We start from the raw sequence: 209,568 nt of genomic DNA on the forward strand, positions 1-209,568 counted from the left end.
CGGGCCGGCGATCCGGAGTCGTTGGCGGCAGGTATGCGCAGGCTGGCCGGTGACGGTGGGCTGCGGGAGACCCTGGTGCGAGGTGGTCGTGAGCTGATCCCGGCGTTCAGCTGGCAGCGTGCCGCCGAGGAGCACGCCCGCCTGTACGGCGAGATGTCGCTCTGACGGGCTCGCTGGCCGCCACCCGTGTGGTGACGGCCAGCGAGGTGACGGCCAGCGAGGTGACGGCCAGCGAGTGGTTGTTCAGACTGTCCAGGTCTGCATGATCAGGGCGCCCGCGCGGCGGGCGGTCAGCACCGCATCCAGGACGTCGAGCGGGTTGATCGGCTTCACGCCCTCCATCATGTCGATCTCCCGCATGCCGTAGAGCGCCGCGGCTGAGAACCTGCATGCATAGACGTGGCCGCCCTCGTCCATGAACGTCTGCAGCTGCTTGTTGTAGCCCAGGGCGCCGGGGAACGCCTCGTCACCGACCTTGGGGTAGCCGCGCGAGGCCGAGGCCATCAAGGAGCCCGGGCCGTAGAGCACCAGGTGCGTGTCGAAGCCCTTTCGGTTGATGCGGGTCGCGGTCAGCATGTTCACCAGTCCCACGGACCCCTCGAAGGGGACGGTGTGCATCAGGATGTACGCGCTGTCTCCTGGCTCCGCCTGGATGTCCTCGAAGACCTTGTCGTCGTAGTCGACGATCGCGTCGCCCTTCTTGACGCGCTCACCCACGATGTTTGCCATTGCCGGACTCCTTCTCTAGTTGGATTGATGTGCTCGGAGTTGAGGTGGCACGGCTGAGCCGTGAGCCTGCGGGGGCGGCGCCCATTGACGACGGTGGCTTCCAGGCATCGACAGCATGATCTTGTGGCGCAGTGGCCAGGGGAGCATCCGGTAGATCGGGGCGAAGACGCGGAGCCAGAACACCTCGCGTAGCCCGCGCGGAGGTCTGGGGGCTCGCGCTCCGTGCTGGCGGGCGACCCGCTCCTGCGCCGCGATCAGCAGGTAGTGCTCAGCGTTGCTCCGAAGCCAACGGGAGAAGGACATCGTCAGCTCTTCCGCGCGGCGTCGAGGCCACTCTGGGCGGCTACGACGATGGGCTCGTTGAGTGCGCCGATGGCCGGCGAGTAGACGTTCTCCATGGTGGCCAGGTCGTGCAGGGTCAGGCCGAACTTGATGGCCACCGCGAGGAAGTCGGCGCGTTCCTTGATGCCTTCCCCGCCCACCATCTGGGCGCCGAGGAGTCGCAGGCTCCCCGGTTCGGCCAATAGCTTGACCTTGACCGGCTTGACACCCGGGTAGTAACGGGCTCGCGAGATGCCCTGCGCGCTCCCCACGACGTAGGGGATCCCGAGCGCGGTTGCCGTGGTCTCACCGAGGGATGCGCCGCCAATGATCCACTTGCCCGCCGCCGTACCCCATGGCACGTAGACGGCGCTGTAGGCCCGTGAGCCACCTGCGGCGTTGATGCCTGCGGTCTTGCCCTGCGCGTAGGCGTGGCTGCCCGTGAGTCCCTGGAGTGGCACGCCGGTCAGCCCGTTCGGGATCTCGGTGCAGTCGCCGGCCGCGAACACCCCCGGGGCGGAGGTCGCCATCCGCTCGTCGACGATGAACCCGCCCGTGGAGCCGATCTTGAGGCCGGCCGACACCCCGAGGGTGTTGTTCGGCTCCTTGTGGGTGCAGACCACCACGAGGTCGGCCTTGATCTCGCCCTCGGAGGTCTGCACCGCCTGCACCCGGTCGTCGCCGAGGAAGGCTTCCAGCGTGGTGTTGAAGTGCGTGATGACCCCGAGCTCGCGCCACGACTCCTCGACCGGCTCCATGATGTCGGGATCGGCGACCTCCGACATCGGCCACGGACTCGGATCGACCAGGTGCGTCTCGATGCCGCGGTGCGCGAGCGCCGTCACCATCTCCACCCCGAGTGGCGATGCCTCGATCACGACCGCCGACTTGACCGCGTCGAGGACCTTGTCCCATTCGATGGCCTCACGGATGTTCTTCACGTAGTAGAGGCCCCCGAGGTCCCCACCGGGAACGCCAGGGTCCGCGTAGTTGAACCCGGTCGCGAGCACCAGGGTGTCCCACGAGACCTCACCCTCCAGCGCGACCTCGACCACCTTGCGACTCACGTCGACCTTCGTGACGTCGGCCTTGTAGTGGACGTCGATCCCGGCATCGACGTACGCCTGTTTGGAGGCGAGGAACAGCCGCTCAAAGCTGTCGATCTCCTTGCCGTGCACATAGGGAATCCCGCAAGGGCTGTAGGCGACGTCGTCGAAGCCGGTGTAGACCGTCACCTCGCATCCGGGATCGACGGCCTTGATCCCACCCGCCGCGCCCATCCCGGCCGCTCCGCCACCGACGACTACGATCCTGCGCGTCACTACGGTCCTCCGTCTGGAGGTGAGCGCCCCAAAAATCGCCCACCATGGTTGACTTTCGTTTACTATATTGCATGCCGCCAAAGCGTCAAGGGGATAGAGGACATGACCAAGACCAAACCCGCCTCTGCGACTTCGGTCCGCATGGAGGAGAACGTCGACGAGATCGTCAGCTCTATCGGCCCGAAGGTGAAGAGGCTTCGCCAGGAGCAGCGGCTCTCGCTGCAGCAGCTCGCGGTCAAGGCCGAGGTGTCGGCCGCTGCGATCCACAAGATCGAGAGGAACGACATGGTGCCCACCATCACCACGTTGCTCAAGGTGGCATCGGCTCTCGACCGCCCGGTGACCTTCTTCGTCGAGCAGGATGGTCGCCCCGACCCGGTTGCGTTCACACCAGCCTCGGACCGCCCGGCCGTGTACACCCCGCACGCGGGTCTGACCCTGGCCGGCGTGTCCGGCCCCTATGCCCCCTTCCGCAGTGCAGCGGCGCTCGCCACGGTCGACCCCGGCGCAGACAGTGGCGACAAGCCGCTCGCCCACGCGGGTGAGGAGCTGGTCTTCATGCTCGAAGGCACGATGACCTTCGACATCGCGGGGACACGCCACGAGGTCGGGCCAGGCGATGCCCTCCACTTCATGGGCGATCAGGCCCATCACTGGGTCAACGAGGGCAAGGGCGAGGCTCGCCTTCTGTGGGTCGCACTCCGCGATTCATGACAGGCCCCTCCCGAAGTCTACCTACTATCCGATATGAATCCGTAGTATAGTAACGCAATATGGCCTCCCAACTCGTCAACGACGCCCACCGTCACATCGGCCTCCTTCCGGCCTTCCCGTTCTACGGCGGCCCGCCGGTCAACCCCGACATTTCGGCTCGCGGCACCGTCAAGGACTTCCTCGCCGACCTCGACGCAGAGGGCACCGAGCGAGCCTTGGTCATGCCCAACTACGGCGTCCCCGACGCCTCCGTGTCGTTCTCCTTCAACGAACTCGCACTGGAGGCCGCAGCGGCCGATGACAGAGTCAGCTGTGGGCTGTGGGTGTCGCCCAGGCCACAGGACGCGGAACTCAATGTGGGCGCACTTGCCCACGCCGGCGAGAAGGGCGTGAAGGTCCTCAAGACGAGCTTCCTGCTTGGTGGACAGGTCGATGACCCGGCGTGTGCCCCACAACTGGACCAGATCTTCGACGCGGCACGCGCCCATGGACTCGTCGTACACATTCACACGTCATCTGGCGGCGCTTCCGACATCGACCAGATCGGTTTGCTCGTCGACCGCTACGCAGACGACGTCAAGATCCACCTTGTCCATCTGGGCGGCGGTGTGAGTGCGCACATCAAGCTGATCGGGAGCCGCCTCTTCGACTGGATCGAGGCGGGCAAGCAGGTCTACACCGACACCAGCTGGGCCGTAGGCTTCGCCCCCCGTTGGCTGGCCCAGGAGATCGAGCGGCGTGGGATCGGACAGGACCGACTGCTCTTCGCCAGCGACGAGCCGTGGGGCGATCACGCCGGCGAGCTCGCACGCCTCCGGGCGGCCACTGGTGACGGGGAGCTCGGCCGGATGGTCCTGCGAGACAACTTCACGACCCTCTACGGCTGATCCCGCCAGGTTCCGGTCGATCGCCTGTGAAGAGTCCTCCTCACTGACTCGCGAGCTCACCCTCGCTGGCAGTCGGCCGTGCGCTGCATGAGCCGAGCCGAAGCATCGCTACGTTGCCTACGACCGGCAAGCCAGCCTGCTGCAGGCCTGCCGTCGTCCGTCGTGTTTGCGCAGGTCGAATCCGCCTACGGTCGTACCAAGACTGGCGAAGGAGTCCGCCGGTGCCGCGCATGAGGAGGCCAACATGCCAGTCGTCAAAACTGACAAGAACGGGCACTCGCTGGGCTCCAGTCCGACCCCGATTCACGCAACAGACCAGGCCGTGTCGGCGATCAATCACCCGAGCCGTGCGGCTCAGGATCGACATGGAACGCAGACCGGTCTTGGCTCTGACCGCGAGGGACCGGCCGCGCCGCCTGACGAACGCTTGGCTCCAGTTCCGGTCCGCCACGTGCGATGTGGCGCTACGTGCGCCTTCGATGGAGCCACCGACCTTCACCACGGAAGGCTGACTTCCCTTGAGTACGACCAGGATGTGCTTCTGGAACTCATGGAGATGGCGGTTACATGGCCGGAGCTCGAGTACCCCGAGTCACACACCATTCCTCCGGACAGCTGGATGGCCTTTGCCGAGAGTCACTACTGGGCAGATCCCGACCGTGTCGAGAGGATCTTTAGCATCGCGACCGACATCGTCATGACGGCCAGGCGCGCAAGCCGGCGGCGACTCGAGTCCTCAGATTGCCACTTCGGACACGCTGACGATGCAGGGCCGACCGTCACTTCGGACGCCCCCGGAGCGCAGGGTCAGGATGCCGAGCCCAGGCAACTCGCGGCTGCGCTCGCCGGCGAGGCATGCGCCCGTCCAGTCATACGATCGGCAAATGACGATGGCCGGTGACCCACACGCGACGTGGTCCCCGGTCTCGGTCGACGTGAGCGACGCGTGCAAGAGAGACCAACTCATCGAGCAGCAGTCCCAGATAGCCGTCACCATGTCGCACCTCGATCCGGCCGAATCACGCACGACCGCACCCACCTCTGGCGTTACACCTTCCCATCACGAGGCTTCACGCGGCCTTCGAGCCCGCCATGATCGACTCCATCTCGATCGACACGGATACTTCGTGACTGCCGACCCACGGCAAGTCATAACGCGGACAAACACCGCAGAGGTCGCCATCTGGCGCGAGCCGTCCCGGCTCTCGCCCTCCCGCCTACAGAGGGTTTTCTGCCTTCGACATTTCAGCGGCGAGCCTCTCGGCCCGACGCCTGGTGGCGTCCCCACGCGCTGGGCGCATGAGGGATTCAGAGCAGATCCGCCCGCGGGAGGGGCCGCCGCCGCGGTCGAGTCCAATTCGAGGTCCTGCTCTGATCCCGGCATGATCGGGGATGCGACGACGCTCCAGCCGGCTTCGGTCGAGCCGTCCCACGTGCCCAGCGGCTTGGCACTTCTGGCCATTGCGCTCAGTGAGCTCGCCCGGGGCATGCGCGGACTGGACGTTCTGCGTCGCAGCGTGGACCGCGCACCGCCTCGCCTCGCCTGACCCTCACCCCAAGGCGCATGCGTGCGCCCATCCAGCGCGTTCCCGTTCGCGGGTTCGCGCCACTTCCACATGCGAGGTACGGCCATGACCATCTCCAAGACTTCTGATCGTTCCACTTACGGCCACATCCACCAGACGCTCGACGAAGCCGAACGTGCACGTCAGGCCCAGTTGAACCAACTTCCTGACTTCACCGGCGACCTCGTGCTCGAGGCCCATCGGTCCTCCAGCGAACGCATCCTCCTGCGGCCCAGAACGTCGGCCCTTTGAACGCCGCGTGCTGCCTGCTGGTGGCGATTGCCAGGAGAGCAGGACCGTTGAGGGTGTGGTCAGGCTCAACCTGTCCCGGGTCTTCCCGCGGGAGTGCGGATTCACTCGAGCCGGTGGGGAGAGGCTTCACCGGCGTGAGACGAAGGCGTTGTCTCGAATGTGGAAGCGGCGGGGGCGTTCGGTGGCCTTGGTGACCCCGATCCTGGTCGAGACAACGATCTGCGAGGACTCGAGCGGAGGTCGCTGCACGAGCCGAAGTGGGTCTTCTACCAGGTGGTGGCCGTCGAGTGAGCTGGTCACACCCAGTGCTTGGCACAGACGGCCTGGGCCGTTGGTGAGGTGCGGGGTGGCCAGTCTCCTCTCATCCCCGGTTCGTCGTTGTTGCATGACGTCAGCGCCCTCGAGCGGCTCGACAGCCCGGATCAGTGCGCCCTGCCCGTACCCGGCGTACCCGGTGACGACGTTGCAGCAGTGGTGTCCGTACAGCCGGTAGACGTAGAGGTGCCCGGCGGGGCCGAACATCGTGGCGTTGCGCACGGTCTGGCCTCGGAAGGCGTGACTGGCTTCGTCGTCTTGGTCGTATGCCTCGGTCTCCACGATGCGTGCACGTAGCACTTCGCCGTCGAGGAGCCGTTCCAGGTCGCATCCGAGTAGCCGACGGGCGGCCGCATCAGTGGGGAGAGTCAGCCAACCCCAGTCCGTTCTCATGACACGGCGAGTGTGACGGGTATGCGCGCACGACTGTGGCTGCCAGGAGGGCCATGGATCTCACAGGCGACGGTCACTCGTCCTCCCTTCCCGGTGCGCGCCGTGGCGCACCTGTCTCTGTCATCGAAGCGGGTGGAAGGGTGCGAGCGGCGTGGGCACCGTACCGGAGGTGATCTGTTCGGCCAGGAGCTTCCCGGTCACGGGACCGAGAGCCATTCCCCACATGCCGTGCCCGCCCGCGACGAATACACGTGGCGAGTTCGTTACCCCGATGAGTGGCAGACCGTCGGTGGTGCATGGCCTTGAACCGACCCATTCGTCGTGTCGCTGGTCCATGTCAACACCTGGGAGCAGGCTGCGGACGGAGTCGACGATGGCTCGGATCCGCCGCGGATCGAGTGGCTCGCTGGGGTCTCGGAACTCCATCATTCCTGCGACGCGAAGCCGTTCGCCTGTTTGCTCGGACAGGATTGGGGCTGCTACCCCGCTGGGGTCGACAGGTTCGTGGAGCGGGGTGCAGGCGACGCGTTGCTGTGGGAAGTAGACGGGGGCCTGGGGGATCTCGTCTCCGAGGGCGGTGAAGGAGTAGCCTCGACCGGCCTGGACCAGTCGTCTGACGCCGTGGTCTCGGGCGATCCGGATGAGCGCGGCGCCGGTGGCCAGGACGACGGCGTCGTGACGGTGTCGAGCCCCTCCGTTGTCGAGGAGGTGGACGGCAGTTGCTTCGGTGTCGATGCCGACGATGCGGGTCCATTCGTTGAGCTTGCCGCCGCGCGCGATTACCGAGTGCGCGAGGCTGCGGACGAAGTGGGGCGGGTGGACGAAGCGCTGACCGTGGATGAGAACGGCGGCGTCGACGTCTTCGCTGAGGGCGGGCTGTGCCCCTCGGACCTGGGGTCCGGTGAGGTAGTCGAAGTAGACCGATTGTCCCGCCTGCTGGATCTGGCGCAGATGGCCGATGAAGTCTCCGGCCTCGCTCGTCGTGCGGAAGCAGGTCAGGAAGGGGCGCGCCTGTCGTGCTCGTGGTGTCGCTCCGGCATCGGCGAGGTCGTCGAAGGCGCGGATGGCGAGCTTGTTGAGGGGCGTGTAGGCGGTCATGCCGGCTTGCCATCGTCGCGTGGTGCAATGGGCGGCGAAGCCCGCGAGGAACCGCCAGAGGTGAGGGTCGAGGCGGGGAGGTACGAAGACCGGGGAGCTTGGTCGGAGCGCGGTCTTGAGACCGTAGCGGAGCACGTCGGGCTCGGGGAGGGGGGTGGTGAGCGCCGGCGTTAGCCATCCAGCGTTGCCCCAGGACGCTCCACTGGCGGCGTGATCGGCGTCGTACACCGTGACCTCGACGCCTCGCTCCTGCAGGAACCAGGCGACGCTGAGCCCTACGATCCCGGCCCCCACCACAGCGATCTCACTGGGCGGGCGGGCAGCCGCGCCGACTGGTCGTGCTCGCTTCCGGCGATACCGCGTGCCTTTCGCGCTGGTTGGCATGGGCGGCGCCGGCCGTCGGTGACTTCTCACTAGACGCGTCATGTGCTTTTGCCTACTTCCTTGAGTCAGTGCTGGCGCGCGGGTGCTGCCGCGCGAGTGCTGGCTTGGCCGAGCGATCGACGCTCGGATGACGCGGTCGGGCAAACGACCGGATCGGACGAGCTGCTCACCTCCGCGCGCAGCTGACACAGGTGGCCGACCAGGGCCTGATCTCGAGTCGTTCGACCGGAATCGACAGGGCGCATCCCGTACACGACCCGAACGTGCCCTCGGCGAGTCGTTGCCGTGCAGCGGAGATCTCCAGCAGGACCTGGTTGAGTGCCTCTCGCTGCGCGCGAGTCACCTCATCGGCCTCTGCGCTGGTCAGTCCTTCGAGCTGCTGCTGCCTCGTCTCGGCCGCCTCTTGGAGCTCGCGTTCGAACCGGATGGCCATCAGCGAGTCAGATGTTGGGTCGACGCTGAACGATGCTCGGATCGCGGACATGGTCATGAGTTCCTCCAGCTTTCTCAGGGTTTGCGCGAAGCGCGAATAGGACTAGGGGTGATCCGGGTGGACTCTCAGATGTCGAGAGCGCAGTGGAGACAGGCGGACGACCACGGCTTCTCCGTCAGCAAGGTCAAAGAGATCGGTGCGGAACAGACCGTGCACTCGCCGTGGCTGCCGTCCTTCAGCCGTGCTCTTGCGCGGATCGCCTCGGCCAGCGTGCGTTCCAGCCGCAGCCGGTACGACGCGGAGCGACGGCCGAGATCGACCAACTCCGGCAGTGCTCTCAGTCGGAGGACGAGGGTTCTGATCGTCGCGTCCAGAGCGTCCGGCGCGTCGATCGGTAGGGCGACGGTCTGGTCGAAGCGTGAACCCGTCCTGCCCGGTCTCGCCGAGAACAGGTCGACCCGCTCCCATCCCGACTGTCTGGCGTCGCCCGCCCCGTCGACGTCGTCCATGCCGACCGGACCGGCCGCAACGCCCGCGTATGAGTGTCCTTCGGCACCGCGCCCAGTGCTCGGAACCGTGCAGACCCGTGTGGGGTTGTCTCGAGACGCCCAACGCTTCCAGCTAGGGCGTTCGGGCGGAGGCGCATCAGCACTCCTCTGGTGCCCCTGGTCACGCTTCCTCCGACCTGTCTCCTCGATCAGGTGAGCGTCGCGTGCGAACCAGACCGCGGCGAAGAGCCCGACCCAGCTGGACATCGCTGTCCTTTCCCCGGTCCGCCAGTCACCTTGTCTGGCGGATCGGTTACATACGAGGTAGCAGCAGCACCACCTGTCGGTGGGCGTACCGCTGACAGGTAAACCGATCAGTTCGCGGCGACCTGGGAGTCAGGTGTCGTTTCGGCCGACGTGGGTCGGTCGCGGTGAGCCTTCTCAGCCCCAAGCGCGCGGACAACCCTGGTCCCAGCACGAGAGCGGTCGCGGCTGACGGCCGCGGCGTCAAGCAGCGACAAGCTCACTCGACGCACTGGCCACGGACTGCTGGCGCAGGACACTGGCGCTGGGTACACGCATAGGCGGTGTGGCCGATGCCATCACCGCAGCGTCAGATGCTGTCGCAAATGGTCAGGCCGGCGGGGCGCGGTCAACGCTGCGGCGCAAGATGTCGAGACCACGAATCCCGCGGGCGATCTCGCTCAGCTCGACGGCCAGCAACGCGGCGCCCGACAGCACGTGGGACGGTCCAACCGCCACTCCTCGCGCGTCAACCGGTGCCATGGCCGGGACCATACCACCGTTGTGCCAAGAAGCCTGTCGGGTGCAACAGGCTGCCTTCGCCTCACGCAGCAGTCAGCCTTGGAGGATCTCTACGATCTCGTCGTAACCGCGGCGCTCGGCGTGCTGCAGGGGGGTGACGCCGTCCCGGTCGGTGATGCCGGGGTCCGCGTCCGCGGCAAGCAGGATCCGCACGATCTCCTGGTGGTCGGCCGAGGGCCAGGTCGAGGGCGGCGGCGGACGGCGCGCAGTCGAGGTCGTTCTCGAAGCCGGCGATGAGCGTCTCTGCCTCCTCCAAGCGGCCCTGGAGCACGCGCAACGCAACCAGGTCGGCCACCGGGTGCAGGCAGCGCGGTCGAAGGCCCGTCCTAGCCATCTGCGCCACGGCGCGCACGAGCTGCTCCTCGGCCGCGTCGAGCCGTCCCGTCACCAGATATACCCCTCCGCAGCATCCGGTGCAGAAGGCGGAGATGAGATCGGTCGCCGATTGCGTCTCGAAGGGCAGCAGCGGCCCGAACGCGTACGAGGAGCGGAAGCCGACCATGAACGTCGCCCAGGGCTCGACCACGCCCGGATCTCCGATGAGTCCGGCGACCTCCATCAGCGTGCAGAGCGCCTCGCCGACGTACTGCACGTCATGGCCCTCGCCTGAGGTTGCGGCGGTCATCGCCTCGTGCAGGTCCGACAGCCCCTCGGCGATGCCGCCACCGGTGACCGTGCAGGCACCGCGGCGGGTCAGCGCCATGATCTCCAGATCCCGGTCACCGCGCTCGCGCCCGATCCGTAGCGCTTGGTCGGCGGGGTCGGCGGCGCGTGGGTGCGGGGGCCCGATCTCTGACTCGGCCAGGATCAGCCACCCGCGCAGGCTGCCCTCGTCAGGAAGGCTGGTCAGCAGAGAGCGTGCCCGCGACAGCCATCCGTCAGCCATCTCCGTACGCCGAAACAGGCTGCGGTGCTGACGCGCCAGCCAGATCGCGACGGTCGTCGCCTCGGTGTCGCGACCGTCGTGACGGAGTCGCGCGAACGCCCGTGCCCGCAACTCCAGAGCAGCATCCGGATCGTTGAGCCACCACACCGCCAGCGCCAGCCCGTCCAGCGCTTCGGCTGACTCCTCAAGCGACAACGCCGACTCGAAACAGTCGCGGGCCACAGCCCACTCGCCGCCCGCCAAGGCGGATGAGCCGGCCACGAACCACTCGCGGGCGTCCATGTCCTCGATGATCCCACCGATCTGGGTCGACGCAGAGCCACCGCCCTCGCACCCAAGCCGGCCTCCGAGCTAAGCGGTGCCGGGCTTCGTCGACCCACGAAACGATCGACACCGCAGGATCACGACGGCGACCCCTCGCTCGCCGCCCCCGGCCAACTCATCACGCGTGTCCGGTGAAAGCTCGGTGGTCGAGGCCGTCGTGTCGTGTCGGCAGGATGGACCCTGGACGACCGTCCTCACACGCTCTCAAGCTTCAGCGACGCGAGGTGCCAACCGACGGCTCGACCCACCGCGGGCGCGGGGTGAGAGCCCAAAGTCCCGAGCACTGAGGCAACGGTCCCGGCGCAACTGAGTTCGGGAAATGCGCGGGCGGAGGGTGAACATGCCCGGCACTCGAGACCATCGACCCGTTATGCCTGCGCCTATCGGCCCTAGGATCCCGCCGCACGGGCGGCATCCTGAATGCTGTGAGCCCTACGCCCAAGCCGATCGTCGTCGGATACGACGGATCCCCCGATGCCGATATGGCCCTGGACTGGGCGGCGAGGACGGCAACAGACACCCTGGCGCCGCTGGAGGTCGTCATCGTCGGTACCCATATGGATCCGGTGATCGGCCACTTCCGCGAGCACGACGAGCGGCTCGTGGATGAATGGCACCAGCGAGCCTTCACCAGCCTCGAGAAGACCGGCGTGGCCAGCTGGGACGTTGCGGTACGCCGTGGACCGACGGTGCCGGTGCTCCTTGCCGCGGCCGCGAGTGCGGGGATGCTCGTCGTGGGGAGCCGCGGGCATGGTCTCCTGCTCGGCTCCCTGATCGGCTCGGTCAGTCAGCACGTCGCGCGCCACGCGACCTGCCCGGTCGTCGTCGTCCGTCCGCCGAGGCAAGCCGGTGCCCGGCAGATCGTCGTGGGCATCGACGGGTCCGAAGGTGCACGGGCTGCGCTTCGATTCGCGTGCACGCGCGCAAGCGACACCGCCGAGTCCGTGGTCGCCGTTCACGCCTACCGAGCCTGGCCACTGCCAGTGTGCGACCAACCGCCGCCCGCTGGACTGCGGGTGGCGCGGAGCAGGCTGAGCGGCTGCTCGCCGAGACGACGGAGGCTGTCCGAGCTGACTTCGACACGGTCGACCTCACGATGATGGCGGTGGCCGGAGCGGCGGATCGCCTGCTGCTCGACCTCGGTGCCGTTTCGTCGCTGGTCGTTGTCGGCTCCCGTGGTCGTGACGCGTTCGCCGAGATGCTGCTCGGGTCGGTGGCCCAGGAGGTGCTGCACCGGGCTGAGTGCCCGGTGGCAGTCGTCAGGTAACTGGCACCCGCACGGCCGGGGCCGGTCAGTATCCGGAGGGCTCGGTCTCCAGCTCCGGCTCGCGTGGCGTCAGCTCGTGGCGCAAGGGGTGCAGTGAGCTGGTTTCCTCGAACCAGATGAGCGTGTCGTAGCGGCCGCCCATGACGGTCGGCACATAGTTGCCCGACTCGCGCCGGGGGTTGTAGACGACACCGATGGCCCGGTGGCCGCGGCGCGTCGTCAGCCACGGGCCGGACCTGTCGTCGCCGAATGCCAGCACGGCCGGCCGACCGAGTGCCTGGTGGAGGAGGTCCTCATGGCTGTCGGAGCGGGCGCTGGGCAGGTTGTAGACGTGCTCGGGTTGCCCCCAACCCTCGGCGGCAAGAACGGTGCCACGGTGGCCAGCGAAGCCGACGAGCGCAACGCCGTCGGCCGCGTGGCGCTCGCGGACCAACTGGCCGACGTTCACCAGGCCGGCCGCTGCCATGTCGGTTGCCCGGGCGTCTCCGACGTGGGTGTTGTGCTCCCACACCAGCCCCTTGGATCGTGCCCCGTGTCGTGTTGCGATCCGGTCGATGGTGTCGGCCATGTGGTGGTCTCGGATGTTCCACGAAGCCCGGTCCCCGCGCACCATGGCCCGGTAGTAGTGCTCCGCACCGGCAGCGACCTCGGCATTCTGCGCGGCGTCGAACGCGCTCTCATCGACCAGGCCGTCTTGGGTTCGGCGTCGAACCTCGACCAGCAGGGCAACCACGTCCTCCTCGCAGGACGCTGGCACGAGTCTGGTGCTCCGCGCGTAACGCTGCGGGTCCTCGCCGTAGGGCAGGAAGCACTGCCAGGCCTGCATCGCTGTCGGGAGGGCATCTGGCGCGTGCGCCTCCAGCCACGAGATCGCTGTCCGCAGCGAGTCCCACAGCGAGTAGACGTCCAGACCGTAGAACCCGACGCGGTCGGACTCGGACCTGCCGAGGTTCCACTCTCGCAGCCAGGCCAGGAACTGAGCGACCTCCTGGTTTGCCCACATCCACGTGGGCCATCGCTCAAAACCGGTGAGCAGTTCTGTGGCTGTCAGCTCCTGGCGCTCGTGGCCTCGGACCCAACCGTTGATGCGCCAGCAGTCTGGCCAGTCCCCCTCGACTCCGATCCAGGTGACGCCCTTCTCGGTGATCAAGCGCCGGCTGAGGGCCGCCCGCCACGCGTAGAACTCGTGCGTTCCGTGGGAGGCCTCGCCCAGGCACACGAATCGGGCGCCGCCGACCCTGTCGACGAGTCCGTCGAGGTCGGCGACGCGGGTCAGCGGGCGCGCAATGGACCGGACCTGGGCCATCTCGTCGGCAGCAATAGCGTCGTACCTGCGGCGGCTCATCGCGCCGCCTCTTGTACGCCGGGCGCCTCGGCGGTCAGGAGATGCTCGCCGAACCAGTCCGTTGCCAGGATCGCCACCTCGGCCAACGTCCCGGGCTCCTCGAACAGGTGGGTGGCGCCCTGCACGACCATCAACCGGTTCGGGCACCTGAGTCGCGCCTGCGACTGCCGGTTGAGGTCGAGCACGGCCGGGTCCCGGCTGCCGACGATGAGAAGCGTCGGCGCGGACACGTCGGCCAAAGCCTCCCAGGCGAGGTCCGGTCGACCGCCTCGCGACACCACCGCGGCGACACCCTGTCCGAGCTCAGCGGCGGCCGTCAGCGCTGCCGCAGCACCGGTGCTGGCACCGAAGTAGCCCACGCGCGCCAGCGACATGTCCGGCCTCGCCTGGAGCCAGCGAGTCGCAGCCACCAGCCGGTCGGCGAGGAGCTCGACGTCGAACACACAGGCCCGATCACGTTCTTCGACCGGTGTCAGGAGGTCGAGCAGCAAGGTGCCGAGCCCACCTTGATAGAGCGCCGAGGCGACGAAACGGTTCCGTGGGCTGTGTCTGCTGCTGCCACTACCGTGAGCGAAGACGACCACGCCGCGCGGCTCGTCCGGCAGATGCAGGTGGCCTTGGAGCGTGACACGGCCTGCCGGGATCTCGACCTCGAGGTCGCAGTCGAGCCCCATGGACACCCGACCCACACCCCGAAGCCGCCGTTCGGCCGCGTCGAGCAGGACGATCACCTCCTCGTCGCTGGTCGGGGAGAAGTCGTCGTAGTACTGACCCACCGACCCGAACCGCGCCGGCGTGTCGACACACACGAACTCATCGACGCCGGTGAGATCCCGGGCGGTCTCGATCGGCGCGACCGGTGCCGCCAACACCACCTTCGCGGCGCCGAGCTGTCGCGCGATGTCGCACGCGACGCGTGCCGTCGAACCGGTGGCGATGCCGTCGTCGACGATCACCGCGACCCGGCCGTGCAGATCGAGGCGCTGACGGCCGCGCCGGAACCGCGCGACCCGCTTCTCGAGCTCCCCTCGCTCGTGGCGCTCGACCGTGCGCCACTCCTCCGAGGTGATCCGGGCCCGGGTGACCACACCAGTGTCCACGACCCGGAACCCACCCTCGCCGATGGCGCCCATCGCCAGCTCTGGCTGGAACGGCAGGCCGAGCTTGCGGACCACGATGACATCGAGCGGAGCCTGAAGAGCACCCGCGACCTCGAACGCCACCGGAACTCCACCCCGGGGCAGCCCGAGAACCACAAGATCCTCGCCGCGCAGGTGCTCGAGGCGCTGGGCAAGCTGACGCCCCGCATCGACCCGGTCACGGAAACGGCGCATCCTGCACCCCTTACACCTCGCTCTCCCTCACCATCCGCCTCACCTCGACGCCGCACCAGGGTCTGCAGACCCATGACGGGCCGACCATCGGCCGTCCCCGCAAGTGCGGCAGCCGTGGCTTGGCCTAGGTCATCTCATGACGGGTCGAAGGACTCTGGGCTGCGACCCGAGCGCCCCCGAGGATGACCACGATCCCTGGCGGCTCTCCCGATCGTCTTCGCTGCGCACCAGCTGATCGAGGCAGTCGCCTTCCGGCGGCGCTCACCTCGACACCGAACAGGAGTACCAGCGAAGTGACTCAGGCCCCGACTCGCGCCTCCCGCAGCGACCCTTTCGCGGGGGTCGGCTCGCGTGCCGCGCAGGAGCTGCTGGGGCGTGCCACATCGGTGAAGTCGAGGAATCCCAGGCGCAGCGGGCGCTTGAGCTTGTAGGCGCGCTCCCCCACCATGATCACCGCACCGGAATGGGTCAGGCGGGACTCGACGTATCGCTCCGCAACCATCTCGGCGTCACCTTGGCTCATCCGGCCTCCTCGATCCGAGGTCAATCACGCTATTGAGGCGGTACGCGGTCCGGCAGGACCCAAAGCAACCACCTAAGTGACCTTGGGCCCTGCCGAGACGGGGGCCGGACGGCGACTGTTGGTGCATCGCCCGAAGGAGCCGAGATGGAGCCCACCACGATCCCGGCCACCATGTCCGCGTGGGCCGTGGACAGGCCAGGCCCGATCAACTCCGGCCCCCTCCTGCCGGTCACCCGGCCGGTCCCTACCCCGGAGCGACATGAGGTGCTCGTACGGGTGACTGCGTGTGGTGTCTGCCGTACCGATCTGCACCTGTGCGAAGGGGACCTCGCCCCTCGCAGCCGGGGTGTCATCCCCGGTCACCAGGTCGTGGGGCGCGTCGCCAGCAAGGGTGAGGACGTCACCGGGCTGGATCTCGAGCAGCGCGTGGGCATCGCCTGGCTGCGACGCACCTGCGGCGAGTGTCGCTGGTGCCGCTCCGGGGCAGAGAACCTCTGCCCCTCCTCGCTCTACACCGGCTGGGACACCGACGGAGGCTTCGCCGAGTACGCCACCGTGCCCGCCGGATTCGCCTACCCCCTACCCGACGACGTCTCGGACCGGCACCTAGCGCCACTGCTGTGTGCGGGAATCATCGGCTACCGATCACTCCGGCGCGCAGAACTCCCCCCGGGTGGACGGCTCGGCATCTACGGCTTCGGCTCCAGCGCCCACGTCACCGCCCAGATCGCTCTCGCCCAAGGAGCGGAGGTGCACGTGATGACCCGTAGCCGAGACGCCCAGGACCTCGCCCTCAGCCTGGGAGCCACCTGGGTGGGAGAAGCCGACGAAACCCCGCCGATCCCGCTCGACTCCGCCATCGTCTTCGCACCCGCCGGCGAGCTCGTACCTGCGGCACTGGCTGCACTGGACCGTGGGGGCACCCTGGCCCTGGCCGGCATCCACATGTCGACCATCCCCGCACTCGACTACGACCGACACCTGTTCCAAGAACGCACGGTGCGCAGCGTCACCGCCAACACCCGAGCCGACGGCGCGGAACTGCTACGCCTGGCCGCTCACATCCCCCTCGACATCCGCGTGACCACCTATGCCTTCGACTCGGTGGGGCGGGCGCTGGCGGACCTGGCCGCCGACCGCGTGACGGGGTCAGCGGTCGTGACGCTGTAGGTCCGCGCATCAGTGTTCACCTCTGGTGGGTGCTCCACTCCGTCCCACCGCCATGCATCCACCGCCATGCACAGTTCATCGCCCGCGCAGGACGCCGACCGTGGTCAGAGGTTGCCTCTCGACTTAGGACGGCAACTCTGGCGAAGCTCCGCGTCGCGTTCGTCGCGGCGGTCCGCGGGCACACCGGTCGCCGTCGGCGCGCCCGGTGTCGGCGCCGGACGGAAGCGCTGGAGAAGGTCACGCGTGCTCGGCATCAGGCCCCTGTCCCCGGCCGCCTCGGTCGCCGCCCGTGAGGAACTCGACGCAGGTCCGCATTGTGACCAGCCGGTCGTAGTCGCCCTCGGTAATGTCGACGCGACTGCGCTGGGCCAGCGTCTCCGCGAAGGACAGGAAGTCCAGGGAGTCCAGCTCGAACTCCGCGCGCAGGGGGGAGTCGTCCCCGACCGTGTCGAGGTCGGCGTCCGGAACGATCCGGCGGATCGCCTCGGCCACCAGGTTGCGGGCCTCCGTCTCGCCCGAGGTGATGTCATTCATAGCTCCTCCGGGTGCTGCAGGTGTCGGTCGATGGCGGCCAGGAGACGTGCCCCCGTCATGGCGTCGCTGGCCCGGTGGTCGGCGGAGAGGGTCACGGTCGTGACCGGGCGCACGCCCAGCAGCCCGTCGATGGCCCACGGTCGGTCGGCGACCCGGCCGAAGCCGACGAGGGCGACCTGCGGCGGGTAGATGACGCCGTACACCGCCTCCACTCCCTGCTCGCCGAGGTTGGTCACCGTGAGGGTTCCCTCGGTCAGCTCCCGCCCGCGCAGACGCCCTCCTCGGGCGCGGGTGACGAGGTCCTTCATCCGCGCCATCACCTCGCCCAGCTCGAGGGAGCCGACATCGAGGAGTGCGGGCGTCACCAGCCCGCCACCGCGCAGGGACACCGCCATCCCCACGTTGACCTCCGACGCGGGCTGGAACGAGTCGTCGACCCAGTAGCCGTTGAGGTCGGGCACCTCGGTCGCCGCGAGCGCGGTCGCCTTGAGCAGCAGTGCGGCTGGCACGAGGCGCTCGGCGATGGAAAGGCTGCGGTTGCGATCGTGCATCCAGCCGACGGCGTGCGACATGTCGACGGTGGTGGACAGGTAGTAGTGCGGGATCTCCCGCTTCGACCTGGCCATCAGCGCCGCGATCGCGGAGCGCATCCGGTCCTCGCGCGGCGGCGCCGTCCGGACCTGGGTCTCGACGAGCTGGGTCTCGACCGGCTCCTTCTCGACCGGCGCAGCCGCGGCCGCGCGCACGTCCTCGGCGGTCACCGGCGTGCCGTCCGGATGACGCAGCCCGGTGAGGTCGACACCGAGCTCGGTGGCCAGTTTCCGCGCGTACGGCGTGGCCCGCACCGCCTGGGTCGGGGGGCGCGTCGCGTCGACCGTCTCCGGCCCAGCGGTCCGGGCCACCGCGGCCATGACGTCGTCGCGGGTGATGGCGCCACCGCGACCGGTGCCCTGGAGCTGCGCCAGGTCGACGTCGTGCTCGCGGGACAGTCGTCGCACGAGGGGCGAGTGGACCTGCGGGAGCGGCGCGGGCGGCGGCACGGCGGCCTCCTGGTGCTTCTCCATCGGCGGCGCGGCTCGGGGCAGCTGCTGCGGTGCCTCGTCCTCGGTCTCGATCGTGGCGAGCGGGGCACCCACCGGCACGACCGTCCCGGGCTCGACCAGGAGCTCGGACACCACCCCTGCGAGGAACGTCTCAACCTCGATCGCGGCCTTGGCCGTGTCGACGACGGCCACGATGTCGCCCTTGTGCACCGTGTCGCCGGGATGGACCAGCCACTCCAGCAGCGTGCCCTCCTCCATGTCGGCGCCCAGCGAGGGCATGGTGAAGGCGGCCATCGGTCAGCCCGCCGCCGGCCGCATCGATCGCCGAGCCGCCTCCGCGATGGTGGCCGCCTGCGGCAGCGCGGCATCCTCCAGGTGCTTCGGGTAGGGCATCGGCACCTCGGCGCTGCAGACCCGCGCCACCGGCGCCTCGAGGTCGTAGAGCGCCTGCTCCATGATCCGGGCGCTGATCTCCGCGGAGAGGCTGCCACTGCGCCAGCCCTCGTCGACGACCACGGCCCGGTGGGTGCGGCGCACCGAACCGATGAACGTCGCGTCGTCCAGCGGCCGCAGGGTGCGCAGGTCGATGACCTCCGCGGAGATGCCGTCGGCGGCGAGCAGTTCGGCGGCCTCCAGCGTCTTCCCCAGGGTGCCGCCGTAGGTGATCAGCGTGACGTCGGCGCCCTCGCGGCGCACGGCGGCCCGGTCGATGTCGACGGCGCCGGCGTCGTCGGGCAGAGAGCCCTTCATGTTGTAGAGCGAGCCGTGCTCGAAGATCAGCACCGGGTCCGGGTCCCGGAGCGCGGTCGGCAGCATGCCGCGGGCGTCCTCCAGGGTGGCCGGCGCCAGGATCCGCAGCCCGGGGATGTGGGCGTACCACCCCTCGAGGCTGTGCGAGTGCTGCGCGGCGAGCTGGCGCCCGGCCCCGGTGGTCATCCTGATCACCAGAGGCACGTTGAACTGCCCACCGGACATGTGCAGCAGCGAGGCTGCGTTGTTCATGATCTGGTCCAGCGCGAGCAGGCTGAAGTTGACGGTCATGATCTCGACGATCGGCCGCATCCCGCCGATGGCGGCCCCGATGCCCGCTCCGACGAACGCCGACTCCGACAGCGGGGTGTCGCGGATCCGCTCGGGCCCGAACTCCTCGAGGAGACCCAGGCTGACCGCGAAGCAGCCGCCGTAGTCGCCGACGTCCTCGCCCATCAAGAAGACGCGTTCGTCCTGAAGCATCGCCTGCCGGATCGCGGCGCGCAGCGCTTCTCGGTAGGTGGTCTCGACGAGGGTGGCGGTCATCGTTGTCCTCCCTCCGGGCCGGCCTCCGAGGTGATGAAGCGGGTCAGGTTCTCGACGGGCTCGAACGGCGCCTGGTCGGCGGCGTCGACCGCGGCCGCGACCAGCCCGGCTACCTCGTCCCGGAGCGCCTCGAGGCCGGCATCGTCGAGCTGCCCGGCGGCACGCATCGACGCGACCAGCGCGTCGATCGGGTCGCGCTCCTTCCAGCGCTCGATCTCGGCCTTCTCGCGGTATCGGTCCGGGTCGTACATCGAGTGCGCCCGGAAGCGGTAGGTGCGCAGCTCCAAGAGGTGGGGACCGGCTCCGCCGCGGATGGCCTCGACGGCCCGCTGGGCGGCCCGCTCGACGGCGAGGACGTCCATGCCGTCGACCGGCCAGGCCGCGAGTCCGTACGACTCCGCCCGCAGCGCTATGTCCGGCTGGGCGTGCTCCTTGGCGATCGCGGTGCCCATCGCGTAGAGGTTGTTCTCGCAGCAGAACAGGACCGGCAGCCGCCACAGCGCCGCCAGGTTGAGGGACTCGTGAAACTCCCCCTCGGCGGCGGCGCCCTCCCCGAAGAAGCACACCGTCGCGCGATCGCGGCCCTGCAGCTTGTCGGCGAGCGCCAGACCGATCGCGAGCGGCAGCCCGGCGGCGACGACGGCGTTGCCGCCCACGAAGCGTCGGGACTTGTCGAAGAGGTGCATGGAGCCCCCGCGGCCGCGGCTGCATCCGGTCTCCTTGCCGAACATCTCGGCCATCAGTGCATCCACCGGCAGTCCGCGGGCCAGCGCGTGTCCGTGCTCGCGGTACGTCGAGAGAACCGCGTCGTCGGGGCCGAGCGCCGACATGACCCCGGTGGCGACGGCCTCCTCGCCGACGTACAGGTGCACGAAGCCACGGATCCGGGCCGCGCTGTAGAGCTCGGCACAGGTCTCCTCGAACCGGCGGATCAGCAGCATGGTGCGCAACAGGTCGAGCCCGTGGGCGGCCTCGGGCATGGGCGGCGCGGTCACGGTAGCGGTGCGTTTGCTCACGATGCCGCCCCCTCCAGGGTCGAGACATCACCTTCGGGCAGCCCGAGCTCGCGGGCCTTGAGCAGGCGGCGCATCACCTTGCCGCTGCTGGTGTGCGGGAGGTGCTGGTCGAACGCGATCTCCTTGGGAGCGAGCCCGCCGAGGCGCTTGCGGCCGAAGGCCACCAGCTCGCGTCGGAGGTCCTCGGTGGGCTCGAAGCCGGTCCGCAGCGTGACGAACGCCTTGACCACCTCGCCGGCCACCGGGTCGGGCTTGCCGATCACCCCGGCCTCGACGACCGCCGGGTGCTCCATGAACGCGGTCTCGACCTCGAACGGCCCGATCAGGTGCCCCGCAGACTTGATGACGTCGTCGGCCCGGCCGACGAACCAGACGTAGCCGTCCCCGTCCACGCGGGCCAGGTCACCGCTGAGGTACCAGCCGGCGCCGAAGCACTTGGCGGTGCGCTCGGGGTCGTCGAGGTAGCCGCGGAACATCGAGGGAAAGCCCGGGCGGAGCGCCAGCTCGCCGGTCTCGCCGACCTCAGCGACCCGGGCCGCCCCACTGGCGACGTCCGCCCGACCGTCGCGACCGCGCACCAGGACGGCGGCGTCGACGCCGGGGACCGGACGGCCCATCGAGCCTGGACGGATTTCCATGCCGCGGTGGTTGCTGATCATGATCGCGCCGGTCTCGGTCTGCCACCAGTTGTCGTGCACCGGCAGGCCGAGCGCCTTCTCTCCCCAGACGACCACCTCGGGGTTCAGCGCCTCGCCGACGCTGGCCACGTGACGCAGCGCGGAGAGGTCGTAGCCCTGCGGGAGCTCCTCTCCGTACCGCATCAGCATCCGCAGCGCGGTGGGCGCGGTGTACCAGACCTGGACGTGCTGCTCGGCGAGCGTGCGGTACCAGGCCTTGGCGTCGAACTCCCCGGCGTAGCTCAGCAGCGTGGCCCCGTGAGTGAGCGGCGCGATGATGCCGTAGGACGTTCCGGTGACCCAGCCCGGGTCGGCGGTGCACCAGAACACGTCACCGCGGTGCAGGTCCAAGGCGTACGTCGAGGTGGCGTGGTGGGCGACCACCGCCTGGTGGACGTGCACCGCGCCCTTCGGCTTGCCGGTGGTGCCGCTGGTGAAATGCAGCAGCGCCGGGTCCTCGGGGTCGGTGTCCGGGATGACGTAGTCGGGGCAGGCAGCCGCCAGCAGCGCGTCGAGGTCCTCGGTGGCCGGGTCCTCGACGCCGCCGGTCACCAGGACGACCTGCAGGTCGGGCAGCTCGTCGCGCAGGTGCGCCAGCCGCCTCCGGTAGAGGTTCGCCGTGGTGACCAGCACCCGGGCGCTGCCCAGCCGCAGCCGATCCCGGACCGGCTCCGGCCCGAAGGAGGAGAACAGCGGGCAGAACACCGCTCCGCGCTTGAGGGTGCCGAGCGCCGCGACGTACTGCTCGGGCTGCCGGCCGAGCAGTGAGGCCACTCGCTCCCCGCGCTGCACACCGAGGTCGGTGAGTACCTGGGCGAAGCGGCCGGTGAGGTCCCGCAGCTGCGCGTAGCTGACGTCGGTGACGGCACCGTCGAGACCGATGCAGCGGAGCGCGACGACCTCCCCGCGTCCCTCGTCGACGTGCCGGTCCACCGCCTCGTGGGCGATGTTGAGGCCCCGACCGCCGGGAAGCCCGGCGAGCTCTGCGCGAGCGCGGTCCCAGGTGAAGGACGCCCGGTCCTCGGCGTACGAAGCGACGTCCGGCACCTCAGCGTGGATGGGCGTCCAGGTCTCGGGCATGGCGACCTCCTTGCGGTCAGTCTCTGCCGAGGGGCCAGGGCGCTGTAGGGCTGAAGGTCCCGGCTTCGAGGAACCCAGTGACCAAAGTCCCTAGCGGCGGCCGTCGGCCGGGGCGTAGAACTGTCCTCACGAACCCCCGCAAGGGGGAACGGGACGACTCGGAAGAGAAGGTCCACACGGAGGGGCAACCCTTCGCGGAGGCAGGGTGACGAGGCCACCGGGACCAGAAGGCAAGAGTCGCCGATCGGGAAACGTCACCGGTACCGATCACAGAAGGGCCCTTGCGACTCATACTCACAAGGGCCCTTCGCCAGTTCTGGACGTGGTGCCTCTGATCGGGGCGAGCGATGTCTGCGCGGTTGCCGGCTGACCGTCGCGACCGCGTGTCCGTGCTCGGCATCTCGATGGCGGGTTGGTCCTATCGCGCATCCGATTGGCGCGCGTGACCTGTCGATGCGGCACGACTGCCGTCCGTGTCAGGTGACGAGCCGGGCACGACCAGGATGTCGACCATCTGCTCGACGTGGGCAGTCAGCGTCCGTCCCCGCGGCAGCAGCTCTGGGGTGGCGTGCGCCAGCTGGGCATGACCGAGGTAGGCGGTGTAGGCCAGCAGTGCACGGTCCCGGGCGCGCGGCGCCGGGAGGCCGAGCTCGACGTACAGCGAGGTGATGGCCTCGAGCCGTCGCTTGGTCACCCGGTTCAGGGTCTCGGCAACCAGCCGTTGCGAGGCGCTTGCCTGCAGCGCCAGCTCAACGGCCCCTGCGCCGGCGGCGGAACCGTCACCGACCGAGGCGAACGCCAGCTTCAGGAGCCCTCGTAGCCTGGCCGGCGCGTCCTGTGTGTCGTCGAGGCCGGCGATGATCCGTTCGGTGTCGCGTCGTTCCCACAGCTCGAGCGTCGCCGCCAACAGAGCGTTCCGGTCCGTGAAGTGCCAGTAGAAGCTGCCCTTCGTCGTTCCCAGGGCCTTGGCGAGCGGTTCGACTGCGACCGCGGCGAGGCCGCCGGAGGCGAGGGCGTCGAGGGCCGCCTCCGCCCAGTCCGACCGGCTCAAGGATTCGCGCTTCCCGTTCGTCATCCCCATACGCTACCGTATGGACAACCTCCATACGGAGGCGTATGGAAAGGAAGCCTATGAGTACAGCAAGAAACACCAGCCACCTGGCCGTCGCGCCGGGGGTGGTGCATCACAGGCCCGTCGACCGAATCCGCCGCCCTGGTGCGGTCTTCGCCGTCACCGTCCCGACGACGCCACTGCTCGCACGAGCGCTGTCGAACGTCACGTGGTCGGATGCCTACGCCGTGGCGCTGCCGACCGCGCACCACCCGTTCGTTGTACGTCGCATGCTTGCGCCGGCGGCCCGCACGATGGGTGCCTCGTCATGACCCGGCACCAGCAGGCCGCGACCTGCTACGCGCTGGCGCTCGGTCTGGCCGTGGGCGTCGCCCTCCTGGCGCCCGCGGGTGGGGACGCGGTGCTGCTGCTCACGATGCTGACCCCGGCAGCAGCGGTGCTGCTCACCATCCGTTTCGCCACCGCCCGCGACTCGCGGGCCGCGAGCCGTCGCGAGCTCGGGCTGGGTCGAATGGGGTTGGCCACCTGGCCGGCCGCCGTGGCCCTGCCGACGATCGTGGTCGCCATGTCCTACGGCGTGACGGCGCTCGTGCACCCCTTCGACTGGGCGCCCGCTCCCCACGTCGTCGTCCACACGCTCCTCGGCGTACCGATCGTCGCCGTCCTGGTGACGCTGGAGGAGGTGTGCTGGCGCGGCTACCTGCTGCCCCGGTTCGACGCGGGACGCTGGTGGGGCTCCGCTGCTGCCGTCGGGGCGCTGCACGGTGTCTGGCACCTCCCCCTGATCCTGCTGACCACCGCGTACGTGCCCGCAGGAAGTCGCTGGGTGGTCGTCCCGGTCTTCATGGCACTCCTCAGCGTCGCCGGCATCGTCTACGGCTGGCTGCGCAACGTCTCGGGAAGCCTCTGGCCCGTCGTGGTCGCCCACACCACCTTCAACCAGCTGCTGGGAGTGGCGGTCGACGCCAGCCCCGCGGGAGACCGCGACCGGGTGTTCGCGTACCTCACCGGGGAGACCGGGATCCTCACCCTGCTGGTGACCGGAGCCGTCGCGGCCGTCCTGGTGCGCGCCGGCTCGTCCCGGACGGGACGACCGCGCTCCCGTGACACAGACGGCACCCGGACCGCCAGCATCACGACCGGCGTCGCCGCCTCCGTCGTGCTGATGACGCTCGGAGCCGGTGGCGGCGCGGTCGCGGCCGGCCTCATCGGCTCCGACCAGATCGCCGACGGGAGCATCCGGTCACGCGACGTGCGCGACCAGACGCTGCGGCTCGCCGACCTCGACCCCACCACCCGCGACGGCCTGCGTGGCGCCATCGGCCCCCAAGGTCCAGCCGGCAGCCCCGGCTCCCCGGGAAGTCCTGGAGCCGCGGGGCCCGCCGGTGCTGACGGCGTCGCCCAGGTCGTGGGGTTCGTCGGTCCCGTTGCCAGCATCGCGGGCAACAGCGGGCTCTACGCCTTCGCGGGGCCGACCGCCCGGGTCACCACGACCGAGGCCCGCCCACGCGTGAGCGGTACCGCGTCAGCCGGCCTCGGCCTCCTCTCCGGCAGCCCGCAGTTCGCCGACACCGGCATGTGCTGGCGCGCCGACGGCGGTGGAACGGTGACCAACTTCGTCGGCAGCGGCTTCACCACCCAGCGGTTCACGGCCGACCGCGCCGCCTACGCCGCTTCGGCGAGTGCCGTCCTCGCAGCCGGCAGCTACGACGTCGGCATGTGCGTACGCAACAACGGACCCAGCACCATCAACAACAACGCCTACGTCAACGGCTGGGTCCAGGTGACGAAGTGACGACCTCGTGGGACGACCCGGCCGCCACGGCCCTCGCGGGTCTCGATCACGACGGCCTCAGCGTGCCGCACGCCATCGGGGACGGCAGGCTCCCGATGCCGCCGGCGATGCGGACCCTGGCGAGTTCCTCCTCAACCTGCGGCGGCAGGCCAGAAACGGGACGTGATGACCTCGCGGCTCGGCGATGCCTGGACGAATGTGAGGGGCTCGTCGGTGGCGATCAGAGGTCGAAGACCCTGTCCTCAGGGTCGTCAGCCCCTTCTCGACGCTCATGGAGCCCGGGAGGCTGGAGGTGTGGGGAGCACCGAGCAGAGGGGGCGCGCGATGAGCCATGTCCGGTTCGTGGTGGCACTGACCGGGGTAGCGGTCCTTCTGCTGGGTGCCTGCGGGGAGGATGGCTCCAACTCGGCGTCGCCCTCGTCCAGTGACACCACCACGTCGTCGCAGGGGGCTGTACCGACAGCGGAGGAACTGGCCGCCGCCTTGGTGACGGAGGACGACTACGACGGTCAGTGGACTGTCAACGTGCCCCCGGACTCCCAGATGGCGACCCCCGGCGTGGTACCCGAGAGCCAGCAGGAGATGCTGCCGAGGATCGAGTTCTGCGCCAAGGCCAGTGACGAGTCCCACTCGGCCGCGGAAGCGCTGCGGTGGCAGGCCTTCCGGCAGCTCGACCAGTCCGAGGAGAACCCCATCGACATGGCCGGGGGCGATCGGGTGGGCCACCTGATCTTCGTCCAGGAGTTCCTCCTGTCCGGTGATCCAGCGGAAATCGAGTCGACCTTCAACGCGCTGCGTGATGGTATGCGGGCCTGCCAGGGGAAGATCCCTGCTGGCGAGGAGGGTCCCGGTAAGTCCGAGCCGGTGGCCATCTCGGATGTGGGCGATGACCGCTACGGCGAGCTGACCACCCTGGAGGAGGCCGACGGAAGGGCCTACTGGCTGCTGTACAACTCCTTGGTGCGCCAGGGGCCGGTCCTGATGGAGCTGCAGGTGGTCGACATCGTGATGGGCGAGGGCGTTCAGCCCGAGTTCACGACCGAGGACGTCGACAGGTTCCTCACCACTGCCGTGGAGCACCTCCCATAGCCTGGCGCTGGATTCACCATGATCGATGATCTGGTGCGTACTCCCTCACGCCAGGGCGAGGAAGAGCTTCTCCATCTTCTTGACATCCACGTCGTCAAGACCCTCGTCGGACGCGCTGAGGCACTGCTGCAGCCCGGTGGCGACGATGGCGTAGCCCGCGCGGGCGAGTGCCTTGTTGACTGCGGCGAGCTGGGTAAGGACGGACTCGCAGTCTGAGCCTTCCTCCATCATGCGGATCACGCTGGCGAGGTGACCGTTGGCGCGCTTCATGCGGGTGATGATCGACTTGATCTCGGTGGGCTCGAGGTCCATCAGACCTGTCCTTCCTGGGCGGTGGTGGCGGCGAGGGCCGACAGCAATCGGGATCGCGTGTCGTCGGCCATGGTCCTGCCTTCCGTCGGCTCGTGATGGTCCCTTGGGGGCTCCTCGTGCCGCCAAATGTACAACCCCCTGGGGGGTTATGCTAACTTGCACCCGCAACCCCCCTGGGGGTTCTCGACAATGAGGCCCTCGGGGCTGGGAAGGCGATCACATGCGTGAGATCGACATCGAGCAACTCGCCACCGCGATCGACGGCGGCGCCGTGGTGGTGGACGTGCGTGAGACCGCGGAGTACGCCGAGGGACACGTGCCCGGCGCGCGCAACATCCCCATGGGTCACCTGACCGGCCGTCTCGGCGAGCTCGACCGCTCGGCGGTCGTGCACCTGATCTGCGCCAGCGGCAACCGCAGCGCCGCGATGGCCGACGTGCTCGGGGCCCACGGCTTCGACGCCGTCAACGTCACCGGCGGCACCGGCGCCTGGATCCGCTCCGGCCGTCGGGTCGACAGGGGCTGAGCGCCGTGACCAAGACGCTCGCCCCCGCGCCCACCCTGGCCGTCGTCTCGATCGACACCCCGACCCTCGGCGACCGCAGCTACCTCGTCCACGACGGCGAGCTCGCCTTCGTCGTCGACCCCCAGCGCGACATCGACCGCGTCCTCGACCTCCTGAGCAAGCACGACCTGCGCCTGACCCACGTCCTCGAGACCCACATCCACAACGACTACGTCACCGGTGGCTTCGCCCTCGCGCAGGCCACCGGCGCGGCCTACCTGGTCAACGGCGCCGACGAGGTCGCCTTCCAGCGGACCCCCATCAGCGACGGCGACGTCATCGAGATCGGCGACCGCATGCGCGTCACGGCACTCGCCACCCCGGGCCACACCTTCACCCACCTCGCCTACGCCCTGCGCGACCTGGGCTCCGCAAGCGGCACCGGTACCGAGGTGGGCGTCTTCTCCGGCGGCTCGCTGCTGTACGGCGCAACCGGCCGCCCCGACCTGCTCGGCCCCGACCACACCCACGACCTGGTCCGCCACCAGCACGCCTCGGCACACCGGCTGGCCGACCTGCTGCCTGACGACGCCGAAGTCTTCCCGACCCACGGTTTCGGCTCCTTCTGCTCCGCCACCCAGTCCGACGCGACCTCGTCGACGATCGGTCGCGAGAAGCGGGCCAACCCGGTCCTGACCCAGGACGAGGAGACCTATGTCCGCGAGCTGCTCGCCGGTCTCGGCGCGTGGCCGGCCTATTACGCCCACATGGCGCCGGCCAACGCGGCCGGCCCGAGCGCGCCCGACCTGAGCCCGCCCGAGCGGGCCGACGCCACCGAGCTACGCCGGCGCATCGAGTCCGGCGAGTGGGTCGTGGACCTGCGCAACCGCACCGCCTTCGCGGCCGGTCACGCCCCGGGCACGCTCAACTTCGGGCTCGATGGTGGCTTCGCGACCTACCTCGGCTGGCTCGTCCCCTGGGGCACCCCGATCACACTGCTCGGAGCGAGCGCCGAGGACGTTGCGGAGGCGCAGCGCGAGCTGGTCCGCATCGGCATCGACCGCCCGGCCGCCCACGCGACCGGCGGGCCCGGGGACTGGAGCACCGAGGCACCGGTCAGCTTCGCGACCGCGACCTTCGCGGACCTGGCCCAGGTCCGCCACCACCGCGACGTGGTCATCCTCGACGTCCGCCGCGCCGACGAGCACGAGGTCGCCGCCATCACCGGCGCCGTCAACGTGCCGCTCCATGAGCTGTGGAGCCGCCTCGACGAGGTCCCGACCGGCGAGGTCTGGGTGCACTGCGCCGGTGGCTACCGCGCCTCGGTCGCCGCCTCGATGCTGCACGCCCACGGTCGCACCCTGGTCGCCATCGACGACAGCTTCGACAACGCCGAGACTGTCGGCCTGCACCTGGTCGGGCCCGGCGCCTGACATGACCCTCGTCCTCGCGGTCGTCGCCGGGGCGCTCATCGGGCTCAGCCTGGGCGCGCTCGGCGGCGGTGGCTCGATCCTGGCGGTGCCGGTCCTGGTCTACCTCCTCGGCCAGAGCCCCGCCCAGGCCACGACCGGCTCGCTGGTCGTCGTGGGGATCACGGCGCTCATCGGCGCCGTGGCCGCGGGCCGCGCGGGCCACGTGATGCTGGATCGCGGGGTCGTCTTCGGCCTCGTGGCCGTGGGCGGTGCCGTCCTCGGCGCCAATGCCTCGGCACGGGTCGACGAGGACGTGCTGCTCGTCGCCTTCGCGGCCCTGATGCTGCTCGTCGGCGCCCTCATGGCCGTCCGGCAGCTGCGCCACGGCCGCCAGGGCCCCCAGCACGCCGCGCGACCGACGCTGGACGACCCGATCATCACCTTCAGCCCCACCTTCGCCTGTGCGTGCCCTCGGGCGCTCAAGGTGCTCGTCACCGCGACGCTCGTCGGCCTGCTGACCGGCTTCCTGGGTGTGGGCGGCGGGTTTCTCGTCGTACCGGCCCTGCTCCTGGGGCTCGCCCTCCCCCTCTCCTACGCCGCCGGCACCTCGCTCGTGGTCATCGCGATCACCAGTGCCACGGCGCTCGCGGTCCGGGCGGGCGTGGGCAGCGCCCCCGACTGGGGCGCCGTCTTGGTCCTCACCCTCGCATCGGCCCTGGCGGCGGTCGCCGGCGCCCGCATCGCACACCGTGCCGACACCCGACACCTCTCCGGCGCCTTCACCGTCCTGGTCCTCGCGGTCGCCGCCTACACGGCCACTCGCGCGGTGCCCGCCCTCGTTTGATCACCATGCATCGCCACCCTCATCGAACGGAACATCCATGAGCACCACCACCGCCCCGTCGAGGAGCGCCTCCCCCGACTTCACCCCCGGCTTCCGCCCCGGACCGCTCGGCCGCCTCGGCCTCTGGGTGACCAACCACGCCAAGCTCGTCACCGGAATCTGGCTGCTGCTCATCGTCGGCCTGGGCGCCTTCGCCCCCCAGGTCGAGCACAACCTGTCCGGCGCCGGCTGGCAGGCCGACAGCTCGGAGTCCGTCGCGGCACGCGAGCTGGCCCAGGAGAGCTTCGGCGGCAACGCCTCCTCCGCGATCCAGGTCGTCGTGCACTCCACCGACGGCCCCGTCACCGAGGGCCCCGGCGCCGAGGTCCTCGCCCAGGTGACCCGGATGCTCCAGGCCGAGCCCCGCATCGCTGAGGTGATCCAGCCGATGCCCGGCGCCACCATCAGTCAGGACGGCAGCACCGCGATCATCCTCGCGGGCGCGGGCGCCGACACCAACGAGATGGTCCGCGTCGCCACCGACCTCAAGGGCGACCTCCAGAACCTCTCGGTCGAGGGCATCCAGGTGAACCCGACCGGCTCCTCGCTGCTCTGGTCGGACTTCAACGAGGCCAACCTCAAGGCGATGTTGAAGTCCGAGATGGTCTCCTGGCCCGTCACCATGGCGATCCTGGTGCTCGCCTTCGGCGCCCTCGTCGCCGCGGGCCTCCCGCTGATCCTGACCCTCGCGGGCCTCGTCGCCTCCGCCGGCTCGCTGGTCCTGATCAACGAGATCGTCCCGGTCTCCATCTGGGCGATGAACTTCGCGATGATGTTCGCCCTCGCGCTCGGCATCGACTACGCGCTGTTCCTCGTCGTGCGCTACCGCGCTTCCCGCATGGGGTCGGGCAACTCCGCACTCCAGGCCATCGCCGAGACCATGGACACCGCCGGCAAGGCCGTGCTGCTCTCCGGTGCGACCGTCTTGGTCTCGCTGTCTGCTGTGATGCTGGTGCCTTCGCCGTCCTTCCGCTCGATGGCCGGCGGGATCATGCTCTCGGTCGTCTTCGTCCTGGCCGCCACGCTCACCCTGCTGCCGCTGGTGCTGTTCAAGCTCGACCACAACATCAACAAGCTGTCGCTGCCCTGGGTCAGGACCGGGGAGCACCGCTCCCCGAAGTTCGCCGCATGGGGCGAGCGACTCTGGAAGCGCCCCGTCGTCTGGGGTCTGGGCGCGCTCATCGTGCTGCTGGCACTCGCCGCACCGATCATCGGCCTCAAGACCGCTATGCCCTCGATCAAGGTCCTGCCCGAGGACGCCAGCGCCCGGATCGGCTACGACCTGGTCCAGCAGTCCTTCGGTGAAGGTGCGCCCGGCACTCTCCAGATCGTGATGAAGGAGTCCGACGCCGACGCCGCGAGAACCCAGCTCGCCTCCGACCCGGGCATCGCCGGGGCGATGCCCCCCACGCCGGCAGCCGACGACAGTGGGCTGGTCCTCATCCAGGCCGTCCCGACCGTCGACCCGTCCGACCCCGCGCTCAGCGAGACCGTCGCCCGGCTGCGCGCCGAGCTGCCGTCGAGCGCGCTCGTCGGAGGCGCGGCGGTGGAGAACCTCGACCTCAAGACACAGCTCGACGACTCCACACCGCTGGTCATCGGGGTCGTGCTCGTGCTCGGCTTCCTGCTGCTGCTGGTCGCGCTCCAGGCGCCGCTGATCTCGTTGCTCGGCACGCTGGCCAGCCTGCTCTCGACCGCCGCCGCCTTCGGCGTGGCTCGTCTTGTCTTCCAAGAGGGCATCGGCGCCGACTTCTTCGGCTTCGAGAGCCAGGGCTTCCTCGACGCGTGGGCGCCGGTGTTCTTCTTCGCGATGATCTTCGCGATCGCGATGGACTACACCGTCTTCCTGCTGGCCTCGGCCAAGGAGCACTACGAGCACTCGGGCGACCCGAAGGACGCGATGGTCGGCTCGCTGGCCCACTCCGGACGAGTCATCTTCGCCGCAGGCGCGGTCATGGTCGCGGTGTTCTTCACCTTCGCGCTCTCCGGCCCGCTTCCCCCCAAGGAGATGGGCATCGTGCTCGGCGTCGCCGTGCTGCTCGACGCCTTCCTCGTTCGGCTCGTGCTGCTGCCGGTCATGCTGCGCCTCACCGGCAAGGCGGCCTGGTGGTCGCCGGCCTGGCTGCGACGCGTGCTGCCGACCATCACGTTCTCGCACGGCTGATCACGCCTCGACCGCCGAGGCGTATCCCGGCGCCGCGGCACGTGGTCCGGACGCCCGCCCCCACGGGCGTCCGGACCACACCTCACACCACCTTCACCTTTCCTGCACCATCTCGAACCCAAGGAGTTCCACCATGTGCCGAGCAGTCAGCTGCAAGCAGTGCGGCAAGACCACCTGGGCCGGCTGCGGCCAGCACGTCGAGCAGGTTCTCGCCCGCGTCCCGCGCGCCGAGCGTTGCGCCGGCCACCCCCGCCAGTCGAGGCCCGGCATCTTCAGCCGCTTCTTCGCAGGCAAGGCATGAGCGACGAGGGCGCTGGTCACTGGAACGCCGTCTTCGCCTCGCGGGACCTCCACACGGTGTCGTGGTTCGAGGAGATGCCCACACACTCGGTTGAGCTGCTGCGCCCACAGCCTGGCTCGGTGATCGACATCGGGGCCGGCGCATCCCGGCTCCCCGACGCGCTCCTCGCCGACGGCCGCGACGACATCACCGTGCTCGACATCTCCCACGAGGCGCTGGCGGTGACGCGCGAGCGACTCGGCTCCGCGGAAGGCCGGGTGGGCTACATCGTCAGCGACGTCCTCAGCTGGGAGCCAGCGCGCACCTACGACGCGTGGCACGACCGGGCCGTGTTCCACTTCCTCACAGCTCCGGCCGACCAGACGGCGTATGTCGGCCTCGCCGCCCGCGCCCTCACCCCCGGCGGACTACTCGTCCTGGCCACGTTCGGGCCAGACGGACCCACCTCCTGCTCAGGCCTGCCGACGGCTCGCCACTCGGCCGACGACCTCGCCGCCCTCTTCGCGCCCACCTTCACCCTCACTCATGCGGAGACGCGGATGCACCGGACTCCGGCCGGCGCCGAGCAGCAGTTCACCTGGGTCACGGCGCTCCGCACCCCTTAGTCCCAAGAGACTCTGTCGTCAGCGCCTCTTGGCAACGGTCAGCAGCACCACGGAGTCCTCGACGGACTCGAGGGAGTGTCGGGAGTCGGGAACGAACATGAGGTCTCCGGGCGACCCGTTCCATCGGTTCTCCCCCGCCAGGAGGGTGACGCGGCCGTGGAGGACCTGGACGGTGGCCTCCCCGGGGTTCTCGTGCTCGTCGAGGCTCGTGCCTGCTCGCAACGCGATCAGGGTCTGGCGCAGCACATGCTCGTGGCCCCCGTAGATGGTGTGGGCGCTGCGGCCGCTCGAGGCCGTGGAGGCTGTCTCCAGGTGGTGCCGGACAAGCGCGGTCAACGACTCTTTCTGCATGGTGTCTTCCTCACATCGGTGGGATCAGTGACGCCGCTGTCGACGATGAGCCTCAGGCGGGAGTGGCAGTCGGCTCCAGCGGCCCTGCCCCGGACCCCTCATCCAACAGGAAGCTGGGCGTCGTGGCGTGGGCGTCGTCGACGAGGTTCCAGCCGGCCGCTCCGAGGGTGACCACCGACGCCGGAAAGATCCCGAGCTCCTCGCGTTGCACATGGACGTCGAGGTCGGCGAGCAGCCGCGTGACCCTGGGCGCGAACTCCGGCGAGGTGACATCGAGACCGGCGATGGCCAGCTCCAGCTCGCGGTGCTCGCCCTCGAGCGCGTCGACCTCCTCGCCGTACTCCCCACTCTCCCGGAGCGCACGGAAGATGCCGTTCTCCTCGCGTCCGACGTGGCTGGTCAGGTGCCCGACGAGCCTGGTGACCAGCCGCATCGCGGTGGCCCGGTCATCCGACGCCAGGGCAGCCCGGACATGGCTCGCCTGATCGACCAAGGACTCGTGCTCCGCCTTCAGCTCGGCGATGGCCGGCACGTCTTCGCATCCGCAGTAGCTGCACATCTCAACCCACCCGGTCCCAGCCGCGACGAGGTCGATGGCTGCCCAGCTGGTCGTCGTCGCGGCTGCGGTAGACGATGTAGGGACGGGTCAGGTACCCGAGTGGGGCGCTGAAGACGTGGACGAGGCGGGTGAACGGCCAGAGAGCGAACAGCCCGAACGCGACCAGCGCGTGGAGCTGGAAGCCCAACGGAGCCTCTGACATCAGCGAGGCGTCGGGTTGGAACGCCAGGAACGAGCGGAACCAGACCGAGACACCCTCGCGGTAGTTGTAGTCCCCGCCGATGGTCAGGATCGACCCCGCGACGGTGTTCCACATACCCAGGACGATCACCGCGGCCAGGAACGCGTACATGACCTTGTCCATGACAGTGGTCGCCGAGAACACCGGACCGACGGTGCGACGGCGGTAGATCAAGATGGCCATGCCCGCGACGGCCATCACGCCGGCCACGAGGCCACCCGTGACGGCGACGACGTGGTAGGTCTCATGACTGACGCCCACGGCGTCGGTCCAAGACTGCGGGACCAGCAGCCCGATCACGTGACCACCGACCACGCCGAGCATCCCGAAGTGGAACAGCGGGCTACCGATCCGCAGCAGCCGGTTCTCGTAGAGCTGGGACGACCTGGTGGTCCAGCCGAACTTGTCGTAGCGGTAGCGCCACAGGTGCCCGACCACGAACGTGGTCAGGCAGACGTACGGGACGACCACGAACAGGAACTCATCCATCAGCGGGCTCCGGGGAACGACGGCATGGGCAACAGGGTCCTCTCGGCGGCGGTGACCGAGCCGGGACTGAACTGCGGGGCGGCGAACGGTGCCAGCCCCACCTCCTCCTCGGGCGGGCCCTCGGCGGCCAGGCGGCGTACGGCGTCTCGTTCATCGCCGCGCAGAGGCGGCAATGTGGCCGTGACCGCGTCGAGCAGGCCCGCCCACGGGGATCCCAGGTCTCGCAACGAGAGGCGGAGCAGCTCGAGCCCGGCCCGGTGGTCGAGCATCAGCCCCCGGCCGAGCTCGTGGTCGACGGTGGCGGCGAACTCGAGGACGACGCAGAGGTGATCGGGCAGCTCGCCGTCGTCGAGCTCGAACCCGGCCCCCAGGTAGGTCTGCTTGAAGCGCAGCAGCGCCATCCCGCGCTTGCGCGTGTCCCCGTGGGCGAAGTACGTCAGGAACAGGTTGCAGCGCCGACGGTTGTCGAACGTCTCCACGTACTCGGCCTGGAGCTCCGGCAACGGCGTCGACACCAGCTGCCCCAGGAAGCCGAGGATCGGCGCCCCGACCGTGGGCGGCAAGCCCTCGGCTGCGGACCTGATCAGCTCCGCGCGGGCCAGCAGCGCCTCGTCGGGGTAGTCGAGGAGCAGCGAGGCCGACTGCCACACGATCGTCAGCTGCGTCGGGGACAGCCCCGAGGCGGCGCGTCGGGCGGTCACGAGTCGGGTCCCCTGTCCGGTGACTTGTCGGGTGACCTGTCGGGTGACTTGTCGGGGAACAGCCCGGGTGGGGAGCCCTTGCCGTCCCAGTTGAGCAGGTTGACGCGACCGGACTTGTTCTCCGGACCGGCCAGCGAGTCGGACGTCTGCCGGGCCTGGAGCATCTGGAAGTTCTCCACCGCGAGAGGCGTCGGGGCTCCGGAACCCTCGCCGAACAGGTCCTGCTGGCCCCCGCCGTATTCGGAGACCGAGCACTCGGTCGCCAGCTCCTCCAACGCGTGCGCCTGCTCCGCGTGGGCGGGCGGGATGACGTAGCGCTCGTCGTACTTGGCGATCGCGAGGAGGCGGTACATGTCGTACATCTCCTCCTCGGTCATCCCGACGGCTGCCGGGATCGAGCCGTCCGGGTCGCGGCCCATGTTGATGTCGCGCATGTAGCTGCGCATGGCGGCGAGCTTCTTCAGCACGGCGTCGACCGGCACGACGTCGCCGGCCGTGAACAGCTCGGCGAGGTACTCGACCGGGATCCGGAGGGCGTCGATCGCGGCGAAGAGGTTGCCCTTGTCCTCGGCGTCCTCGCCCGTCTCGCGCACCACCTCGACGACCGGCGAGAGCGGCGGGATGTACCAGACCATCGGCATCGTCCGGTACTCCGGGTGGAGCGGCAGCGCGACCTTGAAGGTGTTGATCAGGGCGTAGATCGGTGAGCGCTGGGCGGCGTCGACCCAGTCGCGCGCGATGCCGGCCTGCTCGGCGGCGCGGATCACCTCGGGGTCGAACGGGTCGAGGAAGACGTCACGCTGCGCCTCGTAGAGCCCGTGCTCGTCGGTGGTCGACGCTGCCTCCAGCACCTTGTCGGCGTCGTACAGCATCAGCCCGATGTAGCGCAGCCGCCCCACGCACGTCTCGGAGCACACCGTCGGCAGCCCGACCTCGATGCGCGGGAAGCAGAACGTGCACTTCTCTGCCTTGCCGGTGCGGTGGTTGAAGTAGATCTTCTTGTAGGGGCAGCCCGAGACGCACATCCGCCAGCCCCTGCACCTCTCCTGGTCGACCAGGACGATGCCGTCCTCCTCGCGCTTGTAGATCGCGCCGCTCGGGCACGACGCGGCACAGGACGGGTTCAGGCAGTGCTCGCAGATCCGCGGCAGGTAGAACATGAAGGTCTGCTCGAACTCGAACTTCACCTTCTCGGCGATCTTGGCCAGCATCGGGTCGCGGTGGGCGTTCGCCGTCGAGCCGCCGAGGTCGTCGTCCCAGTTGGCCGACCACTCGATCTTCATGTTCTTGCCGGTGATCAGCGACTTGGGCCGGGCGACCGGCGTGTGCTCCTGCGCGGGAGCGTCGGTCAAGGTGGCGTAGTCGTAGGTCCACGGCTCGTAGTACTCGCCGATCGAGGGCAGCTTGGGGTTGGAGAAGATCGTCAGCAGCTTCTTGAACCGCCCGCCGGCCTTGAGGTTGAGCCGACCCCGCTTGCCGAGGGTCCACCCACCCTGCCACTTCTCCTGGTCCTCGTAGGTGCGCGGGTAGCCCAACCCGGGCCGCGTCTCGACGTTGTTGAACCAGATGTACTCGGTGCCGGAGCGGTTGGTCCACGCCTGCTTGCACGTGACCGAGCAGGTGTGGCAGCCGATGCACTTGTCGAGGTTCATCACCATCGCCATCTGGGCCATCACACGCATCTCAGTACTCCACGTCCTGCGAGCGCTTCCGGATGATGGTGACCTCGTCGCGCTGGTTGCCGGTGGGCCCGAGGTAGTTGAACGCGAAGGTGAGCTGGGCGTAGCCGCCGATCAGGTGCGAGGGCTTCACCAGCAGCCGGGTCAGCGAGTTGTGGATGCCGCCCCGCTTGCCCGAGGTCTCGGCGATCGGCACGTCGATGAGGCGGTCCTGGGCGTGGTACATGTAAACCGTCCCCTCGGGCATCCGGTGCGACACGATCGCCCGCGCGACCACGACGCCGTTGCGGTTGACCGCCTCGATCCAGTCGTTGTCGGCGATCCCGACCTTGGCGGCGTCCCGGTCGCTCATCCAGATGTTCTGGCCACCGCGCGAGAGCGACAGCATGAACAGGTTGTCCTGGTACTCGGAGTGGATCGACCACTTGTTGTGCGGGGTCAGGTAGCGCACCGTCAGCCCCTCGACGCCCTGGCCGGGCGAGCCGTCGGAGACGTCGCCGAGGGCGGGTTCGGAGAACAGCGCAGCCATGTTCAACGGGGGTCGGTAGACCGGCAGCCCCTCGCCGAGCTCGGTCATCCAGTCGTGGTCGAGGTAGAAGTGCATCCGCCCGGTCAGGGTGTGCCAGGGCTTCTTGCGCTCCACGTTGATGGTGAACGGCGAGTAGCGCCGGCCGCCCGTTTCGGAGCCGGACCACTCCGGTGAGGTGATCACGGGGACCGGTGGCCCCTGGGTGTCGGCGAAGGTGATCTGCTTGCCCTCGTGCTCCTCGGCCAGGTCGGCCAGCTGGACGCCGGTGCGCTTCTCGAGGGTCTTGAAGCCCTGCGTGGCCAGATGGCCGTTGGTCGTGCCGGACAGGGTGAGGATCGCCTCGCACACGTCCACGTCCCGCTTCAGGGAGGGACGTCCGTCGGCGACGCCGCCGCGGACGGGCCCGTTCTTGCGGCGCAGGTACTCGACCTGCTTGCCGAGCTCGAAGGTCACACCCTTCGTGGTGGCACCCAGGGTGTCGACCAGCGGGCCGAGAGCGTTCATCTTCGCGGCGACCGCCCCGTAGTCGCGTTCGACCTCGACCAGCTTGGGCATGGTGACCCCGGGGATCGGCTCGCACTCCCCCTTCTTCCAGTCGCGCACGACCCCGTGCGGGTTGGCCATCGCGTCCGCGGTGTCGTGGGTGAGCGGGACCGCGACCACGTCCTTGCGGACCCCGAGGTGGGTCGCGGCGAGCTCGCTGAACTTGGCCGCGATGGTCTGCCACGCGTCCCAGTCGGTGCGGGTCTGCCACGGCGGCGCGATCGCCGGGTTGAACGAGTGCACGAACGGGTGCATGTCGGTGGTGTTGAGATCGTGCTTCTCGTACCAGGTCGCCGCCGGCAGCACGACGTCGGAGAACACCGTGGTGCTGGTCTGCCGGAAGTCGATGCACATCAGCAGGTCGAGCTTACCCTCGGGCGCATCCTCGCGCCAGGTCACGTCGACGGGCCGTTGAGCCTCGGGGGTCTCGGTGGCCCGGACGGAGGAGTCGGTGCCGAGCAGGTGCTTGAGGAAGTACTCATTGCCCTTGCCCGAGGAGCCCAGCAGGTTGGCCCTCCAGATCGACAGGATGCGCGGATAGTTCTGCGGGGCGTCCGGGTCCTCGCCCGCGAAGTCCAGGTCCCCGGACTTGAGCTGCTCGACGACGTACTCGGCGACCGGCTTGCCGGCCGCGGCCGCCTCGTCGCTGATGGTCAGCGGGTTGCGGTCGAACGTCGGATAGGAGGGCATCCAGCCCATCCGCGCGCTCTGGGCGATCACGTCGGCCGTGGACCTGCCGGCGAGCTGTCCTTGTCCAGTGGTCGCCGACAGGGTGTCGGCGCCGAACTGGTCGTAGCGGAACTGGTCGGTGTGGAGGTACCAGAAGGCCGTCTGGATCATGTTGCGCGGCGGCCGGTTCCAGTCGAGCGCGTTGGCGATCTGGGTGTAACCGGTGATCGGCCGGACCTTCTCCTGGCCGACGTAGTGCGCCCAGCCACCACCGTTGACGCCCTGGCAGCCGGTGAGGTTGGTCAGGGTGAGGAACGCGCGGTAGATCGTGTCGGAGTGGAACCAGTGGTTGGTGCCCGCTCCCATCACGATCATCGACCGGCCGTGTGACTCCTCCGCGTTCGCCGCGAACTCACGCCCGATCCTCGCGGCGGTGTCGGCGGGGACTCCGGTGATGGCTTCCTGCCAGGCCGGGGTGTACGGCGACTCCGCATCGTCGTAGCCGGTCGCCCACTGGCCGGGAAGCCCGGGGCGAGCGACGCCGTACTGCGCCAGGAGCAGGTCGAACACGGTCGTGACCAGGTGCCCGTCGATGCGGCGGACCGGCACGCCCCGGGGGAGGTCGGCGGCTGCGCCGTCCGGGGTGTCGAAACGCGGCATCCGGACGACGACCGACTCGGTGGCGGTCTCGAGCAGGGACAGCGCCGGGTCCACGTCGCCGAGCTCGAGGTTCCACTTCCCCACACCGGCCTCGCCGTACCGATGGCCCAAGGAGCCGTGGGGAACGACGGCTTCGCCGGTCCGCGCGTCGATCAGCACGGTCTTGAAGGCCGCGTTCTCCTCGGTGGCGTGACCGGGGAGATCGGCGGCGGTGAGGAACTTGCCTGCGGTGTACTCCATCTCGGTGGTCGAGTCTGTCGAGACCGCCTCCACGAGGCGGACGAGGTGGGGCAGGTCGGTGTAGGTCTTCACGTACTGCGTGAAGTACGGCGTCTGCCGGTCGACGAAGAACTCCTTCAGCACGACGTGACCCATCGCCATCGCCAGGGCGGCGTCGGTCCCCGGGCGCGCCGGCAGCCACTCGTCGGCGAACTTCACGTTGTCGGCGTAGTCGGGGGCGACCGCGACCACCTTCTGCCCGCGGTAGCGGGCCTCGGTCATCCAGTGCGCGTCCGGGGTACGGGTCACCGGGAGGTTCGATCCCCACATGATCAGGTAGCCGGCGTTCCACCAGTCCCCGGACTCCGGGACGTCGGTCTGGTCGCCGAAGACCTGCGGCGAGGCGACCGGCAGGTCGGCGTACCAGTCATAGAAGCTCAGCATCGAGCCGCCGATCAGGTTCACGAACCGGGCACCGGAGGCGTGCGAGACCATCGACATCGCCGGGATCGGCGAGAATCCCGCCACCCGGTCGGGCCCGTACTTCTTGATCGTGTGGACGTGGGCGGCGGCGACGATCTCGGCGGCCTCCTCCCAGGTGGCACGGACCAGGCCGCCCTTGCCACGAGCGGACTTGTAGGCCTTGGCCCGCTGCGGGTTCTCCACGACGTGCTCCCAGGCCCGGACCGGGTCGCCGTCGTGCTGCGCCTTGGCCTCGCGGTACATCTGGAGCAGCACGCCGCGCACGTAGGGATAGCGGACGCGGGTGGGCGAGTAGGTGTACCAGGAGAACGCTGCGCCACGCGGGCATCCGCGGGGTTCGTACTCCGGGGAGTCAGGTCCGACGGACGGGTAGTCGGTCTGCTGGGTCTCCCAGGTGATGATCCCGTCCTTGACGTAGACCTTCCACGAGCAGGAGCCGGTGCAGTTGACGCCGTGCGTGGAGCGCACGACCTTGTCGTGGCTCCAGCGGTCGCGGTAGAAGTCGTCGGCGCCACGCCCCCCGACCTTCGAGAGCGTCCGCAGGTCGTCGGAGACCTGGCCACGGGTGAAGAACCGGCGACTCTTGACGAGGGCGTCGGCGAGGGCGCCGTCCATGCCGAGATCGTTGCTCAACGGGCTTCCTGCCCCTGGGCGGTGCGGCGGACGACGGTGAGCGTCAGGACCAGGGTCAGCGCCGCGGTGACCGACAGCATCCACAGCCCGATCGCGTAGGAGTCGGTGCGACCGTAGACGTAGCCCATGATCAGCGGCGGCACGAAGCCGCCGAGTCCACCCGCGGCCCCGACCAGGCCGGTCACTCCCCCGACCCTGCTCGGGTCGGTGACTCGGGCGATGAGGGCGAAGGTCGCGCCGCTGCCGGCGCCGAGGGCCGCGGCCATCGCCAGGAACGCTACGGTGCCGATGCCGTTCAAGGGCGGGGTGCCGGCCGAGATCCCGGCCCCGACGACCACGACGCCGTATGCCGCGGCGAGAACGGGGATCGGTCCGAACCGGTCGGACAGCCAGCCGCCGATCGGCCGCATGATCACGGCGACCAGCACGAAGCCCGCCATCCGGTTGGCGGCATCGGCCGGGGTCAGACCGTGAGCGGTCTTGAGGTAGGCGGGAAGGTACACCGAGAACGCGACATAGCCGCCGAACGCGACGGCGTACAGGATGCAGGCCTGCCAGCTGATGGAGAGCCTGGCGTTGGCGTTGAGCCGGCTGCCGAGACTGGTGGTCGGCACCACGCGCCCGGGAGCGTCGCGCAGGAAGGTCCAGGCGAGGGCGGCGTACACCGCCAGCACGGACGCGGTGATCAAGAAGGGGGCCGTGTCACCGACGTTGGTGAACAGCTTGACGGTGGTCAGCGCGCTGATGGCCGTGCCGCCCATGCCGGCACCGAAGATGCCGATGGCCAGGCCGCGACGCTCGGGCGGGAACCACGCGTTCACGAAGGGGACACCCACAGCGAACACGGTGCCGGCGATGCCGAGGAAGAATCCGCCCACGAGCAGCAGGGCGTAGGAGTCCAGCGCGACGAAGGCGATGAACAAGATGGGCAAGATCGTCACGGCCGAGATGACCGGGAACATCAGGCGGCCGCCGTATCGGTCGGTGAGCGCACCGACCACGATCCGGCCGAGCGACCCGACGATCACCGGCACCGCGACCAGCAGGGCCACGTCGGACTCGCTCAGCGTGCCCAGCGCCCCGGAGTCCCGGAACATCGGGCCGAGGGGGCTGATCAGCGCCCAGGCCCAGAAGTTCACCGCGAAGCCGGCGGTGGCCAGGACCAGCATCAGCCAGGGCGAGCCGGCGTCTGACCCTGGGACGGTGTCGACTCGTGCGTGCGTGCGAGATGGTGAGACCACCATGCGCTCCTTATCGGGTGCCCCGCAAAGGGGAGGACGTTTCCCACCATCGCAGACCCCGGAGCGTCCGTCACCCACCGACAGCCTCTGGTGGCCCTGGACGACCAAAACGCGTCGGCGCTCCGGTCCTGCGCTTGCTCCTCCACCTCAGTGCAGGGCACCGACGAACGCGAGGGCCTAAAGTCCCGACGGCAACGTTGCTTTGTGCCCTTCGTCGCCGTGGCAGCCCCTCGGCGCCTCGACGCAGGCCTCCTGCCCGCTCACGGTGCAGGGATGATGTTCTGGTTCAGGCGGAACAGGTTGGTCGGGTCGTACTCGGCCTTCACGGCGGCCAGTCTGGCCAGGCGGTCGCGGTAGGCGCCCGGTGCGTAGGCACCGTCCGCATCCGGTTCGTAGTTGGCGTAGCCGCCACGTGAGTGCGGCTCCAGAGCCGCAGCGGTCTCGCGCGCCCAGGCAACACACCGGTCGCGATCAGTGGGGTCGGTCCAGTTGGCTGCGATGAGGACGTCGTAGCTCGCCTCGCGATGCGCGAACGCTCCGTCACCGGCTGCTATCGCGCCGCCCAGCTGTTCCACGATGAGCTCCAGGACAGGTGGCGACTCAAGGAGGCTGGCACGCTCGACCAGGATGTCGATGACCTCGTCGGTGAGGTCGTCGAGGAAGCAGGAACGCCAGTAGTGGTGCTCGCCGTGCGGGTAGCCGGCGTCCACCCTGCTCTGCTGCTCGATGTAGGTCAGCGGCCCCAGGCCATCGAGCAGCGGTTCGCCGACCGCGGCCTTGACGGGCTCGAGCAAGCGTGCACCCTCGGCCACATCGCCCGCGTAACAGGCGGCGATGGCGGCCACCGGTGAGCCGTCCGGACCCGAGGTCATCGCCGCGTACGCGGTCAGCTCGTCCGGAGCGTTCCGAGTCAGCTCCCGGTAGGACTCCAGCACGGTGCGCCGGCGCTCGCGAGCGAACATCATGCCCCCGCCGTACACCGTCGGACCGACCGGGTGCAGCTGGTACTCGAACGAGGTGACGATGCCGAAGTTGCCTCCCCCGCCCTTCAGGGCCCAGAAGAGACCGGGGTTCTCGTCGGCGCTGGCACGGACCAGGCGGCCGTCGGCGGTGACCAGCTCGACGGAGAGCAGGTTGTCGCAGGCCAGGCCGTGTTTGCGCATCAGCCAACCGATCCCACCGCCCAGCGTGAGCCCGGCGATCCCCGTCGTGCTCACGACACCCAGCGTCGTGGCGAGACCGTGCTGCTGGGTAGCTGCGTCGAACTCGGCGCCGGTGGCCCCTGGCCGGGCGCGCGCGACCCTTGCATCTACATCGACGAGCACGCTGCGCATCAGGCCGAGGTCGATGACGACGCCGTCGTCGCAGGTGGAGAACCCGGCGACACTGTGCCCACCACCCCGCACCGCGATCGGCAGGCCGTGGCCCGACGCGAAGGCCACCGCTTGCTGCACGTCAGCGCTGTCGGCGCAGCGGACGATCAGAGCCGGCCTGCGGTCGATGGCACCGTTCCACACCCGCCGCGCCTCGTCGTACTCCGGATCGCCCGCCACCAGCACCTGGCCGCGCACGCCCTCGCGCAGCGCACCGAGGTCCGCCCCGTCAGCGCCATCAGCTCGCTGGGTCTCAGGCATGCTCGCCATCAATACTCCCCCTCCGGCTCACTTGGGTGACAACCTCGACGCGCTGGACTCGGTCGAAGCGGTAGCCGCCGCGCCGACTGACCTCCCGTACGTCGTCTTCCTCGCCGGCTTCGAACAGCGTCAGCACGACCTCGTCGGCCGGGATCCAGGTGGAGCTCAGGATCCGAATCGGAACACCCGTGCGGTTGAGATCGTCCGCGGCGCGCCAGAGGCTCTCCTCGGTGGTCGCGACGTCCGATCGCGTGACGCCGGGCCAGTAGCGCTCCATCAGGAAGCTCCCCTGCAGGGCATGCAGCATGCCAGGACCGTAGGACCCGGATGCTGCCCCGTAATCGGGGAACTCCCTCGGTTGTCAGCCGTTCGGCGCCGGGTCAGGTGGTCGATCCGTGCGTCGACGAAGCCGTCGCCGCGAGCTCTGCCCGGGAGCGGACGCCCAGCTTCCGGTAGGTGCGCGAGAGATTCGCCTCGACCGTCTTCCTGCTCAAGGAGAGCTTCGCGGCGATCTCCCCGTTGGTGCGTCCCTGAGCGACGAGGGCAGCGATTCGCTGCTCCACGGGCGTCAGGCCGGCCTGGGCGCCCGACCGTACGCCGAGGCGCGCGACCTCCGAGCGTGCCCTGTCGGCCCACAGGCTTGCGCCGAGGTCTTCGAAGATCGCGAGCGCCCTCTCGAGGGTCTCGCGGGCGGCCGCTCGACGCTTCAGCCTGCGCTGGACGATGCCACGCGCCAGGAGCGTGCGGCCGAGCTCGAAGGGCATGGGTAGTCGCTCGTGCGCAGCCAGCGCCCGTTCCAGGGTTGCATCTGCCGAGCCGAGGTCGTTTCGGGCAGCCTGGATCAGGGCCCGGGAGCGAGCACTGGTGGCCAACGTCCAGGCGCGGCCGGTTGCCCGGGCGACCTCGTCCATCCACTCCGCGAGGTCGTCGGCTCGCGCCAGTTCCCCGAGTGCGACGAGGGCCTCGATCTCGTCGGGAACCATGTGGCAGTCGCCGAACTCCCGGCTCCAGCGCGGCCGCATCAGCTCGGTCGCCTCACCCAGGCGGGCCTGCGCGGCTTCGTGGTTGCCCAGGGAGAGCTCGACGAACCCGAGCACATGCAGGTTCTGCATGCAGAAGACCACGTCCTCCGCGCGCCGAGCCTCGGCCAGACCGGCCTCGGCCACTCGTCTGGCCCGGTCCACGTCACCGAGGCACGCGCGCGCCTTGGCCTCGACGTACAGGGGCGCGCCCGGCTGGTCGAGGTGCTGCCTCAGTTGCAGGCTCTCCTCCGCGTGCTCGATCGCGCTGGGCCAGTCTCCGGCCCACACGTCGAGCTCTGCGAGGTGGAACAGGTGGGTCGATGCGGAGTGCAGGTCGCCGGTCTCCATGGTCTCCTCGAGCAGGATCGTGAGGAGCCCCCGGGCCTCGACATGTCCGTCGTTGTCCATCACGACCTTGGCCAGGTGACTGCGCGGCGAGGCCGCCCCCGCCGAGCCGTCGAGCGCCATCGCACGCTCGAACAGATCACGACGTACCCCGCCCCCGCCGCAGTAGGTCCAGTGCGCGAGCTCGGCGATCGCCATGCCGAGAGCCTGGTCGTCGCCGCTGTGCTCCGCGAGCTCGACCCCGAGCCTGGCATGGCGCTCGGCCACAGGAACGTCGCCGAGGAAGTAGGCGATCGCCCCTCTCGTCCGATGGATCCGACTCGCTACGGCTGCATCAGGTCCCGCCTCCGACAGGGCCCGGTCACAAAGGGCGAGGCCGTGACCGAGCGGAGTCGAGAGCTCCGCCAGCCACCTGAACGCCTCGGCTCGGCTGGGACCCGGGGGCGCATCCGCGACGGCGCTCTCGAACAGCACCCGGGCACGGGAGCGGTCACCGGCCGCCAAGGCCAGCTCGCCCGCCGCGGTCGCGCGCCGGAAGGCCGCATCGAGATCACCAGGGACGGTGAACTCCAACGCACGCTGCGCGAAGATCGCCGCCACGTCCGTGGCGCCCCTCCCCGCCACGCGGCTGGCCGCAACGTCGAGGACCTCGGCCAGCGTCTCGTCTGGTACGGGTGGCGTGAGCGCGAGATGCCTCGCCCGCTCCTCGGAGTCCTCGACGATGTCGGCCAGCTCCCGGTGCACCATGCGTCGCTCAGCTGCCGTCGACCCGTCGTACACCGTGGCAGCCATCAGAGGGTGGGTGAACCTCACCGTCTCGCCGCGGGAGTCGATGATCCCGGCCCTCTCGGCCCGGGCGATGTCGCGCTCGACGGGGCGGCCCGTCGCCCGCGCGAGATCCTTCACGCTCGGTGTCGACATCGCCGCGGCGAGGAGCAGGACGCGGCGGGTGCCCTCCGGCAGGTCGTCCAGGCGACTGCGGAGCAGGTCACCGAGCCGTTCCGGCACGGGAAGGTGCCCTACGTCGGCAACCCCGCCGCGGTCGACCCAGGTTCGTGCGAGCTCGAGACTGAAGAACGGATTGCCGGCCGAGGTCTGATGAACCCGCACCAGCGCCGGCCGCGCGAGGGTGACCCCGAGCCGCGCACGTAGTAGCTGGTACGTCGCGCCCAGCGACAGCGGCGGAACCGGCAGCCGAGTCACCTCGAGGTGCTCGACGAGCGCGTCTGGGCGCCAGTCCGTACGCCGAGCGAGGACGACGCGGATCGGCTCTGCCTCGAGGCGTCGCAACGCGAACCCCAGTGCCTGCCGGGTCGGCGTGTCCAGCCACTGGGGGTCATCGATGGCCACCATCGTGGGCGCCGAACGGGCGAGCATGCGAAGGACACCCAGCACCGCGACGGCGACGGCACCCGGGCCGAACGCTGAGTCGGAGGAGGTGCGCGTCAGGGCAGCATCGAGCGCCAGACGCTGCGGCTCCGGCAGATCGGTCGTCTCGTCCACCCACGAGCCCAGTAGGTCGATCAGTCCCGCGAAACCGATCCCCGACTCGCTCTCGGTGGGCTGGGAGGCGAGCACGCGATACCCACGCTCATCGGCCATCCGCGACGTCTCGCGCCACAGCCACGACTTGCCGATGCCGGCCTCTCCCTCGATGAGCAGAGCGCTCATGCGTGGGTCGGCGGAGTCGAGGAACGCGCCGATGGACGCGAGATCCGAATCGCGCCCGATCGTCCCCTGCACGGATGCCATGACAGCGTCGATTGTGGTGGTGCCCGTTGACGTCAGCAACCGGTCCGGAAATCTCCCGGTGCGGTTCAGCGAGATCGTTGGCGGCTCTCGCGATCGCAGATCAACCGATCTCCATCGGCTGGTAGGCCGGGGTGAGCTCTTCCCAGCGTCGCTCCCAGCCGGGCGCGCCGGCATCGGAGCTCCAGCCTTCCGGATGGACCGTGCCGCCTACCTCCAGGGACCGACCGAGATCCTCGAGGTGCGCCCGCCAACCAGAGGCGTGGAACGGGAGACCCTTCATCGGCAGGCCGCGCTCCTCGATCACCAGCCGGGTCTGGGCGCCCTCGTCGGTCAGCCACGCCTCGATCTGTCCCTCCTCGTCCGTGCCCGGCTGCGTGGTCAGCAGCAGGTGGTGGGGCGCATCGCACACCTCGACGCGCACCAGGCCGGTCCAGGTGCTCGTGAAGACGACCTCGATCGTGCTGCCGACCCGCAGGTCGCCGTCGACGCGAGCGATCCAGCGGGCCAGGCGCTCGGGCGTCGTGCACGCCTGCCACAGGTCGCCGATGTCGGTGTCGTAGAGATCCTCGACGCGGACAGCTCCGCGGGTCTCGTCGAGTGCTCGCATCGTCGCGATCGTGGTCATCGTCGTGCCTTCTTTCCTCGTGTGATCTCGGTGTGGAGCGCGTCGAGCCGGGTCTGCCACAACCGGCGGTAAGGGCCCAGCCACTCGTCGACCTCGACGAGCGCCTCGGGGCGCAGGGTGTAGATCCGGCGCTGCGCGTCCTGGCGCACGTCGACCAGCCCTGCCTCGCGCAGCACGCGCAGATGCCGGGAGACCCCAGGGCGAGCGATCGGAAGAGCCTCGGCCAGCTCTCCTGCACTCGTCGGGCGGTCGCGCAGAATCTCGAGAACTGTCCGCCGGCTCTCATCCGCCAGCGCGTGCAACACGGCATCCATGAGCCCGAATGTAACAAGTTGGGTATGTATCCGCAAGGTTACATTGGGTTGCGCGGCCGGTCACGGATTCGACGCGCGTCGAGGCGGCGCGTCAGGTGCCGGACCTACGCTGGTCGTGTGCACCGAGTCGTGGCCGCAACGGCGTTCGTCGCGCACCTGGCATTCGTCGGGTTCACGATCGTCGGTGGGTTCCTCGTCTGGCTCCTGCCGGGTCTGCTGATCCCCCACATCGCCGCAGCGGCCTGGGGCGGCCGGATGGCGGTCACGAAGGCGCGGTGCCCGCTGTCCACACTGGAGAACTGGGGCCGAGCCGGTGCCGGACGTGAGCGCCTCGACGACCGCGGGTTCATCGCACACTACTTCGAGGGCAAGGTCTACCCGAAGGGCTGGGCCCGCCGGATCGAGGTCACCGTCGGCGGACTCATCCTCGGGTCGTGGGCGCTCATCGCGACGCGATGAGCGAGGACGCGTCCGGCCGTCGGGTTCGTCGTACTCGGCGAGCTCGAGTTCTTGTGGTGAGTTCCTGCTCGGGGCCGGGCCTCAGCCGAGCGTCTCCGCCAGCGAGACGATGATCCCCGCAGGACCACGGAGGTAGCACAGCCGGTAGACGTCCTCGTAGTCCACCACCTCGCCGATGAGCTCTCCACCGTGGGCGCGCAGCCGCTCGACGGTGGCATCGACGTCGTCGACCTCGAACATCACGCTCCGCAGTCCCAGTGCGTTGCCGAGAGTGTCCTCGGGCACTGGCCGCAGGACCGACGGGTGATGGAACTTCGTCAGCTCGAGCCGACCCTGACCGTCAGGCGTCCTCATCATCGCGATGTCGACGCGCACGCCCTCGAGCGCGTTGACCCGGTCCACCCAAGGCCCCTCGATCGGTGCCTCGCCCTCCACCTCCATGCCGAGCTCGACGAAGAACGCCTTGGCCCTCTCGAGGTCCTCGACGACGAGGCTGGCGTGGTGCAGGCTCTTGATGCTCATGCTGGCGGTTCTCCTTCGTTCGCCGTCCGGCCTACGGCCGCTGCTGACACCAGGACGGAGCGGATCACGCCATCTCGACACCGTTGGGCGTCGATCACCGAGCGACCGGTCCGTCCCAGGGCCTCACTGACGACCAGGCCCTAGCGTGGCTCGAGCTGCTCCACGCCACCTGAGGCCGGACCGGCCACCGGGGCCGGCGCCATCAGGTCCAGCCCCCAGAACAGCTGGTAGAGCTGACGCACCATGACGCGACCGGGCTTCGGGCCCGTCGGCTCGTGAGGCACCGGAGTGGGCTCGGGCTGGATGTAGGTGGGCGTCTCCACGTCCTTCACCGGCTTCGGCGGCGGCACCTTGACGGTCACGGTGGCAGTGCGCGACTTGTTGCCGACATTGCCCTTGCCGCCTGCGACGACGACGCGGACCAACCACTTGCCCGCCGAGCCCGCTCTGGGCGCGAGGGAGTACTTGCCGCCAGTGCGGGTGATCCCCTTGGCGATCGTCTGCCACCCGCTCCTTGTCTTGTGCTGCGCCGAGACCCGCACGCCAGCATCCCTGGGCTTGATGACGCCGCTGAACTTGATGCTGCGTCCCCGGAAGATCGTCGTGTCCGCGATCCGCACCGACACCCGGCGCTTGACACTCACCTTGAGGGTGAGTGAGCCGCTGGGCTCGAACGTGTTCGTCCCGGGGGTGTCGACCCGGTAGACGGTGTTCTTGCGGGGACGGATCTCGAACCACGCGTGGTCCTCGGTCGTGAAGTCCGAGCTGCCCATGAACCGGAAGCTGGACTGGCCGTAGCCCTTGGCGAACAGCCGGGCCGTCCCGTTGAACCATCCGGTCCCGATGACGCCGTCGCCGAAGCTCCAGCTGTCACCGGCCAGCCAGTGGCGCTGGCCGGTGATCAGCGTGAGCCGGCGCAGGTCCTGCACGAGCATGTCGGAGTGGTGGGAGCCGAAGGTCGAGAGGTACGTCGCGCTCGGCACCCCCTCGAAGTCGTAGACGGTGGTGGTGGACCCGACCCCGATGCGGAGGTTGTCCATGTAGTAGTCGCGGCCGTCGCATCCGAACAGGAAGCCGAACCGGGCTCCACTGCCGTTGCCGTGGTCAGTGGCGAACTGCGCGATCGTGGTGTCGACGTCTGAGGCAGACGAGGAGACGCCGTCCCAGTAGAACCAGTCGAACGCGAAGCTCTCGAGGTTCCAGGCGCCCCACGTGTCGTAGTTCACGTTGAGGTTGACGTTCGCGTAGTAGTAGCTCTGGAACCCGGTGCCATCGGGGTCGATGGACACATAGAAGCTGCCGGGGCTCGACCCTGCGGCACCCGATGGGTGGAGGGTCTCGAACGAGACCTCGGTGAGGGCGCTCGGCGTGGCGACCGAGGCCTGCACCCCTGCCTCACCGATGGTGCTGGCGAAGCGCAGGCCCGTCGCGTGGGTGCCGATGGCCCCGCCCGCACGGTAGAGCGCGGTGGTGGTCCCGTCGAAGGAGGTCGTGTCGCAGTCGCGGTAGACGTAGGACAGGGTCGACGGATAGTCGAACCCGTCGACGACGACGTTGGTGGTCGCGGCCTGGGCCGGTGCCGCACCGAGCGGCACGAGCACCAGCAGGACGAGTGGGACGACGAGCTTGTTCATGATGGAACCCCCGATATGAATGTGGCCCCGAGGGTCGCCAGCCTAAGTGGGATCGAGGGTGCTGTCATGTGTCCCTACGGGTGACCTCAGTGAGACCTCAGTGACGTGTAGATTCTGGGATCCTCGGAGGCCGCGGACCGGCCTCCACGAGACTGTTCCCTTCAGGAGACGCGATGGGCGAGACGACCGAGCAGGCCGTGGTCGCTGCGTTGGAGGTCGCCCTGCGCGACCACGGCTGGCTGGCCGCCTCCGACCCGGCCCGGCTACGAGCCACTCTCAGCGACCTGCTCGGGGCCCACGCGGACGAGCACCGTGGCGCACTGGACGCGATCGTGGTGAGCGCCCAGGAGGGCGTGCCCGCAGAGCTGAGGTCCGCGGGTCGCAGCGGCGCCGCCCTGCTCCGCGCCGATCTGGTCGCCCGGCTCGTGGACTGGGGAATGTCCACCGATCGGGCCGCCTGGGTTGTCGACGCCTGGCAGTCGCTGGTGCCCGAGTCGACCCTCGACGTGCCGGCCACCGCTCCGCCCGAGCCCTCGCCCCCGATGCCGGCGGGCGCCGCTGCGACGCCCGGTGTCACCTCTCTCCCGCCCGCGGCCAGCGCTCCCGAGCCCACCGAACTCCCACCCGCCGCCGACGCCCCGTCTGCCGACCCGTCTGTCGAGCCGTCTGTCGAGCCGTCTGTCGAGCCGTCTGTCGAGCCGTCTGTCGAGCAACCCGTCGAGCCGGTGGTCACCGAGCTCCCACGGATACCGCCGACCTCGCTGCCACCACAGGTGCTGGCCACCTCCCTGCCTCCCGGCACTGGCGCAGAGCCGGTCGAGGTCCGCGAACCGCAAGAGCAGACCCCGCGCGAGGAGCGCCCTCACGACGGCGAACCGACCAGGCGCGGTCGCCTGCCGTGGATCGCGGCCGCCGTGGCGCTGGTCGTGCTGGCAGGGACGGGCGTGGCCGTCGCACTCAGCGGTGGCGACGACGACCCCACCACCACGCCTGGACCCACGGACTCCTCGACGCCGACCGACTCGCCGTCACCGACCCTCCAGACCCTCGCCACCGGACAGGTGGTCGCGGCACCGGGAGCGGACGTGCCCGCGGCGCCGGCTCGCGTTGCCATGGGTGGACGGGTCGCGGGCGTGAGCGTGACGGCGCTGGGCGAGGTCGACCAGATCGGCACCGGCGACGCCGCCCGGGTCGCCGAGGACGGTGCCCACCTCGTGGGCTTCACCCTCTCCAAGGGACCTTGTGACGCCACGAAGTGTGGCGACTGGAAGAGCCTCGCACTCCGCGTCAGCATCGACGGCAAGGCCCGCGCCCTCCCGAAGGGTGGCCCGACCTTCGTGGTCGCGGCTGATCAGGACGCCCAGGTGGAGCTGGTGTTCAGCGAGGCCGGCTTCGACCAGCGGGTCTCGCTGCTGACCGGTGATCCGACCGGCGAGAACATCGAGGTCCTCCTGCGCACGAACCGCCAGGCTCGAGGAAGTGACCCGAAGCTGATGGACGTCACCATCTCGGGCACCGACCTGATCGTCAGCCGCGACCGTCTGGTGAGGTTCGCGGGCGCCAAGCTCTACTTCTTCGAGAAGGACGTCCCCGGGCAGCACCCCCAGCGGCCCGACCGTGCCTACCTGCGCCCCGACCTCACCTACACGCAGCCCGGCTCCACCTTCTGCACACCCTCGGCCCCGTGCGCCTTCGTCGAGGGGGACGTGAAGTTCGTGGCCAAGGGCACGTCATACGCCTGCGACGACATCTTCCCCTCTGACCCCCTGACCTCGACGCTGGTGTGCGTTGTCCCCGCGAACGTGAAGACCGGCACTCTGGTCATCGAAGGTGCCAGCCAGCTGAGCTCCGGCGGGATCGCCTACACCGCGAACCTCGAACGCACGACGTTCCCCGTGAGCTTCAAACGCTGACCGGCCTGCGCTGGTCAGCCTCGAGCCACGAAGCGGATCACCGAGTGGCCGACCTCGATGCGGTCACCGTCGTGGAGGCCGGTCAGGTCGGTGACCGGCGTGCCGTTGACCATCGTCCCGTTGGTGGACCCCAGGTCCTCCACCACGAACCCCGCGCCGGCCGGGGAGACCTGGGCATGCCTGCGCGAGGCCTGGTCGTCGGGCAGCACCAGGTCGCAGTCCTCGTGGCGCCCGATGACGACTGCGTCGCCGCCGAGCGCGACGCGCTGACCGCTCGGGCCCACGAGCGTCGGCGGCGTCGTCACCAGCTCCGATCGGGCCAGGATCGTCTGTGTCATCTTGCGAGCCGGCATGGACCGCAGAGCCGGCATGGGCGCCAGCTTGGGATCGTGGTTGAGGATCGCGGTCTGCAAGGAGACCAACCGGGAGGACGGGTCGACGCCGAGCTCTCGCGACAGAGCCGCCCGGGCTGCCTGGAAGGCGGAGAGGGCCGCATCCTGACGTCCGGTGCGGTACAGCGCGATCATCAGCTGCTCCCACAGCCGCTCTCGCGTGGGGTGCTCGGTGACCAGGTCCTGGAGGGGTCGCAGCAACGCGTCCGCGCGACCGCACGCCAGCTCGGCGTCGGCCCACATCTCGAGGCTGGTGAGTCGCTGGTTGCTCAGAGCGACCGCGCGTACGTCGGCGAACTCGAAGTCGCGCAGGTCGGCGAGGGCCTCGCCGCGCCACTGGTTGAGTGCTTCGGTGAGCGACTGCGCGGCGGCGTCGGCGTCGCCGGCAGACCGTGACCGCTCGGCCGCCGACGTCAGCTCGAGGAAGCGGGCGACGTCGGTCTCCGCGTCGAGGGCGTAGCCCGGGTCACGCGTGATGAGTCGGTCGGCGGCACCGTGCTCCGCAAGCGACTTGCGGAGCACGCCCACGTGGTACTGCAGCGTGTTGCGTGCCGTGTTGGGCAGGTCCTCACCCCAGACCCCGTCCAGCAGGTCATCGACGCTGACGAGTCGTCCGCCGGCCAGCGCCAGCATGGCGAGGATGGCGCGCAACTTCGGTCCCCCGGTCGAGGCCGGGGTGCCCGCGACGAGCAGCTGGGTCGGCCCCAACAGCTCGACGCGGACCCGTGAGTCGCTCACCCGAGCGTGACGTCCCAGATCGGCTTCATGTCGCCGCCGATCGCGATGACCAGCTCGACTGAGTCAGGCAGCTCGGTCAGATGCGTCGTGATCGCGAGGCAGCCCTTCTTCGGCAGCGCCGTCTTCCAGGTGGTGGCGGTCGCGTCGAGCACCTCGCCGGTGTCCGGGTCCTTGAAGAGCGCCACGACGTCCGTGTGGTCCCCACCTGAGAAGTTCTCGTAGTCGACGCCGAAGGCGTAGTACTTCGACGTGGCGGAGTCCTCGTTGCAGCCGCCCGTGATGCTGCCGGGATCGGCCGGCTCGACCAGCACGTTGCCGTGCAGCCCCAGGATCTTCGCGTTGGCGGGTGCGGCCACCACGTAGTCGCTCTTGTAGGGCTTGCCGGCTCGCGCCGCCGCGATCAGGTCCTTGGCCAGGTTCACCGGTCTCATCGCCGACCCGACGGTGGTGTAGTCGGGGTTGTAGCCGTCGACGAGCGTGTCGAACCGGAGCAGGGAAGGTATGCCGACCAGCTCACCGTCGGCATTGGCGGCCAGACCACCGGAGTTGCCATGGGCGACCACGTCGGTCGAGTTGATCCAGCCCCGGTTGGTGCCGACGCGCTCGTCGGGGCTGTAGCCCGAGACGACGTTGCGGCTGTAGGTCGGACCGAGCGAGTCCTGCGAACCCGGGTATCCGATGACGCTGAGCTCGTCGGTGGCCTTCACCGTGTCGGAGTCCCCGATCGGCACCTGCACGAGATCGGCGAGGTCGTCGGCCTCCACGAAGCCACCGCGGGTCGTCTTGGTGATCTTGACGACCGCGAGGTCGAGGTAGCCGTCGACGGCGACGACCTCGCCCGTGAAGCGCGGCTCGGCCGGCTTGCCGATGCCGTCGGCGACCAAGATGTCGATCGAGGTCGGGTTCTTCAGCGCCGGGGTGAAGAACTCGTAGCCGCCGCTGATCGCCATGCCGACGGCAGCAGGTGCCACCACGTGGGCGTTGGTGAGGATCAGCCCCAGCTTCTTGTCGATGACGGTGCCCGAACCTGAGCCCACACTGGAGCTGAGCTGCACCGTGCCTTGAGCCAGCTGGTCCGGCGTCAGCTTGGCGGCGGCCGGGGTGCCGTTGTCGTCGTTGAGGGCGCGGACCAGGAAGGTCCCGGCCGCGACGAGGGCGAGCACAGCGACGATGGCGACCGCGGCGAGGACGGGCGTGCCCCACCGACCGCGGCTGCCCTTGGCGCGCGCTGCGACGGTCGAACCCCTGCCGCTGGCGGTGCCCCCCGGTGCCTCGGTGACCAGTCGGTCGCCCTTGTCGAGGTCGCCGAGCACGAACTCCTGGCGTCCCGACAGGGTGACCTCGCTGACGCGACGGCCGTCGAGCCAGGTGCCCGAGGTCGAACCGAGGTCGCGAAGGCGCCACCCGCCGGCCGCGCCCTCGATGATCAGATGGTGGCGCGACACCGTCGTGGCGCCGGCAACCAGGCCGTTGTCGCTCTCGCGGCCGATGGTCAGCGATCCATCCGCCGGAACCGTGCGGGTGACGGGCCCGAGCATGACCGTCAGCACCGGACCGCCCGAGCCGCCGAGCTCGGTGCGGGCCGCGGGGACGCTGCCCAAGACACCACCGGGACGTTGGGGCAGCTCGGTGGCCGCCGCCCTGCCGGAAGCGGCACCGCCCGCGGCCGATCCAGGGGGAAGCACCGTGTTGGCCTGGCCGAACGGTGAGAGTCGCACCTGGACGGACTCGGGGCCCTGCCCCAGCACGACGACGGTCTCGCCGCGCAGCGGGTGGGTGCGCACTCTGGCACCGTCGACGAAGGAGCCCTGCGTCGAGTCGAGGTCGACGTACTCCCAACCGGAAGGACCACGCTGGACCCGCCCGTGCTGGCGGGATACGGCGGTGCTCTCCAGGACGACCGTGCTGCTGGGGTCCCGACCGAAGGTGAACACCGAGCCTGCCGCCACGATGTGCTCCTGGCCTGCCACGCGGACCGTGAGGTCGTTCGGTCCGGCAAGGCCGGGGCCGGGCGGCTGCGGTGCCGCGGGCGCGGCGGCCGGGCGCGCAGGCGCTGGAGCCGTGCCGCTTCCCATCTCGGCGGTGGCGGCGACCGAGGAGATGCCCAAGGCTTCGGCGATGGCGCCGACGGCCCATCGGGAGTCGGCTGCTTGCACCGAACTGGTCCGCTCCAGCTCGGCGGCCGTGTCGGCGACCGCGGTGCCGGCGCGGCTCGGGTCGCGGGCAGCGTCGCGGAGCTTGGCCGGGATCCCGGAGCTCAGTGCGAGACCGACGAGGTTCGCCTCGGCCGTCGCACCGGCGACGGCATCGGCGAGCATGGCGCGCACCCTGCGTGAGTCGTCGAGCAACTCGGGTCCGTGCCTGTGCACCAAGTCGACGAGCTGACGACGCACAGCCGCAGCGTTCTGGCTCTCATCATTCATGATTCCCCCTGTTGATCGTTGTGCATCGTGTCAGTTCCCCTCCGGCTGTGCGACCTGAACGAGCTCAGATGTTCCGTGTCGCACCAGGTAGCCGCGCCCGGCCCCCGTCACCGGCTCGACCGACGGTCGCAGCCGGACGCCGAGCAGGTCGCCGTCCATCTCGATCTCGGGCGCCAGCAAGACACCCTGCTTGGCTCGACGCAGCTCCGGCACGAGCCCGCCGTACGCACGCAGCGCCCAACGCGTGTCTGTCGCGGCCACGATCCGAACGGACGCGTCGCGCGCCCGGCGCGCGAGCCCTTCCAGCGCAGCAGAAGCCGCATCGCTGAGGCCTTCGGCGTCATCCACGAGTACGACGACCGTCCGGCCCTCCCGGAGCTCCTGGTCGATCTCGGCCAGCGCCGCGTCGAGGTCGGGCTGTCGACCGGGATCCACCTGGGCGGTCGACCACGCCACCGACGTGAGCGCTGGTGAAAGTCGTCCTGCGACGAGCACCAGGAAGGCCGCAGGGTCGGCTGCGGCGACCCCGGCAGCGACGGTGGCCAGTGTCGTGGACCGACCACTGCGAGGCGGACCTGCGATGAGGGCGTGGGAGTCGGTGAGGTCGAGGGCGACGGGTGCCACCGTTGCCTCTCCGATGCCGACCGGAACGTGCAGCGCACGCTCTGCTGCGGGCAGGTCGGCCAGCCAGACCTGGCCCGGCATCGACAGCACCGGGGGCACCCGGTGGGGCCACCGTGCCGTGGTCTCGGCGATCAGGGCCAGCAGGGCGTGCTGCTCCTCAGCTGGGTCGCTGCTCGCACGGACGGCGACCTGGACCTCGGTGTCGCCATGGATGAAGCCACGCCCGGGCTCCATCCGAGCGTCACGGCTCACCGCGGTGTCGACACCCAGCAGGCTGTAGTCGTCTCGCTCGGCCATCCGCAGCACCAGGCGAGTGGTCACCACGCTCGTCAGCGCCGTCGGCACGGCGGCCCGTCGGTCGGCGGTGATCACGAAGTGGATGCCGACAGTGGGACCGTCGACGACCAGTCGCTCGAGCCGTTCGAGCACGCGGCCGCCCTCGAGACGCTCCAGCGCGGCCGAGGCTCCGGCGTAGGAGTCGAGCAGCACCAGGATGCGGGGCAACCGATGCGTGCCGTCGGCCAGGGCGGCGAACCCGGTAACACCGGCAGCAGCGAGAGCCCGCTTGCGCTGCTCCAGCTCCGCGCCCAGACGACGCAGCACCCGGACGACGCGCCCGGGCTCGTCGCCACCGGTGACGACGGCCACCTGCGGCGCGTCGGCGAGGACGTGCAGCCCATGCCCGGCGAAGTCGAGCGCATGAATCTCGATCCGGTCCGGATCCAGTGTCGCGATCAGGCCGGCCGCGATGGTGCGCAGCACCGTGGTCTTGCCGCTGCGGCTCGTGCCGAACACCAGCATGCTCCGGTGCTGCTCGAGGTCGAAGGCCACGACGCGCTGCGCCTGTTGCGCGGGGAGGTCTGCCAGTGCCAGTGGCACCGCACCCTCTCGCAGGCGTCCGGTGCGCTCGATGAGCGAGCCGGTGGTCACCAGCCGTGGCATGGCCGGCAGCCACGGAACGTGCGGAGGCTCCCAGCGCCCGAGCTGCATGACCTTGCGGGCGCTGTCGACGACTGCCTCGAGCACGGTCGGCCCCGAGCCCGATGGCGTCAGGGGGCTGGCCTCGGTGGCCCAGAGGTCGCGCGCCTCCAGGGCGGAGCCGGTGCTCGAGCGCACCATGGCCCCGACGAAGGCGGACTGGAACTCGGCGAGGTCGCGGTGCACCTTGATGTAGGCACGCCCCGGTCTGGATCGAGCGATGTGCGCCGCCCTGCGGTCGTCGATCACGTCGGTCGAGTCAGCCTCGTCGTTGACGCGCAGCGCGATCCGCACACCGACGTTCGCACGGATGCGGTCGTTGACGACACCGGCCGGACGTTGCGTCGCCAGCACGAGCCGCAGGCCGAGTGAGCGGCCGCGAGCAGCGATGTCGACGACACCCTCCACGAACTCGGGGATCTCCTTGGCGAGTGCCGCGAACTCGTCGACCACGATCACCAGGTCGGCTGGGGCGTGCTCGGGGGAGACGCGGCGCAGCTCGGTGAGGTCCCGGGCCCCGTGGTGGGCCAAGAGCTCCTCGCGGCGCTTGATCTCGGCGTCGAGCGCGAGGATCACGCGTCGGGTCAGGTGCTCGTCCAGGTCGGTGACCACGCCGACGCAGTGCGGCAGATCCATCGCGTCCTTGAACGCGGCACCGCCCTTGTAGTCGACCAGCAGGAACCCGACCCGACTCGGCGGATACTCGGCGGCGAGCGAGGTCACCATCGTCTGGAGCAGCTCCGACTTGCCACTGCCGGTCGTGCCACCAACGAGCACGTGCGAGCCCGAGGGGCCGAGGTCGAGATCGACGACGCCGTCCGCGCCCATGCCGAGCCGTGCGGTCAGCTGGTGGAGCGGTGCGTTCTGCCACCGCTGGCGCATCGCCGCGGGCGAGACCAGGTCCGAGACCAGCTCCTCCAACCGCACGTGGTCAGGCACGCTGCGCATGCGGCGTACGTCGGAGGCATCGCGGACCGGCGCGAGCGCAGCCGACATGTCGAGTGCGGCCGTACGCCGGAAGTCGTCGGGGACGAACCGGTCGCGAGCTCCCCCACGGTGCGCCACCAGCTCCGCGCCGCCGCCGTCGGCGTCGAGGGCGACCAGGTGAGCCGACGCGGTGGGCACCGCGCGCAGGTCGGTGCCGAACCACACCACCGCGATGCCGACGTCGTGACACGCGGCCGCAGCCGCGAGTGCGGCGGGGTCGAGCCCCAGCCTGGCGTCGACGAACAGCACCAAGAAGGGCTCGCCGATGAGCCCTCCGCGTTGCTCCCGCATGGCGCGGCGCTGGGCACCCACCCGCGCAGCTGCCCGCAGCAGAGCGTCCGCGGCCCGCGCGTTGTCGGCGACCGGCGAGGTAGGCAACCAACCGTGCGCGACGTGAGGCAGCCAGCGGAACCAGTCGCAGGTGTCAGAGTCCGAGAAGGCCCCGGCGACCATCACGTGGGCCGGGCTGTGCAACGTCACGACCTGGGCGACCAGCCACGCCACTGACCTCTCGACCGGCTGGGCCGCGCCGAGGATCGCCAGGGGACCCTCGACGACGTCGACGACGGACGGCAGGCGCTCGGCGCGGGCCGCCGCCTCGAAGTCCGGCTCGTCGTCTCGGGTGACGATCCGCGCCGACTCGTCCTGCCGCAACGTCACCGGCGCCCTCCGGGACGCGACCCCGAGCCGGAGCCGGAGGAAGTCGGGGTCGCCGGGCTGACGTTCCCAGAGTCGATGCGAGAGCGTGCGGGCGATCTCGCTCACCTGGTCGGGCGCCGGGTAGTGCCGGTGCAGCCAGCCGGCCCAGGCATCGGTGGTCTCGCGGACGCGTGCGAGCGTCGCCGCCACCTCTTCGGCGTAGGTCCGTCCGTACTCACGCATCTCGTCGGCCCGGGCACGGCGCTCCTCGACGTAGTTCCAGAGCACCATCACCGGAGTGAAGAGTGAGAAGAGCGCGATCTCGATGCGACGCGTGACCACGACGAGCAGGAGCCCGATGCCGAGAGGAATCATCATCGCTCCCAGCGGGAAGCGTCGCGGCGGGCGGTGCTGGCGCTCTCGCGGCACCGCGATGGACAGCTCCGGCTCGCGCTCCACGGCCCGCGGCGGGCGGTTGACGGCGACGCGTGCCGAGTCGTCACCGGGCCGCCCCTCCGGCCAGCGGTGCAGCGGACCGGTCGCGCCGCCGGGCTGGAGTCCGACGACCAGGCTGAGCCGTTCGCCCCGGAGCAGTCCGATGTCGCAGAGCCGGGCCGTGCGCTCCACCCACCGACCGCTGATCAGCGATCGGGCCTGGACAGCGCCGGCGGCGTTGGTGAGCCCCAGCGCTTCGCCCAGCACGTCCAGTGCTTCACCGGCGGTGGTGTCGCTCGCCGCCGTCAGCACCAGCGGGCGCGGATCGGAGTCGACACGAGAGGCCTCGAGCTCGACCCGGAACGGCCCGCTCACGGCTCGCCGCCGGAGTCGTCGCGTCGGTGCATGACCCTCCATTGCGAACGCACGTCGAGCGTCAGGCCCGCGCGATGCTGCATGGTCCCCCCAGGGCTCTCGCCTCATGGTAGGGGCTGGGAGCTGTTGTCCGACGTGCATTCGTCACCTCCTCGTGGAGAGCCGTCGAGGAGACCCTGACCGGACCTGCTGAGGCGGCCCTGAGGTTGCCCGATGCGGCCTGAGGGACGGAGCTACCAGACGACGAGCTCTTCGCCGGCGCACGGCAGCGCAGGCTCTGGGATGCGAGGCTGCGGCACCTCACCGACCGGAAGGGAGGCCAGTCGCGAGGCCGCGGTCGAGACGAAGCGCACCAGGTAGACCAGCTGCTCGGGGTCGGCCGCGGTGAACGGCCGCAGCTCGGGATCGCCGATGAAGGCGGTGAGCACCTCGAGATCCGCGTCCGCTCCGATGGCGATGGCCAGGCGCACCGCTCGCCGTCCCCACGGCTGGGACATCAGTCGCGCCAGGCCCGCCTCGAAGTCGTCGGTGGGCCGACCGTCGGAGATGACGACCAGCACGGGCGGGAAGGCGCGCTCCTCCATCGGGGGCACGCGCAGGACCTCGCTGACCTGCTCGAGCGCAGTGCCGAGGTCGGTGAAGCCATGAGCGGTCACCGGTGCCCAGACCAAGCTGGCCACCGGAGTGGGCTCGGCGACGTGCCAGTGGGCGCCGTTCGCGAACACGATCGCGCGGACCAGGATGTCGGCGAACGGGTTCTGCGCGTCCAGCTCCTGCAAGGGGCCGAGCGCCTCGCGGATGGCGCGGTTCAGCGCCTCCATCTTGCCGTCGGCCGCCATCGAACCCGAGCCGTCGAGCAGGAAGATGAAATGCAGAGGCCTTCCGGCCAGGCGGGCGCCGGGCCGGAAGGCTTGTGCATCGCGTGGACCTGTGGCTGGCCCTGTTGCTGGCACGGTGTCGTCCTCGTCCGGTGGTTGCGGTCGGGGTCATTGTGCCTGCCGTACCGCGCCAACAGGAGGAGGCGCCTCAGTCCACGTCGTAGTCGTAGCTGCTGTTGTGGTTGTCGTCGTAGGTGTCGCGGTGGATGTCGCTCAACGTGCCGACGTCTCCCTGGTTGTCCTTGTAGAGATCGCGGCCGTAGTCGTCGCCGCCGATGTAGGACGTGCCCTCCGGCGCCAGCCAGACCTTGTTGGCCTCGTTGTTGGCGTCGCTCATCATGCTGCTCAGGGTCAGGCCGATGTTCCCGCTGTTCACGCTGCCGTTCTGCATCGCCATCAGCAGGTCCACCTGGCTCGCCGGTGCGGGCCCGTCGAGCCACACGGACGCGGCCCGGTTGTTGGCGTCGTTGACGATCGCTCCGGCCAGCAGGCCCCCGAAGCCCAAGCCGGCATTCGGGCCACCGATCACGCTGACCGTCATGGCCGTCGCCTGCGCCTGGTCGGCGGCGAGCTGGTTGGCCCTGGCCATGGCGTCTGTCGTGCTGACCAGCCACGCGTGGAAGGCCGCGATCACCTCGGCGCCGAGCGCGCCGGCCTCGTCCACGAGGCCCGGGACCGAGGAGTCCCACAGGTCGCACACGCAGTACGACGCCCCGGGTGTGCCGATGTCGTTGAAGTGGATGCCCATCGCGTCGGCACCGCGGAGGACGCCGTTGACGATCTGCTGGGCTCCGGCCCGGATGCCGGCTGGGTCCATCTCGATGAGCCCGCCACCATCGACGGTGCCGTCACCTGAGTCGAGCCACATGGTCGTGTCCTTGTCTGTCAGTCGTAGTAGATGGTGTCTGCGCGAGCGGCGGCGAGGCGTTCGGCCTCGACCCGGTCCGCCTCCCGAAGCAGTCGCCCGGCGAGGTCGACGATGCGGTCGCAGGTGCCTCGCAGTCGGTTGCTGGTCGCGCCCATGTCGGCGCGGAACTGGTCTCCGGCAGGCCCCACGTACACCATCGTGGTGGCAGCCGAGTCGACCTCGGCTGCCACGCCTTGGAAGACCTCGGCCCGGTGACGCAGCTGCGCTGCGGCGTACCGCAAGGACGCCGGGTCGTCGGTGACGTAGGTGCCCATGGTCAGCTCCCGGCAGCCTGCAGGGCCTCACGGCGACGGGAGACCTCGAGGGCGGCATCCTGGAGCGCGGTGCGGAGCTTGGACAGGTTGGGCTCGAACTCCGCGTCCCACATCTGGCGGAACCGGTCGGCCGCAGGGCCTTCCCAGCTGGTGCCCGCGAGCTGGCCGCGGATGGTGCGGGTGAGCTCCTCGACGGAGCCGGACTCGCGGTCGAAGACGCCACGCAGGGTCACGAGCTGCTCGAGCTCGCCGCCGATTCGTGCCATGTTTCTGTCCTCCTGGTGTGGGACCGGTTCTGGTCCTTGGTTGATGAAGCACACCGTGCCCGAAGGTGCTGAGGCCGCACTGAGGTGGCCGAGGAGGACGGAAGGCCCGCGCGTTGCGACTACTGGACACCAGGGGGAACGCGTCCGCCGGGCTGGTGCCGGGGGTTCCTCCTGGGACCGTCGGAGGGGCTCGTCGTCTCGCTGACAGACGGACTCACGGTCGATGGCGGGTCGGGCGTGGTGGGCGTGTCATCGCCACCGGTGAGCAGCAGGACAGCACCCACCAGGCAGGCACCGGCTATCGCGCCCGCCACGACGGCCGTCACGACCAAGCGACGGCGTCCGTGAGCTGTGGGGAGGGCGAGGCGGTCATCGGGGGTGGGCTCGACGAGAGGAAGGGTGCTCGCGGGCGCGAGCTGCTGTTCCCGAGGCGGCGACGCGGGCACGTGGACGGGCAGCCGACGCGTCAGCACCGCAGCAGTGACGTCGTCGCCCCCCACCAGTGCGGACTCGGCGAGCCACTCGGGCAGCCGGGAGGAGAAGGCGTCGAAGCCGTGGACGTCGACGTACCACGCGACGTCTCCTACCAGCGTGTGCCACCAGTCCTGTGCCGCGAAGGAGTTGCCGTAGCCATCGCTGGCCAGGAGCACCAGGTCCGCATCGGCGCTGTCGGGCAGCTCGGCGAACCGGAAGTCGTGCGGTGCCGAGTCGAGGCACAGGCTGGTCGTCGCGTTGGCGATCAGCCGCGCGTCCCCTGGCACGGGGCGCACCGCGAAGCCGTGGCTGCGCACGAGTGCGTCGCCGTCGCCGATCTGGGCCAGACGCACACCGGAGTCGCTCACGAGCGCCACGAGCAAGGTGGCTCCGTAGGCGACCAGAGGGCTGCCGTAGAGAGGACCGCCGGCGACCGACTCCTCGTCCGGCGTGAACGGGTGCTCCGCAAGGTGAGCCAGGACCGCTGCTCGCCACCGGTCCACGATCATCGGCGCCGAGGCGCGCAGGAGCTGCTCGTCGTACGCCGCGGCGACACCGAGGCGCTCCACGAGGAGCTCGACGGCGACGTCGACGGCGAGCTGGGCACCGGCTTGGGATCGCACGTAGCGTGCGCCGCCGTGACCGTCGGAGACGGCCACCACCCACGTCGGCTCAGCACCCAAGGCGGTCAGGACAGATCGGACGGCATCCTGGTTGGGCCCGTGCTCCCCGTGCGAGGAACCTCGACGGGACGCGGACGTGGCCTGCCAGCTGCCGACGGCGGGCAGCTCGGGCAGCTCGGTCTGCGGCTCGGTCACCACACGACGTCCTCCGCCTGGTCGGTCCACGCGGTGGCGATCTGCACCGGCGGCGGACCCGGTGGCGAGATGGAGGACGCGGCGCGGGCGACGTGGACGGTCGCCCAGCGCAGCGCCATCATCAGCTGCTCGGGGTTGGAGGCGGTGACGGGCTCGATCGTCGGGTCGCCGATGAACCTGCTCAGGGTGTCGTAGGCCGCGTCCTGTCCGATGGCAACGGCCATCCGGACCGAGCTGGCGCCCCATGGCAGGGCCAGGAGCCGGTCGAGAGCCTCGGCGAAGTCGTCGGTGGGCATGCCGTCGGAGACCAGGACGACAGCCGGCGGCAGCGCGCGCTCCTCCATCGGCGGGACGGTCAGCACGGTCGCGAGAAGGTCGAGGGCAGCGCCGAGATCGGTGTAGCCGCCCGGCTGGAGATCCTGCCAGTCCAGGGCGTCGGGTGCGGTCGGGTGCTCGACGTGCCAGCGCGCACCTGTCGAGAATCCGATGGCCCGCACGAGCAGCTCGGCATGCGGGTTGTTGTCCGAGGTCTCCGCCAGCTGAGGGAGGACCTCGCGGATCGCGGTGTTCAGCGCGGTCATCTTCCCGCTCGCCGCCATCGATCCCGAGCAGTCCGCGAGCAGGACGAAGTGCAGCGGGCGGCGGGCGAGCTGGGCGCCCGGGCGCTCGGTCATGGTCGCCTCCGGTTTCGGGTGCGCGATGATCCCTGTGTACGTGATGATGCTGCAGCGATGCACAAGGAGGGGTGAGAGTGCTGCCGGTGGGGACGCAGCTGGTGCTGCCACGTCACGGTGGCTCGTGGCGGGTCGGCGTGCTGCTCGGCGAGGGCGGCCAGGGCGCCGTGCACCAGCTCGACTCCCTCGACGGCCGGCCGTCCCTGGCACTGAAGTGGTACCGGCCCGAGAGCGCCCATCCCGACCAGCGGGTGGCGCTGACCCGGCTGGCCCAGCTGCCCGCGCCGTCCGACAGCTTCCTGTGGCCCCTGGAGGTGCTCGACGGTCCCGAGGGAGGCTTCGGCTACGTGATGCCGCTGCGGCCCTCGTCCTACCTGCCGATCGCGGACCTCCTCACCGGGCGCGCCGACGCGTCGTTCTCCGCGGTCGCCCGGCTCTGCATGGGCCTGGCCGACTCGTTCCTGAGGCTGCACGCCCAGGGTCTGTGCTACCGCGACATCAGCCTGGGCAACGTGTTCTTCGACCCGACGACCGGCCTCCCGCTGATCTGCGACAACGACAACGTGGGCATTGACGGGCACGAGCCTGCTCGAGTGCTCGGCACCTCGCGGTTCATGGCCCCTGAGGTGGTCCGCGGCGAGGCGCAGCCGTCCACGGCGACCGACCTCTACTCCCTGGCCGTGCTGCTCTTCTACTTGCTGATGTTCCACCATCCCCTGCAGGGACGTCGCGAGCTCGCCTATGCCTGTTTCGACCGGGAGGCTGAGAAGGAGCTGTTCGGCACCCAGCCGCTGTTCGTCTTCGACCCGCTTGACCACTCGAACGCACCCGACCCCGCCATCCATGGCTCGGTGCTGGAGTACTGGGCGCTCTACCCGCCCTACATCCGCGACGACTTCGTCCGCGCGTTCACCGCAGGACTCGACAAGCCGGCTCAGCGGGTTCGCGAGGGCCTGTGGCGCTCGCACCTCTCCCGGCTTCTCGACGGCGTGATGGTCTGCAGCTGCGGCCGCGAGAACCTCACCGACGACGGCATTCCCATGGGGCCGTGCTGGGCGTGCAAGCGTGACCTGCGGCTGCCCGTCCGGCTCACCTTCGGTCCGCGCGTGCTCGTCCTCAACGCCGGCACCCGGGTGACCCGCCATCACCTGCGCCGCGACTATGCCTACGACGACGCCGTCGCCGAGGTCGTCTCGCACCCCTCCCGGCCCGACCTGTGGGGTCTGCGCAACCTGACCGAGCGCACCTGGAAGGCCACCGCCCCGGACGGCAGCGCGCAGGAGGTTCCCCCGGGCCGAAGCCTCGGACTCGTCGTCGGCACGAAGATCGACTTCGGACCTGCGATCGGCAAGCTTGCGGGCTGAGGTCATGCTCGCCCTCCTGCCAGCTCGGCGACGGCCTCGGCGAACGCCCGGTTGCGCGGCCCGACCTGGATCCGGCGGCCGGCCATCTCCACGACCGAGACGCTGCCGACCTCGGTTCGCACCTCGCTCCAGGGTGCGCTGACGGCCTGGTCGAACTTGGGTCGCCGCATGTTGAGCACGTAGGGAACGTGCTCGAGACCGGTGCTGGTGGCGGCCAGCGCACCGAACTTCGCCGCGGAGGTCAGGCCACGCGCCGCCAGGGCGCCGGCCGCGCCGGCAATGGCCCACCCGACCGGCGGTGTCACGACCAGTGCGACCGTCAGGCCGATGAGCACCACAGCGGTGGCCGCGGCGAACGCGGGCAGCGGGATGCCGGCGTAGGTCTGCACGACGCCGAGAACGGGCTCGCCTGTCGTGGACCGTTCGTGAACCTTGCGCAGTCTGCGGTTGGGCTTCGGCCAGGCCAACTCCGTGGCACTGTTGCGGCTGTCCCTGCCGGCGACGACGGGCGTCGGTTGTGGCGGCAGGGCGGTCTCATCGACTGCTGGAGTGGTGCTGGCAGGCGGGCGCGAGGCCACGTGCTCGACCTGGGCCGCGGGCGGCCAGTCCGTGACGGCCAGGTGATCGTGGCCAAGAGCCGCCGCCCAGGTGCGCGTGGCGCGCTCGGCCGTCTGCGGCGACCAGCCACGCGCCGCGGCGAGCTCGGAGCTCAGGTTGGCCAGAGAGGACGCGGTCAGCGGCGATATCCGCGTCATCCTCATGGGCAGGTGCTCCTCGGCGGCGACGACGACCTGGTGGATCTCGCGACGCAGGTCGCGCGAGCGCTCCGGCCCGAGTGCCTCCTCGACGAGCAGTCGTAGCTGGCTCGGGTGCAGGGGCGTCGGCGCGGCAGCCACGGTCGCACGCAACGCCTCGAGCAGGGCGCTGGTGTCCCGGGGCTGCTCGGTCATCCGCATGTCCGTTCAGGTCGCGCGACGCCACCACAGGCAGACGCTTCGGCCCATTGTGGTCGTAGGCACTGAGGGCGCGCTGAGGTTGGGGTCCGACGCGCCGTTGTCGGCAGTCCTCAGGCGCGTGCTCGACACCCATGCGTCGGACCATCCCTGCTCTCGCTCAGGCGCATCAGCAACGTGCGCACGGACTCGAAGGTGCGACCTGCCTAGGCCAAGGCGCCGAGTGCCGATCCCAGGAGTAGGCACATCACGAACGCCCAACCCCCGGTCAACCGGCGGCCATCGCCCTTCGTCCAGGCTGGGCCGTGCGGGCGTCCGAGCGCGAAGAAGACAGGTGCCGCCAGCGGCGAGAGCACGAACATCAGCCAGAACCACGCCCATTTCGTGCCCCGCCTCGGCTCCGCGCCGACGACGAGTACGCGCACCGACAGGAGGAACAGCGCACCGAAGAACCACACCAGCCCTCCGGTCACCCGCCAGCCGGCGACGTGAGCGGTGATCCCGCTGCGATCGACGAAGTACGTCGGCTCGACGCGGAGCTGGCTGCTACCCCGTCGCAAGTACGTCGCCACGTCCCCGCGGATGTAGCCCGTGACCCCGGACTGGCTCGCCTCGTCCAACTGGCGTCCCCGAAGCTGCGCCACCTCGGTGTAGTAGTCCAGACCGTCGTGCGACCAACGCAGCTCCAAGGTGGCAAAGCCAGTGCTCCCCTCCCGCATTCCTCCCGCGACCTCGACCACGCCTACCTCGCCGGACGAGATCTGCTGCTCGAGGCTGTGGAGGTCGGACTCCCGCTGACTGCCGACCGCGAACGCGGCGAGCAGGGCACACCAAGCCAGGAACAGCGCCCACGTCAGCAGCTCCGACACGTGCCGCTTGCGGGTGCCCACACCTCCGGCGACCAGCAGCAGGCCCATGGCGCCACCCGCGAGCCGACCCGGCAGGTCGCCGTACTTCGTCAGGCGTGCGTCGCCCGGATCGTCCGGGTCGTAGTAGACCGTGGCATCGCTCCCCCAGTGGTACACGCACAGTCTGGAGTCGTGCTCGGTGACCCGGTACCTCTCACCGTCGACCTCATAGGCCACGGTCGGGTAGCAGCTGTCTGCTGCGAGGTCGCCTCCGATCGCGACGACCGACCCCGAGACGGTCGTCGAGGGTGCCGTGAGAAGGGAGAGGCCGCTCAGCAGGAGGAGAGCGAGCGCCGACAGCAGCAGGCTGAGCGTCACACGCTTCCGGAGCCTGTTGGGCCGATCCGACTCGTCCACGGCCACCTTGGTCGGGGAGCGGTCGACCGCAGTCGCGTCCCGCACGAGCGCATTGTCGCAGTTCTCGGGCTCAGCGGCGCCAGCGCGCGTGCATCCCCTGCATGACGCGCACGTCGCCGAGGTACCGCTTGGCCATCTTGGCCACGACCGTGTAGTTGGTGTCCACCACGTTCGCGACCGGGGTGAGCGCGGTCTGGGAGACCAGCTGGTAGGCATCCATGTCGGAGAGGCCCGTGAGCTCTTGCACCCAGCGGACCAGCTCGGTGTGCGCGATCCGGAAGGCGTCCTCGAGCGGGCGCGTCGAGCCGGTGGTCATGATGAACTCGTCGTCCTCGAGCCGCGGCCACGGCGTCGGGCTGCCGCCCTTGATCAGGTCCAGCACCAGCACGGTGTCCATGGCGCACTCGACCGCGACCCCGCAGGTCTCCCCTTCGCCCTGGCGGGCATGGCCGTCCCCGAGGCTGAACAGCGCGCCCGGAACGTTGACCCCGAGGTAGCAGGTCGTGCCGGCCCGCATCTCGGGGGTGTCCATGTTGCCGCCCCAACTGCCCGGCGTCAGTGACGAGCGCACCTCCCCCAGGGCCGGGGCGACCCCGACCGTTCCGTGCATCGCGTCCAGCGGCAGGTCGACGGTGTACGGCGAGTCGAGGGCGTCGTACCTCACGACCCCGGCGGCGTTGTCGATCTCGTAGACCCACGTACGTTCGGGCAGCGGCGGGTGCAGCATCGCGGTGTACGTCGTGGCGGTCAGCGAGCCGAACAACGGGACGGTCGAGCTCACTCCCCGGCCGCCACGCGGGACGATCGAGCGGAAGTGCACGACCAGCGTGTCGCCCGGCTCGGCGCCCTCGACGTAGAACGGTCCGGTCTGCGGGTTGAGGAAGCGCGGGTCGCACACCTGCGATGGCAGGTCGGCCGTCGTCCGCACCCGCCCGGCGAAGCAGTCGAGCGTCCACGTCGAGACGGTGGTGCCGGGCCGCACGCTCACCAACGGTTCGAACCCGCCGAAGGTGTACGCCAGCTTGGCCGGGTCACCTTCGGCGTCGGGCTCGAACCTCAAGACGTCGCTGTCGCTGGTAGCGGTCACTTCCGCTCGTGGGCCTCCTCGAACACCGTCCGGCCGATGGCGCGGTAGACCTCAGGGCTGCGAGAGCGCAGGAGCAAGACGCCGAGCAGGCCGACGACGAACGTCGCGACGACCAGCCAGGGGATCAGGTCGAAGAACAGCGATCCGGCCGCCAGGCCACCGGCGAACTGGATGTTGTCGATCAGCAGCCACACCACGTAGAGCATCCCGATGCCGCCGAGGGCAGGGATGACGCCGGTGGTCAGCAGGCTGCCCGGGTGCACCTTCTTGACGTGGAAGTACCAGATGACCGCCAGGCAGGTGATCGCCTGCACGATCAGGATCGCCATCGTGCCCAGGATCGCCAGGAGGCCGTACTGGAAGATGTAGGCGCCCGTGAACGGGTCGTCTCCGTTGGTCGTCAGGACGTAGAAGCCCAGGGTGAACACCAAGGTGATCACGCTCTGGGTCACCGACGCGATGTGCGGGGTGTGGTGGGTGCCGTGGGTGCGGCCCAGCGTGTTCTTGGTGGCCGGCAGCTCACGGCCGATCGCGTAGAGGTAACGGCTCGCCGCGGTGTGGAAGGCCAGCCCGCAGGCGAAGGACCCGACGACGATGAGGAACAGGTAGATGTCGCCGATGAACGAGCCGCCGAGCTTGTCCTCGGCCAGGTCGACCCACAGACCGATGGAGTCGGTGTTGGCCTTCTCGATCGAGGTCGCCTTGCCGTTGCCGGCGATCATCATCCAGGACACGAACGTGTAGAAGGTGCCCAGTCCGATGACGGCGATCAGAGTCGCCCGCGGCACGATGTGGCGGGGGTTGCGCGACTCCTCGCCGTAGACCGCGGTCGTCTCGAAGCCGACCCACGACCAGAAGGCGAAGAACACGCCGATGGCAGCGCTGCCGGCAGCGATCGTGGTCCCATCGATCGACAGGCCCATGCCGCCGCCTGCCTCCAGGGACTTGAAAGCGTTCAGCGGGTTGATCGCCTCGGGCACCATCCCGTCGGGTCCACCACCGGAGAACAGCACCGAGAACGCGAGGGCCAGCAGCAGGACCACCTCGCACACCAAGGTGACACCCAAGAACGCCGCTGCGATGTTGATGTCGAAGTAGCCGAACAGGCCGATCACCACGATGCCGACGATGGCGATCAGCAGCCAGTTGACGTCCGTGTCGAACCAGCGGTTGAGGGCGTCATTGGTGAAGTAGGAGAAGATGCCGATGAGCGAGCCCTCGAAGACGACGTAGGCCATCGTCGCGAGTGCGCCGGTCGCCATGCCCCACACCTGCCCCAGGCCATGGGTGATGAAGCCGTAGAACGCGCCGGCCGTGGTGATGTGGCGGGCCATCGCGATGAACCCGATCGTGAAGAGGGTCAACACGATCGTTGCCACCAGGAAGCCGGCCGGTGCTCCGAGTCCGTTGCCGTAGCCGATCGCGATGGGGGTGTTGCCGGTCATCGCGGTGATCGGTGCGGCGTTGGCCACGGCGATGAACAGGACTCCGCCCAGCCCGATCGCCCCCGCCTTCAGCGCGTTGGCGTGCGGAACCGGCGCCAGATCGCGTTCCTTCTCGCTGCTCGACACGTGTCACTCCGTCCTATCGGGCCCGTCTGGGCAGACAGCAGCAAACCGAATAGGCCCCTTCGTGACCGATTGAGTGCAGACCCATTCGCTGTGTCCCAAGCCACCTTGCGGCATGCTGCCAGCGGACACGTGCTGTGGCAAGGGGTGCAACCGACGTACTTTCCGGGGGATGGTCCGGAACCTGTTGACCAGACCGTAGAGAACCTGTTACATACCGTATTGCAAACCATTAGGTGAATTGGTCTGACCCAGATCGGATCGGCATGAGCTTCGACTACGGCGAGTTCTCCTTCGACTCCAAGGAGCAGGTGCTCGAGAAGTCGCGCGAGTTCTGGAACCCCGGCAAGACCGACTTCTGGGTCGAGTCGGGCGTCCCGTTGGTCATCGACCGGCGCGAGGACTACTTCATCTACGACATGTCCGGCAAGCGGCTGCTCGACGTGCACCTCAACGGCGGCACCTACAACCTCGGCCACCGCAACCCGGAGGTCGCCTCGGCGGTGGCATCGGCGATGTCGCACTTCGACGTCGGCAATCACCACTTCCCCGCCCTCACGCGTACGGCGCTCGCCGAGGCACTGATCTCGACGGCACCCGCCGGGCTGACCAAGGTCGCGTACGGCAGCGGCGGCGGCGAGGCCATCGACATCGCGTTGAAGACGGCTCGGCACACGACGCAGCGCCGCAAGATCGTGTCGGTCGTCAAGGCCTACCACGGTCACACGGGACTGGCTGTCGCCACCGGCGACGAGCGGTTCAGCAAGCTGTTCTTGTCCGACCGTCCCGACGAGTTCGTGCACGTCCCGTTCAACGACCTCACGGCGATGGAGGAAGCCCTGCGAGGACGCGACGTCGCCGCCGTGATCATGGAGACCATCCCCGCGACCTACGGCTTCCCGCTCCCCGAACCCGGCTATCTCGAGACCGTGAAGCGGCTGTGCGAGCAGCACGGCACGCTCTACATCGCCGATGAGGTGCAGACCGGGCTGATGCGCACCGGCGAGCTGTGGGGCATCACCAAGCACGGCATCTCCCCCGACATCCTGGTCGCCGGCAAGGGGCTGTCGGGCGGCATGTACCCGATCTCCGCCGTGCTGATGAGCGAGCAGGCCGCCGGCTGGCTCACCGAGGACGGCTTCGGTCACATCTCGACGTTCGGCGGCGCCGAGCTGGGCTGCATCGCCGCCCTCAAGACGCTGGAGATCTGCAACCGCCCCGAAACCCGCTCGATGGTCCACTACATCAGCGACCGGGTCGGCCGCGGACTGCGCGAGATCCAGGCCGACTACCCCGACTGGTTCGTCGGCATCCGGCAGAACGGCGTGGTGATGGGCCTGGAGTTCGCCCACCCGCAGGGCGCGAAGTACGTCATGCGACACCTCTACGCCAACGGCGTCTGGGCGATCTTCTCCACCCTCGACCCGCGGGTGCTGCAGTACAAGCCCGGCATCCTCCTCAAGCCGGAGCTCTGCGAGGAGCTGCTCGACCGCACCGAAGTGGCGATCCGCAAGTCGTGGGCCGAGGTCCGCGAGTCCGGTTGGCGGGCGGAGAAGGCATCGTGACCGTCGAGTACGACCTGCCCCCGATCGAGGCACCCGGCGTGCCCCGCGCCCGGCAGATGCTGGAGCGGGCCCGGTGGGCGGCGCAGGCGTTCGCCACCTACGACCGCGACTCGGTGCTGCGCATCGTCGAGGCGGTGACCCGCGCCGCGGAGGACAACGCCGAGCGGTACGCCGAGTGGGCCGTGCGCGAGACCGGCTTCGGCGTCGTGGCCGACAAGGCCGTGAAGAACAAGCTCTGCTCACGCGGCATCCTCGAGACCTACCGCGAGCACGACTACGTCAGCCCGCGTATCGACGGCGACCGCAAGATCGTCGAGGTGCCCCGCCCGGCAGGCGTCGTCTTCGCACTCACGCCCTCGACCAACCCCGTCTCTACGGTCTACTTCAAGGTCATCTTGGCCCTGATGACCCGCAACGCCGTCGTGGTCAGCCCGCACCCGGCCGCCAAGCAGTGCTGCTCGGACGCCGCCCGGGTGCTTGCCGAGGCAGCCGTCGCCGCGGGCGCTCCCGACGGCGTCGTGCAGTGGGTCGAGGAGCCGTCGGTTCCGCTCATCGACGCCCTGATGACCGACTCCCGCACCGACGTCATCCTGGCCACGGGCGGGGTCGCGGTCGTGCGGGCGGCGTACTCGTCGGGCAACCCGGCGATCGGGGTCGGCCCCGGCAACGTGCCGGTGCTGGTCGACGCCACGGCCGACCTGGCGCGAGCGGCCAAGAAGCTCGTCGACAGCAAGGCCTTCGACAACTCGGTGCTGTGCACCAACGAGAGCGTGCTGGTCGTGGAGGACGCGGTCGCGGACCGCCTGCTGCGCGAGATGAGCCGCCACGGTGCCCACCTACTGGGCCCCGAGGAGCGCGACAAGGTGCGCGACGCGGTCTTCCCCGGCGGTCGGTTCGACACCTCGGTGGTCGGCCGCGACGCGGCCACGATCGCCGACCGGGCAGGCATCCGCATCCCGCCACGGACCAGGGTGCTGGTCGCGCCGTTCGACCTGGCCGTCAAGGAGGAGCCGCTCGCCCACGAGAAGCTCTGCCCGGTGCTGGGCCTGACCCGCGTGCCGACCGCACGCCGTGGCATCCGCACGGCCGAGGCGCTCCTGCGCATCGGCGGTGCCGGTCACTCGGCGGTGATCCACAGCAACGACCCGCGCACCGTGATGGAGTACGCCGCCGCCGTCGACGTCCTGCGCGTCACCGTCAACGAGGGTGGCAGCACCGGCAGTGCAGGGTTCTCCACCAACCTGGCGCCGTCGATGACCATCGGCACCGGCTTCGTGGGCCGCAGCTCGCTCAGCGAGAACCTCCAGCCGCAGCACCTGGTGAACCTGACCCGCATCGCCTACAGCACCGACCCGAGCGAGGTGCTCCCGTCCTACGCCGGGCTGGTGCCGTGGGCCGCACCCACCGGACCCGTGCCCGCCTACCCGGTCGCCAGCAACCTGGGCGACGCAGGGCCCACAGGGCCCGCAGCCACCCGCCCGTCTTCTTCGAGCGACAGCACCGCGGAGGTCCGCGAGGAGCTCCGCCGGCTGATCATCGAAGAGCTGACAGCGATCATCAAGGGCTAGGGGTCGGGTTCTGACATGAGTGCTGAACTCCGGTCCTTCATCTTCTTGGACCAGCTGCAGCCGCAGACCATGTGCTACCTCGGCACCTGGATCAAGGGCAGCCTGCCGCGCTCCGACGTGGCCGCGCAGGTCATCGAGGTCGCGCCCGGCCTCGACATCGAGCCGCTGACCGACGTCGCGCTCAAGCACACCGAGGTGCAGGCGGGCATCCTCGTCGTCGAGCGGCAGTTCGGCTACCTGGAGATCCACTCGCGCTCCACAGAGGCGGTGCGCTCCGCGAGCGCGGCCGTGCTCGAGGCCCTGGACGCCAAGGCGTCCGACGCGACCGCTCCCACCGTCTTGGCCTCGCGCATCGTCTCGCGCATCGATGCCCAGCACGCCTTCCTCATCAACCGCAACAAGATCGGGTCGATGGCCTTGCAGGGCGAGTCGTTGTTCGTGCTGGAGATGCAGCCCGCGTCCTACGCGATCCTCGCCACCAACGAGGCCGAGAAGGCCGCCCGCATCAAGGTGGTCGACTACCGGATGATCGGCGCGACCGGCCGCGTCTACCTCAGTGGCGAGGAGTCCGACGTACGCGCCGCAGCCGAGGCCGCCGAGCGGTCGCTGAGGTGGGAGGCGTGAACCACCTGGCCGGCCTGGGTCCCGACGAGCTGCGCGCCGCCGTACGTGCCGTCCTGCGCGAGGTGCTGCCTGACGGGCTGGTGGCCAGCTCACCCACGGGCCCGACCGACGTCGTCATCGCCACGGAGGCCGACCTGACCGCGTTCGTACGCCGGGTGGCCGCCATGTGCGAGGACGGCGAGGTGCGCGCGGCGCTGCAGGACGGGCGACACGGGTTCCGCCTGGCATCCAGCTCACCGGGTTCCGAGACGGTTGCTGCGCAACCTCCTCAACCAGCGGCCGGAGCCATCCGCGTGGAACGCGGCGCGGTCACCGAGAGGACCGTGCAGAAGGCGGCGGCCGAGGGCGCGCGGCTGGTATTGGGGCGTCGCGCCGTGCTGACGCCCCTGGCCAAGGACAAGGCCCGCACCCTGGGCGTCAGGATCGAGAAGGAGGGCTAGATGCTGAAGGCGACAGTGGTCGGCAGCGTGTGGTCGACCAAGAGGGTCGAGGGGTTGCCCAACGGGGCCTTCCTCGAGGTCGAGGTCGACGGGAGCGGGACCAGTCTCGTGGTCTTCGACGTCCTCGGCAGCGGCGTCGGCGAGCACGTGCTCGTGGCGACCGGCTCGGTGGCGGCGGCGTACTTCCCTGACCCGCATCCACCCGTGGATGCACTGATCATCGGTTCGATCGACGAGAAATGAGGAAGTGACATGGCAGGTCAAGCAGGTCAGGCCATCGGCATGATCGAGACCAAGGGCTATGTGGCAGCGCTGGCTGCCGCGGACGCCATGGTCAAGGCGGCCAACGTGAGCATCGTGGGTCGCGAGGAGGTCGGCGACGGCCTCGTCGCGGTCACCATCGTGGGCGACGTGGGTGCGGTGAAGGCGGCCACCGAGGCCGGTGCGGAGACCGCCGGCCAGGTCGGCGAGCTGGTGTCGGTGCACGTGATCCCGCGGCCCCACCCCGAGCTCGGACGGCACTTCGAGACCTCCGCGTCGGAGGGATGACCCTGACGGTGCCGGGGCCGGAGCTGCGGGTCTACCTGCTGTTGGAGGACCTGCAGCGTCAGTTCGCGGCCTACATGGGCACGCCGTCTCGGGCGCGGGGGTATCCGCCGTTCGAGGGCCAGCACGCACTCATCGTCGAGGTCGCACCCGGCCTAGCCATCGAGCGCGTCACCGACCTCGCGCTGCGCGCGGTTCCCTCGGTCGAGCCGGGCATCTTGTTCGTCGAGCGGCAGTTCGGGGTGCTCGAGGTGCACGCCTCCGACCTCGACGACGTACGCCGGGCGGGTGAGGCGATCCTGGCCGGCCTGGGTGCCGATCCCGCCGACCAGCTGCGGCCACGCGTGCTCTACCACGACGTCATCGAGGACGTCACCGACCAGCACGCCGTGATCATCAACCGCAACCGGCAGGCCTCGATGCTGATGCCGGGCGAGACACTGCTGGTCTACGAGATGACGCCCGCACTGTTCGCCACGGTCGCTGCCAACGCGGCCGAGAAGGTGGCTCCCGGCGTGACGCTGGTGGACGTCTCGATGATCGGGGCGGCCGGTCGCGTCTACATGAGCGGGCCGACCGCCGATATCCTCCGCGCACGCGACGAGATCACGCGCGTGCTCGAGGCGGTGGAGGGACGCGACCAGTGAGGCACCAGTGAGCACCCACGACCTGTCCGGTGAGGGCGTCGCCGCTCGGCTCGAGCCGGTGGCACGCCGAGCCCTGGCCGAGTACGGCGTGTCCCCCGACGCGGCGCTCACCTTGCTCAACGTCAGCGAGAACGCGACGTACGCCGTCGACGACCCGGACACGGGCGAGCGCACGGTGCTGCGGGTGCATCGGCACGGCTACCACGACGCTGCCGCCATCGAGTCCGAGCTGGCCTGGCTCGACGCGCTGCGCGAGGACACGGGTGTGCGGACGCCCCGGGTGCTGCCCACTCCCGACGGACGCCGCCTCCTGGCGATGCCCGAGGAGGGTCAGGCCGACCCCCGGCACGTGGTGCGGTTCGAGTTCCTGCCCGGCGTCGAGCCCGAGGAGGCCGGCGAGACCCTGCCGGAGTCCTTCGAGGTGCTGGGTGGCATCACCGCCCGCATGCACGAGCACGCGCTGCGCTGGCAGCGCCCGCCCGGCTTCACCCGGTTCGCCTGGGACTACGACGGCGCGTTCGGGTCCGTCGCCCGATGGGGCCGCTGGCAAGACGGCATGGCCGTCGGCCCTGCGGAGACCGAGGTGCTCGGCCGACTGGACGACACCCTGCGAGCCCGGCTCACGGCCTTCGGCTCCGGCCCGGACCGCTACGGGCTGGTGCACGCGGACCTGCGGCTGGCCAACCTGCTCGAGGACCGGACACCAGACGGGGACGAGCACTACGTGATCGACTTCGACGACTGCGGGTTCAGCTGGTTCCTCTACGACTTCGGCTCAGCAGTGAGCTTCTTCGAGGACGACCCCCGCGTGCCCGAGCTGGCCGACGCCTGGGTCCGCGGCTACCGCACCGTGCGCGACCTCCCGGCCGAGGACGAGGCCGAGATCCCGACGTTCGTGATGATGCGGCGACTCCTGCTGGTCGCCTGGATCGGCTCGCACTCAGGAACCGAGCTGGCGCAGTCGATGGGTGCCGCCTTCACGGCCGCGAGCTGCGACCTCGCGGAGGACTACCTGTCACGCTTCGGCTGAGGCCGACCAGTCAAGCCGTCATCGGGGCCAAATCATCGGGGCCAAATCATCGGGGCCAAATCATCGAGGAGAGTCTGATGTTCACAACAGTGCGGGGCCGGTCGGTCATCGTCACCGGGGCCAGCAAGGGCATCGGCAAGGGCATCGCCCGTACCTTCGCGCGCGAGGGTGCCGACGTCCTGATCGCCGGTCGAAACGAGTCCGCGTTGCAGGCGGCGGCCGAGGACCTGGCCGCGCAGGCGCAGGGCCGGGTCGAGACGGCCGTGGCAGACGTCTCTCGCGTCGACGACTGCCGCGGCCTGGCCGCGACGGCTCTGGAGCGGTTCGGCGCGATCGACGTGCTGTGCGCCAACGCCGGCATCTTCCCCGACAAGCCGCTGGGCGAGCTGACCGAGGCCGACGTCGACGAGGTGCTGGGCACCAACCTCAAGGGCACGATGTTCTCCGTGCAGGCCTGCCTCGATGCCCTCACTGCGAGCGGGCGGGGCCGTGTCGTGGTGACCTCCTCGATCACCGGGCCGATCACGGGATATCCGGGCTGGTCCCACTACGGCGCCAGCAAGGCCGGCCAGCTCGGGTTCTTGCGCACGGCCGCAATCGAGCTCGCGCCCAGGAAGATCACCATCAACGCGATCATGCCGGGCAACATCGCGACCGAGGGCCTGCACGACATGGGACAGGACTACATCGACGGCATGGAGGCGGCGATACCCCAGCACCGGCTCGGCAGCGTCGACGACATCGGCCACGCCGCGCTGTTCTTCGCCAGTGACGAGGCGGGCTACATCACCGGTCAGACCCTGGTCGTCGACGGTGGGCAGGTGCTGCCGGAGTCGCCGGCGGCGCTGGAGGGGATCTGACGGGTGAGCGACTGATGAGCGAGTCGTCGGACGCCATCGGTCCGGCGGCCGAGCGCGTACGCCGCCAGCTGCTCGACCAGATCCAGCACGGCCTGCTTCACCCCGGCGAGAGGCTCGGCGCCGAACGTGACCTGGCGCAGAAGCTGGGGGTGAGCCGCTCGACCATGCGCCAGGCGCTGGGCGCGCTCGAGCGCGCGGGCGCCGTACGCCGGGTTCCGGGGCGCGGCGGCGGCACGTTCGTCAGGTCGCAGAAGGTCGAGCGCGACCTGTCACGGGTCGTCGGTGTGCCCGCGTTGCTGCGAGCCCAGGGCATGACGTCGGGCTCGCGGATCATCACCACCGCGATCACCGAGGCCGACCAGGAGACGCGGGCCGCCCTCGAGCTGGGCGTGGGCGCATACGTCGTCGACGTGGTCCGGATCCGGCTGGCCGACGGGATGCCCATCTCGCTGGAGCACGTGCGCCTGCCGGCAGACCGCTTCCCGCAGCTGCTCGACCTGCCTTTGGGAGGCTCGCTCTACGACCTGCTCGACGAGCACTACGACACCGTGCCCGGCGAGGCCGAGGAGCACATCGAGGTCGTGGCGGCGAGCGAGGACGAGGCCTCCATCCTCGGCACCGACCCCGGAGCGGCACTCCTGTCGATCACCCGCATCACCAAGGACCAGGACGGCGCCTTGTTCGAGTTCTCCCACGACCTGTTCCGCGCCGACCGGACCATCATCAGCGTCCGCACCCCGGCCACCCCTCCGGCCTCAGGTGACTCCCGTCGCGTCGTCTCCTTGAGGCCGCGCGTGAAGTGACGCCGTCCGTGACGGAAAGCACCATGAAGAGGCCTCCGGATGGTGCTTTCCGTCACTGACGGCGCGCATCCAGCAGAGCCAGCCCGTACGCGACGGCGTAGCGGTGGCCCAAGGTGCCGGCGACGTCACCTCGGCCGACAGCAGTGCCCGGCGGCAGGGCGCCGGAGACCGCGGCCAGGATCTCGTCATCACCGGCCAGACCGCCGACGACCACGACCGAGGAGGGCTGCTCACCCAGGGTCCGCAGCCCGCGGGCGACGTTGCCGCCCACCAGGTCGACCTTGAGGCGCACTCGCAGCGCGCGCCACTCCCCCGGTGCCATCGCCGCGGAGAACGGCAGGAGGCCGGCGGGGCCCAGCACGACGAGCCGGCCGACGGTCTCGCTCGGCGCCGGGCGGTCGCGAAACGTTCGGCTGCCGTCCTCGCCGAGCAGCACCTGCGGCGCCTCCACGCGATAGGCCGCACCTCGCTTGACCCACTCGGCGGCTGCGGGGGTGATCCCCGTGAGCGCCGCGACTGCCTGGGTCAGCAGATCGCCGGCCCCGGCGCCTACCACGTCGACGGCTGCCGAGACCGTGTCGACCGTCCCCCCGCCGAGGTCGACCACCACCGAGCCGGCACCAGCACCTGGCGTGGACATCGCACCGGCCCAGGCGGCCCGCGCCTCGGACCCGACCGTGCGCACCGGCACGCCGAGCAGGTCGGACAGGTGGGCCGACGGGTCGACGTACGGCGCCGACGAGCGCAGCGCGGCCAGGGTCACGGGTCGACGACGAGTGGCGCCGACCCTGGCCTGGACGGCTGCACTGACTCCGGCGAGGTCGACGGTCCACAGGTCGTCCACCTCGCACCTCACGCAGTCAGGCGGGATCTCGTAGGTCGAGGCGTCGCCCACGCGACCGGCCCTCAGCAGCTCGTGCCCCTCCAAGAACCTGAGCCGTCCGTGCCCCGCCAGCTCGATCCAGCCCGGGCATGCCGGGTCCTCACCGGACGCGGGGGCACCGACGGTCACGACCCCGCTGCTCCTGTCGAGGAGCTGCTGCGCCAGGCGTGCCGCATCGGCGAGCTCGCCCTCGGCGAGGCCGAGCTCAGCGCGGAGCTTGAGAGGGTCGCCCAGCACGCGTAACGGCTGGCCGGGCGCGGCAACCTCGACGGCCACCCGGTCGGCGCTCAGCACCGACTCGGTGTCGACCTCGTCGACCACGGGCACCTCGGCGGGCAGCCGGTTGGCCAGCAGCACCGCCTCGTCGTCCGCGACGAGGACGGCCGCGACGCGTCCGCTCTCCACGAGGGGACCCAGCCGCGCGGCCACCGCGAGGTAGCCGGCACCGGAAGGTACGACGGCCACGACAGGCTCGCCGTCGGCTGGAACGGCGTCCCACGTGACGGGCACCCCGGCCCCGAACCCGCGTCCTCCGGACGTGGAGGACCCTGCCACGCTCACCGCCAGCCGCCCGGTCGCGGGCAGGTCCTCCGGCAGCTGCGCACCGGTGGTCAGCACCGGCCGCAGCGGGGCGGCCACGGCTCGCTGCACACGCACGTCGTGCTGTCGCTCGAGCCGGCGGACCAGGCCCACGGCCGCGGCGAGGCTCTCGGGTGAGCCCTTGGCCCGCCGCGTCGGGGACCGTCCGACGCCGATCACCTCGACGCGGCCATCCTCGACGCTGGCGAGCAGCACCTCGGTGGTCGCGTTGCCGACGTCGATGCAGGCGAGCACCACCGCCATCCCCGGGCCCACGTTCAGCGCAGCAGCCCGCGGCGCGCGTAGACGGAGGCCGCTTCGCGCACCAGCGTCGCGGACAGTGGTGCCGGTACCGCTTCGAGCCGGACGGCCAGTGCCTCGAGCTCCTCGGCCGTCGCGCGGTGGGGGCGCAACGCCTCGTAGAGCGCCATCACCTCGTCCTCCGGCATCAACGCGAGCTCGGCCGCACGGCGGAAGTTCGCGGCCAGCTGCGGGTTGGCGTGCTGCTCGGCGACCGCGGCCTGGTGCTCGAGGGTCTCGGGATGGATCCGCACGTCGTCGGCGGCCAGCTCGTCGCGCGCGAGCCGGTCGAGGGTGAGCTCCTCGGCATCACGACCGGAGAACGCCCGTGTCATCGGTCGACCTCGATGTCCTCGTTGCCCAGAGCACGATCCAGACACCGCCGCTCAAGCTCGACGAGGGACACGACGCGGGTGTGGTACCTCGCTTCGATCGCCTCGTCGGTGTAGGGGTTGCGCGCCGGCACGGGCGTCGCTCCCTTGGCATGGCGACCGGCGTTGCCGCCCAGCAGCCGGTAGTGGGAGCGGTCGAGGATCGGCGCCATGCTGTAGAGCTCGAGGTTGGCCAACGGCGGCAGGTCGCGTCGATGGATCAGTGCGGTGCCCTTGCCCTGCAGGCCGATGCCGATGCCGGAGCCCGCCAGCCGGGCGGCGGTGAGGCCCACCATGCCGAGGTCGAGACTGCCGTTGACCCTGACCAGGCGTGCGATGCAGCCCTCCTCCTCGAGCCCTGCCAGCAGCTCGTGGATGGCATCGACCACTGTGAGTCCGGACAGCGTCTGCCACACGGTCCGTCCCACGCCCGGCGACAGGCCGATCACGACCTCGCGCGGGTCGCTGCCCTGCGCAGCCGCGCCGATGACGCGCAACGAGTCGTCGGCGTGCGAGGCCTGGTCCTTGCGCAGGTCCTCGACGCCGCGAGCCTGGCGGATCCCGTCGATCTCGGCCTGCCGAGCGGCGTCGGGCTCGTAGCCCGTGCCCGGCCCCGCGTAGTCGTTGGGGTCGGTGACCAGGCTCAGCACCTGCATCGACTCGTCGAAGATGGCGGCGGTCTGCAGGTGGTCGCCGTGCACCCTGGCACCGAGCATCTCGAGCACCCGCTGGGCTGCAGCCTCGTAGCCGCACTCCAGGAGAGCCTTGGCGACCTCGATCGAGCCGAGGCCCGAGCTGCGGATCGCCTGCGCAGCCCCGAGGACCACCATCGGGTCGGGCTCGTGGCCGTCGGTGACGAGGTCCTTCGAGCCGACCGCGTCGACGGCCAGGTCCACGTGCTCGTCGGTGAAGTCGGCCAGCCCGAGATAGCGATAGACGTCGCGACACGCCTCGGCCGCCTCGCGCCGCAAGCGTCCGACCTCCGCGGGCGACGCCGTACGCAGGCCGCCATCGACGCCCCAGTCACGCTGCATGGCCAGCCAGTCGTCGATGTCCTCGGCGTTCCACTGCGAGGGCCCGAACATGTTGTCGTAGCGCTGGATGCTGCCGAAGCCACTGCAGACGTAGTCGCTGCCGGCCAGCAGGATCGGCAGCGTCCGGGACGTACGTCGTACGTCGGACTCCGACATCAGGGCGTCGTTGCCCGTGCAGGCCTCGAGGTTGCGGGCCATCACCATCACGTTCTCGGCCATCAGCCCGCGCACTCCCTTGGGCACCGAGGAGGCGACACTGGCGCCGTCGATGCCGCCGTTCTGCACGCCTTGCACACCCATGGCCCGGGCCAGTGACACGCAGCGCGACTCGAGGTAGAGCATCGAGCACTGCTCGGCGCCGCCCATCAAGAGCTCGGCGCCGGCACCCGAGGTGACTCGCATCTTGACGCCGCGGCTGGCGTAGGCCGCGGCCAGGATCGCCTTGCTGTACGGCGTGTCGTCGCCGTCGACGAACACCGGCTCGGTGCCGTAGAGGCTCACGGTCTCGGCGTAGGACACGAGACCACGGATGCCCATCTCCAGCTCCATGGCCTCCTCGACCGAGCATTGCACCAGCACTCCTGGTGAGGCGATCGCGGCGCCGAGGGTGACGGCGACGGCGTTGGAGGGTGCGTCGGCCAGGACGGGCACGGTCGTCTCGACCTCGCGGAAGCCGTAGGCGGCGGCGGTCGCGGCATCGGCCGCAAGCAGCAGCGGGTCGTCGAGCAGGTTGGTGACGTGTGCCTGATTGCTGGGAGTACGACGAGCCCGGAGCTTGGTCATCGCCAGCGTCAGCTCGGCCGGTCTGAGCATCGACACGACCCGCGCGAGCTTGGCGGGCGTGGTCCCCGAGACCAGCCGGACCACCTCGGCGCGAGGGACGCCCGGATCCACGAACAAGCGGGCGAACTCCACGTCGTCGAGCGCCATCGCCTCCTCAGCGACCGTTACGTCGATGCCGTGCGTCGCGATCAGCTCGTCGAGGGAGTCGAAGTCCTCGACGCGGCGACCGTCCATCTCGACCACGCGTCCCCCGTCCAGGACGAGCGAGGGCGCCGGGTCGTGCGGGCTGTTCATGGCGATCAGCCCCAGCCCCACGTCCTCGTGGGCGAAACCGTCGAGGTTGACCCGTTGCTGGTCCATGAACCGGATGCGACCTACGGGCTGATCCGCCATGGGTCGCACCTTAGGGTGCTGACTGGTCGCTCAGGAAGGACTCGAACACGGCGAGGCCGGCCCGCGCACAGGCGACGTCCTCCTCCGTGGTTCCACCACTCACACCGACCGCGCCGACGACGACGCCGTCGTGCCAGCAGGGCACTCCCCCGCCGAACACGACGAACCGTCCGCCGCCGTTGGCCTGGAGACCCCACAGGTCGGCGCCGGGCTGGGTCAGGGAGGCGAGCTCGGCCGTCTCGATCCGATGGGCCACGGCGGTGAAGGCCTTGTCGACGGCGAGCGTCGGTCCGGCGATCTCCGCCTTGTCCATGCGCTGGAAGTGCACGAGATGGCCGCCCTGGTCGACCACGGCGGCAGAGACGAGCGCTCCGATCTCCGCAGCCTTGTCTACGGCGGCCCGGGTCATCCGCGCGGCCAGCTCGAGGTTGATCACGCGCCGCAGGCTACTGCGGACCCCACCTCCCTGCCGTCCGAGACCCTGGACGCGGCGGCAAGGCCCTATTCCTCGGAGCTGGTGTCAGGCGGGTCCTGCTCGCTGTCGTCGCGGTCGATCGGAAAGCCGTGCTGGATCGCCCACGTCACGGCCTGCTGCCGATTGCCCACACCGATCTTGCGATAGGTGGTGCGGATGTAGGTCTTGATCGAGTTGATCGAGAGGAACAGACGCTCGGCGATCTCGACGTTGCTGTAGCCCTGCACGATCAGCCGCAGCACGTTCGACTCGCGGCCGCTGAGTCCGACCTCCTGACCGAGCGGGACGGACCCGTCGAGCCGGCGCACGACGTCCGGGTCCCCGAGCCGACCGTCGAGCGAGTCACGGACGACGGCCACCAGGTCCCGGGCAGAGACTCCGAGGGAGATGGCAGCTCGTGCGCCGCGCTTGAGAGCCTCGGCTTCCAGGTCGGGCCTGAGGTCCCGCCCGACCGCGAGCACGATCGCGCCGTCCTGCTTCACCAAGACGTCGAGGTCTGCGCCGTCGCCCTCGTGCAGCGCCATCACGTCGTACAAGACGAGGTCGCCGTCGGGCTCCAGCACCACGTCCCAGGCACCCTGCGACGCGAGGATCGCCTGCAGTCCCGCGGCGACCACGCCCTGCGGCGAGACGATGCCCACGCGTGCGGACCGGCGTCCACGAAGTGGCCCTGGAGCGGTCGCAGCGGATTTCACGAACCAGAACCCTGCTGTAGCCGAGGGCGAGCAGACTTCATCCCTGCGGGTGATCTGCTACGCCTGGGTACGGTGAGGACCGCCCGACCGGTGCTGGGCGGGCGGTCCTCCGGGATGGACCCGTGGCGCCTTCGGGGCCTCGTGACCTCTCGGCCACACCGCTTCGGTAATCCCGCCGCCCACGTTGCCATCGCCTCGATGCGGGGTGGCTCACCCCGACAGGCGAGTTGGTCGCGGCTAGGGTTCGCCCGATGAGTGACCCGATGAGTGACCCGATGAATGACCCGGTGGATCGGGTGGCCGCCCAGTCCTGGCTCGATCGCTACGTCGCGGCGTGGAAGTCCTACGACCGCGACGACATCACCGCCTTGTTCGCCCCCGACGTCTCCTACCGCTACCACCCCGGCGACGAGCCGATCTTCGGCGTCGAGGCGGTCGTGGCCTCGTGGCTGGACGACGAGCCCGACCAGCCGGGCACCTATGACGCCAGCTACTCGCCGTACGCCGTCGACGGCGACCGCGTCGTCGCCACCGGGACCTCGGTCTACCAGGACCACCCCGGCGGCCCGGTCACGCGCATCTTCGACAACTGCTTCCTGATGCGGTTCGACGCATCGGGCCGCTGCACCGAGTTCACCGAGCTGTACGTCGAGCGGCCCGCCTAGCCCCCCGCTGGTTGAGGAAAGCGCGCTAGCGCCTGTCTCGAAACCAGACCACGCCGACCACCCCCCCCATGGTTTCGAGACGGTTGCTGCGCAACCTCCTCAACCAACAACAACCACCCCGGGCTGGTTGAGGAAGGCGCGTTTGCGACCACTGGGACGCCAACTGACACCAGAATCGTCTCCGTGTCCGCACGGAGACGGAAGACCGGCCGAGCGGTTCCTAGCGTCGCTACCAACGTCAACGTCAGCGACTTCGAGGAGGTTCGTCCCATGATCGAGAAGCACACGCTCGCACCTGCCTCGCCCGAGGTCGAGGTGACCATGACGGCCAGCGAGGAGGCACCAGGCATGTACGCCGTGGCGTTCAGCTGGGAGCCCGGGTCGGACGTCCCCGTCGATCACTACCGGGTCGTGCTCACCGAGCGCCCGACCCTGATCCATCCGAGCCGCGGGCACTGGGCCGAGGTCACCAACCGCAGTGGCTGGTTGAGCTGGCTGGTGCAGCCGGGCGAGAGCCTGTGGGTGACGGTCGTCGCGGTCAGCGCCAACGGCGAGCGCTCGATGGCCGCGCAGCTGGGTGTCGAGGCGTTCGCCGACTGAGCTCAGGTCTCGACGGCCGGACGCACCAGGGTCAGGGTGCGCGGTCCGGGCTCGAACCCGATCCCCCGGTAGACCCGCATCGGGACCGGGTAGCCGTCGTCGCCGCGAGGGCACACCAGCCCGGTGCTCGCACCGAGGTCGCGCGCGGCACGCAGAGCGGCGGCACTGACCGCACCAGCCAGCCCGCGCCCGCGATGCTCGGGGGCGCACCCGACCGGCTCCACCAGGGCTACACCCGTGCGGTCGTCGAGCCACACGCACACCGAGGCAACCATCTCTGCGTCGGCGGCGACCGCCACCCAGTCGAGGTCGTGACGATACGGCGGCGTGGACATCAGCCGCTCGTAGGCGCCCGTGCTGACCTTCGAGGTGGCGCTCCAGGCGAGGCGGTGACACGCGGCGCGAGCCGCTGCCTCATCCGGCTCGACGTGCCGAAGGTGGTAGCCGGGCACATCGATGACCGGCGCCAGCCCAAGGTCGAGGTAGTGGTGGGTGAACCACGGCACGTCCTCCTCGACGACGAAGCCGGCCCGGTCGAGGGTCGCCAGCACGTGCTCCTCGGTCGCCAGCGCCATGGTGCGCGAGACCGTGTCTGCGGCGCGCCCGCAGAACCAGGAGACGGCCTCCTGCCCCGCACCGGCGTCGGCCGGATCGACGCAGAGCTCCAACCAGTCGTCCGACTCCGCCCATGCCCAGGCGACCACCTCGCCGCCGCGCTCGACCAGTGCCACGGGACCGTGGCCGAGCTCCTCGGGCATGGCGTAGGCATAGCTCCAGGCGAGCTGCCCGGGATGGTGCCTGCTCTCACGGGTCCAGATCCGCGACGCGAGCTCCTGCATCCGCGGCAGTGCCTGGTCGATCGGCAGCTCGGTCAGCCGCCGATGATCTCCATCAGCCACCCGGCTACCTCCTCGGGGTCGCGCGCCGTCGCCGCGGCGTGCACCGCGACCTCGCACGATGCCAGTCCAGGCACCGGTGCCGCACGCCAGATTCCGCAGGGCTGGATCGAGGTCCGCTCCATGAACGCGATCGCCCGCTCGTTGACGGCGTCGGGGTCCGCGTCGGCGTACAGCTCGAAGGTGTTGGTGTGCGGCGGATCTGGATGCACCCGCACGCCGGACGCCACCAGCCGCTCGGCCAGCAGCCGTCCCCACGCGACGTACTCCCCCATTCGCGGCAGGTGCTCGCGCAACCCGGCCAGTGCCAAGACGGCGTAGGGAGTCAGGTGGAACAGCGTGCCGCCCATCCGCTTGCGCCATCGCCGGACCTCGCCGACGACGTCCTCGTCGGCGGCCAGCACCGCGCCGGCCAGGCCGCCCAAGCCCTTGTAGAACGACACGTAGACCGAGTCGGCCACTCCCGCGATCTCGGCGAGCGGCCGATCGTAGAAGGGCTGGCTCTCCCACAGCCGCGCGCCGTCGAGGTGTACGCGCATCCCGAGCTCGTGGGCACGGCCGGTCAGTGCGACCAGGTCCTCCCACGGCGGCAGCAGGCAGCCGGCGTCGCGCAACGGAAGCTCCAGGAGTACGGCGGCCAGCCCGGCCCCGAGCCGGTCCAGGTCCTCGATGGTGGGCAGGCTGCGCCCGGTGGACAGGTGCTCGAACCGGAACCCGTGCAGCAGCCGTGGCCCGTCGTCCTCGTGCTGGAGCAGGTGCGAGAGCTCCGGGATGCCCACGCGGGGCGATCCCGCCCGGTCGCACCAGACCCGCAGCGCCGCCTGCTGGGCCATGATCCCGCTGGGGAACATGGCCGCCGCAGGCTTGCCGAGGAGCTCGGCGACCTCCTGCTCGAGCTGGGCGACGGCGCCGCGCTCGGCGTACACGTCCCACTGGTCGATGCCGAGCTCCTCGGTGGCCCGCGCCGCCGCCATCATCGACTCGGCCGGCGTGTGCCGCGGCGTCGCGAAGACATCGCCGGTGCAGCCACGGGCGACGACTCTGAACCGCTCGAGCAGGTCTCCATCTGGGTCGCTCACCGGGTCACACTTACCAGACGAGGACGTCACCAGCCCCACACGGTGAGCTTGTCCGACTCCGCGGCGCAGTAGAAGGACCAGCCCGTGGGGAAGGAGCAGAAGATGTTCTCCGCGGTCGGGACGACGGTGCGCTGACCGAGGATCGCATGGGTCGCCTTGTCCTCCCAGCGGATCATGTACACGATCCGCAGCTGCGAACCAGCGAACCGGGGGTTCTCGAAGACGTGTCCCTGAAGGGCGTAGGACGGGTATGCCGTGGGCGTGGCCGGGTCGTAGCCGGCGACATCCACGGTCTTGACGGTGTTGGCGATAGCCGTCCAGCCGGTGGTCCAGTCGTAGCGCTGCAGCACGTAGGCGGCCCGGATCGTCTGCGGGGCCTTGCTCGCGGTCGTCCGCGCCACCGTGACGCCGTTGGTCGAGTAGGTCGGCACGGCGTACGTGCCGTTGGCGTCACGCCAGATCTTGAGCTGCGCCCGGATCATCACCTGCGGACCGGAGCCGAAGGTGTTGTTGACGTTGTAGGGACCGGGAGTACCGGACATCTCGGACGTGTAGTGGGCCGAAGCCGTCGACGCGGTGCCGAGCACTGCGGTGAGCAGCAACGCGAGGAAGCCGAGTAGGGAAGCGATGCGCGGACCGCGGGTGCGGGGTGAGAGAGACATCTTCGGGTTCTCCTGAAAAGGGACGACGTGGTTGTCCGTACCTTTGCCGAGGCTCCCGCGGACCTCTGTCAGCCCAAGAACACAGCCCCGAAACCGGTGTCAGGTCAGCATCCGCGTACCCGGAGGCACGCCTTCGTCGACTGCCTCGACCAGCTCCTGCAGAGCAGTCAGGGCGACACGCTGCGGATAGGGGCCGAATGACAAACGGGCCACCCCGAGCTGCTCGAGCCGGCTCGCCGGCGGCATGCCCGGTGCGCCGATCAGGCTGAGCCGACGCTCGCCCAGCGCGTCGACGAGGTCCTCGATCTCAGACTCCTGCAGCAGTCCGGGCACGAACACGACAGGCGCCCCGGCGTCGAGGTAGGCCCTGCAGCGGCCGATCGCCTCCTTCAGCACGTCTCGGCGGTCCTGGTCACCGGCGCGGATGAACGCGTCGGTGCGTGCGTTGAGGACGAAGTCCGGCACGCCCTCGTCCGCGGCCGCCGCGACCACGGCCTCGACGACGGCCGCCGAGTCGGTGACCGGGCGCATCCGGTCCTCGAGGTTGGCGCCGACGACCCCGAGGCCGATGGCGCGGCGGATCGTGCCGGCCGGGTCGCCGTACCCGGACTCGAGGTCGGCCGAGACGGGTACGTCGACCGCGGCCGTGATCCGCCCCACCATGTCGAGCATCAGGTCGACCGGGATCTGCTGGCCGTCGGGGTAGCCGTAGGTCGCCGCGATGCCGTGGCTGGCCGTGGCGATGGCTGCCGTCCCCTCGACGGCTGCGACCGCCCGAGCACTCGCGACGTCCCAGACGTTGACGAGGGTGAGGATCCGGTCGTCGGAGTGGAGTCCACGGAACCTGGCGGCCTGCTCGGGGGTGGTCGTCATGGACCGATCCTTGCGGATCAGCCCAACGGGGTCCGGATCGTTCCGGATCCTGTCGCTGAGCAGGTCAAGATGGTGTTCGCGCAGACAGACCTGGCCGACGAGTCCGGGGTGAGTTCGAGCGTGCGGATGACCCGGTCCGAGTCGAGGAGGGACCAGCTCACCGAGTAGACCATCCGGTAGACGGCTTCCCGGTTGGTGTACTCGAGGGGCAGGTAGAAGGAGTGCCCGGGGACGACCACCGAGGCATCCATGGCGACCCGCACCGAGGTGGTCGAGGCCCGGAACTCCTCCCAGGTGCCGGCTGCGCCCAGGCGCTGGAGCGTGTAGGTGACCTGGGCCGTCTGCGGCGCTGGGGTCGGGTATGCCTGCTTGACGTAGGTGGCGGCGCTGCTCATGGTCCGGAAGGCGCCGCTCGACGCGGCGTACTCCGAGCTGGCGATCCAGGGGGCCCGCCGCCCGTCGGGCTGGATCTGCACACCCAGCGCACCGGCGATCGGGTACCTGGCCAGGTCGGTGACCTCGACCGACCCGGCCAGCGTCGTGCAGACGACGTACGAGGTCGCGCACGTGGCGTCTTGTGCGACCCTCGGGACCGCCTCGCTGGACCCGATGAGCGAGCCGTCCTCGCGGGCCCAGGCCACGCGGTAGTGGACGCGGAAGCGACCGAGGAAGGAAGTCTCGAAGGCGGGACCCTCGATCGCCATCAGGTGAAGACGATCGAAGGTCGCCTGCCGGCGCACCTCGTCAAGGGCGAGCCAGGAGCCGTCAGCGCTGGCGCGCTCGAGCGTGTAGGTCACCGTCACGTTCTGCGCGCTGGTGCCGGCCCCGCTGAGGAGCAGGTCGCTGGTGCGGACCACCAGGCTCACCTCGCCGGTCCCACGGTCGAGTCGGTCGGTTGCCTGCATCAGGCGGAACGGCGCCGGTTCGGTCTGCGCGTCGTCGCTGTCCAGCAGCGCCCATCCGGGCGTGCCGGCGGTGGCGGTGAAAGGGGACTCGTCCGCGACTGCCTGTGCCGGCGTCGGCGCGAGGACCACACCGCCCAGCAGCGTCGAGGCGGCCAGGACGCAGCGGGCAGCACGCTTCCTGAGGGCCCCGGTCGATCGGCTGGTCGATCGGCTGGTCGATCGGCTGGTCGATCGGCTGGTCGATCGGCTGGTCGATCGGCTGGTCGATCGGCTGGTCGATCGGCTGGTCGATGGGCTGGTCGATGAGCTGGGTCGCATCGGGGTCTCCTCGGTGGGCGCGCGATGTGCGGGTCGATGCGCACACGCTCCCGGGCAGGGCCGGGGTGACTCCGTCTGGCCGGCGACACAGTCGTCGAAGTGGTGTCACTCCCAGAAGACGCGGTCGACCACTGCCCGGGCCCGCCGGGTGGTGCGGAGGTAGTCGTTGACCATCGCGTCGCTGCCTCCGGGCGAGTAGCCCAGCACCGCAGCCATCGCCTGCTTGATGCGAGGGTCGCGTGGCAGCTGGTCGCTGCCCTTGCCCTGCACCAGGGTGATCGCGTTGCGAAACCGGCTGACCGTGCGCCACGAGTGCACCAGTACCTGGGCGTCGTCGGCTGCCAGGAGGCCCGCCTCCGCGGCGGCGGCGAGGCCGTCGAGGGTGCGGGGCGTGCGCAGCCCGGGCACGGAGCCGGCGTGCCGCATCTGCAGCAGCTGGACCGTCCACTCGATGTCGGCGAGTCCGCCGCGGCCGAGCTTGAGATGGGTGTTGGGGTCCGCGCCGCGAGGGAGCCGCTCGCGGTCGATGCGCGCCTTGACCCGACGTACTTCGGCAACGTCGGCCTCGGTGATGCCATCGGCCGGGAAGCGCAACGGGTCGATCAGCTCGGTGAACCGGCGCCGCAGGTCCTCGTCGCCGACGACGGCGTCGGCACGCAGCAGCGCCTGGAACTCCCAGACCTTGGACCACTTCGAGTAGTAGGCGGCATAGGAGTCGAGCGTCCGCACGAGCGGGCCTTGCTTGCCCTCGGGCCGCAGGTCGGCGTCGACCTCCAGCGGTGGGTCGGTCATGGGCAGGGCGAGCAGGCGCCGGAGCTCGTTGGCGACCGCCTGGGCGTAGGTCGAGGCGACGTGCTGGTCGGCGCCCGGCGCGGGCTCGTGGACGAACATCACGTCGGCGTCGCTGCCGTAGGACAGCTCGAAGCCGCCGTAGCGTCCCATCGCCACGATCGCGATCGACGTCGGTGCCGAAGCGAGGCGCTGCTGCGCGCGTACGGACCGGCCAGCCGTCTCGAGGGTCGCCTCGAGGGTCGCGTCGGTCAGCCGGGACAGGCCTGCACCCACGTCCGCGACGTCGATCTCGCCGAACAGGTCACCGGCCGCCAGCCGGAGCAGCTCGCGGCGGCGTACGGCCCGGATCGATCGCACCGCCTCCACCGGGTCGTCCTGCCGGCCCGCCGACGCGGTCATCTCGAACATCAGCTGGACGACGTCGTGGGGGCTCAGGTCCTCGCCGAGCATCCGCACGCCCTGCGGCTCGCGCTCGATCAGCGTGGTGGCGAACCGCGAGGTGGCCAGCACCCGGGCCAAGCGCTCGGCGACGTGCCCCTCGTCGCGCAGGGTGCCGAGGTACCACGGTGTGGAGCCCAGCGACTCGCTGAGCCGGCGGAACCCGAAGAGCCCGGCATCGGGGTCGGGCGAGTCGGCGAACCAGCCGAGCATCGCCGGCATCAAGGCCCGCTGGATGCCGGCCGTACGGCTGACCCCGCTCGTGAGTGCCTCCAGGTGGCGCAGCGCCGCCTTGGGGTCGGCGAACCCGATCGCCGCGAGCCGTTCGGCCGCTGCCTGGGACGACAGCTCTGAGTCGTCGCCGACGACGGTGCCCGACATCCGGGCGACCGCGGTGAGCAGCGGGCGGTAGAAGAGCTTCTCGTGCAGGCGTCGCACCTCGAGTCGCCAGCCCTGCCAGGCGTCCTCGAGTGCCGCCTGGGAGTCCTTGACGAAGCCCATGCCACGCGCGATGCGCCGCAGCGACACCTCATCAGTAGGTACGACGTGGGTCCGGCGCAGCTGGAAGAGCTGGATGCGGTGCTCGAGGGTGCGCAAGAACGCGTAGGCCTGGTGCATCTCCTCGCCGTCGACCCGACCGACGTACCCACCTGCGGTCAAGGCCGCAAGAGCACTGAGGGTTGCCGGCGCCCGCACCGACTCGTCGCCACCGCCGTGAACGAGCTGGAGCAGCTGCACGGCGAACTCGACGTCGCGCAGCCCGCCCGCGCCCAGCTTGAGCTGCCGCTCGGCCTCGCGCGCCGGGATCGTCTCGACCACCCGACGGCGCATGGCCTGCACGTCGGCCACGAAGCCGTCACGACCCGCGACTCCCCAGACCATCGGGGAGACCAGCTCCACGAACTCCCGCCCGAGCCGAAGATCACCGGCTATGGGTCTGGCCTTGAGCAGCGCCTGGAACTCCCACGTCTTGGCCCACCGCTCGTAGTAGGACCGCATCCCGGCCATGGTGCGCACGAGCGGTCCGGCCTTGCCCTCGGGTCGCAGCGCGGCGTCGACCGGCCAGATGGTGCCCTCGGACGTGTGGTCGGAGCAGGCGCGCATCAGGTGACTGGCCAGCTGGGTGGCGACGCGGGCCGCCGCCGGCTCCGAGGCGCCGTCGACCGGTTCATGCACGAAGATCACGTCGACGTCGGAGACGTAGTTGAGCTCGTGACCGCCGCACTTCCCCATCGCGATGACGGCCAGCCGCACCGATGCGGCCTCCTCCCCGACAGTTGCTCTCGCGATGGCGAGCCCCGCCTCGAGAGTCGCCGCGGCGAGGTCGGACAGCTCGGCCGCCACGTCGTCGACCCCCACGTGGTGGGCCAGGTCGCGAGCCGCCAGTGGGACCAGGATCCGGCGGTGAGCGATCCGCATGGCATCGAGTGCGGCCACTCTCGACAGCGTCGAGACGGGAGCCTCGTCGAGCGGGTCGGCGCCGACGGCGGAGAGCATCGCCGCCCTGACGGCGTAGGCCGCGGGTCGCGTGCTGCCGAGCGTCGGATCGGTGAGGTCGCGCCAGTGGTCCGGATGCCGCACGAGGTGGTCGGTCAGCGCCTGGCTGGCGCCCAGCACGCACAGCAGTCGCATCGCCGTGCCCTCGTCGTCGACGACGGCGTCGAGCAGCGCCATCCGGTCCTCGACGGCGTCGGCGAGCCGCAGCAGCCCGGTGAGCGCCAGGTCAGGGTCGGCGGTGCGACCGAGCAGCGCCACCAGGGGCTCGGCATGGTCGCCCAGCAGGGCCAGGCCCGCCAGCGTGCGCTCGGAGTCCACGAAACCCTGACGCAGCAGGTCGCTGCGACTCGTCGCAGCCCTGGTCATGACGAGTCGAGGCAGCTAGACACGGTGGTGTTCTGTCACCTCGACGAAGCGCTCCGCCAAGGGTCGCCAGGCGGCCTCGAGCTCGTCGCGCGCGGAGTCGATCTCGTCGAGCACAGCCTCGGCGTCGAGGCCCTGGGCCAGGTGCAGCTCGCGGTCGTCCTTCGCCCAGGGGCGGATCAGCTCGGCGTCGACCTCCGGATGGTGCTGGACGCCCCAGACGGTCGGCGCGAAGCGCGCGGCCTGCACCTCGACGCCTTCTGCGCTGGCCAGCACGACTGCCCCCTCCGGCAGCGAGGTGACGATGTCGTCGTGCCAGTGCACGCCCCGGCGCGGCGTGGCCACCGTCGACATCAGCGGGTCGAGGTGGGCATCGGGCGTCCAGCCGAGGTTGCGCAGCCCGAACGTCTGGCCGCGCGAGTTCACCTCGACGGTCCCGCCGAGCGCGACCGCGGCGAGCTGGTGACCGAGGCAGATCCCGAGCACCGGCACGCCGTCCTCGGCGTGTTGGCGAATGCGCTCGCGCACCGGCGCCAGCCACGGGCTGGTGGCGTCGTCGTTGGCGCCCATCGAACCGCCCAGGACGACGAGCGCGTCGTACGTCGAGGGGTCGGGCAGCTCGTCACCGGCGTAGGGGTGGCATACCGACACGCTCGCTCCGGCATCGGCCAACCAGGTGCCGACGAGGTGGGGCGGGCAGGTGGCCTCGTGCTGGATCACGGCGATCCGTGCGGTCATCGCAACAGGTCCTTCTTGAGCATGAAAGCGGCAGTGAGGGTGAACAGTCCCGCCACCGCGATGACGATGCCGAACACGGTCGTCAGCAGCGGCAGGGAGGCCAGCAGCGCGAAGGCACCCGCGAGGATGCTGAACAGTCGGGCGCTGACGACCTGGTCCTTCAACCGCCGACGAGCCGAGCGCGCGGTGAACAGGACGACCAGGCCCGGCAGCAGGAGGAACACGAAGGCCACCTGCAGAGCCTCGAACCGCGTCCGGTCGCCGTCGCCGTCCCACGAGGACACCACGAAGACCACGCCGTAGACCACGACCAGCGCCGCGACCACCTGCACGACCATCAACCCGACGTTGAGCTGGCGCTCCATCGGGCTGCGAGGTGGGGCCTTGTCATCCACGGGATTGGTCTGGCTCATCGGGCTCACCGGCTCACAGGACCGGAAGCATCCGGTCGCGCTCGAAGGCGGACACCTGGGTGCGGTACTCCTCCCACTCCGCCCGCTTGTTGCGCAGGAAGAAGTCGAAGACGTGCTCGCCGAGGGTCTCGGCCAGCAGCTCGCTGCGCTCGGCGATGCCGATGGCGTCGTACAGGCTCTTGGGCAGTGGCGCGATGCCGAGACTGGTGCGCTCGCGCTCGGTCAGGCTCCACACGTCGTCCTCGGCCTCGCGCGGCAGGTCGTAGCCCTCGGCGATGCCCTTCATACCGGCGGCGAGGATCACGGCGTAGGCGAGGTAAGGGTTGGCCGCGGCGTCGACGCTGCGTACCTCGATGCGGGTCGACTGGCCCTTGTTGGGCTTGTACATCGGCACGCGCACCATGGCCGAGCGGTTGTTGTGGCCCCAGCAGATGTACGACGGCGCCTCCCCGCCGCCGAGCAGCCGCTTGTAGCTGTTGACCCACTGGTTGGTCACGCAGGTGATCTCGCTGGCGTGGGTGAGGATCCCGGCGATGAACTGCTGACCGGTCTTGGACAGCTGGTACTGGGACCCGGCCTCGAAGAACGCGTTGCGGTCGCCCTCGAACAGCGAGACGTGGGTGTGCATGGCCGAACCTGGGTGCTGGGTGAACGGCTTGGGCATGAACGAGGCCCAGATGCCCTGGCTCAGCGCGACCTCACGGATGACCGTGCGGAAGGTCATGATGTTGTCGGCGGTGCTCAGCGCGTCGGCGTACCTCAGGTCGATCTCCTGCTGGCCGGGGCCGCCCTCGTGGTGGCTGAACTCCACGGAGATCCCCATCGCCTCCAGCATGGTGATGGCCTCGCGCCGGAAGTCGGCGCCCATCGACTGGGCCGTGTGGTCGAAGTAGCCGCTGCGGTCCACCGGAGTCGGCTCGACACCGGTCTGCGGGGTGTCCTTGAAGAGGTAGAACTCGATCTCGGGGTGGGTGTAGAACGTGAACCCCTGGTCGGCCGCCTTGGTCAGGGTGCGCTTGAGGACGTAGCGCGGGTCGGCGTAGGACGCGGACCCGTCGGGCATCACGATGTCGCAGAACATCCGCGCCGTGCTCGGCCCCTCGCCGCGCCACGGCAGGATCTGGAAGGTCGACGGGTCGGGCTTGGCCAGCATGTCGGCCTCGTAGACCCGGGCGAAGCCCTCGATCGCCGAGCCGTCGAAGCCGATGCCCTCGTCGAAGGCTCCCTCGAGCTCGGCCGGCGCGTCCGCCACCGACTTGAGGAAGCCGAGCACGTCGGTGAACCACAGCCGCACGAACCTGACGTCGCGCTCCTCCAGCGCCCGGAGCACGAAGTCTTCCTGCTTGCCCATGCGCACAGCGTATTGCCGCTGGTAGAGGAGGTCGCGCAGCGACCGTCTCGAAACCGTCTAGGTTGTCGGCCATGACTGTCGCCGCCGTCCTCGACGAGCTGGTCGAGACCGGCCAGGAGGCGGGCGGCGCGGTGGCCGTGGTCCGCGACGGTGTCGTCGAGGTCGACCACGTCGCGGGGACGTCTGACGGCGTCGAGCCCTGGCACGCTGACACCTTGGTGATGACCTACTCGGTGGCCAAGCCGTTCGCGGCCCTGGCACTGCTGGACGCCGTGGCCGAGGGCGCGGTCGACCTGGACCAGAGAGTTGCGTCGGTGTGGCCGGAGTACGCCGCCGAGGGCAAAGGGGCGACGACCGTGCGTCACCTGCTTGCGCATCAAGCAGGGCTGCCGGCCTTCCCGTCTGAGGCGGCGCACGTGCACTACGCCGACCGCGAGGCCCTGGTCGGCCTGCTCGCTGCTGCCGCGCCGGTCCACCGACCCGGCGACGGTGTCGCGGAGCACGCGCTGACCTATGGCCACCTGCTCGACGAGGTGCTGCGCCGGACTGCCGGCGAGGCACTCGACGTCCGCTTCGCGCGCATCGCCGACGACGCCGGTTGGGACCTGCACCTGAGCGTCCCCGAGACCGCCCTGCACCGGGTGGCCCTGCTCGAGGAGCCCGCCGGCACCTGGCGCTCCGGGTATCTCTCCGATCCGCGCTGGGGACCAGCCCTGGGCCGACCGCCCGGACTACTCGACCTCGAGGTGCTCAATTCCGACGACTTCCGACGTACGCCGTTCCCCGCCGTCGCCCTGCACGCCCAGGCGCTCTCGCTGGCCAGGTTCTACGACGACGTGCGGCGGCCGGAAGGCCTGGTGGCGACTCGTCTCGGGCACGACCTGTGGCGCGCCTACGTCGAGCCTGCGGCGACCGGCCACGACCTCGTGCTCGACCGGCAGGTCACCTGGACCCTCGGGTTCCAGATCGACGATGAGGACGGGCATGTCGAGGTCGGCATGGGCGGGGCGGGCGGCTGCTCGGCCTGGACCGAGCCCGCCGCCCGCTATGGTGCCGCCTTCGTCACGCGACGGCTCGGCAGCCACGACCGCGGCGAGAAGGTCTGGCAGGCGATCGTCGGCGCCGCTGGTTGAGGAGGTTGCCCTGGCAGTCGATCGTCGGCGCCGCTGGTTGAGGAGGTTGCCCTGGCAAGCGATCGTCGGCGCCACTGGTTGAGGAGGTTGCCCTGGCAAGCGATCGTCGGCGCCGCTGGTTGAGGAGGTTGCCCTGGCAACCGTCTCGAAACCCGGCGGTCGACTAGCTCTCCATGCAGGGCATCACGTCCTGGGTGCCGACCACGCCGTGTGGGCTCGCGACGACGGGCCGCAGCCAGTCCTGGGTGACGGCGGCCCAGGCGATAGTGCCCGCCACCTTGCCGCCGTACCCCTCGACCTGCACCTTGCGCACCCTGACCTTCATCGTCGCAGCGTCTTGGTCGGTGCCCGCCCAGCAGGCGCTGGCCCTCTTCGCAGTCCGTGCGGTGGCGAAGTCGACCCGGTCCCACGTGTCTTGGCCCTTGTAGCGCAGCGCGACATTGGTGACGTACCCGGTAGCGCCCTCCCAGGGCGCGCGCACGGTGATGCTGAGGCCATCGGTGCGGTCCTTCGGTACGACGAACCTGACGGTCCCGTCCTTGACCACCTTTGGCTTGGCCGACCAGTCGTCGGTGGAGCCGAGCACGAAGCTCGCCACCCCGACCTCGCAGCCCTCACACGAGGGGAACTTCAAGGTGAGCAACGTGGTGGTCACTTGGGCGGAGTCGGCGGCGATCGGGGGCGCGGCGTGCGCCGGCGCCCCAGCAACGGCGGACAAGGAGATGGCGGCGGTCACGAGAGCGAGCGTTCTGTTCACGCGCCTGGGACGCCGCCCCGGTCCCCTTGGTTGTGGCGCCGGACCCAGGGATCCCTGAACCGGTGGCATCACGTCGAGTCCCACGCCCGCTGGCTGAGGTGTGAGCGACCCGTCGTCTGCTGGTTGAGGAGGTCGCGCTAGCGACCGTCTCGAAACCAGCAGAGGAGGTTCTGCTGGTTGAGGAGGTCGCGCTAGCGACCGTCTCGAAACCAGCCGACACCAATTCGTCGGGAATCTGGCTCAACACCTGGGGATCCAGCCCGTTTCCGGGGGTCGAGTGTCGGTGCCCGATGATGTGCTTGACACCCCCAACGAGGTGCTCGCACTGGCCCGCACCAACGAGACCGAGATCCGCCAACGCGAACTACTCCGCCTGCGCCTGGCCTACCACTGGGCGATCCTGCACCCCGCCACCACCCAGACCGGCACCCAAGGCCCCGACGGCGCCATCCTCACCCTGCTGGAGAAACCCGACTCGTTGGGCGGGGACGGCACCCCCGCCGTCGCAGCCTTCACCCACGAAACCCTCGCCGCCGCCCTCGACCTGACCCCGGCCGCGGCGGCAGGGCTGATCGGCGATGCCCTGGACCTGCACCACCGCCTCCCCATCCTCCTCAAACGGGTCGAAGCACTCCAGGTGCCGACCTGGCAGGCCCGCCGCGTCGCGGTCCAAACCCGCCACCTGCCCCTCGATGGCGCCCGCTGGGTCGACACCCAGCTCGCCACCCGCACCGACGGCGCCATCGGACCCCTCATCACCGACCGGCTCGTCGCCCACGCCGCCGCCAACCTCGACCCCCAAACCACCCAATCTGAGGAAGAGCAAGCCCAGGCCTCCTGGGGACTGGAGGTCTCCCACCCCGCCCCGACCGACTACACCGGCACCAGCCACCTCACCATCTCCGGAGACACCCCCACCCTCAAGGACTTCCACACCCTGGTCGCCACCCTCGCCCACCACCTCCACCAGAGCGGCGACACCAGCCCCCTCGGAGTCCGCAAGATCACCGCCATCCGCATCATCACCCACCTCGCGGCGGGGGTTCTGACCGGACACCGGCCCCACGACCAGGCCGGCCAGGCCGACCTCGCCACCATGGCCACCATGGCCACCGTGGCCACCCTGGCCGGGCTGCACCCCGAAGACCTCGAACGACTCTCGAAGGCCGTCACCCGCCACGGCAGCAAGATCAAGCTCATCGTCCACCTCGACTCCGACGACCTCGAGATCGCCACCACTCCGGACGGCGGAACCGAGACCGCCCTGGCCACCGGCAGGATCGAACGCCTCGGCGCCGCCACCATCGCCCGCCTCCGCGCCTGGGTCGGCCACACCGCCGTCCAGATCCTGCCCGTCCTCAACATGGCCCGCCGCGACGCCGTCGACTCCCACGACCCACCCACCTGGATGCGCGAACTGGTCATCCTGCGCGACCAGACCTGCATCTTCCCCCGCTGCAGCATCGACGCCCGCACCTGCGACCTCGACCACCCCGTCCCCTACAAGCCACTCGAGGAAGGCGGACCACCCGGCCAAACCCACCCCGAGAACCTCGCACCACTCTGCCGACGCCACCACCGCGCCAAAACCGCCGGCACCTGGCGCTACCACGCCATGCCCGAGGGCTACCACGCGCACGGACCCCACAACACCCACTACCTCCGCACCCCACGCGGCAGCAAGCGCATCTGAAGCGGCATCAGGTCACAGGTCACCCAGACGGTCGGCCTCTCGTTGCGCTGACCGGGTTGGTCAGCCGCGCTGCTCCTGGTCGCGCAGGATCCGCTGGCTCGCGAACCGCCCCGGCGAGCCGATGACACAGCCGCCCGGGTGGGTGCCGGAGCCGCACTGGTAGTAGCCGTCGATCGGGGTGGCGTACTGGCTGTAACCAGGGGCGGGACGGAAGAAGTACATCTGCGGCGCCAGGAACTCACCGGCGAAGATGTTGCCCTCGGTGAGCCCGGTCTTGGCCTCGATGTCGGTCGGCAGCACGACCTCGCGCTGCAGCACCAGCTTGCCGAATCCCGGGAAGTGCTCCTCCAGCACCGCCTGCGCCTTATCGGCCCAGTTCTCGCGCTCGGTCTCCCAGTCCACAGGGCCATGGGGACCCTTGAGCTGGTAGGGCGCGTGCTGGACGAAGCAGGACAGCACGTGCTTGCCGGGTGGTGCCATGTCGGGGTCGATGACCGACTGCAGGGCCCCATCGATGAACGGGCGGTCGGAGTACCAGCCGTACTTCGCCGCGTCGTACGCGCGCTCGAGGTACTCCATCGTGGGACCGATGTTGAGGAAGCCGCCGAACGGCGCGGCCCCCTTCAGGCCAGGGAACTCCGGCATGCCGTCGAGGGCGAAGTTCACCTTCGAGGACGTGCCGCGGTAACGGGTGCGCCGGACGTTGTCGACCAGGTCGTCGGGCAGCTCACGCGGGTCGACCAGGTCGAGGAAGGTGCGCCGCGCATCGAGCGCCGAGACGACGATGGGGGCCGTGAGCTCGGTGCCGTCTGCCAGCACCACGCCGATCGCCTTGCCGTCGCGGGTCAGCACGTGGTCGACATGGGCGTTGAGCTCGATCTCGGCGCCGAATGACTGCGCCGCGCGAGCCAGCACCTGGGTGAACCCGCCGTTGCCGCCCTTGTGGAACGACCACGAGCCGAGGTGACCGTCGTGCTCGCCCATCTTGTGGTAGAGCAGCACCAGTCCGGAGCCACCGGCCATCGGGCCGATGCGGTTGCCGATGCTGGACGACGAGGCGAGGTAGCCCTTGAGGGGCTCGTACTCGAAGTAGTCGTCGAGCAGGTCAGCCGCGCTGCCCGTCAACATCCGCACGGTGTCGTGCATCGTCTTGCGGTCGACGCTGCCGAGGTGCTTGAGGAGCCAGGCGATGTCGGCCTGGTCGTCGGGGTCCCTGCCCGTGTTACCGCCGAAGATGTTGGGCGGGGGGTTGTCGAAGAGCGGCTGGATGGTCTCGATGACCTTGTCGAGGTCGTGGTTGTAGCGGCCGTAGGCGTCGGCGTCGCGAGGCGAGTGGCGGCGGATCATCTCGACGTTCTGGTCGTCATCGTCGCCGAAGAGCAGGTAGTCGCCATCGCCGGTCGGGTGGAAGTCGCCCGGCATCATCAGCGGCATGAAGCCGTGCTGCACCAGGTTGAGCTCGTGGACGATCTCGGGCCGCAACAGGCTCAGCGCGTAGGAGAACGTCGTGAAGTTGAACCCCGGCCGCAGCTCCTCGGTGATCGCCGCGCCACCGACCAGGTGCCGCTGCTCGAGGACCAGGACGCGCAGTCCGGCCTTCGAGAGGTAGGCCGCGTTGGTCAGGCCGTTGTGTCCGCCGCCGACCACGATGGCGTCGTACGACGTCCCGGTGCGGCCGTTCGTCGAGGTCGCGGTCGTCTCGCTCATGCCCATGCTCATCTACTTGGCCGTCTTTCGTGCGGGGTTGAAGAAGGGCATCGAGGTCGTCTCCACGGCGACCATGTGGGTGCTGTGGTGCAGCGTGGTCTCCATGTGCAGCGTGGTGCCGGCGGTCGCCAGCTCGGGCCGGACCCGGGCGATGCCGATATGACGCTGGAGCACGGGCGAGTAGCAGAAGCTGGTGACGTAGCCGACCTGCGTGTCGTCCTCGGTGCGCAGCCACTGCTCCCAGCCGAGCGCCTGCTCGTCGAAGGTCGGCAGCTCGCCGTTGTCGCGGTGCAGCCGGTTCCAGGCCTGCCAGTCGACCACGATGCCCGTGGTCGCCCAGCGTGACGTGCCGTCGACCAGCTCGCGGCGGATCGCCTCGCTGCCGATGAAGCGCCGGCTGCCGTCGCGCACGCCCTTGAGCATCCAGCCCTGACCGAGCTCCTTGGGCGTCACGCGGTCGTGGTCGGTCCAGGCGGTGCGGCTGTCGTGCCACTCCACGCCCGTGAGCGGCAGTCCCGCCTCGATGCGCAGCGTCATCAGCGCTTCCTCGCCGAAGGGCCGCATCAGGTGGGGGGCGCCCGCCTCGAGGACGGCGTCGAGGACCGTCAGCGCGTCGGCGGCGGCCACCATCAGCTCGAAGCCGAGGTCGCCGGTGAAGCCGGTGCGCGACACGGTCACCGGCACCGAGGCGAGTTTGCCCTCGGCCTGGCCGAAGTAGGGCAGCTCGGTGACCTCGGGCACCAAGCCGGCCAGCACGTCGCGCGAGCGCAGCCCCTGCACGGCCAGCATCGCGTAGTCGTCGGTGACATCCTCGACGACGACGCGACGGCCGTGCTCGTGAGAAGTGAGCCAGCTCAGCAACGGTCGCGCGGCGGTCATCAGCAGTTCGTTGTCGCTCTGCATGAAGACGACGCCGTCCTCCATCACGAACCCGCGGTCATCGCACCACAGCGTGTACGCCGCACGTCCGGGCCGCAGGACGGACAGGTCGCGCACCACGACGCCGGACAGGAAGTCGAGCGCCTCCGGCCCGGTGATGCGGTACTTGAAGAGCGGCGAGGTGTCGAAGATGCCCACCGCGTTGCGCACGGCGAAGTACTCGTGCTTGGGGGCGTGCGAGAAGCGCAGCGCGGACAGGTAGCCCGACCAGTGGGTGTAGAGCTGCTGGTCGTTGAGCTCGGTCAGGCGCTCGTGGAAGGGAGTCGTCCGGATCATGGTGTGCCCGATCCTGCCTCATGTTTGACTCGCTGTTCAATAGGATCGCCCAAACTGACTCACAGATCAGTAGTTCTAGCCCACCCTGACCGCCAGCGTCTTGACGGCCTTGCGCCCCATGGCGTCCGTGACGGTGACCTCGACCTGGTAGGTGCCCGGGTTGGTCCACGCCTTGGTCGCGGTGTAGCCCGAGACAGCGGGGGCGTACGAGGGCACCTGCTGCCCGTCGTACCAGGTCACGCAGCCCGTTATCCCCGCGCAACCCTCGCGCTGGAACCGCCACTTGTAGGTCAACGTCCCCTGCGCACCACCCGGCGCGAACGAGCCACCGGTGAACTTCACGATCAGCCCCGGCGACGGCGCCGTCGTGCTGACCTGCACGTCGCCGGTCGCTGGACGCGGCACCTCCAGCCGGGCGACCTTCGGCAGACCGTTGCTGTCCATGTACCTCAGCTCGTCGCTCTCCTCGCAGGTCCCGTCCACCAGGCAGGTACTGCGGTCCGAGCCCATCAATCCCGGGGGCATCGAGAAGAACGAGTAGTGGCCGTCCTCGTGGGGCATCAACCACGCGAGCCGGGGCTGGAGGTCGTGGTTGGTGTACTGGATGTCAAGCGAGTGCACCTCCGGACCCACGTTGGCGTCGAACCAACGCCCGATGGCCCAGCGCCCACTGACGCGCGTCCAGCTCGGTGTCCAGCGGTCCGCGACGACCCTGGCCAGATCGAGGGTGGAGGTCTGGGTCCCGTGGCTGCCGTCCAGGTCCCTGACCAGGAAGCGAGGGTCGGCGGCGTGCGCCGCCTTGACGGGCCAGGAAGCGGGATTGGGCGCGAGGGCATCCAAGAGCTCGAGTCGCACGGCGTTCAGGTTGCCGTTCAGTGCGGAGGGCACGACCACCCAGTCACGGAAGTCCGGCTTGGTGTCCCGGGCGTAGACCACCTGGCCGGCGATGCGCCCGGGAAGCTCCTCCTGCGCGGCCAGGAAGAAGGAGGCATCGATGAGCGTCGTGACCGCGGTGATGATGGTGTCGGCGAGCAGTCCCGCACTGCTGAGCAAGATCTTGTTCGCGAGCTTGATCATGCGGGCCTGGTACTTGCCCAGGTCCTCGAGGACCTGCGTGACGCCGAGCGACGTGCGGTTCAGCACGTCGTCGTCGACGCTGCCCTGGAAGAAGGTCAGCATGTGGCTGTCCTTGATGGCAGCCTCCGCACCATCGTCGATGCCCGTCTGGAACAACTCCTGCACGGCGTCCTGCAGCTTGAACTCGGGGAGGTCGAACGCCTCCTCGTAGCTGAGGCCGTCCGCGGCATCAGCGATGTCGTCCGCCAAGACGGCCATGGCGTCCTCTTCGGCCTTGTAGGTCTCGACGAGCCACCTCGCCAGGTCCTGACGGCTCCGCAGGTCCTCGCGTAGATGCCAGGCGACACTCCCGAGGCGCGACGAGGTCAGCAGCATCTGAGCTCCATCGAGTGACAGCCGTTGGTTCCGCGCCTCGTCGTAGGCCCTGACGCGGGCGGCTCCCCACACCGCGAAGTCCTCCACGGGGACGAAGGGCTCACAGCTGAAGCCGTTGGTGCACGGCAGGTTGCAGGACTGGATCTTGCTGGGGTCGTAGTCGTTGAGATAGCCCGCCGGCGGCCGGTAGACGCAATAGCCACCGGTGGAGGTCGACCGGGTCGGGCCGTCCATGTCCCGAGGCGTCTGGGAGAAGAAGTCGGTCAGCGCGGCCTTCGAGGCTCCGTCACGCACCATGGCCCAGTACCTCTCGACATCGAGACCCGCCCACCTCGCGTACTCCTCCCCCTCCTGAAGGATTGCTTTCCGGGCGCGCGCCATCATGCGCTCGCCGAGCCAGGACATCGCCTGGTTCTCGTCAGCCGTCCGCTCGGCGGGCCGCGTCTGCGCGGCCTTGAGGATGCGCTTGTGGAGCATCCCGGTGACGTCGTCTCTCGCCCAGGCGTGCACGTACGGCGCATCGGAGGCGGGGAGCTGGTAGAGGAACAAGGTGGCCCTGACCGCATCCGCCTCCAGGTTCCGGAACGCCGTGGCCTGCGCGGGAGTCATCGACGCGTAGGCCTCAGGCTTGAGCAGGGTGGCCGACCCGGGCTCGGGATCGACGAGATAGCTCACGCAGTCCGTGAGACCCTCCGAGCCCAGCGTGCAGTACTCATCCGCCGCCAGAGCCGATGCCTGGCCCGCGGGGACCAGTGCCACCAGCGAGGACGTCAGGAGCGCTGTGCCAGCAATGACCGCTATTCGGAGGAGGACAGCGACACGAGCCACTCTCTGAACCATCGACTGCAACATCCGACTAGCCCCCTACTTCCATGGCGATCGTGTTGACGGCCTTGCGGCCCATGGCATCGGTCACGGTCACCTCGACCTGGTAGGTGCCCGGCTCGGTCCAGGCACGGCTGGCCGTGAACCCCGAGACTGCGGGGTCGTACAACCGCACCTGACGGCCGTCGTACCAGGTCACGCAGCCGGTGATCCCTGCACACCCCTCACGCTGGAAGCGCCACCTGTAGGTCAACATTCCCTGCGCGCCACCCGGTGCGAACGAGCCACCGGCGAACGTCACCGCCAGCCCCGGCGAGGGCGCCGTCGTGCTGACCTGCACGTCGCCGGTCGCCGGACGGGGCACCTCCAGCCGGGCGATCTTCGGCAGACCCGCGCCGTCCAGGTACCTCAGCTCGTCGCTCTCCCAGCAGGTCCCGTCCTCCTTGCAGGTCTCCCGGTTGAAGCCCGCACGCTCGGTTGCCATCACGAAGAAGGAGTAGCGGCCGTCCGCATGAGGCACCAGGTACGCGACCTCGGGCTGTAGGTCGTGACTGGTGTACCTCAGCTCGAGCCCCTGCGTGTCCACGCCCACCACCGGGTCGATCCACTTCTCCACCGCCCAGCGTCCGGAGACCCGGAGCGTGACGGGGGTCCACACGTCCTCGAAGTTCCGTCCGAGACCCAGTGAGGATGACTGGGAGCGCGAGCTGCCGTCCAGGTCTCGGATCAGGAACTGGGGGTCCAACGCCGCCGGCGGCCGGATCGGCCTCGCTGCCGGCGTCGGTGCAACCGCATCCATGAACTCGAAGAGCACCAGGTGCCGCATCCCCAGAGCCGTCCAGCGCTCGGCATCGTGCTTGAAGTCCCGCGCGTACACCACGTGTGCGGCTATCTGACCGGGCCGCTTGATGGCGGCATCGAGGTTCATCGACGCCTGGACCAGCGCGTCCAGGTTGAACAGCAAGATGTCGGCCGACCAGCCGGTGACCGCTCCGGCCAGCTTCTGCGCATAGCTCGCAACGACCTTGAACAGGCCGACGCCCTTCGTGGCCAGGTTGTCGAGAAGTGTGTCGATGACCTTGGTGGTGACGGCCCGCACGACCTTGCTGACCGCATAGGACTCGCCCTTGGTGGCGTCCAGGGTGGGAAGGGCCATCGCCGACTCGATGATCATGCGCACCTGCGAGAGGGGCGCCTTGGCGGCCGACCTGATGGCGCGCTGGAGCGCTGAGACGAAGTCGTAGTCCATACCCTGGTAGGCCTTGTAGATCTGTGCCTCAGTCGCTGTGATCCCCTCCCTCATGGAGACCATGAACTCCCGCCGCCCGTTGAGGCGCCTGACGATCTCACCGAAGTGGTCGGTGTTCTGGGCGGTCTTCATGGCCCACAGGTCGACAGCCAGGCCCCCGGCCTCCGCTGCGCCCATCACGACCTCGCCCATGCGCACCGTGAAGTCGGGGTCGTCCATCTTGGTGTAGGCATCCGCTCGGGCGGCGCCCCAGGCCACGAACTGTTCGACGGTCGGCTCCGGCGCACAGCTGAAGCCGCTCTGGCACGGAGCGTGGCAGATCTGCAGTGTGTCCGGGTTGTAGTCGGTGAAGCCCGCTGGGGGACGGTAGATGCAGTACCCACCGGTCGAGGTCGCGGGCGTTGCTCCGTTCATGTCCACCGGACGTTGGGCGAGGAACTCGGTCAGGGCTGAGACGGATGCGCCCCCGTGCACCAAGTCCCAGTAGTGCTCGACGTCCAGGCCGGCCCACCGCGCGTACTCCTCGCCTTCTTGGTAACGCGCTGCCCGCATGCGCTTGGCCACCTGGTCCCCGATCCACGCGGCCACCAGTCTTTCGTCCGGAGTGCGCTCCCAGGGAAGGGTGTCGACTGCCTTGAAGACCAGCTTCCGCAACACACCCAAGGTGGCCTGGCGTGCCCACGCACTCACGTAGCGCGCGTCGTCCGCGGGGAGCTGGTAGAGCTCCATCGTCAGGCTGACCGCCTGGTCCTCCAGGCGCCGGAACAGCATCGCCTGCTCGGGGGACATCGTGGCGTAGGCCTGCGGGGTCAGCAGCGTGGAGGACCCGGGCTCAGTCTCGGCCGACGGTTCCACGCAGTCGGACAGACCATCGGCGCCGAGGGTGCACCACTCATCGACCGCTTGCGCAGGAGCCTGAGCGACGGGAACCAGAGCCAGCGACGACAGCACCATGAGCGCTGCCCCGACAGCAAGAGCACACCGGCGAACGATGGTCGCCACGACCATCTGCTCACTCATCCTGGTGATCACCACTGCCCCCTCGACCGAGCGTCCGCTCAGTCCTCGCAGTCGAAGTAGTCGTGGTAGGCGTGCACGACTCCGGGCTGGCCGGTGCCCAGCGCCGCCATCGCGCAGATCTGGACGGCGACCGGGCACGCCGGGTAGTTCAGCCGCTGGGTCACGAGGTACACGCCGTAGACCGTGAGGTTCAGCTTCGCGCAGGTGGCCTCGGCAGCCGCGAAGGACTCCGCGGCCGCGCCGGTGTCGGTCTGGCTCAGCTGGATGTCGATGCGTCCTGACACGACCGTGACGGTCGTCTCGGCCGGACCCTCGGCACTGGAACCCGGCTGAGGGCCCAGCGCCAGCACACCAGCGGCGATGGCGATCGCGGACAGCCCGCGTCGAGCACGCTTGTTCATCGTCGTTGCTCCCTTTTGTCTTCGTTGTCCGGCGATGGGTCCAGGCTCGTGGCCCATCCGTCGACGGTCCGTCACCGTGGTGACGGTCGCGCCAGTTGCGGTTGAAATCGGTGTCAGAGGCCTTCGGCGACCGCTCGCGCGTGGTCGACCAGTGCCTGCAGCTCGGGCGCCAGCAGGCCTCCCCGCTCCAGGGACGAGAGGTCGTCGACGAACCGGATGATGGCCGTGGCTGCCTCGGGCTGCTGGCCAGCCAGGATCGCCGCTTCCACGGCTGACCACTGCCCGGCGAGTGAGTCGTTCCGCTTCGCGCTCACCGCGCCCGCCTGCACAGCTGCCTGGCCCAGTTCGGCCATCGTCCGGTACGTCGCCACGAGGTCGAGGTGGTCCGTCACGGGTCCCGTCGTGCCTGGGTGCGTGGTGATGTGCAGCAGACCCGACTTCTCCGCCACGAAGCGTCGGAACGCATAGGTGTGTGAGCTGCCGAACGCGACGGCTCGCAGCGTCATGGGGAGGTTGACCTGCTGACCGTCCGCCACGCCCTGCTGGGCCAGGTCTGCCGGGAGCCCGGCAGTCCGCATCGTCACTTGGGGGTCGACGGTCAGCGTGCCGGCCGTGTAGGAGATGGAGTAGTTCGCGGCCTTCGCCCCGCTACAGGTGATGAGATCGGGGTACACACCAGGCTTGCTGGGAATGCTTTCCACCCGACAGGCGGGTCGGCTCGTCAGCGCGCTCTCGTCGTCACCGTTGACCCAGCCGCGCGCAGACCAGTGGTCAGTGGCGACGGGGTCGCCAACTGCCACGGACTGGTCTCCCGCCTCGATGACGAGAGGTGCTTGCTTGACCCAGAAGCTGCTGCTGACGGGCAGGGCCGGCCGGTAGCGGGCATCGCCCCCCTGGTTGGCCGTCACGGTGCAGTTCCCCACGCCGACCAGCGTGATGACCGCACCGTTGGCGCCTGAGGCCGTGCACACCGACGCGGGCGAAGCCGTGAAGGACACCGGTGCCGTCGACCCACCACCGGTGGCCGTCGGTGTGAACCGGGCGCCGTAGGGCTGTGTCTCCAGGGGCGTCATGGTGATCCGCTGTTCGAGGCCGACGACCTCGGTGAAGGCCATCGTCGTCGTGGTGCCGAAGATGTCGCGGACCACCACGGAGCCCGAGTAGGTGCCAGGCCGCGCGTAGTCGTGCAGGGCAGAGAGCTGGTAGGACCCGGCTCCATCGCCGGAGACCTCGAGCTCGATGAACGCTGGGAGTGCGCCGTCGGGGCCGGCCCTCACGGCCTTCACGGGAGTGCCGTCACCCCAGTCGACGCCCACCTCGGCGACGTCCAGCGCGCCGACCGTGCGGATCGTCCCGACCAACGTGGCCCTGCCGACCTCCCACCTACGAGGGCTGCACCAGTCCTCGTCGTGGCTCGGAGCGCAGACGGGAAGCATGAGGACGGGGGCGGCGGGGGCCACCGGGACCTTGATGGTCGTCACGACCACCTGTCCTGCCGCGTCGGTAGCAGTGAGCTCGACGAGGTGCATACCCGGCGCGGACCAGGTCACCGTGCTGGACTCACCCGCCACTGGCTCGGCGTAGACCGGGTCACCGTCCGCCGTGGTGCACAGCCCGCGGCAGTCGTCGGTCTGGAAGCGCCACCGGTAGGTCGAAGCGCCGTTGAGGTACGCCGGGGCGAAGCCGTTGGCCTCGAACTGGGCCGGCGCACCGGCCTCGGCGAGGCTGTGCCACGGCTGGCCGCTCGGACCCTGGAAGGGGCGGACCCACGCTTCATGCCGGTGGCCGTCGGCATCGACGTAGCGGATCGAGTCGCTCGTCCAGCACAGGAACTTCGAGCGGCACGTCTCGGCCATCGGCACGTCGGCCGCGCTCGCGTCCTTGATGCCTGCGAATCGGAAGCCGCCCTTGGGGTCACCGACGACCGAGACGACGTTGCGGCGACCTTCCCAGTCCTGGAAGGTCAGGCTCAGGCTCTGCACGTCCTCGGAGCTCTGTCGCTTGGTGACGTCCTGGACGAACCACTGCCCGTCCAGACGCACGGTGGACGTCGTCGGCGTCAGGAAGCCAGGCCCGCTGTCGAGATAGCGGACCGAGATCGAGGGCGTCTGGATCCGCTGGTCGGTGCCGTCCGGGCGGACCACGAACTGCAGCCCGGCCGGGTCGGCTTCGGGGATCGGCGAACGGTTCAGGCACGGTGTCCGCTCCTCGGCGCTCTGGGTACTGGTCGGGTGCGCCAGCAGCCACATGAAGTCGGAGATGCCGTAGTCGGGCACCGGGATCAACGTGTTGTCGCACGCAACCTCGGTCCGCGGTTGCGGGAGCGTCGCCTCGACGAAGACGCTGAACAGCACCGTCTGCGAGTCGGCGAATGCCAACATGGCCTCCGGGGCGGGCTTGCGCCGCGCCTCGACGATGAGAGCGGCCATCCAGTTGCCCCACAGGCGGTCGTTCGGGTTGGCACCGACGACCAGCGCGCGGAGCAACGCCGCGTCGGCCGCGATGATCCGCTTGTTGAGGTCGGCGAACGATGCCGACGCCCACGGCGCCAGGGCCGTCAGCTGCGAGGAGTGGTCGACCAGGGCGCTGCCGGGAGTCCCGGCTGCCGAAGCCTCGGTGTGCAAGGCGATGGCAGCCCCGCCGCGCGCGACGGGCGACAGCGCCGCGGAGCTGTTGCCTGCTTGGGCGACCGCCTCGAGATACCGGGTATAGGCCGCGGCACCGACAGCTGCGACGCCGCGCTCGAGGCCGGTGTCCCACTGCGTGGTGTGCTGACGCGCAGCACCCCACCGGGTGAACTGCTCGAAGCTCGGCATGTAGGCGCACAGGTCGTACCAGCAGGTCACGCCGTTCTCGGCGCCATCGGCGCAGATCTCGTCGGCGTGGGATTGAAGGGGCTCGAAGTTCTCGGCCTCGAACGGCGCCGGCGGTGTGTAGTCGCACGGGTGGACGGTGTCGGGCGGGGCCAGGAAGGCGCGCAGCTCATCGAGCGTGCCGCGGGAGAACAGCTCCTCGAACCTGGCGGCGTCCACCCCCATCCACGCGACGTACTCCTGGCCGACCGACCGTGCGCCGACCCTCATGCGCGTCCAGACCTCCGTGGCGAGCCAGTCGCGCAGCGCCTCCTGCTCGGCCGTGCGCTGTCCCGGGTCGGTCTGGACGGCCTCGATCATCAGGCCCCACATCGTCGCGAGGGCCTCGTCGCGTCCCCAGCTCAAGACAGCATCGCGATCGGTCGCGGGCAGGCCATGGTGCGCGAGCACCTGCTGCACAGCCTTGTCCTGGATGCTGCGCAGGGCCGCCGCGTGCGGCGTTGCAGCCTTGGCCACCACACGAGGGTTGAGCAGGGCCGGGGGGGCGAAGTCGGACGTGACGGTCGCCGCCTGGGCGGGGACAGCCCCCCACGAGAGGTGGAGGAGGCCCGCGAGCGTCGCCAGGACGAGTCCGAGCATCAGTGCGCGGGTAGGGGTGCGGGTTCGCCACGCGGCAATGCGCACCTGTAAGCGGGCCATCTCAGTCGGTCTCCTCGTCTGGGCCAAACGGCAACGGCCGCAAGGCTGGCGAGAAGGTTCTCCGAGAGTCTGTCGTGAGGAGTACACAAACGGGGCCAGAGGCCGCAAATGGTGTCAATGGCCGCGGTTTCCGGTCCTGTGTCGGCGTTGGAACGGTGCGCGGCACTGCTCGTCTCGATCCTTGCTCAGACCGACCCGAGACCCTGAGGAGCAAGATCGATGTCCACCATCGCCACGCCCGCCCGCCGAATCACGATCCTGGGAGCCGGGGTGCTCCTGGCCGCCTCGGTTGCCTCGACGCTGGCCGTGGGCGGCCCTGCCTCGGCCTTCACGGTCCTGCCCGAGGCCCAGCCCGGAGGGCGGGTCTACGTGCCTGCTCCGATGATCAGCGCGGTGGGTGAGGACAGGCCGAGCGCCGGGTTGCAGGTGGCACCGCTCACGGTGTGGCACCTGGACGAGGGCGATGGGTCGGAGACCAGCCAGACCGTGGTCGTCGAGTACACCCTCCAGCGTCACGACAGCTTCGATGTCTGGACCAAGGTCGACACCGGCCAGGTCCAGGTCTCGACTGACCCCGGAGGCAGTGGGGTGGCACCGGGGTGGACCTTCGAGCGACCCGCAACGTCGACGCGCGAGGAGTACCGGGTGGAGGCCAAGGTCTCGTGGATCGACCAGAGGACCAACTACCTGCTCGGGGTGACCACCATCGTGCCGAGCCTGTGGGGTGACGTCAGGTGCGAGACGGACCCGGTGGCCGTTGCCTGCGCGCCGACCGAGACGGGTGGGATCTCGTTCTGAGCCACCACGCGACCCACGAACTTCACCAAGGAGCCCGCCATGACCACCACCGTCCGCCGCACCATCGCCCGCCTCGCCGTTGCCGTCGCCGCCGCCACGGTCGGCGCGACCACGCTCCTCTCCGCGCCGACGGCCAACGCGGCCTTCGTCGGGCCGGACACCGTCACCAAGAAGACCTACGTCGACCTGACTCCCGCGGAGCACCAGAACATCTACACCTCAGTCAGCGATCTCGCGTTCAACACGGCCGACGGCATCTGCAAGGACCAGGTGATCCCCCAGGCCGGCTTCCAGATGAGCCTGACGATGGAATTTGCCTGCCCGACGCTCGTGGAGCGGTGTGCGCGCAAGGTCAACCCCCGAAACGAGATCGCCGGCATCGTCTTCAACCCTGACAACACCTACGTCTGCACCAGCTACCAGGCCACCCAGATGACCACGGCCCAGCTGATCGCGTTCCTCATGATGCTCAACAACAACATCACCAGTACCCCCTGACCGACAGCGACCACCAGGACCTCTCAGGAAGCAGACCATGAACACCACCATCCGCAGCACCATCACCCGGGTCGCCGTTGCCGTCGCCGCTGCCACCGTCGGTGTCGTCACCCTCGTCGCCGGCCCCCCGGCCAACGCCGCCTTCGTCAGCACGAGCGAGGCCGTCGTGCCCGGCGCCACCACCGTCGTGGTCGACCTCACTGCCGAGGACGTCCGAGGTCTGAGCAGCTCGGACTTCCTGGTCCAGAGCGACACGGCCCTCCAACTGTGCAGTCACCAGGTCCTGCCCAATGGCGGAGCCCTGCCGCTGGACACCAAGAACGGCTGCCAGAGCCAGCTGATGTACTGCGCGAACCTGCCGCTGGCAGCCAACCAGCTGCCGACGGCGTACCTCGTGAGCAACGGCACCATGGGATGTGGCACGTACACGGTGGCCAGCTGGGACGAGCTCAGCGACGACGTCACCGCGGCCGTCCAGCAGCGGTCCGCGACGATCACGACCTCGGCCGAGGCCGTGAACGCCTGGTGGGTCCAGCTCGTCACCGCCCTCACCCTGCAGCCGAGCACTCCCTAGCTGGCACCGAGCTCAGTCGCGATCGCGCCGTTGACCCAACGGCGCAGCTGGGCCCGGCTCACCGACCGATGCACCTCGGCGGCCACCGAGAGGCCGTCGAGGAGGGCCAGCAGCCGACTGACGCTCGCTCCCGGATCGACACAGGTCAATGAGCTGTCCGCGACGCCTTCGTCAACGAGGTCGCGCAGGATCCGCCGACTGCGGTCGTCCAGCACCCGGTAGCGCTCCGCGATCACGGGCTCGTGCTGGGCCAGGGCCCAGCCGTCGACCCACAGCCGCCAGCCGGCCGCGCTCCCCGTCGGCCCGTAGCTGCGCAGCACCGCGCGGATGCGGTCGAGCACCGGACCCCGACGGGCAGCGGCGCGTTCCATCGCCGCGAGGTCACGCTCCACGGCGTAGGTGAACGCCTCGGCGACCAGCTCGTCCTTGGTGCCGAAGTGGTAGAACACCAAGCCGGTGCTGATGCCGAGAGCCGACGCGACGTCCGAGACGCGTACGGCGGCCAGGCCGACCTCCTCGACCTGGGCGATCGCGGTCAGCAGGATCTCCTCGCGGCGGACCTCGACCTTCCGCCGCGTGCGACCGCTCATCAGAGGACGGCCTCCAGGAACGCCCGCGTCTCGGCGTACCGAGGGGAGGCGATGAGCTCGGACGGCGGCCCCTCCTCGAGAATCCTGCCCTCGTGGAAGAAGGCCATCCGGTCGGCCACCTCGCGAGCGAAGCCCATCTCGTGGGTGACGACCATCATCGTCATGTGCATCTCGGTCGAGAGCGTCTTCATCACCGACAGCACCTCGCCCGTGAGCTCGGGGTCGAGGGCCGAGGTGGGCTCGTCGAACAGCATCACGTCGGGCTCCATCGCCAGCGCTCGTGCGATGGCGACGCGCTGCTGCTGGCCACCCGACAGCCGGGCCGGGTGCTCCCGCGCCTTGTCCGCCAGCCCCACGCGGTCGAGCAGGTCCTTGGCCCGCTGGGCGATCTCGGTCTCGCTGCCCTTCCCGGCCATCCGCGGCGCACAGGTGACGTTGTCGAGGACCGTCATGTTGGGGAACAGGTTGAACTGCTGGAACACCATGCCGACGTGCAGCCGCAGCTGGCGGATCTGCTCACGCTTGCGCCGGGTGCGGTGACCGCCGCCGAGGCGGATGCCGGCCACCTCGATCGAGCCCTCGGTCGGGTCCTCGATGAAGTTCACGCAGCGGAGCACGGTCGACTTGCCCGACCCCGACCTGCCGAAGACCACCACGACCTCGCCGCGGTGCACGTCCAGGTCGACCCCCTTGACCACCTCGAGGTGGCCGAAGCTCTTGTGGAGTCCCTCGATCCGGACGACGACGTCGGTGCTCGTGCCGGTCATGCGGGACCCGCCGCACGCCTCTGCCGCAAGGATGCCTCGGCCAGCTTGACGACGTGGGATCGGTCGTAGCCGCGGCCGAGCCGTCGCTCCAGGCGCGCCTGGAAGTAGGTGAAGAGCACGGTGAGTGCCCAGTAGAGGAGGGCGACCGCCACGTAGGCCTCGAGGTTCTTGAAGTCGTGCTTCCCCACCAGCTGGGCCCGCCGGAAGATCTCCATCGTGTCGACGGTCGTTCCGAGGAAGGAGACCAACGCGGTGTCCTTCATCATGGCGATGAACTCGTTGCCGGTCGGCGGGATGATCACGCGCAGCGCCTGCGGCAGCACCACCTTGCGCATCTTCTGCAGGTAGGTCATGCCGAGCGCGTCTGCGGCCTCCCCCTGGCCCGCGGCGACCGACTGGATGCCGGCCCGGAAGATCTCGGTCATGTAGGCGCCGTAGTTGAGGCCCAGCGCGATGATGCCGGCGGTCATGACGTCCAGCAGGAACCAGTCAGCGAAGCCCTCGGGGAGCCAGTCGTACTTGGCGGCCAGGTTGCGACCGACAGGCGGCAAAGCCAGGTAGAGCAGGAACATCTGCACGATGAGGGGCGTGCCGCGGAAGAACGAGACGTAGAACCCCGCGATGCCGTTGGCCACCGGGTTGCGGGAGATCCGCGCCAGGGCTCCAAGCAGCGCCATGACGACGGCGAGAGCGATGCCACCGAGCGCGGTGTACATCGTGTAGCGCAGCCCGCCGGCGATGTAGCGCATGTTGTCCTGGATCCACTGCAGGTCGAAGCCTGCCGAGCTGCCGACGAACCCGAGGAACGCGAACAGTGCGATCCAGACCGCCCCCGTCTTGATGCGGAACGGGATCCGGGCCGATGCCAGCTGCACCCGCTCCCAGGTGTCACTCACGGGGGTGGACGCTCACTGCTGGGTCGTGAGGTCCAGGCCGTACCACTCGTTCGACATCGCAGTCAGCGTTCCGTCCGCGTGCATGTCGGCCACGATCTGGTCGACCGCCTCGAACAGCGACTCCGACGACGGGTCCGAGCTCTTGTCGAAGCCCACCGACAGCGGCTCGTAGAACACCGGGTCGCCCACGATCTTCACCGGGTTGCCGGCGTCGATGTAGCCCTGGGCGGTCGTCACCGAGGTGATCACCGCGTCGAGGCGCCCGTTGGCGAGGTCCTGCAGGGCGGTCGTGTCGGTGTCGTAGCCGGAGACCTTCGCGTCGTCGATGACGAAGTCGAAGGTGTAGCCGTCGATCGTGAGGTCCTTGTTGAGGAACTGCTCGTAGGTGCACCCGCTGCAGACGCCGATCTTCTTGCCGTCCAGGTCGGTGGAGAGGTCGTTCACGGAGTCGTCGTCGGCCAGCGTCACCACGACTGCGGGCGTGTAGTTGTAGGGCTGGGTGAAGTACAGCACCTCTTGGCGGTCGTTGGTGGGCGTCATCGAGCCCACCGTGGTGTCCCAGCGGCCGTTCCAGCTGCCGGCGGTGATGACGTCCCACTGCGGGGTCTCCCACGCGACGTCGACGCCGAGACGCTTGGCGATCTCGGTGGCCACGTCGATGTCGAAGCCCTCGAAGTCACCGGTCTGCTCGTTGAGCGAGGACTGCGGTGGGTACGCCGGGTCCGTCGAGACCGTGAGCACGCCCTTGTCGCAGATCTCCTTGAGCAGGTCGGTCGTCTCGCCCGCGCAGACCGTCTGGTCGCCGGTGGCCTCCGTGGTCTGGCCGCCGCCCGTCGGCTCCTCGGTTGCCGTGGAGCTGCCGTCCCCGCCACACGCTGCCAGGGGCAGCACGAGCGCCAGGAACGAAGCTGCGATCAGTGGACGAGTGCGCATGGGCTCTCCCTCGGGACGACGGCTCCGTGCAATATGCCAGACGCAGCGCGGTGCCAACAGGGCCAACAGGGCCAACAGACTGATCGGAGCGTCAGTTATCAGGGAACGTTGGCCCCGAGCTCGGCCAGCCAGGCGACCGCGTCGGCGTCGGATGGCATCCGCCAGTCGCCGCGCGGGCTCATCGTGCCGCCGGCGCTGACCTTGGGACCGTTGGGCAGCGCCGACCTCTTGAACTGGTTGGCGAAGAACCGCTTGCAGAACACCTCGAGCCAGTGCCGGATCGCCGGCAGGTCGTAGGCAGTGTGCTTGGCCTGCGGGTAGCCGGGCGGCCACTCCCCCGCCGACGCGTCGTGCCACGCGTGCCAGGCCAGGAAGGCGATCTTGCTCGGCAGGTAGCCCCGCCGGATCACGTGGTAGAGCGTGAAGTCCTGCAGGGCGTAGGGGCCGACCATGTCCTCGGTCGCCTGCTTCTTCACGCCGTCCTGCTCGGGGATCAGCTCGGGGGTGATCTCCTGGTCGAGGATCTCTCCGAGCACGTCGTTGGTGTCCCCGGACCCGTCCGGTCCGTCGAGCTGTCCTGAGCTGATCACCCAGCGGATCAGGTGCTGGATCAGGGTCTTGGGCACGCCTGCGTTGACGCCGTAGTGGGACATCTGGTCGCCCACGCCGTAGGTGCACCAGCCCAGCGCCAGCTCGGAGAGGTCGCCGGTGCCGAGCACGATGCCGCCGCGGTGGTTGGCCAGCCGGAACAGGTAGTCGGTGCGAAGGCCGGCCTGCACGTTCTCGAACGTCACGTCGTAGACCGGCTCACCTTCGGCGAACGGGTGGTCCATGTCGGCCAGCATCTGGCGGGCGGCCGCGGTGATGTCGAGCTCCTCGAAGGTCACGCCCAGCGACTTGGCCAGCCGTGTCGCGTAGCCCTTGGTCGTCTCGCCGGTCGCGAACCCCGGCATCGTGAAGGCGTGGATGTCGGAGCGCGGGCGCCCGAGCCGGTCCATGGCCTTGGCCGCCACGATCAGCGCGTGCGTCGAGTCGAGGCCGCCACTGACGCCGATCACGACCTTGGGCTGGTTGCCGGAGCCCTGGCCGATCGCGTGCAGCCGCTGCTCGAGCCCGGAGACCTGGATGTTGTAGGCCTCGTAGCAGTCCAGCGCCAGGCGCTCAGCGTCGTCGGGCACGAACGGGAAGCGGTCGACCTTGCGCCGCAGACCGACGTCGCCGGTGGGCACGGACAGCTCGAGGTCGACGTACCTGAACGTCCGCTCCCCGATCGAGCCTGTCGAGATCCCCAGCGTCCGCCGGTTGTCGTCGTGGGTGCCCTGACGGATGCGGTCCTGGCGGATGCGGTCGAGGTCGACGTCGGCCACCGAGCGACGTGGACCGTCAGGAAACCGCTCGCTCTCGGCCAGCAGGTCGCCGCACTCGTAGACCATCGTCTGGCCGTCCCACGAGAGGTCCGTGGTCGACTCGCCCTGACCCGCGGCGGAGAAGACGTAGGCGGCGTTGCAGCGGAAGCTCGCCGACCTGACCAGCAGCCTGCGGTCCTCGGCGCGGGCCACCGTGATCGGGCTGCCCGAGAGGTTGGCCAGCACGGTGGCGCCCGCGAGAGCAGCCTCGGCGCTGGGCGGCACGGGCACCCACATGTCCTCGCAGACCTCGACGTGGAGGGCGAAGCCGCGCAGGTCGGTGGCCCGGAAGATCAGGTCGGGTCCGAACGGCACCTCGCGCCCACCCAGCCGGATCGTCGATCCGCGCCGGTCGTCGCCCGGCGCGAACCAGCGCCGCTCGTAGAACTCGCGGTAGGTCGGCAGGTAGGACTTCGGGGCCACTCCGAGCACCCGGCCCCGGTGGATCACGACCGCGCAGTTGAGCACACGGGTGCCATGGACCAAGGGGGCGCCGACGACGAGCACGGGCAGCAGCTGCGCCGACCCCTCCACGATGGTGTCGATCGCCTCCAGCACCCCGTCGAGGAGCGTGTCCTGCATCAGCAGGTCGTCGATCGAGTAGCCGCAGAGGTTCAGCTCGGGGAACACCGCCAGCGCGACGGCCTCGTCATGGCAGGCACGCGCCTGTTCCAGCACGATCTCGGCGTTGCGCGCGGGATCGGCGATGGCGACAGGGACCGTGCAGGCCGCGACCCGAGCGAAGCCGTGGGCATACGACGACCAGAAGTCCACAGCTCCACTGTAGGGGCGAGCAGACCGCTGACGGCTCTGGTTGGGTGTTCGCGTGCGTGAAGCCCCGGAAGGTCTCGACCAAGAAGCTCTGTTGAGCGTGATCCAACGGCAGTGGACAGCGGAGATCGACGCGGTCGAGCACCTGCCGGTCGGCTTCGGCGCTCACCACTGGGTCGCCACGATCAAGGGCCGTCCGACCCTGTTCGTCACCCTCGACACCGTCGACGGCAAACACGACGCAGCCTCGCTGGAGACGGCGTACGCCGTGGCTTCCGGGCTGATGTTCCCGCTCGACTTCGTGGTGGCGCCGGTGCCCTCGCACGCCGGCTCCTTCACCCTCCCCTTCGCCCACGGGGTCGTGTCGGTGACGCCCTGGGTCGCGGGTGACAACCCGGACGGCATCGACCTCGACGCGGTGGCGCGCATGCTGCGCCGCCTCCATGCCGTCTCGCCGCCCTCTGGCATCCCGCGCTGGACGACGATCACGCCACCGTCGTTGCCTGCCGACCTGTCCGAGCTGTGCCGCACCCCTTGGTCGGAGGGCCCCTACGGCGAACGCGCGCGATCGGCCATCCGTGCCCGCCTCGATGCGATCGCCGAGTGGTCCGACGCCTACCACGCGCTCGCCGGGCTTGCCCACCGCCGGCCGTGGGTGATCACGCATGGCGAGCCGGGCGAGCACAACCTGATGCTCGCCGTCGACAAGCTGCTGCTCGTCGACTGGGAGACCGTCCGACTCGCACCCGCTGAGCGCGACTGGCGCACGCTCGTCGAGCGCGGCCTTCGCGTCGAGGACGTGGATGCGGCGATGCTCGACCTCTTCGACCTCGAGTGGCGCCTCGACGAGATCAGCCAGTACGCCGCGTGGTTCGCCTCGCCCCATACCGGCTCTGCCAGCGACCGAGTGGCGATCGGCGGGCTGCTCCACGAGCTGACGCGGTCCTCGTTCCAGCATTCCGGATCGTGATCGCGCGCGCCGGCAAGCCGGTCGTCCGTCTTGAGCCGGTGCAGGCGCGGCGCCTCGAGATCGGCTTCGTCGAGGTCACGCTGCCCGACGGGTTCTTCGAGCCGATGACCGACGAGGAGCTGGCCGAGTGGGAGTGAGCTATCTGCTCGACACCCACGTCGTCGTCTGGCTCATCGGGACACAGCGACCACCGAAGGCGACGTTGATCCGACGACTGGAGGCGTCTGACAGTCGCGTCCTCGTTTCGGCCATGTCCGCCTACGAGCTCGGCACCAGACCAGACCAGCAGGAGATCCTCTGCGACCAGCGTCACAGGACTGTTCCCGGGCCTCACCGTACGCAGCGGGTCTAGCCTGCTGGGATGACCAGCAAGCCGGAGGAGACCGCCCCTTACGGGTCGGGTCCCGACGCGACGACGCCCCCGGCGACGGCGCCGAGAGGGCGGATCCGCACCCATCACCTTCGCGAGATGAAGGAGCGCGGCGAGCGCTTCTCGATGCTGACCGCCTACGAGCAGTACGCCGCGCAGACCTTCGACGAGGCCGGCATCGAGGTGCTGCTGGTCGGCGACAGCGCGAGCAACAACGTCTACGGCAACGAGACCTCGCTGCCCGTGACGGTCGACGAGCTGCTCCCCCTCACCCGGGCGGTGTCGCGCTCGGTCAAGCGCGCGCTGGTCGTCGGCGACCTGCCCTTCGGGTCCTACCAACGCTCCCCCGAGCAGGCCTACGACACCGCCGTCCGGTTCATGAAGGAGGGCGGCGCCCACTGCGTCAAGCTCGAGGGCGGCCGCGAGATGACGCCACAGATCGAGCTGCTGACCCGAGGCGGCGTGCCGGTCATGGCCCACATCGGCTTCACCCCTCAAAGCGAGCACGCCCTCGGCGGCTACCGGGTCCAGGGCCGTGGCGACACGGCGTCGCGGATCCTCGACGACGCCCACGCGATCCAGGACGCCGGCGCCTTCGCGGTCGTGATGGAGATGGTGCCCGGCGACGTCGCCGGCCAGGTCACCAAGGAGCTCACGATCCCCACCATCGGCATCGGCGCCGGCCCCGACTGCGACGCCCAGGTCCTCGTCTGGCAGGACGCCTTCGGACTGCGCAGCGGCAAGATGGCGAAGTTCGTCAAGCAGTACGCCGACGTGCGGGCCGTGCTTCTTGATGCGGCCCGCACCTATGCCGCCGAGGTCAAGGACGGCACGTTCCCCGGGCCGGAGCACACCTTCTGACCCCTACCCTGGCCCTACCCTGGCACCGTGAGGGCGGTGACGTACGGCCAGGTCGGCGAGCTGCCCACGGTGGTCGAGACCGACGAGCCGTTGTGCCCTGATGACGGCGTGGTCCTCGAGGTCGGCGCGACCGGAGTGTGCAGGTCCGACTGGCACGCGTGGATGGGTCACGAGGCGGTGACCCTGCCGCACGTACCCGGCCATGAGTACGCCGGCACGGTGGCCGAGGTCGGCCGGAGCGTGACGCGGGTGCGCGTCGGCGACCGCGTCACCGTGCCGTTCGTACTCGGGTGCGGGATCTGCGCGTACTGCGCTCGTGGCGACTCCCAGGTCTGCCCCGACCAACTGCAGCCCGGGTTCTCCCTGCCGGGCTCGTTCGCCGAGCGGGTGGCAGTCCCCCGGGCCGACCACAACGTCGTGCCTCTACCCGACCAGGTCTCGTTCGCGGCCGCTGCCGCCCTGGGGTGCAGGTTCTCGACGGCGTACCGCGCGGTCATCACCCACGCAGCAGCGACGAGCCGGCAGTGGGTCGCGATCCACGGCTGCGGAGGCGTGGGACTGTCGGCCGTGATGATCGCCCGGGCCGTTGGCGCCCGCGTCCTCGCGGTCGACGTACGTGCCGACGCCCTCGACCTCGCATCTCGGCTCGGCGCCGAGACGACCCTCGAGATCCGCGACGACACCGACGTGGCTGGGGCCATTCGAGACATCACCGATGGCGGAGCGGACGTGGGAATCGACGCCGTCGGCGACGCCAGGGTCGCGGCCGCGTCGGTTCGGTCACTGCGACCACGCGGCCGGCACGTCCAGGTCGGCCTCCTCGTCGGCGAGGCAGCCATGACGGCGCTACCGATGGACCTGGTGCTGGCCAGGGAGCTGGCGATCCTCGGCTCGCACGGGATGCCGGCGGTGGACTACCCGGCCATGCTCTCACTGGTCGCTTCCGGCGCGCTCTCCCCTGAAGCACTCGTCACGCGCCGGATCGGCCTGGACGAGGCGGGTGCGGCCCTGGCCGCGATGGGAACGCCGGCGGGGGCCGGAATCACCCTCATCGAGCCGAACGCCGGCTGAGGAGGGCCGCAACGGCCCCCCTCAACCAGCGAAGGGTCAGCTGGTGACGCGAATCCTCATGTCGGTCCCGTTCACCGCGAGCACGCGGATCTGGACGCCGACCGCCGGCAGCTTCACGCCGTGGTTGGGCAGTGAGGCGAACCAGTAGGTGTCGGTGTCGTTGAAGGTCGACCGGGCCGGGTGCGCCCCGATCGTCTCCAGCGTGCCGTTGTTGTGGATGGAGAACGCCTTCGTGCCCGTCACGTTGAACGGAGCGTCGAAGACCTGCACCCGCGACCGCCACGGCACGCCGTCCGACCTGGTCATCACGGCCGGGTGGGCGTCGACGTAGAGGTTCCGGCCCTCACCCGGGTGGGCGAAGGTGTCGTTGTCGGCATACGCGGTGTCCCAGTACGAGACCAGCAGGCCCTGCTGGTAGGCGTAGTGGTCGACCTTGTCCGGCAGCGTGCTCCCGTAGCCGAAGTAGTACGGACCCGACTTCAGGTACTTGTCGTAGGACGTGTACGCGCGCTGACCCGCGATGTAGAAGCCGTCGTGGAAGGTGCTGAAGCTCTCACCCTCGGCGCTCCATCCATCGGCGGTCCAGCCCGTCGTGCCGTTCTCCGCTCCGTCCGTGAGCACCTCGGTGCCGTTGGAGACGACAGAGATGTCGTCGACGAAGATGCCGTCGATGACGTCGGCGTTGTTGCCCGAGGCTGCCGGGTCGGTCGAGTAGGCGAACCGCAGGCTGACCGTCTTGCCGGCGAACGCCGACAGGTCGAAGGTCGCGTTCGTGTACGTCGCCTGGGTGCCGTCGATCCCGTTGCCCTCGGTCGCATGGGCGATCGAGCCGGGAATCGCGACGTAGCCGGTGCCGTCGTCGACCTGCACATAGGCGTAGTCGCACGGATCTGCCCCGCAGTCCTCGATGTCCCAGCGTGCCTTGAAGGTCAGGGTCGAGGTGCCCGCACCCAGCGTCACGTCACGCGACAGCGTGTGCACGAAGTTGTTGCCCGTGCCGCTGTAGAACTGCTTGCTCCCGGAGGCCGGTGCGCCGAGCTCGTGCACGACCTCCTTCTTGGGCAGCACCACGACGGCCGCCTGGGCGTCCTTGCCGGCCCGCTGGGCCTGCGCCTGGAGACGGATGGTCTTGTCCTGGTGGGTGCGGGCATCGACCACGTCGTAGTCGAGCCAGCCGAGCTGGAGCTTGTTCCAGGCACCGAGATCGCCGGCGCGGTCACCGATGAAGTCCTCGCCCTCGGCACCCAGACGGCTCTGGGCCATCAGGGTCCAGTGCTCGTTGTTGTTGTCGCCGCCGGAGAGGATGTTGTAGTCGTCCGGCAGACCGAGGTCGTGCCCGTACTCGTGGAAGAAGACGCTCCGGCCGCCGTTCTCGGGCTGGATCGTGTAGTCGCGGATCCAGATCCCGCTGGTGCCGATCTCGTTGCCGCCGTTGAGGTCGGGTCCGTTGCCGGGCACCGTCGGGCCGGTCGTCGTGTTCTGGAAGGTCGCCCAGCGGTGGCTCCAGATCGCGTCCTCGCCGTAGATCGGGTCGCCGTCGGCCTGGTCGCCGCCGGCGTGCACGATCTGGAAGTGGTCGATGTAGCCGTCGGGCTCGTTGAAGTCGCCGTCGCGGTCGAAGTCGAAGCGGTCCCACTGGTCGAAGGTCGCCAGCTCGGCGTTGACGTCGGCCGCGCTGCGACCCGAGGCGAGCTGGTCGGCGTACCACTGGTTGGCGGCGTCGCGCACCAGCGCCCAGGTGTTGGTGCAGACGTTGCTCGCGCAGGGGAAGCCGTTGGAGCGGCCGTAGCGCGCCTGGTTGTAGGTCACCTTCACCCAGTCGGTCACGGTGCCCGAGACGCTGTAGCTACCGGAAGACTGCTGCTCGTAGTAGGTCTTGAGCGACTCGACCCCGGGCCCGTCGCCGAAGTACATGTTCTCGAAGTGCTCGCGGCTGTAGTTGGGCTGCCACACGGTGGAGTTGTCCACGGTGCGGTCAGGCTGGGGGATCTGGTTGACCAGCGGCCCGTCGAACCGCACCGGGCCGGGAGTGGCGGTGCTGGTGTCCTGGTCGGGGTAGCTGGGGTGACGCTGGTCCCCGAACTCGGCGAGGATCACGAACACCCGGTCGACCGTCTGTCGTGACAGCTCGGCGTACTGCGCCTTCTTGCCGCTGCCGAGCTTGACCACCGTGCTGGCTCCGCGTCGTACGGCGCTGGCGTTGCCCTTGAGGACCTTGGTGAGGGCCTCCTCGCGCAACTCACGACGCTTGTCCTCGGCGGGGTTGGCGAACTCGTCCTTTGCCTTCGCGAGCTTCTCGCCCGAGACGGCCCTCTTGACCACGCGGTTCTGCGGCGCTGCGTCGGCGCCTGGTGCGGAGAGGGTCACTCCCGCTGCCAGGGCCGCCGCGAGCGACGCGACCAACAGTTTCTTCACTGGGTTTCCTCCATCAGTCGGATGCCCTTTCGCTGCGGCGGCAGTCGGCCGGACATGGGAGAGCGCCGCCCGAGCGGCGCGCTCAGGAACGTATGGTGCGTGGAGACAGCGGTCAAGGGTCGCGGCGTACGGTGACCGGCATGACGCGCCTGCTCGCCGCCGTGATCGCCCTCCTGATCCTGCCGGGGGCCGCGTGCTCCTCGGCCTCCGAGCCGAGCTCCTCGCGGACGCCGGGCGCAAGCGCGAGCTCCGGGTCTGCAACGCAGGGCAGCCAGGCGGCCACTCCCCGGCTGCGCGTCACCAAGGTCGCCACCGGGCTCGACCACCCGTGGGACGTCCAACCGATCGGCGGCGGCCGGCTGCTGGTCACCGAGCGGTCGGGCAGGCTGGCGGTCATCGAGCAGGGCAAGGTACGTCGCCTGCGCATGCCCAGCGACCTGATCTGGGCCTCCGGCGAGACGGGCTTGATGGGCCTGGCCATCGACCCCGCGTTCGCCGAAACCGGGCGGTTCTACACCTGCAACGGGGGCAACCCGCTGGGGACGCCCGACGTGCGCGTGATGGTGTGGCGGCTGAACGCCACCGCCACCCGGGCGACCTACAAGCGGACTCTCATCAAGGGCTTCCCGGCCACCAGCGGCCGACACGGTGGCTGCCGGCTGCTGATCCTCGACAACGGCGCCATGCTGGTCGGCACGGGTGACGCGGCCACCGGGACCAACCCCCGCAACAAGACCTCCCTCGGCGGCAAGACCCTGATGCTCGATCCGATCTCCGGCGACCCTTGGCCGACCAACCCCTTCATCAACGCGACCAACCGGAAGCAGCGGTACGTCCACACCTACGGCCACCGCAACGTGCAAGGTCTTGCGGTCCGCAGGGACGGCACCTTGTGGTCGGCGGAGCACGGACCGGACCGCAATGACGAGATCAACCTGCTCCGCAACGGTGGCGACTACGGCTGGAACCCCGTGCCCGGCTACAACGAGTCGGTGCCCATGACCGACCAGAGCCTGCCCGGGCGACAGATCGCGGCCAAGTGGAGCTCGGGCTTCCCGACGATCGCGACGTCAGGGGCGTCCTTCGTGCACGGCAAGGCGTGGGGCTGGTTCAACGGCACCCTCGCGGTGGCCGCCCTCAAGGACCAGAAGCTGGTCTTCCTCAAGTTCGACGCGTCCGGCAAGTTCCTCGGCAAGCGCGTTCCGAGGGTGCTCAACACCAACATCGCGGGCCAGGGCTACGGCCGGCTGCGCGCCGTGACCTCGCTGCCCAACGGCGACCTCCTGATCACCACCGACAACGGCAGCAGCTCCGATGTCGTCCTGCGGGTGCGCCCGGTCCCCTGATCGCTCGCGGCTCAGGCGGTCCAGCCGAGCCAGGCGCCGCCCGCGGAGACGACGGCGAACCAGAGGACGACCGCGATCACCGGCGGCAGCAGGACCCGCCGCGGGTGCGGCGTCCACCACCGGCACGCGGTCACGAACAGCACCAGCCAGACGAACATCAGCCCCGCGAGCGCCCAGAGCGGCACCAGCAGCCCGGACGCGGCGTACAGGAAGAAGGCCGCCGCCATCCCGATCATCCCCACGAACGGCCAGGGCGAGACCTTCCCTCGCCTCACTCGGGGTCGTTCCCGAGATCATTCCACTGGGGGTCGTTGTCCCAGTCCTCGTTGCGCTCGGCCGCCTTGGTCAAGGCTCGCTCGGCATCCTCGGACGTCGCGTAGGGACCGAGCCGGTCGATCGGCGGGCAGATCCCCCCGCCCGACTCGACGCGTCGGTGCTTCACGCAGAACCAGAACTTGCCGGAGTCCGAGTCGCCCATGACCACAACTTAGACTGAGGCGCGTGACACCCGTGGCTCCTGCTCTGATCTCTCCACGCCGGGCAGTGCCCGACGCCATCGCCCGGCCGGAGTACGTCGACAAGCCCGGCCCCGAGCGTTTCACCGGCTCGGAGGTCAAGGACGCCGACACCATCGAGCGGATCCGCATCGCCGCCAGGCTGGCCGCGCAGGCGCGCGAGCTGGTCGGGTCTCACGTGCAACCCGGCGTGACCACCGACGAGCTCGACCGCGTCGGGCACGAGTTCCTCTGCGACCACGGCGCCTACCCCTCCACGCTGGGCTACAAGGGCTTCCCGAAGTCGCTGTGCACCAGCGTCAACGAGGTCATCTGCCACGGCATCCCGGATGCCCGGGTGATCGAGGACGGCGACATCGTCAACATCGACATCACCGCCTTCATCAACGGCGTGCACGGCGACACCAACGCGACCTTCTTGGCCGGCGACGTCGACGAGGAGACGCGTCTTCTCGTCGAGCGCACCCACGAGGCCCTCATGCGCGGCATCGCCGCGGTCAAGCCCGGGCGCCGCCTCAATGTGATCGGGCGGGTCATCGAGTCCTACGCCAAGCGCTTCGGCTACGGCGTCGTGCGCGACTTCACCGGCCACGGCATCGGCACGGCGTTCCACTCGGGTCTGATCGTCCCCCACTACGACGCGCCGATGTACGACGACGAGATCCAGGTCGGCATGACCTTCACCATCGAGCCGATGCTCAACCTCGGCACCCATGAGTGGGTGATGTGGGACGACGGCTGGACGGTCGTCACCAGGGACGGACGACGGTCAGCCCAGTTCGAGCACACCCTGCTGGTGACCCAGTCCGGCGCCGAGATCCTCACTCATCCCTAGCCCACCATCCTGGGGGGCCCATCCCTGGCGCGGCATCACTTGTGCGGGTGCCGCGGGCCCGGCTTCGGGCCATCGGTCGGACCATTGGTCGGGCCATCGGTCGGGCCATCCGTGGGAGTGGGCTCCTCCTGGTAGATCCCGAGCTTCTTGCCGGCGACCGTGCGGCGGCCCACGACCGGCTTGTGGTAGCGAACGGCGACGTCCTTGACCGGCTGCCAGCCGTCGCAGGCGGCGTACCAGCGGACCCGCAGCCGGCTGTTGATCTCACGGTCGGCCAACGGCGTCTGACCGTCGACGAGCTGGGTGAGCTTCTGGAACGTCATCCCGCCGTGGATCTGGCGGTACTCGGCCCTACCGACGCACGTCGGGTCATCTGCCCGGGCAACTCCAGCCGTCAGGCCCGGCAGCAGCGCGACGACCAGCGCCAGCGCGACCAGCGCGGGTGACTGCCGGGATCGATGTGTGACAGGGAGCATGGGTTTTCCTCCGGGCTACCCCAGCACGTTACCCAGGCCGCACCACGGGACGGAATGACACGCTGGGCCTATCAGCTGATGACCCGTTCGGGCTAGTGGACCCGAGGCATCACCAACTTTGTGCATTGCACGAAGATGAGTCACCCGCTCCGTTGACCCGTCCGCGACGCTGTTGCGAGTCTGCGCAACGGCCTCGACACAGTCCGTGCCGTCGCCTCGGGCGGCAGGCAGGTCCACCGGACATGTCCACCAGGCAGCCTTCGCCGCCCTCTTGGGATGGCCCCACGAGGGCCAGAAACACAGGAGAAGGAATGTCCCGGACAAGGTTTGGCCCCACATGTCGGCGCAGACACCTCGGCGGACTCACAGCCGCCGTTCTCGCGGGAGCCCTGCTCACGATCACTCCGCTCGGCGCACCAGCCGGTGCGGCGTCGGGTGACAAGGCTGCGGGCACCGGCGGCGGCCGGCACGATGCGAAGGCGATGGCCACCAAGGCGGCCAGCGCGTTGATCGCGAGCAGGGACCCGCGGCTCGAGATCAGCAGGTACGACGGCTTCGTCGCGCTGCCAGTGGTCTCGAGCGGCGAGGTCAGCTATGCGCCCTACGAGCGCACCTGGAAGGGACTGCCGGTCGTGGGCGGCGACTTCGTGGTCGTCACCGACGCCACCGGCCACCTGCTCGCCACCTCCGTGGCGCAGACCAGCAAGATCGACCTGGGCACCACCAAGCCGCGGGTGCTCAAGAGTCGCGCCTCCACCCTCTCCCAGCGGCAGCTCAACAAGGTCAAGGACGCCGACGCACCCCGCCTCGTCGTCTTCCAGGCAGCCACCTCGCACCTGGCGTGGGAGACCAAGGTCAGCGGCCGCGACGCCGGCCGGCCCTCGATCCAGAACGTCTACGTCGACGCCGGATCGGGCAAGGTCCTCGCATCCGAGGAGCAGGTCGCAGCAGGCACCGGCCACACCGCCTACAGCGGCACGGTGACCTTCCCGACCACCTTGTCCAGCGGCACCTACTCGCTGCGCAACCCCAACGCCACCACGCTCGTGTGCCAGAACGCGACCGGCAACGTGCTCTACACCGGCACCGACGACATCTGGGGCAACGGCGACGCCACCAACCGCGAGACCGGCTGCGCCGACGCCTACTACGCCGCCGACCAGGAGCGCCTGATGCTCTCGTCGTGGCTCGGCCGCAACGGGATGAACGGATCCGGCGGCTGGGTGCCGATCCGCGTCGGCCTCAACGACGTCAACGCCTACTACGACGGCACCCAGGTGCAAGTCGGTCACACCCAGACCGGAGGCAAGTGGATCGGATCGATCGACGTCGTGGCCCACGAGTTCGGCCACGGCATCGACGACACCACCCCCGGCGGCATCTCCGGCGGCGGCACGCAGGAGTTCGTGGCCGACACCTTCGGCGCGGCCACCGAGGCGTTCGCCAACAACCCCAACGACCCCGCCGACTACACCGTCGGCGAGGAGGTCAACCTGGTCGGCTCCGGCCCGATCCGCTACATGTACAACCCCTCGCTCGCCGGTGACGCCAACTGCTACAGCTCCTCGACGCCCAACGACGAGGTGCACTCGGCGGCCGGTCCCGGCAACCACTGGTTCTACCTGCTGGCGGAGGGCACCAACCCGACCAACGGCCAGCCGACGAGCCCGACGTGCAACAGCACGACCTTGACCGGCGTCGGCATCCAGAACGCCCAGAAGATCATGTACAACGCGATGCTGATGAAGACGTCGGCGTCGTCCTACCTGAAGTACCGCACCTGGACGCTCACCGCGGCGAAGAACCTCGATGCCACCTGCGGCCTCTACAACAAGGTCAAGGCTGCCTGGAACGCCGTCAGCGTCCCCGCGCAGACCGCCGACCCGACCTGCGGCTCGACCGGCGGTGTGACCGTCACCAACCCGGGCAGCAGGTCCGGCACGGTCGGTACGGCGATCACCTCGTTCACCCTGTCCGCGTCGGGTGGCACCGCGCCGTACACCTGGTCGGCGACCGGCCTCCCTCCGGGCGTCACCATCGGCTCGTCCACCGGCACCGTCTCGGGAACACCGACCACGGCCGGCACCTACAACGTGACCGCCACGGCCACCGGCAGCGGTGGTAGCGGCAGCGGCTCCACGGCCTTCACCTTCACCATCAGTGGCGGTGGCGGCGGCTGCTCGGGCCAGAAGCTCGGCAACCCCGGCTTCGAGACAGGCTCGGCCGCACCGTGGTCGTCCTCGGCCGGCGTGGTCGACAGCTCGACCAGCCAGCCCGCCCGCACGGGCAGCTGGAAGGCCTGGCTCGACGGCTACGGCACCACGCACACCGACACGCTGAGCCAGTCGGTCTCGATCCCTGCGGGCTGCGCGGCGACGTTGTCGTTCTACCTGCACATCGACTCGGCGGAGACCACGTCCATCACCCAGTACGACAAGCTGACGGTGAAGGTCGGATCCACCACGCTGGCGACCTACAGCAACCTCAACAAGGCTGCCGGCTACACGCTGCGCTCGTTCAACGTCTCGTCCTTCGCGGGCCAGACGGTGACGATCAGCTTCACCGGCACCGAGGACTCCTCGCTCCAGACGTCGTTCGTCATCGACGACACGGCGCTCAACCTGGGCTGAGTCCACACCTCTGACGACACCGGGTCGTCCGCCTCTCGGGGGGCGGGCGGCCCGGTGTCCTTGCGTGTGTGTCCGTGCCGGGACAGACCGGACCAACGCGCAGACCCCACCCTGGCGGTCCCCACATCGTGTCCGAAAGACGATCGAAGGAATCCACCGCCATGTCTCTCAAGCAGTCCCTGTCCCAGTCCCTGTCCCAGTCCCTGTCCCAGTCCCTGTCCCTGTCCCTGTCCCTGTCCCTGTCTGCCGCGGTGGTCGCCACGGTGTTGAGCGGTCCGGCCCCGGCTGCCGATGCCGCGGCCCCGCACGAGCACACCTCCTCGTCCCGGGCGCTCATCGAGGCTCGCGCACCGGTGCTGCACGCGAGCGCTCATGAGGCGTTCCTCGCCCAGGAGGTCATCAGCGTCGACGGCCTGCACTACGCGCCCTACGAACGCACCTACCGCGGCCTGCCAGTCGTCGGTGGAGACTTCGTGGTGGTGACGGACGACGCCGGTCGGGTGGTCGCCACCTCGGTGGCGCAGCGGAGCGAGGTCCGCCTCTCCTCGACGTCGGCGCAGGTGTCGCGAGCCCGCGCCGCCAGGCTCGCCCGGCAGCAGGTCGGGCGCGTCACCAGCACAGCAAGGCCAGCCCTGGTCGTGTGGCAGGGTGCCCGGTCACACCTGGCGTGGGAAGTGCGGGTCAACGGCCGTGACCACGGACAGCCGGTGAGCGAGACGGTCTACGTGGACGCCCGCAGCGGCGCACGCCTGGCCACCGAGCGCGGTGTGAGGGCCGGCACCGGCCACACCGCACACGCCGGAACGGTGCCGATCCCGACCACCACGAGCGGCTCGACGTACTCGATGAGCCACCCGCAGCAGACCCACCTGGCCTGCCAGAACTACAGCAGCGGCAAGGTGTTTGCCGGATCCGACGACGACTGGGGCAACGGCAGCCGGACCGACCTCGAGACGGCCTGTGCCGACGCGATGTACGTCGTGGAGCAGGAGCGCCAGATGCTCACCCGGTGGCTGGGTCGCAACGGCATGGACGGCAAGGGCGGCTGGGTGCCGATCAAGATGGGCTTGGACGAGGTCGACGCCTTCTACACCGACGGGGAGTCGGTGACGATCGGGCACCAGAGGTCCGGCACCTGGATGTCGTGGACCGACGTGGTCGCCCACGAGTTCGGGCACGGCATCGACGACCACACCCCCGGCGGCCTGTCGGACGACACGACCGCGGAGTTCGTCGCCGACACGTTCGGTGCGGCGACGGAGTGGTTCGCCAACAATGCGCTCGACAAGCCCGACTACGTCGTCGGCGAGGAGGGCGACAAGGTGATCCGCAACATGTACGACCCTGCTGCCCTCGGCGACCCCGGCTGCTTCGACAGGGCGAAGATCACCAGCACCGAGACCCACGACGCTGCCGGTGTCGGCAACCACTGGTTCTACCTGCTGGCCGAGGGCTCTCACCCGACCAACGGCCAGCCGGTCAGCCCGACGTGCAACGGCGCGAAGGTGACCGGAGCCGGCATCCGGTCGGCGATCAAGGTCCTGTACCACGCGATGCTGATGAAGACCTCGACGACGTCGTACCCGAAGTACCGGCTGTGGACCGTGACTGCCGCCAAGAACCTCGACCCGACCTGCGCCTTGTTCAGCCAGGTCAAGGCGGCGTGGGACGCCGTCAGCGTGCCCGCCAAGTCCGGTGAGCCGACGTGCGGGGCGGGCGGCGGAGTCCCTGCGCCGTGCACGGGGCAGCTGCTCGGCAACCCCGGCTTCGAGTCGGGCGTGGCGCGACCCTGGTTGGCGACGCGGGACGTCATCGACGACTCCGACGACCAGCCCTCGCACTCGGGTGACTGGAAGGCCTGGCTGGGCGGGTACGGCGAGAAGCGCACCACCCAGCTCAGCCAGAGGGTCACGATCCCCACCGGCTGCCGCGCCACCTTGTCGTACTACCTCCACATCGGCTCGGACGAGACCACCGAGCGCACGGCCTACGACAAGCTCGTCGTCAAGGTGGGCAACAAGACGCTGACCCGGTTCAGCAACCTCGACGAACGACGCGGCTACCACCGGCACACGGTCGACCTGTCGGCGTTCGCCGGACAGACGGTGACCCTCGCGTTCACCGTGACGGAGAGCTCGCGGCACGCGACGTCGTTCCTCATCGATGACGCGACGGTGACGCTGGGCTGACATCGCTGGGCTGACATCGCTGGGCAGACATCGCGTGTCGTCGGCGCTACCCTCGGCGGTGCGGAGGAGCTGGCCGGGCGACCGCGGCACACGCCTTCGGGCGTGGGTCGAGGAAGGTCCGGGCTCCACAGGGCAGGGCGGTGGGCAACACCCACCCGGGGTGACCCGCGGGACAGTGCCACAGAGAACAGACCGCCGGCACGGACCTCGGTTCGAGTCGGTAAGGGTGAAACGGTGGTGCAAGAGACCACCAGCGACCGGGGCGACCCGGTCGGCTCGGCAAACCCCGCCCGGAGCAAGGTCGAACAGCGTGCGTTCGAGGGCGGCCCGCCCGAGTACGCGGGTAGACCGCAGGAGGCCGCCGGCAACGGTGGTCGTAGATGGATGGTCGCCCCCCGGACGACCGTGAGGTCACCGGGGACAGAACCCGGCCTACAGGCCAGCTCCTCCGCCTCAGGCCGCTGACCTGCGAAAACGTGATCACGACACCGATGTAGTCCCCAAAGAGTCCCCAAGACTTTACTTGCACGGTTCTCCGAGGAATGTTCGAGGAAGCGTCAGCGGTCGCTTTGGTGCGGTCGTCCGGGTCTGGCCAGACGTGCTGCTGGCGTCCTGCGGCTACGCCGCAGAGACGTCAGCGCCTCCTTCGGGCGAGCTTCCGCGCTCGCCGAGCTGGACCAGTGGGATCGGTCGGCCGCGGGCTCACCTCGGTTGCTGCCATCGCGGCGAATTGGACGCACCTCTCGACCCGCACGAGTCGCGGCGTATCCGGATGTGGGTCGTGGAGACGTGACGGTGCCCCCAGCGCCACGGGGGGTGCTGCGCCGGGGCACCGATTCTGGCTGATCGAGTAGCGGTCCTGCAGGGGCGGTCGTGAGTCGGGCTTCAAGTGCACTCGAATGAATCGCCCACATCACGATCACGATCACGACGATGAAGAGCAGGTGCAGCACGAGCAGCAGCAGCAAGACGAGGTCGCCGAGGTAAACGACGCGCAGATCGACGAGATCGGCCAGGGCGGTCAGCTCATCCAGCTCATCCAGCTCATCCAGCCGGTCCAGCTCGTGGTGATCACCACCGCCAACGCATCGGTGTGGCGATTTCCGTGGCCAGTTCAGGCCAGTTCAGGCCGGTTCATCCCGAACCACGTCGACCTAGGTTCAGTTGGCACACGCCAACTGTGTTGTAGGAAACTGCGCACAGTAATGCCATAACTGTATGCTCTTTCCTACATCGTGAGGTAAACCCGGGAGGAGGCTGCCATGTCAGAACTCAACGACGCCGCCATGCGACGTCTCCCGCAGACCTTCAGGTACTCCGACGCCCGAGAACTGATGAACGAGCGCCGCTTCCGAACCCTCCTAGCGACCGGCCTCATCCTGCAACTGAACAGAGGCCTGTACAGGAAAGCCGAAGCAGAAGGCGACCTCGACCTCATCGAAATCGCCGGCCGCCGACCTCTAGCCACCCTGTGCCTCACCAGCGCACTGGCCCGGCACGATCTGACCGACGCCATCCCCGGCGCCTACGACATCGCGATCCCACGCGGCATGCGGCCAGCCGAAACTCAGACGCCTGTCGACTGGCACACCTTCGACAAGCGAACGTTCGACATCGGACGACAAACCCTCCAACTCGACAAGGAAACCACTATCGGGCTCTACAACGCCGAACGATCCATCATCGACGCCTTCAGGATGCGCGAAACCGAAGGCTACGAAGCCGGAAACGAAGCACTCCGGCGCTGGCTACGACGTCGCGGCTCCCAGCCCGGGCATCTCATCGCCATGGCAGCCGACTTCCCAAAGGCCCACGCGGCCATCCGCCGCAGTTTAGAGATCCTCCTATGACCCCCGTATCCCGCGCCACGGTCGAGGGCCGCGCCTACCTCGATCTCCAGAACAAGGCACGCAGGGACGGCAGAACCACAGACGAACTGATCCAGCTCTACGCGCTCGAAGGATTCCTCGCCCGACTGTCGGTCAGCACCTACGTCGACCAGCTGGTGCTCAAGGGCGGCGTCTTGCTTGCGGCGTTCGGGGACCGCCGACCGACCCGCGACGTTGACCTGGCGGGCATCGACCTGGACAACGACGCCTCCCACGTCCTCGGCGTCGTCCAAGCCGTCGCTTCGACCGCTCCCGCCGTCGCCGACGGCCTGGTCTTCGACATCGCCAGCGCGCATGCAGAAGTCATCCGTGACTCCGACGAATACTCCGGCGTCCGCGTGTCCATTAACGTAACCCTTGCTTCGGCAAGAGCCGCCTCCCACGTCGACGTCAGCGTCGGAGACCCGATCTGGCCCGCCCCGCAGGACGTGGCGGTCCCGCGACTGCTCGACGGGCCCGATATCGAGGTCCTCGGCTACCCGATGGAAATGGCCCTCGCGGAGAAGATCGTCACTGCCGCTCAGCGCGGCACCGCAAGCACCCGGTGGCGCGACTTCGGTGACATCTGGACCCTGTCTCACAACCACGCCCTCCGTGGCGGCGATCTCCAAGCAGCCATCGAGCAGGTGGCTGCGCATCGTGACGCGGACCTGGATGCGCTCGAGCGCGCGCTGGTCGGATACGCAGAACTTGCGCAGACGAAGTGGGCCCAGTGGCGCCGCAAGTTGAAGCTGGACCAGTTGCCCGCCGAGTTCGCAGACGTGCTCACCGGTTGCATCGAGCTCGTTGACCCGGTGCTTCGGGGTGAGGTCAGGGACAAGACCTGGGACCCATCTGCGCGGAGTTGGTCGTAGCTTCAGGTCGAGCCTCCGGCTGGCCCAGGTTTCTGAACTAGGGTTATGCGTCTGACGAGCACGGAGCGTCCGGACCCGACATCAAGAGCGTCGGATTCCGGCCCGTTTCCGACAGTTCCGCGTCACCTGAGCGAGCGATGGCTGACGTGCTCAATGACGCCGGACAGCTGCTACCCGAGCGTCATTCTGGGCCTCGCATGACCGCGACGAGGTCGGCGGCCACGGCGACGGCGACGGCGACGGCGACGGCGACGGCGACGGCGGGCACGCTAGTTCGGCTCGGAACTGGGCCGCCGACCTGCTGAAAGTGATGAGAGCGCTGGCCCTCGCCGTCGGCTATACGTCGAGGGTTCGCGTCAACCGGTCCGCGGCGGCCCGCCCAAGAACCGAGTCGACCGCGGCGCGGGTGCGGTCGTCCGAGTCCGGCCAGAGGTGGCTGTAGGTGTCCAGCGTCTCGGCTGCCGAGGCGTGCCCCAGGCGCACCTGGACCGTCTTCACGCTCTCCCCGAACCGAATGAGAAGCGACGCGTAGTAGTGCCGCAGGGCGTGCATGCCGGTGCCCGGTTCGAGGCCGACCGCGCGGGCGACCGGTCGCCAGACATGGCCGAAGGCCTGCCGGGTGATCGGTGCCCGTGCGAGGGTGAAGACGAGGCCGTGCTCCCCCGCCGGGTGCTCTGCCAAGTGCGCGGCAAGCGCATCGACCACCACCTGCGGGAGCGGGATGGTGCGGACGCTCGCCGGGGTCTTCGGCGGCCCGAACTCTGTCCGTCGGCCCAGCCTCGTCAGCAGCTGCCTGTCGACGCGCACCTCTCGGCGCAGGAAGTCGATCCGGTCAACGGTCAGACCGAACACCTCGCCCTGACGCATCCCCGTACCCGCCGTGAATGTCACCAGCGCTTGAAGCTCGGGCGGCATCAGTTCGCGGAGGTGATCGACCTGCTCAGTGGTGAGCGGGATGACCGGCTTCCGGTCCTTCGACGGCAGTCGGGTGCCCTCGCACGGATTGGCGATGATCTTCCGGTCCCGCACCGCCGACCGCATGATCGCGGAGACAACGCTGTGAATGACGGAGATCGTCTCCGGTGCGAGCGCCCTTCGCTTGGCTCGCTTGTCCGACGTCCCGAGCAATCGGACCCAGGCCTGAACCTCGGACGGAAGGATGGTCGAGATCTGCCGGTCGCCGAAGGTCGGGTAGGCGTGCCGGCGCAGCATTCCCTCGATGTGCGCCTGGCTGGTGATTCTGTGCACTTGCGCCTGCCGCCAGTGCTCGGCGTACTCGCGGAAGGTGATCCTCCCGGCCTTCGGGTCGACGTACTGCCCGGTCACGACGGCGGCGGTGACCTCGTCGAGCCACCGCTGCGCGTCCACCTTGCGGGCGAAGTGGCGAGCGTGCTGTCGGCCTGAGTCGTCTCGGTACCGCGCCCGCCACTTCCCGTTGGCCCTCTTCGCGATGCTGCTCATCAGGCTCTCCTGTCGTGAAGGCCCGTCTGTGCAGCGTCAGGAGCTCTGCGCTTCGAGCCAGGCGATCACCTCGGACCGCCAGTAGCGGACGCTCCGTCCCACCTTGAAGCTGTGCGGGCCGGTGCCGAGGTGGCGCCAGTAGCGCAGGGTGGCGACGGGCGCCCGCACGATAGCGGCGGCCTCGGCCACGCTGAGTAGTTCGTCGTCCGTCCTGTGGATGAGGTCGGTCATCAGCGCTCCTGTGGATAGAAGGGTGGACCCAGGCGGAAGCGTGTGGCCTGTTGCCTGTGCTGCTTCTGCAGCCATCTATCAATGTGGTCCTACAAGAACAAGCCTTGTCACGCCGTCCGGATCGGACATGGCGGGCGGGCAGTCTTACCGGGACGGGCCACCAGGTGGAGACGGCGCCGTCGGGTGATACGTGATCTCCTGGGGCGCCCCTCCTGTCTCGACGCCCTGCGTGTAAGCCTGTTGGAGGCCGAACCGCTGAATGTCTTCCCAGGCTCTCGACTGGGCGTTGGTGGGGCCGAGGTCGGCGCGGTCACGGGCGAACATCGCGGTCCACTGTGCGCGGGCCGCCTCGACCGAGTCGGCGACCAGGTGGGCGTGGTTGCTGTGTCGGCCTCGGGTCATGCCGACGTAGGCCGAAGCAGCCCCCGTCGAGTCGCCGACCAGGAGGTGCGCGGTGTCGACGGTCTGACCTTGCGCGCCGTGGACGGTGGTGGCGTAGGCCAGCTGGACATGCTGGGCGACGTAGCCAGCCGGCAGGGTTCGGTGCCCGCGGTCACCATGAACCTCGAGTGCGCCGGTAGGTCGCACGTTGGTCACGGTCCAGGTCTCGCGGTTGGCCACGTCGAGGTTGTGGTCGTTGAGGCGGGTGACCACCAGGTCGCCGACGCTGATGCGTTCGCCGGCGGTGGTGCTGACCTCGAGTCCTTCCGAATTGGCGTGACGTTGGAGGATGCGGTGTTCGCGGGCGGCGGCGTTGAGCAGCGCGACCTGTTCGCGGCTGTCGGCGATGAGGAGCCCTGGCGCTGCACTGAGCGCATGGAGTCGCTCGACCTCGGTGGCGTGGATGCGGATCTCGCCTCGCGCGAGGAGCGCGTCGAAGACCTCCTCTGGGTGGTCGCCGGTGCGCATCTGCAGCGTGAGGTTGGCGTACTCGGGGTCAGCGAAGCGGTGCACGGTGTCGAGGGCCAGGCGTCCCTGCGGGTGGGCGCATGCGGCGGCGATGTCGAGGACGCCGCCGCGGCCGACGGCGGGGAGCTGGTGCCGGTCACCGACCAGGGCCAGGCTGGCGCCGGTTTCGTCGGCGATGGTGAGGAGGGCGAGTGCGACGTCCTGGTCGAGCATGCCTGCCTCATCGACGAGGAGGACGTCCCCGGGGCCGAGCGGGATGGTCGGCTGTGCGTGGCTCTGACGTGTCCAGCGGCCGTCCTGGTCCCAACTGAAGCCGTAGGTGTGGATCAGGGAGGCGGCTGAGTGGGCGGCCGTGCCGAGCTCACTGGTGGCGACCTGGGCTGCCTTGAGGGTGGGGGTCACCACGACGAGCTGGCGCCCTTGAGCCCACAGGTAGGTGTGTGCCTCGGCCAGGGTCCTGGTCTTGCCGGCACCGGCTGCGCCCTCGACGACGAGCAGCGCGCTGCTGCCGACCAGAGCCGCCACCACCTCGTGCTGGGTTTCGTCGAGGGCATAACTGGGGGGTACCTCGACGCGGATCACCGGGTACTGGCCGCGTCGTGTGAGCCGACTGGTGAGGTCCTTCTCGACGGCGACGACTCGGGGCGAGGTGAGCGTGCGGACGTGCTCGGGTACGTCGTCGCGGTCCACCAGGCGCGGTGAGGTCCTGGTGAGCCGGGCGGTGAGGTCTTCGGCCAGCTCACCGCGCACCTGCGCGGACGTGACAACTCCGGCTGCTGCGATCTGTTGCTCGACTTCACCCCTGATGTCAGCGGCGTTCCACGCCGACCTACGGCTGCCCAACCGGGAGATGACGGTCTCGGCGATCGCGTCGCGGTCGAGCCCACCGACCCTGGCGACCTCAAGCCCGGCCGGCCGGTTGGGTGCCCGGAAACCGAGGTCACCCAGCTCCTCGGTCCAGCTGGCCAGGATCCGCGAGGCGTCGACGGGAACGACCTTGTCGGGGCGAGCCTCGGCCCAGGCGCGGCGATCCCAAGCCTGCCGCAGTGCCGGGCCGGGCTCCTCTCGCGGGTGGTCTGCGCGCCACTGGGCCTCGTAGCGGTCGACGTTGGTGCGGATCTGGCCGGCGCGGGCACTGAACGCGCCGACGTACGGCTCGAGCTGGGTGACCTCACCGTCGGCGTCGAGGGTGTACCCGTGGGCCGCGAGCGCGGCACGAAAGCCCGGGTCGCACATGACGGCCGCATGACCGATGCCATTGATGGCCTCGAGGCTGTCGCGCACGCCGACGGTGTGGATGCCGCGCCACCGACCGGCAGCCAGGACGCGGGCGTTGATCTGGAGATGCAGATGGCGGTGCGGGTCACCCGCACGAGAGGTGTAATGCCGGACCATGGCAGCCTCGATCTCCGTGACCGGGACCTGCACCTGGCAACCGCGCGATCCGATCCGGGTCGCTGCATGCTGGGCCAGCCAGCCGATGATCTCCCCCGCCGCCCGCTGCTGCGCGGCGTCGTACGCGACCGCCACCTCGGGGTGGACCGCAGCAGCGATCGACCACGTCTTCGGACCGTTGACCACGACCTCGACGAACCGGACCCCCTGCGCATCGGTGCGCAACCGTCCCTTCGGATCCCCGGTCGCGAGGTCGTGACCGGCGACCCACCGCTCGTAGTCGTCGCCACTCAGGGAGCCCAAGTGGCGGACACGGGCCAAGCCATCAGGGTCGCGCGAGGCTGCGAAGTACTCGGCGAGACCGGTCCCCTCGGTCAGGTAGTAGTCATCGGCACGCGACCTGTCGGCCTCGACATAGCTCCTCGCCGCCGACGCCGCGCCGCGATAGATCTTCAGCCCGCCATGCATTCCATAAACACCCGATAACAACCAACAACTGCCCCAGAAATGCCAATTCGGACCGCCCACCTGGGCGATCCGATCTACGGAGCACCGTAGCATGCGTGCCGTTTGATGTGAGGTTAGTAATTGTTCGGTATGTCCCGTTTGATGTGAGGTTAGTAATTGTTCGGTATGTCCGCCCTTGGCGGCGGCTCCTCGAGAATGCGGACGGTGACGTCGAGGCGGTTATCGAGCGAGCAGCGCGAGCCACTTCGAGATTCACTTGATCGACGCGGACTCGACCAAACTGCTCCGACGAAGCGGCTCCTCAGGAGACTGGCGGCAAGTCTTCGGGCAGCACGATGTCCGGGTCTGACGCGGCGTCCTCCAGCAGCGTCTCGCACGTGGCCGAGTCCGGGTTGCACTCGACCAGGTCCAACGGGCCGTCTGGGGTGTCGCCGACCGCGTACATGATCGTGCCATCGAGTCGGGGGGAAACCGCAACAACATCGGCGCCGGGGGGTAGGCCGGTGACCAGCTCGTTGCCGGTCAGTGTGTCGAGGAGGCGCACCCCTGCTTCCTGACGGCCGACCAGCCAGCGACCGTCGGGGCTGAACTGCCAGCTGGACGCCTGAACCGTTGTGCTCCAGCGGACGACCCCGCCGGCTCTCAGGTCGTACGCCGAGCCGTCGGGGCGCATTGTCAGCATCATGTCGCCCTCGACGTCCATCACATAGCTCGCACCCGTGCCGAGCTGGTCAACCTCACCAGTGTCGATGTGCCATGCGCGGTCGCCACCATCGCGCTGGTCGTAGTAGACGACGCCGTCCTCGAAGGCCCGTAGCTGCACCGCGTCAGGCCACGCCGTGTCTATCTCGTGTGTGCTCACCTGGCGGAAGCCGGGCGATGCGGCGAGCTCAACGACCTGGATGGTCTGTCGCCCCTTGGGTGAGCGGGAGAGCCAGGCGAGGTGACCGGTGCTGTCGTCGACGAGCAGCCGACCAACATGCGACGTGCCGCTAGGAGGCCAGTGCTTGCCGACCAAGCTCCTGCCTTTTACGAAGTCGACACGTTCGACCGCGCGGTCCAGGGCGAACACAACGACGCCGCCAGGCACCTCCACGAGCTGGGTGACGCCTCCGATCGAGATCGTCTTGCCATCCAAGTGAAGACGGTCGTCTCCCCACCACGGCACGCCGACCGGCGGTGCGGGCGTGACCACCCTGTCGTCGCCGCGTGTCACCGTCACCGCAGCGATCCCCAGGACCGACGCGGCTACGGCCGCTGCGAGGCCGCCGTAGAGAGCCCGGCGACGCTGGGTCCGCCTTGCGGCACCCCGACGCATCACCTCATGCACGGGGGCAGGAGACACCTCGACACGCTCGCGCAACGCGGTGACGAGGCCCTGCACGTCCGCGGCGTCGTGCTCGGTCATGACAGCTCCTCCCTCAGGTCGGCGAGATCGATCCGGGCGATCGCCCGGGCGGTGCGGCTCTTCACGGTGCCGGGAGGTATGCCGAGCACTTCAGCGACCTGTGCCTCGCTAAGGTCCGCCACGAATCGCAGCACCAGGACGGCTCGATGCTCCGAACTGAGCCGGCCCAGCGCTCGCTCGATGTCACGGCGTACCGGCACGGCCTCTGCTCCATCGGCCATCCCGGGGTCGGGAAGCACCTTGGTGGGACGTTCGCCCCACCAGCGTCGCCGCCGGCTCTTGGCCCACACGTTGAGGACGCTCCGGTAGACGTAGGCGTCCGGGTCGTCGGCCCGGCTCACGCGGTCCCACGCTGAGTAGCAACGGACCAGCGCCGTCTGGACGACGTCCTCCGCTTCGTGGGCCTCGCAGCCAAGCATCACCAGCGACCGCACCAGCCCGGTCCAGCGCGCCGACATGTAGGAAGCGAATTCCTCGCCGACCTCCATGGCGCCCTCCGGTCCTGCTCGGTCTCTCACGGGGATCAGACCCCCTGACGAGGCAGTCGCGTTCCATGCACTGTATTGCGAGGCGGAGGGAACCAACGACCGCAGCCGAGGGGTCTGGTGGGAGTCGAAGACAGTGCACTCACTAGGAGGCCACCGTGTCACACACTGCCCGTCCCGGGGTTGCGCGTGCCGCACTCGCGATCTGTCTGGTCGTAGCCACCGGCGCCTGCTCGTCCGCGTCATCGTCAAACGCCGACCCAACGGCCGACTCAACGGCCGGCTCCTCGTCGGCCGCGCCGAGCGCGGAGTCGTCGAGCACTCCGGCAAGCCCAGCCGCCACCGGGTGGACTCTCGTCGGGTTGGGTGACTCCTTCACCAAGACCCAAGACAGCAGCGGGAAGACCTACCTGGACCTGTTCGCCGCCGAGCTCAGCGACCAAACCGGGACGACGGTCACCGTGGACGACCGATCGGACGACGCGAGCACCTCCGACGGGCTCGCCGACCGCCTAGCCAACGACGCCGCCACCAAAGAGGCCGTTGCTGCCGCTGACATCGTCCTCGTCTCCGTTGGCGGCAACGACAGTGACCCCTTCGGGGTCTACCCTCCAGGCACATGCGCACCCGACCAGGCGCAGAGGAAGTGCCTGCAGACCTACGCACCCAGGTTCGCCGCGAACTACCACAGCATTCTCGACGCGATCACCACGCTCCGCGCTGGACGCCCCACGGCAATTCGCGTCACATCCGCGGACAACCCGTTCGTCGGCTGGTCGGAGGCCCCAGACCCCGGTTTCGGCGTGCGGTTCTACCGCCAGGTCGCCGAGGCAGAGACAGCGGCTGCCTGCCGGATCGCGAAGGCCAACGGAGCCCTGTGCGTCGACTACCTACACATCTTCGGCGGACCCGACGGAACCCAGGACCCCAAGCCCTACCTCGCCAGCGACCACGCCCACCCCGGGGACAAAGGCATCCGCGCCATCGCCGACGAGCTCGCCCGGATCGGCGTCCCCGAACTCTCGTGAACTCGCTGGCTCGGAGGAGACGTAGTCAGCGGTTGGGGTCCTACTCCTGCAGCGATTTCAGTCCCCATCTGGTCCCCAAGAATTCGAGAAGCAACCAACGGTTGCCAACGTGGCCAAACACGTTTGCGCAGGTCAGAGTAGATGTTCAGTCGCAGCCAACGGCTTCCAGCCAGGCGAGAACCCTCCCCGGCCTACAGGCCAGCTCCTCCGCTTCACGTGGCTCGACGGTCTCCTCGAGAGCGTCCGCAGCCGGGGCCCGAAGTCGAGCGCCACCAGCTCCTGCGCCGGCGCGCTGAGCAGCTCTGCCCGGGGCCGGGGGCTGCCGGCGTACCGAAGTGCGCCTACGTCCGCGACGGGCAGGGAAACCTGGGTCCACCGACGCCTGAGTCCGGGTCTTCCGGTTCAGTGCAGTCGCACACCCTGGCGGGCGAGCTCGGCCTGGACGGTCCGGATGTCGACGGCGTCCATGTCCTGGCCGGTCCTCAGTGAGGCGGCGGCGACGACGCCGGCCCCCTGACCCTGGACGGCGCAGCAGGACATGTTGCGGGTGGAGGCGTGCGCGATCCTGTCCCCGCCGCTGGAGCGTCCCGGCACGAGGAGGTTGCGAAGGCCGCGCGGGACCATGCTGCGCAGGGGTACCTCGTAGTAGCGACCGGTCGTGGGCAGCACGAGCACGCCGTACCCGTCGATGAACTCGGGGTAGATGCCGATGGAGTCCTCGAACTTCGCCTGGCCACGGACGTCGCCCTCCGTCAGGTCGTAGGCCGCGTGGATCTTGCGGGTGTCCCGGATGCCGATGGTCATCCCGAAGTTGCGCAGCCGCGCGTTCTCGCAGCCGCGGGTGTAGCGGCGCAGCGCGGCGATGGCGTGCGTCGCCTGGCGCCGGCCGTCGATCTCGCCTCGGGTCAGGTCGTCGGGGTCGGTGCCGTCGATGCCAGGCAGGTGCACGATGTTCATGTAGGTCAGCTCGCCGCTGTCGTGGATCGCTCCCCAGGTGCCGCCGAGCGTCGTCAGGCTCGACGGGATGACCTGGTCACGGATCGCAGACGCGAACGGCTTGCGGAGGTAGGGCGAGAAGAGGTCGTCCTCCTTCCCGTCGGTGATGACCTCCCAGTCGGCGTCGCTCCAGTCCGCGTAGGTCTGGGGGTCCTCGCGTACGCCGGCCAGGAAGGCGGCCTTGTCGACACCGGCGAGGTGGAACATCACCGAGGCGGCGAGCATCTCCTCGCGCGGGGTCTTGTGCGTGGGCGCTCCGGCCCGATGGGCCAGGTCGGCGTCGCCCGTCGCGTCGATGACCCGCTGGGCGATGATGGCCTCGCGTCCGGCCTTCGACTCCGTGACCACCCCGCGCACCGTCGTGCCGTCCAGGATCGGCGCGACCACCAGCCGGTGCAGCATCGGCCGGACGCCGGCCTCCTCGACGAGCACGTCGGCGACCACCTTGAACCCCTCGGCATCCAGCTCGAGCGAGTGCGACTGGCTCTCCTGCGTCGCGGCCCCGAGCTCCTCGGCTCGCCGCTCGAACTCGCGTCCGATCCCGTCGGCCTCCACGGTCCGCTCCCGGCGGTACCACGCCATCCCCTCGACACCGACGGCCGTGATGTTGCCGCCGAAGCAGCCGAAGCGCTCGACCAGGGTCGTCTCGGCCCCCGCGCGGGCCGAGGCCAGGGCCGCGGAGAGTCCTGCCGGTCCGGACCCCACCACCAGCACCTCGGTCTCGAGCACCACGTCGACGTCCCTCGCTGGTTCTCTGAGCGTCTTCGACACGGCACCACGGTAGGGGCGCTCGGGATGATTCGCTCAGCGACGGAGGAAGTACGGGACGACGTAGCCGGCGGTCCAGAAGGGCATGACGCCGTAGCGCTCGTAGACCTCCGCGAAGGGCGGCCGGTCGACGAGCTCGGGTTGGTAGCCCTCCTCGGCGAGGTCCGCTGGGTCACCGCGGTGTCGTCCGTCTCCATCGCCGGCTGGCTCCGGGCGGTCGACGTGTACGCGATCGTCCACCCGGGTGATCGCCTCGACGGGGACGAGGCGCTCGGTGACGCCGAGGCCAAGGATGCCTCCGGACACCACCGAGAGCAGCCGGGCGCGACGCTCGACGGGGTCGATGATCAGGTCTTCGACCTCCCCGAGGCGGTGCCCGAGCTGCGTCACCACGGGCAGCCCCCGTACGTCGTCGGCGGCATCAGCGAGCTCTAGGTCGCTGGCGGCGAGGTAGACCATGCCGATCTCGTGCGTCTCTGTCATGGAGCGTCCTTCCCGGAATGCTGGTGTGGTTGCCGTGAACTTGCTCAGCAAGCCCGTCGCAACTGCTGGGCCACTCGCCGACGCCGTTCGACCCGCACGGCGACGGCGCGCGCTCGGTCGAGAACCGCTAGTCGGCGCATTGCGCGTGCCGTGTCCAGCGATGGCGTCTTCAAGCCGTCGCTCGCAGGACGAAGTGCACCCGACCCACCGGATCGGTGATCGCGTCCAGCTCTCCGCCCTCCACGCGACGAGCCGCCTCGGGTCCGAGGTAGAGCCGGGCACCGCACTCCTCGAGCACCGTGTCGCCGGGACGCGGCTCGTCCACCGCGCGCACCTCCAGCGCCGCGCCGCGCTGTGCACGACGGCCGATGCGCAGGCCGGACGTGGGCTTCAGGGTGGGGTGATCCGTCACGCGGCGCATGACGAAGAGAGCTTCGGGAGTGATCGTGAGCATGGGTTCACTCGCCTCCTTGGTGGAACTTTCGGCCTCGGGATCTCCGGCGGCCAATTCCATCCAGACATCGTCTGTGGCCCCGGACAAGAGGTTTGCCACTACTGCCCAGAGGTCGTCGAGGGTTCGTCATGAGGCTGCAATGTTGCCGTCACTGCATCGGTCACACAGCCCTGGAAACGTGAGCACCATGAGGACATCAGACCCTCGTCACCTCACGTTGGCGCCGGAGCCACGAACGGCGGAGGAGCTCGTCGTGACGCCGGTATTGCTGCTTGGCGAAGCCGGGCTCTCGCAGGCGTTCGACGACCTCCGAAGGCGCCTTGACATGGCCCTCGAGATGGGTCCCCGCGTCGTGGTGGTGGACATGTCGGCGATCCGGCAGGTGTCCTCCACGACCGTTGCAGCACTGCTGTGGGTCAAGCGAAGGTGCTCGGCGCGCGAGGTGGAGGTCCTGTTGCGAGGTCCCTCGCGTCGCACCCTGGACACGCTGCGACGCGTCGGGCTCCTGGGCCTGCTGCAAGTCGAAGGGGACCCGTCCCGAAGGAGTCGGCCGCACGTACCCGTCCTTCGGGAAGTGCGACGATGAGAGCGCAACGCATCCCGTGGCCCTCATCCACCAGCCGTTCCGGCGAACCGACCGTCGGGGTCACGCGCATCGATCTGGTGTGCGGTCCGGCCATCGAGCAGACCGCAGAGGCCTTGACGAGGCGATGGGCGCAGGACCGGGCGTTGCCCGGACCGACCACCCAGCGTCTCGCGACACTTGCCCTCACGGCGACCGAGCACGGACTGCGCTTCGGACCCCGCGGGCTCACTCTCCAGATCCGCTGGCTGGACCTGGACCGGATCCGTCTCGAGGTGCGCTGGCACGGGGGCTCGAGCACCGCTCACCCGAGTTCCCGCGATCCCTCGCGAGCACGGAGTCAGATCGAGCAGGTGGCCGCCACCCTGGACGAGCTGGCCGACGGGTGGGGCCTCAGCAGCGACGCGAACGCTGCCGTCCACTGGATGGTGGTCGACACCAGCTGAGGCAGCCGCACGATGGGCTCAAGACCGCGGGCAACCTGGACGGCCGGACCCGCGGAAGCGCTCGGGCAAGAGCTCTGCGTAGTCCTCACCCGTGACCGGCCGGTCGGTGAGCGCTCCGCCGGGCAGCGGCACCTGGACGGACTGACCGTTGCTCACGACGAGGACCGACTCGATACCTGGCGCCGAGGTGAGGGTGAGCGCCACCTGACCGATGGCCGCCGGCAGGCGCTCCGCACTGATGGCTGTCCCGTCGTCGATGTCCACCGAGACGGTGCCCCCCTCGACCCCGACCACGGCCAGCCGCGTGCCCGAGGGGATCGCCGAGGACCTCCCGGACGCCCGAGCCTCGTCGGACGGTCCCCCCGCCAGTGCCACCACGAGCTCCTCGACAAGGACTTCGGGTCGCTGCGAGCACGAGCCGGTTGTCGCCTCCGGGACCAGACGATCGCCGTCGAGCCAGTACACCACCGGCGCGCGACCCAGTGCGTCGACATCACCGGATGCGGTGGGCGGGGTGGCGTCGGACTCGAGCAGCCGGTACGGCACGGTGTCCTCGTCCACGCGTCGTACGGCTCCTCCCCCGGGCAGCCCGCAACCCGTCAGGAGGAGCGCTGCGACGAAGCCCCCCACCACCAGGCGACGCCGGCCCCGTGCCCGCCCTGCGCAGGACGTCTTCACGATCTCCCGCTCACGGTCGGCAACCTGACGATGAATGCGGCCCCACCGCCCTCCCGGTCGGCGCACCACACGTCTCCGCCGTGGTTGCGCACCGTCTGCTCGACGATGCTGAGCCCCAGTCCGCTGCCCGTGCCCACCTTCTGACCGCCGGCCCGCGCGAACCTTTCGAAGATCCTGGCCCGGTCGGCGGCGGCCACGCCGGGACCGCGGTCCTCGACGTGCACGTCGACCACGTCTCCGAGATCGACGACTCGCACGGAGGTCAGGCCACCCCCGTGGAGGTCGGCGTTGCGGAACAAGTTCGTCAGGACACGCAGCAGCTGAGGACGGTCGATCTCGACGAGGGGGTCCGGCCCACCCGTGTCCACCACGACGACGTCGGAGTCAGCCACCTTGAGCGCCTGACGCACCAGCTCGCGGACCCCGGTGGTCGACAGCTCGCCGTCATGGACGCCGGCGTCCAGCCGTCCCAGGGTCAGGAGATCTTCGAGAGCTCGTCGGAACCGCTCCAGCTCCTCGGTCATCAGCTGCACCGCCCGGGCCGAGCGAGGTGACAGGTCGGTGGACTGCTGCAGGAGGCTGAGGCTGGTGGTCAGGGTGGTCACCGGGGTCCGGAGCTCGTGGGCGACATCGGCGGCGAAGCGTGCGTCCTGCTCGATCCGGGCGTGCAGCGCGTCGACCATGTGGTTGAACGAACCGACCAGAGCGGCCAGATCTGGATCGTCGGTGCTGCGGAGCCGGGTGGTCAGATCGCCGGACGACAGCTTGATGGCCGCCGTCGTGACCTCCTTCAACGGCGTCAACACACGTCGGCTGGCTCCACGACCAAGCACGGCGCCGGCCACCGTGGTGAGCCCAGCGCAGACCGCAAGGGCAAGTGCCAGGGTCCACAGCGTGCGGTCCAGCTCCTCAGCCACCGACACCTCGTAGTACTGGGCGTCGACCGCGGGCAGCGGGATCCCCACCACCACCGCATGCGGATCAGTGGCGTCGGTCCAACCGATCCCGACCGAGCCCGACGTCACCAGCGGTTGGACCTCGGTGGTCATCTCCGGTCCGGCCGTGTCCAGGGCCGAGGAGTACCACTCACCGTGGCGGTGAACGTAGATCACCGCACCGGCCGGCGGCGAGATGGCACCCAGCACGTCGCTGACCTCGGCACCCGACGTCAGCAGGCTGTCGCGCACCAGGGCGCTGTCGGTGAACGCCTGGCGTAGCGCCGTACGCTCGCGCTGCTCCAGTAGGAAGTGCCGGGCGGAGAAGTACGTGCCGAGCGCGAGCACAGTGGACAACACCAACGCGCCGAAGGCGAACGCGTACGTCACCGACGACCGCAGGCCACGCCCTCGCCGGGAGGCGGTCATCTCGCGTCAAGGCGGTAGCCCAGACCCCGGACCGTGACGACGACATCCGGCGAGGCAGGGTCCGCCTCCAGCTTCTTCCGCAACCGTCGCACGTGGACGTCGACAATCCGCTCGTCCCCGAAGAACCCCCGCTCCCACACGTGCTCGAGCAGCAGGCTCCGGCTCAACACCCGCCCAGCGTTCTCGGCCAGCACGCTCAGCAACCGGTATTCGGTGTTCGTCAGGTGGATCTCCTCCGACCCCCGGGCCAGTACGGCGGCTCCGCGGTCGAAGACCAAGGGACCACCCTGGCTGTCCAGCACGAACACGTCGACCTCGTCACCGGTCTGGCTGCCGGCGATGCTCGGGCGCCGCAGCAGCGCCCTCAGCCTGGCCTTCACCTCGTCGACCAGGAAGGGCTTGGTGACGTAGTCGTCGGCCCCCGCTTCCAGGGCCGCCACGATGTCGCGCACGTCGTCGCGCGCGCTGATCACCACGATCGGCGCATCGGTCTGGGGCCTGGCACGCTGGATGAACGAGAACCCGTCCATGCCTCCCAGCATCAGGTCGACCAGCATCAGGTCGACGCCCGGATCGGCGACCTCCGTCAGCGCCAGCTCGGCGTCGGAGGCCTCCACCACGTCGTACCCCTCGTCCTCCAGCACCATGCGCAGGGAGGCTCGCAGGCCATCGTCGTCCTCCAACACCAGGAGCCGAGTCGCCATCCGGCCATGATCGCATCGCGGAGGCAGAAGACCCGCGGCGCACGCACCTATCGCCACGAACGTCACGCAACTGCAAAGATCCCGACCAGAAAGGGTCATCACCGGGCGGCACCGTGGGATCTACTGATCGAACCACGAGCCCAGGAGACCGGAGCACGTCGTCGAGACCCCCCCGAGCCCAAATGGTACCGCACTGGGAGGCCCGGGCGAGTGGCGGCCACCTGACGGTGGATGTGGTCCCACCTACTGCGTCGTGCGCCGCCACCCCCTGAAGCAGGTCCGCCTGGCGCAGGATGTCGAGCCAGGCGTTCGACGGGGAGTCCAGAAGGACCCTAAGTCGCGGTCTTCGCTCTCTGGGCGCGCTCGGTGATCCCTGCACACCGGAGCTTGGTCGAGGCGTCTGGAGGATCGCTCCGCGCCGCGAGCGGCTCCGCAAGGGTGAGCCAGGAAAGTCGGAAGGTGCTCCAGGCCGCCAGGACGGCGGCCGTCATCGCGGTGGCGCCAAGCACATCTGTGAACCACTCATCTCCGAGATAGATCCGGCTGGCAGCGACCAGGATGACCGACATCGTGGCTGCCGCAGTCATGATCAGGCGAGCGCGGACGGGTGCACCGGCGGCGCCGAGGAGCGCGAGGGTGCCCCACACGGCGACTGCTTGGGTGGTGTGTCCGGAGGGATATGCCCATCCGTTGGCCGCGGTGAGCCAGGCTGAGGCCGGCGGGCGTGGCCGATGCACGGCGAGGGCGACAACGGCGTTGAGAATGATGGCCGTTGTAGAGATGACCGTGATGTCGACGACCGGGGTCCACGAGTGACGACGCCGAGCAAGCAGGCCACCCGTGACGGCCAGCACCGGCAGGGTGACGACGCTTGAGCCCAGCCATGTGACGGTCCTGAAGAAGGTGTCGAGACCGCTCGATCTGTGGGCCAGGACCCAATGGTGGACTTGGGGATCGAGGAGTGCCAGCTCCTCGCGGGCAATGACGTCTTGGGTAACTCCTAGGAATATCCACGTCGCCGCCACCGAGACGCTGACTGCCAAGGTCAAGGCGAGACCAGTGCTGCCATGGAGCCGAAGGCGGTTCTTGACCCAGGCTGCGGTTCGGGGAAACCGTGTCAACAGACGTCGCAGGCGGGCGCTCTTGCTGACGCGGCCTGCGAGATCCTCGAATCTGGCGGCGGCAGTACGGCGCACGAGGAACCCGCCGAGCCCGAACAGGATCACGGCCGCGAGCGCGGCGAGTCCGATGCGGGAGGCAATGTGCGCGACATGTTGCCAGCTACTGGCGCCCAGGTAGCCGAACAACACCGACATGGTTCCCCACGCGACGGCGCTGGACACGTTGTAGGCGAGGAAGGTGCGGTAGCGCAGTCCGGACATGCCCGCGAGACCCGGCACCATCACACGCAGTGCCGCGGTGAACCTGCCGAAGAACACGGCCCTTCCACCGCGCTCGGCGAGGTACCTCTCGGCACGATCGAGATGGTCGGCCTTGACCAGTCGACCGACTGTCCCGTCGAGCAGGCGCCGGCCGTAACGCCTGCCCACTGCGTAGCCGACACTGTCGCCCACGATGGCGCCGCCGATACCCGCAACCAGGACAGCGCCCAGCGGGATGTGTCCCTGGGAGGCGAGGACTCCGCCGAGGATGAGCGCGATCTCCCCGGGGAAGAGGAAGCCCACGAACGCCGAGGACTCCAGCGCCGGCACCGCGAACACGACAAGCAGCGCGATCCACGGGGACAGGCCCAGGATGTGGGAGGCGATCCAGTTCACGGCGCCACCCTGTGTGGCGACCTCGTCAGGAAGAAGTGCAGCGGGGTGTGGGTCAACGTGGCGACCGAGGCGACGAGCAGACGTTGTAGGACGGCGAAACCAGCCGCGCTGACCGCAGCCCCGAGCAGCAGGCCGACAACGACATCGAGCGGAAAGTGTGCTCCGACGTAGACGCGCGCAAGTCCCATCAGCAGCGCGGCGATGGCGGACACGTATCCCAGCCGGTGGTTGGTGATCCATACGCCCATCGCGACTGCACCCGCCATCACCGCGTGGTCGCTGGGGAAGGAGGCATCCGAGCTGCGTGCCACCAAGACCAGGGCCTGCGGAAGCACCGAGTAAGGGCGAGCCTCACTCACCAGATGGACGAGGGGCTGGTTGACTCCGATGGCCAGCAGCGCCCCCACCGGAGCCCACAGGGCGGCCGCCATCACCCGCGGGAGCTCCTGCTGCCGGGCCCACCACCAGGACAACACCAGGACGGCTGCGAACAGGCCCACCCCGTAGTGGGCATACAGACTCATCGGTCGGTGGAGGGCCGGCGTGGCCTGGGCGAACCGGTTGACAACGAGGAACCAGCGTTCCTGGAGGGTCATCCACATCAGGGCACATCCGGTCCACGCTCGGACTCAGGGACGCGTGCCGCACGCCGGCGCCCGTGCTGGCGCAATGACACGGGACTCATGCGACACGACCATGCTCTGCCAGGGGACCCACTTGGAGCGATTCCGCATCCCACCGGTCGAGGAGGCGCTCGGTGGCCGCCAGGGTGTGTCGCCACGATCCCGGTGCGGAGGTGCGATCAGTGTCGTGGAGGAGCACCGTCGCGCCTGGCAGCATCCCGCTCTCGACCCTGGCCACGATGGAGGCGGGCGTCGAGGTGGCGGACCAGTCGCGGCCCCAGGCGGTCCACAGAACCGTCCTCAATCCGTGTCGTCGGGCCGCCAGAACGCCCTCGCCCGTGAGCCATCCGTACGGCGGCCGGTAGTGCCGCACGGAAGCTTGGGTGACGTTCTCGATGGTGTCCTTGGCCCGAAGGATCTGCTCATCGAGAACCAGGGGTCGCTTGACGGCCAGGCACCCGTGGTCCCAGCCGTGAACGGCGAGCTCGTGACCGAGCGCGGCCATCTCGACAACCAGGTCAGCGTTGGCGCGGACATGGGTGCCGAGCAGGAAGAACGTCGCCCGCACGCCTCGGCGTGCAAGAAGGTCGAGGAATCGGGGGGCGCTTCGCGGATCCGGGCCGTCATCGAAGGTGAGCGCCACATGGTTTGGCCGGCCCAGTCCATGCAATCGCGGCATCGCCGTGCGACGAAGCCAGGGGATGGTGACCAGCCCAGGTCCGAGCTGCGCTGCGATGAGAATGCCCGCGCCCGTGGCGATCCCGCTCATGCCGGCATCGGGCGTGAGGTGAGGTGCGTCGGGACCATCAGGTCGATGATCGCAGCGGCGGCGTCCGGGAGCAGCCCGGACTCGGTCGGCAGTGCTCGTGGGCCCGACTCAAGCGCCCGGACGAGCCCCTCGGGCAGCTCGTCGACGTCCAACAGCCATGGGACGAGGCCGGCGCTGTCCAGCGCGGCAGCGTTCGCCGCACCGTGGCCGGGTATGCATCGATAGGTCACCACGGGGACTCCGGCCGCCAGCGCCTCAAGGGACGTGAAACCGCCAGCGTTCTGGATCACCACGTCCACCGAGGCAAGCAGTGACGCGACGTCGTCGACCCATCCCAGGGACAGCACACCGCGCCGCGCCAACCGACGACGAAGTCGGTCGTTGCGGCCGCAGAGCACGACGGGGGTTGCCACGCCGGACGCGCCGACTTCCAGCGCTGCTTCTTCGAGCCGGCCGATGCCATAGGCGCCACCGACCAGCAGCGCGGTCGGCGTCTGGGTGAGCGGGCTGAGCGACGATCGCGCACCGCCACGCTGCCGAGACGACGGGCGCCTCGACTCGAACTCGGGTGGCACGCAGGGTCGAACGACGACGATCTCCCCGGCGCCATGGCGTCGGGCTGCGGAGGCCGGCAACGTGTGGAGCGCCAGATGCAGGTCGATGCCAGGGTGAACCCACAGGCGATGCACGGACATGTCCGTCAGGTAGGTGACCGCAGGCACAGCGAGCCGCCCTTGGCTCCGGAGCGATCCGAGTGCCTGGCTGGCGAACGGATGAGTGGCGACGAACCCGAGCGTGGGCCGTTCCAGGGCCAGCCGCTCGATCTGCTTGGCGGCCGCGGACACCAGCGACGCCGTCAGACGCGCCACACCATCATGCCGCTCGAGGGCGTCGAGCAGTGGTCCCCAGGTGCCGGGGAGCGTCTTCAACTGCCGCAGATATGCGGCCCGCAGGACTGGGCCTAGGCCCGGGGGCATCAGATCGACGACGTCCCAGCGACGGGTGGGTACGCCGAGGTGTTCTAGTCGACGAGCGATCTCGTCGGCGGCCGCGTCGTGTCCGGCGCCGAAGCTGCCGGAGACGACATCGACGGCTTCGGCCTCACCCGCGGTCCGGCTCGCCGCCGCGAACGAGGTCCCCGGCTCGGGCACGTTCATGGCTTTCTCCTGATGACCGGACGCGTCGCGCGCGTCCCAGATTCCAAGTGACCCCAGGGAGGATGAAGGCAATGTGAAGGCCGCGAGGCCCCGCTGATGGACGGGACCGGTCCAAGGCTCGAGGGCACGCGCTCAGGAACCCGCTGCGACCCGGTCACCCCAGGCAGCGCGGGCGCCCGTGTCACCGACGCGGTAGACCTGCACCGAGGTGGCGAGCGCGGCGATGATCGCCAGGACCGCGACGGTCCTGGTCATGGTGCGCTGCTTCGACTCTGTGGTGGCATCGGGGACGGCGCCGGCAGTGCGCTTGCGTCGGTCGAGCCACACCAGCGCGGCCGACAGCAGCAGCAGAGGTATCGCGAACCAGATCAGCTGGTCGCCCATCTCGGCGTGCTCGCCGGGGTTGCCGACGCGATGCTCGAGCGCCTCGCCACTTGAGGTGGCGACAGGGATCAGCACCGTGGCGGCTGCCGCACAGGCCACCACGAGCACCCCGTACCGCTCGCGCCACGCCGGCTTGACGGCGATCGCCAGTGTGCCGAGGCAGGCGAGTGGCAGGAGCACGACGACGGCGTGCACCACGAGAGCGTGCACGGGGAGGCCGTTGAAGAGGTCGAACACGTGGATGGTCCCTTTCGATGGATGGATGGTGCGGAGGTCAGCGAGTAGCCGGCGACGGGGCCTGCTCGAGCCTGAGGGCAAGGCGTGGGCAGGCGCTCACAGCACGCCGGGCGTGGGCGAGGTCGTCGGTGTCGACCGTCCGGTCGCCCAGGACGGGGAACCCGGCGTCGTCGAGGCCGATCCGTTCGGGCAGGAGTCGAGCGCACAGGCCGTGACCGTCGCAACGGGTCCAGTCGATCTCGAGCCTCATGCGGCCCTCCCGACAGGAAGCGCGCCCAGAACCGGTCGGCCACAGGTGCCGTGCCGCAGGTGGGTGTCCAGCTCGGCCGGCATGGCCGTCAGTGCAGAGCGGACGAAGGCGGCGGAGCCGTCGGGATGGGCACAGGCTCCACGCCCGGGCAGGAGCCCGACCCGGCGCGAGACGTCGGCGCGCACGTCCTCGCCCCGGCACAGACGCTCGACCGAGTCGGCCAAGGAGGGCAGCCCGAACACGCACGGGCCGCACTGGCCCGCGGACTGGTCGGCCAGCCACCGGGCGACGGCTGCCACCTCGCCGAGCGCGCACGTGTCATGCGGCAGCCGAGCGAGCACGCCCGCGTTCAGCGGGGCACCGGCCGCACGCAGTGCGGGCCGGCTCAGCACGAGGTCCCCGGCCGACGGCAGCCAGGTTCCGTGGTAGCCACCGACCAGCAGAGGTCCGGCCTGCTCACCCACGACGCTGGCGAGCGGGAGCCCGGTGGGCACCTCCACCACGCCGGGGTGCGCGAGGTCACCGAGCAGCGTCAACAGTGTGGTCCCAGGCTCGTCGGCATCGCCCACCGAGGCGTAGGCGTCCACGCCGAGCTCGAGCAGCACCGCGAGCTGGGCGAACGTCTCGACGTTGGAGGCGAAGGTCGGCTTGCCGTCGACGCCGTGCACGGTCGGGAGCACGCGCCGGCCCGGGGGGCTCGCGGGACCACCCGAGACTGCTCTGGCCACTGCCCGGATCTCTCCCCCGACGAACCCCTCCCGGTGTCGCACCAGGCGCACAGCCTGACCGTCGGGTCGCTCGAGCAGGGCGTCGTGCAGGGACCGGTACGACGCGGGGTCGCCGACCGCGACGGTCACCCGCCTGGTCTCCAATGCCCGCGCCACGGCGAGGGCGCCGTCGAGGACCAGGTGGGGCGCGAGCCGCATGAGCGTCCTGTCCTTGTGGCTGGCCGGCTCGCCCTCGCTGCCGTTGACCAGGACACGGCTACGGCTGCCGACCGGCAGGGAGGCGAGCTTCGTGGCCACCGGGAACGCAGCCCCACCGCGACCCAGCAGACGGACGGCCCGCGCGTCGCGAACCAGCTGCGCTGCGTCACGCCGTGGAGGCATGCCGTGGGCGTCGCGATGGGCGTGCAGGTCCAGGCGGCCGCGGGAGGTACCGGCGAGCACCCGGGCCGTGCCCAGCGCCGTGTTCGGCGATGTCGTCATCGGATCGCCCCAGCAGTCTCGGTGCCCCAGCGTCGTGCCTGCGGAAGTGTCGACCGCCCGTGCCGCCGCACGGCGAACACACGACCGGCGGCGGCCGCTGCGACCAGGCCGGCGCACCCGGCGTACAGCGCCACGGCCCACCGCTGTCCGGTGTCGGTGCCGGCGAGCAGCCCGTGACCGATGGCCAGGACCCAGGCGGCGTACGCCGACAGGTGCACCGCGCGCCAGGCGCGCGTGGCTCGTGGGCTGAGCGAGACGAGCCGACCGCGCAGGGCGCCCGTGGCGGCCGCGACCACGAACCCATAAAGCGCCAGCGTGCCCAGGCCGAGAGCGAAGGCCCGGTATCCGGCCGTGAACGGCACGAGGGCGCCCGACCAGGAGACCGCCACGTAGTGGTCGACGACGAGCAGCACGGCATGCAGGGCCAGCATGGCCAGCGTCAGGACTGCCGCGGACCGGTGCACGAGCTGCGCGAGCACACGACGATCCAGGTGCGCTGGGTCCACGCGGCCACCGGTCGGGCGCGCGGAGGACCCGAGCGCGCCCAGGGCCACGGTCACCGTCGCTGTCAGGAGCGCCACGAATCCTGCGGCACGGGCCAGGAACCACAACGTCATGCCGCCACGTCCTGGGCCCAGGCGCCGCTGTTGACGACGGTGCCGTCGGTCATGACCAGCCGGGAGGTGCGCCCGGCGAGCAGTTCGTGCGCGCGTACTCCCCAGACCAGGGCTGCAGTGGCGAGCGAGTTGGCCCGCAGACAGGAGCCGGCGTGCACGGAGGCGGTTCGCACCGGGCCGCGAGCCGGCCGGCCCGTCGCCGGGTCGATCACGTGGTGTTGCTCGCCCATGGTGGTCAGCCAGCGACGGCCGGCCGTCGAGGACGTCGCCAGGCCGCCCGAGGTCAGGGACACGACCTGGCCGGGCTCACCCTCGTGCTCGCTCACCTCGACGGGCCACGCAGGTCCGGATCCGGCGACGGCGACGTCGCCGCCGATCGTGACGAGGGCGGGGATCCCGATCGTGGCGAGCACGCGGGCGGCGGCCTCGTCTGCTGTCCAGGCCTTGGCCGTCGCCCCCAGGTCGAGCGCCAGGCCGGCAGGTATGCCCACACGACCGAGCCCACGGTCCACCCGGACCTCGGTCCAGTCCGCCCGGCGGGTTGGCGGAGCAGGCACGAAGTCCCCGGGGTTGCGACGGCGGACCTGGTCGATGTCGACGTCGTACCCGGCTGCCAGCAGCTGGCGGCCCACCGTGGGGTCGCACGCCCCGTACGTCGCATCCGCGGCCTCGAGGGCCAGCTCGACCAGCTCGACGGTGAGCGGTCGGACGGGGACCAGCACGCCGGTCCGGCCGTTGACGCGCGAGATGTCGGAGTCGTCGCGGAAGCGGCTCACCGAGAGCTCGACGTCGCGCATCAGGCCGCGCACGACCCGCTCGACGCGGTCGGCGACCTCGGCCGTCGGAGCCTCGTGATGACCGTGATCGTCTGCCAGCACCACGCGCACGGCGCACGACCAGTCGCGCCACTGCAGGGCGCTCATGACGAGTGGCTCTGCGCGGCGGGCTGGGACTGGGCCTGGGACTGGGCCTGGGCCTGGGCCTGGGACTGGGAGGAAGTCCCACCACTGGCGCCCGTGCCGCTCCTGACGGATCCGGAACCGCTGGTCGTGGTCGTGGCTCCGTTGACGACGGTCGTGGTCTGGGCGGCGCCGGTCGCCTGTGCGGCGGCCACCGTCAGGACACCGGTGGCCGAGGCGGCCGCGACGACCAGGCCGAGGGTGGCCATCCAGGCGCGGGTCAGGATGCCGGTGCGGGAGTTCATGGATCGAGCGTCGCCGTACCTGCCTCAACCAGCCCCCAACCGAGCCTCAAATCCAGGTCAAATGCGCCTGTGCGCCGCCTGTCCGGCCAGGCCGAGCTCGAGCCGAACCACGGTCCATGTGTCGTCCCCGACCTGTTCGCGCTCCACGACCAGGTCGCCGCCCGAGGTCCGGGCGCAGCCTCGGGCGATGTCGAGGCCGAGTCCGCTGGAGCCCCGGTCGCTGCGGCCGCGCCGGAGGGCGCCGGGCGGGAGCCCCGGGCCGCGGTCGCGCACCTCGACCACGACCCGACGCGGTGAGCCCGCGAGCCGGGCACGGACCTCCACGGGAGTGCCGTCGGGGGTGTGGGCGACGCAGTTCTCGACGAGCGCGTCCAGGGCCACCCGCAGGTCCTCCCGCGCGCAGTGCACCTCGGGCAGGTCGGGTGCCACGTCGACGCCCATGGACCGGCCCTGGTCCTCCACCAACGGTCGCCAGAACTCCACCGCCTCGGTCACCACCGGCGAGGGCAGGCACCCTGCTCGGATCCCCTCGCGCTGCGATCGACGCGCCTGGTCGATGACGGAGGTCAAGGTGCGTTCGAGGTTCGTCACGTGCTCCTCCAGCTCGGCCGCGACGTCTCCGGGGGGCAGGGCCTCGACGTCGAGGCGCAGCGCCATCAGCGGCGTGCGCAACCGGTGCGACATGTCGGCCACCGTCTCCCGCTCTGCGGCGAGCAGCTCGTCGATGCGGCCCGCCAGCTCGTTGAGGGCACCGGCCACCCGACGTACCTCGGGGGGTCCCGCCTCGGGGATGCGCGCGATGGCGTCGCCGGCGGCGATGGCGTCGGCGAGGTCGGCGGTGCGGTCGAGGTCGCGCACCAGCCTGCGCGCGACGAACTCCGCGGCCGCCGCCACGAGCACGAGGACCAGCACCGCAGCCACCCCGAGCGGGGCCAGGCGGTGGGTCACGGCGGCGGCCACCTCGTCGTCCGCCGCGTAGGCCAGGACGACGGAGGGACCGTCGCCGGTCGTGACGCCGATGCGCACCAGGTGCCCCCCGCTCACGCGGTCGACGTCGACCCCGGAGATGGGCAGGAAGCCGTCCTGGTCACGGTCACCATCGGGTACTCCCCCCTCCGGGAGCGGTTGCTCGGCGTTGTCGCTCGCGCCAGGCAGATCAGGGCCGTACGTCGTGCCGTCACTGCTCACGACCGCGACCTGCACGGCGTCCTCACGACCGTCGACCCGCTTGACGTAGGCCCGTAGCGAGGTGCCGGACCCGCCGGCGGAGACGTAGTCGGCCACGCTGCGGGCGGCTACCGTCGCCGCATCCTCGAGATCCGAGGTCGCTGCCCGCTGCTCCAGCAACCACAGCGGGACCGCGAACAGCAGCAGCACCACGGTCGCGGCGCCGACGGCCAGGCTCAGGACGCGCGCGCGCAGCGTCACGACTCGGCGGCGTCCGACCGCGGGTCGACGAGCTTGACGCCCACGCCCCTGACGCTGTGCAGGTAGCGCGGCTCGGCCGCCGTCTCCCCCAGCTTGCGGCGCAGCCACGACAGGTGTACGTCGACGGTGCGGTCCGCGCCGCCCCACGGCTGCTGCCACACCTCGGCCAGCAGCTGGCGCTTGGAGATCACCTGCCCCTCCCGAGACGCCAGGGCCAGCAGCAGGTCGAACTCCTTGCGGTTGAGCTCCAGCTCACCTCCATCGAGGGTGACCGTGCGGGCCACCACGTCGATCACCAGGCCGCCCACGACGACCTCGCGCCCCTGGTCCGGCTCCTCCCCCGCCGAGCGCCGAAGTACGGCACGAACGCGTGCCATCGCCTGCGCCGCCGAGAACGGTTTGACGAGGTAGTCGTCCGCTCCGGCGTCGAGCAGCCGCACCATCTCACGGTCACCGTCGCGCGCGGTCGCGATGAGCACCGGCAGGTCGCTTTGTGCCCGGATCAGGGCGAGCACGTCGGCGCCGTCGAGATCGGGCAGACCGAGGTCCAGCACGACGGCGTCCGGCTTCTCGACCGACAGCGCCTGGATCGCCTCCACGGCCGTGCTCGCCGTCGACACCGTGGCGCCCTGTTCGACCAGGCCGCGGGTCAGGCTGCGGCGGATGGCCTCGTCGTCCTCGACGAGGAGCAGGTGCACCATGAGCGCAGCGTAGGACTCGACCCCTAGGTGGTCCGCCGCAGGGCGATGACGGCGACGTCGTCCTCGACGCTCTCGTCGCCCAGCCCGGCGGCGACGACGTGGGTGCAGATCGTCTCGGCGTCCTGGCTGCTCCGGATGGCCCGGCGTACGAGGTCCAGGCGTTGGCTCGACCGGTCAGGGTCCGTCGAGGTCTGGCCCGGCCGCTCGACGAGTCCGTCGGTGTAGAACACCAGCACTGCTCTCGGCTCGAGGGCGAGCTGATGGCTGACGCGCTCGACGTCAGGGTTGACACCCAGGATCAGGCCCGGCGGCACGTAGGTCTCCTCGGCCTCGAGCCGGCCGTCGCGAGCCATGAGTGGTGGCGGGTGGCCGGCAGTGCAGACCTCGAGGGTGTCGAAGGGCGGCTCACCCACGGCGTAGATGACGGTCGCGGTGATGCCTGGCTCGAAGTGGTAGAGCTTGCGATCGAGCCGCGTCAGCACCTCGGCCGGGTCCTCGTGCTCGAGTGCGTACGCGCGAAGCGCGCTGCGCAGGCGGCCCATGACCACGGCGGATCGCAGACCGTGGCCCTCCACGTCGCCCATGACGAGGCCGACCCTCCCGCCGGGGAGGTCGAACAGGTCGTACCAGTCGCCACCGAGGTCGCCCTCGGCCGGTAGGTAGCGGACGGCGACATCGAGTCCCTCGATCGATGGCGGCGCCGCGGGCAGCAGGCTGCGCTGCAAGGTGAGGGCGGCGAGGTGGTCGTCGTCCTTGCTCAGCTCGGTGAGCCGTTGGCCGATGTCAGCCGCGAGCTCCACCAGGCGTTCCGCGTCCGGCGCACCGAAGCGGCGCTCTCCCTTGCTGCCGACGTGCAGGACGCCGACGAGGCCGCGGGCACCGAAGACCGGCACGCCGAGAAGGCGGCGGATCCCCGAGTCGCGGAGGATCGGGTTCAACACGGTCAGCTCGTCGACCTGGTCGAGGAGGATCGGTCGACGTTCGGCGGCGATCCTCCCGGCGAATCCCGTGCCGAGGCGGACATGGGTCGCGCCGCGCCATCGGCGACCCAGCCCGGACGACGCCGTCGGCTGCAGCACCTTGCCTGTCTCGTCAAGCATCAGCAGGGTCGCCGTGTCCGAGTCCATCTGAGCGCGAACGTCCTCGATCAACACCTGGATCGAACGGGGATCGGACGTCATGACTCAGGCACTCCAGTCACTCATGGGGAGCAATCGGCGCGGTTCCGGATCCGAGTCCGAGCACGTCGGTGGAACGCTGCGTCGAGCGTAGTCGAGAGTGGGGGTGAGGTGGCATGCCCTAGCATGCGCCCATGGAGGTGGGGGGCGCCCTGAACGCCACCATGACGGGCCCGTCGGGAGCCCCGGTCCTGGTGTTCGTGCACGGGTTCGGATGCGGGCAGCAGATGTGGCGACTCGTCGCACCCGCCTTCGCTCAGGACTTTCGGGTGATCCTGCTCGACCTTCCGGGTTCGGCGGGGAGCGACCCGTCGACGTACGACGCAGAGCGCCATTCGACCCTCGAGGGCTACGCCGACGACATCTTGCAGGTACTGCGTGAGCTCGCCGTGGACGACGTCACGTTCGTCGGGCACTCGGTCGCCTCGATGATGGGCGTGCTGGCCCACCTCAAGGAGCCCTCGCTGGTGACGAGACTGGTCCTCGTGTCGCCCTCCGCCCGCTACGTGGACGACGGCGACTACCGTGGCGGCTTCTCACAGGCAGACGTCGACGACCTGCTCGCGATGATGGAGCGCAACCAGTTGGGTTGGCAGGGCGCGCTGTCGGGCATGGTGGCCGGCGAGTCGCACGTGGCGGCCCGAGCCGAGCTGGACGACAGCTTCTGCCGGACCCGGCCTGATGTCGCCTTGCACTTCGCGACCGTGACGTTCACCGGGGACAACCGGGCCGACCTGCCGCGGGTGGCGGCACCGACGCTCATCCTGCAGGTTCGCGACGACCTCATCGCCCCCATCTCCGCCGGCGAGTACGTCCACGAGCAGATCGCCGGGTCCCGCCTGCAGATCATCGAGACCCGCGGACATGCCCCCCACCTGACGGACCCCGACGCGGTGGTGTCGGCGATGCGTGACTTCATGCCGGTCGGCGCCGCATGAGCAGGACCCCGGCATCGGAGGTGGACACCTTCGAGTCGGCTCCCTGCGGCTACGTCGTGGTGGACCAGCGAGGCGTGATCGCCCGTGCGAACGCCGAGTTCCTCCGGCTGCTGGGCTCTGACGCCGACGAGGTGGTCGGCGTGAGGACGTTCAGCAGCCTGGTCTCCCCTGGCGGCCAGGTCCTCCTGGAGACCCACGTGCGACCGATCCTCGACCACGCGGGGGTGGTGCGAGAGCTGGCGCTCGAGCTCGTGCGGTCCGACGGGGGGCGGGTACCCGTGCTGATGAACGCGCGCCTGGTGGACGGCCCGGCCCGCACCGTGCTCGTCGTGCTCGTCGAGACCCGCGACCGGCACCGCTACGAGGACTACCTCCTCGCTGCCAAGGCGGCAGCCGAGCGGGCAGGCCAGGAGTCCGCGGTCATGGCCGAGACGTTGCAGCAGACGCTCATCCCGCCTCGGCCGCCGGTCGTCCCCCATCTCGAGATCGGTGCTGCCTACCGTCCGGCCGGAAGCGGTCACGAGGTCGGCGGTGACTTCTACGACGTCTTCCAGGTCGCTCCCGATGCCTGGGAGGTCGTGCTGGGTGACGTCAGCGGCAAGGGCATCAACGCCGCCGTGGTCACGTCGTTCGTCCGGCACACCGTGCGGTCCGAGGCGATCGCCCACCCCGACCCGGCCGACCTGCTCCACGCGCTCGACGTCGCGATGAGGGAGCACGGCACGGAGCACCACTGCACCCTGGCCGTCGTACGTCTCGACCGCGGTGCGTCCGGATGGACGCTGGCCCTGTCGCTGGCCGGGCACCCACCCGCGTTGGTACGCCGCCCGGACGGGCAGGTGGTCGAGCTCGGAGTTCCCGGGACCCCGGCCGGACTGGTGACCGATCCTGCCTTCTGCACGGTGCACCACCAGCTCGGCGACGACCTCGTGACCCTGTTCACCGACGGGGTGACGGAGGCGCGGGCGCCCACAGGAGAGCTGTTCGGCGACGATCGGCTGGTCGAGTTGCTCGCTGGTGGTGCGGGCGATCCGCACGTGACGGCCGCTCAGGTGGTCGCCGAGGCCCTGTCGTGGCAGGCGGAGAACGCGAGCGACGACATCGCGGTCGTCAGTTTCGCGGCTGCTTCTGGTTGATGCCGTGCTCGATGCCCCACAGCACTGCTTGTGATCGCCGCGTGGCCCCGATCTTGCGGTAGGCCGTGCGGATGTAGGACTTCACCGAGTTCACGCTCAGGAAGAGCCGCTGGGCGACCTCCGGGTTGGTGAGGCCCTGGGTGACCAGCTCCAGCACGTCGTACTCGCGCTCGGTCAGGCCACCCGGGCGTGACTGCCCCACCGATGCGGGCGGGGCGAAGGGCTGGACCAGGAAGCGGTTGCGGTGGCCGGCCCGGGCAGCTCGCAGCGCAGCGCCGAGCTCGTTGGCGCTGAGCTCCTTCGACAAGAACGCCACCGCGCCGTCGCGGCGGGCGTCGTCGACCACGTCGGGCCGCACCGACCACGAGAACGCGATCAGGAGAGTCCCTGCCGTGCCGACGAGCTGAGGTGCGAGCGCTTCAGCGCGATGGCGCTGCGGGTCGTAGAGCAGTACGTCGACCCGTCCGACCGCTTCGGTGACGTCAGCCAGGCACACGACGTCGAGCTCGGGAACGGCCTGCTTGAGGAGTGCGGTCGTCCCGGCCTGCACGAGTGCTGCATCCGGCGCAATGGCGAGCCTGCCCCGAGGCGGCAGCCCCTCCTCACTCGACACGGTGGGGGATGCCGGTGACGGCGAGGGTGTGCTGGGTCATCGAGCCCGCCCGGGCCACGATGTCGATGGAGGCCGCGAACATCCCGATCGAGCGGTTGACGGAGGTGAGGTCGACCAGCAGCCGCGCCCCGCTGGTGCTGAGCTCGGTGAGTGCTGTCAGGTCGAGGCACAAGTCGATGGTTCCACCGCGGTTGGCCACCAGGATCTCGGCCGCGACCCGCTCGACGTCGTCATGCCCGAAGGTGCCACGCAACTCGATGATGTGCGGACGCGTGTACTCGACCTCGACGGGTGCTGGTCGCTCGTCGGAGCGTCCGGAGCCCGCCGTCGTCTCGATGGCCACGGGGCGGATCATCCGATGCTGCAGGAGCGCCCGGGTCCCGAACGGACCGGTGGCCACCCCCAGGTGGTCGACCAGTCCGGCCGCCATGGCCAGACCGCGCCCTCGACTGAGGTCCTCGGACGGCGGCCGCCACGTTCCGTGGTCGAGGACCTCGACGCGGAGCACGCCGTCGGTGCCCAGGCGCCCGTGCAGCTCGAGGTGGCGGTCCTCGTCACTCCCGCCGTGGTCGACCGCGTTGGTCACCAGCTCCGCGGCGGCGTGAGTGAGGGCCATGTGGTCCATGGACGATGCACGCAGTCCTTCCAGCCAGCCGCCCAGCTCCTCGCGAGCCGAGCGCACGGGCTCGCGGTCCAGGTGCAGCCTCATGCGCAGCTCGCGGTGAGGGGCGTCCCTCAACCGCCCCGCCAGGAGGCAGAGCGAGTCACCGGCACCCAGTCGGGCCAGGCTCGCGTCCGCAAGGACGGTGAGGTCCTCAAAGGCCATCTCGGCGGCCTCGCCGAGGAGATCCAGCATCGTCAGGGCCGCCGACCGGTGGGCGGCCGCGCTGGCCAGGAGGACCAGGTCTCCGGGCGATATGGTGCGCGTCTCGGGCGCGTAGCCCGTGCCTGTTCCTGTGCCCAGGACCCCTCCCCCTGTCCCATCCAGCTGGATCGCCGACCCGTGCGCGGGCAGCAGCAGGGGTCCGGCGTGGCCAGCAGTCGCGTAGGTGACCGCGGCGCGGGCGGGGTCGAGGATCGCCAGGAGTACCGAGGTACCGCGCGCTCCACCCACGTCGTCGGCGTAGGCGTCGGCGAGGTGCAGGGCGTCGACGAGACCGGCGTCTCGACGCAACGAGGAGTGCAGCACCGCGCGCACCTCGCCTGCGAGGGTCGCGGCCGCCAGGCCGATGCCCGGAGCCTCCCCCACCACCAGGGCGACCCGGTCGTCGGGGAGCACCACGACGTCGAACCAGCTGCCGCCCGGCTCGGTGGCGTCTTGGGGCACGCAGTAGCTGGCGTTCAGGTCGACCGACGGCAACACAGGCACCCCTGAGACCTGGATGACGCTCTGCACCGAGGTGACGTACTCCAGCTCATCACCCGCGATGACGGTGTTCATGCGCACTCCTCACGGTAGGTTTTCTGCCGTGCCTGACCTTCCGCTGACATCGTCGTACGACGAGCACACCGCGGTCCTTGCTGTGAGTGGAGATGTCGATGCGGGCTCGACCGAAACCCTCCGGTTGACGATCGAGCAGTGCAGCAACGATTACCGCACCAGTCTCGAGGTCGACCTGACCGGTGTCACCTATCTGCCCAGCGTGGCCATCGGCATGCTCGTCCGTGCCGAGCAGAGCTTCACCGCCGCCGGCGCGACCCTCACCCTGGCGGCCCGGACGGGGTCGCCGGCGCAGCGCGTGCTCACGGTGAGTGCCATGCCGTTTCGCTCCTACTGAGCTCGTGCCGGTCACGCCTTCACCTCCAGACCTGAGTGCGGCCCCGAGGGCCTGCCGTGCTCGCAGTGTCCACACCGAGGGGCTCGTCCAGACCACCTGACGGGGTAGTTCTGGGCTCTTGTAGGTCAGGATGACTCCGTGCATACGGGGGAACAGGACGACTCGGCAGTCTTCGATCGCGACCACGTGCTCTTCGGGCCGTTGCGCGAGGCGGTGCTCGACCTCGACCAGGTACGCCGCTACGGGGCGACGGTGTTCGGGGACCCGGACGCGATCTCGCTGTACGACATGACCCCCGAGGCCTGGTACGCGCGAGGCGTCCGGCTGCTGGGCCGCACGACCGTGGAGTGCACACGCGACAGCCTGTCCAGGCTCATCGCTGCTGACATCGCCGAGGTCTCAGCAACGGCGCCGGTTGCCACGACGCTGGTCCTCGACCCCTTCGCCGGCTCGGCGAACACGCTGTTTTGGATGCACCAGGCGATGCCCGACGCGGCTGCGGTCGGCGTGGAGGTCGATCCGGTGATCTGGGAGCACACGTCTCACAACCTCGACCTGGTCGGCTGCCGGGTCGACCTGCGCAACGGCAGCTACACCGAGGCGCTGGCCGACTTCGAAGCGCCGGAGGAGGGCCTCGCGGTCGTCTTCGTAGGCCCCCCATGGGGGCACGGCTTCGACCCCACGACCGGGTTGGACTTCGGCCGCACCACACCACCCGTGGCCGAGATCGTGGAGCACATCGAGGGCAAGGTGGGGCGGCCACTGCTGGTTGCTGTGCAAGCGTTCGAGCGTCTCGAGCCGGCCTCGCTCGCGGCGGTCCAGGAGATGTTCGAGTGGTCGCAGCTGCGTACCTACTCCCTGAACCCGCCGGGCAAGAACCCCGCCACCCTCCTCGGCACCCGGGGCTGGACCCCGCGCTGAGTGGGTAGCAAGCCGGGCCTCGTGTCGCTGGTTGAGGAGGTTGCGCTAGCAACCGTCTCGAAACCCGGTGACCGCGACGTCGGCGGTTCACTCGCGGGGTTTCGAGACAGGCGCTAGCGCGCCTTCCTCAACCAACGGGGGGTGGTGCCGATCGCCGTGCACCGAAATGGCAAACGGCCCGCCGAGGTGAACCTCGGCGGGCCGTCTAGCGGATCAGGTCAGAGCGGGCGAACGTTGGTCGCCTGCGGGCCCTTGGGGCCCTGGGCCACGTCGAACTCGACGGCCTGGTTCTCCTCGAGGTTCTTGAACCCCGTCCCCTGGATCTCGGAGTAGTGGACGAAGACGTCGGGGCCTTCGGCCTGTGCGATGAAGCCGAAGCCCTTCTCGCCGTTGAACCATTTCACGGTTCCTTGTGCCATGGCGGTGCTCCTCTCAGAGCGTTTGGTCGCCGGAAGGGCGACCGTGGGCGGACTTGCCCATGAAGTGCTCCAGCCGGTGAATGGGTGTCCTGCGCGGTTGGGAATCGATGCCACAGCCGAACAGCCAAGGACACAGAATCATCGAACTCGAGACAGGAACGGATCGAGCCGACACCCCAAGTCTGGCACATGAGGGTGAGCAAGGCGAAAGCCGGGCGCGCAGGCACGCGGTAGCGTGACCCCCAGTCGCTGATCTGGGCCACCGCGCGGGCTGCCCACGGCCGACGGCGGAGAGGCCTACATGCACAAGCAAGGACTAGAGGCCCGCAGTGGTCTCGAGTGCCGGCTGGGACTCGACTCGCTGCTCGACACAGTCGTCGTCGCGCGCGACCACGAGCGGATGCTGCAAGGTCGCAACGGCGTGAGCGCCGTCGAGCTGGCCAACTTGAGGATGACGACCCTCGACGCCCTCGTCGCCTACGCCGAGGCGCTCGACAGTCTGGCCTGGCCGGTCCCGCGTGAGGTGCTCCAGCAGATCCGGCTACGTCGCTCGCTGCTCTCGATGCCCCACGTCTACGCATCGGTGGACCGCGAGGCTGCTCGAACGCGGTGAGCGAAGCAGATGTGCGGCAGGCCATCCGGACCTACGCAGCGAAGCTGCCTGAGCTTCGAGTGGCCACGGACGGCTACGTCGAGCTGGTGACCTCGGTCCTCGACGATGCCGGGATCAACTACCTGAGCATCACCGGTCGCGCCAAGAGCGTGGTGTCGTTCGCGGGGAAGGCCACCCGTACCGTGGACGGCGCACCGGTGTACGCCGATCCGCTCGAGGACATCACCGACCAGATCGGCCTTCGCGTCATCACCTATCTGCGCGGCGACGTCGAGGCGGCGGCCCAGCTCCTGTCCGACCAGTTCGACGTCCTCGACGACCGGGACCTCGGCCAGGAGACGGCAGACGAGGGTCGCTGGGGCTACGCCAGTCGACACCTGGTCGTCACGACGAGCCGTCCTCCGTCGCCGTACGAGCACCTGTCAGGGCATCGCGCGTCGGTCCAGCTGCGCACGGTCCTCCAGCACGCCTGGGCCGAGTTCGAGCACGACATCCGCTACAAGGGCACGATCCCGATGGAGCACTCCGCCGATCTCGATCGCCGGTTCACCCTGGCCGCCGGGCTGCTCGAGCTCGCCGACCGCGAGTTCAGCGCGATCCGAGACCGCCTCCAGGCCACCTCGGCGGGCCCGCATCCTGAGCCCGACCCACGCGACCCACGCGTCGGGACCCAGGAGCTGACGACCTACCTGACGAGCAAGTACGCCGAGGCCCGCTGGTCGCGCACCGACCACTACACCTGGATCGCAGGGCTGCTGCTGGAGCTCGGCATCACCTCGCTCGACGAGCTCGACGTCCTGCTGGACTCCGTGGACGGCGACGAGATCCACCGACGCATGGGCTACACGTACCCTGCCGGCGCGGTACGGCGACTCGACGACGCGCTTCTCGCCATCTTCGGGGAGCGCTACGTACGCCTGACCGGAAACAGCCACCGGGCCGACCGGCTGGATGCTCGGCTCCAGAGGCTCGCCGGCGAACCGTGAGCCTCAGCAGGCTGCTCGCGCCTCAGATGAAGGCCTCGATCCCGGCGACGTCGTCCTTGCCCCTGTCGCGCTTGGCCCTGTCGAACCCGGGACCACCGCGGACCAGGTCCCGCACCGTGTCCTTGGCGAGGATCGTGTCGTTGTCACCGTCGCCGAAGAGCTTGTCCCTGCCCCTGCCACCCGTGATCGTGTCGCGGTCGCCCTGGCCGTGGATCGTGTCGATCGCAGCGCCGCCGTTGATCTTGTCGCGTCCGCCACCGCCGAAGATGTGGTCGTCACCGCCGTCGCCGGTGATCGTGTCCTTGCCGTCGGGCTGAGGCGAGGACTTGCAGGCCACGTCGAGAGGCGTGCCGGTGATCCCGAGGGCGTCGAGGACGTCCTGGTCCGAGACGCCGGGGGCCTGGTAGACCGCCAGATAGTCGTCGCCCCCCTCGCCGAACATGCCATCCGCGCCGCCACAGCCGTACATCAGCGCACCTCTCGCCCCACCCTGCAACGTGTCGTTGCCGCTGCCGCCGAACATCCAGGCGCCCTCGAACAGCAGGTCGTCGCCCGGGCCGCCGAACACCAGATCGGCCTCGGCGCCGGGGCCGGCGTCGAGGTTGTCGTCGCCCGGGCCACCCAGCAGCACGTCCTCCCCCTCGGCGCCGAGCAGGAAGTCGTTGCCGCCGAGCCCTCGCAGGGTGTCGTCGCCATCGAAGCCGCACAGCGTGTCATCTCCCGGTGTGCCGGTGAGGACATCGGGACCGTTGGTGCCCGCGTGGGTGCAGCCCAGCGCGAACTCGAGGTCGAACGAGACACTGGCCGTCGCCGCCTGGTCGAACAGCTCGACATGCCCCTGGGCCCCGACGGTGATCGTGGTGCCGGCCCCGGCGACGTACTGCGCACTGACTGTCTGCCCACCGCCTGGACAGGTCGCGCTCGTCGTCGACCCGTCGCCGATCGTCACGTCCACCGTCGCCGGCGAGCTGGTGCAGGGGCCACCCGAGACGTCGATGGTGCCGCTCACCGCGACGCCGACCGGCTCGTCGCCCACCGCGATGTCGATGCTGAAGTCGGTCTGGGTGTCTGCGGAGCCGGAGTTGGTGCCGGCGCTCGAGGAGATCCCCCCGGATCCCTTGGCCGTCACGAGCAGGCCCGCCGGGATCGGGACCACGGAGACGGTGAGGTGGGCGGCTGAGTGCTTGGTGCCGTCAGTGGCGTTCGTCGCGCCGGAGTACCCGCCGAGGTTGGATCGGGAGTCCTCGTCGCAACCGCCCTGGTCGACGGTGTTGCTGTCGTTGGCGCACGACTCGAGCAGGAAGTTCGATCCGACTCGGATGGGGCCGACCTTCAGCGCATCCGCGTTCGATGCCACCGACGCTGTCGCCTCCGGCACGGCCCCGACGGCGAAGCCGGCCAGCACGAGGCAGATGACCATCAGGATTCGGGACGCGCTGAGCCCGAGGTGCGCGCCGCTGAGGACGCTCGACATGACGGGACGCTACTGCGGCTACAGGCCGAGCACCAGACGCTTGCCGCACGCGCGTGAGACGCAGACCATCATGCAGTCGCCGGCGTCCTTCTCGCGCTGGGTCAGCACGTAGTCGCGGTGGTCGACCTCGCCGTCGATGACCTTGGTCTCGCAGGTGCCGCAGATGCCCTCGGTGCAGTCGTGGTCGTGGTCGATGCCCGCGTCGAGGATCGCCTGGAGGATCGAGGTGTCGGGTCCGACGGTGAGGGTGATGCCGGACTCCGCGAGCACGACCTCGACCTCGTGCTCGCCGGCAGGGTCGCGAGCGGGGGGCTCAGGAGCAGCGAAGCGCTCGAGGTGCAGCGCGTCGGCCGGCCAGCTCGCCGTCCGCTCCTCGACTGCTCGCAGCAGCGGCTCGGGGCCACAGCAGTACACGAGCGTGTCGATCCGAGATGTGCCGAGCAACGCGTCGAGATCGAGGAGTCCGTGTGCATCCTGCGGGTGCACGGTGACACGGTCACCGTAGGCGGCCAGCTCACTGGTGAAGGCCATCGAGGCAGCCGTGCGTCCGCCGTAGAGCAGGCTCCAGGGAACTCCCTGGGCCTCGACCCGGGCGATCATCGGCAGGATCGGCGTGATGCCGATGCCGCCGGCGATGAATACATAGCGTCCGGCCGGCTCGAGGCGGAAGTGGTTGCGCGGACCGGTGAAGCCGACCAACTGGCCCGGCCGCAGTACGTCGTGGACATACGCCGACCCGCCGCGGCCGGCGACCTCGCGCAGTACCCCGACCCGGTAGCGGTGCCGGTCGGCCGGGTCACCTGACAGCGAGTACTGGCGGCTCAGCTGGTCGGTGAGCTTCAGGTCGAGATGGGCGCCCGGCTCCCACGCCGGCAGCTCGCGGCCGTCCGGGTCGACGAGCTCGACCGAGAGCACGCCCTCGGACTCGACGGTCATCGACCGCACGAGCAGCTGGCTGGTCATCGCGTCTCCCTGAACTCGCCTTCGACTGAACGGCTGTTCAATAGTGCCCTGAGCTCACGGGTTTTGGGAAGCCGGCTCGGGCTTCGGACGGCTCAGACCGCTCGGGAACGCTGCGGTCGACGCGTCCAGCGGACCAGGCCGGTCACCATCAGGACCAGACCAGCGAGGCTCAGCAGGGCGGCCAAGCCGTTGCCCGCTCCGGCCAGCAAGGGTCCGATCAGGCCGACCACCACGCCGGCAAGCAGCAGCGGCGCGATGTCCCAGGAGCGGGTGGGGGTGTGGGTGGGGGTCCGGGTGGCGGTATCCACACCACGTTTGTACGCCGATCGCCCGCTCCGCGCGGGCGAATCGCCGAACCGGTGCCTCAGACGTCGAGAGTGAACGTCACGCTGCGCTTCAGCGGGTCGGCACTGGTGAGAGTGGCCGAGACCTCGTTGCCGAGCGGGAGCGCCCCGGCAGCGACGACCGGCGCCTCGACAGCAGGGTCGTGGACGGTGATGGTGCCGCGCTTGTCGTCCTTGTCATCCACCTCGACGACAACGCCGTCGAACCGCTCCCCCACCCTCGGTCGCAGCACGCCGGCCTCGACGAGGTCGATGATCGCTCCCTCGTAGCGATGGGAGAGCTGGTCGGCACGCTGCAGGGTCGACGGCAGGTCGTGGAGGCGGTCGAGCACCCACCCGGGCACCTCCTCGCCAGCGCACAGTGCCAGGCAGATCTCACCGGCGTAGCGGTCGCCGAGCCGGCGCAGGGGCGCCGTCACGTGGGCGTACTCGGAGGCCAGGGCGGAGTGCTCCGGCTGGTCGGGCACCTCGCCGACGAACCCGACGTACCCGCTGCCGCGCAGCAGCCTCGTGCACGCCGTGACCATGGCCGCGTGAGCCGGCTTGGTCGGGTCGAGCGAGCGCACGAAGTCGGGGTAGAGCATCTCGGCCGGCCAGTCGATGCCGAGCGCCCGAGCGGTGCGGTGCAGCCGTTGCACGTCGCGCGGGTCGGCGGGCGGCAGGGTCCGGAGCAGCCCGACGCGGCCGTAGACCATCAGGGAGGCCGCGGCCATGCCCGTGAGCAGCGAGATCTGCGCGTTCCACTGCTCGGTCGGGATCTGTGCCCGGAACTCCAGGCGCCACTGCTCACCCTCGACGGTGACCTGCTGCTCCGGCAGCGGCAGCGACACACCGCCACGAGCCGCCTCGCGGGTCAGCCGGAGCTCGCCGACCTCCTTGAGGAGGAGCAGCGGCTCGTCGGCCGAGCCGTCGTCGATGGCTTGTTGGACACCCTCGTAGCTGAGCTTGGCCGTGGACCGCACGCGCGCCCGCTCGACGGTGACGTCGGTGCCCTCGCCCGTCTCGTCGACCTTGATCGTCCACAACAGTGCGGGCGAGACCTGGTCGGGCAGGAGCGAGGCGGCGCCCTCGGAGATCGTCGTCGGGTGCAGCGGCACCTTCTGGTCGGCGCCGTAGAGCGTCATGCCGCGCTTGTGGGCCTCTTCGTCGATCGGGTCGCCCGGGCTGATGAACGCGGCCAGGTCGGCGATGGCGTAATAGACGACGTAGCCGTCGGCGTTGTCAGGGTCACGCACGATGTGCATCGCCTGGTCGAGGTCCATCGAGCTCGGCGGGTCGATGGTGACCAGCGGGATGTCGGTGCGATCGAGGTCGGGCAGCCGGGGTGCGGCGACGGCTGCCTCGGCGGCTGCCATCACCTCGGCCGGGAACTCCGGGGTCACCTCCAGCTCGGCCTGGATCCGCGCGATGCCGTCGCGCAGCTCGTGCGCGGCGACCCCGTCGTCGGCGCTGGTCACGTGGACGACGCGGCTGGCAGCCATGCGGTTCACCCTAGCCAGCGCGGTGCGCGAGCCCGGGGAGCGCCCACTAGCCTGTCGCGGTGCTCATCTTGCTGCCGCCGAGTGAGGGCAAGACGGCAGCCGGGCGCGGGAAGCCTCTCGACCTGGACTCCCTGTCGTTCCCGGAGCTGACCTCAGCGCGACGCAAGGTGCTCGACGCGCTCGTCGAGCTGTGCCAGGCAGACGCCGAGCACGCCCGCAACGTGTTGGGGTTGCCGCCGGGACTCGCCGACCTGGTGGCGCGCAACGCCACCCTCCCGCAGGCAGCGACGGCGCGGGCTGACCGCGTCTACTCCGGCGTGCTCTACGACGCGCTCGGCCTGCCCGGTCTGCCGCCGGACGCGCGCCGACGGGCCACCAGCCGGGTCGCCGTGGTCTCCTCGCTGTTCGGGCTGGTCCGGCCCACCGATCGCATCCCTGCCTACCGGCTCTCGGGCGACGTGTCGCTGCCCGGCGTGGGACCCGTGGCCGCCGTATGGCGAAGCGCCCTCGATGACGTCGTCCCGGGCGCGGCCGGAGGGCTGGTCGTGGACCTCCGCTCGACGACGTACGCAGGGTTCTGGCGTCCGCAGCCCGACCTGGCCAGGCGCGTGGCGACGGTCCGGGTCCTGCACGAGAGCGGCGGTAGGCGCACGGTGGTGAGCCACTTCAACAAGGCGACCAAGGGACGGCTCGTGCGCGACCTTCTTCTCGACGGTGCCAACCCGCGATCCGTCACGGCGCTGGTGGCGACCCTGGAGCGACTCGGCTGGACCGTTGAGGTGGGTGACCCCGGAAGGTACGGGACGCAGCTCGACGTCGTGGTCAGTGCCGTCTGAGGGCTACCAGCGGGTCTCGTCGTCGAACAGGTCGACGCCCGGTGCCAGCATGTTGAGCTGGCGCAGGGAGGCGTAGCGCTGGGTCGCGCCCGGCAGGGTCTCCCCCTCGGGTGGGGTGAAGAAGGTGACGACCGAGACCGATGCCGGCCGCAGCTCCATCCGGAACTGCGTCTCCACAGGCACCTGCAACGCCTCCGCGACGACCACCTTGATCGGGGTCACGTGGCTCGCGATCACCACGGTGCGACCGACGTGGCGGGACAGCACCCGCTCGAGCGCGGCGAGCACGCGCTGTTGCACCATCACCAGGGACTCACCACCGCCCGGTCGCTCCTCCAGAGAGCCGAGCCAGCGCTCGACGGCCGCCCGGTCCATGGCCGCGACCTCGTCGAAGGTCATGCCGTCCCAGGTCCCGAACTCCATCTCGGCGAACCCGGGCTCCTCCTCGATCGACACCCCGAGGTGCTCGGCGAGGATCTCCGCGGACTCGTGGGCACGGCGCACGGGCGATGCCACCACGGCATCGACACGATCGCTGATCGAGGCCAGCCAGTCGGCTGTCATGCGGATCTGCTCGCGACCTTCCTCGCTCAGGCCCGGGTTGCTGCTGGCCAGGCCGCCGGAGAACCTCCGCTCCCTGGTGTGGGCCGTGACGCCGTGGCGCACCAGCACCAGCGTCGTCGGCACCTGACGCCGCCAAGCCAGCCAGCTCGGCTCGGTCTCCTCGGGCCCGGCATCCTCGGCCTCGGTGGGCGGCAGGCCCTGCTCCTGGACCGCGACGGTGACGCCGCTGCGCAAGCCGTCGAGGGCCTCGTTGACAAGTCGGTCGGCGTGCTTGTTCTGTTCGCGAGGAATCCAGGTATAGGTAGTGCCGAACGGCGCCAGCCGGTTGGCCTCGATCGCGAGCGGCTTCATGTCGGGATGCTTGATCTTCCAGGTGCCCGACATCTGCTCGACGACGAGCCTGGAGTCCATCCGCACCTCGATGTCGGCATCCGGCGCGAGGTCGGCCGCCATCTTGAGTCCGGCGATGAGCCCGCTGTACTCGGCCACGTTGTTGCTGGCCACCCCGATCGCCGTGCCGTCCTCGGCGATCACCTCGCCGGTGTCCGCGTCCTTGAGCACGGCGCCGTACGCCGCCGGGCCGGGGTTGCCGCGCGAGCCGCCGTCGGCCTCGATGACGACCCGCCGTGTCACAACCCTGAGTCCTCCGTGCGCACCAGGATCCGCTGGCACTCCTCGCAGCGCAGCACCTCGTCCTCAGCGGCGCCGCGGATCTTGACGATCTCGGCGTTGTCGAGGCTGAGCATGCAGCCGCTGCACTGCCGAGCACGCAACGCGGCGGCGCCGACGCCGTTCTTGGCGGCCCGCAGCCGGTCGTACAGCGCGAGCAGGTCCGCGGGAACACCCTCGGCGACCGGGCCCCGACGCGCCGCCACCTCGGCGAGCTCGGCGTCGATCTCGGCGAACTTGGCGTCGCGCGCCTGCTCGAGCCTGGCGTTGCGGGCGTCGGCGCCGGCGAGCTGGGAGGCGAGGTCGTCGAGGGTCCGCTGGGCGTCCTCGAGGCGGGCCATCACCTCCAGCTCCTCGTCCTCGAGACTGGTGATGCGGCGCTCGAGGGAGGCCATCTCCTGCTGCATCCGCTCAAGGTCGCGGGGGTTGGTGATCAGGCCCTGCTCGATGCGGGTGCGGTCGCGGTCGCGGCGCACTTTGACCTGCTCCACGTCGGCGTCGACCTTGGTCTGCTCGGCGGTCAGGTCGTCGACGACGATGCGGGCGTCGCGCTCCTGGTCGCGCAGGTCCTTGCGGGTCATCGTCAATGCTGCGAGGTCGTCGTGCTCAGGCAGGGTCCCGCGCTGGTGGCGCAGCTGGTCGGCGCGGGCGTCGAGCTCCTGGAGGTCGAGCAGGATCAGCTGGGCCGCGGGGTCGGCTTTCAGGGTGAGCTCCTTGGTCAGGCGCGAAAGGTCCAGGCGTCGGTGCACAGCGTGCTGACGCGAGCCTCCACCGTATCCAGGGCCGCCACCAGCCTCGCCGAGACGTGGGGAAGCCAGGTCCACTCGGCGGCCCAGTGGGAGACATCCACCAGAGCCGGACCGCCCTTCTCGACGAACTCGGTCGCCGGGTGGTGCCGCAGGTCGCTGGTCACGAAGACGTCGACGCCCGCACCGATCGCGTCACCGAGGAGGAAGTCCCCTGCTCCGCCCGCGACGGCCACCCGACGAACGGCACGGTCGGCGTCGCCAGCGGCGAGCACCCCGCGAGGCGTCGGGGGCAAGGTGCGCGTGACGTGCTCGACGAACGCCCGCAGAGTCGTCGGGTCCACGTCGCCCACCCGCCCTGCGCCGGTCGCCGAGGTGCCGGCATCCGCGAGCTCGACGACGTCCCAGGCAGGCGTCTCGTAGGGATGCACAGCAAGCATCGCGCGTACGACGTGCTCGCGTCGTCGACGGTCGAGCACGACCTCGATGCGCTCCTCGCCGACCACCTCGAGCCGGCCCACTTCGCCGATGGTGGGGTTCGCTCCCTGGGCCGGACGGAACCTCCCCTCCCCCGGTGAGCTGAACGACGCCGACTCGTAGGACCCGATCACACCGGCTCCACCCTCGGCCAGCGCACCTCGGACCCGGTCGGCATCTGCGAGCGGGACGTAGACGGTCAGCTTGTCGAGGGGCTGGCCCTCGGCGCGCAGCGGACGCAGGTCACCCAGCCCGAGGGCGACCGCGAGGGACTCACTGACTCCGCCGACCGAGCCGTCGGCGTTGGTGTGGGCGGTCAGCAGCGCGCAGCCCGCCCGTGCCAAGGTGCCGAGCGTGCGGCCCTTGGGCGTCGTCTCGGCGAACCCGTGCACCCCCCGCAAGAACAGCGGGTGATGGGTCACCAGCAGGTCCGCGCCCCACTCAGCCGCCTCCCGCGCCACCTCGATGGTCGAGTCCACGGCGAACAGCACCTTGCGCACGGGCTGGGCAGGGTCGCCGTACACCAGGCCGACGGCGTCCCACTCGTCGGCCGATTCGGGCGGGTACCACCCGTGCAGCAGGTCGACGACCTCCATCAGCGTCGGCATGGGCAGAGGCTAACCGCCCGGCGCCGAGCCGGTGGCCGAGCCGGGGTCGGTGGTCGACCACCGAGCGACGCTCGACCACCGGATTGGCCTAGTTCACCTGCCGGTCGCGCCCCTCCCAGTACGGCGCGCGCAGCTTGAACTTCTGCAGCTTGCCGGTCGCCGTGCGGTCCAGCACCTCGCGGAACTCGACCGACGACGGGGCCTTGTAGCGGGCGACCTTGCCCTTCACGTAGTCGATCAGCTCCTGCTCGGTGAGGGGCGAGCCCTCTGCCTTGACCACCAAGGCCTTGATCGTCTCGCCCCACTTCTCGTCGGGAACGCCGATGACGGCGACCTCGGCGACGTCTGGGTGGGAGAAGATCGCGTCCTCGACCTCGATCGAGGAGACGTTCTCGCCCCCGGTGATGATGACGTCCTTCTTGCGATCGGAGATGGTCAGGTAGCCGTCGGTGAAGGTGCCTCCGTCGCCGGTGTGGAACCAGCCGCCGTCGAGGACGCGGGCGGTCTCCTCCGGGTTCTCCCAGTATCCCGCGAGCACCACGTTGGACCGCGCCAGCACCTCGCCCTCGTCGTCGATGCGCAGGCGTACGCCGACAGCGGGCGTCCCGGCCCGGCCGAGCCTCGCGGCCCGGTCGGCGGCCGGCAGGTCGTCCCACTCCTGGCGGGAGCGGTTGACGGTGAGCAGGGGCGAGGTCTCTGTCAGGCCGTAGATCTGGAGGAACTCCCAGCCCAGCTCCTCCTCGACGCGCTGGATGGTGCGGGTCGGAGGCGGAGCGCCGGCCACCACGATGCGCGTCCGGTCGCGACCGGGGATCTCGCCGTCCCAGGTCTGGGCGGCGTCGAGGATGGCCGCCACCACGGCAGGCGCCCCGCACATCAGCGTCACGCCATGCTTCTCGACCCGGCGCAGGATCTCGTTGCCGTCGACCTTGCGCAGCACCACCTGGGGCACGCCCATCCCGGCCATCGTGAACGGCATTCCCCAGCCGTTGCAGTGGAACATCGGCAGCGTGTGCAGGTAGACGTCGCGGTCGCTGACCCCGGTGTGCCAACCGAAGGTGGTGGCGTCGACCCAGATGTTGCGATGGGTCATCTGCACGCCCTTGGGCCGCGCGGTGGTGCCGGAGGTGTAGTTGATGGTCGCGGTGGCGTTCTCGTCGGGCTCCCACGGCTGCGGGTCGGCGTCCTCCCCGTCGACCATCAGCTCGTCGTCCGACCCGATGACGAACGTGTGCGCCGACGCCTTGAGGCCGTCGAGGGAGTCGGCGAGCTCGGGATCGATGAAGAGCGCCTCGGCACCCGAGTGCTCGACGATGTAGGCGACCTCGTCGCGGGAGAGGCGGAAGTTCACCGGCACCAGCACGCGGCCGTAGCCGGAAATGCCCCAGAACGCCGTGAGCAGCCGCGCGCTGTTGTGGCTGACGATGGCCACGCGCTCGCCGAAACCGATGCCGAGCTCGTCGAGCTTGGCCGCCATCCGTCGGGCTCGCGCGCCCACCTCCGCGTAGGTGATCTCGCCCCACGATGCGGCAGGTTGGTGGGGCTCGTCCACGATGCCTGTCCGGTCGCCGTACACGGTCGTAGCGCGGTACAAGAAGTCGCTCACGGAGAAGGGCACGATCATGGGGTGACTCTCCCTCGCCCGGATATCCGTTGTCGACCCTCGCAACTGCGGGGAGGATCGGATCTCGTGACCGACCAACCCGGCTGCGTGGTCCTCGTCGAGGGAGCGAGTGACGCCGTCGTGCTGGAGGTGCTGGGTCGCCGTCTCGGACTCGACTCCCACCGTGTGCGCCCAGAGCTGGGTCCGACGGTGCGGGTCGTGTCGATGGGCGGGGTCACCAACATCGGTCGGTTCCTCGACGAGTACGACACGATGCCAGTGGCCGGCCTGTGCGACGGCGCCGAGATGCGGTTCGTCGCCCGGGCCCTACGGCGTCGCGGACACGACGTGGAGACGCGCGACGAGCTTGCTGCGCTGGGGTTCTTCGTGTGCGACGGAGATCTCGAGGACGAGCTCATCCGGGCGCTCGGCACCGACGCTCTCATCGACGTGATCAGCAGCCAAGGCGAGCTGCCCCTGCTCCGGACGCTGCAGCAGCAGCCGGCACAGCGCGAGCGGTCGCTGCCTGAGCAGCTGCATCGCTTCTTCGGCACCAAGTCGGGGCGCAAGCGCCGGCTGGCCGCGGCGCTGGCTGCCGAGATGCCCCTCGACCGGACCCCGCCTGCCCTGCGTGGTGTCCTCGACTTCGCCTACGCGCTGGCCGAGGCGGGCAGCCGCCGGATCGCCTCGCGTCGCGAGAGCCCGCTCAGCCGCGGCCCCAGCCGGTCGACCTCGCTGCGCACCCACTCCGGATCAGACCTGGAGTAGTCCCGCAGCGCCCAGCCGATCGCCTTGCGCAACCAGAACGAGGTGTCGTCGAGGTTGGCGGCGACGACGTCGTGCAGCAGGTCGGTGTCGGTGTCGCCGCGGTGCCGGACCTGGCTGAGCACGGCCGTACGCCGGACCCACAGGTCGTCGTCACGGGCCCAGGCGCGCATCACCGGCGTGACCTCCGCTCGATGGCCGGCGAGCACGTCGCCGACGAGGTGCGAGGCGATCTCGTCGACGTGGTCCCACCACGCGCCGGTGACCACCAGGTGCCGGTACAGCCCCAGTGACTCCGGGTCCTGCCACGGCCGGGCTGCACGATGGCGGGCCAGCGCGGTGGCGGCGTACCTCTCCTCGCGGTGCGTGGCGTCGTCCCACAGCTCGCGCACCGTCGCCTCCCAGGTCTCGCGGTCCTGGGGCGCGTGCTCGGTCAGGATCGGTCGAAGCACTCGCTTCAGCACAGGCGCAGGGAGGCCGTAGTACGGCATCGACGACTTCATGTAGGCCTGCTGCCCGGCCGCGATGTCGGGGTCACCTGCCTCCCGCAACGCGGCCCGAACTGTCGACACCAGGCTTTGCTCGGCCACGGACGCGCACCCTAGCCGGGTCGAACACGGCGATGCCGAGCAGGAGGACCCCGACTCCGAGAAAGGAACCTGCCACCACGTCGGTGGGGAAGTGCCGGCCCAGCAGCACTCTGTCGAAGCAGACGGTCACCCAGACCACGATCGCCAGGACCGTCAGCGCCGTGCGCCTGGGACCCGGTCCCACGAGGCTCCAGGCCAGAAAGCCCAGGATGCCGGCGAGCGCCGCGCTCGAGGAGGCGTGGCCGGAGGGGAAGGAGTGGGTATTGAGGAGGTCCGTCGTGTACTGCCACTCGGGGCGGTCCCGCCGCAACCACAGCTTGAGGCCTGTCGTGGCAACCGATGTCACGACCATCACGGCGATCGCGAAACCTGCCGCCCGATAGCGCCTCCGGCCGACCACGGCCACGACGATGAGCGTGGTCCAGGCGATCATGCCGACGGTGGCGAAGCCGACTTCGACCACGCGCAGTGCCGTGAGCAGGATCGTATGGTTGTCGGCCCAGTCCTCGGCTTGCCGACCCCACTGGTCGAAGCCGTCCATCGGTGAGCGGTCCTGCTGGACCACGACCCCGAAGGCCGCGACCACCGCGAAACAGGCCAAGGAGCAGGCGAGGAGAGTGACGACCATCTCGCGCGTCATCGAGGCACGCCGAGGCTCGACCACCTGTTGCTGCGCTGTCTGCATCGCACTTAGGTATCACGATGACACCTGGTGCGGCCTCACCCCTCAGGCGGGTGGCGACACGCGATAGCTCAGGTGCAGCACCCGGTTGCTCTGGATCACCACGTCAGGATCGCCCAGCAGGTGCTGCGCGGCGACCGACCCGAAGTAGCGCTTGCCGGACCCGAACACGACCGGCACGACGTCCATGCGCACCTCGTCGACCAGCCCCGCCGCGAGTACCTGGCCACCGACGTCGCCAGCGGCGACCTCGACGATGCGATCACCCGCGAGCTGCTGCGCCTTGGCCACCGCTTCCTCCACGCCGTTGACGAAGTGGAACGGCGCGGCGGGATCCCACCCCTCCGGCGCCGGCCGGTGCGTCACGACGACCACGTGGTCGACCCCGCCCGGAGGCTCCCCGTCCCAGCCGTCCGTCAGGTCGAAGACATGGCGGCCGACGACGGTGGCCCCGATCTGGCCCCAGTACGGCTTGGTGTAGTCGTAGGACGTCTGCGACACCTTCAGGTACCCGCCGTCGTCCAACGCGACATCGCCACTCGTCAACCAGTCGAACAGCGGTCCGGGCTGGTCGTTCTCGTCGGCGACGAAGCCGTCCACGGACACCGAGCTGTACATGACCACCTTGCCCATCGGGCCTCCTTTGCGCGGCTACCGCAAGTTAGCGCGTCATGGAGCTCGTCAGGAGTCGGTACTCGAACGGCTCGAAATTGGTGGCCCGCATGGTGGACATTCCTTGGTTCCGGAGGGCTTTTGACGGCATCGATGTCGGTGGTCCCTGTTTGACTTCTCGGTATGGATCTCGGGGGTCTGGACGGCATGTCGGGTGGTGAGCTGCTCGACCACGTCGACGCGCTGGCCCGACAGCAGCGCCAGACCGAGGTGGCGATCCTGCGCGCGGCCAGGCAGCACGCGATCATCAACGACGAGCACTCGATCCCCGGCTGGCAGCTTCGGGCGCCCGGTGGCCAACGGCCACGCCGGTTCGGCGGCGTCGGGACACCATTGGTCGCGGAGTTCTCCCCCGCCGCCCTCGGTGGGCGACTGGGGATCTCCACCCATGCCGCCCGCGAGCTGATGGCCGACGCGTTGGACATCGCCCACCGCCTCCCCAGGTTGCAGGCCAGGGTCGAGGCGCTGCAGGTCAAGGTGTCCTACGCCCGCTACATCGCCCGCAGGACCCGCAACCTCACCCGCGAGCAGGCAGACTACGTCGACGAACGCACCGTGGAGTCCGCCGACGGCCGCATCCCCTGGACCAGGTTCGAGACCCTCGTCGAAGCGGCCGTCAAGGCCAGTGATCCCGCGGCAGCCGCCGAGCACGAACGTGTCGAGGCCAAGCGTCAGTTCGCCCAGGCCACCTCGTCCACCGAGGACGGCATGCGCGGCTTCTACGTGCGGGCCAACCTCGGCGTCATCGCCAAGCTCGACGCCGCCGTCGCCTACTTCGCCACCGCTTTGGCCCACCTCGGCGACGCCCGCAGTGAAGACGATCGCCGCGTCACCGCCGTGCTGGTCCTGGCCAACCCGGTCCACGCCCTCGACCTCCTCCAGCGCTACCAGCAGTGGCTGGCCGACCAGCAACCGCCAGCCAGCAAGCCGGCTGTGGACCTGGCCGACCTGATGCCCGCGGTCGTCCTCTACGTCCACACCTACGCCGGCGCCGACACCACCGACATCGGCAGAGTCGAGGACCACGGCCCCGTCACCGAGACCTGGATCCGCGAGCACCTCGGCCCCTGCGCCAGGTTCACCGTCCAGCCCGTCCTCGACATCGAAGGCCAAGCTCCCGTCGACGGCTACGAGATCCCCGACCGACATCGCGAGGCCGTGCACCTGATGGGGCCGGCCGACACCTTCCCCCACTCACCCAACATCAGTCGGGCTCAACAGATCGACCACACCATCGCCTACCGCAAGGGCAAGGCGGCAAAGGGTGCTGGTCAGTCCCGCATCGGCAACTACGCCAAGATGACCGTCCTACATCACCGGATCAAGACGTTTGCCGGGTGGCAGGTCAAGCAACCCTTCCCGGGCATCGAGGTCTGGCAAGACCCCTTTGGCGCGCTCTACCTCGTCGACCACACCGGCACTCGCCGACTCGGCCGACACAGGGACGACGGGGAAGCCGCATAGCCCAGCACGTCGCACAAATCGTGCGTCGCCCGGCGACTGTCCTAGTCTGTGCGCGGTCCGAAACGGTCCGGGGCGCATAGCTCAGCGGTAGAGCGCTTGCCTTACAAGCAAGATGTCGCAGGTTCGATCCCTGCTGCGCCCACCGACCTCAGCCCCAGGCACGCCACGCAGAGTCGACCATCTCGCGCAGGTCGAGGCGTCCGCGCCAGCCCATGTGTCGGGCGATCAGCTCGGGATCGGCCACGAGCCGGTCCGGGTCGCCGGGCCGGCGGTCGACGATCTCAGGGCGTACGTCGAGTCCCGAGACCTCGGCGATCATCGAGAGCACCTCGAGGACGGACGCACCTCGACCGGTGCCGACGTTGAAGATCCGGTCGGTCGTCTGGTCGTAGGCCTCGCTCGCGATCCAGCCCAGGGCGGTCTCGTGCGCCTCGACCAGGTCCTGCACGTGGATGTAGTCGCGGATGCAGGTGCCGTCGGGTGTGTCGTAGTCGTTGCCGAACACCTTCGGCTGCTCACCGCGCGTCAGCGCCGACAGCGCGATCGGGATCAGGTTGAGGACGGCCGGGTCGCCGAGGTCGTCGTACCCCGACCCCGCGACGTTGAAGTACCGCAGCGCCACCCAGCGCAACCCCCATGCCTCCTCGGCCGCGCGGCAGTTCCACTCGGAGACCAGCTTGGTCTCGCCGTAGGGGCTGGCCGGTCGGGTCGGCAGGCTCTCGGCGATCCGCTCGCCGCCGGCATCGACGTTGCCGTAGGTCGCCGCAGACGAGGAGAACACCAGCTGCTTGACGCCGGCCGCCTCCATGGCGAGCAGCACGTTGGCGGTGCCGCCGATGTTCTGGCGGTAGTACCAAGCCGGCCGCGCCACCGACTCGCCGACCTGCTTGCGGGCGGCCAGGTGCACCACGGCCGTCACGTCGTGCTCGACCAGCACGCTGGTCAACAGCTCGACGGTCTCGTCTCGCGACAGCTCCGCCTCGACGAGTGGGGCCGCGCCGATCCGACTCCGCGAGCCGGTCGACAGGTCGTCGACGACCACGCAGCCGTCCTCGCCGAGCAGGCGCACCAGGTGCCCGCCGATGTAGCCGGCGCCGCCGGTGACCAGGACGCTCATCGAGCGTCACCCTCGGGCCGTCGGGAGTACTCCGCGGGACCGAACACCACGAACACCGTCAGGTCCTCCTCGATGTCGACGAACCGGTGCTCCTCGTCGGCGGCGACGAACACGACGGTGCCGGGTGAGACCGGACACGAGGCGGTCGGCGTCACCAGCCTCGCGCGTCCGGTGGTGCAGACGTAGAGCTCGTCCTCGGTGTGCGGCTCCTGGACGTCGGTGCCGCCCGCGGGGATGAAGTACGTGCCACAGCTGAGGTCGGGGACCCGCACGTGCTCGATCCAACCGGTGCCGTCCTCGTCGAGCTGGTCTGTGGTCATCGGCCGCCCGGCGGCGCTCAGCACCTGCATGAGGGGACCCTAGCGACGCCGGCCGTCCCCAGCCTCAGCCACGTGCGGCAGGGGGCAGCTCCTCGGCGGGTCGCGACGGTGTCCCCGCCAGATCAGCAGGAAGCTGGGCGACCTGCTCGCGACACCACACGGAGACGTCCCGTCCGGACAGCACGGACTCGCGAAACTGCGACCAAGGCTCCCAGTGGTGCTCCTCGACCTCGTCGCGATCAGCCCTCACCTCACCGTCGGACTGCGCGAGGTAGACAGGGCACAGCTCGTTCTCGACGACGCCGGTGTCCATCACCGCCCGGTAGCGGAAGCCGGGCAGTACCAGGCGCACGTCGGTCAGCGAGAGGCCGAGCTCCTGCCGCACCCTGCGCACCACGGCCTCGTCGAGCGCCTCGCCCGGCGCCGGGTGTCCGCAGCAGGAGTTGGTCCACACACCCGGAAAGGTCTTCTTGGAGAGGGCACGCCGGGTCACGAGGAGTCGGCCGGCAGGATCCAGGACGTAGCAGGAGAAGGCCAGGTGCAGAGGCGTCTCGGCGTGGTGGACCGCGACCTTGTCGGCCGTGCCGATCGCGCCCCCCTGCTCGTCGAGGAGGACCACGAGCTCGCTCACGTGGGCCTCGCAACCTGGTTGACGGCTGCCCTGAACAACCACGGGGCCGCCTTCGCCGCCGGCACCAGACGGCTGCGTACGGCGGGGCGAGCGCTGGCCGCAAGGAGCCCCCGGGTGAGCAGGTCGTGCCGTCGGGTCAGTCGGCGCCAGCTCGCTTCGTATGCTCCGGGGTCGCCGGCTCCCACGGCCGCCACCGCCGCCCTGGCCTGGGCGAGCCCGAGGGCGATGCCCTCGCCGGTGAGCGCGTCGACGTACCCCGCGGCGTCACCGACCAGCAGTACCCGGCCAGCGACACGTCGCGTCGTCTGCTGGCGCAGCGGCCCGGCGCCGAGCACGCGCGTCGCCGCGGCGCCCGCCAGCCGCTCGCGCAGCTGCGGCAGGTCACCGAGCAGGTCGTCGTAGTCGCCACCGCCGTCGACGAGCAGGGCGACGCCGACGCAGTCGTCGGCGACCGGAGTCACGTACGCCTCGGCGCGAGGCGACCAGTACACCTCGACGTACGGCGTCCACGGCGCCACCGCGAAGTGGCGACGCAGCCCGAAGCGGCGGCGACCGGGCGCAGGACCCTCGAGTCCGAGCATCCGGCGCACCGGGGAGTGCAGCCCGTCGGCCGCGATCACGTGGCGAGCCGAAAGCCCGTCGACGTCGACGTCGCCCTCACGCACCGCGAGGTGCCCCACGGTGCGCTGCTCGACGGGCACTCCGGCCGCGTCGACGGCCCGGGCGAGGGCGGCGTGCAGGGCGGTGCGCCGGACGCCGCGACCGGTGCCCGAGCGAAACGGCGCGTCGACCGACCGCGAGGCGTCGAGGTAGCGGATGCCGGCCAGCTCCCGGCCGGGTGGCGCGACGCCGAGTGTGTCGAGGTCCCTGACAGCGCCGGGCATCAGGCCTTCGCCGCACGCCTTGTCGACGGGACCGGGCCGCTGCTCCAGGACGGTCACGTCCAGGCCGGCGCGGGCGGCGTACAGCGCAGCGGCCAGCCCGACGGGCCCACCGCCGACGACGACGAGGTCACGCATCGACTCGACCGCCGCCCGACAAGGTGGCCAGGGCGGAGTCCTCGACGCGGATCCGCACCCGCAGCAAGAACGCGTTGAGCACCGAGAAGACGAGGGCCGTGACCCAGGCCGCGTGCACCAGCGGCAGGGCTGCGCCCTCGACGACGACCGCCACGTAGTTGGGGTGGCGCAGCCAGCGGTAGGGACCACCGGTCACTGGTGCCAGCCCGGGGACCACGATCACCCGGGTGTTCCAGCGACGACCCAAGGTCGCGATGCACCACCACCTCAGCGCTTGGGAGGCGATCACCACCAGTGTCATCGACCAGGCGAGCCACGCGGGCACGTCGGGTCGGCGTACCCAGGCCTCGACCAGGGCACCGACGAGCAGGCCGGTGTGGAGCACGACCATGAAGGGGTAGTGCCCCAGTCCGGTCTCGACGCCACCACGCGCACGGCTCCAGGCCGCGTTGCGGACGGAGACGACGAGCTCGGCGACCCGCTCGGCGCCCACCAGGGCGACCAGGACGCTGAAGGCAACCAGGCTCTCCATGCTCGGCTCACTCCCCTGCCCGGAGCAGCACCAGCTCGGAGCAGAAGCCGGGCCCCATCGCCAGGAGGAGGCCATGGCTGCCCGCGGCTGGTGGCCGCTCTCGCAGGGTGCTCTCGAACACGTGCAGCACCGATGCAGAGGACAGGTTGCCGACGCTGGCGAGCGAGTCCCACGTCAGCTGCAGGGCCTCGCGCGGCACCTCGAGCGCGACTTGCAGGGCCTCGATGACCTTGGGGCCGCCCGGGTGACAGACCCACCAGCCGATATCGGTACGAGAGAGGCCGTGGTCGGCCAGGAACTCGTCGACGTCACCGCGGATGTAGCGCTCGACCATCGTCGGCACCTCTGCGTCGAGCACGATCCGCAGGCCACTCGAGGTGACGTCGAACCCCATGGTCCGCTCGGAGTCGGGATAGAGCCGGCTGCGGGTGGCGACCACGTCGACCGGTCCGGCACGCCGGTTGCTGCCGGTCGCCACGACAGCGGCGGCGCCGTCGCCGAACAGCCCACTGGCGACCAGGTTGGGCATCGAGACGTCGTCGCGCTGGACGGTGAGCGAGCACAGCTCGACGGACACGAGCACCGCGACATCGTCGGGGTGACCCAGCAGGTAGTCGTGAACGCGGGCGATGCCGGCCGCGCCGGCCACGCAGCCCAGACCCACCATCGGCACCCGCTTCACGTCGGGCCGCAGGCCGATCGTGGCGGCGATGCGGGCCTCGAGGGACGGGACGGCCAACCCCGTCACCGTGGCGCACACGATCAGGTCGACGTCGGACGGCGTCAGCCCGGCAGCCTTCAGGGCGTCGACAAGCGCGCGCGAGCCGAGCTCGACGGCGTGCTCGATGAACCTGTCGTTGGCCTCGCCGAAGTCACCGAGCTCGGCGTACTCCTCGAGCGCCAGCACGACGTGCCGGGTGTTCACGCCGGCGTTGCGGTGCAGTCGTCGCATCACCGCCGCGTCGAAGCGGTTGCCGTCGTGCACGACGAACCTGGCGAATGCCTCGGTCAGCTCGTGCTGCGGGTAGCGGTTGCCGGGCAGGGCGCTACGGACGGACAGGATCGACATGCGACTCCTCGTGGTCGGGGCCCGACGGACGGATCAGCTCGCGGGCCAGACCCACGGCAAGGCGTGGCCCGATGCGGCCATCGCCCAGTCCCAGCTCTACCAGGGAGTCGAAAGCGTGGCGGTCGCGGCCCGCTGCGCGGATGCCGGCATCCACGACGGCCGGCACGCGGGCCAGCCGGGCGGCGGCCCAGGTGTGCTTGAGGTGGCGGCCCAGCAGGCCACGCACGGCACGACGGTGGACGGCACCTGCTCGACCCGGCTCACCCTCGGCGAGGCAGCGGGCGGCCGCGCGACCGGCGGCGATGCCGGTCGCGACGGCGTAGTAGATCCCCTCGCCAGTCATCGGGTTCACCAGCGCTGCGGCGTCGCCCACCAGCAGCATCGGACCGTCGGGCTGTCGCCAGTTCCAGCCCGAGAGCGGGAGGTGGTGACCCTTCCAGTCCTTGCCGTCGGGCACGCTGCCAGGCAGCAGCGCCTCCAGCTGGTCGAGCAACAGGGCCCGGCTCGGACCCGCACCGCGCTCGGGACCCGGTAGCAGCTCGCCGTACCCGACGTTGCTCCAGCCGTCACCGCGGTCGAAGGCCCAGGCGTACGCCGGCTGGGGCCGCGGTCCGTAGCGGATCACCTGCCTGCCCCGCCAGGCCTCGGCGGTCGGGGCATATCCGCGAATCGCGATCGCCCGCAGGCGCTGCTCCTGGCCGAGGAGTGTGGGCCGGAGCACCGAGTGCGCACCGTCGGCTCCGACGACTACCCGGGCGCTGAGCTCGCCGTCGAGCACGACCCGGTCGGCGCGGACCTCGACGGATCGGACGCGGCGGCGCTGCAGCACCGCTCCCGCCGCGACCGCGTGATCCACCAGTCGCGCGTCGAAGACGGTGCGCGGCACGACGTGCACCTCGCGGGTCATCGGTCCCGATACCGACACCTCGCCGCGGGCCAGCTCCAAGTGGGACAGGGGCGTCCATCCGTCGACGACGTCGGCCGCTCCGACCCGGGCCAACGCGTCGAGCACGTGGGGCGCGATGCCGTCACCGCAGCTCTTGTCGCGGGGGAAGTCGGCTCGGTCGAGCAGCAGCACCCGCAGGTGCGGTGCGGTCGTGAGCCCAGTCGTGAGCGCCGCCAGCGCCGCGCAGGATCCCGCGGGCCCGGCACCCACGACCACGAGGTCCCAGTCCGTCGTCCCGGTCACAGCGCCACCACGAGGAGCACGGCATCGAGCAGGGCGATGCCGACGGCTGCGGCGAACGGCGCCTTGCCGTGGCCGCGTAGCACCACCGCAGCGAGCGCGGCCACGACGACGACACCGGCGACGGCGACGACCAGCGGCACCGACGCGCCGAACAGCACCAGCACCGAGCCGAGTACGAGCACCGCGACAGCCGCGCCCGGTAGGCGCCGGGCACCGAGCCGGTGCGGCAGGCCGCGCACGCCGGTCGCGTCGTCATCGGCGATGTCGGGCAGCACGTTGAGCAGGTGCGCTCCCACTCCGAGTGACGCGGCGGCCGACAGCAGCCACCAGGGGACCGACCCCGTCTGGTCCGCGGCCGACCAGACGAACGCGGGCAGCAGGCCGAAGGCCACGGCGTATGGCACCCATGACCACACGGTCGCCTTGAGCCCCAGGTTGTAGGCCCAGCCGGCCGCGACGCACCCCAGGTGCAGCAGCCCTGCGGGCAGCCCGCACATCAGCGAGAGCACCACGCACAGCACGACAGCCGCCGCGCAGGCCGCGGCAGCGACCCGAGGATCGAGGGTGCCGAGCGCCAGCGGCTTGTCCTGTCGCCCGACGGCCCGGTCACGCGAGAGGTCGATGAGGTCGTTGCTCCAACCGATGGACAGCTGACCGGCCGCCACGGCCGCCGTGACGAGGACCACGCGGGAGGCCGGCATGTCGACTGCCACCGCGAGCACCGCTGCCAGCAGGGTCACCGCGGCGGCTGGGCCGGGGTGGGCCGCCGCGACCAGTGCGACCGGCCTCGTGTCGGCCAGCGCGCTCATCTGCCGAGCATAGGCTCACTTGGTGTCCACCCCCTGTCCCTGACCTGGCAGCAAGCGCTGGCCTGGCGGCTCGGGCGAGCTCAGCGGAACGTGAGCCAGGCCCCGACCACGCCGGGCGCCGGGCCGAGCAGCAGCCATACGCTCAGGAGACGCTTGGCTCTCAGGGCCCTGAAGGCACCGACCGCGACCACACCGGTCACTCCGGCCAGCACGTTGAGCCCGACGCGGGCGTCCTGGTCGTCGGAGAAGATCGCCGCCACCGCCAGACCGGCCGCGAAGTGCTCGATCACCGTGAACGCGAGCACGGAGATGATCCACTGCTGGACGGCAGTGATCGACATGCCGGTTGCCTCGCCAGGCGCGTTCCGCTGCTCGCTCACGCACTACACCGTAGGGACCCCAGGGGGCATGACTCGATCGGGCCCCTAGACCTGGGGTTGAGAGGACACCCTTACTGACGGACCATGAAACAAGCGGCGCCCCGCCCCGGAACCTCTCTCTCCCGGGAAGGGGCGCCTTGCTCTCTCCCCGGATCGCTGTGTCACGATGCAGGCGCCGGGAGGGAGTCCTGCGACGATGGTCTCCGCTCACGTGTGCACTGCAGGAGAACCCGCCATGACCGACACCGCGCCGACTCGGCGCTCACGGCTGACCGACGTACCGTCGGTCTCGCCGGAGGCGTCTGCGGCTGGCTCCGGCTACCTCTGGCGGTTCTGGCTCATCGTGGCCATCTGGGTCGCGATCGTGGCCGAGCGCTCGGCTGCCCTGGGTGTCTCGGTGCGCGACCCCGAGGGCCAGATGTTCGTCAACCGGCTGGCCAAGGCGCTGGTCTTCCTGGTGGCGATCGCCCTGGCCGAGGCCGTCCTCAGGGCCCGGTCGCGGGGCTGGTCGCTGCGCAGCGTCGCCGCCGTCGTGCGCGAGCGCTGGACGATGTCGCGGCTCCTGCTGGTCGTCAGCGGGCTGGTCGGCTACCACGTCGTCTACCTCGGCTACCGCAACCTGAAGAGCTGGAACGCCTTCAACCCTCTCCGCGACGACGACCTCCTCTCCTGGGATCGCGCGCTGTTCTTGGGACACAGCCCGTGGGTCCTGCTGCACACGCTCCTCGGCGAGTCCTACGCAGCAGAGGCGCTGGCGGTGGTCTACCGGTCCTTCACCTACGTCATCGTCCTGGGCCTGGTCGGCAGCCTGGCGCTGATCCCCCGGGTCCGGCACGCCTACGTCTTCCTCTGCTCGGCGACCTGGGCCTGGATCCTGGGCACCCTCTGCTACTACATCCTGCCCACCCTGGGCCCTTACGCCGCGGTGCCCGCCGAGTTCGCCGGGCTGCGGCACACCCCCATCACCGACACCCAGGCCGAGTACCTCACCGAGCGCGCCGCGTTCTTGGCCAACCCCGCAGCGCCAGACGCGTTCGTCAGCCTCGGGGCCTTCGCCAGCCTGCACGTCGGATTCACCACCTTGGTCTTGTTGATGGCTCGCTACTACGGGCTCCGGCGGCTGAGCATCGCGCTCGGCTTCTACCTGGCCGGGGTGATCCTCGCGACGGTCTACTTCGGCTGGCACTACGTGCTCGACGACATCACCGGCGTGCTGCTCGCCGTGACGGCCGTGCGGCTGGGCAGGTGGACCGTGAGCCCGCCGGCCGCGCTGGGCCGGCTCTTCGCGGGCTGGCGCCGGGAGCCGACGTGACCGTCCTCAGGGAGCCACCGGCTCCCGTCGTCGCGGTCACGCCGCCACCCGGACGCCTGCATGACCTCGGCCGTACCCTCCGACGCAGCCCGGTGTTCGTGGCCACCGTCGTGGCCGGAGTGCTGCACCTGCTGTGGTGGCGACTGCTGGCGACCCCGGGTGGCGACATCGCGGCCCAGGACGCCTGGGCGGCCTTCGCCAGGGCCCACCCCGGAAGCGCCTACGACCTGGCTTGGTACGGCGGCATGCACCCGGTGTCCTACAGCGCCATCTCCCCCTACCTGATGGCCGTGCTGGGCGTGCGGCCCACCATGGTCGTCGCCGGGACCCTGTCCGCGGCCCTGCTGGCCCTGCTGCTCGAGCGGAGCCGCCACGTCAGCCGGCCGATGGTGCCGGCCGTGGTGGGTGCGCTCGCGCTGACCGGCAACGCCGTGTCCGGCCGGGTGACCTTCGGCCTCGGGATCCTGTTCGGGCTCGTCGCCCTGCTTGCTGCGTTCGCCTGGTCGACCGACCGCGACCGCCGCCCGGCGATCGCCTGGCTGCGCATCTGCGTGATCGTCGCCCTGACGGCGCTCACCACAGCCGCGAGCGCGGTGGCCGGTCTCTTCCTCGGTCTGGTCGCCGCAGCCTTGTGGCTGACCGGCCGACGCCGGCTGGCCTACGCCATCGGACTGCCCCCGGTGCTCGTGGTCGCGGTGTCGGCGTGGCTGTTCCCCCTCTCGGGCGTCCAGCCGATGTCGTGGAACTCCGCCATCTTGCCCACGGTCGCCGGACTCACCGCGGTGCTGCTGTTCCCGCGCGAGTGGCGGTTGCTGCGCATGCTCGGCCTGGTCTACCTCGTCGCCGTACAGCTGGCCTGGCTGGTGCCCTCGCCCGTCGGCACCAACATCAGCCGGCTCGGACTCATCTTCGCGGTCGTCGGTCTCGTGGCGGCCCTTCCGGCGCAGGCCTGGGCTCGATCCCTGGCCGCCACCCTCCTGGGGCGTCCGGCCACCGCCGTGCTGGTCGGCGCGGCCCTCATCACCTCGGCGTCGTGGCAGGTCGGGCTCGCAGCGCACGACGCGATCAACACAGCACCCCCGGCCTCGCTGAGCCTCGACCTCGACCCGCTGGTCGACCAGCTGCACGAACGCAACGCCGGTCTGGGTCGCGTCGAGGTCGTGCCGACCGCGAGCCATCGCGAGGCAGCGGCCCTGGCGCCATATGCCAACCTCGCCCGGGGCTGGAACCGCCAGGCCGACGCCGCGCGCAACCGCCTGTTCTACCGCGAGCGTCCGCTGACGGCCGAGGCCTACCGGCTCTGGCTGCGTCGCTGGGCCGTCCGGTTCGTCGTGTTGTCGACCGCTACTCCCGACGACGCGGCCGTGCAGGAGGCCGCACTGGTCTCCGCCGGGCTGCCCTTCCTCAAGCAGGTCTGGTCGAACGCGGACTGGACCCTCTACGCAGTCCGCGATCCGCGCCCGCTCGTCTCCGCGCCCGCGACCGTGCTCGGCTTCGACGCAGCCATGATCACCCTCTACACGCCCGAGCCCGGCCCCATCGTCGTACGCGTGACGTACTCCGACTGGCTCGGCCTGGTCGACGCCGTCGGCAGGCCCGTGCCCACCACTGGGCCCGACGGCCAGCCCCTGGTGCTGTCGTGCGTCTCGGGCCAGGCGAGCGATCCCACCGTGACCAACACCCGCGACGACTGGCTCGTGCTGCATGCCACCGAGCCCGGGATCTACCGGATCGGCGCGCCCTACAAGGTGCCGCGGGGCTCGGCCTGCCCCTCACCCTGAAGGTCCCTCCGCCCGGGCTGCTCCGCCCGAACCTGCTCGACCTGCTGCGTCCGCCACGGGTTCCCTCCTCCGGAGCAGTGAGCAGTCGCAAGTACGGTTGGCAGTCGTGAGCCTCCTGGACCTGTCGACCGACGAGCTCATGCGGCGGGCGCGTGAGGTCCGCAGGTCGGCGACGGGCACCCGCGTCACCTACTCCCCCAAGGTCTTCATCCCGCTGACGAGGCTGTGTCGCGACCGGTGCGGCTACTGCACGTTCGCGACGGCACCACGCCACATCTCCAGCCCCTATCTCTCGCCCGACGAGGTGATGGCGATCGCTTCGCAGGGAGCGGAGGCCGGCTGCCACGAAGCCCTGTTCACCTTGGGAGAGGCCCCCGAGGAGCGGTACGCCGAGGCGCGCGACTGGCTGTCGGCGCACGGCTTCTCCTCCACCACCGACTATCTGGTCGCGATGGGTGCGAGAGTGCTGGAAGAGACCGGGCTGCTCCCCCACATGAACGCTGGCGCTGTCTCGCGCGACGACCTCGCCCGCCTGCGGGAGGTCGCGCCGTCACAGGGGATGATGGTCGAGTCGCTGCGCCCGGACCTCGCTGCCCACCGCGGGGCGCCCGACAAGACGCCCGAGCGACGGCTGGCCACCCTGGAGGCAGCCGGTGAGCTCTCGATCCCGTTCACCACCGGGATCCTCGTCGGCATCGGCGAGTCCGAGCCCGACCGACTGGAGGCGTTGGAGGCGATCGCCGAGAGCCACCGCCGCCACGGGCACGTGCAGGAGGTGATCGTCCAGAACTTCCTGCCCAAGGTCGGCACCGAGATGCGCCACAGCGCCCCGTGCCCGCCCGAGGACCACGTGCGCGCCATCGCACTCGCGCGCCTGGCGATGCCTGCCGACGTACACGTGCAGGCTCCGCCCAACCTGTCCGACGTCGACCAGCTCGGCGCGCTGCTCGACGCCGGCATCGACGACTGGGGTGGCGTCTCGCCCGTCACCATCGACCACGTCAACCCCGAGCGACCGTGGCCAGCGGTGGCGACCCTGCGGGAGGCGACCGAGTCACGCGGTCTCGCGCTGACGCCGCGGCTCACGATCTACGCCGAGTACGCCGCCGATCCCGACCGCTGGCTCGACCCCGCTCTGCGCTTCCCCGTGCTCGACCGGTCCGACGCCGAGTCGCTGGGGCGCGACGACCCGGGCGCGACCTGGCCCGAGCGCCACGCGGCGGCCGCCAACGTCGGCACCGGCGCCGAGGTCGTGCAGATCGGTCGGCGGTCGACGGCCTGGTACTCCGGCGCGGACACCCACCCGCCATCGTTGGTCGAGGAGGTCGCGCAGCGACCATCTGGAGACCCGGTGAGCATCGCGGGAGCCGTGGCAGAGGTGCTGGCCGGCGTACGCGCGGGACAGGAGGTCGGCGAGGACGAGATCGTCACCCTGTTCGGCGCGCGAGGACCCGAGGTCCCAGCCGTTGCCGCCGTTGCCGACGAGCTGCGCCGCCAGGCGGTGGGCGACGTCGTGACCTACGTCGTCAACCGCAACATCAACTACACCAACGTGTGCACCTACCGCTGCACGTTCTGCGGGTTCTCCAAGGGACCGCTGTCGCTCAACCTGCGCGGCGCGCCCTACCTGCTCACCCTCGACGACATCGCCCAGCGCACGGTCGAGGCAGCCGAGCGGGGCGCCACCGAGGTGTGCCTGCAAGGCGGCATCCACCCGTCGTTCGACGGCGACTTCTACGTCGACGTCACCCGCGCGGTGAAGCAGGCCGTGCCGGAGATCCACGTCCACGGGTTCACGGCGCTCGAGGTCACCGAGGGCGCGCGGCGCCTCGGCGAGCCGCTGGCGTCCTACCTGACCAGGCTCAAGGACGCCGGCCTCGGCTCGCTGCCCGGCACCGCTGCCGAGATCCTCGATGACGAGGTGCGGGCGGTGCTCTGTCCCGACAAGGTCGACACCGAGGAGTGGCTCGAGGCGCACCGGACCGCCCACTCCGTGGGGCTGCGCTCCAACATCACGATCATGTTCGGCTCGGTGGAACGGCCCGTGCACTGGGCCCGGCACCTCCTGCGCACCCGAGACCTCCAGAAGGAGACGGGCGGCTTCACCGAGTTCGTGCCCCTGCCGTTCGTGCACATGGCGGCGCCGATCTACCTCAAGCGCGGAGCCCGTCGCGGGCCGACGTGGCGCGAGTCGGTGCTGATGCACGCGGTGGCCCGCATCGCCTACCGCGGCCTGGTCGACAACATCCAGGCCTCGTGGGTCAAGCTGGGCCACGGCGGCGCCCGCCAGCTCCTCGCGGCCGGCGTCAACGATCTCGGCGGCACGCTGATGGACGAGAACATCAGCCGCGCCGCCGGCGCCGCCCACGGCCAGCTGGTCACACCCGAGGAGCTGCGCGCGCTGGCCACCACGGCCGGACGGGTCGCCGTCCAGCGCAGCACTCTGTACGCAAGCGCACCCCACATCCCTGCCCCGAGGCGAGAGGTCGGCTGAATGCAGATCGGTTACAAGGCCAGTGCCGAGCAGTTCGGTCCGCGTGAGCTGGTCGAGCTCGGAGTGCTGGCCGAGCAGGTAGGCCTGGACAGCGTGATGATCAGCGACCACCTCCAACCCTGGCGCCACATCGGCGGCCACGGCCCCAGCGCACTGGCCTGCCTGACCGCGATCGGCGAACGCACCCAACGCATCGTGCTCGGCACCAGCGTCTTGACCCCCAGCTTCCGCTACCATCCCGCGGTCCTCGCCCAGCAGTTCGCCACCCTCGCCCTGCTCTACCCCGACCGCATCATCCTGGGCCTCGGCAGCGGCGAGGCCCTCAACGAGATCGCCCTCGGACTGCGCGAGTGGCCCGACTTCAAAGAACGCTTCGCCCGGCTGCGCGAGTCGGTCCGCCTGATGCGCGCCCTGTGGGCCGACGAACGCGTCACCTTCGAAGGCGACTACTACCGCACCAAGGACGCGACCATCTACGACCGCCCCCTCAACCCCGACGGCACCGGAGCAGGCGTCCCGGTCTACATCGCCGCCGGCGGCCCGGTGATGGCCAAGTACGCCGGACGCGTCGCCGACGGCTTCATCTGCACCAGCGGCAAGGGCATGGACCTCTACACCGACAAGCTGCTCCCCGCCGTCATCGACGGCCTCTCCACCGCCCAACGCCCCGTCGACGCCATCGCCCGGATGATCGAGATCAAGCTCTCCTACGCCCCCACCCGCCAAGAGGCTCTGGAGAACACCCGCTTCTGGGCACCCCTCTCACTCCCCGCCGAGGACAAGCACCGCCTCGACGACCCCCTCGAGATGGCCTACGCCGCCGACAAGCTCCCCCTCGAACAGGTCGCCCAACGCTGGATCATCGCCACCACCCCCGACGAGGTCGTCGACGCCGTCCGCCCCTACCTCCAAGCAGGCTTCGACCACCTCGTCTTCCACGCACCCGGCACCGACCAACAAGGCTTCCTCACCACCTTCGGACACGACGTCGCGCCGTTGCTCAGGTCCCTCTGACTCGCCGTCTGGTCAGAGTCCCAGACCACGCGGAGCCGAGCCGGGCGAGGACGTCGGGTGCCGGCTCGCCGGTGACCGGCGTGTGCACGCGTTCCCAGAACCTCAAGCCCTCAGAAATGAGTCGAACCGCTGGCGTCTCGGGTCACCAGCGGTTCGACGGATAGAACATTACCCGCGTGTTCCAAGCATGTCTGCACCGGAGGGCCCAATCCTGGGAAATTGATCAACCCGGTCTAGCCCACCCCCAGAGGTGGGGCCATGTCAGGCAGGGGCCGCCGCTCCTGCGGGCCTCACGCGACCTCGTCGGCGACCAGGTGGAGCTGACGGAGGTGCTCGTCCAGGTCGCGTCCGATCGAGGTCGGGTTGTGCACCGACCAACGCACGACGCCGTGCTTGTCGATGACGTAGGACGACCGCCGCGGACGACCCTTCGACTCGTCGAACACGTCGTAGCTGCGACTCACCGCGCCGTGGGGCCAGAAGTCCGACAGCAGCGGGAAGTTGAGCCCGTCTGAGTCGGCGAAGGCCCGCAACGAGTGGGTCGCGTCGCACGAGATGGCCAGGATCTCGGAGTCGAAGGTCATGAACTCGTCGAGCCGGCTACGGATCTGGGCCATCTCGCCGGTGCAGACGTTGGAGAACGCGTAGGGGTAGAAGACGAGCAACACCGCCTTCGAGCCCACGAACGACGACAACGTGACGTCTTGTCCGAACTGGTCGCGCAGCGTGAAGTCGGGTGCCCGCCCGCCGATCGCGATGCCGCTCGTCTTCGCGTTCATCTGTCGTGCTGCCTCTCTGGTCCCATGTCAGCCAGCTCGCGCTTGAGGATCTTGCCGGTCGCGTTGCGCGGCAGCTCGTCGAGGAACACGAACTCGCGGGGCACCTTGTAGCGAGCCAGGTTCTGCCTGACCCACTCGCGGAGCTCGTCCTCGCCCACCTCCCCCGTGGCGACCACGAACGCTCGCAGCCGCTGACCGTAGTCGGGGTCATCGACACCGATCGCCGCCGCCTCGACCACCCGCTCGTGACGCGACAGACAGTCCTCGACCTCTGCGGGGAAGACGTTCTCGCCGCCGGAGACGATCATCTCGTCGTCACGCCCCTCGACGTACAGACGTCCGTCGAGGCCGAACCGCCCGACATCTCCCGACGCCATCAACCCGTCGCGGACCTCCTTGTGGCCCCCGCCTGCGTACCCCTCGAACAGCATCTTGTTGCCCACGAAGATGCGACCCGGCTGTCCGTCGGGGAGCTCACGACCCTCGTCGTCGAGGATCTTGACGACAGTGGCGTACGGCGGTCGACCGGCGGAGCCGGGCGCCTCGCGGAGGTCGTCGGGCCCGGCGACCGACGCATAGGCCACCTCGGTCGAGCCGTAGAGGTTGTAGAGGTTGTCGCCGAACTGGTCCATCCAGCTCAGCGCCAGGTCGCCGGGCAGGGCCGAGCCGGAGGCCGCCACGACCTCGACCCGCGTCAGGTCGTAGGAGTCCAGCACCTCCTGCGGGAGGGCGAGGATGCGCTGGAGCATCACCGGGATGACCACCATGGCCTCGCACCGCTCGGACTCGGTGGCGCGCAAGCACTCCTCGGGGTCGAACTTGCGGCGCAGCACCACCGTCTCGCCCATCAGCGCCGAGAGCATGAAGTGGGCGAACCCCCAGGTGTGGAACAGCGGAGCCGCGACGTGCGTGCGCATCCCGTAGCGCAGCGGGATCCGCGAGAGCAGCGAGACAGCCGCACCGATCCCGGCCTCGTTGCGCGGCGCCGCCTTGGGCGTCCCGGTGGTGCCGGAGGTCAGGATCACGATGCGGGCGTGGCGCTTGGGCGCAGCGAGGTCGGCGTCGGGATAGCGCTGGACCAGGTCCTCGATGGTCTCGAGACCGTCGTCGTCCGGCGGTCCAGATCTTTCGGTCCAGGCGAGCAGACGCAGTGGCACCTCGGTGTCGTCGAGAAGGCCGGCGAACTCCTCGTCGAGGACGACCGCCCGCGGCCGCTCACGCTCCAAGACGTCGACCAGCTGGGGCCCGGCGAACGCGGTGTTGAGGTAGAGCAGGTCGGCGCCGAGCTTGGCGACGCCCAGCGTGGCATCGACGAACCCACGGTGGTTGCGACACATCACCGCCACGGCGTCACCTTCGCCGACGCCTCGCTCGGCCAGCGCACGGGCCAGCGCGTTGCCGCGCCGGTGCATCTGCTCGAAGGTGAGGCTGCCGAGCTCGTCGACCAGCCCATCACGGTCGGGATCGAGGACCGCCATCGCGTGGAACCCGCCGGCCGGGCCGGTGCCCCAGGCGGCGAGGACCCGGCCCAGGGTGATCAGCTGCGAGGGCAGCAGCGGCCGGAGCACGCCCGACTTGACCAGCACCTGGGCGGCCGTGCGCCCGTTGGCAGCGGTCGACAGCAACGGGTCGAGCGACAGCTTCAGCACAGCCCCAAACTAGATGTCCGCGATCACTGACGCGTCTTGGGGGCGACCAACCTGGTGGCCGACCAGTCCTTGCTGACGGCGGCCGTGGTGGTCTGCGCGAGGCCAGCGATCGGGGCGGCCTCGGTGATGTCGGCCGGATCGACGGCCCCCGGGCGCCCGACCTTCGGGGTCAGCAGCCAGATGGAGCCACCGCCGACGAGGTCGGTCAGGGCGTCGACGAGACCGTCGACGAGGTCGCCGTCGTCGTCGCGCCACCACAGCACGACCGCGTCGACGACGTTGCCGTAGTCACCGTCGACCATGTCGGCGTCGATGGCGTCCTCGATGGCGACGCGGAGGGCGTCGTCGGTGTCGTTGTCCCAGCCGAGCTCCTGCACCACGGTGCCGGCGGTCATGCCGAGCCTGGCAGCAGGACTGTCGGCCTGCTGGGAGGTCCCGCCTCCAGCGGTGGCGCTCAACGTTCTCCTCGCTTCCGGTTGGCTCGTTCTGGCCAGGTCTGGTGTGGGCAGTAGTCCACCGGAGTTGGCGCGACAGTGCAACCCGGCGTACGGGTGAGGTGCTCGCGCGTCATCGCGCGCCCCTCGAGCGCATGGCGTGGCGTGTCACCGGTTGGTCGCCCGGTGGGCCCACGGATTTCGGCTTGACGGCGTGCGTGCGACGATGACGAGGTGAGTGTGGAATCAAGTGCGAGTCGTCCCGTGATCCACGAGGGGCTGCCGACCCAGCTCCCCGACATCGACCCTGAGGAGACCCAGGAGTGGGTCGACTCGTTCGACGCGATGCTCGACGAGCGAGGCCGGGAGCGGGCGCGCTATGTGATGCTCCGCCTGCTCGAGCGTGCACGCGAGCGACAAGTGGGCGTCCCGGCCCTGCGCAGCACCGACTACATCAACACGATCCCGCCTGAGCGCGAGCCGTGGTTCCCCGGCGACGAGGAGATGGAGCGCGAGGTCCGCCGGCTGATCCGCTGGAACGCCGCGGTGATGGTCTCCTCGGCCAACCGCAAGGGTCTCGAGGTCGGCGGCCACATCGCGACCTACGCCTCGGCCGCCAGCCTCTACGAGGTCGGCTACAACCACTTCTTCCGCGGCAAGGACCACCCCGGCGGCGGCGACCAGCTGTTCATCCAGGGGCACGCGGCACCCGGCATCTATGCCCGCGCCTACCTGATGAAGCGGCTGACCGCCCAGCAGCTCGGCCGGTTCCGCCAGGAGGTCCAGCACGGCCCGGGACAGGGCCTGTCGTCCTACCCGCACCCGCGGCTGATGCCGGAGTTCTGGGAGTTCCCCACCGTTTCGATGGGCCTGGCCGCGCTCAACTCCATCTACCAGGCGCGGTTCAACCGCTACCTGTCCAACCGCGGCATCAAGGACACCACCAACCAGCACGTGTGGGCGTTCCTCGGTGACGGCGAGATGGGCGAGCCGGAGTCGCTCGGGGCGATCCGCCTGGCCGCTCGCGAGGAGCTCGACAACCTCACCTGGATCATCAACTGCAACCTCCAGCAGCTCGACGGCCCGGTGACCGGCAACGGCAAGATCATCCAGGAGCTCGAGGCCAACTTCCGCGGTGCCGGCTGGAACGTGATCAAGGTGATCTGGGGCCGCGAGTGGGACGCGCTGCTCGCCAAGGACGTCGACGGCGTGCTGGTCAACCAGATGAACCGCACCCCCGACGGCGACTTCCAGACCTACTCCGTCGAGGACGGCGCCTACATCCGCGAGCACTTCTTCGGTCCCGACGCCCGACTGAAGAAGATGGTCGAGCACCTCAGCGACCGCGACATCGAGCTGCTGCCCCGCGGAGGCCACGACTACCGCAAGGTGTACGCCGCGTTCCAGGCCGCCGCCAACCACGTCGGCCAGCCGACCGTCATCCTCGCCCACACCGTGAAGGGCTGGACGATCGAGGCGCTGGAGGGCAAGAACGCCACCCACCAGATGAAGAAGCTCAACGCCAAGAACCTCAAGGCGTTCCGCGACCGGCTCGAGCTGCCGGTCACCGACAAGGAGATCGACGACGCCTACGACGCCGACGGGTCGGCGCCGTTCTACCACCCGGGCGAGGACAGCGACGTGCTCGCCTACCTGCGGGAGCGGCGCCGCGCCCTCGGCGGCCCCGTGCCGTTGCGGCGGGTGCAGCCGGCCGAGATCACCTTGCCGGGCAAGGAGATGTACGACGAGCTGCGCGCGGGCTCCGGCAAGCAGGCGATCGCGACCACGATGGCGTTCGTCCGCCTGCTCAAGGACCTGATGAAGGACCCGTCGATCGGCAGGCGGATCGTGCCGATCGCGCCCGATGAGTACCGCACGTTCGGCATGGACTCGATGTTCTCGACGGCCAAGATCTACAACCCGGCCGGCCAGACCTACGAGTCGGTCGACCGCCAGCAGCTGATGTCCTACAAGGAGTCGGTGCAGGGCCAGATGCTCCACGAGGGCATCTCCGAGGCGGGCTGCGTGGCGTCGGCGACCGCTGCCGGGGTCGTACTCCACCCACGGCGAGCCGATGATCCCGGTCTACATCTTCTACTCGATGTTCGGCTTCCAGCGGACCGCCGACTCGATCTGGGCGATGGCCGACCAGCTGGCCCGCGGGTTCCTGATCGGCGCCACCGCCGGTCGCACCACGCTGACCGGTGAGGGCCTCCAGCACGCCGACGGTCACTCGCCGCTGCTCGCCCTGACCAACCCGGCCGTCGTGCACTACGACCCCGCCTTCTCCTACGAGATCGCCCACATCGTGCGCAACGGGCTCGACCGGATGTACGGCTCGACCGACAAGCACCCCCACGGCGAGGACGTCATCTACTACCTGACGGTCTACAACGAGCCGGCCGTGCAGCCGGCCGAGCCGGAGGACCTCGACCTCGAGGGCCTGCTCGGCGGCATCCACCACGTCTCGAGCCCGCCGGCCGACCTGCCCGCGGACGCGCCGCGCGTCCAGCTGCTCGCCAGCGGGGTGGGCTACGCCTGGATCGCCAAGGCGCAGGAGCTACTGGCCACTGACTGGGGCGTGGCAGCCGACACCTGGTCGGTCACCTCCTGGAACGAGCTGTCCCGCGAGGCACTGGCCACCGAGGAGTGGAACCTCCTCAACCCCACCGAGCAGCCACGCGTGCCGTTCGTGACCCGCAAGCTCGGCAACGCCCCGGGCCCGGTCATCGCGGTCAGCGACTACATGAAGGCTGTGCAGCAGCAGATCGTGGAGTGGGTCCCGCAGGCCTACCACGCGCTGGGCGCCGACGGCTTCGGCTTCGCCGACACCCGCCCCGCCGCGCGCAGGTTCTTCAAGATCGACGCCGAGTCGGTCGTCGTCCAGTCCCTCTCCGCGCTCGCCGAGGAAGGCGTGATCGGTCGCGACACCGTCCAGAAGGCCCTCGACCACTACCGCATCACCGACCCCACCGCCGTACGCGGGGTCAAGCAGGAGGGCGGCGACGCGTAACCACCCCGCTGGTCGAGGAAGGCGCGCCCCTCAACCAGCCGGGCTGCGGATCTGCGTCACCGTCGCGATCTCGATCGGCTGCTCCGTGGCTCCCGCAGGCACCCGCCCGTTGCGCAGGAGGTTGCGGAACCTGGCTCGCGAGTAGGTCGCGGGCTGCGACTTGCGCACGAAGTCGTTGAGGATCCGCACGAACCGCTCGGGGTGGTCCTTGTGGGGGAAGTGGCCGGCGTTGGCGATGATCTCGACCCGGGCACCGGGAGCGAGCTCGGCGGCGATCGAGGCGTGGCTGACGGGGATGACCCTGTCGTCCTCGCCCCAGATCACGCACAGGGGCATCGCCGCGGTGAGGTAGGCGCGGTCGGCCATGGTGACGATCTGCCCGCGCCAGTCGACCACGGCGCGGGTGACGTGGGCGATCGCCAGCCGGGCGTCCGGCTCGCGGAAGGACTCGTAGATGGCCGCGACCTCGTCGAAGTCGCGGAACTCCTTGATGCCGGTGCGCTTGAGACCGCGCATGGCCGCCGCCGCGACGTGCCGCACACCCGGCAGCGTCAGCGGACCCATGAAGGCGGCGAAGCCCGGAGTGGTGATGGCCCGGATCACCGGCGTCACCTGGGGACCGAGGCCACCGGTGCCGACCAGGACCAGACGCTCGGTGCGCTCGGGGAACTGGTAGGCGAACTGCATCGCCACGCCGCCGCCGAAGGAGTGACCCACCAGGGTCACCTTGTCGATCCCCAGGACCGTGATCAGGTCGCGCATCCCGTTGGCGTAGCCGCCGAGCGTGTAGTCGGCCCGCGGCTTGGCGGACTGACCGTGGCCGAGCAGGTCGGGTGCGATGACGGTGTAGCGCCGAGCCAGCTGGGCGATGACCGGGTCCCACGTCGTGTGGTCCGCGCCGAGCCCGTGGAGCAGCAGCAGGACCGGAGCCGTGCCGATCTCGTGCCCGGCGCGCACGAACGCGCGACGATGACCGTGGATGGTGAGGTACTCGACCCCGTGACCCGCACCGCGCATCCCCAGCCTCCTCGGGGCAGAGAGTTCACCGACGATTCAACCAGAACACGTTCCAGTTGCCGTCTGGTTGGTACCCGTTCACCGCTCCCCTACGCTCATTCGGTGCCATCCAGCGTCGTCTCGACCCCCGGAAAGGATGCCGACCCGCGCTCGCGGGCCGTTCGGGACCTGCACCGCGCGACCGGCCAGCTCAGCACCGCCGCCATGGCGCGCATGGACGACGACATGGCGTGGTTCGCCGAGCTCAGCGCAGAGGACCGGTCCTGGGTCGGCGTCATCGTGCAGGCGGGCATCAAGAGCTTCGTCGACTGGTACGCCGACGAGGTCCGCCATCCCCAGCTCGACGGTTCGGCCGTGGCAGCCCAGGTCTTCGGGGCAGCTCCCCGGGCCCTGGCCGGCGTGATCAGCCTCCAGCAGACCGTCGACCTGGTCCGTCTCGGCATCGAGGTCGTCGAGAGCAACCTCGAGGCGGTCCTCGACCCCGACGACGTGCGCGACGTGCACGCGGGGGTGCTGCGATACGGGCGGGAGGTGGCCTTCGCGACCGCCGAGGTCTACGCGCGCGCCGCTGAGGTACGCGGCGCCTGGGACGCCCGTCTCGAGGCCCTGGTCGTCGACTCGGTGCTGCGCGCCGAGGCCGACGAGACGATGCTCTCGCGGGCCAGCGCCCTGGGCTGGGGTGACCGCGGCGCGGTCACCGTGGTGCTGGGCGCCGTACAGCCGGACCGTCGTGGGGGCGAGCTCTTCGACGAGGTACGCCGGGTGGCCCGGGCCGCAGGCATGGATGCCCTCTGCGCGAGCCAGGGCGACCGGCTGGTGGTGATCCTGGGCGGCGTGGAGCACGCCGAGAAGGCGGCCACCCGCGTGCTCTCCTTCTTCGGCCCCGGCCCCGTGGTGGTCGGTCACGTGGTCGAGGACCTCGGCCACGCCCACCTCAGCGCCCGCAGCGCGACCTCGGCGCATCGCGCCGCGACCGGCTGGCCCGAGGCTCCGCGGCCCGTACCGGCGGACGAGCTGCTCCCTGAGCGCGCCCTTGCCGGCGACGGTCACGCGCGGCGCCACCTGGTCGAAGAGGTCTTCCTTCCGCTGGTAGCCGGGCGAGACACGCTCGTCGAGACGCTGTCGACGTACTTCTCCCAGGGCCGCTCGCTGGAGGCGACGGCGCGCGCCCTGTTCTGCCACCCCAACACCGTCCGCTACCGGCTGCGGCAGGTCGGCGACCTGACGGGCCTGACCCCCACGGACGCCCGTGACTCCTTCACCCTCGAGATCGCCCTCGTGCTCGGCCGGCAGTCGGGACGCGAATGACCGAGTCGCTGCCATCCCCGACCGTCGACCGCTACCTCCGGACTGCCTGACGGGGAGTCCATCGAGGTCGAGTTCGTCAGGGACACGCCCTGGCTCGGCTACCACGAGGAGGGCCGCCCTGCGGCCGAGGTCGCCGCCGACCTGCGCGAACGCGCCCTGCTCAGCCGCGACGACGCGGCCCGCTGGGTGCGCTTCCTCGGCGATGCGGGCTCTCGCAGCTACGCGATCTGCTACCCGGCGGGTCTGGAGCTGTGCCGCGCCTTCGTCGCCGGCGACCCTGCCAGGTTCCACACGTTGCTCACCGAGCGGACACGCGTGCGTGACCTGTTGGCAACCGTTTTGTAGGAAACCTCCAATTCTCGCCCTGCGAGATTCGTGCACGCCGCATGAGAGGGAATGCCCTGCGACCCGGCAGAGTGGAGGGGTGCTCGTCATCGTCGCGCCCGGTCAGGGCGCCCAGACACCTGGCTTCCTCACGCCCTGGCTCGAGGACCCCACGTTCGCCAGTCGCTTCGACTGGCTCTCGACCGTGGCGGGACTGGACCTGGCCCACTACGGCACCGAGGCCGACGCCGAGGCGATCCGCGACACGCAGGTCGCCCAGCCACTGCTGGTGGCCACCGGCCTTATCGCGGCACTGGAGCTGTTCCCCCACCCCGCCGACGCGTTCGGCAAGGTCGGCGCGGTCGCCGGCCACTCGGTCGGCGAGATCACCGCCGCAGCCGGCGCCCGAGCCATCACCGCGGAGCAGGCGATGGTGCTGGTCCGTGAGCGCGGCAAGGCGATGGCGCAGGCCGCCGCCATCACGCCGACCGGCATGACCGCCGTCCTCGGTGGCGACCGCGACGAGGTGCTGGCCGCGATCGACAAGCACGGGCTGACACCTGCCAACGACAACGGGCCGGGGCAGATCGTGGCCGCCGGCACCCGCGAGCAGCTCGACGCCTTCGCCGAAGACCCACCCGCCAAGGCGCGCCTGGTGCCGCTGAGCGTCGCGGGCGCCTTCCACACCGAGCACATGCAACCGGCCGTCGGCCACCTGGCGGGCCTGGCCCGGTCGGTGTCGACCCACGACCCGCGCACCTCGGTGATCTCCAACCGCGACGGCCGCGTCGTCCACGACGGCAAGGACATGCTGGCCCGCATCGTCGGGCAGATCGCGAGCCCGGTCCGGTGGGACCTGTGCATGGAGACCATGTCCGACCTCGGGGTGACCGGGCTGCTGGAGATGCCCCCGGCCGGCACGCTGACCGGCATCGCCAAGCGAGCCTTGAAGGGCGTGGAGACCTTCGCGCTCAAGACACCCGACCAGCTCGACGACGCCCGGGCGTTCATCGCCAAGCACGGTGAGGCCTCCATGATCGAGACCTCACCGACGTGGCGGATGGTCGTCTCGCCGGGCAAGGGCACCTTCCACCGGGCCGAGTCAGCGGCCGGCGCCGAGACCCTCGAGGCCGGCGCCACCATCGGCGAGGTCGCCGGCACCCGCTCGAGCAGCGTGGTCACGGCCACCCACGGAGGCGTCGTGGTCGAGTGGCTGGTCGAGGACGGCGACCTGGTCTCTCCCGGTCAGCCATTGCTCCGCCTGCACCCGGAAGTAGGGATGTGAAGATGAGCCAGTCCAACGGCCAGGTCCAGATCCAGCAGAGCTCCGGCCAGCCGCACGCCCGCATCCTCGGCATCGGGTCCTACCGGCCCTCGCGGGTGATCCCCAACGCCGAGATCGTCGAGCGGATCGACTCCAGCGACGAGTGGATCCAGCAGCGATCCGGCATCAAGCAGCGTCGCTGGGCCAGTCCTGAGGAGACCGTGCAGATGATGTCGGTGGCCGCCTCCAGGGCCGCCCTCGACCACGCCGGCATCGACGTGCGCCAGATCGACCTGGTCATCGTCGCCACGGTGACGCACCTGCTCCAGACGCCCGCCGTCGCCACCGCGATCGCCCACGAGCTCGGCACCGACCAGGCGGCCGCCTTCGACATCTCGGCCGCCTGTGCCGGCTTCTGCCACGGGATCGCGCTCGCCTCCGACCTCGTGCGCGGAGGCAGCGCCGGCTACGCCCTGGTCATCGGTGTGGAGCGGCTCTCCGACCTCACCGACGTCGGCGACCGCGGCACGGCCTTCATCTTCGCCGACGGCGCGGGTGCGGCGGTCGTCGGCCCGAGCGACACCGTCGGCATCGGCCCGGTGGTGTGGGGCTCCGACGGTGAGCAGTTCGACCTGATCCGCCAGAAGGAGGACTGGCGCGACGTGGTCGGCACCGACCAGAAGCCCGGCTCCGGGGTCCTCCCCCACCTGACCATGCAGGGCAACCCGGTCTTCCGGTGGGCGTCGTTCACGATGGCCAAGACCGCCCAGCAGGCCCTCGACCGCGCGGGCGTCTCGATCGACGACCTCGACGTGTTCGTGCCTCACCAGGCCAACATGCGCATCATCGATGCGATGGCCCGCTCGATGAAGCTGCCCGAGAGGGTCAAGATCGCTCGCGACATCGCCGAGCAGGGCAACACCTCGGCAGCCTCGATCCCGCTCGCGCTCGACCGCATGATCGCCGAGGGCACGGCCAAGAGCGGCGACATCGCGCTGCTGATCGCCTTCGGCGCCGGCCTCGCCTACGCCGCGCAGGTCGTCACCGTTCCCTAGCAAGTCCGATCAACCAACCACCACCACAGGAGAGAACCAGCAGATGGCCACCACCGAAGAGATCCGCGCCGACCTCGCCGAGATCGTCAACGAGGTCGCCGGCGTCGACGCCGACGACGTACAGCTCGACAAGTCGTTCGTCGAGGACCTCGACGTCGACTCCCTGTCGATGGTCGAGGTCGTCGTCGCGGCGGAGGAGAAGTTCGGCGTCACCATCCCCGACGACGAGGTCAAGAACCTCAAGACCGTCGGCGACGCCGTCTCCTTCATCGAGCGCGCCCAAGGCTGACCGAGGCGGACCAACGTCCAGCCGTGGCGGGCCGGCCCTGACCGGGCCGGCCCCGACGGCAGCCAACCACCACCCCGCACCACCGATCTCATAAGGATCCACATGCCTGCGAAGCGAGTCGTCATCACCGGACTCGGCACCACCTCCCCTCTCGGCGGAGACGTCGCGTCCACCTGGGAGGCCATGCTCAAGGGCCAGTCCGGCGTTCGTCACCTCACCGATGACTGGGCAGAGAACATGCCGGTCAAGATCGCGGCCCGGGTCGCGGTGGAGCCCAGCGAGGTGCTCGAGCGCGTTCGCGCCCGCCGTCTCGACCGCAGCGCCCAGTTCGCGGTCATCGCCGCCGAGGAGGCCTGGAAGGACTCCGGGCTCGACCAGGCCGAGATCGACAAGGACAGGCTCGGGGTCGCGATCGCCTCCGGCATCGGCGGTGTCACCACGCTGCTCGACAACTACGACACCCTGCTCGAGAAGGGTCCGCGTCGGGTCTCCCCACTCGCCGTGCCGATGCTGATGGGCAACGCACCGGCCGCCAACGTGAGCCTGATGCTCGGCGCCAGGTCCGCTGCCAACACCCCTGTCTCCGCGTGTGCCTCCGGCAACGAGGGCATCTCCCTCGCGCTCGACCAGATCCGCCTGGGGCGCTCCGACATCGTGCTGGCCGGCGGCACCGAGGCCGCCATCCACCCACTGCCGATCGCGGCGTTCGCCAACATGATGGCGCTGTCGAAGAACGCCGGCGACCCCACGACCGTCTCCCGCCCGTGGGACGTCGCCCGCGACGGCTTCGTGCTGGGTGAGGGCGCGGGCGTGCTCGTGCTGGAGTCCGAGGAGCACGCCGTGGCGCGTGGCGCCAGGATCTACGCCGAGGTGCTCGGCGCCGGCATCACCGCCGACGCCCACGACATCGCCCAACCCGACCCCGCGGGCCGCGGTGGCTCACGCGCCATCCTTCGCGCACTGGCCGAGTCCGGCATCGAGGCCTCCGACATCGTGCACATCAACGCCCACGCGACATCCACGCCACAAGGCGACATCGCCGAGGGCCTGATGATCCACGCCACGCTCGGCTCCCACGCCAACGAGGTCGTCGTCACCAGCACGAAGTCGATGACCGGCCACCTGCTCGGCGGCGCCGGCGCCCTCGAGTCGATCGCCACGGTGCTGGCCATCCATCACCGGCTGGCACCCCCGACCATCAACCTCGACAACCTCGATCCGCAAGTCGAGCTCGACATCCCTCGCGAGGCTCGCGAGCTGCGCAGCGGTGATATCGCCGCCCTCAACAACTCCTTCGGGTTCGGCGGAGCCAACGTCGCCGTGGCCTTCGGGAGCTACTGAGATGACGGCGACCCAGGCGCCTGCGAAGCCGGCCAAGCTGCCCCGCGACGAAGATCCCCGCAACCCCGTCCACCGGCTCACCGCCCTCCTCGACGAGGGCACCCTGGAGCTGATCACCCCCGACGACGACTCGGGGATGCTGGCGGCCGTCGGCTCTGTCAACGGCACTCGTGTCGTGGCCTTCTGCTCCGACGCGACGGTGATGGGCGGCGCGATGGGCGACGTCGGTTGCCGCGTGGTGGTGGATGCCTACCACCGGGCGATCACCGACTCCGTGCCGATCATCGGCCTGTGGCACTCCGGGGGTGCCCGCCTGGCCGAGGGCGTGCTCTCGCTCCACGCAGTGGGCCGGATCTTCCACGTGATGACCCAGGCCTCCGGCAAGATCCCGCAGATCTCGGTCGTGCTCGGCCCGGCAGCCGGCGGCGCGGCCTACGGTCCGGCCCTCACCGACGTGGTGATCCTCGGGCCCGAGGGCAGGATCTTCGTCACCGGACCCGACGTGGTCCGCTCAGTCACCGGCGAGGACGTCGACATGCTGCGACTCGGCGGCCCCGAGCCCCACGGCCGCCGCTCGGGTGTCGTCCACATCCTCACCGAGAGCGAGGCCGAGGCTCTCGATCGGGCCCGCATCGTGGCGACCCTGCTCGGCTCCCAGGGCAGCCTCAAGGTCGACCAGGTCGAGGACCGCGACCTGTCCGAGATGCTGCCGGAGTCCAAGAAGCGTGCCTACGACGTCCACCCGCTCGTCGAGTCGATCCTCGACGAGGGGACGGCCCAAGAGCTGCACCAGCGCTGGGCCCCCAACATCGTCACCGTCTTGGGTCGCTTCGGCGGCCGCACCGTCGGAGTGGTCGCCAACAACCCGCTGCGCCTCGGCGGCTGCCTGGACTCCTTGTCAGCGGAGAAGGCCTCACGCTTCGTGCGCCTGTGTGACGCGCTCGGAGTGCCGCTCATCGTCGTGGTCGACGTCCCCGGCTACCTACCGGGTGTCGGGCAGGAATGGGACGGCGTCGTACGCCGTGGCGCCAAGCTGCTGCACGCCTTCGGCGAGTGCGTGGTCCCGCGGGTGACCCTGGTGACCCGCAAGACCTACGGCGGCGCCTACATCGCCATGAACGCCCGCTCTCTGGGCGCCACCAAGGTGTTCGCCTGGCCCGGGGCGGAGGTCGCGGTGATGGGCCCGGTGGCCGCGATCCGCATCCTGCATCGGCGGCGGCTGGCAGAGGTCTCTCCGGACCTGCGACCCAGGGTCGAGGCCGAGCTGGCAGCCGAGCACGAACGGCTGGCGGGAGGCGTCGACAAGGCCGTCGAGATCGGCGTCGTCGACGAGGTCGTCGAGCCGGCCGCGACAAGGTCGGCCATCGCGCGGGCTATCGACGAGGCAGTCCAGCAGGTCGGGGTGCTCCGCGGCAGCCACGGCAACATCCCGCTGTAGGCCCCGAGGGGCAGCTGTGTGACTAGACGACCTGGTGCAGCCAGCGCACGGGGGCGCCGTCTCCGGCATGCCGGAACGTCTCCAGCTCGTCGTCCCACGGCTTGCCCAGCAGCTTGTTGATCTCGCCCATCAGCGAGGTGTCGCCGAGGGCGGCCTTGACGACAGCAGCCTTGAGGCGGTCCTCGGGAATCATGATGTCGCCGTGCAGGCCGGTGACAGCGTGGAAGACGCCGAGCTCGGGGGTGTAGGAGTAGCGGGAGCCCTCCGAGGCCGAGGTCGGGTCCTCGGTGATCTCGAAGCGTAGGTGGTTCCAGCCGCGCAGGGCCGACGCGATCGCCGCCGCAGAGCCGGCGTCCCCAGCCCAGGAGAACTCGGCTCGGTAGCTACCGCTCTGCGCGGCTTGCGGCGTCCACGTCATGCTCACGGCAACACCGAGTACACCGCCGACGGCCCACTCGATGTGCGGGCACAGCGCGGATGGCGCTGAGTGGACGTAGAGCACGCCCCTCGTCGCGGTGCGAGATGCAGTCAGTGCGGTCACCCTCGTCTCCTTCACTTCCGGCGTCGAGCTACGCCTTCCCCAGCGGTCTCGAACGAAGTGAGGTCAGATGAGTGACATCGATGTAGTTGTGGTGGCCATTGTGACGGATGGGGCGCCCGAACACCAGCGGAACGCATGAGACGTCCAGACAGCCCCTAGGCCTGGCGACGCTCCAGTGCCTCGGCGCGGGCGTCGGCATCAGTGATCTCGTCGCTGTCGATCGCGTGGGTCCGGTGGAACCACGCCAACGCGTCGGTCTCACGACCAGCGGCCTCGAGGGTGTCGGCATAGGCGTAGCGCAGACGCACGACCCAGGCCTCCCGGCTCTTCGAGGTCAACGGAGCCAGCTCGAGGGTGCGCAAGGCTGCGTCCAGCTGACCCATGTCACGGCGTGCTCCGGCCTCGACGATGGTCATCTCCGCCTTCGCCGCGGGCGAGAAATTGCGCACGGAGGGACTCTTGGCCAGCTTCAGGGCCTGATCGGGGTGCCCCAGGGCACGATGGCAGTCGGCCATGATCGGCAGGTAGGCGGTCGCGCCGTTCATTCGCTTGGCGGCCCGCAGTTCGGCGAGCGCCTCGGCGTAGTGGCCAGCCGCATAGGCAGCCTCACCGGTCGCCTCGCGCACGACCGCGATGCGGGCGGCGCGGGCCTTGGCCGCGAGCGTGTGCTGGTAGGCGGTCTCGGGGTCGGAGTCGATGACCTGGCCCGCAGCCGCGAGGTGGCGTGCGACGCGTGCGGCCAGCTTCTCGGGCAGACCCTTGAGCTGCCCGGTCACCGACCTGTCGAGCTCGGCGCCCGTGATGTCCTCGGGGAGCGGCGGACCGTCGTAGACCGCTTGCGTCTGCGAGCGAGGTCGCTGCTCTTCACGCGGACGCGACCAGTCGCCCTTGCGCGGAGCCCGCGAACCGCCTCGGGCGCCCCGCTCCCCCCGCGACTGGTCACCTGGGCGCCGGTCGCCGTCGCGACTGGGACGACCCGAGCCTGCGCGCGGGGTACGTCGTTGCTCGGCCACGGGTGGTCACCTTCTCGGGTCATGATCGCTGTGCTGTTGGGCGAGAGCCAGTGTGGCCCCTCAACGCAGCAGAGGCCACCGCTGGGGTGGCCTCTGCTGTGAAGGATGTTCGGCGGCGTCCTACTCTCCCACGCCCTCTCGGGGGCAGTACCATCGGCGCTGGCAGGCTTAACTTCCGGGTTCGGGATGGGTCCGGGTG

General features: G+C 69.8%; 196 protein-coding genes, 1 tRNA gene, 1 rRNA gene, 1 other RNA gene and 2 pseudogenes. 71 read left to right on the forward strand and 130 right to left on the reverse strand.

All coding sequences use genetic code 11. The features are described from left to right. Nucleotides 1-243: 243 nt before the first annotated feature. Nucleotides 244-729, reverse strand: a complete 486-nt coding sequence (locus ISU10_RS02975) for an MSMEG_0572/Sll0783 family nitrogen starvation response protein (protein WP_194694887.1) — start codon at nt 727-729, stop codon at nt 244-246. Between the two features lie 305 nt (nt 730-1,034). Beyond that, entirely contained in the window at nt 1,035-2,372 is a 1,338-nt protein-coding gene (locus ISU10_RS02980; RefSeq protein WP_194694888.1) for an FAD-dependent oxidoreductase, read from the reverse strand. A gap of 102 nt (nt 2,373-2,474) precedes the next feature. Between ISU10_RS02980 and ISU10_RS02985 the strand changes: the two genes are divergently transcribed. The 3 genes from ISU10_RS02985 to ISU10_RS02995 all read left to right on the forward strand — a co-directional run bounded on the left by ISU10_RS02985 (nt 2,475) and on the right by ISU10_RS02995 (nt 5,790). Further along, nucleotides 2,475-3,086 carry a helix-turn-helix domain-containing protein gene (locus tag ISU10_RS02985; protein WP_194694889.1) on the forward strand — a complete coding sequence of 204 codons (612 nt, stop codon included), beginning with the start codon at nt 2,475-2,477 and terminating at the stop codon, nt 3,084-3,086. A gap of 59 nt (nt 3,087-3,145) precedes the next feature. After that, nucleotides 3,146-3,973 (forward strand): amidohydrolase family protein, encoded by an 828-nt coding sequence (locus ISU10_RS02990; protein WP_194694890.1) that lies wholly within the window; start codon nt 3,146-3,148, stop codon nt 3,971-3,973. Between the two features lie 1,631 nt (nt 3,974-5,604). Next, nucleotides 5,605-5,790 carry a hypothetical protein gene (locus tag ISU10_RS02995; RefSeq protein WP_194694891.1) on the forward strand — a complete coding sequence of 62 codons (186 nt, stop codon included), beginning with the start codon at nt 5,605-5,607 and terminating at the stop codon, nt 5,788-5,790. Nucleotides 5,791-5,916: 126 nt separating this feature from the next. Here the strand turns inward: ISU10_RS02995 and ISU10_RS03000 are convergent, their stop codons facing one another. From ISU10_RS03000 to ISU10_RS03025, 6 genes are all read right to left on the reverse strand, one after another. Next, nucleotides 5,917-6,498, reverse strand: coding sequence for a DNA-3-methyladenine glycosylase (locus ISU10_RS03000; protein ID WP_194694892.1), 582 nt, complete (start codon nt 6,496-6,498; stop codon nt 5,917-5,919). Between the two features lie 120 nt (nt 6,499-6,618). Beyond that, nucleotides 6,619-7,890 carry an NAD(P)/FAD-dependent oxidoreductase gene (locus ISU10_RS03005; protein ID WP_370864653.1) on the reverse strand — a complete coding sequence of 424 codons (1,272 nt, stop codon included), beginning with the start codon at nt 7,888-7,890 and terminating at the stop codon, nt 6,619-6,621. Nucleotides 7,891-8,146: 256 nt separating this feature from the next. Continuing rightward, nucleotides 8,147-8,464: a TraR/DksA family transcriptional regulator gene (locus ISU10_RS03010; RefSeq protein ID WP_194694894.1), complete on the reverse strand. Its 318-nt coding sequence runs from the start codon at nt 8,462-8,464 to the stop codon at nt 8,147-8,149. Nucleotides 8,465-8,538: 74 nt separating this feature from the next. Beyond that, nucleotides 8,539-8,922, reverse strand: a complete 384-nt coding sequence (locus ISU10_RS03015) for a hypothetical protein (RefSeq protein ID WP_194694895.1) — start codon at nt 8,920-8,922, stop codon at nt 8,539-8,541. Between the two features lie 612 nt (nt 8,923-9,534). Beyond that, nucleotides 9,535-9,687 (reverse strand): hypothetical protein, encoded by a 153-nt coding sequence (locus tag ISU10_RS03020; RefSeq protein ID WP_194694896.1) that lies wholly within the window; start codon nt 9,685-9,687, stop codon nt 9,535-9,537. Nucleotides 9,688-9,748: 61 nt separating this feature from the next. Continuing rightward, nucleotides 9,749-10,894 carry a tetratricopeptide repeat protein gene (locus tag ISU10_RS03025; RefSeq protein WP_194694897.1) on the reverse strand — a complete coding sequence of 382 codons (1,146 nt, stop codon included), beginning with the start codon at nt 10,892-10,894 and terminating at the stop codon, nt 9,749-9,751. 467 nt (nt 10,895-11,361) lie between these two features. Between ISU10_RS03025 and ISU10_RS03030 the strand changes: the two genes are divergently transcribed. Then, complete coding sequence (locus ISU10_RS03030; protein WP_194694898.1) at nt 11,362-12,036, forward strand: universal stress protein; 675 nt, start codon at nt 11,362-11,364, stop codon at nt 12,034-12,036. After that, entirely contained in the window at nt 11,922-12,203 is a 282-nt protein-coding gene (locus ISU10_RS24010; protein WP_194694899.1) for a universal stress protein, read from the forward strand. The genes ISU10_RS03030 and ISU10_RS24010 overlap by 115 nt, the downstream gene beginning before the upstream one ends. Before the next feature lie 25 nt (nt 12,204-12,228). On the opposite strand, the gene ISU10_RS03040 is transcribed toward ISU10_RS24010, so the two are convergent. The 3 genes from ISU10_RS03040 to ISU10_RS03050 form a co-directional block, all read right to left on the reverse strand. Beyond that, nucleotides 12,229-13,548, reverse strand: a complete 1,320-nt coding sequence (locus ISU10_RS03040; protein WP_194694900.1) for an erythromycin esterase family protein — start codon at nt 13,546-13,548, stop codon at nt 12,229-12,231. After that, complete coding sequence (locus ISU10_RS03045; protein WP_194694901.1) at nt 13,545-14,882, reverse strand: phosphoribosyltransferase; 1,338 nt, start codon at nt 14,880-14,882, stop codon at nt 13,545-13,547. Before ISU10_RS03045 ends, ISU10_RS03040 begins: the two co-directional genes overlap by 4 nt. A gap of 298 nt (nt 14,883-15,180) precedes the next feature. Further along, the gene (locus ISU10_RS03050) at nt 15,181-15,405 is read right to left on the reverse strand and encodes a hypothetical protein (RefSeq protein ID WP_194694902.1); all 225 of its coding nucleotides are present in this window, start codon (nt 15,403-15,405) and stop codon (nt 15,181-15,183) included. A 144-nt stretch (nt 15,406-15,549) separates the two neighbouring features. On the opposite strand from ISU10_RS03050, the gene ISU10_RS03055 reads away from it, so the two are divergent. Further along, a complete protein-coding gene (locus ISU10_RS03055) occupies nt 15,550-16,575 on the forward strand; it encodes a zinc-dependent alcohol dehydrogenase family protein (RefSeq protein ID WP_228499382.1) in 1,026 nt (341 codons plus the stop codon). A gap of 237 nt (nt 16,576-16,812) precedes the next feature. On the opposite strand, the gene ISU10_RS03060 is transcribed toward ISU10_RS03055, so the two are convergent. The 6 genes from ISU10_RS03060 to ISU10_RS03085 form a co-directional block, all read right to left on the reverse strand. Continuing rightward, nucleotides 16,813-17,109 carry a phosphopantetheine-binding protein gene (locus ISU10_RS03060; RefSeq protein WP_194694903.1) on the reverse strand — a complete coding sequence of 99 codons (297 nt, stop codon included), beginning with the start codon at nt 17,107-17,109 and terminating at the stop codon, nt 16,813-16,815. Beyond that, complete coding sequence (locus ISU10_RS03065) at nt 17,106-18,446, reverse strand: dihydrolipoamide acetyltransferase family protein (protein WP_194694904.1); 1,341 nt, start codon at nt 18,444-18,446, stop codon at nt 17,106-17,108. Before ISU10_RS03065 ends, ISU10_RS03060 begins: the two co-directional genes overlap by 4 nt. A 3-nt stretch (nt 18,447-18,449) precedes the next feature. After that, nucleotides 18,450-19,448: an alpha-ketoacid dehydrogenase subunit beta gene (locus ISU10_RS03070; protein ID WP_194694905.1), complete on the reverse strand. Its 999-nt coding sequence runs from the start codon at nt 19,446-19,448 to the stop codon at nt 18,450-18,452. After that, nucleotides 19,445-20,464: a pyruvate dehydrogenase (acetyl-transferring) E1 component subunit alpha gene (gene pdhA, locus ISU10_RS03075; protein WP_370864656.1), complete on the reverse strand. Its 1,020-nt coding sequence runs from the start codon at nt 20,462-20,464 to the stop codon at nt 19,445-19,447. Before pdhA ends, ISU10_RS03070 begins: the two co-directional genes overlap by 4 nt. Next, nucleotides 20,461-22,221, reverse strand: coding sequence for an acetate--CoA ligase (gene acsA / locus ISU10_RS03080; RefSeq protein WP_194694906.1), 1,761 nt, complete (start codon nt 22,219-22,221; stop codon nt 20,461-20,463). Before acsA ends, pdhA begins: the two co-directional genes overlap by 4 nt. Before the next feature lie 418 nt (nt 22,222-22,639). Then, nucleotides 22,640-23,296, reverse strand: a complete 657-nt coding sequence (locus ISU10_RS03085; RefSeq protein WP_194694907.1) for a TetR/AcrR family transcriptional regulator — start codon at nt 23,294-23,296, stop codon at nt 22,640-22,642. A gap of 56 nt (nt 23,297-23,352) precedes the next feature. On the opposite strand from ISU10_RS03085, the gene ISU10_RS03090 reads away from it, so the two are divergent. From ISU10_RS03090 to ISU10_RS03100, 3 genes are all read left to right on the forward strand, one after another. Further along, the gene (locus tag ISU10_RS03090; protein WP_194694908.1) at nt 23,353-23,604 is read left to right on the forward strand and encodes a hypothetical protein; all 252 of its coding nucleotides are present in this window, start codon (nt 23,353-23,355) and stop codon (nt 23,602-23,604) included. Continuing rightward, nucleotides 23,601-25,088 carry a CPBP family intramembrane glutamic endopeptidase gene (locus ISU10_RS03095; RefSeq protein ID WP_194694909.1) on the forward strand — a complete coding sequence of 496 codons (1,488 nt, stop codon included), beginning with the start codon at nt 23,601-23,603 and terminating at the stop codon, nt 25,086-25,088. The genes ISU10_RS03090 and ISU10_RS03095 overlap by 4 nt, the downstream gene beginning before the upstream one ends. A 324-nt stretch (nt 25,089-25,412) precedes the next feature. Continuing rightward, complete coding sequence (locus ISU10_RS03100) at nt 25,413-26,177, forward strand: hypothetical protein (protein WP_194694910.1); 765 nt, start codon at nt 25,413-25,415, stop codon at nt 26,175-26,177. A 45-nt stretch (nt 26,178-26,222) separates the two neighbouring features. Here ISU10_RS03100 and ISU10_RS03105 read toward each other — a convergent pair whose 3' ends face one another. Then, complete coding sequence (locus tag ISU10_RS03105; protein WP_194694911.1) at nt 26,223-26,489, reverse strand: metal-sensitive transcriptional regulator; 267 nt, start codon at nt 26,487-26,489, stop codon at nt 26,223-26,225. Between the two features lie 220 nt (nt 26,490-26,709). On the opposite strand from ISU10_RS03105, the gene ISU10_RS03110 reads away from it, so the two are divergent. From ISU10_RS03110 to ISU10_RS03135, 6 genes are all read left to right on the forward strand, one after another. Next, nucleotides 26,710-27,015, forward strand: a complete 306-nt coding sequence (locus ISU10_RS03110) for a rhodanese-like domain-containing protein (protein WP_194694912.1) — start codon at nt 26,710-26,712, stop codon at nt 27,013-27,015. Nucleotides 27,016-27,020: 5 nt separating this feature from the next. Continuing rightward, on the forward strand, nt 27,021-28,427 hold the full coding sequence (locus tag ISU10_RS03115) for an MBL fold metallo-hydrolase (protein ID WP_370864659.1): 1,407 nt from the start codon (nt 27,021-27,023) through the stop codon (nt 28,425-28,427). A gap of 1 nt (nt 28,428) precedes the next feature. Beyond that, nucleotides 28,429-29,250, forward strand: a complete 822-nt coding sequence (locus ISU10_RS03120) for a sulfite exporter TauE/SafE family protein (protein ID WP_194694913.1) — start codon at nt 28,429-28,431, stop codon at nt 29,248-29,250. 37 nt (nt 29,251-29,287) lie between these two features. Then, on the forward strand, nt 29,288-31,453 hold the full coding sequence (locus tag ISU10_RS03125; RefSeq protein ID WP_194694914.1) for an MMPL family transporter: 2,166 nt from the start codon (nt 29,288-29,290) through the stop codon (nt 31,451-31,453). A 133-nt stretch (nt 31,454-31,586) separates the two neighbouring features. Beyond that, on the forward strand, nt 31,587-31,754 hold the full coding sequence (locus tag ISU10_RS03130) for a DUF8730 family Cys-rich protein (RefSeq protein ID WP_194694915.1): 168 nt from the start codon (nt 31,587-31,589) through the stop codon (nt 31,752-31,754). Then, on the forward strand, nt 31,751-32,359 hold the full coding sequence (locus tag ISU10_RS03135; protein WP_194694916.1) for a class I SAM-dependent methyltransferase: 609 nt from the start codon (nt 31,751-31,753) through the stop codon (nt 32,357-32,359). The genes ISU10_RS03130 and ISU10_RS03135 overlap by 4 nt, the downstream gene beginning before the upstream one ends. Nucleotides 32,360-32,377: 18 nt before the next feature. On the opposite strand, the gene ISU10_RS03140 is transcribed toward ISU10_RS03135, so the two are convergent. From ISU10_RS03140 to ISU10_RS03195, 12 genes are all read right to left on the reverse strand, one after another. Continuing rightward, the gene (locus ISU10_RS03140) at nt 32,378-32,710 is read right to left on the reverse strand and encodes a cupin domain-containing protein (RefSeq protein WP_194694917.1); all 333 of its coding nucleotides are present in this window, start codon (nt 32,708-32,710) and stop codon (nt 32,378-32,380) included. A 52-nt stretch (nt 32,711-32,762) separates the two neighbouring features. Further along, on the reverse strand, nt 32,763-33,269 hold the full coding sequence (locus tag ISU10_RS03145; protein WP_194694918.1) for a hemerythrin domain-containing protein: 507 nt from the start codon (nt 33,267-33,269) through the stop codon (nt 32,763-32,765). Between the two features lies 1 nt (nt 33,270). Continuing rightward, nucleotides 33,271-33,999, reverse strand: a complete 729-nt coding sequence (gene narI, locus ISU10_RS03150; RefSeq protein WP_194694919.1) for a respiratory nitrate reductase subunit gamma — start codon at nt 33,997-33,999, stop codon at nt 33,271-33,273. Then, nucleotides 33,999-34,700: a nitrate reductase molybdenum cofactor assembly chaperone gene (narJ, locus tag ISU10_RS03155; protein ID WP_194694920.1), complete on the reverse strand. Its 702-nt coding sequence runs from the start codon at nt 34,698-34,700 to the stop codon at nt 33,999-34,001. Before narJ ends, narI begins: the two co-directional genes overlap by 1 nt. After that, nucleotides 34,697-36,382: a nitrate reductase subunit beta gene (gene narH / locus ISU10_RS03160; protein ID WP_194694921.1), complete on the reverse strand. Its 1,686-nt coding sequence runs from the start codon at nt 36,380-36,382 to the stop codon at nt 34,697-34,699. The genes narJ and narH overlap by 4 nt, the downstream gene beginning before the upstream one ends. A 1-nt stretch (nt 36,383) precedes the next feature. Continuing rightward, complete coding sequence (locus tag ISU10_RS03165) at nt 36,384-40,097, reverse strand: nitrate reductase subunit alpha (RefSeq protein ID WP_194695065.1); 3,714 nt, start codon at nt 40,095-40,097, stop codon at nt 36,384-36,386. Between the two features lie 14 nt (nt 40,098-40,111). Then, the gene (locus ISU10_RS03170; protein ID WP_370864661.1) at nt 40,112-41,356 is read right to left on the reverse strand and encodes an MFS transporter; all 1,245 of its coding nucleotides are present in this window, start codon (nt 41,354-41,356) and stop codon (nt 40,112-40,114) included. 260 nt (nt 41,357-41,616) lie between these two features. Continuing rightward, nucleotides 41,617-42,990 (reverse strand): FAD-binding oxidoreductase, encoded by a 1,374-nt coding sequence (locus tag ISU10_RS03175; RefSeq protein ID WP_194694922.1) that lies wholly within the window; start codon nt 42,988-42,990, stop codon nt 41,617-41,619. Further along, nucleotides 42,983-43,297 (reverse strand): hypothetical protein, encoded by a 315-nt coding sequence (locus tag ISU10_RS03180; RefSeq protein WP_194694923.1) that lies wholly within the window; start codon nt 43,295-43,297, stop codon nt 42,983-42,985. Before ISU10_RS03180 ends, ISU10_RS03175 begins: the two co-directional genes overlap by 8 nt. 73 nt (nt 43,298-43,370) lie before the next feature. Further along, complete coding sequence (locus ISU10_RS03185) at nt 43,371-46,109, reverse strand: ATP-binding protein (RefSeq protein ID WP_194694924.1); 2,739 nt, start codon at nt 46,107-46,109, stop codon at nt 43,371-43,373. A gap of 100 nt (nt 46,110-46,209) precedes the next feature. After that, a complete protein-coding gene (locus ISU10_RS03190) occupies nt 46,210-46,734 on the reverse strand; it encodes an SRPBCC domain-containing protein (RefSeq protein ID WP_194694925.1) in 525 nt (174 codons plus the stop codon). Beyond that, on the reverse strand, nt 46,731-47,048 hold the full coding sequence (locus ISU10_RS03195) for an ArsR/SmtB family transcription factor (protein WP_194694926.1): 318 nt from the start codon (nt 47,046-47,048) through the stop codon (nt 46,731-46,733). The genes ISU10_RS03190 and ISU10_RS03195 overlap by 4 nt, the downstream gene beginning before the upstream one ends. 117 nt (nt 47,049-47,165) lie before the next feature. Between ISU10_RS03195 and ISU10_RS03200 the strand changes: the two genes are divergently transcribed. Continuing rightward, entirely contained in the window at nt 47,166-47,507 is a 342-nt protein-coding gene (locus ISU10_RS03200) for a DUF2784 domain-containing protein (protein ID WP_194694927.1), read from the forward strand. A gap of 81 nt (nt 47,508-47,588) precedes the next feature. Here the strand turns inward: ISU10_RS03200 and ISU10_RS03205 are convergent, their stop codons facing one another. Beyond that, entirely contained in the window at nt 47,589-48,029 is a 441-nt protein-coding gene (locus tag ISU10_RS03205; protein ID WP_194694928.1) for a VOC family protein, read from the reverse strand. Nucleotides 48,030-48,169: 140 nt separating this feature from the next. Continuing rightward, nucleotides 48,170-49,663 carry a hypothetical protein gene (locus ISU10_RS03210; RefSeq protein WP_194694929.1) on the reverse strand — a complete coding sequence of 498 codons (1,494 nt, stop codon included), beginning with the start codon at nt 49,661-49,663 and terminating at the stop codon, nt 48,170-48,172. A gap of 173 nt (nt 49,664-49,836) precedes the next feature. Here ISU10_RS03210 and ISU10_RS03215 point away from each other — a divergent pair, with 173 nt between their 5' ends. Then, entirely contained in the window at nt 49,837-51,576 is a 1,740-nt protein-coding gene (locus ISU10_RS03215; protein ID WP_194694930.1) for a hypothetical protein, read from the forward strand. A gap of 14 nt (nt 51,577-51,590) precedes the next feature. On the opposite strand, the gene ISU10_RS03220 is transcribed toward ISU10_RS03215, so the two are convergent. The 9 genes from ISU10_RS03220 to ISU10_RS03260 all read right to left on the reverse strand — a co-directional run bounded on the left by ISU10_RS03220 (nt 51,591) and on the right by ISU10_RS03260 (nt 63,459). After that, complete coding sequence (locus ISU10_RS03220) at nt 51,591-52,706, reverse strand: BTAD domain-containing putative transcriptional regulator (protein WP_194694931.1); 1,116 nt, start codon at nt 52,704-52,706, stop codon at nt 51,591-51,593. Continuing rightward, nucleotides 52,703-55,129 carry an FHA domain-containing protein gene (locus tag ISU10_RS03225; protein WP_194694932.1) on the reverse strand — a complete coding sequence of 809 codons (2,427 nt, stop codon included), beginning with the start codon at nt 55,127-55,129 and terminating at the stop codon, nt 52,703-52,705. Before ISU10_RS03225 ends, ISU10_RS03220 begins: the two co-directional genes overlap by 4 nt. A gap of 30 nt (nt 55,130-55,159) precedes the next feature. Continuing rightward, nucleotides 55,160-59,167 (reverse strand): FtsK/SpoIIIE domain-containing protein, encoded by a 4,008-nt coding sequence (locus ISU10_RS23745; protein ID WP_194694933.1) that lies wholly within the window; start codon nt 59,165-59,167, stop codon nt 55,160-55,162. A 233-nt stretch (nt 59,168-59,400) separates the two neighbouring features. Beyond that, nucleotides 59,401-60,120 (reverse strand): vWA domain-containing protein, encoded by a 720-nt coding sequence (locus tag ISU10_RS03235; RefSeq protein WP_370864664.1) that lies wholly within the window; start codon nt 60,118-60,120, stop codon nt 59,401-59,403. 73 nt (nt 60,121-60,193) lie between these two features. Beyond that, nucleotides 60,194-60,913 (reverse strand): hypothetical protein, encoded by a 720-nt coding sequence (locus ISU10_RS03240; RefSeq protein ID WP_194694934.1) that lies wholly within the window; start codon nt 60,911-60,913, stop codon nt 60,194-60,196. Nucleotides 60,914-60,930: 17 nt separating this feature from the next. Then, nucleotides 60,931-61,227, reverse strand: coding sequence for a hypothetical protein (locus ISU10_RS03245; RefSeq protein WP_194694935.1), 297 nt, complete (start codon nt 61,225-61,227; stop codon nt 60,931-60,933). A 2-nt stretch (nt 61,228-61,229) separates the two neighbouring features. After that, nucleotides 61,230-61,493, reverse strand: coding sequence for a WXG100 family type VII secretion target (locus ISU10_RS03250; RefSeq protein ID WP_194694936.1), 264 nt, complete (start codon nt 61,491-61,493; stop codon nt 61,230-61,232). 119 nt (nt 61,494-61,612) lie between these two features. After that, on the reverse strand, nt 61,613-62,785 hold the full coding sequence (locus ISU10_RS03255) for a PP2C family serine/threonine-protein phosphatase (protein ID WP_194694937.1): 1,173 nt from the start codon (nt 62,783-62,785) through the stop codon (nt 61,613-61,615). Next, nucleotides 62,782-63,459 (reverse strand): vWA domain-containing protein, encoded by a 678-nt coding sequence (locus ISU10_RS03260; protein WP_194694938.1) that lies wholly within the window; start codon nt 63,457-63,459, stop codon nt 62,782-62,784. The genes ISU10_RS03255 and ISU10_RS03260 overlap by 4 nt, the downstream gene beginning before the upstream one ends. Nucleotides 63,460-63,545: 86 nt before the next feature. On the opposite strand from ISU10_RS03260, the gene ISU10_RS03265 reads away from it, so the two are divergent. Next, nucleotides 63,546-64,823, forward strand: a complete 1,278-nt coding sequence (locus ISU10_RS03265; protein WP_194694939.1) for a protein kinase domain-containing protein — start codon at nt 63,546-63,548, stop codon at nt 64,821-64,823. Nucleotides 64,824-64,825: 2 nt separating this feature from the next. Here ISU10_RS03265 and ISU10_RS03270 read toward each other — a convergent pair whose 3' ends face one another. From ISU10_RS03270 to ISU10_RS03285, 4 genes are all read right to left on the reverse strand, one after another. Then, nucleotides 64,826-65,773 carry a hypothetical protein gene (locus tag ISU10_RS03270; RefSeq protein WP_194694940.1) on the reverse strand — a complete coding sequence of 316 codons (948 nt, stop codon included), beginning with the start codon at nt 65,771-65,773 and terminating at the stop codon, nt 64,826-64,828. Between the two features lie 209 nt (nt 65,774-65,982). Further along, nucleotides 65,983-67,086 (reverse strand): DUF3592 domain-containing protein, encoded by a 1,104-nt coding sequence (locus ISU10_RS03275; RefSeq protein WP_194694941.1) that lies wholly within the window; start codon nt 67,084-67,086, stop codon nt 65,983-65,985. Nucleotides 67,087-67,111: 25 nt separating this feature from the next. Then, nucleotides 67,112-68,128 (reverse strand): acetamidase/formamidase family protein, encoded by a 1,017-nt coding sequence (locus ISU10_RS03280; protein WP_370864667.1) that lies wholly within the window; start codon nt 68,126-68,128, stop codon nt 67,112-67,114. Further along, nucleotides 68,125-69,699 carry an APC family permease gene (locus ISU10_RS03285; RefSeq protein WP_370864669.1) on the reverse strand — a complete coding sequence of 525 codons (1,575 nt, stop codon included), beginning with the start codon at nt 69,697-69,699 and terminating at the stop codon, nt 68,125-68,127. Before ISU10_RS03285 ends, ISU10_RS03280 begins: the two co-directional genes overlap by 4 nt. A 263-nt stretch (nt 69,700-69,962) precedes the next feature. Between ISU10_RS03285 and ISU10_RS03290 the strand changes: the two genes are divergently transcribed. From ISU10_RS03290 to ISU10_RS03335, 10 genes are all read left to right on the forward strand, one after another. After that, the gene (locus tag ISU10_RS03290; RefSeq protein WP_194694942.1) at nt 69,963-71,261 is read left to right on the forward strand and encodes a class-III pyridoxal-phosphate-dependent aminotransferase; all 1,299 of its coding nucleotides are present in this window, start codon (nt 69,963-69,965) and stop codon (nt 71,259-71,261) included. Continuing rightward, nucleotides 71,258-72,829 (forward strand): aldehyde dehydrogenase family protein, encoded by a 1,572-nt coding sequence (locus tag ISU10_RS03295; RefSeq protein ID WP_370864672.1) that lies wholly within the window; start codon nt 71,258-71,260, stop codon nt 72,827-72,829. Before ISU10_RS03290 ends, ISU10_RS03295 begins: the two co-directional genes overlap by 4 nt. A 15-nt stretch (nt 72,830-72,844) precedes the next feature. Further along, nucleotides 72,845-73,453, forward strand: coding sequence for a BMC domain-containing protein (locus ISU10_RS03300; protein WP_194694943.1), 609 nt, complete (start codon nt 72,845-72,847; stop codon nt 73,451-73,453). Next, nucleotides 73,450-73,893: a hypothetical protein gene (locus tag ISU10_RS03305; RefSeq protein ID WP_228499386.1), complete on the forward strand. Its 444-nt coding sequence runs from the start codon at nt 73,450-73,452 to the stop codon at nt 73,891-73,893. Before ISU10_RS03300 ends, ISU10_RS03305 begins: the two co-directional genes overlap by 4 nt. Continuing rightward, the gene (locus ISU10_RS03310; protein ID WP_194694944.1) at nt 73,894-74,136 is read left to right on the forward strand and encodes a EutN/CcmL family microcompartment protein; all 243 of its coding nucleotides are present in this window, start codon (nt 73,894-73,896) and stop codon (nt 74,134-74,136) included. It begins immediately after the preceding gene. Between the two features lie 9 nt (nt 74,137-74,145). Continuing rightward, nucleotides 74,146-74,442 (forward strand): BMC domain-containing protein, encoded by a 297-nt coding sequence (locus ISU10_RS03315; RefSeq protein WP_194694945.1) that lies wholly within the window; start codon nt 74,146-74,148, stop codon nt 74,440-74,442. Further along, on the forward strand, nt 74,439-75,086 hold the full coding sequence (locus tag ISU10_RS03320; RefSeq protein WP_194694946.1) for a microcompartment protein: 648 nt from the start codon (nt 74,439-74,441) through the stop codon (nt 75,084-75,086). The genes ISU10_RS03315 and ISU10_RS03320 overlap by 4 nt, the downstream gene beginning before the upstream one ends. A 7-nt stretch (nt 75,087-75,093) precedes the next feature. Beyond that, nucleotides 75,094-76,116: a phosphotransferase enzyme family protein gene (locus tag ISU10_RS03325; RefSeq protein WP_194694947.1), complete on the forward strand. Its 1,023-nt coding sequence runs from the start codon at nt 75,094-75,096 to the stop codon at nt 76,114-76,116. Between the two features lie 77 nt (nt 76,117-76,193). Then, complete coding sequence (gene fabG / locus ISU10_RS03330) at nt 76,194-76,976, forward strand: 3-oxoacyl-ACP reductase FabG (protein WP_194694948.1); 783 nt, start codon at nt 76,194-76,196, stop codon at nt 76,974-76,976. A 14-nt stretch (nt 76,977-76,990) separates the two neighbouring features. Beyond that, nucleotides 76,991-77,779 carry a GntR family transcriptional regulator gene (locus tag ISU10_RS03335; RefSeq protein WP_194694949.1) on the forward strand — a complete coding sequence of 263 codons (789 nt, stop codon included), beginning with the start codon at nt 76,991-76,993 and terminating at the stop codon, nt 77,777-77,779. Nucleotides 77,780-77,831: 52 nt separating this feature from the next. On the opposite strand, the gene ISU10_RS03340 is transcribed toward ISU10_RS03335, so the two are convergent. The 5 genes from ISU10_RS03340 to ISU10_RS03360 form a co-directional block, all read right to left on the reverse strand. After that, nucleotides 77,832-79,505, reverse strand: coding sequence for a diol dehydratase reactivase ATPase-like domain-containing protein (locus tag ISU10_RS03340; RefSeq protein WP_194694950.1), 1,674 nt, complete (start codon nt 79,503-79,505; stop codon nt 77,832-77,834). A 14-nt stretch (nt 79,506-79,519) separates the two neighbouring features. After that, a complete protein-coding gene (locus tag ISU10_RS03345; protein ID WP_194694951.1) occupies nt 79,520-79,876 on the reverse strand; it encodes a diol dehydratase small subunit in 357 nt (118 codons plus the stop codon). Next, complete coding sequence (locus ISU10_RS03350; protein WP_194694952.1) at nt 79,873-82,122, reverse strand: propanediol/glycerol family dehydratase large subunit; 2,250 nt, start codon at nt 82,120-82,122, stop codon at nt 79,873-79,875. Before ISU10_RS03350 ends, ISU10_RS03345 begins: the two co-directional genes overlap by 4 nt. Before the next feature lie 10 nt (nt 82,123-82,132). Further along, nucleotides 82,133-82,558 carry a GlcG/HbpS family heme-binding protein gene (locus ISU10_RS03355; RefSeq protein ID WP_370864673.1) on the reverse strand — a complete coding sequence of 142 codons (426 nt, stop codon included), beginning with the start codon at nt 82,556-82,558 and terminating at the stop codon, nt 82,133-82,135. Nucleotides 82,559-82,623: 65 nt separating this feature from the next. Beyond that, nucleotides 82,624-83,238, reverse strand: coding sequence for a LuxR C-terminal-related transcriptional regulator (locus ISU10_RS03360; protein WP_370864674.1), 615 nt, complete (start codon nt 83,236-83,238; stop codon nt 82,624-82,626). Nucleotides 83,239-83,543: 305 nt separating this feature from the next. Here ISU10_RS03360 and ISU10_RS03365 point away from each other — a divergent pair, with 305 nt between their 5' ends. Together ISU10_RS03365 and ISU10_RS03370 are read left to right on the forward strand one after the other, a co-directional pair. Then, the gene (locus tag ISU10_RS03365; protein ID WP_194694953.1) at nt 83,544-83,957 is read left to right on the forward strand and encodes a nuclear transport factor 2 family protein; all 414 of its coding nucleotides are present in this window, start codon (nt 83,544-83,546) and stop codon (nt 83,955-83,957) included. 270 nt (nt 83,958-84,227) lie between these two features. Continuing rightward, nucleotides 84,228-84,557: a hypothetical protein gene (locus ISU10_RS03370; protein WP_194694954.1), complete on the forward strand. Its 330-nt coding sequence runs from the start codon at nt 84,228-84,230 to the stop codon at nt 84,555-84,557. Nucleotides 84,558-84,559: 2 nt separating this feature from the next. Here ISU10_RS03370 and ISU10_RS23750 read toward each other — a convergent pair whose 3' ends face one another. The 9 genes from ISU10_RS23750 to ISU10_RS03420 all read right to left on the reverse strand — a co-directional run bounded on the left by ISU10_RS23750 (nt 84,560) and on the right by ISU10_RS03420 (nt 94,849). Then, nucleotides 84,560-85,456: a GNAT family N-acetyltransferase gene (locus ISU10_RS23750; protein ID WP_370864676.1), complete on the reverse strand. Its 897-nt coding sequence runs from the start codon at nt 85,454-85,456 to the stop codon at nt 84,560-84,562. Further along, nucleotides 85,429-86,532, reverse strand: a complete 1,104-nt coding sequence (locus tag ISU10_RS03380) for a threonine aldolase family protein (protein ID WP_194694955.1) — start codon at nt 86,530-86,532, stop codon at nt 85,429-85,431. Before ISU10_RS03380 ends, ISU10_RS23750 begins: the two co-directional genes overlap by 28 nt. 26 nt (nt 86,533-86,558) lie before the next feature. Continuing rightward, nucleotides 86,559-87,194, reverse strand: coding sequence for a hypothetical protein (locus ISU10_RS03385; RefSeq protein ID WP_194694956.1), 636 nt, complete (start codon nt 87,192-87,194; stop codon nt 86,559-86,561). A gap of 99 nt (nt 87,195-87,293) precedes the next feature. Then, complete coding sequence (locus ISU10_RS03390) at nt 87,294-88,067, reverse strand: isocitrate lyase/PEP mutase family protein (protein WP_194694957.1); 774 nt, start codon at nt 88,065-88,067, stop codon at nt 87,294-87,296. 17 nt (nt 88,068-88,084) lie between these two features. Continuing rightward, nucleotides 88,085-89,101, reverse strand: coding sequence for a hypothetical protein (locus tag ISU10_RS03395; RefSeq protein WP_228499388.1), 1,017 nt, complete (start codon nt 89,099-89,101; stop codon nt 88,085-88,087). A 294-nt stretch (nt 89,102-89,395) separates the two neighbouring features. Then, nucleotides 89,396-92,383, reverse strand: a complete 2,988-nt coding sequence (locus ISU10_RS03405; protein WP_194694960.1) for a bifunctional [glutamine synthetase] adenylyltransferase/[glutamine synthetase]-adenylyl-L-tyrosine phosphorylase — start codon at nt 92,381-92,383, stop codon at nt 89,396-89,398. Between the two features lie 15 nt (nt 92,384-92,398). Continuing rightward, complete coding sequence (locus ISU10_RS03410) at nt 92,399-93,118, reverse strand: type 1 glutamine amidotransferase (RefSeq protein ID WP_194694961.1); 720 nt, start codon at nt 93,116-93,118, stop codon at nt 92,399-92,401. Continuing rightward, entirely contained in the window at nt 93,115-93,531 is a 417-nt protein-coding gene (locus ISU10_RS03415) for a hypothetical protein (protein WP_194694962.1), read from the reverse strand. The genes ISU10_RS03410 and ISU10_RS03415 overlap by 4 nt, the downstream gene beginning before the upstream one ends. A gap of 13 nt (nt 93,532-93,544) precedes the next feature. Further along, the gene (locus tag ISU10_RS03420; protein ID WP_228499443.1) at nt 93,545-94,849 is read right to left on the reverse strand and encodes a glutamine synthetase family protein; all 1,305 of its coding nucleotides are present in this window, start codon (nt 94,847-94,849) and stop codon (nt 93,545-93,547) included. Between the two features lie 104 nt (nt 94,850-94,953). Between ISU10_RS03420 and ISU10_RS03425 the strand changes: the two genes are divergently transcribed. After that, the gene (locus ISU10_RS03425) at nt 94,954-96,015 is read left to right on the forward strand and encodes a serine hydrolase domain-containing protein (RefSeq protein ID WP_194694964.1); all 1,062 of its coding nucleotides are present in this window, start codon (nt 94,954-94,956) and stop codon (nt 96,013-96,015) included. A gap of 163 nt (nt 96,016-96,178) precedes the next feature. Here ISU10_RS03425 and ISU10_RS03430 read toward each other — a convergent pair whose 3' ends face one another. After that, nucleotides 96,179-96,751 (reverse strand): hypothetical protein, encoded by a 573-nt coding sequence (locus tag ISU10_RS03430; protein WP_194694965.1) that lies wholly within the window; start codon nt 96,749-96,751, stop codon nt 96,179-96,181. A gap of 304 nt (nt 96,752-97,055) precedes the next feature. Here ISU10_RS03430 and ISU10_RS03435 point away from each other — a divergent pair, with 304 nt between their 5' ends. Continuing rightward, nucleotides 97,056-98,465, forward strand: a complete 1,410-nt coding sequence (locus ISU10_RS03435; protein WP_194694966.1) for an HNH endonuclease signature motif containing protein — start codon at nt 97,056-97,058, stop codon at nt 98,463-98,465. Between the two features lie 60 nt (nt 98,466-98,525). Here ISU10_RS03435 and ISU10_RS03440 read toward each other — a convergent pair whose 3' ends face one another. The 6 genes from ISU10_RS03440 to ISU10_RS03465 form a co-directional block, all read right to left on the reverse strand. Then, nucleotides 98,526-100,172 carry a phytoene desaturase family protein gene (locus tag ISU10_RS03440; protein ID WP_194694967.1) on the reverse strand — a complete coding sequence of 549 codons (1,647 nt, stop codon included), beginning with the start codon at nt 100,170-100,172 and terminating at the stop codon, nt 98,526-98,528. 12 nt (nt 100,173-100,184) lie between these two features. Further along, nucleotides 100,185-101,387: an aminomethyl transferase family protein gene (locus ISU10_RS03445; protein WP_194694968.1), complete on the reverse strand. Its 1,203-nt coding sequence runs from the start codon at nt 101,385-101,387 to the stop codon at nt 100,185-100,187. 75 nt (nt 101,388-101,462) lie between these two features. Then, entirely contained in the window at nt 101,463-103,598 is a 2,136-nt protein-coding gene (locus ISU10_RS03450; RefSeq protein WP_194694969.1) for a PKD domain-containing protein, read from the reverse strand. A gap of 97 nt (nt 103,599-103,695) precedes the next feature. Further along, the gene (locus ISU10_RS03455) at nt 103,696-105,933 is read right to left on the reverse strand and encodes a hypothetical protein (protein ID WP_194694970.1); all 2,238 of its coding nucleotides are present in this window, start codon (nt 105,931-105,933) and stop codon (nt 103,696-103,698) included. A 38-nt stretch (nt 105,934-105,971) separates the two neighbouring features. Continuing rightward, a complete protein-coding gene (locus ISU10_RS03460; RefSeq protein WP_194694971.1) occupies nt 105,972-106,334 on the reverse strand; it encodes a hypothetical protein in 363 nt (120 codons plus the stop codon). Nucleotides 106,335-106,447: 113 nt separating this feature from the next. Beyond that, the gene (locus tag ISU10_RS03465) at nt 106,448-109,786 is read right to left on the reverse strand and encodes an MBG domain-containing protein (RefSeq protein WP_194694972.1); all 3,339 of its coding nucleotides are present in this window, start codon (nt 109,784-109,786) and stop codon (nt 106,448-106,450) included. Nucleotides 109,787-110,065: 279 nt separating this feature from the next. Between ISU10_RS03465 and ISU10_RS03470 the strand changes: the two genes are divergently transcribed. Genes ISU10_RS03470 through ISU10_RS03480 form a run of 3 tightly spaced genes read left to right on the forward strand, consistent with a single transcriptional unit; the run spans nt 110,066 to nt 111,716 of the window. Then, complete coding sequence (locus tag ISU10_RS03470) at nt 110,066-110,644, forward strand: hypothetical protein (RefSeq protein ID WP_194694973.1); 579 nt, start codon at nt 110,066-110,068, stop codon at nt 110,642-110,644. Nucleotides 110,645-110,683: 39 nt separating this feature from the next. Next, nucleotides 110,684-111,142: a hypothetical protein gene (locus ISU10_RS03475; RefSeq protein ID WP_194694974.1), complete on the forward strand. Its 459-nt coding sequence runs from the start codon at nt 110,684-110,686 to the stop codon at nt 111,140-111,142. Nucleotides 111,143-111,179: 37 nt separating this feature from the next. Beyond that, complete coding sequence (locus ISU10_RS03480) at nt 111,180-111,716, forward strand: hypothetical protein (protein WP_194694975.1); 537 nt, start codon at nt 111,180-111,182, stop codon at nt 111,714-111,716. Here ISU10_RS03480 and ISU10_RS03485 read toward each other — a convergent pair. The 5 genes from ISU10_RS03485 to ISU10_RS03505 form a co-directional block, all read right to left on the reverse strand. Continuing rightward, nucleotides 111,713-112,306, reverse strand: coding sequence for a TetR/AcrR family transcriptional regulator (locus ISU10_RS03485; protein ID WP_194694976.1), 594 nt, complete (start codon nt 112,304-112,306; stop codon nt 111,713-111,715). The genes ISU10_RS03480 and ISU10_RS03485 overlap by 4 nt on opposite strands. Continuing rightward, entirely contained in the window at nt 112,306-113,073 is a 768-nt protein-coding gene (locus ISU10_RS03490; RefSeq protein WP_194694977.1) for an amino acid ABC transporter ATP-binding protein, read from the reverse strand. Before ISU10_RS03490 ends, ISU10_RS03485 begins: the two co-directional genes overlap by 1 nt. Beyond that, entirely contained in the window at nt 113,070-113,969 is a 900-nt protein-coding gene (locus tag ISU10_RS03495; protein WP_194694978.1) for an amino acid ABC transporter permease, read from the reverse strand. Before ISU10_RS03495 ends, ISU10_RS03490 begins: the two co-directional genes overlap by 4 nt. A gap of 12 nt (nt 113,970-113,981) precedes the next feature. Continuing rightward, on the reverse strand, nt 113,982-114,902 hold the full coding sequence (locus tag ISU10_RS03500) for a transporter substrate-binding domain-containing protein (RefSeq protein ID WP_194694979.1): 921 nt from the start codon (nt 114,900-114,902) through the stop codon (nt 113,982-113,984). Nucleotides 114,903-115,000: 98 nt separating this feature from the next. After that, nucleotides 115,001-117,082, reverse strand: a complete 2,082-nt coding sequence (locus ISU10_RS03505) for an NAD(+) synthase (RefSeq protein ID WP_194694980.1) — start codon at nt 117,080-117,082, stop codon at nt 115,001-115,003. 97 nt (nt 117,083-117,179) lie between these two features. On the opposite strand from ISU10_RS03505, the gene ISU10_RS03510 reads away from it, so the two are divergent. From ISU10_RS03510 to ISU10_RS03525, 4 genes are all read left to right on the forward strand, one after another. After that, nucleotides 117,180-118,049: a phosphotransferase gene (locus ISU10_RS03510; RefSeq protein WP_370864708.1), complete on the forward strand. Its 870-nt coding sequence runs from the start codon at nt 117,180-117,182 to the stop codon at nt 118,047-118,049. Continuing rightward, entirely contained in the window at nt 118,046-118,186 is a 141-nt protein-coding gene (locus ISU10_RS03515) for a hypothetical protein (protein WP_194694982.1), read from the forward strand. Before ISU10_RS03510 ends, ISU10_RS03515 begins: the two co-directional genes overlap by 4 nt. A gap of 224 nt (nt 118,187-118,410) precedes the next feature. Further along, entirely contained in the window at nt 118,411-119,280 is an 870-nt protein-coding gene (gene panB / locus ISU10_RS03520) for a 3-methyl-2-oxobutanoate hydroxymethyltransferase (protein ID WP_194694983.1), read from the forward strand. A 27-nt stretch (nt 119,281-119,307) separates the two neighbouring features. Continuing rightward, complete coding sequence (locus ISU10_RS03525; protein WP_194694984.1) at nt 119,308-120,351, forward strand: zinc-dependent alcohol dehydrogenase family protein; 1,044 nt, start codon at nt 119,308-119,310, stop codon at nt 120,349-120,351. Between the two features lie 36 nt (nt 120,352-120,387). On the opposite strand, the gene ISU10_RS03530 is transcribed toward ISU10_RS03525, so the two are convergent. Beyond that, complete coding sequence (locus tag ISU10_RS03530) at nt 120,388-122,766, reverse strand: immune inhibitor A domain-containing protein (protein WP_194694985.1); 2,379 nt, start codon at nt 122,764-122,766, stop codon at nt 120,388-120,390. A 140-nt stretch (nt 122,767-122,906) separates the two neighbouring features. On the opposite strand from ISU10_RS03530, the gene ISU10_RS03535 reads away from it, so the two are divergent. Then, complete coding sequence (locus ISU10_RS03535) at nt 122,907-124,112, forward strand: PQQ-dependent sugar dehydrogenase (protein WP_194694986.1); 1,206 nt, start codon at nt 122,907-122,909, stop codon at nt 124,110-124,112. Between the two features lie 11 nt (nt 124,113-124,123). On the opposite strand, the gene ISU10_RS03540 is transcribed toward ISU10_RS03535, so the two are convergent. Beyond that, nucleotides 124,124-124,387 carry a hypothetical protein gene (locus ISU10_RS03540; RefSeq protein ID WP_194694987.1) on the reverse strand — a complete coding sequence of 88 codons (264 nt, stop codon included), beginning with the start codon at nt 124,385-124,387 and terminating at the stop codon, nt 124,124-124,126. Then, entirely contained in the window at nt 124,384-124,590 is a 207-nt protein-coding gene (locus ISU10_RS03545; RefSeq protein ID WP_194694988.1) for a hypothetical protein, read from the reverse strand. Before ISU10_RS03545 ends, ISU10_RS03540 begins: the two co-directional genes overlap by 4 nt. 23 nt (nt 124,591-124,613) lie before the next feature. Here ISU10_RS03545 and map point away from each other — a divergent pair, with 23 nt between their 5' ends. Next, nucleotides 124,614-125,462, forward strand: coding sequence for a type I methionyl aminopeptidase (gene map / locus ISU10_RS03550; RefSeq protein WP_370864682.1), 849 nt, complete (start codon nt 124,614-124,616; stop codon nt 125,460-125,462). Between the two features lie 35 nt (nt 125,463-125,497). Here the strand turns inward: map and ISU10_RS03555 are convergent, their stop codons facing one another. Further along, nucleotides 125,498-125,938: a hypothetical protein gene (locus ISU10_RS03555; RefSeq protein ID WP_194694989.1), complete on the reverse strand. Its 441-nt coding sequence runs from the start codon at nt 125,936-125,938 to the stop codon at nt 125,498-125,500. A gap of 311 nt (nt 125,939-126,249) precedes the next feature. Here ISU10_RS03555 and ISU10_RS03560 point away from each other — a divergent pair, with 311 nt between their 5' ends. The 6 genes from ISU10_RS03560 to ISU10_RS03585 all read left to right on the forward strand — a co-directional run bounded on the left by ISU10_RS03560 (nt 126,250) and on the right by ISU10_RS03585 (nt 133,500). Continuing rightward, nucleotides 126,250-128,568 (forward strand): M4 family metallopeptidase, encoded by a 2,319-nt coding sequence (locus ISU10_RS03560; protein ID WP_194694990.1) that lies wholly within the window; start codon nt 126,250-126,252, stop codon nt 128,566-128,568. Between the two features lie 161 nt (nt 128,569-128,729). Then, nucleotides 128,730-130,757 carry a M4 family metallopeptidase gene (locus ISU10_RS03565; RefSeq protein ID WP_194694991.1) on the forward strand — a complete coding sequence of 676 codons (2,028 nt, stop codon included), beginning with the start codon at nt 128,730-128,732 and terminating at the stop codon, nt 130,755-130,757. 65 nt (nt 130,758-130,822) lie between these two features. Continuing rightward, nucleotides 130,823-131,208: RNase P RNA component class A (gene rnpB, locus ISU10_RS03570), an RNA gene on the forward strand. A 493-nt stretch (nt 131,209-131,701) separates the two neighbouring features. After that, nucleotides 131,702-131,971 carry a hypothetical protein gene (locus ISU10_RS03575; protein WP_194694992.1) on the forward strand — a complete coding sequence of 90 codons (270 nt, stop codon included), beginning with the start codon at nt 131,702-131,704 and terminating at the stop codon, nt 131,969-131,971. A 48-nt stretch (nt 131,972-132,019) separates the two neighbouring features. Beyond that, nucleotides 132,020-132,607, forward strand: a complete 588-nt coding sequence (locus tag ISU10_RS03580; RefSeq protein ID WP_194694993.1) for a type IV toxin-antitoxin system AbiEi family antitoxin domain-containing protein — start codon at nt 132,020-132,022, stop codon at nt 132,605-132,607. Beyond that, the gene (locus ISU10_RS03585) at nt 132,604-133,500 is read left to right on the forward strand and encodes a nucleotidyl transferase AbiEii/AbiGii toxin family protein (protein WP_194694994.1); all 897 of its coding nucleotides are present in this window, start codon (nt 132,604-132,606) and stop codon (nt 133,498-133,500) included. The genes ISU10_RS03580 and ISU10_RS03585 overlap by 4 nt, the downstream gene beginning before the upstream one ends. A gap of 336 nt (nt 133,501-133,836) precedes the next feature. On the opposite strand, the gene ISU10_RS23755 is transcribed toward ISU10_RS03585, so the two are convergent. The 6 genes and pseudogenes from ISU10_RS23755 to ISU10_RS03610 form a co-directional block, all read right to left on the reverse strand. Then, nucleotides 133,837-134,826, reverse strand: a complete 990-nt coding sequence (locus ISU10_RS23755) for a tyrosine-type recombinase/integrase (RefSeq protein ID WP_370864683.1) — start codon at nt 134,824-134,826, stop codon at nt 133,837-133,839. A 15-nt stretch (nt 134,827-134,841) separates the two neighbouring features. Next, nucleotides 134,842-134,961: pseudogene (locus ISU10_RS24345) on the reverse strand (tyrosine-type recombinase/integrase); the annotation flags it as partial. A gap of 36 nt (nt 134,962-134,997) precedes the next feature. Beyond that, nucleotides 134,998-135,192, reverse strand: coding sequence for a helix-turn-helix transcriptional regulator (locus ISU10_RS03595; protein ID WP_194694996.1), 195 nt, complete (start codon nt 135,190-135,192; stop codon nt 134,998-135,000). Nucleotides 135,193-135,336: 144 nt separating this feature from the next. Then, nucleotides 135,337-137,964 (reverse strand): MobF family relaxase, encoded by a 2,628-nt coding sequence (gene mobF, locus ISU10_RS03600; RefSeq protein ID WP_194694997.1) that lies wholly within the window; start codon nt 137,962-137,964, stop codon nt 135,337-135,339. A 301-nt stretch (nt 137,965-138,265) separates the two neighbouring features. Continuing rightward, the gene (locus ISU10_RS03605) at nt 138,266-139,372 is read right to left on the reverse strand and encodes a WD40 repeat domain-containing protein (protein ID WP_194694998.1); all 1,107 of its coding nucleotides are present in this window, start codon (nt 139,370-139,372) and stop codon (nt 138,266-138,268) included. Next, the gene (locus ISU10_RS03610) at nt 139,369-139,890 is read right to left on the reverse strand and encodes a SigE family RNA polymerase sigma factor (RefSeq protein WP_370864685.1); all 522 of its coding nucleotides are present in this window, start codon (nt 139,888-139,890) and stop codon (nt 139,369-139,371) included. The genes ISU10_RS03605 and ISU10_RS03610 overlap by 4 nt, the downstream gene beginning before the upstream one ends. 125 nt (nt 139,891-140,015) lie before the next feature. Here ISU10_RS03610 and ISU10_RS03615 point away from each other — a divergent pair, with 125 nt between their 5' ends. Continuing rightward, nucleotides 140,016-140,885 (forward strand): SGNH/GDSL hydrolase family protein, encoded by an 870-nt coding sequence (locus tag ISU10_RS03615; RefSeq protein WP_370864686.1) that lies wholly within the window; start codon nt 140,016-140,018, stop codon nt 140,883-140,885. A 402-nt stretch (nt 140,886-141,287) separates the two neighbouring features. Here the strand turns inward: ISU10_RS03615 and ISU10_RS03620 are convergent, their stop codons facing one another. The 3 genes from ISU10_RS03620 to ISU10_RS03630 form a co-directional block, all read right to left on the reverse strand. Then, a complete protein-coding gene (locus ISU10_RS03620) occupies nt 141,288-142,652 on the reverse strand; it encodes an FAD-dependent oxidoreductase (protein WP_194695000.1) in 1,365 nt (454 codons plus the stop codon). Between the two features lie 33 nt (nt 142,653-142,685). Then, nucleotides 142,686-143,132: a PRC-barrel domain-containing protein gene (locus ISU10_RS03625; protein ID WP_194695001.1), complete on the reverse strand. Its 447-nt coding sequence runs from the start codon at nt 143,130-143,132 to the stop codon at nt 142,686-142,688. 169 nt (nt 143,133-143,301) lie between these two features. Beyond that, entirely contained in the window at nt 143,302-143,646 is a 345-nt protein-coding gene (locus ISU10_RS03630) for a Fe-S cluster assembly protein HesB (protein WP_194695002.1), read from the reverse strand. A 127-nt stretch (nt 143,647-143,773) separates the two neighbouring features. Between ISU10_RS03630 and ISU10_RS24020 the strand changes: the two genes are divergently transcribed. Both ISU10_RS24020 and ISU10_RS03640 read left to right on the forward strand, forming a co-directional pair. Next, a complete protein-coding gene (locus tag ISU10_RS24020; RefSeq protein ID WP_194695003.1) occupies nt 143,774-144,172 on the forward strand; it encodes an STAS domain-containing protein in 399 nt (132 codons plus the stop codon). Beyond that, the gene (locus tag ISU10_RS03640; protein ID WP_194695004.1) at nt 144,169-144,615 is read left to right on the forward strand and encodes a hypothetical protein; all 447 of its coding nucleotides are present in this window, start codon (nt 144,169-144,171) and stop codon (nt 144,613-144,615) included. The genes ISU10_RS24020 and ISU10_RS03640 overlap by 4 nt, the downstream gene beginning before the upstream one ends. An 18-nt stretch (nt 144,616-144,633) precedes the next feature. On the opposite strand, the gene ISU10_RS03645 is transcribed toward ISU10_RS03640, so the two are convergent. From ISU10_RS03645 to ISU10_RS03720, 16 genes are all read right to left on the reverse strand, one after another. Then, nucleotides 144,634-145,293 carry a GerMN domain-containing protein gene (locus ISU10_RS03645; protein ID WP_194695005.1) on the reverse strand — a complete coding sequence of 220 codons (660 nt, stop codon included), beginning with the start codon at nt 145,291-145,293 and terminating at the stop codon, nt 144,634-144,636. After that, nucleotides 145,290-146,618, reverse strand: coding sequence for a HAMP domain-containing sensor histidine kinase (locus tag ISU10_RS03650; protein WP_194695006.1), 1,329 nt, complete (start codon nt 146,616-146,618; stop codon nt 145,290-145,292). The genes ISU10_RS03645 and ISU10_RS03650 overlap by 4 nt, the downstream gene beginning before the upstream one ends. 35 nt (nt 146,619-146,653) lie before the next feature. Then, the gene (locus ISU10_RS03655) at nt 146,654-147,361 is read right to left on the reverse strand and encodes a winged helix-turn-helix domain-containing protein (protein WP_194695007.1); all 708 of its coding nucleotides are present in this window, start codon (nt 147,359-147,361) and stop codon (nt 146,654-146,656) included. 332 nt (nt 147,362-147,693) lie between these two features. Then, complete coding sequence (locus tag ISU10_RS03660; protein ID WP_194695008.1) at nt 147,694-149,139, reverse strand: bifunctional DedA family/phosphatase PAP2 family protein; 1,446 nt, start codon at nt 149,137-149,139, stop codon at nt 147,694-147,696. Continuing rightward, complete coding sequence (locus ISU10_RS03665) at nt 149,136-149,735, reverse strand: phosphatase PAP2 family protein (protein WP_194695009.1); 600 nt, start codon at nt 149,733-149,735, stop codon at nt 149,136-149,138. Before ISU10_RS03665 ends, ISU10_RS03660 begins: the two co-directional genes overlap by 4 nt. Nucleotides 149,736-149,820: 85 nt before the next feature. Beyond that, nucleotides 149,821-150,531, reverse strand: a complete 711-nt coding sequence (locus tag ISU10_RS03670) for a polysaccharide deacetylase family protein (protein WP_194695010.1) — start codon at nt 150,529-150,531, stop codon at nt 149,821-149,823. After that, a complete protein-coding gene (locus ISU10_RS03675) occupies nt 150,528-151,688 on the reverse strand; it encodes an MGDG synthase family glycosyltransferase (protein ID WP_194695011.1) in 1,161 nt (386 codons plus the stop codon). The genes ISU10_RS03670 and ISU10_RS03675 overlap by 4 nt, the downstream gene beginning before the upstream one ends. Nucleotides 151,689-151,820: 132 nt before the next feature. After that, a complete protein-coding gene (locus tag ISU10_RS03680; RefSeq protein WP_194695012.1) occupies nt 151,821-152,309 on the reverse strand; it encodes a DUF2231 domain-containing protein in 489 nt (162 codons plus the stop codon). A 37-nt stretch (nt 152,310-152,346) separates the two neighbouring features. Continuing rightward, nucleotides 152,347-152,559, reverse strand: a complete 213-nt coding sequence (locus ISU10_RS03685; RefSeq protein WP_194695013.1) for a ferredoxin — start codon at nt 152,557-152,559, stop codon at nt 152,347-152,349. Further along, nucleotides 152,556-153,767, reverse strand: coding sequence for an NADH-ubiquinone oxidoreductase-F iron-sulfur binding region domain-containing protein (locus ISU10_RS03690; RefSeq protein ID WP_194695014.1), 1,212 nt, complete (start codon nt 153,765-153,767; stop codon nt 152,556-152,558). The genes ISU10_RS03685 and ISU10_RS03690 overlap by 4 nt, the downstream gene beginning before the upstream one ends. Beyond that, on the reverse strand, nt 153,764-154,384 hold the full coding sequence (locus ISU10_RS03695; RefSeq protein WP_194695015.1) for a ferric reductase: 621 nt from the start codon (nt 154,382-154,384) through the stop codon (nt 153,764-153,766). Before ISU10_RS03695 ends, ISU10_RS03690 begins: the two co-directional genes overlap by 4 nt. Continuing rightward, nucleotides 154,381-155,307 (reverse strand): FAD:protein FMN transferase, encoded by a 927-nt coding sequence (locus ISU10_RS03700; protein WP_194695016.1) that lies wholly within the window; start codon nt 155,305-155,307, stop codon nt 154,381-154,383. Before ISU10_RS03700 ends, ISU10_RS03695 begins: the two co-directional genes overlap by 4 nt. Beyond that, nucleotides 155,304-155,588: a hypothetical protein gene (locus ISU10_RS03705; RefSeq protein ID WP_194695017.1), complete on the reverse strand. Its 285-nt coding sequence runs from the start codon at nt 155,586-155,588 to the stop codon at nt 155,304-155,306. Before ISU10_RS03705 ends, ISU10_RS03700 begins: the two co-directional genes overlap by 4 nt. Nucleotides 155,589-155,645: 57 nt before the next feature. Next, the gene (locus tag ISU10_RS03710) at nt 155,646-157,016 is read right to left on the reverse strand and encodes a sensor histidine kinase (protein WP_194695018.1); all 1,371 of its coding nucleotides are present in this window, start codon (nt 157,014-157,016) and stop codon (nt 155,646-155,648) included. Continuing rightward, complete coding sequence (locus tag ISU10_RS03715) at nt 157,013-157,717, reverse strand: response regulator transcription factor (RefSeq protein WP_194695019.1); 705 nt, start codon at nt 157,715-157,717, stop codon at nt 157,013-157,015. The genes ISU10_RS03710 and ISU10_RS03715 overlap by 4 nt, the downstream gene beginning before the upstream one ends. 23 nt (nt 157,718-157,740) lie before the next feature. Beyond that, nucleotides 157,741-158,898, reverse strand: a complete 1,158-nt coding sequence (locus tag ISU10_RS03720) for a PP2C family protein-serine/threonine phosphatase (RefSeq protein WP_194695020.1) — start codon at nt 158,896-158,898, stop codon at nt 157,741-157,743. Between the two features lie 131 nt (nt 158,899-159,029). Here ISU10_RS03720 and ISU10_RS03725 point away from each other — a divergent pair, with 131 nt between their 5' ends. Beyond that, complete coding sequence (locus ISU10_RS03725; RefSeq protein ID WP_194695021.1) at nt 159,030-159,833, forward strand: alpha/beta fold hydrolase; 804 nt, start codon at nt 159,030-159,032, stop codon at nt 159,831-159,833. Then, the gene (locus tag ISU10_RS03730; protein ID WP_194695022.1) at nt 159,830-160,969 is read left to right on the forward strand and encodes a PP2C family protein-serine/threonine phosphatase; all 1,140 of its coding nucleotides are present in this window, start codon (nt 159,830-159,832) and stop codon (nt 160,967-160,969) included. Before ISU10_RS03725 ends, ISU10_RS03730 begins: the two co-directional genes overlap by 4 nt. On the opposite strand, the gene ISU10_RS24025 is transcribed toward ISU10_RS03730, so the two are convergent. Then, the gene (locus tag ISU10_RS24025; RefSeq protein WP_194695023.1) at nt 160,944-161,519 is read right to left on the reverse strand and encodes a helix-turn-helix transcriptional regulator; all 576 of its coding nucleotides are present in this window, start codon (nt 161,517-161,519) and stop codon (nt 160,944-160,946) included. The genes ISU10_RS03730 and ISU10_RS24025 overlap by 26 nt on opposite strands. A gap of 52 nt (nt 161,520-161,571) precedes the next feature. Further along, the gene (locus tag ISU10_RS03740) at nt 161,572-163,023 is read right to left on the reverse strand and encodes an ATP-binding SpoIIE family protein phosphatase (protein WP_194695024.1); all 1,452 of its coding nucleotides are present in this window, start codon (nt 163,021-163,023) and stop codon (nt 161,572-161,574) included. Between the two features lie 28 nt (nt 163,024-163,051). Here ISU10_RS03740 and ISU10_RS03745 point away from each other — a divergent pair, with 28 nt between their 5' ends. Beyond that, complete coding sequence (locus tag ISU10_RS03745) at nt 163,052-163,360, forward strand: STAS domain-containing protein (protein ID WP_194695025.1); 309 nt, start codon at nt 163,052-163,054, stop codon at nt 163,358-163,360. A gap of 138 nt (nt 163,361-163,498) precedes the next feature. Further along, on the forward strand, nt 163,499-164,281 hold the full coding sequence (locus tag ISU10_RS03750) for a class I SAM-dependent methyltransferase (RefSeq protein WP_194695026.1): 783 nt from the start codon (nt 163,499-163,501) through the stop codon (nt 164,279-164,281). 218 nt (nt 164,282-164,499) lie between these two features. On the opposite strand, the gene ISU10_RS03755 is transcribed toward ISU10_RS03750, so the two are convergent. After that, nucleotides 164,500-164,700, reverse strand: coding sequence for a cold-shock protein (locus ISU10_RS03755; protein ID WP_194695027.1), 201 nt, complete (start codon nt 164,698-164,700; stop codon nt 164,500-164,502). 301 nt (nt 164,701-165,001) lie between these two features. Between ISU10_RS03755 and ISU10_RS03760 the strand changes: the two genes are divergently transcribed. After that, nucleotides 165,002-165,313, forward strand: a complete 312-nt coding sequence (locus tag ISU10_RS03760; protein ID WP_194695028.1) for a hypothetical protein — start codon at nt 165,002-165,004, stop codon at nt 165,311-165,313. Continuing rightward, nucleotides 165,310-166,299 (forward strand): GTP pyrophosphokinase, encoded by a 990-nt coding sequence (locus tag ISU10_RS03765; RefSeq protein ID WP_370864691.1) that lies wholly within the window; start codon nt 165,310-165,312, stop codon nt 166,297-166,299. The genes ISU10_RS03760 and ISU10_RS03765 overlap by 4 nt, the downstream gene beginning before the upstream one ends. A gap of 22 nt (nt 166,300-166,321) precedes the next feature. On the opposite strand, the gene ISU10_RS03770 is transcribed toward ISU10_RS03765, so the two are convergent. The 4 genes from ISU10_RS03770 to ISU10_RS03785 all read right to left on the reverse strand — a co-directional run bounded on the left by ISU10_RS03770 (nt 166,322) and on the right by ISU10_RS03785 (nt 170,561). Beyond that, entirely contained in the window at nt 166,322-167,773 is a 1,452-nt protein-coding gene (locus ISU10_RS03770) for a calcium-binding protein (RefSeq protein WP_194695029.1), read from the reverse strand. 18 nt (nt 167,774-167,791) lie between these two features. Beyond that, nucleotides 167,792-168,736, reverse strand: coding sequence for a PDR/VanB family oxidoreductase (locus ISU10_RS03775; RefSeq protein WP_194695030.1), 945 nt, complete (start codon nt 168,734-168,736; stop codon nt 167,792-167,794). 92 nt (nt 168,737-168,828) lie between these two features. After that, the gene (locus ISU10_RS03780) at nt 168,829-169,044 is read right to left on the reverse strand and encodes a hypothetical protein (RefSeq protein ID WP_194695031.1); all 216 of its coding nucleotides are present in this window, start codon (nt 169,042-169,044) and stop codon (nt 168,829-168,831) included. Nucleotides 169,045-169,100: 56 nt separating this feature from the next. Next, the gene (locus ISU10_RS03785; protein ID WP_194695032.1) at nt 169,101-170,561 is read right to left on the reverse strand and encodes an RNB domain-containing ribonuclease; all 1,461 of its coding nucleotides are present in this window, start codon (nt 170,559-170,561) and stop codon (nt 169,101-169,103) included. Nucleotides 170,562-170,620: 59 nt separating this feature from the next. Here ISU10_RS03785 and yaaA point away from each other — a divergent pair, with 59 nt between their 5' ends. Next, the gene (yaaA, locus tag ISU10_RS03790) at nt 170,621-171,397 is read left to right on the forward strand and encodes a peroxide stress protein YaaA (protein ID WP_194695033.1); all 777 of its coding nucleotides are present in this window, start codon (nt 170,621-170,623) and stop codon (nt 171,395-171,397) included. 3 nt (nt 171,398-171,400) lie between these two features. Here yaaA and ISU10_RS03795 read toward each other — a convergent pair whose 3' ends face one another. The 4 genes from ISU10_RS03795 to ISU10_RS03810 form a co-directional block, all read right to left on the reverse strand. Next, complete coding sequence (locus tag ISU10_RS03795) at nt 171,401-172,594, reverse strand: bifunctional RNase H/acid phosphatase (RefSeq protein ID WP_194695034.1); 1,194 nt, start codon at nt 172,592-172,594, stop codon at nt 171,401-171,403. After that, nucleotides 172,591-173,379 (reverse strand): zinc ribbon domain-containing protein, encoded by a 789-nt coding sequence (locus tag ISU10_RS03800; protein ID WP_370864694.1) that lies wholly within the window; start codon nt 173,377-173,379, stop codon nt 172,591-172,593. The genes ISU10_RS03795 and ISU10_RS03800 overlap by 4 nt, the downstream gene beginning before the upstream one ends. Then, on the reverse strand, nt 173,349-174,461 hold the full coding sequence (locus ISU10_RS03805) for a Nif3-like dinuclear metal center hexameric protein (RefSeq protein WP_194695035.1): 1,113 nt from the start codon (nt 174,459-174,461) through the stop codon (nt 173,349-173,351). Before ISU10_RS03805 ends, ISU10_RS03800 begins: the two co-directional genes overlap by 31 nt. A gap of 88 nt (nt 174,462-174,549) precedes the next feature. After that, on the reverse strand, nt 174,550-176,085 hold the full coding sequence (locus ISU10_RS03810; protein ID WP_194695036.1) for an AMP-binding protein: 1,536 nt from the start codon (nt 176,083-176,085) through the stop codon (nt 174,550-174,552). Between the two features lie 66 nt (nt 176,086-176,151). On the opposite strand from ISU10_RS03810, the gene ISU10_RS03815 reads away from it, so the two are divergent. Next, entirely contained in the window at nt 176,152-176,832 is a 681-nt protein-coding gene (locus tag ISU10_RS03815; protein ID WP_194695037.1) for an SDR family oxidoreductase, read from the forward strand. On the opposite strand, the gene ISU10_RS03820 is transcribed toward ISU10_RS03815, so the two are convergent. From ISU10_RS03820 to ISU10_RS03830, 3 genes are all read right to left on the reverse strand, one after another. Further along, complete coding sequence (locus ISU10_RS03820; protein ID WP_194695038.1) at nt 176,715-177,419, reverse strand: DNA alkylation repair protein; 705 nt, start codon at nt 177,417-177,419, stop codon at nt 176,715-176,717. The genes ISU10_RS03815 and ISU10_RS03820 overlap by 118 nt on opposite strands. Further along, nucleotides 177,364-178,059 carry a phosphatase PAP2 family protein gene (locus ISU10_RS03825; RefSeq protein ID WP_194695039.1) on the reverse strand — a complete coding sequence of 232 codons (696 nt, stop codon included), beginning with the start codon at nt 178,057-178,059 and terminating at the stop codon, nt 177,364-177,366. Before ISU10_RS03825 ends, ISU10_RS03820 begins: the two co-directional genes overlap by 56 nt. A gap of 87 nt (nt 178,060-178,146) precedes the next feature. Then, nucleotides 178,147-178,734 carry a dihydrofolate reductase family protein gene (locus ISU10_RS03830; protein WP_194695040.1) on the reverse strand — a complete coding sequence of 196 codons (588 nt, stop codon included), beginning with the start codon at nt 178,732-178,734 and terminating at the stop codon, nt 178,147-178,149. A gap of 162 nt (nt 178,735-178,896) precedes the next feature. On the opposite strand from ISU10_RS03830, the gene ISU10_RS03835 reads away from it, so the two are divergent. Together ISU10_RS03835 and ISU10_RS03840 are read left to right on the forward strand one after the other, a co-directional pair. Next, entirely contained in the window at nt 178,897-180,237 is a 1,341-nt protein-coding gene (locus ISU10_RS03835) for a DUF222 domain-containing protein (protein WP_194695041.1), read from the forward strand. A 70-nt stretch (nt 180,238-180,307) separates the two neighbouring features. Continuing rightward, a tRNA-Val gene (locus ISU10_RS03840) sits at nt 180,308-180,379 on the forward strand. A 6-nt stretch (nt 180,380-180,385) separates the two neighbouring features. Here the strand turns inward: ISU10_RS03840 and galE are convergent. The 9 genes from galE to ISU10_RS03885 all read right to left on the reverse strand — a co-directional run bounded on the left by galE (nt 180,386) and on the right by ISU10_RS03885 (nt 187,303). After that, nucleotides 180,386-181,354 carry a UDP-glucose 4-epimerase GalE gene (gene galE / locus ISU10_RS03845; protein ID WP_194695042.1) on the reverse strand — a complete coding sequence of 323 codons (969 nt, stop codon included), beginning with the start codon at nt 181,352-181,354 and terminating at the stop codon, nt 180,386-180,388. Next, a complete protein-coding gene (locus tag ISU10_RS03850) occupies nt 181,351-181,704 on the reverse strand; it encodes a cupin domain-containing protein (RefSeq protein WP_228499392.1) in 354 nt (117 codons plus the stop codon). The genes galE and ISU10_RS03850 overlap by 4 nt, the downstream gene beginning before the upstream one ends. Before the next feature lie 34 nt (nt 181,705-181,738). After that, nucleotides 181,739-182,305, reverse strand: a complete 567-nt coding sequence (idi, locus tag ISU10_RS03855) for an isopentenyl-diphosphate Delta-isomerase (RefSeq protein WP_194695043.1) — start codon at nt 182,303-182,305, stop codon at nt 181,739-181,741. Beyond that, nucleotides 182,302-183,324: an NAD(P)/FAD-dependent oxidoreductase gene (locus ISU10_RS03860; RefSeq protein WP_194695044.1), complete on the reverse strand. Its 1,023-nt coding sequence runs from the start codon at nt 183,322-183,324 to the stop codon at nt 182,302-182,304. Before ISU10_RS03860 ends, idi begins: the two co-directional genes overlap by 4 nt. Then, the gene (locus tag ISU10_RS03865; RefSeq protein WP_194695045.1) at nt 183,317-183,856 is read right to left on the reverse strand and encodes an isoprenylcysteine carboxyl methyltransferase family protein; all 540 of its coding nucleotides are present in this window, start codon (nt 183,854-183,856) and stop codon (nt 183,317-183,319) included. Before ISU10_RS03865 ends, ISU10_RS03860 begins: the two co-directional genes overlap by 8 nt. Nucleotides 183,857-183,863: 7 nt before the next feature. Beyond that, nucleotides 183,864-184,925: a type III polyketide synthase gene (locus ISU10_RS03870; RefSeq protein ID WP_194695046.1), complete on the reverse strand. Its 1,062-nt coding sequence runs from the start codon at nt 184,923-184,925 to the stop codon at nt 183,864-183,866. Continuing rightward, complete coding sequence (locus tag ISU10_RS03875) at nt 184,903-186,114, reverse strand: geranylgeranyl reductase family protein (protein ID WP_194695047.1); 1,212 nt, start codon at nt 186,112-186,114, stop codon at nt 184,903-184,905. Before ISU10_RS03875 ends, ISU10_RS03870 begins: the two co-directional genes overlap by 23 nt. Beyond that, nucleotides 186,111-186,923 carry a UbiA family prenyltransferase gene (locus ISU10_RS03880; protein ID WP_194695048.1) on the reverse strand — a complete coding sequence of 271 codons (813 nt, stop codon included), beginning with the start codon at nt 186,921-186,923 and terminating at the stop codon, nt 186,111-186,113. Before ISU10_RS03880 ends, ISU10_RS03875 begins: the two co-directional genes overlap by 4 nt. Before the next feature lie 80 nt (nt 186,924-187,003). Next, nucleotides 187,004-187,303: a hypothetical protein gene (locus tag ISU10_RS03885; protein WP_194695049.1), complete on the reverse strand. Its 300-nt coding sequence runs from the start codon at nt 187,301-187,303 to the stop codon at nt 187,004-187,006. Between the two features lie 235 nt (nt 187,304-187,538). Between ISU10_RS03885 and ISU10_RS03890 the strand changes: the two genes are divergently transcribed. From ISU10_RS03890 to fgd, 4 genes are all read left to right on the forward strand, one after another. Continuing rightward, nucleotides 187,539-188,615: a phosphatase PAP2 family protein gene (locus ISU10_RS03890; protein ID WP_194695050.1), complete on the forward strand. Its 1,077-nt coding sequence runs from the start codon at nt 187,539-187,541 to the stop codon at nt 188,613-188,615. Further along, nucleotides 188,612-190,396 carry a DUF8823 domain-containing protein gene (locus tag ISU10_RS03895; protein WP_228499394.1) on the forward strand — a complete coding sequence of 595 codons (1,785 nt, stop codon included), beginning with the start codon at nt 188,612-188,614 and terminating at the stop codon, nt 190,394-190,396. The genes ISU10_RS03890 and ISU10_RS03895 overlap by 4 nt, the downstream gene beginning before the upstream one ends. Nucleotides 190,397-190,502: 106 nt before the next feature. Further along, on the forward strand, nt 190,503-192,890 hold the full coding sequence (locus ISU10_RS03900) for a bifunctional FO biosynthesis protein CofGH (protein WP_370864700.1): 2,388 nt from the start codon (nt 190,503-190,505) through the stop codon (nt 192,888-192,890). After that, nucleotides 192,891-193,904 (forward strand): glucose-6-phosphate dehydrogenase (coenzyme-F420), encoded by a 1,014-nt coding sequence (fgd, locus tag ISU10_RS03905; RefSeq protein WP_194695052.1) that lies wholly within the window; start codon nt 192,891-192,893, stop codon nt 193,902-193,904. Nucleotides 193,905-194,194: 290 nt separating this feature from the next. Here the strand turns inward: fgd and ISU10_RS03910 are convergent, their stop codons facing one another. The 3 genes from ISU10_RS03910 to ISU10_RS03920 are packed head-to-tail and all read right to left on the reverse strand — an operon-like array spanning nt 194,195 to nt 196,790. Then, the gene (locus ISU10_RS03910; RefSeq protein ID WP_194695053.1) at nt 194,195-194,683 is read right to left on the reverse strand and encodes a peroxiredoxin; all 489 of its coding nucleotides are present in this window, start codon (nt 194,681-194,683) and stop codon (nt 194,195-194,197) included. Then, nucleotides 194,680-196,332: an AMP-binding protein gene (locus ISU10_RS03915; RefSeq protein WP_370864701.1), complete on the reverse strand. Its 1,653-nt coding sequence runs from the start codon at nt 196,330-196,332 to the stop codon at nt 194,680-194,682. The genes ISU10_RS03910 and ISU10_RS03915 overlap by 4 nt, the downstream gene beginning before the upstream one ends. Before the next feature lie 23 nt (nt 196,333-196,355). Continuing rightward, nucleotides 196,356-196,790, reverse strand: a complete 435-nt coding sequence (locus ISU10_RS03920; RefSeq protein WP_228499397.1) for a DUF3052 domain-containing protein — start codon at nt 196,788-196,790, stop codon at nt 196,356-196,358. 216 nt (nt 196,791-197,006) lie between these two features. Between ISU10_RS03920 and aceE the strand changes: the two are divergent. Continuing rightward, nucleotides 197,007-199,779: pseudogene (gene aceE, locus ISU10_RS03925) on the forward strand (pyruvate dehydrogenase (acetyl-transferring), homodimeric type). A 30-nt stretch (nt 199,780-199,809) separates the two neighbouring features. On the opposite strand, the gene ISU10_RS03930 reads toward aceE, so the two are convergent. Beyond that, entirely contained in the window at nt 199,810-200,796 is a 987-nt protein-coding gene (locus tag ISU10_RS03930; RefSeq protein ID WP_194695054.1) for an alpha/beta fold hydrolase, read from the reverse strand. Nucleotides 200,797-200,898: 102 nt separating this feature from the next. Between ISU10_RS03930 and ISU10_RS03935 the strand changes: the two genes are divergently transcribed. The 6 genes from ISU10_RS03935 to ISU10_RS03960 all read left to right on the forward strand — a co-directional run bounded on the left by ISU10_RS03935 (nt 200,899) and on the right by ISU10_RS03960 (nt 207,815). After that, nucleotides 200,899-202,104 (forward strand): PucR family transcriptional regulator, encoded by a 1,206-nt coding sequence (locus ISU10_RS03935; protein ID WP_370864704.1) that lies wholly within the window; start codon nt 200,899-200,901, stop codon nt 202,102-202,104. 424 nt (nt 202,105-202,528) lie between these two features. Then, nucleotides 202,529-203,713, forward strand: a complete 1,185-nt coding sequence (locus ISU10_RS03940) for an acyltransferase domain-containing protein (RefSeq protein ID WP_194695055.1) — start codon at nt 202,529-202,531, stop codon at nt 203,711-203,713. A gap of 2 nt (nt 203,714-203,715) precedes the next feature. Continuing rightward, complete coding sequence (locus tag ISU10_RS03945; RefSeq protein ID WP_194695056.1) at nt 203,716-204,747, forward strand: beta-ketoacyl-ACP synthase III; 1,032 nt, start codon at nt 203,716-203,718, stop codon at nt 204,745-204,747. Between the two features lie 43 nt (nt 204,748-204,790). Next, nucleotides 204,791-205,036 (forward strand): acyl carrier protein, encoded by a 246-nt coding sequence (locus ISU10_RS03950; protein WP_194695057.1) that lies wholly within the window; start codon nt 204,791-204,793, stop codon nt 205,034-205,036. 102 nt (nt 205,037-205,138) lie between these two features. Next, entirely contained in the window at nt 205,139-206,377 is a 1,239-nt protein-coding gene (fabF, locus tag ISU10_RS03955) for a beta-ketoacyl-ACP synthase II (RefSeq protein WP_194695058.1), read from the forward strand. A gap of 1 nt (nt 206,378) precedes the next feature. Continuing rightward, nucleotides 206,379-207,815, forward strand: a complete 1,437-nt coding sequence (locus ISU10_RS03960) for an acyl-CoA carboxylase subunit beta (RefSeq protein ID WP_194695059.1) — start codon at nt 206,379-206,381, stop codon at nt 207,813-207,815. Between the two features lie 22 nt (nt 207,816-207,837). Here the strand turns inward: ISU10_RS03960 and ISU10_RS03965 are convergent, their stop codons facing one another. From ISU10_RS03965 to rrf, 3 genes are all read right to left on the reverse strand, one after another. Continuing rightward, nucleotides 207,838-208,356, reverse strand: coding sequence for a DUF3145 domain-containing protein (locus tag ISU10_RS03965; protein WP_194695060.1), 519 nt, complete (start codon nt 208,354-208,356; stop codon nt 207,838-207,840). A 155-nt stretch (nt 208,357-208,511) separates the two neighbouring features. Beyond that, nucleotides 208,512-209,369, reverse strand: coding sequence for a tetratricopeptide repeat protein (locus ISU10_RS03970; RefSeq protein ID WP_194695061.1), 858 nt, complete (start codon nt 209,367-209,369; stop codon nt 208,512-208,514). A gap of 107 nt (nt 209,370-209,476) precedes the next feature. Beyond that, nucleotides 209,477-209,568 (reverse strand): 5S ribosomal RNA (rrf, locus tag ISU10_RS03975); the annotation flags it as partial.

The sequence above is a fragment of the Nocardioides agariphilus genome (assembly GCF_015352445.1).
Classification (GTDB): domain Bacteria; phylum Actinomycetota; class Actinomycetes; order Propionibacteriales; family Nocardioidaceae; genus Nocardioides; species Nocardioides agariphilus.

Excerpts from the sequence above, each read along its gene's own strand:
- ISU10_RS03655 (WP_194695007.1), bottom strand. The coding sequence starts at position 147,361 with ATGGCGACTCGGCTCCTGGTGTTGGAGGACGACGATGGCCTGCGAGCC.
- ISU10_RS03425 (WP_194694964.1), top strand. The coding sequence starts at position 94,954 with ATGACTGTCGCCGCCGTCCTCGACGAGCTGGTCGAGACCGGCCAGGAG.
- ISU10_RS03475 (WP_194694974.1), top strand. The coding sequence starts at position 110,684 with ATGACCACCACCGTCCGCCGCACCATCGCCCGCCTCGCCGTTGCCGTC.
- ISU10_RS03015 (WP_194694895.1), bottom strand. The coding sequence starts at position 8,922 with ATGGACGACGTCGACGGGGCGGGCGACGCCAGACAGTCGGGATGGGAG.
- galE (WP_194695042.1), bottom strand. The coding sequence starts at position 181,354 with ATGAGCGTCCTGGTCACCGGCGGCGCCGGCTACATCGGCGGGCACCTG.
- ISU10_RS03045 (WP_194694901.1), bottom strand. The coding sequence starts at position 14,882 with ATGCGCCGTTTCCGTGACCGGGTCGATGCGGGGCGTCAGCTTGCCCAG.
- ISU10_RS03565 (WP_194694991.1), top strand. The coding sequence starts at position 128,730 with ATGTCTCTCAAGCAGTCCCTGTCCCAGTCCCTGTCCCAGTCCCTGTCC.
- ISU10_RS03315 (WP_194694945.1), top strand. The coding sequence starts at position 74,146 with ATGGCAGGTCAAGCAGGTCAGGCCATCGGCATGATCGAGACCAAGGGC.
- ISU10_RS03630 (WP_194695002.1), bottom strand. The coding sequence starts at position 143,646 with ATGGAATTGGCCGCCGGAGATCCCGAGGCCGAAAGTTCCACCAAGGAG.
- ISU10_RS03290 (WP_194694942.1), top strand. The coding sequence starts at position 69,963 with ATGAGCTTCGACTACGGCGAGTTCTCCTTCGACTCCAAGGAGCAGGTG.
- ISU10_RS03640 (WP_194695004.1), top strand. The coding sequence starts at position 144,169 with ATGAGAGCGCAACGCATCCCGTGGCCCTCATCCACCAGCCGTTCCGGC.
- ISU10_RS03110 (WP_194694912.1), top strand. The coding sequence starts at position 26,710 with ATGCGTGAGATCGACATCGAGCAACTCGCCACCGCGATCGACGGCGGC.
- panB (WP_194694983.1), top strand. The coding sequence starts at position 118,411 with ATGACCAGCAAGCCGGAGGAGACCGCCCCTTACGGGTCGGGTCCCGAC.
- ISU10_RS03025 (WP_194694897.1), bottom strand. The coding sequence starts at position 10,894 with ATGGACGCCCGCGAGTGGTTCGTGGCCGGCTCATCCGCCTTGGCGGGC.
- ISU10_RS03365 (WP_194694953.1), top strand. The coding sequence starts at position 83,544 with ATGAGTGACCCGATGAGTGACCCGATGAATGACCCGGTGGATCGGGTG.
- ISU10_RS03715 (WP_194695019.1), bottom strand. The coding sequence starts at position 157,717 with ATGGTGCACCTGCTCCTCGTCGAGGACGACGAGGCCATCCGCCGCAGC.
- ISU10_RS03480 (WP_194694975.1), top strand. The coding sequence starts at position 111,180 with ATGAACACCACCATCCGCAGCACCATCACCCGGGTCGCCGTTGCCGTC.
- ISU10_RS03835 (WP_194695041.1), top strand. The coding sequence starts at position 178,897 with ATGGATCTCGGGGGTCTGGACGGCATGTCGGGTGGTGAGCTGCTCGAC.
- ISU10_RS03605 (WP_194694998.1), bottom strand. The coding sequence starts at position 139,372 with ATGACCGAGCACGACGCCGCGGACGTGCAGGGCCTCGTCACCGCGTTG.
- ISU10_RS03945 (WP_194695056.1), top strand. The coding sequence starts at position 203,716 with ATGAGCCAGTCCAACGGCCAGGTCCAGATCCAGCAGAGCTCCGGCCAG.
- ISU10_RS03250 (WP_194694936.1), bottom strand. The coding sequence starts at position 61,493 with ATGGCACGAATCGGCGGCGAGCTCGAGCAGCTCGTGACCCTGCGTGGC.
- ISU10_RS03585 (WP_194694994.1), top strand. The coding sequence starts at position 132,604 with ATGACCCCCGTATCCCGCGCCACGGTCGAGGGCCGCGCCTACCTCGAT.
- ISU10_RS03175 (WP_194694922.1), bottom strand. The coding sequence starts at position 42,990 with ATGCCTGAGACCCAGCGAGCTGATGGCGCTGACGGGGCGGACCTCGGT.
- ISU10_RS03445 (WP_194694968.1), bottom strand. The coding sequence starts at position 101,387 with ATGATCCGGACGACTCCCTTCCACGAGCGCCTGACCGAGCTCAACGAC.
- ISU10_RS03105 (WP_194694911.1), bottom strand. The coding sequence starts at position 26,489 with ATGGACCTCGAGCCCACCGAGATCAAGTCGATCATCACCCGCATGAAG.
- ISU10_RS03830 (WP_194695040.1), bottom strand. The coding sequence starts at position 178,734 with ATGGGCAAGGTGGTCATGTACAGCTCGGTGTCCGTGGACGGCTTCGTC.
- ISU10_RS03410 (WP_194694961.1), bottom strand. The coding sequence starts at position 93,118 with ATGACCGCACGGATCGCCGTGATCCAGCACGAGGCCACCTGCCCGCCC.
- ISU10_RS03810 (WP_194695036.1), bottom strand. The coding sequence starts at position 176,085 with ATGATCGTGCCCTTCTCCGTGAGCGACTTCTTGTACCGCGCTACGACC.
- ISU10_RS03300 (WP_194694943.1), top strand. The coding sequence starts at position 72,845 with ATGAGTGCTGAACTCCGGTCCTTCATCTTCTTGGACCAGCTGCAGCCG.
- ISU10_RS24020 (WP_194695003.1), top strand. The coding sequence starts at position 143,774 with ATGAGGACATCAGACCCTCGTCACCTCACGTTGGCGCCGGAGCCACGA.
- ISU10_RS03490 (WP_194694977.1), bottom strand. The coding sequence starts at position 113,073 with ATGACCGGCACGAGCACCGACGTCGTCGTCCGGATCGAGGGACTCCAC.
- ISU10_RS03190 (WP_194694925.1), bottom strand. The coding sequence starts at position 46,734 with ATGACCACGATCGCGACGATGCGAGCACTCGACGAGACCCGCGGAGCT.
- ISU10_RS03725 (WP_194695021.1), top strand. The coding sequence starts at position 159,030 with ATGGAGGTGGGGGGCGCCCTGAACGCCACCATGACGGGCCCGTCGGGA.
- ISU10_RS03415 (WP_194694962.1), bottom strand. The coding sequence starts at position 93,531 with ATGAGCCAGACCAATCCCGTGGATGACAAGGCCCCACCTCGCAGCCCG.
- ISU10_RS03675 (WP_194695011.1), bottom strand. The coding sequence starts at position 151,688 with ATGAACGTGCCCGAGCCGGGGACCTCGTTCGCGGCGGCGAGCCGGACC.
- ISU10_RS03260 (WP_194694938.1), bottom strand. The coding sequence starts at position 63,459 with ATGACCGAGCGCCCGGGCGCCCAGCTCGCCCGCCGCCCGCTGCACTTC.
- ISU10_RS03140 (WP_194694917.1), bottom strand. The coding sequence starts at position 32,710 with ATGCAGAAAGAGTCGTTGACCGCGCTTGTCCGGCACCACCTGGAGACA.
- ISU10_RS03070 (WP_194694905.1), bottom strand. The coding sequence starts at position 19,448 with ATGACCGCCACCCTCGTCGAGACCACCTACCGAGAAGCGCTGCGCGCC.
- ISU10_RS03455 (WP_194694970.1), bottom strand. The coding sequence starts at position 105,933 with ATGAGTGAGCAGATGGTCGTGGCGACCATCGTTCGCCGGTGTGCTCTT.
- ISU10_RS03385 (WP_194694956.1), bottom strand. The coding sequence starts at position 87,194 with ATGTCTCTCTCACCCCGCACCCGCGGTCCGCGCATCGCTTCCCTACTC.
- ISU10_RS03880 (WP_194695048.1), bottom strand. The coding sequence starts at position 186,923 with ATGAGCGCGCTGGCCGACACGAGGCCGGTCGCACTGGTCGCGGCGGCC.
- ISU10_RS03740 (WP_194695024.1), bottom strand. The coding sequence starts at position 163,023 with ATGAACACCGTCATCGCGGGTGATGAGCTGGAGTACGTCACCTCGGTG.
- ISU10_RS03020 (WP_194694896.1), bottom strand. The coding sequence starts at position 9,687 with ATGGCACCGGTTGACGCGCGAGGAGTGGCGGTTGGACCGTCCCACGTG.
- ISU10_RS03850 (WP_228499392.1), bottom strand. The coding sequence starts at position 181,704 with ATGCAGGTGCTGAGCGCCGCCGGGCGGCCGATGACCACAGACCAGCTC.
- ISU10_RS03145 (WP_194694918.1), bottom strand. The coding sequence starts at position 33,269 with ATGTGCAGCTACTGCGGATGCGAAGACGTGCCGGCCATCGCCGAGCTG.
- ISU10_RS03335 (WP_194694949.1), top strand. The coding sequence starts at position 76,991 with ATGAGCGAGTCGTCGGACGCCATCGGTCCGGCGGCCGAGCGCGTACGC.
- ISU10_RS02990 (WP_194694890.1), top strand. The coding sequence starts at position 3,146 with ATGGCCTCCCAACTCGTCAACGACGCCCACCGTCACATCGGCCTCCTT.
- ISU10_RS03050 (WP_194694902.1), bottom strand. The coding sequence starts at position 15,405 with ATGAGCCAAGGTGACGCCGAGATGGTTGCGGAGCGATACGTCGAGTCC.
- ISU10_RS03890 (WP_194695050.1), top strand. The coding sequence starts at position 187,539 with ATGACCGACACCGCGCCGACTCGGCGCTCACGGCTGACCGACGTACCG.
- ISU10_RS03775 (WP_194695030.1), bottom strand. The coding sequence starts at position 168,736 with ATGACCAGCCAGCTGCTCGTGCGGTCGATGACCGTCGAGTCCGAGGGC.
- narH (WP_194694921.1), bottom strand. The coding sequence starts at position 36,382 with ATGCGTGTGATGGCCCAGATGGCGATGGTGATGAACCTCGACAAGTGC.
- ISU10_RS03665 (WP_194695009.1), bottom strand. The coding sequence starts at position 149,735 with ATGACCCTCCAGGAACGCTGGTTCCTCGTTGTCAACCGGTTCGCCCAG.
- ISU10_RS03240 (WP_194694934.1), bottom strand. The coding sequence starts at position 60,913 with ATGTGGCTCGACTCAGGTGACGGCACCGTCGATGGTGGCGGGCTCATC.
- ISU10_RS03215 (WP_194694930.1), top strand. The coding sequence starts at position 49,837 with ATGGGCGAGACGACCGAGCAGGCCGTGGTCGCTGCGTTGGAGGTCGCC.
- ISU10_RS03950 (WP_194695057.1), top strand. The coding sequence starts at position 204,791 with ATGGCCACCACCGAAGAGATCCGCGCCGACCTCGCCGAGATCGTCAAC.
- mobF (WP_194694997.1), bottom strand. The coding sequence starts at position 137,964 with ATGCATGGCGGGCTGAAGATCTATCGCGGCGCGGCGTCGGCGGCGAGG.
- ISU10_RS03345 (WP_194694951.1), bottom strand. The coding sequence starts at position 79,876 with ATGACACGGGCGTTCTCCGGTCGTGATGCCGAGGAGCTCACCCTCGAC.
- ISU10_RS03090 (WP_194694908.1), top strand. The coding sequence starts at position 23,353 with ATGAGTACAGCAAGAAACACCAGCCACCTGGCCGTCGCGCCGGGGGTG.
- ISU10_RS03545 (WP_194694988.1), bottom strand. The coding sequence starts at position 124,590 with ATGGGCGACTCGGACTCCGGCAAGTTCTGGTTCTGCGTGAAGCACCGA.
- ISU10_RS03785 (WP_194695032.1), bottom strand. The coding sequence starts at position 170,561 with ATGGCTGCCAGCCGCGTCGTCCACGTGACCAGCGCCGACGACGGGGTC.
- ISU10_RS03440 (WP_194694967.1), bottom strand. The coding sequence starts at position 100,172 with ATGAGCGAGACGACCGCGACCTCGACGAACGGCCGCACCGGGACGTCG.
- ISU10_RS03730 (WP_194695022.1), top strand. The coding sequence starts at position 159,830 with ATGAGCAGGACCCCGGCATCGGAGGTGGACACCTTCGAGTCGGCTCCC.
- ISU10_RS03210 (WP_194694929.1), bottom strand. The coding sequence starts at position 49,663 with ATGAACAAGCTCGTCGTCCCACTCGTCCTGCTGGTGCTCGTGCCGCTC.
- ISU10_RS03865 (WP_194695045.1), bottom strand. The coding sequence starts at position 183,856 with ATGGAGAGCCTGGTTGCCTTCAGCGTCCTGGTCGCCCTGGTGGGCGCC.
- ISU10_RS03135 (WP_194694916.1), top strand. The coding sequence starts at position 31,751 with ATGAGCGACGAGGGCGCTGGTCACTGGAACGCCGTCTTCGCCTCGCGG.
- acsA (WP_194694906.1), bottom strand. The coding sequence starts at position 22,221 with ATGCCCGAGACCTGGACGCCCATCCACGCTGAGGTGCCGGACGTCGCT.
- ISU10_RS03720 (WP_194695020.1), bottom strand. The coding sequence starts at position 158,898 with ATGACGTCCGATCCCCGTTCGATCCAGGTGTTGATCGAGGACGTTCGC.
- ISU10_RS03010 (WP_194694894.1), bottom strand. The coding sequence starts at position 8,464 with ATGTCCGCGATCCGAGCATCGTTCAGCGTCGACCCAACATCTGACTCG.
- ISU10_RS03535 (WP_194694986.1), top strand. The coding sequence starts at position 122,907 with ATGACGCGCCTGCTCGCCGCCGTGATCGCCCTCCTGATCCTGCCGGGG.
- ISU10_RS03755 (WP_194695027.1), bottom strand. The coding sequence starts at position 164,700 with ATGGCACAAGGAACCGTGAAATGGTTCAACGGCGAGAAGGGCTTCGGC.
- ISU10_RS03130 (WP_194694915.1), top strand. The coding sequence starts at position 31,587 with ATGTGCCGAGCAGTCAGCTGCAAGCAGTGCGGCAAGACCACCTGGGCC.
- ISU10_RS03580 (WP_194694993.1), top strand. The coding sequence starts at position 132,020 with ATGTCAGAACTCAACGACGCCGCCATGCGACGTCTCCCGCAGACCTTC.
- ISU10_RS03390 (WP_194694957.1), bottom strand. The coding sequence starts at position 88,067 with ATGACGACCACCCCCGAGCAGGCCGCCAGGTTCCGTGGACTCCACTCC.
- ISU10_RS03340 (WP_194694950.1), bottom strand. The coding sequence starts at position 79,505 with ATGGCGGTGGTGCTCGCCTGCATCGACGTCGGCAACGCGACCACCGAG.
- ISU10_RS03700 (WP_194695016.1), bottom strand. The coding sequence starts at position 155,307 with ATGAGCGCCCTGCAGTGGCGCGACTGGTCGTGCGCCGTGCGCGTGGTG.
- ISU10_RS03225 (WP_194694932.1), bottom strand. The coding sequence starts at position 55,129 with ATGAATGATGAGAGCCAGAACGCTGCGGCTGTGCGTCGTCAGCTCGTC.
- ISU10_RS03825 (WP_194695039.1), bottom strand. The coding sequence starts at position 178,059 with ATGACGCGCGAGATGGTCGTCACTCTCCTCGCCTGCTCCTTGGCCTGT.
- ISU10_RS03100 (WP_194694910.1), top strand. The coding sequence starts at position 25,413 with ATGAGCCATGTCCGGTTCGTGGTGGCACTGACCGGGGTAGCGGTCCTT.
- ISU10_RS03595 (WP_194694996.1), bottom strand. The coding sequence starts at position 135,192 with ATGACCGACCTCATCCACAGGACGGACGACGAACTACTCAGCGTGGCC.
- ISU10_RS03120 (WP_194694913.1), top strand. The coding sequence starts at position 28,429 with ATGACCCTCGTCCTCGCGGTCGTCGCCGGGGCGCTCATCGGGCTCAGC.
- ISU10_RS03180 (WP_194694923.1), bottom strand. The coding sequence starts at position 43,297 with ATGCTGCATGCCCTGCAGGGGAGCTTCCTGATGGAGCGCTACTGGCCC.
- narI (WP_194694919.1), bottom strand. The coding sequence starts at position 33,999 with ATGGATGAGTTCCTGTTCGTGGTCGTCCCGTACGTCTGCCTGACCACG.
- ISU10_RS03555 (WP_194694989.1), bottom strand. The coding sequence starts at position 125,938 with ATGCTCCCTGTCACACATCGATCCCGGCAGTCACCCGCGCTGGTCGCG.
- ISU10_RS03500 (WP_194694979.1), bottom strand. The coding sequence starts at position 114,902 with ATGCGCACTCGTCCACTGATCGCAGCTTCGTTCCTGGCGCTCGTGCTG.
- ISU10_RS03485 (WP_194694976.1), bottom strand. The coding sequence starts at position 112,306 with ATGAGCGGTCGCACGCGGCGGAAGGTCGAGGTCCGCCGCGAGGAGATC.
- ISU10_RS03165 (WP_194695065.1), bottom strand. The coding sequence starts at position 40,097 with ATGGACGGCGCCCTCGCCGACGCCCTCGTCAAGAGTCGCCGGTTCTTC.
- ISU10_RS03470 (WP_194694973.1), top strand. The coding sequence starts at position 110,066 with ATGTCCACCATCGCCACGCCCGCCCGCCGAATCACGATCCTGGGAGCC.
- ISU10_RS03465 (WP_194694972.1), bottom strand. The coding sequence starts at position 109,786 with ATGCTCGGACTCGTCCTGGCGACGCTCGCGGGCCTCCTCCACCTCTCG.
- fabG (WP_194694948.1), top strand. The coding sequence starts at position 76,194 with ATGTTCACAACAGTGCGGGGCCGGTCGGTCATCGTCACCGGGGCCAGC.
- ISU10_RS03695 (WP_194695015.1), bottom strand. The coding sequence starts at position 154,384 with ATGACGTTGTGGTTCCTGGCCCGTGCCGCAGGATTCGTGGCGCTCCTG.
- ISU10_RS03910 (WP_194695053.1), bottom strand. The coding sequence starts at position 194,683 with ATGAACGCGAAGACGAGCGGCATCGCGATCGGCGGGCGGGCACCCGAC.
- ISU10_RS03185 (WP_194694924.1), bottom strand. The coding sequence starts at position 46,109 with ATGGCATCCGTGCAGGGGACGATCGGGCGCGATTCGGATCTCGCGTCC.
- fgd (WP_194695052.1), top strand. The coding sequence starts at position 192,891 with ATGCAGATCGGTTACAAGGCCAGTGCCGAGCAGTTCGGTCCGCGTGAG.
- ISU10_RS03350 (WP_194694952.1), bottom strand. The coding sequence starts at position 82,122 with ATGGCGGATCAGCCCGTAGGTCGCATCCGGTTCATGGACCAGCAACGG.
- ISU10_RS03560 (WP_194694990.1), top strand. The coding sequence starts at position 126,250 with ATGTCCCGGACAAGGTTTGGCCCCACATGTCGGCGCAGACACCTCGGC.
- ISU10_RS03095 (WP_194694909.1), top strand. The coding sequence starts at position 23,601 with ATGACCCGGCACCAGCAGGCCGCGACCTGCTACGCGCTGGCGCTCGGT.
- ISU10_RS03770 (WP_194695029.1), bottom strand. The coding sequence starts at position 167,773 with ATGTCGAGCGTCCTCAGCGGCGCGCACCTCGGGCTCAGCGCGTCCCGA.
- ISU10_RS03930 (WP_194695054.1), bottom strand. The coding sequence starts at position 200,796 with ATGCGCGGTGCGGGTCACGGGGTCGAGTACCTCACCATCCACGGTCAT.
- ISU10_RS03055 (WP_228499382.1), top strand. The coding sequence starts at position 15,550 with ATGGAGCCCACCACGATCCCGGCCACCATGTCCGCGTGGGCCGTGGAC.
- ISU10_RS03760 (WP_194695028.1), top strand. The coding sequence starts at position 165,002 with ATGCACAAGCAAGGACTAGAGGCCCGCAGTGGTCTCGAGTGCCGGCTG.
- ISU10_RS03245 (WP_194694935.1), bottom strand. The coding sequence starts at position 61,227 with ATGGGCACCTACGTCACCGACGACCCGGCGTCCTTGCGGTACGCCGCA.
- ISU10_RS03670 (WP_194695010.1), bottom strand. The coding sequence starts at position 150,531 with ATGAGCGGGATCGCCACGGGCGCGGGCATTCTCATCGCAGCGCAGCTC.
- ISU10_RS03270 (WP_194694940.1), bottom strand. The coding sequence starts at position 65,773 with ATGACCGAGCAGCCCCGGGACACCAGCGCCCTGCTCGAGGCGTTGCGT.
- ISU10_RS03685 (WP_194695013.1), bottom strand. The coding sequence starts at position 152,559 with ATGAGGCTCGAGATCGACTGGACCCGTTGCGACGGTCACGGCCTGTGC.
- ISU10_RS02985 (WP_194694889.1), top strand. The coding sequence starts at position 2,475 with ATGACCAAGACCAAACCCGCCTCTGCGACTTCGGTCCGCATGGAGGAG.
- ISU10_RS03205 (WP_194694928.1), bottom strand. The coding sequence starts at position 48,029 with ATGAGCATCAAGAGCCTGCACCACGCCAGCCTCGTCGTCGAGGACCTC.
- ISU10_RS02995 (WP_194694891.1), top strand. The coding sequence starts at position 5,605 with ATGACCATCTCCAAGACTTCTGATCGTTCCACTTACGGCCACATCCAC.
- ISU10_RS03690 (WP_194695014.1), bottom strand. The coding sequence starts at position 153,767 with ATGACGACATCGCCGAACACGGCGCTGGGCACGGCCCGGGTGCTCGCC.
- ISU10_RS03060 (WP_194694903.1), bottom strand. The coding sequence starts at position 17,109 with ATGAATGACATCACCTCGGGCGAGACGGAGGCCCGCAACCTGGTGGCC.
- ISU10_RS03125 (WP_194694914.1), top strand. The coding sequence starts at position 29,288 with ATGAGCACCACCACCGCCCCGTCGAGGAGCGCCTCCCCCGACTTCACC.
- ISU10_RS03370 (WP_194694954.1), top strand. The coding sequence starts at position 84,228 with ATGATCGAGAAGCACACGCTCGCACCTGCCTCGCCCGAGGTCGAGGTG.
- ISU10_RS03065 (WP_194694904.1), bottom strand. The coding sequence starts at position 18,446 with ATGGCCGCCTTCACCATGCCCTCGCTGGGCGCCGACATGGAGGAGGGC.
- ISU10_RS03195 (WP_194694926.1), bottom strand. The coding sequence starts at position 47,048 with ATGGATGCCGTGTTGCACGCGCTGGCGGATGAGAGCCGGCGGACAGTT.
- ISU10_RS03310 (WP_194694944.1), top strand. The coding sequence starts at position 73,894 with ATGCTGAAGGCGACAGTGGTCGGCAGCGTGTGGTCGACCAAGAGGGTC.
- ISU10_RS03860 (WP_194695044.1), bottom strand. The coding sequence starts at position 183,324 with ATGCGTGACCTCGTCGTCGTCGGCGGTGGGCCCGTCGGGCTGGCCGCT.
- ISU10_RS03000 (WP_194694892.1), bottom strand. The coding sequence starts at position 6,498 with ATGAGAACGGACTGGGGTTGGCTGACTCTCCCCACTGATGCGGCCGCC.
- ISU10_RS03870 (WP_194695046.1), bottom strand. The coding sequence starts at position 184,925 with ATGTCGATCCTGTCCGTCCGTAGCGCCCTGCCCGGCAACCGCTACCCG.
- ISU10_RS03320 (WP_194694946.1), top strand. The coding sequence starts at position 74,439 with ATGACCCTGACGGTGCCGGGGCCGGAGCTGCGGGTCTACCTGCTGTTG.
- ISU10_RS03960 (WP_194695059.1), top strand. The coding sequence starts at position 206,379 with ATGACGGCGACCCAGGCGCCTGCGAAGCCGGCCAAGCTGCCCCGCGAC.
- ISU10_RS02975 (WP_194694887.1), bottom strand. The coding sequence starts at position 729 with ATGGCAAACATCGTGGGTGAGCGCGTCAAGAAGGGCGACGCGATCGTC.
- ISU10_RS03405 (WP_194694960.1), bottom strand. The coding sequence starts at position 92,383 with ATGACCAGGGCTGCGACGAGTCGCAGCGACCTGCTGCGTCAGGGTTTC.
- ISU10_RS03625 (WP_194695001.1), bottom strand. The coding sequence starts at position 143,132 with ATGACAGAGACGCACGAGATCGGCATGGTCTACCTCGCCGCCAGCGAC.
- ISU10_RS03085 (WP_194694907.1), bottom strand. The coding sequence starts at position 23,296 with ATGACGAACGGGAAGCGCGAATCCTTGAGCCGGTCGGACTGGGCGGAG.
- fabF (WP_194695058.1), top strand. The coding sequence starts at position 205,139 with ATGCCTGCGAAGCGAGTCGTCATCACCGGACTCGGCACCACCTCCCCT.
- ISU10_RS03040 (WP_194694900.1), bottom strand. The coding sequence starts at position 13,548 with ATGAGCCGCCGCAGGTACGACGCTATTGCTGCCGACGAGATGGCCCAG.
- ISU10_RS03705 (WP_194695017.1), bottom strand. The coding sequence starts at position 155,588 with ATGAACTCCCGCACCGGCATCCTGACCCGCGCCTGGATGGCCACCCTC.
- ISU10_RS03460 (WP_194694971.1), bottom strand. The coding sequence starts at position 106,334 with ATGAACAAGCGTGCTCGACGCGGGCTGTCCGCGATCGCCATCGCCGCT.
- ISU10_RS03805 (WP_194695035.1), bottom strand. The coding sequence starts at position 174,461 with ATGCCGACGCTGATGGAGGTCGTCGACCTGCTGCACGGGTGGTACCCG.